This is a genomic window from Streptomyces sp. NPDC031100, from assembly GCF_055570785.1.
This window is the reverse complement of record NZ_JBVIGN010000002.1, coordinates 162536-393221: the sequence shown is the minus strand read 5'-3', so window position 1 is coordinate 393221 and position 230686 is coordinate 162536. Positions and strand designations below refer to the sequence as shown.

Sequence of the window (230686 nt, the reverse complement as noted above, 5' to 3'; positions counted from 1 at the left end):
AGCGCGTACCAGTAGGCCCGTGCGACGGCGGACGCGGTGAAGGTCGTACCGGTCGCGACCTGGTGGCTGAAGGCGAGCACGACGGCCAGGTAGGTGTAGAGGTGGATGAAGTGCCAGGTCTCGTAGGCCAGTCGGCGCCGGGCCCAGCGCGCGGACACCGCGCCGACCATCGCGATCAGCGCGAACGCGACGATGGCCCGCAGCACGCCCTCGGTGGTCTCGGCGAGGTCGACGAGCTGGTCCACCGGGTCCAGGGAGGACAGCTGGGCGTACCCGAAGGTGATGAACACCAGGTGCGCGAGGAGCGTCCACAGCACGGCGAAGCCGGTCCAGCGGTGCCAGGAGGTAAGCCGGTCCATGCCGATGCGGCGGTCCAGCCACGGCAGCCGGGCCACCAGCAGCAGCTGGAAGGCCATCACCAGGGCGCCGTAGAGCCCGGCGAGGCGGCCGAGCAGGATCAGCGCGTTGGAGCCGAGGCCCGCTTGCAAGAAGAGGACGGCCACGACTACGGCGTTGCCGGCCAGCAGCGCGTACAGGCCGGTGCGGGCGACGACTCGGGGGCGTAGCGCGGTGGGCGGTGGTGCGGGGCGGGACTGGAGGGTCGTCACGGACGGCGGCTCCTTGATCGGGACCTGGGAGTCGAGCTTGGCCCGGGATTGCTGTCGATCTCCTGTCGGACTACTTTCAACTGGATATCGATGTGCCTGGTGGGGACGGCCGGGACTGGCGCCGCGGAGCCCGTGCAGGAGGATGAGCGGGTGGAGAGAGTACGACTGCTGGTCGTGGACGACGACCCGCCGATCGCGGACCTGGTCGCCACGGTCGCCCGGTACGAGGGCTGGGAGGCGGTCACCGCCTACACCGGCGAGGAGGCCCTCGCCCGGGCCGCCGAGTTCGAGCCGGACATCGTCGTCCTGGACCTGATGCTGCCGGACGTCGACGGCTTCGGCGTGCTCGACCGGCTGCGCCGCTCGGGGACGATGGTGCCGGTGGTGTTCCTGACCGCACGCGACGGCGTCGCCGACCGCGTCGCCGGGCTCACCAGGGGCGGGGACGACTACCTGGTCAAGCCGTTCGCGGTGGAGGAGCTGATGGCCCGGCTGCGCACGGTGCTGCGGCGCAGCGCCGGGCCGGGCTTCAAGCGCTCCGTGCTGCGGGTCGCCGACCTGACCCTGGACGAGGACACCCGCGAGGTGCGGCGCGCGCAGCGGCTGCTCGCGCTGACGCCCACCGAGTTCGAGGTCCTGCGCTATCTCATGCGCAGGTCGCCGTCCGTGCTCACCAAGGCGCAGATCCTCGACCACGTCTGGGAGTACGGCTTCGGCGGCCGCTCGAACGTCGTCGAGCTGGTCGTCAGCCGACTGCGCCGCAAGCTGGACGAGACCGGCACCGAACCGCTGATCCACACCGTGCGGGGCTTCGGATACGCCGTCCGGCAGGCCGCCCGGTGATCGCCCGGCTGCGCCGCGCCTACGGCAGACTCCGCCTCGGCACCCGCCTGGCCCTGGGCCTCGGCGCGCTGTCCCTGGTGGTGTTCGCGGTGGTCGGCACGGCCCTGACGACGTACATGCGGAACTATCTGTCGGACCAGCTCGACGCCCAGCTGGGGCTCGCCCAGGTCGCCCAGTCCAAGAGCATCGCGCAGCAGGGCACGCTCCAGGGCAAGAAGTACTACCGCTGGTACTACGCGGTGTACGACGTGTCGGACGGAATCCCCGTGCTCCGCAGGCCCGAGGAGAGCACCGACCTGCCCGAGGACATCGCCGACCTCACCGCCGTGGCGAAGGAGCAGATCGGCGCGGGCACCGAGGTGCTGCGCACCGAGCACCTCGCGGGCCAGGGCGAGTACCGGCTGCGCGCCTGCGCGGTCGAGCCCGGTGTGGTGCTGGTCAGCGGCGCGCCCATGGACGACATCGACAACACGGTACGGCGGCTGGTCACGGTCCAGGTGGTCGCCTTCGGGCTCGCGCTGCTGGCGCTGGTGGTGTTCGGCCGCAGGATGCTCCGGCGCGGCCTCAAACCGCTCAGCGACATGGCGCACACCGCCCATGGCATCGCCTCGCACGACCTGACGGAGTCGGCGGCGCGGCTGCCGGTGCGCGCGGACGGGCGGGACGGCGGCCCGGAGGTGGCGGAGCTGCGCACCGCCTTCAACACGATGCTGGAGCACATCGACGCCTCCCTCGCGGTGCGCGCCGAGGCCGAGCAGCGGCTGCGCCGCTTCGTCGCGGACGCCTCCCACGAACTGCGCACCCCTTTGATGTCGGTGCGCGGCTACGCCGATCTGTTCCAGTACGCGGCCGCCAACGAGCCCGCCGAACGCGACCGCCATCTGGCCCGGCTGCGCGCCGAGGCCGCCCGGATGTCCGTCCTCCTGGACGATCTGCTCCTGCTCGCCCGGCTGGACGCGGCCGAGGTGGAGGCCCCGCTGCGCCCGCAGGAGGCGGACCTCGCCGACCTGGTGCGCGAGGCGGCGGACGCCTTCCGCGCGGGCCACCCGGACCACCCGCTGACCGTCACCGCCGGCCCCGGCCCGGTGCGGCTGCGCCTGGATCCCGTCCGCATCCGCCAGGTCCTGGACAACCTCCTCACCAACGCGGCCGTGCACACACCGGCCGGCACGAAGGTGTCCGTGGCGGTCTCGGCAGACCCGCGCACGGCCTCGGTGCGGATAGCCGACACGGGCCCGGGAATCCCGGCCGCCGACCGGGCCCGCGTCTTCGACCGCTTCTACCGCGTGGACAAGGCCCGCAGCCGGGACCGGGGCGGCAGCGGGCTGGGGCTGTCGGTGGCCCGCGGCCTGACGGAGGCCCACGGCGGAAGCCTGCGGCTGGAGCGGGAGGAGGGGCGGACGGTCTTCACGCTCGCCCTGCCCCGAAGGGACCCGCACTGAACGACCTCGGCCCGCTACAGGCGGTTCCCCTGGCCACACGCATCCCTCACCATGGAGGGTCCGGGGCGGGGCGAGGGGGCGGTCGGTGCAGACGGAGAAGGTCGACGCGTTCGTGCTGACGGCGATCGAGCCCGAGTACCTGGCCGTCGTCGGCCATCTCGGCCCCGGCCGCAGCAGACACACGGCCGACGGCGCCGCGTACGAGATCGGCACCTTCCCGGGGGACCACGGCCGGCTGACGGTCGCCGTGCAACTGGCCGGTCCCGGCAACGAGTTGGCGGCCGCGCTGGCCGAACGCGCGGTGGCCCGGCTGCGTCCCTCGGTGCTGCTGTTCGTGGGGGTGGCGGGCGGCCGCCGGGACGTGCGGCCGGGTGACGTGGTCGTCGCGGACACGGTCTACGGCTATGAGAGCGGCCGGGACGAGCGGGACGGCTTCCGGCCGCGGATCACATCCTGGCCGTCCGCCTTCGCCCTGGTGCAGCGGGCCCGTCTGGTCGCGGCCGAACGGCGCTGGCAGGACCGTATCGCACCGCCTCCCGCGCGGACCCCGGCCGCGTACGTCGGCGCGCCGGCCGCGGGCGCGAAGGGGGTCGCGCACGCCGAGTCGGCGTCCGGGAGACTGCTCGGCGAGGTGGCGAGCGACACGCTGGCCGTGGAGACGGAGGGCCTGGGCCTGCTCACGGCGGCGCGGCTCAACCCCCGGGTGGAAGCCCTGGTCGTACGGGGCGTCTCGGATCTGCTGGGCGACAAGGACCCGGCACACGACGTCCATTGGCAGCCCGTCGCCGCACGGCACGCCGCCGCCTTCGCCTTCGAGCTGCTCGCCACGCTGGCTGTCCGGCGGGAACAGGTCAACCAGGGCCTCGGCCAGACCGCCTCACCCCGTCACCTCGACGCCGTCCAGTAGCTCCCCGCTGGTCTGCCGCGGATGCGGTCGTGCGGCGAGGACCGCGACGTCGTCCTCCGCGTGGCGTGCGTCCAGGGTGGTCAGGATGGTGTCCAGGACGTCGTCCACGCCGTGGCCGGGGGTGAAGCGCAAGGCGGACAGGCGGGCCATGGAGCTGTCGATGTCCTCCCCGCGGCGCTCCACGAGCCCGTCGGTGAAGAGCACCAGGATCTCTCCGGGGGCCATGTGGTGAGTGGTCGACTCGTAGCCGCCGAAGCCGGTGCCGAGCGGGGGGCCGACCGGAGCGGGCAGCGGTGCGGCCCGGCCCGCCGCGCTGATGAGCACGGGCGGCAGATGCCCGGCGCTGGCCAGCGTGACCTGCCCCCGGCCGGGGTCGATCCGCGCCAGCAGACAGGTGGCCGGTCTCCGGTCGGCCTCGCCGGAGGCGATGTCGTCCATCTGCCGCAGGACCCGGTGCGGGGGCAGTTCGGAGGAGGCGATGTAGCGCAGCGAGGAGCGGTAGGCGCTCATGTCGACGGCGGCCTCCAGACCGTGGCCCATCACATCGCCGACGACCAGCAGGGTGCGGCCGAAGTGGAGCCGTACGGTCTCGCACCAGTCGCCGCCGACCAGCACCCGGCTGCTGCCGGCCGGGAGGTAGCGGATGGCGACGTCCAGGTTCGGGTGTGGCCGGCCGGGCTCCGCCAGCAGCGCGCGTTGCAGGTCACCGGCCGTCTGGCTGACCTGTTGGTAGGCACGGGCGTGCCGGATGTGGGAGGCGGCGCGCTCGGCGAGGAGGGTGAGCTGCTCGGCCTCCGAACGGGTGAACCGCGCTCCGTGCCGCCCCAGGACCAGCACGCCGTACTGGTCGCTGCCGATGGTCAGAGGCACGCAGAGCGCGGGCCGGCCGCGGATGCCGGGCGGCTGCGCGACCCAGGGCTCCGGCTGTCGGTCGGCCGCCGGGGTACCCACCTCCCGGGCCACGGCCGCGGACCACCGGGCGTCGGGCAGCACGTCCGGATCCCCGGTGATCGCCTCGTACCCGGAGACGATCTTCCCGGCCCGGCGCATGACCGCGGCCCCGCCACCCACCAGCCGTACGACGGCCCGGGTCAGCTCGGAGCACGTGGTTTCCTCGTCGAGCGTCGTGCCGATCCCGCCCGCGGCGGCCCGCAGCGCCGTCAGTCGCAGCGCATCACCCTCGGGCTCGCCGGCTCCGTCCTCCTGACGGTGGCTGTCAGCGGACGCGGACCTGCGACGGGCCTGGATCCAGCGCGCGACACCCATCACCCTCACAGAGTCTCAAACCGGAGCGAGCCGGGCACCAGTCACAAGTGTCCCGGCCGCCCCCGGAGGCCCAGAGGCCTCAGGACTCGTCCGGCGTCAGCCGCAGCGAGATGCTGTTGATGCAGTACCGCTGGTCGGTGGGGGTCGAATAGCCCTCACCCTCGAACACATGACCAAGGTGGGAGCCGCAGCGGGCACAGCGGACCTCGGTGCGGACCATGCCGTGGGAGCGGTCCTCGACCAGCTCCACCGCGTCCGTGTCCTTCGGGTCGTAGAAGGACGGCCAGCCGCAGTGCGACTCGAACTTGGTCGTGGAGGTGAACAGTTCGGCACCGCAGGCGCGACAGGAGTAGACGCCCTTGGTCTTGGTGTCCGTGTACTCACCGGTGAAGGCCGGCTCGGTCGCGGCCTGGCGCAGCACGGCGTACTCGCCGGGCGTCAGTTCCGCGCGCCACTGCTCGTCCGGCTTCTCGACGTCGTACGACATGAGCCTCAGCCCCTCTACTGCTGCGACAGGCGGTCCAGAATCTGCGGGCCCAGGTCGGTCACGTCGCCCGCGCCCATGGTGAGAACGAGATCACCGGGCTTCGCCATTCCCGCGATCACCGCGGGGATCTCCGCCTTGTCGTGCACGGCGGTGACGTCGGCGCCCGCCGCACGCGCGGCCTCGATGATCAGCTCGCTGGTCACCCCGGGGATCGGGTCCTCGCGGGCCGGGTAGATGTCGAGCACGACGGAGGCGTCGGCGAGCGCCAGCGACTGGCCCATCTCCTTGCCCAGCTCCTGGGTGCGGGAGAACAGGTGCGGCTGGAAGACGACCAGGATCCGGGAGTCACCGGCGGCGGCGCGCATGGCATCCAGGTCGGCGGTCATCTCGGTGGGGTGGTGGGCGTAGGAGTCGATCACCTGTACCCCGGCCGCCTCGCCCTTGAGCTGCAGGCGCCGCTTGACCCCGGTGTAGGCGGCCAGTGCGGGCGCCAGCTCGGCGGCAGGAATTCCGAGGGCGGCACCGGCGGCGAGCGCGGCGACCGCGTTGTGCGCATAGTGCCGGCCGGGCACGGAGACCGCGAAGGTCAGCTCCTGCCCGTCGAGCACCACGGTGACCTGGCTCTTCAGCCCCTGCGGTACGACGGCCAGGACCCGCACGTCCGCGTCCTCGGCCTCCCCGTAGGTCACGGTCCGCACCGACCCGGCCAGCCGCCGCGTCAGCTCCCGCGCACCCTCGTGGTCGGCGGAGATCACCAGCGTGCCGCCGGGCACGATCTTCCCGGCGAAGGTCTCGAAGGACTCGTAGATCTCGTCCATCGAGGCGTAGTTGGCGTGGTGGTCCAGCTCGACGTTGAGGACGATGGCGACCTCGGGCGCGTACTTGTGGAAGCTGCGGTCCGACTCGTCGGCCTCGGCGACGAAGATGTCGCCCTCGCCGTGCAGCGCGTTCGAGCCGGGCGCGTCCAGGTCGCCGCCGATGGCGTACGAGGGCCGCAGCCCCAGCTCGCCGAGGGAGACCGCCAGCATGGAGGTGGTGGTGGTCTTGCCGTGGGTACCGGCCACGGCGATCGGCCGCAGCCCCTCCATCAGCGCGGCCAGCGCGTCGGACCGGTGCACCACCGGAATCCCCAGCTCGGCGGCGCGGGCCAGCTCCGGGTTGTCCTTGCGGATCGCCGACGACACGACGACACAGCTCGCGTCGTCGGCGAGGTGCTCGGTGGCATGCCCGATGTGCACGGTCACGCCGAGGGCCCTGAGCGCCTCGGCGGTCGCCGACTCCTTGGCATCGCTTCCGGCCACCTTGGCCCCACGCTGCGCGAGGATCTTGGCGATACCCGACATTCCGGCGCCGCCGATGCCGATGAAGTGCGGTCGGTCCATGGCGGTGGGAAGGCCGGGTGCCATGCGTGTCTCCATAAGATCCGTACGAGCTGAGCGGCCCTAGCCTATGCGCTAGGCCTTGCTGTGCGAGAACAACTTCAGCACCGGCACCCCCACCTTGTGCCGAGCCCGGGAGGCCCAGTCCCGGTGGAAGAACTCCTCCACGTAGTGGGGGTCGGTCAGCACGATCACCTCATCGGCACCGACCTCGGCGACCAGGGACTTCAGCGCGTCCAGCGGATGATCCTCGACCAACCGCCCCTCGGCCTCACTGCCGGCAGCCCGCAGGGCGTGGAGAGACACATCGAGAGCCTGCTGCCCGACGCTCCGCGCCTCCTCGCCCTCCGGGGTCTCCCCCTCACGCCGAGCCTCGTCCAACTCGCCGAGGGCAATGTCGTCGATGGCCCGCAGCAGGCGGTCGGCCTGGTCGCCGCGCGGCTGGAGCAGGACGTGAAAGGTGACCGGCTCGTCTCCGTGCAAGGTGGTGACGAACTCCACGTCGGCGGACGTCAGGGCCTTCTCGATCATCAGAACGCTTGTGAACACGCGGCGCCTCTTCCCTCCGTGGGCCCGGCAAGGCCCTGCGGAAACCATCCTGCCCCGTGATCGCACGGGTAGTGCCGGACCTAGTGTGCCCGCCGGAAGCTAAACGGAACGGCAGATTCCGCTGATTTCAGGACCGACGGTAACGACTGAACAGGAATCCGTCCTCTTCCAGTAGGGACACCAGTTCGAACCGGCGCGGAACGGCGACGGACGGGCCCCCGGCGATGCGCTGCGCGTCCCCCGCGGTGAGCATCGGCGAGAGGGTGAGGCACAGCTCGTCGAGCACCCCCGCGGCCACCAGCTGGCCGAGCAGCCGGGGCCCGCCCTCGGTGAGCAGCCGGGTGTGGCCGAGGTCGGCGAGGGCGCGTACCGCGCGGGCCGGGTCGATGCCGGCGCCGTCCCCGGCGACGATCACCCGGGCACCGGCCTTCTCGGCGGCGGCGACCCGGTCCGTGGGCGCGGTGGCGCCGGTCAGGATCAGGGTGGGCACCAGCGGCGCGGTGAACAGCGGAAGGGAGAAGTCCAGGTCGAGGCCGGCGGTGACGATCGCGATCGCCGGGGCCGGGCCCTGCCCCGCGGCCTGCCGGGCCGCCGCGAACTCGGCACGCGCGCGTGCGGGGCGGTACCCCTCCTGCCGTACCGTTTCCGCGCCCACCACGATCGCGTCCGCGAGCGCGCGGAGCGTGCCGAAGATGCGCATGTCGGCCGCGCTGGAGATGGGCTGGGAGCGCCCCTCGTGCTGGGCGGCGCCGTCGAGGGTGGAGACCATGTTGGCCCGCAGCCACGGCCGGCGAGCCCCGGAAGCAGGCTCCGGATAGGCGTAGGCGGCGGCCAGCTCGACGAGGCTCCACTCACGGTTCGCGAGCAGGTGGGCCGTGGCACGCTCACCCAGCGCATGAGCACCGGCCGCCCCATGCACCTCCTCCCCCTCCGGGCCCCCGCCGAAGGCCTGGGCTGCTGTTTCGTAGGTCACAGGGAACAGGCGTCGCATGTCGTGCAGTCTGACACGGCGCTTAGCATGGGTAACCGTGTCCTCCTCCCCCGCCGCCCCCGGTTCCAGCCATCTGACCGATGCGGGCCCGTCGTCCCTGTGCGCCCGTGAGCCGCACGTCCCCGCGGACCGTCTGGTCGCCGAGATGGTGCCGCCGCCGCGCTTCGACTCGGTCCGCTTCGCCACGTACATCCCGGACCCGAACCAGCCCAGCCAGACCGAGGCCGTGCAGGTCCTGGAGGGCTTCGCGGCCGGACTCGGCGGCGCGCACGCCTCCGGCGCCGGCCGGCGCGGCTTCTTCGGGTTCGGCAGGGCCAGGGCGCCCAAGACCCCGGCCGGCCCCCGCGGTGTCTACCTGGACGGCGGCTACGGCGTCGGCAAGACCCACCTGCTCGCCTCCCTCTGGCACGCCACCCCGGCCGAGCCCGCGCTCAAGGCGTTCGGCACGTTCGTGGAGCTGACCAACCTGGTCGGCGCGCTCGGCTTCCAGCAGACCGTGCAGACGCTGAGCGGCCACCGCCTGCTGTGCATCGACGAGTTCGAGCTGGACGACCCCGGCGACACCGTGCTCGTCTCCACCCTGCTCGGCAAGCTGGTCGAGACGGGCGTGGCGCTCGCGGCCACCTCCAACACCCTGCCCGGCAAGCTCGGCGAGGGCCGGTTCGCCGCCGCCGACTTCCTGCGCGAGATCCAGGGCCTGTCCGCCCACTTCCGCGCCCTGCGCATCGACGGCGAGGACTACCGCCACCGGGGTCTGCCCGAGGCTCCGGCGCCGTACTCCGACGAAGAGGTGACCAAGGCGGCGTACGCCACCGGGGGCGCCTCGCTGGACGACTTCCCGCATCTGCTGGACCACCTGGCCAAGGTGCACCCGAGCCGGTACGGCGCCCTCACCGACGGCGTCAGGGCGGTGTGCCTCACCGATGTGCGGCCGGTGCCGGACCAGTCGACGGCGCTGCGGCTGGTGGTGCTCGCGGACCGCCTGTACGACCGCGAGGTCCCGGTGCTCGCCTCGGGCCTGCCCTTCGACCAGCTGTTCAGCGAGGAGATGCTGAAGGGCGGCTACCGCAAGAAGTACTTCCGCGCGATATCCCGGCTCACCGCACTGGCCCGGGACGCGAAGGGCCTCGTCGGCTCGTAGTCAAGAGCCGGATCAAGCCATCCGACCGGCACTTTTCACGCTCTCTTCTGCTCGCAACGCCCAGTTAACCCTGCAAAGGACTTTGCAGGGTTAATGTGTTTCTTGACCAGCCATTGACCAATGCTTGGTGCGTGCAAGAGATGTGAACTCCTGGGAGGAGGGTGCATGTTTCGAGGTACGACGGCTCGGACCCTGCTTGCTCTCTTCACCGCCACCCTGCTCGCCCTGCCGCTCTTCGCATTCAAGGGAACCTTCACACCCGCGCATACGCTCAGTGAGGCGAAGGCCAAGGCCACGGTCGGAACACCATCTTTCGCACAGCAGGTGTGCGACCCGGGCCGTTCACCCGCGGGCATCCCGCACACCCGCGACCGGCAGCGCGGCTCCGCCTCCGACCCGGCGCAGGAGCGCCCGCCCATAGCCCGGCAGACGCCCGCCCCGCAGGCGCCGAACGCATCCGGTGCCTCGATCCCACGCACCACGAGATCCTCCAGAGCCCACTCCTCGGCAGCGCTTCAGGTCTTCCGCTGCTGAGAGCCGGCTCCTCCCCTCACGAACGTCGTGCAAGCCCGACGCGCCGGTGCGGCGCGCCAGGAGGAATCCACACACCATGCAGCCCCTCATCGACAACGCCCGTACCTTCGGACAGCGCCCTGAGGAGTTCGCCAAACTCGCAGAAGGCCAGTCCCCGCAGGTCCTGTTCATCACCTGCTCCGACTCCCGGGTCGTCCCGGCCCTGATCACGGGCGCCCGCCCCGGCGAGCTCTTCGAGCTGCGCACCGCGGGCAACATCGTCCCGCCGTACACCTCGCAGCACCCCACCAGCGAGGCCGCCACCATCGAGTACGCCGTGGAGGTGCTCGGCGTCCGCGACATCGTCGTCTGCGGCCACTCGCACTGCGGCGCCGTCGGCGCGCTGGTGCGCGGCGACGACCTGACCGCCGTGCCCGCCGTGCGCGACTGGCTGGCACACGCCACCCCGCGCCCGGCCGGCGCGGCCGAGGACCCGGAGGTCGCCGAGGGCGTCCGGAGCCATGTCCTGACCCAGCTGCTGCGACTGCGCTCGTACCCGTGCATCCAGCGGAAGCTGGCGCAGGGTCAGCTGGGCCTGCACGCCTGGTACTACGAGGTGCACACCGGCGCCGTACGGGCGCACCGCCCTCAGACCGACACCTTCGAAGCCCTGTGAGCGCGCCGATGAACAGCCCTCTCATATCCCGTTTCCCGCACCTGAGGCAGGACTTCGCGGCCTCCCTCGTCGTCTTCCTGGTCGCGCTCCCGCTGTGCGTGGGCGTGGCCGTCGCCTCCGGAGTCCCGGCCGAACTCGGCCTGGTCACCGGCATCGTGGGCGGCCTGGTCACCGGGCTGATGCGCGGCAGCAGCCTCCAGGTGTCCGGGCCGGCCGCCGGTCTGACCGTGCTCGTCTTCGAGGCGGTCCGGGAGTTCGGGCTGCCGGTGCTCGGCGCCATCGTGCTCACCACCGGTCTGCTCCAGCTCCTCATGGGCGTGCTGCGGCTGGGCCGGTACTTCCGGGCCATCTCGGTCTCGGTCGTCGAGGGCATGCTGGCCGGTATTGGTCTGGTCCTGATCGCCGGTCAGCTCTATCCGGCCATGGCCGCCAAGGCCCCCGACTCGGGTCTGGGCAAGACGGCCGGTCTGCCGGGGGCGTTCCTGGACGCCTTCGACAAGGGGTCGGCGCTCGCCTCGCTCGCCCTGTGCGCGGGCACCGTCGCGGTGCTGGCGCTGTGGAAGCACGCGCCGGCGACGGTGCGTACGGTGCCCGGTCCGCTCGCCGCAGTCGGTCTCGCCTCGCTGGCCGCGCCGGCGCTGAGCCTGCCGGTGGCCACCGTCGAGGTGAAGGGGCTGCTGGGCGCCGTCCAGCCGCCGCCGCTGAGCGCGTTCGCCGGGTTCGCGGGTGTCGGGGTGCTCGGCACGGTCGTCGCGTTCACACTGATCGCGTCCGCCGAGTCGCTGTTCAGCGCGGCGGCCGTGGACCGGCTGCACGACGGACCGCGCACCGAGTACGACAAGGAGCTGGTCGCGCAGGGCGTGGGCAACGCGGTGTGCGGGCTGCTGGGTGCGCTGCCGATGACCGCGGTGATCGTGCGCAGCGCGGCCAATGTGCAGGCGGGTGCCCGGACGAAGGCGTCCCGTGTGCTGCACGGTGTCTGGCTGCTGCTGTTCGCGGCCCTGCTGCCGGGCGTGCTCGCCTACATCCCGATCCCGGCCCTCGCGGGCATCCTGATCTACTCCGGTGCCAAGCTCGTACCAGTCCGGGCGCTGGCTGTGCTGTGGCGCGAGCACCGGGGCGAGGCGCTGATCCTGGCCGTGACGGCCGTGTCGATCGTGGCGGTCAGCATGTTCGAGGGCGTGCTCATCGGCCTCGCGGTGGCCGTCGTCAAGACGGCCTGGGAGGCCTCGCACCTGAAGCTGGAGGTCGTCGACAAGGGTGCGGGCCCCATCGAGGCGTATTTGTCGGGCAACGCGACCTTCCTGCGGCTGCCGAAGATCCTCGACAGCCTGGAGTCGCTGCCCCAGGACCGCCCGGTGCGCCTGAACCTGTCCGGCCTGCACCATCTGGACCACGCCTGCCGTACGGCCCTGGAGAACTGGGCCGAGCGGCACAGCGCGGCCGGGACCGAGCCGGTCCAGGTCACGGAGCCGGAGGAGCCGGCGAGAGCCACGGCCGTCTGACACCGGACGGTCGTCCCCGGACCGGGGCGCCGACGCCCCTCGGCACCCCGGTCCGGACCCTGCTGCCCGGCCCATGGCTTCCGCCCCGGGCCGGGCATATCGTTGCAGCATCGGACAGAAAGCAGGCCTCTCGGTGAGGAGGTCATCATGCTCCAGGAGCTGCTGGGCGCCGCCGCGGCGCTGGGTTCCGCCGGCCTCGTGTACCTGGCGATGGCGGCACGGGTGGTCAGGCAGTACGAGCGGGGTGTGCTGTTCCGGCTCGGCCGGGTCACGGGTGAACCACGCCAGCCGGGTCTGAATCTGGTGATCCCGTTCGTGGACCGGCTGCACAAGGTCAACATGCAGATCGTGACGATGCCGATCCCCGCCCAGGAGGGCATCACCCGCGACAACGTCACCGTACGCGTGGACGCGGTCGTCTACTTCCGGGTCGTCGACTCGGTGAGCGCGCTGGTGAAGGTCGAGGACTACAAGTTCGCGGTCTCGCAGATGGCACAGACCTCGCTGCGCTCGATCATCGGCAAGAGCGAGCTGGACGATCTGCTCTCCAACCGGGAGAAGCTCAACGAGGGCCTGGAGCTGATGATCGACAGCCCGGCGGTCGGCTGGGGCATCCAGGTCGACCGGGTGGAGATCAAGGACGTGTCCCTGCCGGACACGATGAAGCGGTCCATGGCCCGCCAGGCCGAGGCCGACCGGGAGCGCCGGGCCCGGATCATCAACGCCGACGCCGAACTGCAGGCCTCCAAGAAGCTCGCCGAGGCCGCCGCGCAGATGTCCGACCAACCGGCCGCGCTCCAGCTGCGGCTGCTCCAGACGGTGATGGCGGTGGCGGCCGAGAAGAACTCCACGCTGGTCCTGCCCATTCCGGTGGAACTGCTGCATTTCCTGGAGAAGGGCCACCAGCTGCCCGCGCCGGACGGCGACGGAGGGCAGCATTCCGGCTAGCGTGCGGGCATGCGCAGAGGCTGGGTGATCGTCGTGGCCGTGGTGGCCGTCGTATCAGCGTGCGGGGACGGGAGCGGCGGCTCGGCCTCGGCCCCCTCCCCCACCGCCGCAGGCCGGCTCACGGTGACGAGCCCCGCCTACGTCGACGCCGGCACCATCCCGCGCCGCTACACCTGCGAGGGCGAGAACGTCTCGCCCCCGCTCGCCTTCACCGGCGTCCCCTCGGGCACCGCCTCGCTGGCCCTGCTGCTCCAGGACCCGGACGCCCCGCGCGGCACCTTCACCCACTGGCTGGCATGGGGCATCGACCCGCACACCACGCACCTCACCGCCGACGAGAAACCGCCGGGGGCGACGGAGGGCCGCAACGGCTTCGGCCGGACGGGCTACGGCGGCCCCTGCCCGCCCCGCGGCGACCGCCCGCACCGCTACGTCCTCACGGTGTACGCCACCGACGGCAGCCCGGACCTCGCCCCCGCCGCCACCCCTGCCGACCTGCTCGCCGCCCTGTCCGGCCACACCCTCGCGACGGGCACCTTGACCGGGCGGTACGGGCGCTAGGTCTAAAACTGACGGACGTCATGGACAGACGGACGCTACTGATAGATGTTCGGCCGCCGCGCGGGTGACGGTATCGCCGCGCCATCAGTCATATCGACGTATAACCAGTCCTTCAGTCCTACTTTCGTACGGTGATTGCACCAGTACGCCATATCGCCGCCGTCTGCGCCCTGGGCGCGGCCCTCGTCGCCTGCGGTACCGCGGGCACCTCCGGCACCGCGCGCCCGGCCCACGCCAGGCCCGCCGCCTCCGCCTCCCCATCCGCCACACGGCCGCCCGTGCTCACTCCGGGCCCGGGCGGTCTGACCCCGGTGTTCGAGCACGGCCCGCGCACCCTGGGCAAGACCGTCGCACTGACCTTCGACGCCGACATGACCGCCGACCAGGGGCCCCGGGCCGCCTCCGGCGAGCACTTCGACAACCCGGGCCTCATCGGCACCCTGCGCGCACTGAAGGTGCCGGCGACCATCTTCATGACCGGCCGGTGGGCGGAGCAGTACCCGGCCCAGGCCCGCTCTCTCGGTCACGACCCGCAGTTCGAGGTGGCCAACCACTCCTACAGCCACTATGCGTTCACCGACAACTGCTACGGCCTGCCGACCGTCGGCGCGGACCGGATGAAGGCGGACGTGGAGCGGGCGTACGCCGCCTTCCGCAAGGCGGGTGTGCGTGACGCGCTGCCGTACTTCCGCTTTCCCGGCGGCTGTTACGACCACACGGCGCTGAGCGCGCTCGGCGGGATCGGGGTCACCGCGGTGCAGTGGGACGTGGTGAGCGGCGACGCGTTCGCCACGGACGCCGACGCGGTCGTCCGGCAGGTGCTGGACGGGGTGAAACCCGGGTCGGTGGTCGTCATGCACTGCACCCGCAGCGCCGCCCCGACCACCGAGCGGGTCGTCCGCACGGTCGTGCCCGAGCTGCGCAAGCAGGGCTACCGGTTCGTGAAGGTCTCCGAGCTGATCGGCGAGACGAACGGCCACCGGTGACCGCCTGTGCTCGGTGTGCATGGGGTCCCCCGCTCGAGCGAAGCCGAGAGTCGGGGCAGAAGGCGCAGCGCACCACCTGCTCAGGGTGACCGGCGGGCGGTGAGCGCGCTCGCCGCCGCGAAGGCCGCGGCGGCGACGAGGCCCGCACCGGCCAGGGGCAGCAGCGGCACCGGGACCCGGCCGGACTGCGAACCGGTCACCAGGCCGCTCACCGCGGCCTGGGCCGGAGAGCCGGCGAGCACCACCGCCAGCAGCGCGGCCAGCAGCATCGCGGGCACCGCGCGGCCGGTGGAGCGCAGCAGGGGCCGGTTGGTGAGCGCGCCGACGGCGCTGCCGAGCAGAGCACAGACCAGGGTGGCCAGCAGTCCGGCCGCGCCCGCCCTCAGCGGCGGGACGTGGATCCGGTGGCCGTTGCTCGTCGGGGCGCTGATCAGCGTCACGACCAGGGTCGCCGCCACCCCGAGCACCGCCGAGCCGATCAGCGCCGTCAGCAGACAGGCCAGATGGGTGCGGGCGGGGCCGCGCGCCGCGGCGACGCAGGCACGGGCGGCGTCCGGCTCGCCCGTGACGCAGATCCGCACCAGCCACGCGGCCACCGGCAGCAGGCCGGCGGCCGCATAGCCGAGCGAGTCGAGCACCGGCTGACCGCTCTGCACGCCGATCGCGAGGAAGGCGGCGTAGAGGATCACCGGCGGCAGCCAGCGCTGGGAGCGCAGGAGCAGGTCGGCCTGGTAACGCAGCAGGGCGGTCATGGGCGGCTTCCGGGTTCGAGGGGGGTGGTGCCGTCCGGTCCGACGCTCACCACGTGCCACGGCGGGCGGGCCGTCAGCAGAGCGCGCAGGAGGACGTCCGAATGGGAGGCGGGGACGGTCAGACGGTGGACTCCGGGCGAGATCTCCTCGGTCGAGGCGACCGTCCGTATCGCCTCGGGCGGCAGCTGCGTGCCCGGCGGTCCCTGCACGGTGACGAGGGCGATCGGACCGTCCGGCCGGGAACTCCCGCTGTCCGTACGGCACTTGAGGCCACCGTCGACGACCGTGTACGTGGCGTCGGGTGCACCCGCCAGGCGGCGCGGGTCGTGGTCCACGAAGACGACGGCACTCCCGGCGGCGGTCCGCTCGGCCACGGCCCGCTCCAGCTCGGCCCGCGCGGCCGCGTCCAGCCCGGTCCACGCCTCGTCCAGCACCAGCAGCTCCGGGTCGGCGAGGAGGGCTTGCGCCACGGCGACCTTCTGGCTGCTGCCCTTGGAGAGGCGTGACATGGGGGTGCCCGAGTGGGCGGCGGCGCCGAAGCGCTCCAGCCAGGTGCGTGCCGCGGCTGCAGCGGACTTCCGGGACAGGCCGTTGATGGCACCGAGGTGGGTCAGGTAGCCGGAAGCCGTGAACGGGAGGGCGGAGGGGAATCGCTCCGGGACGTAGGCCGTACGGAGACGGCCCGTGATGCGGCCCTCGGTCGGGGCGTCCAGGCGGGCGAGGAGGCGGAGGAGGGTGGATTTTCCGGTGCCGTTCGCTCCTTCGATGCGGGTGAGGGTTCCGGGGGTGAGCGTGAGGTCGATGCCTCTTAACACCCAGGGGCCGCGGAGGCCGTAGCGGCGGCCGACGCCGACCAGCCGTAGGTCACGTTGCATGGAGTGATTTTGTCCGGTCTCGTCGTGGGGGGTGATCACGGGTCCGGTCTGCGAGACGTCTGTGGCTGGTTCTACACAGCCCCGCGCCCCGTAGGGTGGGCTGCTGTGAGCCCTGATTCCACGCCCCCGAGTGACAGTCCTGTCCAGGCCGAGCCCAACCCCCGCGACGAGGCGCCGCAGTACGTGCTGCCCCTCGTCGTCCGGATCGAGCGGGCTGCACCTCCTGCTCGTACCGATGCGCTGGAGACGGCCGCCCGGGCTGTGCTCGTACTGCTCGCGGACGAGCGGGCCGTCGGGGACGGGGAGTGGGCCGAGGCCGTGCGGAACTGGGAGGAGGCGCGGATCCGGAAGGTCGTGCGGCGGGCCCGGGGGGCCGAGTGGCGGCGGGCCGAGGCGCTGCCCGGGATCACGGTGACCGGCAAGTCGGCCGAGGTGCGGGTCTTCCCGCCCGTTCCGCTGGACGGCTGGCCCAAGGATCTGGCGAAGCTTCAGGTGTCGGGGACGGATCTGGACGATCCCGAGCCCCCTGCCGAGGCCGATCGTGCGCAGCCGGTGCTGTGGCTGAACCCGGAGCTGGAGATGTCGGCCGGGAAGGCGATGGCCCAGGCGGGGCACGGCGCCCAGCTGGCCTGGTGGGCGTTGTCCGACGAGGCACGTACGGCCTGGCGCGAGGCGGGCTTCCCGCTCGCGGTGCGCAGCGCCGATCCCGCCGAGTGGCGCCGACTGACCGGCAGCGGGCTGCCGTTGGTGCGGGACGCGGGCTTCACGGAGATCGCCCCCGGGCTGACTGTTGCACTGGAAGGCGGCGAGCGCTACTGCCCCACCCCGCGCCTGCGACGCCCGTGAACGCACCGGTCTGACCCCGATACGGCAGCGCAGCGGGTGAGCCGCGTCCGTTCCCCGCAGTCGCGTGTCCTCCGGCGGGTCCTCTCTGGGAGGGGCGGGAGAGGGTGACGCTCCCTCTACCGGGCAAGACGGGTAGGTGTCCCAGGAGGGTGGAGGACTACGAACCATTACCTGCACATTGCCAGGAACCTATTGGGTGGGGCGACATCGTTGCTACGGCCTGGTGTGTTCCGCCGGTGCCGCTAGTGGCGGGCGTTCGGTGGGGTGCCCCGGCGGGATCCAGTGGAAGGGTCGGGAGGCTGTCCCGTTGGGGGCGGTGGTGTCAGGTCGGGTGGACGAGGCGGCTGTCGTAGGCGAAGACGACCGCCTGGATCCGGTCGCGGAGTCCGAGTTTCTGCAGGATCCGCCCGAGATGGGCCTTCACGGTTGCCTCGGCGAGATGCAGGGCGGCCGCGATCTCGGCGTTGGACAGGCCGCTGCCCACCTTGACGAGGACGTCGCGTTCGCGCGTGCTGAGCCGGCTGAGTCGTTCGTCGTGGTGGTCGGTGCGGCTCCCGTGGGGGAGGTGCGGCCGGAGGTTGTCGAGCAGGCGGCGGGTGATCCTTGGGGCGAGAACGGCGTCGCCCGCGGCCACGTTGCGTATCGCGGTAAGGAGTTCCTCGGGCCTGGTGTTCTTCAGCAGGAAGCCGGAAGCTCCGGCGGCGAGTCCGGCGAAGGCGTATTCGTCGAGGTCGAAGGTGGTGAGGATCAGTACCTTGCTCCTGGGGGAGATGTGGGTGAGCCGGCGGGTCGCCTCGATGCCGTCGGTCCCGGGCATCCGGACGTCCATCAGGACGACGTCGGGGCGCAGTTCCCGGGTGAGGCGTACGGCCTCGGCGCCGTCCGCGGCCTCGCCGACGGGTGTCATGTCGGACTGGGCGTCCAGGATCGTGCTGAAGGCCATCCGGAGCAGCGCTTCGTCGTCGGCGATCAGGATGCGGATCGTCATGCGGGAGCTGCTCCGTCGCTGTCGAGGTGGAGGCGGGTGTGGACGTTCCAGCCGCCGCCCGGGAGCGGTCCGGCACGCAGTGTCCCGCCGTAGGCGGCCGAGCGCTCGCGCATGCCGGGGATGCCCTGGCCGGACGGGGCGGACGGGGTGTCGGCGGGAGACGACGGGCCGGGGAGGTGGGGGCGGGGGCCGTTGTCGGTGATGTCCACGGTGACGGTTGCGGCGGAGCACTGTATCCGGACGTCGGCGCGGGTGCCGGCGGGGGTGTGTTTGAGGGTGTTGGTCAAGGCTTCCTGTACCAGGCGGTGGACGGTCAGTTGGGCGGTGGCGGGCACGTGGGTGTGGCTGCCGAGGATGTCGAGGCGGGTCGGCAGCCCGGCGGCGCTCATCCGGTCGGCGAGGGCATCGAGTTGGGCGATGCCGGGCAGGGGGTGGCGCTGCGCGTCGGGTTCGTCGGTCCGCAGGATGCCGAGCGAGCGCCGCATGTCGGTCAGGGCCTGCCGGCCGGTCTCGGAGACCTGGAGCATCGCGGTGGTGGTCCTGTCGGGTGACCGGTGCTGCGTGTGGACGGCGGCGTCGGTGAGGGCGACCATGACGGACAGGTTGTGGGTGACGATGTCGTGCATCTCCCGGGCGATGCGGGTCCGTTCCTCGGCGACGGCCAGTCGTGCCTGCTGGTCCTGGTGTTGTTCCAGGCGTGCGGCCCGTTCCTCCAGGGCGGCGAGGTAGGCGCGCGCGGTCCGCGCGTTCGTGCCCAGGGCGACGGTGGCGACAACGGTCGCGGTCAGTGCGACGAAGGGGGCCAGGAATGCGCCTTCCGTCGCCCAGCGCAGGCACGCCAGCAGGGCCCCGCCCTCGACGACGGCGCCGGCGACGAGTGTCGCGCGTCCGCCCGCGTGCGCGGCCACCGTGTACAGGGCTGCCAACAGCGCTACGTCCGCGGGCAGTTGGACGTTCGCCAGCCACTGGACGAAGGCTGCGGCTGCGACGGCGCCGAACACCGTGCGTGGGGCCCGCTGCCGCCACAGCAGGGGCAGCGTGAGGGCGACGGTGAGGGCCGCGGCCAGCGGGAGCTCGTGCGGCGCGCGCGTGGCCGCGACATGGAACAGGAGCAGGGGGACCAGCAGGAGCGGCGTGGGCGGCAGCGCGCGCCGTACGGCGGGCGGCAGCCGCCGGCCGTAGCGCCGGGCGGCTTGTGTCGGTTCCGCCGGTCCCGTCGCCCGCCCGGTGGCGGTGGTGGTGGCGGGGTCGGGGTCGGGGGCCGTGGTCGGCAGCCCGGTTGTCGTCGCCTGCTGTGCGCGGTCCCGGTGGCGTACCGGGTGGGCATTGTCGTGCCCTGCGGCAGCCTCCGTCATCATCACGTCCCTGTCGATGTCCCTTGCCGATGCGGCGCCGTGGCCGCCCCGGGTCCCCGGGCCGGGGCCGCCGCCGCGTACGGCCGGAGCGGGGCCGCCAGGGGACAGGGCCCACGGCCCCCTGCGTCCCCGCGTTGCCGTGCTCCGTCCTGCCACGGTAGGCGGCGGGGGCGGCGGCGCACATGCGTCCGCCGTCGGAGGGCACCGCGCCGGAGTACGACCGCAGGAGGAGCGCGGGTACCTCCTGCGGTCGCACAGCGGCCTCCCTTTCGGGGTGTCCGTTTGCGACTGGGGTGGCATGCGCCGCAGACCGCGGGCCGATGTGCCACCGTGTGCGCCTCTTCGAGGATGGCGGGGTGACCGAGACGATCGCGGGACTGTCCATGTCCCTTCCGGAGTTCCTTGCCGTGCTGGGCGCCGTCGCGCTGGTGGTGGCGCGCTGGCTTCCCCCTGCCGCCCGTCCGCGCGTCACGATCGCGGCGGGGGCGGTGTTCGTGCTGTCCGTGATCGTGCTGGGTGTGGTGGGGATCCGTTGGCAGTTGCTGCCGGTGCTGGCGGGTGGTGCCGTCGCGCTGCCGTTCGCCCTCTCCCCGCTGCTCCGAACGCTCCGGCGCCGTCCCGGCCGGCGGGCGTGGCGGGCGCGGTGGTGGCTGGCGTTGCCGGGGTCGGTGGCCTGCGTCGGCCTGATCGCCGCCGGGCCGGTGGCCGCCTGGGCGTTTCCCGTGCCCGTCTTCCCCGAGCCGTCGGGCTCCTTCGCCGTCGGCACCCGGGTGATGCAGTGGACCGACCCGAACCGCCCCGAGACCTTCACCGCCGACCCGGACGACCGGCGCACGGTCGTGGTCCAACTCTGGTACCCCGCGCAGAAGAGCCCCGCGGGCGCGCAGCGGGCCCAGTACCTCGGACGCACGGAGCAGGAGGCGCGCACCGTCTCCGATGCCCTGGCCCGTGCCGTCGGCCTGCCCGGCTTCCTGGTCGACGGCGTACCGCAGGCCCGCACCCATTCGGTCTTCAACGCCCCGGTGTCCGACCGGGGCGGACGGTTCCCGGTCGTGCTGTTCTCTCCCGGGTCGGGCGGGGTGCGCACCCAGAACACCGCCTGGGCGGAGGAACTGGCCAGTCACGGCTATGTGGTCGCCGCCCTCGACCACCCGTACGACTCCGCAGCCGTCGTCCTCACCGACGGCCGAACGATTCACGCCAAGATCGCCTCCACTGGCGACCGGGACAAGGATGACAAGCTGGCGGTTGGCTGGACGGCTGTTCGTACCGCCGACCTCAGCTTCGTCCTCACTCAGCTGGGTCGTCTGGACAGAGGCGAGATTGCCGGCCCGCTGACCGGACGCCTGGACACCGGCCATGTCGCGGTGACCGGCCACTCCATGGGCGGTGCCGCCGCCCTGCAGGCCGCCCGGCAGGACCCCCGGTTCGCCGCCGTCATCGACCTGGACGGCTACCCCCACGGCCCCGCCTCCCCGGCCCTCCACCAGCCGGTGCTCGCACTCACCCAGGCCATCACCCCGAGCACCGACCCGCGATACCTGCCCCGCCTCACCGAAGCCCTCGCATCCGACACCGCGACGAGCTACCGGCTCACCGTTCCCGGCGCCGCCCACCTCACCTTCATGGACGGCCCGCTGTACCTGCCGCCAGTGCCCTCGATCGTCGGCTCCCTGGGCCGCACCGGGAGCCCCCGCGTCGTCGCCGCAACCACGCTCGCCTTCCTGGACGCCACGCTGCGGCACGCGCCCGGCGACCTGGCCGGCGCGCTGTCGGCATACGGCAGCCTCAGCGTCCACCGCCCGGACGACCCCCGCTGACCGGCCGCGCCGCCACCGGCCCACCGTCCGGCGCTGCGCTCGGCCTCTGCCCGTCCCTGCGCTGCTTCCGCAGAGAGTTGCTCGCCCAGCGTCCGTCAACCTGCAGCGCGCCTGCAGTTGCACCGGTTCCTCCTCCACGCGGTTGGAGCCGCCGCGGGTGCCCGCGATGCCCGCCCGCCGGGGACGATCCGCGGCGCCGTGCGCGGAGCTGATCCTCTTTCCGCCGCTGCGTGTAGGTGCCCACAGGGAGCCGGCTCAGCGATCCGGGACCTGTGCCCGGCGCGTAACCTCAAATGTTGCTCTGAAGGCAGGCCGCCGGGGATTCGCGGGAGCCCGCCGGGGCCATACCCCCGTCATTCGAAGAAGGAGGGGGCGGAGCCATGCGGCGACTGGGCACGGGAATCGGCTGGCGGCCGGAGATCACGGACGCCGTGGAGGGCATGCCGGGCATCGACTGGGTCGAGGTCGTGGCGGAGAACGTCTGCCCCGGCCACCTCCCGGACCCGCTGCTGCGGCTGCGCGAGCGCGGGGTGACCGTGATCCCGCACGGTGTCTCCCTCGGCCTCGGCGGCGCGGACCGGCCCGACGGGGGCCGGCTGGCGGCGCTCGCCGAGCGGGCCGAGGCGCTCCGGGCGCCGCTGGTCACCGAGCACATCGCGTTCGTACGGGCGGGCGGCGCGCTCACCGCTTCCCCGCACCTGGAGGCGGGCCATCTGCTGCCCGTTCCGCGCACCCGGGACGCGCTCGACGTGCTGTGCGAGAACGTACGGATCGCGCAGGACGCGCTGCCGGTGCCGCTGGCCCTGGAGAACATCGCCGCGCTGTTCTCCTGGCCGGGCGAGGAGCTGACCGAGGGGCAGTTCCTGGCCGAGTTGGTCGAGCGGACGGGGGTACGGCTGCTCATCGATGTGGCCAACCTGCACACCAACCACGTCAACCGGGGCGAGGACCCGGCCCGGGCGCTGGCCGAACTGCCGCTGGAGGCCATCGCCTACGTCCATGTCGCGGGCGGCTTCGAGCGCGACGGCGTCTGGCACGACAGCCACGCGCACCCTGTGCCGCGCCCCGTGCTGGACATCCTGACCGACCTCGCGTCCCGGGTCACGCCGCCCGGGGTGCTGCTGGAGCGGGACGAGAACTTCCCCGAACCGGCCGAGCTGGAGCGGGAGTTGGCGGCGATCAGGGGAGCTGTGGAGGCGGTGACGCCGTCGAGGTCAGGGGCTACGGCGGCTACAGCGGCTGCGGCTACGGCGGCTACGGCGGCCGCCGCGGCGACCGGGGGCGTCGCCGTCCTGGCCCCGCCCCGGGCCCGGGAACGGCTCGGCGTCGCCCAGGCCGCGGTGCTGTCCTCGCTGGTGGCCGGGACGCCCGTGCCGGAGGGGTTCGACCGGGTGCGGATGGGGGTACAGGCGCGGGCGCTCGCCTCGAAGCGGGCGGATGTGGTGGCGAAGGTGGCACCCGAGTTGCCGGTGCTGCTGGGGGACGGATACCGGGAGGCGTTCCTCGGGTATGCGCGGGTGCGGCCGATGAGCGGGGGATATCGGCGGGATGCCCTGGACTTCGTGGGCCAGCTGCTGAAGACCGGGCGGCCGGAGGATGCGGGGGTGCGGCGCGAGCTGCGGCAGTGGTGGCTGGACCGCTCGGGCCCGGCCCCGCGGTCGCGTGGGCGGCTGGCGGAGCGGGCGAGGATGTTGCTGCGGAGGGGCTGAGCGGTGGGTGGGGACGCTTGCCGGCGCCGGCAGGGCAGGGTGCCGCTGCACCCAGCCGTGCCACCCCGAGCGGCATGACGGCCCGCAGCTACGCAGGCATCTACAGCGGCCAGGCAGCCGACGGGGCCGCCCATCCCTGATTCGTATCCGGCGGATCACGCCGGAATCGCTGATGAGGCACCGTGGGCTGGAGCCGGCTGACCCGCCGGACAAGCCCTACTGACTCTTCCCGTTCACCGCCCGCTCGACGGCGCCGGCCACATCGGCCCGCACCCCGTCGCCGGTGTGGACGGCCGTCACGTTGGTGCCCGAGTGTCCGCCGCCGACCAGGACGAAGTCGGTCTTGCGGTTCTGCGGTGCCGCCTGGGCCGCTGCCGCGACCTCGGGCCGGCCGACGGCGAGGACGACCTCGCAGGAGCTATCCCTTTGCAATTTGTGAAGATCTTTGCCGCCGCATGATGCGCGTATGGCACCCCGAACCCCGCAGTAATATGCCAAGCCCGCACGCGAAGCACAGCGTGCGGTGCAGGAGGCACCATGCGACCGCGACCCCCCATCCAGGGCCGAGGCATATTCAGTGGCACAGGACTCATCGTCATGGGCCTGGCGGCGACAGCCGTAGCGCTGCTCTTTCCGATCTGGTCGTACGCCGACCGACCGGACACGACCGGCGCGAACACGCTCAGCGCGCAGACCGTGACGACCCCGTACGGCCCGCTGTCCGCGCAGGACCGGGACTTCGTCACCAAGGTCCGCCTCGCGGGCCTGTGGGAACTGCCTGCGGGACAACTGGCGGCTCGGAAGGGCACCACACAGGCCGTACGCGACGCGGGGCAGCATCTGATCGACGGGCACACCTCCCTCGACGCGCACGTCCGCACCGTCGCCACGCAGCTCGGCGTGCCCCTGCCCAACGAGCCCAACGCACAGCAGAAGCAGTGGCTCGCCACCCTGAACGCGGCACAGGGCCAGGACTTCGACCGCACGTTCGCGGGCATCCTGCGGCTCGCCCACGGCCGGGTGTTCTCGCTGGTCGCCCAGGTCCGCGCCGGCACCCAGAACTCGCTGGTCCGCGATCTGGCCGACGACGCGGGCACGACCGTGCTGGACCACATCAAGGTCCTTGAGGCGACCGGGTACGTCGACTTCTCCGCGCTGGCCCGGGATCTCGCCGCGTCCCCCTCCGCCGTGCCCACACCCCCGGCGGTCGACCCCGCCTCCGCGGTTCCGGTCGCGCCCCCGCCGACCGCCTCGCCGTCCGCCGTGCCCTCCGCGTCGTACACGCTGCCGCCCGCCGCCTCCGGCCCGCCGCCGGCCAACAGCCCCTGAACTGCGGGGAAAACGGAACGTCACAGACCGACAACACTCGGTCCGGATCGTGAACAGGGCATGGCAATTCCCAGGACGCAGGCATAGAAACCAGTCATGTTCTGGGTCCTTCTGCTGCTCCTGGCCTGGGCGTTCGCCGGCCTCGCGTGTACTCGGCTGTGTCTGGCCGCCGTTCGCACCGCGGCCGCCGACACGGACGGCATCACCGCGGAGCGCGGGCATGGTCTGACGCTGTACGAGGCGGCCTTCCTGTCCGGCGGTCCGCGGCGGGTCGCCGATGTGACCATGGTCTCCATGGCCCGGCAACGGCGGCTGCTGCTCGCGCACACCGGGTGGGCCACCGTGGTGGACCCGCGGGGTCGCGACGAGATCGAGCAGTCCGTCATAGGGGCCATCGGGCCGGAGGGACAGTCCCGCATCGCTCCGGTGCGCGCCGCCGCGGCCGGTGCCGAGGCCGTACGACGGCTCGCCGACGGGCTGGTGCGCGCGGGGCTCGCGGTGCCCGACGGCGCCGGTACGACCGTGGCGGACGGGGTCCGCCAGGTCCGGGCCGCCGCACTGGCCGTGCTCGCGCTGGGCCTGACCGCGCTGCTGATGCCCGCTCAGACCGGGATGCCGCGCCTCCTCGTCGCCCTGTGGTTCGCGCTGCCCCTCACGCTCACCCTGAGCTGTCTGGTCCTCGCCCGGGTCGAGGTGCATCCGTACTCGCGCTGGGCCTCCCCGGCCGGACAGCAGCTGCTGGGCTCCCTCAACCGACGACCGGCCGGTGACGGCGACGAGCGGTCCTTCCTCACCTCCGTCGCCGTACGCGGCATCCGCGCGATCGGCGAGCCCCAGCTGCGCGCGGCCTTCACCCACCGCGACCAGCCCTGGCGGGAGTGAGCCCGCCCCGGGGTCCGCCATCAGAGACTCGGGGGCGCATAGGGGGCATTGACGGCGACACCCGCCGGGTGGTGCTTGCCTTCGTCGACAGCCGAACGAAACATCCCTTCTATCGACGCCGGGCGGGGCAGCCGTGCCATCGCCAACGCGCACCGAAGGGATACCCGATGAGAGCTGCCGCCCTGTACTCGGCCGCCGGATCCTTGCTCCTGACCAGCCTGGCCGCGGCCCCGGCGGGCGGCACCCCCGGGCTGCCGGGCGCGGCCGAGCTGCACGGGACCGCGGTCGCCGCCGCGCGCGCCCGCGCGGCCGGCGTCGACTTCGGCAAGTGCGCGGCCGAGCTGAAGGCGCCGGACAGCATGCGGTGCGGCACGGTGGAGGTCCCGCTGGACTACGCGCACCCCGACGGCGAGCAGATCAAGCTGACCGTCAGCCGGGTGCGGGCCACCCACAAGGACCCGCACAACAGCAAGCGGAAGGTGCCCCGGCAGGGCGCCCTCGTCTACAACCCGGGCGGCCCCGGCGGGTCCGGCATGCTCTTCCCGCTGCTCGGCACGCGACCCGAGTGGAAGCGGATCGCCGCCGCCTACGACCTGGTCGGCTACGCCCCACGCGGGGTGGAGCGGTCGGCGCCGCTGTCGTGCGTGGACCCCAAGCACTTCCTCAAGGCGCCCACCGCGTCGCCGGCGCACCCCTCGGAGCAGTACAAGCAGCAGCGCATCGCCCAGGCGAAGGCGTACGCGCGGGGCTGCGCCACCCGGACGGGCAGCAAGCTGCGGTTCTACAACTCGCTCAACAACGCCCGTGACCTGGACGTCCTGCGGGCGGCGCTGCACGAGAACCGGCTGACCTTCATGGGAGCGTCGTACGGCACGTACTTCGGCGCGGTGTACGCGACGCTGTTCCCCGGGCACCTGCGGCGGATGGTGCTGGACTCGGCCGTGGACCCCGACCCGGCGAAGATCTGGTACCGCAACAACCTCGACCAGTCGGCCGCGTTCGAGGACCGCTGGACGGACTTCCGCGAGTGGATCGCCCGGCACGACGACGTCTACCGGCTCGGTGACACGGCGGCGAAGGTACAGCGCAGCTACGACGCCGCGCGCGGCCGGCTGGCCGGGAAAGCCGCGGACGGGAAGGTCGGACCGGGGCAGCTGCAGAGCACCTTCCTCACCGCCGGGTACTACGACGACTTCTGGCCGGGCCGGGCCGCCGCCCTGTCGGCCTATCTGAAGGGCGATGCGAAGCCGCTGGTCAAGCTGGCCGCGCCGAGCCAGGAGACGGCCGTCGAGGCCGAGAACAGCAATGCGGTGTACACGGCCGTCGAGTGCAACGACGCGCCCTGGCCGACGGACTGGAAGGTGTGGGACCGCGACAACACGCGGATCGCGCGCGTGGCGCCCTTCGAGACCTGGGACAACGCGTGGATGAACCTGCCGTGCGCCTACTGGCCGGCGCCCCGGCAGCGGCCCGTGGACGTGCGGACCGGACCCGGTGAGGTGCCCGGAGTGCTGATCCTGGCGGCCGAGCGGGACGCGGCCACGCCGTACGCGGGGGCGCTGGAGATGAACCGTCGGCTGGCCGGCTCGGTCATGGTGACCGAGCGGGACGCGGGCACGCACGGGATCGGGGCCGGCAAGAACCAGTGCGTGAACGCGTACCTGGACGCCTACCTGCTGGAAGGCCGCCTCCCGGGGCGGCGCGCGGCCTGCGCACCGCACCCGGAGCCACAGCCGGAGACCTCGGCCGACGGCACCTCCCAGCAGCCCCTGCGGGACTCCCTGAAGGGCAAGACCGCCTAAGGGCTGTTGCGAAAGTCCCTAGGCGAGCCCGGCGACCAGCTCGGCCACCGACTTGCGGCGCCCCGTGAAGAAGGGGACCTCTTCACGGACGTGCATACGGGCCTCGGAGCCGCGGAGGTGGCGCATGAGGTCGACGATGCGGTACAGCTCGTCGGCCTCGAAGGCCAGCAGCCACTCGTAGTCGCCGAGCGAGAACGAGGCGACCGTGTTGGCGCGCACGTCCGGGAAGCCGCGGGCCATCTTGCCGTGGTCGGCGAGCATGCGGCGGCGGTCCTCGTCGGGCAGCAGGTACCAGTCGTAGGAGCGCACGAACGGGTAGACGCTGACGTAGTTGCGCGGGGTCTCGTCGGCGAGGAACGCCGGGATGTGCGAGCGGTTGAACTCGGCGGGGCGGTGCAGCGCCATGTTCGACCAGACCGGCTCCAGGGCGCGGCCCAGCTTCGTGCGGCGGAAGAGGTTGTACGCCTCCTGCAGCTGGTCACTGGTCTCCGCGTGCCACCAGATCATGAGATCGGCGTCGGCGCGCAGGCCGGAGAGGTCGTAGGTGCCGCGGATGGTCACATCCTTGGCGGCGAGCTGGTCGAACAGCTCCTGGACCTCGTCGGCGTAACCCGCGCGGTCCTCGGGCAGCACGTCCTTCAGCTTGAAGACGGACCACAGGGTGTAGCGGATCACCTCGTTGAGGTCCTTGGCCAGCTTGCCCTTGTTCGGGATCCTGCCGGACTCGGTGGTGGGGGCGTCGTCACTCATGGTCCCTATTCTCCCGCTCCGCCGTGCAGGCTCTGCACCGGGTTGGCCGTCAGCTCCTCGACCCCGCTGAGGTCGCCCTCCAGCTGGTCCACCGCCGCGTAGGCGCTCGCGATGCAGGCGGGGATGCCGACGCCGTCGTACTGCGCGCCGCACACCGCGAGGCCCGGCAGCTTGGCCACGTGCTCGCGGATGCGGGCCACGCGCGCGTGGTGGCCCACCGGGTACTGGGGCAGGCCGTCGGTCCAGCGGGTCACGCGGGTCTGCAGGGGTACGGCGTCCAGGCCGGTGGCCTCGTGCAGGTCGTGCCGGGAGACCTCGACCAGCTCGGCGTCCTCGCGCCCCAGCACCTCCGTCTCGCCGTGGCGCCCCACGGAGGTGCGCAGCACGACCACGTCCGGGTCCTCGTCGGCGATCCAGCCCCACTTCTGGGAGGCGAAGGTCGACGCCTTGATGGTGCGGCCGTCGACGGGCGGCACGAGGAAGCCGCTGCCCTCGGGGAGGGCGAGGTCGCCGCGGCGGTAGGCGAGGGTGACCAGGGCCATGGAGGCGTACTCGACGACGGCGAGTTCGGCCGCGGCGGCCGGGGCCTCGGCGCGCAGCAGGGCGGCGGCCGCGTGGGCCGGGACGGCCAGGACGACGGCGTCCGCGTACAGCACGCGGTCACCGGCCACGACGCGCCACGCGGCGTCCGGCCGTGCCGCCCCGTCGGCCTCGTGTGCGCGCGCGCCGGGGGCTCGCGACCCGTCCGTGGCGCCCGGATCCGCCGTCCCGCTCCGGCGCAGCTCCCGCACCGGCGTCCCGGTCAGGATCTGGCCGCCGCGCGCCCGCACGGACTCGGCGACCGCGAGCGGCAGCCGGCCCACCCCGCCCTCGACGCCCATGAAGACGGGCCCGGTCTGCTGGTGGGCGGCGGCCTTGGCCTGGAGGTCGCGGACGGCCGCGGTGAGGGAGGCGTGGGTGCGGGCCGCCTGGAAGAGCTGCGGGACGGCCGAGCGCATCGAGATGCGGTACGCGTCGCCCGCGTACACCCCGCCCAGCAGGGGCTCGACCAGCCGGTCGACGACCTCGCGGCCGAGCCGCGCCGCCACGTACTCACCGACGGCCACGTCGTCGCCGACCTCCGTGCGGGGCAGGTCGGCGTCGCGCTCGATGCGGGCCAGGCCCTCGTCCGAGAGGACACCGGCCAGGGCGGCCGCGGTGCCGGGGACGCCCATCACATGGCCCTTGGGCATCGGGCGCAGGGCGCCGCGGGTCCAGATCGAGGCGGTCGCGGTGGCCGGCGGCTGGAGCTGTCCGGCGAGGCCGACCTCGCGGGCGAGGGCCACGGCCTCGGGGCGGCGGGCGAGCATCGACTCGGCACCGAGGTCGACCCGGACGCCCGCGATCTCGCCGGGCAGCAGCTTGCCGCCGACGCGCTCGGAGGCCTCCAGGACCGTCACGCGCACCCCGCGCCCGAGGAGGCGGTGGGCGGCGGCCAGCCCGGCGATTCCGGCTCCGATGACGACGACATGCCCCGTGCTCGTACCCGTTGCGCTCATGCCCCCACTCTCTCAGACCCCTCGGACACTCCCGCCCCGGCCCGGTGTCCGGGACGAGTCCGGACCGTGACCGCATCGGAACCGGCGCCCTCCAACGTTCCGGCCCGTCCCGGCGTCGAAGAAGCGTCACAGGTCACCGTCATCGGGGGTCCACCCATGCGCACACCACGATCCGCACGATCCGTCCAGGTCCTGGCCGGGATCCTGCTCGCCGCGTCCCTGGCGCTCGCCGGGTGCAGTGGCGCGAACGACTCGTCGAGCGGCGGCTCCGCGAAGTCCGCCGCGGACGCCGCACAGGGGCAGGCGGGCGCCGGCGGTGGCAAGGAGTACGAGGCCAAGTCGCCAGGCAAGGCGCCCAAGCTCGCCCCGAGCGCCATCATCCGCACCGCTTCCCTGACCGTCGAGGTCAAGGACGTGCCCAAGGCCCTGGACAAGGCCCGTACGACCGCCGAGGGCGCGGGCGGCTACGTCGGCCAGGAGAGCACGAGCCGGGACTCCGCGGGCCACGAGCAGACCCGGGTCGTGCTGCGCGTGCCGACCGCGCAGTACGACGAGGTCCTCGCCGCCCTCCAGGGCTCCGGCAAGCTGGTCGAGCGCAGCGCGAAGGCGGAGGACGTCACCGACCAGGTGGTGGACGTGGACAGCCGCATCAAGTCGCAGCGGGCGAGCGTGGCCCGCATCCGCGACCTGATGGACAAGGCGACCAGGCTGAGCGACGTCGTCACCCTGGAGGGCGAGCTGAGCAGCCGGGAGGCGGACCTGGAGGCGCTGCTCGCCCAGCAGGCGTCCCTGAAGGACCGCACCAGCCTCGCGACCATCACCCTGTCGCTGTCCGAGACGCCCGTGAAGAAGGCCGCGGCCGAGGACGACACGCCGGGCTTCGTGGACGCGCTGGCGGGCGGCTGGCACGTGTTCGTCACCATGCTGCGCTGGATCGCCCTCGCCCTGGGCGCGGTCCTGCCGTTCGCGGCGCTCGCGGCGCTGCTGGCACTGCTGTGGCTGCGGGTCGTACGCCCGCGCCTGTCGCGCCGCGCGGAGCCCGCACCCGCGCCGACGGCCCCCGCCCCGCTGCCCCAGGCGCGCCCGGCAGCGGACCCCTCGAGCGAGCCGGCCCAGCACTGAAATGCCGTGGCCCCGTAGCGTGTTCACATGAGCATGAGCGATGGGCGGGGCGGCAAGGAACGGCTGGTCGTGATCGGCGGCGACGCCGCGGGCATGTCCGCGGCGTCGCAGGCGCGCCGGCTGCGGGGGCCGGACGAGCTGGAGATCGTGGCGTTCGAGCGCGGCCACTTCAGCTCCTACTCGGCGTGCGGGATCCCGTACTGGGTCGGCGGTGACGTGCCCGAGCGGGACGAGCTGATCGCGCGCTCACCGGAGGAGCACCGCGCGCGGGCCATCGACCTGCGGATGCGTACGGAGGTCACGGAGATCGACGTGGCGGGCGGGCGGGTACGCGCGCGTGACGTCGATTCCGGGGACGCGTCCTGGACGTCGTACGACAAACTCGTGATCGCGACCGGCGCCCGCCCGATCCGCCCGGACATGCCGGGCGCGGACGCTCCCGGGGTGCACGGCGTGCAGACCCTGGACGACGGCCAAGCGCTGCTCGACACCCTGGCACGCACGCGTGGGCGTCGCGCCGTGGTCGTGGGCGCCGGTTACATCGGCGTCGAGATGGCCGAGGCGTTCATCAACCGCGGCTTCGAGGTGACGGTCGTCAACCGCGGCAAGGAGCCCATGTCGACCCTCGACCCGGACATGGGCCGCCTCGTGCACCGGGCCATGGAGGGCCTGGGCATCACCATGGTCAACGATGCCGAGGTCACCAAGGTGCTCACCGGTGAGGACGGCCGGGTGCGGGCGGTGGCCACGGAGGACGCCGAGTTCCCGGCGGACGTGGTGATCCTGGGCATCGGCGTACGCCCGGAGACGGCGCTGGCCGAGGCGGCGGGCCTCCCCCTCGGCGCCCGCGGCGGTCTGCTCACCGACCTCGCGATGCGCGTGCGCGGCCACGAGAACATCTGGGCGGGCGGCGACTGCGTCGAGGTGCTGAACCTGGTCTCCGGCCAGGAGCAGTACGTTCCGCTCGGCACCCACGCCAACAAACACGGCCAGGTCATCGGCGCGGGCGTCGGCGGCGGTTACGCCACCTTCCCGGGCGTGGTCGGCACGGCGGTCAGCAAGGTCTGCGACCTGGAGATCGCCCGCACCGGCCTGCGCGAGAAGGACGCCCACCGCGTCGGCCTCCAGTACGAGACCGTCACCGTCGAGTCGACCAGCCGCGCCGGTTACTACCCGGGCGCCGCCCCCATGACGGTCAAGATGCTCGCCGAGCGCCGCACGGGCCGCCTGCTCGGCGTACAGATCGTCGGCAGGGAGGGCGCGGCCAAGCGGGTCGACATCGCGGCGGTGGCCCTCACGGCGGGCATGACGGTGGAACAGATGACAGCCCTGGACCTGGGCTACGCCCCGCCGTTCTCACCGGTGTGGGACCCGGTGTTGGTGGCAGCGAGAAAGGCGACGGGAAAGGTGCGCCAAGGCTAGGCCGACCCACTGATCCGCGGCAGAGAAGCGACGGACGCGCTGGAGGAAACAGCCGCGGGCTGCTCCGCCAACGGCTTCGCATGAGAGGCCGTTGGCCGGGTCGACCGGAGCCGGTTGCTCACCGCTTCGTCCAGGGTCACCGGCCGCTGCATCTGCGCGGCCAGCCGCCCGGCCTCCTGGCCGAGCCGCGCGACATCCTCCCAGGGAAGCCGCACCACCAAAGACAGCTCGGCCTCACCGTCGGGCAGAGCATGCATCGCCGAAACCTGCGGAGTGTTCATCGCCTGTCCTCACGTCGGTTGAGGAGAGATACGCACACCCACCCGCCCGCGTTCACCGGTTCGCGCGCCGGATCGAGGGCACTACTTCTGTGTGGTCATCCCCGTCCATGACGTGAACCCGGCACGCCGTACGCCCTATGTGACGTACGCGCTCATCGCCGCCAACGTCCTCGTCTTCCTCACCACACCCGGCATAGCCGGCTCCGTGGCCGGCGGAAGCGACCTGGCGCAGCTGTGCCATCTGCAGGCCTTCATGGACCACTACGCGGCGGTCCCCCGGGAGCTGATCCACCACCAGATGCCCCGGGTGGTCCCCACGGGCGACGTGGGCATCGGCCCGCACGGCCCGGGCTGTGTGGTGGCACCGCCCGCCTACGACAAGTCCCCGCCCGTGTCCGTCTTCACGGCGATGTTCCTGCACGGCAGCTGGCTGCACCTGCTGGGCAACATGCTCTTCCTGCTGATCTTCGGCAACAACGTCGAGGACCGGATGGGCCACATCCGCTACTTCCTCTTCTACGTCGTCTGCGGCTACGCGGCGGGCTACGGCTTCGCGCTGCTCAACGCCGACTCCGGGGACCCGCTGATCGGCGCGTCCGGGGCGATCGCCGGGGTCCTCGGCGCCTATCTGGTGCTGTATCCGAAGGCGCGGGTCTGGGTCCTCGTCCCGTTCCTGATCTTCCTGCCGCTCCGGCTGCCCGCCTGGCTGGTGCTGGGCTTCTGGTTCGTGCTCCAGGCGGTGTACTCCTCCGGGCACGGTGTCTCCGGCGCCGGAACGGTGGCCTACGCGGCCCATGTGGTGGGCTTCGTGGCGGGCATGCTGCTGGCCTGGCCGCTCAAGCCGGGCACCCCGCCCCCGCCGGAGCCGCGCCGCCTGCTGTTCGGCAGGCAGGCCCGGCCCCGTCAGGTGTGGTGAGCGGGTCCGCTCAGCGGGCGCTCGCCGTGTGGACGTACTCCACGAGCCGGGTCAGCGCGTCCGGGTCGGTGTTGGGCAGCACGCCGTGGCCGAGGTTGAAGACGTGGCCCTCGAGACCGGCGGCCGCGTCGAGGACCTCGCGGGCCCTGGCCTCCACCGTCTCCTTGTCGGTGAACAGGACCGTCGGGTCGAGGTTGCCCTGGAGCGCCTTGCCCGGGCCGACCCGGCGCGCGGCCTCGTCCAGCGGGATGCGCCAGTCGACGCCGACGACGTCCGCACCGGCCTCGCCCATGAGCTTCAGCAGCTCGCCGGTGCCGACACCGAAGTGGATGCGCGGGACGCCGTAACCCGCGACGGCCTCGAACACCTTCGCCGAGGCGGGCATCACGGACTTCACGTAGTCGGCCGGGGCCAGCGCGCCGACCCAGGAGTCGAAGAGCTGCACGGCCGAGGCGCCCGCCTCGATCTGCACCTTCAGGAAGGCGGCCGTGATGTCGGCGAGGCGGTCCAGCAGGTCGGCCCACAGCTCGGGGTCGCCGTACATCATCGCCTTGGCGTTCTCGTACGTCCGCGACGGACCGCCCTCGACCAGATAGCTCGCGAGGGTGAAAGGCGCGCCCGCGAAACCGATCAGCGGGGTGGCGCCCAGCTCGCGGGTGAGCAGTCCGATCGCCTCGGTGATGTAGGGGACGTCCTCGGGGGTGAGGTCGCGCAGCCGGGCGAGGTCGGCGCGGGTGCGGATCGGCTCCTCGACGACCGGGCCGACACCGGGCTTGATGTCGAGGTCGATGCCGATGGCCTTGAGCGGGACGACGATGTCGCTGAAGTAGATCGCCGCGTCCACGTCGTGGCGGCGCACCGGCTGCAGCGTGATCTCGGTGACCAGCTCGGGCCGCATGCAGGACTCGAGCATGGGGATGCCCTCGCGCACCTTGCGGTACTCGGGCAGGGAGCGGCCGGCCTGGCGCATGAACCACACCGGGGTGTGCGGCACGGACTCGCGCCTGCACGCCCTGAGGAACGCGCTGTCGTACGTCGCTGTCGGCTGCTGGCCCGTGGGGCTTCCGTTGGCACTCACGTCGGCAAGTCTCGCACGGCCCCGGGGTGAGAAGTGCGGCCGCCCTCAGGGGTGTCCTACCTGCGCCGGGGCGCGGTTCCCCTTACTCTTCCCCGCATGGCTGCGGCTCAGGGACGACTGTCGGACGGCGCTGACGGAATGGACGACGCGAAGGACACCGCTCAGGCGGAGGGGCGGGCGGGCACGGCGGCGCCGCCGGCCTTCCGGGCCGCGGTCGAGGCGCTGCGGGCCGCACGCCTGCGGCCGCAGGTCGAGGTGGAGTCGTCCCCCGCCCCGCAGCGGCTCGCGCCGTTCGCGTACGCGCTGGAGGCCGTGGTGGTCGACGGCGACCAGGACCTGGCCGACGGGCGGCTGGTGCTGCTGCACAACCCGGCCGGGCACGAGGCCTGGCACGGAACGTTCCGCCTGGTGACGCTGGTGCGTGCGGAGCTGGAGCCGGAGATGGCGGCCGATCCGCTGCTGCCCGAGGTGTGCTGGTCGTGGCTGACCGGTGCGCTGCAGGCGCGCGGGCTGGCGTACGGCGAGCCGAGCGGCACCGTCACGCGTGCGGGCTCGCACTACTTCGGCGGCCTGGCCGAGCGTCCGCCCGCCTCGCAGATCGAGATCCGCGCCTCCTGGACGCCCCGCGAGGGCCTGGGCGGAGTGCCGGACACCGCCGGTCACCTGGCCTCCTGGTGCGATCTGCTGGCCCAGGTCGGCGGGCTGCCCCCGGCCGGACCGGGCGACGCCTCCGTGGTGACGCTGCCGCAGCGCAGGGGGCCGCAGACCCGGTGACGCCGGCCCCGGTCAACCCCGGGTCATCCGGACGGACCCCTTGTTGACCATCTCTTTGTCGATACGGCCACTTTCCGCACTCGAATCACACCAGCCCGAACCGACTCGATCTTCTGATGATCGATCGCGTGTCCGAATTGCACGGATTGTTACTCACTAGATCGTGATCATTCTCTAAAGGCGGGCGGGTTTGCTGCCGAAGACGACTGTGACCTTGAAAGCACGGTTCGTCCCGGCTTCTTCCCCAAAGCCGGCCCCGCCCCCCCCACCCCAGGAGGCCTGGTGTCCGTTCTCCTCGAGCAGCCCTCAAGCCTGGTCGCCTACCGCCCGAACAAGCCGACCGCCATGGTGGTCGTGGCCGACCCGCGCGTCCGCTCCACCGTGACCCGCCATCTGTGGGCGCTCGGTGTGCGCGATGTCATCGAGGCCTCGTCCATCGCGGAGGCTCGTCCCCGCATCGGCAACCCCCGCGACATCTGCGTCGCCGACGTCCACCTGCCCGACGGCTCCGGCCTGACACTGCTGTCCGAGACCCGCGCGGCGGGCTGGCCCAACGGGCTGGCGCTCTCCGCCGCCGACGACATCGGCGCCGTGCGCAACGCGCTGGCGGGCGGGGTCAAGGGCTACGTCGTCACCGGCACCCGGACGAACATCGGGCTCCCCACCCGACCCGGCGGCGCTCCCCTCGGTGCCGCCGCCCGGATGCACCGCCGCCCCCCGGGTGCCCCGAGCCACCCGGGCGGCTACCGCGAGCTGTCCGGACGCGAGGTCGAGGTGCTGCGACTGGTCGCGGAGGGCCAGTCGAACAAGGCCATCGGCGTCTCGATGGGCCTGTCCGCCCTGACCGTGAAGAGCCACCTCGCCCGTATCGCCCGCAAGCTCGGCACGGGCGACCGCGCCGGGATGGTGGCCGTCGCCCTGCGCACCGGCATCATCCACTGAGCCCGGCCCCTCCCCCGCACCGCCGTTGAGCCGCTCGGCGGAGCCCTGAGTTCACTCATGTGAACGTACGTTTCACCGGCCTGACTGGTTTACGACCCTCCGGTGCCCGTCGACGGAACGTTCCATCGACGGGCGCTGTCCACACACGGATACCCTTGACATGTGACGGACGCCCAAGAGACCGCAGCAGACAGCTCCCTGCGCACCACCGGAGGCACCCCTCCGGACGATGCCGGATCTTCTGTGATGGGGGCGCCGACTCCGCTGCTCGAACCCCGCGAGGGCATTCCGCCCGTGGTCACCGACGAGAACACCCTCGCCGAGGTGGTCGCCGCCTTCGCCGCCGGCTCCGGCCCCGTCGCCGTCGACGCCGAGCGCGCCTCCGGCTACCGCTACGGCCAGCGCGCCTATCTGGTGCAGCTGCGCCGCGAGGGGGCAGGCAGCGCGCTGATCGACCCTGTTGCCTGTCCCGACCTCTCCGGCCTCGGCGAGGCGCTGTCCGGCGTCGAGTGGGTGCTGCACGCCGCCACCCAGGACCTGCCCTGCCTGCGCGAGATAGGCATGCTGCCGACGGCCCTGTTCGACACCGAGCTGGCCGGGCGGCTCGCCGGATTCCCCCGGGTCGGCCTCGGCGCCATGGTCGAGAGCGTCCTCGGCTTCGTCCTGGAGAAGGGCCACTCCGCCGTCGACTGGTCCACCCGCCCGCTGCCCGAGCCGTGGCTGCGCTATGCGGCGCTGGACGTCGAGCTCCTCGTCGACCTGCGGGACGCCCTGGAGAAGGAGCTGGACCGGCAGGGCAAGCTGGAGTGGGCGCGCCAGGAGTTCGACGCGATCGCCACCGCGCCGCCCGCCGAGCCCCGCAAGGACCCCTGGCGCCGTACGTCCGGCATGCACAAGGTGCGGCGGCGGCGGCAGCTGGCGGTCGTGCGGGAGCTGTGGCAGACCCGGGACCGGATCGCCCAGCGACGGGATGTCTCGCCGGGCAAGGTGCTGTCGGACGCGGCCATCGTGGAGGCCGCGCTCTCCTTGCCGAGCACCGTGCACGCGCTGGCCGCGCTGAACGGGTTCGGGCACCGGGTGGGGCGGCGGCAGATGGAGCAGTGGCAGGCGGCGGTCGACCGGGCCAAGGCCCTGCCGGACTCCGCGTTGCCGCAGCCCGGGCAGCCGGTTGCAGGACCGCCGCCGCCGCGGGCGTGGGCCGACAAGGACCCCGCTGCAGCGGCTCGCCTGTCCGCGGCCCGGACCGGGGTCTCGGCCCTGGCCGAGCAGCTCACCATGCCTCAGGAGAACCTGATCTCTCCCGACACGGTGCGGCGGATCTGCTGGGAGCCGCCCGCTGCCGACCCGGCGGCCATAGGGGCTGCGCTTTCGGGGTACGGCGCTCGACCGTGGCAGGTGGAGCAGGTCACGCCCGTGCTGGTCGCCGCGCTGTCGGCGAAGGGCGCGTAGGGCCTGTCCGGCGGATCATGCCGCAACCGCGGGTCCGGCACGCCCTGCGCGTGCGGGAAGTGGAACCGGGACGTCGAGATCACGCCAAGATCCCGGGAGAGGCCGGTGTGACGTTCACCGCTCCCCTCGGCAGGACTGGGCAGCTACGTTACTCATAAGTAGCATGAGTCCTGAGCGCGCGCTCAGCGCTTGCGCGTCGCAGCTGTGCCATCCCGCACCCTGGAGGAGAGCCATCGTGCCTCGTACCGTCAGGGACGTCGTCTTCGTCGACGGCGTCCGCACCCCGTTCGGCAAGGCGGGCCCGAAGGGCATCTACCACGAGACCCGCGCCGACGACCTCGTCGTGAAGGCGATCCGGGAGCTGCTGCGCCGCAACCCCGGGCTGGACCCGAAGAAGATCGACGAGGTCGCCATCGCCGCGACCACGCAGATCGGTGACCAGGGTCTGACCCTCGGTCGTACGGCCGGCATCCTCGCCGGTCTGCCGCAGTCGGTTCCCGGCTACTCCATCGACCGCATGTGCGCCGGCGCCCTGACCGCCGTGACGACCACCGCCGGTTCGATCGCCTTCGGCGCCTACGACGCCGTCATCGCCGGCGGCGTGGAGCACATGGGCCGCCACCCGATGGGCGAGGGCGTGGACCCGAACCCCCGCTTCGTCAGCGAGAAGCTGGTCGACGAGTCCGCCCTCTTCATGGGCATGACCGCCGAGAACCTGCACGACCGGTACCCCACCATCACCAAGCAGCGCGCCGACGAGTACGCGGTGCGCTCGCAGGAGAAGGCCGCCAAGGCGTACGCCAACGGCAAGATCCAGCAGGACCTGGTGCCGATCTCGGTGCGCCGCACCAACCCGGAGGCCGGCGAGACCGGCTGGGGTCTGGTCACGGCCGACGAGCCGATGCGTCCGGGCACGACCCTGGAGAACCTCTCCGGGCTCAAGACCCCGTTCCGCGTGCACGGCCGGGTCACCGCCGGTAACGCGGCCGGTCTGAACGACGGCGCGACCGCGTCGATCATCGCGAGCGAGGACTTCGCCCGCGAGAACAACCTGCCGGTCAAGATGCGCCTGGTCTCCTACGCCTTCGCGGGCGTCGAGCCCGAGGTCATGGGCTACGGCCCGATCCCCGCCACGGAGAAGGCCCTCGCCAAGGCGGGTCTGTCCATCTCCGACATCGGTCTGTTCGAGATCAACGAGGCCTTCGCCGTCCAGGTGCTGGCCTTCCTCGAGCACTACGGCATCGCGGACGACGACGCGCGCGTCAACCAGTACGGCGGCGCGATCGCCTTCGGTCACCCGCTCGCCTCCTCCGGCGTCCGGCTCATGACGCAGCTGGCCCGCCAGTTCGAGGAGCAGCCGAACGTCCGCTACGGCCTGACCACCATGTGCGTCGGCTTCGGCATGGGCGCGACGGTCATCTGGGAGAACCCGCACTTCGAGGGGGACAAGTGAGCACCACCGCTGAGCTTTTGAAGGGTGCGGCCGAGCTGTTCCCCGACGAGGTCGTGACGTCGGCGCACGTACGCCACCTCGACCTCCCGTTCGGCGCCGGGCGCTTCGCGCTCATCACGCTGGACAACGGCCTGGACCACACCAAGCCGACCACCTTCGGCCCGGCCTCGCTGGCGAACCTCAACACGGCCATCGACCAGGTCGAGAAGGAGGCGGCCGAGGGCACGATCGTCGGTGTCGGTGTCACCGGCAAGCCGTTCATCTTCGCGGTCGGCGCCGACCTCAAGGGCGTCGAGCTGCTGAAGAAGCACGAGGACGCGCTGGCCATCGGCAAGGGCGGCCACGAGGTCTTCAAGCGCCTCGCGGGCCTGGCCGTGCCGACCTTCGCCTACTACAACGGCGCGGCGATGGGCGGCGGCGTCGAGGTCGGCCTGCACTGCACCTACCGCACGGTGTCGAAGGCCATCCCGGCGTTCTCCCTCCCCGAGGTCTTCCTGGGCCTGGTCCCGGGCTGGGGCGGCTGCACGATCCTGCCGAACCTGATCGGCGCCGACAAGGCCGTCTCGGTGATCATCGAGAACAGCCTCAACCAGAACAAGCAGCTCAAGGGCCAGCAGGTCTTCGACCTCGGCATCGCCGACGCCATCTTCGAGGGCGCCGACTTCCTTGAGCAGTCGCTGATCTGGACCGCGAACGTCCTCAAGGGCGACATCGAGGTCGAGCGTCCGGTGATCGACCGCGGCGAGGCCTGGGACCAGGCCGTCGCCAAGGGCCGCCTCATCGCGGACGGCAAGGTGCACGGCGCTGCCCCGGCCGCCTACCGTGCCCTCGACATCATCGCCGCGGCCAAGAACGGCGACCTGCAGCAGGGTTACGACGCCGAGGACGTCGCGCTCGCCGACCTCATCATGGGCGGCGAACTGCGCTCCGGCATCTACGCGTTCAACCTGGTGCAGAAGCGCGGCAAGCGTCCCGCGGGCGCCCCGGACAAGAACCTGGCCCGCCCGGTCACCAAGGTCGGCGTCGTCGGCGCCGGTCTGATGGCCAGCCAGCTCGCCCTGCTCTTCCTGCGCCGCCTGGAGGTGCCGGTCGTCCTGACCGACATCGACCAGGAGCGCGTCGACAAGGGTGTGGGCTACGTCCACGCCGAGATCGACAAGCTGCTCGGCAAGGGCCGGATCAACCAGGACAAGGCCAACCGCCTCAAGGCGCTGGTGACCGGTGTCCTGGACAAGGCCGAGGGCTTCTCCGACGCGGACTTCATCATCGAGGCCGTGTTCGAGGAGATCGGTGTCAAGCAGCAGGTGTTCGCGGAGGTCGAGGCGGTCGCCCCGGCGCACGCGATCCTCGCCACCAACACCTCCTCCCTGTCCGTGACGGAGATGGCGTCGAAGCTCCAGCACCCCGAGCGGGTCGTCGGCTTCCACTTCTTCAACCCGGTCGCGATCCTCCCGCTGCTGGAGATCGTCCGCGGTGAGAAGACGGACGACGCCTCGCTCGCGACCGCCTTCGCGGTGGCCAAGAAGCTGAAGAAGACCGCGGTTCTGGTCAAGGACGCCCCGGCGTTCGTCGTGAACCGCATCCTGACCCGCTTCATGGGCGAGATCCAGAACGTCATCGACGAGGGCACCCCGGTCGAGGTCGCGGAGAAGGCGGTCGAGCCGCTGGGTCTGCCGATGTCGCCGCTGGTGCTGCTGGAGCTGGTCGGCCCCGCGATCGGCCTGCACGTCTCGGAGACCCTCAACCGGGCCTTCCCGGACCGCTTCACGGTCTCCCCGAACCTCGCGGCCGTCGTCAAGGCGGGCAAGCGTGGCTTCTACGTGTACGACTCCGGCAAGCCGGAGCTGGACCCGGAGGTCGCCGCGCTGCTCCAGCAGGGCGATGTCGTCCTGACCGAGGAGCAGGTGCGGGCGCGCGTCCTGGACGCGGTGGCGCAGGAGATCGGGCTCATGCTCGACGAGGGTGTCGTCGCCGAGGCCCAGGACATCGACCTGTGCCTCATCACGGGCGCCGGCTGGCCCTTCCACCTGGGCGGCATCACGCCGTACCTGGACCGTGAGGGTGTCTCGGAGCGCGTGAACGGCAAGAAGTTCCTGGCGCCGGGCATGGCGAGTGTCCCCGCGTAGCACCAGGTGACGTCACGGAGGGCCCCCGCTGCGGCGGGGGCCCTTCTGCGTGGTCAGAGTTGCTGCCACGCCTCCAGCGCCAGCCCCGACTCGTCCTTCCGCCTGGTCAGCAGCAGCCGGCCGGTCGAGGGCGACAGCGTCGCCGCCACCACCCGGTCGTCCTCGTCCAGGGCCAGCGACACCAGCGCGTCCACCGGCAGCTGCGGGCCCGACTCCGTCCACCACAGGCCCGCCGACTCCTGCTCGGTCGGGTAGGCGGCGAAGGCCACACGGCCGCTCTCCGAGCGCTGGGCCAGCAGCGTGCAGTCGTGACCGTCCAGGATGCAGCGGATCGCCGTGACCGGGCCCGGGCCCGCGGCGGGCAGGAGGGCGACCGGCTTGCTGCCGGATCGCCAGGCGCACAGGTCACCGGAGGTGTCGGTGTAGAAGACGGTGGTGCTGTCGGGAGAGGTCGCGAGGGCGCGGAGGGTGCCGGGGCGGACCGGGGCCTCCAGGCGCTCCTGGGCGACCGGCGTGGCTCCCGGCTCCTCCTGGCGCCAGTGCAGCAGGCCCCCCGGCACGGCCGCGTAGACCTCGACCCGGCCGGACTCCCCCGTCACCGCCGCCAGGCCGTCCTGCACCTTGCTGCCCCTGAGGTCCACCCAGGGCGCCCAGCCGCCCTTCTCCTTCTGGTTGACCATGTGCACCCCGCCGCCGTCGTTGCGGACGAAGACATGGGCGCGGCCCTGGGCGTCGACGGCGACGGCCGGGGTGCCCGACCGGTCGCCGCCCTTCCTCCGCGGATGGCCGATCGGGTTCCAGTCCAGGGCCGCGAGGTGCGCGCGGAAGTGCGTGGAGTGCACCAGGCCCGACTCGCCCGGCAGCGTCGGCCGCCAGGAGACCAGGTGGGCATAGCCGTCGGCGCCCTGGCCGACGGCGAGGACGGGATGGAGTTTCTGGTCGCCGCCCACCTTGCGCGGGTCGGTCCAGGGGCCGCCCGGCGCGCGCTCCGCCCGGCACAGGACGACGTCGCCCGACAGGTGGTAGACACTGAGGCGGCCGTCGCGGCCGCGTATGAGCCAGTCGCCGTTCACCGGTTCACTCTAAGCCGCCGCCGACGGGGACCGGAGCCCGCCCCCTCACGGTCGGCATGGCACCCTTGGCCCATGGACGACCCCCTCGGCTCCCCCGCCCCGGACGGTGAGCTGCTCGTGATCGTCGACGGCGCGAACGTCGTCGGTTCGCGGCCCGACGGCTGGTGGCGCGACCGCAGGGGCGCCGCCGAGCGGCTGCGGGACCGGCTGGCCGCCGAGGGGCTGCCGGGCCGGGACGACGCCGTGGCGATCGTGCTCGTCGTCGAGGGTGCCGCCCGCGGGGTGGAGCCCGTGCCGGGGGTACGGGTGGAGTCGGCGCCCGGCAGCGGGGACGACCGGATCGTGGAGCTGGCCGCGGAGAACGCCGGCCGGCCGTGCCTGGTGATCACAGCCGACCGGGAGCTGCGCCGCCGGGTGACCGAACTGGGCGCGGAGGTGGCCGGTCCGCGCACGGTCCTCGGCTGAGGGCGGTGCCGCCCTAGGCGGAGAACGCCGCGATCAGGGCGATGTCGACGGCCAGTCCGGTCGCGCCGAGGGTGGTTCCGGCGGTTGCGGTCCACAGGCGGCCGATGCCCTGGCGGGCGTAGTGGATCCCCATGGCGCCGAAGGTGACGGCGAAGGCGCCGGCGAGGATCGACCACGGGAGCGCGACGAGCATGAGCGTGGGCCATGCGCCCACGGCCGAGACGACCCCGAGGACGAGTGCGAAGGGCCCCAGGGCTACGGCGGGCGAGTCGTCGTTCCGGGCGGGTGTGGTCGGCGCGGGCATATGATCCCCCTCATTTGAACGTGTTCAAATCTCTGCTGCGAGCATAGCAGCAGGGTGCGGACCGACACGGGCCAACTCCCCTTCACTCGGGCGGAGTCCGGGCGTAGAGCACGGCCCCGTCCACCCTTCCCACCTCCTCGTACCGGCCGGCCAGCAGCCGGCGCAGGCTCGGGATGCGGTCGGGGCCGTAAGGCCTGCCGCGGGAGTCGTCGACGACGAGGGCCGGGGCGTGTGCGGCCAGCTCCGCCCGGAAGACCGGCCAGGCGCCCTCGATCGCGTACTTCTCCCCGACCTGGGGGCCGTCGCGGCCGCCGCTGTAGTTGGTGAGCAGGCCCGCGGTGAGGTAGCGGGTGGCGGGGGTGCGGCCGGCCAGCCAGTACGTCTCGGGGTGCATGCCCCACACGAAGACCCGGTCGGCGGGCGCGGTGCGCCGGGCGAGAGTGGCCGCGAGCCGCTGGGCATGGGCGAGTTCGGGGCGCGGCGCGAGCAGGCCCCAGGCGAGGAAGAGGGCGCAGCAGCCGGCCGAGGTGCGGACGGCGGCCGTCAGCCGTTCGCGGGGCGGGATCCGCAGCGCGGCGGTGGCCAGCAGGGCCACGGGCGGGGTGAGTTGCAGGTAGTAGTGACCGAAGAAGTGGAAGCCGAGGGTGACGGCGAAGGCCGAGGCGGCCAGCCACAGCCACAGGTCGGCCGCCGCCGCGCCGGCGGTGCGCAGGGCTCGCAGGACCGGCGGGATCAGGCCCGCGCAGGCCACGGCGAGGATCGCGGTGTTGGCCAGACAGCGGCCGAGGACATGGAGTTCGGAGCCGGTGAAGGAGGCGTAGGCGGCGGAACCCGTGACCGTCCAGAACAGGAACCCTCCGGGGTCGGTGACCAGGGCCGCGCACAGCACCGGTACGGCGAACCCGGCTCCGAGCCGCAGGGCGCCCGCGCGTGGGAGGCCGGCCCCGTGCAGCAGCCACGCCACCGGCAGCAGGACCGCGCCGCCGGTCTGCTTGGTGAGGAAGGCGCAGGCGACGGCGGCCCCGGCCGCGCCCCAGCGGCGGCGGTCCGCGCACCACAGGGCGGCCGCCGTGCAGGGCAGTATGAACACCTCGAAGGTGGCGGCCTGCGCGTCCTCGGGGTTGAGCCCGACCGAGATCAGCAGATACAGCACCCCGGCGGTGCGGCCCGCGGTGTGGCCCCAGCGGCGCCGGGCCACGGAGGCCAGCAGAACGGCCGTGAGCGTCTGGGCGAGGACCGCCAGCACCCGGACCGGGGTGAGGGAGCCGGAGCCGCAGACCGCGAACGCGGCCTCGTACAGCCAGGGCACCAGGGGCGGCTTGCGGTCCACGACCGTCTCGTAGAGGTGCCCGCCCTGGGCGAGGAGGCGCGCCTGGACGGCGAGATAGCCCTCGTCGGGGTTCCACAGCGGCCGGGCGAAGGACGGCACCCGGGTGACGCAGGCCAGGGCCGCGAGGGCGGGCAGCAGCCGCGCCCAGTACGCCGTCCGGGTGGTCACGGTCCGTGTGGGGGCGAGCGGGGCGGCGAGCATGGGGAGCACGCTATCCGGCCCCGCGGTTCCATCCGAAGCAGGACATACGGGGCCGGAGTGGAGACTGGGTCGGTTACGTGGTGTCGTTCTTCGGCGGCCGGTGCATGACCTCGCCGATGGTGGTCTCCTCGTGCCGGCCGAGGCGGCTGTGCGAGCGGCTGTAGAGGAAGTAGACGACGAAGCCGATGACCATCCAGATGGCGAACCGGAGCCAGGTCTCGGCGGGCAGGTTGAGCATCAGCCACAGCGTGGCGGCCACGGACAGGATCGGGACGACCGGGACCCATGGAGTCCGGAAGGCGCGGTGCAGGTCCGGGCGCGACTTTCGCAGGATGATCACGCTGAGCGCGACGACGACGAAGGCGAACAGCGTGCCGATGTTCACCAGCTCGCTGAGCTTCCTCAGCGGGGTGAACCCCGCGATGATCGCGATGATCACGCCGAGCAGGATGGTCGGCCGGTACGGGGTCCTGAAGCGGGGGTGGACGACCGAGAAGAAGCGCGGCAGCAGCCCGTCGCGGCTCATCGCGAAGAACACCCGGGTCTGACCGAGCAGCAGGATCATGCAGACGGTGGTCAGCCCGACGGCGGCTCCCAAGCTGATCACACCCGCGAACCAGGGGTGCCCGGTGGCCTTGAACGCGTCGGCGAGCGGGGCGTCCACGGAGAGCTTGGTGTACTTCTCCATGCCCGTGACGACGATGGAGACGGCGACGTAGAGCACGGTGCAGATGAGCAGCGAGCCGAGGATGCCGCGCGGCATGTCGCGTTGCGGATTGCGGGTCTCCTCGGCGGCGGTGGCCACGACGTCGAAACCGATGAAGGCGAAGAAGACGACCGAGGCGGCGGTGAAGATGCCCATCACCCCGAAGTTGGACGGTGCCCAGCCGAACATCAGCTGAATGAGCGGCGCACTCAGGTTGCCCCCCGCCGGCACGGGCTGCGGCTTGGGGACGAACGGCTGGTAGTTGTCGGCGTTGATGATGAAGGCGCCCGCGATGATCACGATGAGGACGACGGTCACCTTGATGGCGACCACCACCGAGGTGACGCGTGCGGACAGCTTCATGCCGAGGACAAGGATGGCGGTGAGCACCAGCACCAGGACGGCGGCGAGGATGTCGAAGCCGAAGCCCGAGGCCCCTTCCCGCCCGCTCAGCTCCGCGGGCATGTGCCAGCCGAGGTTGTTGACCATGAGCGAGCGGATGTAGCCGGACCAGCCGACGGCGACCACCGCCGTGCCCAGCGCGAACTCCAGGACCAGGTCCCAGCCGATGATCCAGGCGGGCAGCTCGCCGATGGAGGCGTACGAGAACGTGTACGCGGAGCCCGCCACCGGGACCGTGGAGGCGAACTCCGCGTAGCAGAGGGCCGCGAGGGCGCAGACGACGCCGGCCGTGACGAAGGACAGGGACACCGCGGGGCCCGCGTTGTTCTTGGCGACCGAACCGGTGAGGACGAAGATGCCGGTGCCGATGATGACACCGACACCGAAGACGGTCAGATCCAGCGCGGACAGGGACTTCTTGAGCGCGTGCTCGGGCTCCTCGGTGTCCAGGATGGACTGCTCGACCTTCTTCGTTCGGAAGAGGCTGCTGCTCACGGGCCTACCTCCCACACGCTCGTCGTCCTCGACATGATCGAGAGGGCTGGGGATGCGTATGCCCCGGCACAGGCAGGTTCACGCAGACGGGCCGGTTCCGCCACCGGGGAAGGTGGCGAAACCGGCCCGATGGGTGGTTTCCCGGGCGTGTCTAGTCGCGCGCGGGTTCCACGGAGTCCACCGCGTCGGCCGTACCGGCCGTGTCGGCTGCGTCCTCGAAGCGGCCGTCCAGCTTGGACACCAAGCCGGTGACCTGGCGGGCGATGTCGGGCGCGGTCAGCCCGATCTCGGCCATGACCTCGGCGCGGGAGGCGTGGTCGAGGAAGCGCGGCGGGATGCCGAAGTCACGCAGCGGCACGTCCACGCCCGCGTCCCTGAGGGCCTGGGCGATCGCGGAGCCGACACCGCCGACGCGGCTGTTGTCCTCGACGGTGACGACGACCCGGTGCCGCTCGGCGAGCGGGGCCATCGCCTCGTCGACGGGCTTGACCCAGCGGGGGTCGACGACGGTGGTGGAGATGCCCTGCTTGTCGAGCAGGTCGGCGATCTCCAGGCACATCGGGGCGAGGGCGCCCACCGAGACCAGCAGCACGTCCGGGCGGTCGGTGCCCGGCTCGCGCAGCACGTCCATGCCGCCGACGCGGCCCACGGCCGGTACGGCCGGGCCGACGGCGCCCTTGGAGAAGCGGACCACGGTCGGCGCGTCCTCGACGGCCACGGCCTCGCGCAGCTGCGCCCGCACCTGGTCGGCGTCGCGCGGGGCGGCCAGCCGCAGCCCCGGCACGACCTGCAGGATCGACATGTCCCACATGCCGTTGTGCGAGGCGCCGTCGGTGCCGGTGATGCCGGCCCGGTCCAGCACGAAGGTCACCCCGCACTTGTGCAGGGCCACGTCCATGAGGACCTGGTCGAAGGCGCGGTTGAGGAAGGTGGCGTAGACGGCGAAGACCGGGTGGACACCGGCGTGGGCCAGACCGGCCGCGGAGACGGCGCCGTGCTGCTCGGCGATCCCGACGTCGTACACCCGTTCGGGGAAGTGCTTGGCGAAGCGGTCCAGGCCGACCGGCTGGAGCATGGCCGCGGTGATGGCGACGACGTCCTCGCGCTCCTCGCCGAGCCTGACCATCTCCTCGCCGAACACGGAGGTCCAGTCGGCGCCGGAGGAGGCGATCGGCAGACCGGTGTCCGGGTGGATCTTGCCGACGGCGTGGAAGCGGTCGGCCTCGTCCTGGAGGGCGGGCTGGTAGCCGCGGCCCTTCTCGGTGAGGCAGTGGACGATGACGGGCCCGCCGAACCGCTTGGCGCGCGCGAGGGCGGACTCCAGCGCCTCGATGTCGTGTCCGTCGATGGGACCGACGTACTTCAGGCCCAGGTCCTCGAACATGCCCTGCGGGGCGATGAAGTCCTTCAGCCCCTTCTTGGCGCCGTGCAGGGTCTCGTACAGCGGCTTGCCGACGACCGGGGTGCGGTCGAGGATGTCCTTCGTCCGGGCCAGGAAGCGCTCGTAGCCGTCGGTCGTGCGCAGGGTCGCCAGGTGGTTGGCGAGACCGCCGATGGTCGGGGCGTAGGAGCGCTCGTTGTCGTTGACGACGATGACGAGCGGGCGGTCCTTGGCCTCGGCGATGTTGTTCAGCGCCTCCCAGGCCATGCCGCCGGTCAGCGCCCCGTCACCGATGACGGCGACGACGTGGCTGTCCCGTTTCTTCAGCTGGTTCGCCTTGGCGATGCCGTCGGCCCAGCCGAGGACCGTGGAGGCGTGGCTGTTCTCGATGACGTCGTGCTCGGACTCGGCCTGCGAGGGGTAGCCGGACAGGCCGCCCTTCATCTTCAGCCGGGCGAAGTCCTGCCGGCCGGTGAGCAGCTTGTGCACGTAGGACTGGTGGCCCGTGTCCCACAGCACCTTGTCCTTCGGGGAGTCGAAGACGCGGTGCAGGGCGATGGTGAGCTCGACCACGCCCAGGTTGGGGCCGAGGTGGCCGCCTGTCTTGGACACGGCGTCGACGAGGAAGGTCCGGATCTCCCCTGCCAGCTGGTCCAGCTCCTCCAGGCTGAGCCGGTCCAGATCGCGCGGTCCCCTGATGCGGGTCAGCAGCGGCACCCGTGCCTCCTTGCAAGTAGAGCTGATCGAGCTGTTGCCGGGCTCGACGAGTCTAATGTTCATGCTTTGCGGGACACGACAGCGCCCGGCACCTTTGCGGCACCGGGCACTGTCGTCCGACCAGGGGCGCTACGCGCGACCCGCGGTCTTCTGCGTCTTACGAGTGATGGAGTCGATGACAACCGTGGTCAACAGCACAGCCGCGGTGATCATGTACTTCACCGGCTCCGCGATGGACTCCAGCTGCAGACCGTACTGAATCGACACGATCACCAGGACACCCAGCAGCGCGTTCCACGTACGACCACGCCCGCCGAAGAGCGACGTACCACCGATGACGGCCGCGGCGATCGCGTTCATCAGGAGGTCACCGGTACCCGCGCTCTGGTTCGCCGAGGCGATCTTCGAGGCCAGGAACAGACCACCGATCGCCGCGAAGCCACCGGAGATGGCGAACACGGAGATCCGCACCGCGGTGACGTTGATACCGGCACGCCGGGACGCCTCGACGCTGCCACCGAGCGCGAAGATCTTGCGGCCGTACGAGGTGCGCCGCAGGACGAAGTCGGTGCCGACCAGGAACGCGATGAAGATCACGGTGGCCAGCGGCAGGCCCTTGTACTGGTTGTACATGTAGGCCGCGGCGAAGGAGACCACCGCGAGCAGGCCCGTGCGCAGGATCGTGTCGCTGAGCGGCCGGGACGGGACGCCCGCGGCCTCCCGGCGCCGGTTGCCCAGGAAGGAGCTGATGAAGAACAGCGCGACCACGACGATCGCGAGTCCGTAGGCGGCGGCCACGTCCGTGAAGGTGTACGTGGTCAGCTTGCCGATCAGACCGTCGCTGTCGAGGTTGATCGTGCCGTCCTCGCCCAGCACCTTCAGCATGAAGCCGAGCCAGAACAGCAGACCGGCCAGGGTCACGGCGAAGGCGGGCGCGCCGAGCACCGCGAAGAAGAAGCCGTGCAGCGCGCCGATGGCGGCACCCGCGGCGATGGCGACGAGCACGGCCACCCACTCGGGCCAGCCCTGGTTGACCGTGAGGACGGCCGCGAGGGCGCTGGCCGCGCCGCTGACCGAGCCGACGGACAGGTCGATCTCGCCGAGCAGCAGCACGAAGACGATGCCGACGGAGATCATGCCCGTGCCGACCATCGTGACCGTGATGTTGCTGATGTTCTGCGCCGAGAGGAACTCGGAGTTCAGGACCTGGAAGATGATGCAGATGATGGCGAGGCCCAGGACGACCGGGAGGGAGCCCAGTTCACCGGCCTTCATCTTGCGCTTGAACTCGGACCAGTAGCCGAGCAGGCCCTGCTCGCGCACCAGCAGGCGCGGGTCGACCGCGGTGACCGCGGCGGCCGCGGCCTCGGGGTTCACGACGGGCGCGTCCGCGACGGCGTCGGGGGTCTTGTCCACGTTCGCGGAGGTCTTGTCGATGCTCACTTGGAAACCTCCCCGTTCGTGCGCGCCGCACGGCGGGTCACGGCGTTGTCGGTGGCGCCGGTGATGGCGGAGATGATCTCCTCCTGCGAGGTCGTCTTGACCTCGAAGACGCCGTTGTTGCGGCCGAGGCGCAGGACGGCGACCTTGTCGGCCACCGCCTTCACGTCCGCCATGTTGTGGCTGATGAGGATGACGGCGTGACCGCGCTCGCGCAGGCGCTCCACGAGGTCGAGGACCTGGGCGGTCTGCTCGACACCGAGGGCGGCGGTGGGCTCGTCGAGGATGACCAGCTTGGGGTCGCCGAGCATCGAACGGGCGATGGCCACGGTCTGGCGCTGACCGCCGGAGAGCGAGGCGATCGGGATGCGGACGCTCGGGATGCGGATCGACAGCGTGGTGAGCAGCTCGCGGGAGCGGCGCTCCATCTCCACCTCGTCGAGGACGCCCCACTTCCGCAGCTCACGGCCGAGGAAGAGGTTGCCGACGACGTCGATGTTGTCGCACAGCGCGAGGTCCTGGTACACCGTCGCGATGCCCAGGGCCTGGGCGTCGTGCGGCCTGCTGATCGACACGGGCTTGCCGTCCCATTCGATGACGCCCTCATCGATGGGGTGTACGCCGGCGATCGTCTTGACCAGCGTGGACTTTCCGGCACCGTTGTCGCCCACCAGGGCGACCACCTCACCGGCGTGGACCTCAAGCTCTACGTCGGTGAGCGCCTGAACGGCACCGAACCGCTTGGAGACCCCGCGCAACGCCAGCACGGGCGTAGCGGACACGTGAACCATCTCCTTCGCCGCCTGACCCGGCGGGAGGTTGTGCAGAAATCTGGGTGGGTGGGTTGGGAGCAACCCTGTGGGGAGTTCCGTCCGGCGCCCCGCGCGGAGCTTGCGGGGCTGTGTGATGCGCGGGGCACCGGAGGAGCCTTGGGCAGTGCGTCCGGTCCCGTACGGGCATTCAAGGGCGAACGCCCGTACTTGGGAAGGGACCGTATCGGCTGCTTAGCTGAGACCGAGCTTGGCGCAGGCGGACTTGTACTTGCCCGTGCAGATCTCGGCGGAGGTGTAGACGCCGTCCTTGATGACGGTGTCCTTGATGTTGTCCTTGGTCAGCGCGGTGACCGGGACCAGGACCGACGCGACGTCCTTGGCGGAGCCGGAGGAGACCTTGTCCTTGGCGACGGAGTCGAGCGCCTTGCCCTGGGCGAGGTACACGGCCATCGTGGCGGCGGCGTCGGCCTCGGGGGCGTACGGCTTGTAGACGCTCATGTACTGCTCACCGGCGACGATGCGCTGCACACCGGCCAGCTCGGCGTCCTGACCGGTGACCGGGACGGAGACGCCCGCGGCCTTGAGGGCGGTGATGATACCGCCGGCCATGCCGTCGTTCGCGGAGTAGACACCCGCGATCTTGTCCTTGCCGACCGAGGAGATCGCCGACTCCATCTCGGAGTTGGCGTTGTCCGGCGACCACTCCTTGGTGTCGTACTCCTTGGCGACGGTGACCTTGCCGTCGAGGACGGAGTGCGCGCCCTTCTTGAACTGGGCGGCGTTCGGGTCGGTCACCGAGCCGTTGATCATGACGACCTTGGAGGACTTGGTGGCCTTGCTGCCCAGCGCCTTCAGCAGGGCCTCGCCCTGGGTCTTGCCGACCTGCTCGTTGTCGAACGAGGTGTAGGCGCTGATCGGGCCCTCGGCCAGGCGGTCGTACGCGACGACCTTGATGCCAGCCTCCACGGCCTTCTGCACGGAGTTCTGGATGGCCTTGGCGTCCACCGCGTCCAGGATCAGGACGTCCACCTTGTTGGTGATCATGGTGTCGACCTGCTGGGCCTGCAGGTTCGCGTCCTGGCGGGCGTTGTTGTACTGGATCTCCGCCTTGTTGTTCGTCAGCTCCTTGATCTTCTTCTCGATCAGCGGCTTGTCGAACTTCTCGTAGCGGGCGGTCTTGTTCTCCGGAAGGAGAAGGCCGACCTTGATGTTGTCGCCCTTCTTGGCGGGCGCAGAAGAAGAGCTGTCCCCGCCCTTGGACTCCTTGGCACTGCCACAGGCGGCCAGCGAGACGGCCATGGCCCCAGCGGCAACGGCAAACGCGGCACGACGCATACGCGTGTTCACTCTAGAAACCTCCCTGACGAGGCCGCGTCGTTGCGGCCGAGGTGGCTGGAAGTCAACTCGGCCACACGTGCGACGTCAAGAAGTAAATCCTTAACGAGATGGCAACGGTGCCATCCGTTCTCTAAGTGAAGGCAGGCGCGGCCACGGAGAGCGAGCCGACGGCAGAACCATCCAAAAGCGTCGAATCGCCCATCTCGCTGAGCGCGAGAGCGAGCGCCCCGAGCACCTCCGCACGGCCCCCAAGTGCCCCCGGGAGAACGGACAGTTGACGCGCCGCACTGGGGATCGCATAGCGGCCGACGGACTCCCTGATGGGCCCGAGAACGAGCTCACCGGCCTCGGCGAGATCACCGCCGAGGACCACCCGGCTCGGGTTCAGCAGATTGCAGAGATTGGCCACTCCACTGCCGATGTGACGGCCCACGTCGGCGATCACCCGACGGCAGCCCGGGTCTCCCTCCCTGGCCAGCCGTACGACGCCTTCCATCGTCAGGTCGGTGCCGTGGCTGGACTGGAGCAGCGGGAGCACATAACGCGCGGCCGCGAAGGTCTCCAGGCAGCCGCGGTTCCCGCAACGGCAGACCGGGCCGGATTCATCGAGTGTAATATGTCCGATTTCGCCCGCTGTGCCGCCCGGGCCGCGATAGATCTTCCCGTTGATCACCAGACCGGCGCCGACACCGCTCGCGACCTTGATGTAGGCGAGGTCGCGCACGCCCTTGCCGCTGCCCCAGACCAGCTCGCCGAGGGCGCCGAGGTTGGCGTCGTTGTCCACGTACACGGGCACACCGAGGCGCTCGTGCATCTCCTCGGCGGGCCGGGTGCCGCCCCAGCCGGGCAGGATCGCGGTGGACCCCAGGGTCCCCGACTCCACGTCGATCGGACCGGGCACACCGAGCCCCACGCCCGCCACCTTGGACCGGTCGACGCCGGTCGCCGCGATCAGGCGGTTGACCAGCTCCTCCGCCCGGTCGAAGCCCTGGGTGGCGGAGGCGTCGACGTCCAGCGGCTCGGACTCCTCGGCCAGCACCTGGTGCGCGAGGTTCCCGATCGCGACGCGCAGGTGCGCGTGGCCGAAGTCGACGCCGATGACGATGCCGGCGTCCCCGCTGAGCGAGACGCTGCGGGCCCGCCGTCCACCCGCCGAGGTGGGCGTGACCTCGACCGTCCCGCCGTCCTTCAGCTCCCGCACGATGTTGGAAACCGTCGCGGCGGACAGGCCGGTCGTCCGCGCGATCTCCGCCTGCGTGAGCGACCCGGCCAGCCGCACGGCCCGTACGACTCGTTCCAGGTTGGCTCGGTGCAGCGACGACTGCGACCCCGGAGTCTCCATCGACTCATCCACTCCCGCCATCGGTCGGGCGGCCCCTGCGCCGCCCGTGGCCCAGGTCACATCTGCGGAACCGGGCCACTTACAAGTTATGAACTCCAAGCTCGGCTGTACGGGTTACCGCAGTCAAGTCCTTGACGGAAATCGCTCTCGCTTCTCCGGTTCCGCACCGGACACCCCCAGGACACGTGTACGCCACCCCGAGCTGGGCGGAAGCGGGTTCCGGCAGGGGTTCGGGGCGGCGATCGAGAGGTACGGCACAGTTGCCGTGCAGGGGCCGGCGGATCGTTCAGCCGCGGAATCCGGGGGCGGGGCGTTACCCGGTCGTGATGGTGGCCGCGACGCTTGAAGCGAATCGCACGTGCGAAGCGGCAGCGGGTGTCAGGCCACCGCCCCGGCAAACCGCTGGAGCGGCGGCCGGCCTCCGGGGCAGGATGGGCGCGTGCTCCCACCCCGCCTGCTGTGGCGCGACCCGCGGCCCGTACCCCGGTTCAACCGGCAGGAGCCGGTGACCGTGATCGTCCGCGATCCCGGCTTCCACGAGCCGGCCGACCCGGACGCCTGTTCGGCGTTCTGGTACTTCTGCCGGACACACGACCTCCCCTACGGGCACGAGGCCTGCCGGGGAGGAGCCCATCTGATCGCCCTGCACTGCCAGGAGCACGGGCCCGAGAACATGGACCCGGCCCCGCTCATGCTGATGTTCCCGGAGGGCTTCACTCCCCCGCTGAGCGAGGAACAGCCGGCCCGGGCGCGCTCGTGAGGTCCGCTACTTCAGCGCGCCCGCCGTCAGCCCCGCCACCACCTGGCGCTGGAAGATGATGTACGCGGCGAGGACCGGGAGCATCGCCATCACCAGGCCCGCGAAGAGGCCGGACCAGTCGCCCTTGTAGCCCTGACTGACCGCCAGCTGGACCAGGCCCTGGGTGAGGACGCGCTTGTCGGGGTCGGTATTGAGGACCGTGGGGAGCATGTACTGGTTCCACTGGCCCAGGAAGTTGAAGATGCCCACGCTGATCAGGCCCGGCTTGGCCATTGGCAGCATGATCTGGAAGAACGTACGCGTGTGCGAGGCGCCGTCGACGAAGGCCGCCTCCGCCACCGAGGTCGGCAGCGTGCGGAAGAATGCGGTCAGGAAGAACACCGTGAACGGCAGCGAGTACGCGATGTAGACCAGGATCAGACCGTGGATCGTGTTCAGCAGGCCCATGTTGTTCACGACGTAGAACAGCGGGACCAGCGCCAGCATGATCGGGAAGCTCATGCCGCCGATGAAGAGGTAGTAGATGAAGCGGTTCCCGGGGAAGTCGAAGCGCGCCAGGACGTAGGCCGCCATCGAGCCGAGGACCAGGGTGCCGATGAGCGAGCCGCCGACCACCAGGACGGTGTTCAGGAAGTAGTCGCTCATGTTGGCCTGGGTCCAGGCCCGCGACCAGTTGTCGAAGTGCAGCTTGTCCGGCAGGGACCAGGGCGAGCCGAAGATGGAGCTGTCGTCCTTGAAGGACGTCATCACCGCCCACAGCAGCGGCATGACCACCATGATCGCCCAGATGACCAGCACGCCGTGGGAGAAGACGTTGAGGACCGTCCCCTCCTTCTTCCGGTCGGCGGGCCCCGGCGACGGCACGTCGACCTTGGCGAGGGGTGCCCCGGACTCGGCCGGCAGCGGGGCGGAGGTCTCGGTCGTCTTCATCGATTCAGTACTCCAGCCGCTCGCGACGGCCCAGCCGCATCACGATCGCGGCGAACGCGAGCGTGACGACGAGCAGGGCGACGCCGATGGTGGTGGCGTAGGCGGCCTGACCGTCCCGGAACGCCTTCTGGTACACGTACAGGACCATCACGGTGGTCGAGTAGTCGGGACCGCCCGGCCCGGTCGTCATGATCTGTACGACCGCGAACGACTCGGCCCCGAGCGCGAGGATGCCCATGTAGACCCAGCCGGACTGCACGGTGTCCCACAGCAGCGGCAGGGTGAGGCGGAAGAACGTGGTGGTGCGGCTCGCGCCGTCCAGCAGGGCCGCCTCGTACAGCTCGGCCGGGATCGACGCCATGCCCGCCGAGAACAGGACCACGAAGAAACCGACCGTGGACCACACGAGCACCGCCATCACACACCACAGCGCGAGGCTCGGATCGCCCAGCCAGAGCGGCTGGACGCTGTCGAGCCCGATTCCGCGCAGCAGTGAGTTGATCGCGCCGCTGTCCGGGTTGTACGCGAACTGGAACAGCAGCGCGACGATCGCGATCGACAGGACCTGCGGGAAGAAATAGACGATCTTGTAGAAGGACGAGCCCCGGACCCCGGAGACCACGGGGCCGCCCCTGCGCCGCCGTCCGCCCACATTGATCATGAAGGCGAAGAACAGTGCCAGACTGATCGTCACCAGCGGCAGTACCAGGGCGAAGAGCAGGCTGTGCTGCAACGACTTCCAGAAGATGTCGTCGTCGAACATCCTCTTGTAGTTGTCGAAGCCGACCATCTTGAATTCGGGGCTCAGGCCGGTCCAGTCCGTGAACGAGTAGTAGATGGACTGGATGAACGGCCACACCACGAAGAGCGCGTACAGTCCCAGGGGGAGTGCCAGAAACCCCACGATGAACCGGTACTTGCCGTGCTGCATCGCCACTCCGGTGCGGTAGAGGTCCTGGTTACTGGTGCTTGTAGTGCTTGATCGAGGTGTCCTTCGCGGCCTCGTCGGCGAAGCCCTGGATCTTCTTGATGGCCTCGGCCGGAGTGAGGCGGCCGGCCATCATCTCGCCGAGTCCGGCCACACCGATCTTCTCCTTCTGGAGCTGCACGTACCAGTCCTGGATCCGCGGATTCACCACGTTGGATCCGGCCTTCTCCAGCGCCGCCACGCCCGACTTCAGACCCGGCGTGAGGGTGATGCCGGTGGTGCCGCCGTTGTACGCGGTCAGCGACTTCACCTTGGCGGTGAAGTTCTTCGAGGACGCCTCGGAGAGCATGATGCGCAGCTGCTCCATGCCGCCCTCGGAGTTCGCCGCCTTGGCCGGAACGACGAAGGGCTCGCCGCCGGAGGCCCAGATCGTGCCGAACGGCATCTTGTCGGAAGCGTCGATGCCGGTGGGCGCGGAGACGGCAAGGTTGAAGTCGGCCGGAATGACGTTCGCCGACTCGTTCTCCACCCAGGAGCCGTTCGGGATGAACAGCGCCTTGCCCTTGGCCCAGGCGGTCTGCGACTGGATGTGGTCCAGACCCGGGGTGCCCTTGAGGATGTAGCCCTTCTTGTAGAGCTCGTAGTAGGCCTCGAAGCACGCCTTGACCGCCGGGTGCTTCCAGGCGTTCGGCTCCAGGTTGTCGATGGCGTCGAGCACCTCGCGGCCGCCGACCTTGCCGATCATCGGGTACAGCGAGAAGGGGAGGTAGTACGGGTACTTGCCCGCGTACGTCCAGCCCGCCGTGCCCTTCTTCTTGGCCTTCTCGCACACGGCGAGCATCTGGTCCCAGGTCTCGGGGTACTCCGCGTCCAGCGAGTCCAGCGCCTTCTGCGAGTACCAGACGCCGTAGACCGTGTAGGCGTAGTAGAGGATCCAGACCGGCTTGCCGTCGAACTGGCCCATCTCCACGATGCCGGGGCGCAGCGTGTCGCGGACCTTCTTGTTCGGGTCGTCGTACGACGGCGCGTCCAGCAGCGGGGTGAGGTCCGCCAGCTGGTTCTTGCCGACGAGGACGCCCATGTCCATCTGCTCGGCGCCGGAGTTGTCGATGAGGTCCGGCGGGTTGCCCTGGTTGAAACGGGGCTGCAGCGTGGACTGGATCTTCTGGGTGGCGGAGAACTTCACCGTGGCCTTGGGGAAGTCCTTCTGATAGATCTTCACCGCGTCCTGGGCGTACTCCTTGCCGAAGCCGCCGTCGAAGAGGACGAATTCCATCTTCGCCGTCTCATTGACGCCGAGCGGGTTCTTGGCGGTCTTCTTGCCCGCCTTCGCCTTGTCCTGTCCGCTGCCGCCGCTGCTCGCGCAGGCGGAGAGCAGGCCCATTCCGGGGGCCGCCACCAGACCGAGTGCGGCCGAACGCTTGATCAGATCGCGGCGGCCGACACCTTCGCCACCGTGGTGCGCAGTGGATCCCATGCTCAAGTCCTCGCCTTCTCCAGGACTCAGGCGGTGAACCGGATCCTCCCCGGCACCGCGGTCGGGTCGTGCAGGGTCGTGCAGGAGTAGTGCAGGGTCGTGCAGGAAACGCCGACAGGTATAGTCCACTTCCCGCCAGCGGAGCAAGATCGAATGCAAGGTTGGCCATGGGTCTTTTCCGAGTTGAGACCTCTCGGAAATCTGAGCGATCCGCGGGTGCTCCGCCGGAGAAATTCGCACCATAGGCCCCTGAATGCCACACCCAACACCCTTGACATCAAGGGCCACTTGACGCCCTACTGGTTCCTGCGCAGCGAATTTGACAACGTTGTCCAGTGCGGAGCGCAGGAGGGGATTCCGTAGATGCAGCCAAGAACACGGCACAGATACGGTCCGGCGGTCGTCCTCACGGCCGCCTTTGTCATGGCCGTCGGCACACAGAGGGCGGCGGTCGCTCTGCCGGACCGGGCTCCGGCCGCCGACCGGGAGTTCGCATCCTCGTTCGAGAGCGGGGATCCGGCGCCTGAATGGCTGAACACGGTCGACACGGCCGCGGACGGGAGCAAGCGCGCCTCGGGCGTGGACGGCGGCTACAGCACCGGCATTCCGGGCAATGCCACCGACCATGTGACCGAGGTCCGGGCGAGCGGCGAGAACGCGGGCGCGGGCGAGGTGAAGGAGAACCTGGCCGACGGCGAGCCCGGCACCAAGTGGCTGACCTTCCAGCCCACCGGCTGGGCCGAGTTCGACCTGGACAAGCCCATCAAGCTGGTGACGTACGCGCTCACCTCGGCCAACGACTTCGACGGGCGCGACCCGAAGGACTGGACACTCAAGGGCTCGACGGACGGCAAGGACTGGAAGGCCATCGACACCCGCTCGGGCGAGTCCTTTTCCGAGCGGTTTCAGACGAAATCGTATGATCTGGCCGAGCCGGGCGAATACCAGCACTTCCGGCTGGAGGTGACGAAGAACAACGGCGCCCCGGACATCCTGCAGATCGCCGATGTCCAGTTCTCCACGGGCGGCGGGGGCGGCCCGGTGCCGCAGGACATGCTGTCGCTGGTGGACAAGGGCCCGAGCGGATCCCCGACGGCCAAGGCGCGCGCCGGTTTCACCGGAAAGCGGGCCCTGCGCTACGCCGGACGGCACACGGCGGCCGGCCGGGCGTACTCGTACAACAAGGTCTTCGACGTGAACGTGAAGGTCGGCGCCGACACGCAGCTGTCGTACCGCATCTTCCCGTCGATGGCCGACGGCGACCGCGACTACGACGCCACGAACGTCTCCGTGGACCTGGCCTTCACCGACGGCACCTATCTGAGCGACCTGGGCGCGACCGACCAGCACGGCTTCCCGCTGTCGCCGCGCGGGCAGGGCGCGGCCAAGGCGCTGTACGCCAACCAGTGGAACACCGTGGCCTCGCGGATCGGCTCGGTGGCGGAGGGCAGAACCGTCGACCGGATCCTGGTGGCGTACGACTCCCCGAACGGCCCGGCGAAGTTCCGCGGCTGGATAGACGACGTGGCGCTCAAGCCGGTGGCCCCCGAGAAGCCGAAGGCGCATCTGTCGGACTACGCACTGACCACCCGGGGCACCAACTCCAGCGGCAGCTTCTCGCGCGGGAACACCTTCCCGGCGACCGCTGTCCCGCACGGCTTCAACTTCTGGACGCCGGTGACGAACGCCTCTTCGCTGAGCTGGCTGTACGAGTACGCACGTGCGAACAACGACGACAACCTGCCGACGATCCAGGCGTTCAGCGCGAGCCACGAGCCGAGCCCCTGGATGGGCGACCGGCAGACCTTCCAGCTGATGCCGTCCGCCGTGACCGGCACCCCGGACACCGCACGTCAGGCGCGGGAGCTGGCCTTCCGACACGAGAACGAGACCGCGCGGCCGTACTACTACGGGGTCCGGTTCGAGAACGGTCTGAAGGCGGAGATAGCACCGACCGACCATGCGGCCGTGCTGCGCTTCACCTACCCCGGCGACGACGCGAGCGTGCTGTTCGACAACGTCACCGAACAGGCGGGCCTGACCCTGGACGAGGAGCACGGCATCGTCACCGGCTACTCGGACGTGAAGTCGGGCCTGTCGACCGGCGCCACGCGGCTGTTCGTGTACGGCGTGTTCGACAAGCCGGTCACGGACGGCGCCGCCAGTGGGGTCAAGGGCTATCTGCGCTTCGACGCGGGTGCGGACCGCACGGTCACCCTGCGCCTGGCCACCTCCCTCATCAGCATCGACCAGGCGAAGGACAATCTGGGCCGGGAGGTCCCGGACGGCACGTCCTTCGACACGGTCGAGGCGCGGGCCCAGCGGGCCTGGGACCGGCTGCTCGGCAAGGTCGAGGTGGAGGGCGCGACCCCGGACCAGCTGACCACGCTGTACTCCAGCCTGTACCGGCTGTACCTGTACCCGAACTCCGGCTTCGAGCAGGTCGACGGGAAGGACCGGTACGCCTCGCCCTTCTCCCCCATGCCGGGCCCGGACACCCCGACGCACACCGGCGCGAAGATCGTCGACGGCAGGGTGTACGTCAACAACGGCTTCTGGGACACCTACCGGACCACCTGGCCGGCGTACTCGTTCCTGACCCCGTCCCAGGCGGGCGAGATGGTCGACGGGTTCGTGCAGCAGTACAAGGACGGCGGCTGGACCTCCCGCTGGTCCTCCCCCGGTTACGCCGACCTGATGACCGGCACCTCCTCGGACGTGGCGTTCGCCGACGCGTATGTGAAGGGCGTGCGCTTCGACGCGAAGTCGGCGTACGACGCGGCGGTGAAGAACGCAACGGTCGCCCCGCCGTCCTCGGGCGTGGGCCGCAAGGGCATGAGCACCTCGCCCTTCCTCGGCTACACGAGCACCGACACGCACGAGGGCCTGTCCTGGGCGATGGAGGGCTACGTCAACGACTACGGCATCGCGAAGATGGGCGAGGCCCTCTACCGGAAGACGGGCGAGAAGCACTACCGGGAGGAGTCGCAGTACTTCCTCAACCGCGCCCAGGACTACGTGAACCTCTTCGACTCCAAGGCGGGCTTCTTCCAGGGCCGTGACGCCAAGGGGGACTGGCGCGTGGACTCGGCCAAGTACGACCCGCGCCAGTGGGGCTACGACTACACGGAGACCAACGGCTGGGGCTACGCCTTCACCGCCCCGCAGGACAGCCGGGGCCTGGCCAATCTGTACGGCGGCCGCGGCGGCCTCGCGGACAAGCTCGACGCGTACTTCGCCACCCCGGAGACCGCCTCCCCGGAGTTCGTCGGCTCCTACGGCGGTGTCATCCATGAGATGACAGAGGCCCGGGACGTGCGGATGGGCATGTACGGCCACTCCAACCAGGTGGCGCACCACGTCATCTACATGTACGACGCGGCCGCCCAGCCCTGGAAGGCGCAGAGTTACGTCCGCGAGGCGCTCTCCCGGCTCTACACGGGCAGCGAGATCGGGCAGGGCTACCACGGCGACGAGGACAACGGGGAGCAGTCGGCCTGGTTCCTGTTCTCCTCGCTGGGCTTCTACCCGCTGGTCATGGGCAGCGGCGAGTACGCGATCGGCTCCCCGCTCTTCAAGAAGGCGACCGTGCACCTGGAGAACGGCCGGGACCTGGTCGTCAAGGCCCCGCGGAACAGCGCGGCGAACGTGTACGTGCAGGGCGTGAAGGTCAACGGCCGGCCCTGGACGTCGACTTCACTCCCCCACTCCTTGCTGGCCAAGGGCGGGGTGCTGGAGTTCTTCATGGGGTCCAAGCCCTCGACATGGGGATCGGGGAAGAACGCGGCTCCCGTCTCCATCACCGAGGACGACAAGGTGCCGGCGCCCCGCGCGGACGCGCTGTCGGGTGACGGCGCCCTGTTCGACAACACCTCGGCGACGAGTGCCACGGTCACCTCGGTGGACCTGCCGGTGGGCGGTGCCGTGCAGCCCGTCCAGTACACGCTGACCTCGTCGGCCGACCACTCCAGGGCACCGGCCGGCTGGACGCTGCAGGGCTCCACGGACGGCACGACCTGGAAGACCCTGGACCACCGCACCGGGGAATCGTTCACGTGGGACCGCCAGACCCGGGCGTTCACCATCGCCGCACCGGGCTCGTACACCAAGTACCGCCTGGTCCTCGACGGCGAGGCGACCCTGGCGGAGGTGGAACTGCTGGCCTGACGCCTGCCCGTACGGGGAAGGGGCGGGTCCCTCGCGGGCCCGCCCCTTCGTCATGTCCGGGCAGCTCAGCCGGTGGCCAGCGTGAACACGTGCAGATCGGTGTTCTCGGGCAGCCTGACACTCCTGACGGTCTTGCCGGCCGGTGCCGTGAACGGCTTCGTCGCGAAGACGTACGTGGCCACCGGGTCCTTGTCGGCGCCCGCGACATTGCGGTACGCGGTCTTGGCGACGACCTCGTTGCCGTACTGGACGGTGCCGCCTCCGCCGCCGACGGTCCAGTCGGTGAAGGAGAGGTCGACGGTGTCGGTCGTGCCGTCGGTGTAGGTGACGGTCGCCCTGGTCTGCTGGTTGCCGTTGACCGCGCTGCCGATGAAGGCCAACTTGCCTGCCGTGGTGGCCAGTTCGATGGTCTGGCCGGCCGACGAGGCGTTGTCGGGGCGGGCGGCCGGCGAGGCGGGCCAGGTGAACGTGAGGCCGTCGACCGTCCCCTGTGTGCCCGGGGTCAGGCCGGCCGTCGCGAGGGCCTGGCGGGAGTAGCTCCAGCCGCCGCCGTCGTAGTCGGCCTCGTCGTGTTCGCCCTCGTCGTCGGAGATGCCGGTGTTGTTGTAGGCCGCGAGCAGGGTGCCCGGAGCGGCCACGGTCAGGGACACGGGCTGCTCGTAGGAGGTGTCGCCGGAGGTGACGGTGACCTTGGCGGCGTAGAAGCCCTGGGTGGCGTCCCGGGCCGCAGTGAGGGTGATCTCCTGGGAGCCGTCGGTGACGGTGCCCGCGGCCGGTGCGGCCGTGACGCCGGAGGGGGTCTCCACCCGGAAGCGCACCTCAGGGCCGGTGCCGCCGCTCAGGGCCAGCGCCCGTATGCCGATCTTCGTGCTGTCACCGGGTGCGACCGTGGCGGCGGTGGGACCGACGCCGATCTGGTACGGCTGCTCGCCCGCGCGGAAGGACGGCGGCGGGGAGGCCGCGCCCCAGGTGCGGTTCGGGGTGGTGGCGAGGGTGTAGTCGAGGCGGCCGCCGTCCCGGACGAAGGAGGCGGGCAGCCAGGGCCGGTCGCCGGTGCGTCCGTCGACCTTCAAGGACTGGATGTACGGCGCGTCGGCCGCCGCGCCCGTCGCCCGGATCGAGATGTCGTTGCCGGACGGGCGGTCGATCTCGATCCGCTCGAACAGCGGTGAGGCGAGGACGAGTTCGGCCCGGGACGGCACCTGCGGGTACATGCCGAGCGCGGAGAAGACGTACCAGGACGACATGGCGCCGAGGTCGTCGTTGCCGGGGATGCCGCCGGGCCCGGTCGACCAGAGCTGCCGCATCGCCGCGCGGACGGTCTCCTGCGTCTTGTACGGGGCGCCCGCGTAGTCGTACAGGTAGGGCACGTTGATGGACGGCTCGTTGTCCAGCTCGGACTTGGTGCCGCCGTTGCCGGTGAAGGCCCAGCCGCCGTCGGCGGTGTGGAAGAAGGAGTCGAGCCGGGCGAGGGCCTGACCGGTGCCGCCCATCGCGGCGAAAAGACCGGCGGGGTTGTGCTGGACCATCCAGGTGTACTGGGCGGCCGTGCCCTCGACGAAGCCGTTGCCGGTGTCGGGGGTGAAGCCGGTGACCCAGCTGCCGTCGGCCCTGCGGTTGGCGACATAGCCGCCGCCGGGGTCGGCCGCGACGTTGAAGTTGTTCTGCCACCACTGCGCGCGGCGGGTGAACGCGGCCGCCGTGTCCTTCTCCCCTGCCGCGGAGGCCAGCTGGGAGAGGGAGAAGTCCGCGGTCGACATCTCCAGGGTCTCGGCGGCTCCGCCCCAGGCGTTGGAGACGCTGGGCATGTAGTGCAGTTTGAGGTACTTGTCGAGCGACGGGCGCTGGCCCACCGACAGCACCGGCTTGCCGGCCGCGGACAGGTCCTGCTGCGTGGGCACGGTCGCCGCCTTGACCAGCGAGTCCAGGGCGCCCCTGAGGTCGAAGCCGGTCCCGCCGAAGGCGTGGATGCCGGCCAGTGCGGTGGGCGAGGGGTCGCCGTTCATGACGTGGGTGCCGCTCGCGCCGTGCAGCCAGCGGTCCCAGATCCCGCCGTTCTGCGTGGCGAGCTCGTAGAGCGACTGCGCGAGGTCCGAACCCGTCCCGGGGTCGAGGAGCGTCAGCAGCTGCACCTGGTCGCGGTAGACGTCCCAGCCGGAGAAGGTGCCGTACTGGGCGCGGTGGCCGCGGCCCACCCGGTGCACCGCGCCGTCGGCGCCCCGGTAGCGTCCGTCGGCGTCGCTGATGACGTTCGGGTGCAGCAGGGAGTGGTAGAGGGCGGTGTAGAAGGTGGTGCGCTCGGCGTCCGTGCCGCCGCCGACCCGGATGGCGGCCAGCCGGTCGCGCCAGGCGCGGCGGGCCGCGTTCCGGACCGCCTCGAAGGAGCGGTCCGGCGGGTTCTCCGCCCTCAGGTTGGCCTCGGCGGCCTGCCGGCTGACGTAGGAGATGCCGACCCTGACGTTCACCGGGCCGGTGCCGGGCGCGAACCGGACGTAACCGCCGGCGCCCTTGCCCGCGACGGGCCGCCCGCCGTGCGCGAAGCCGCCCGTGCCGCCGGAGGCCTCCAGGGAGCCGGGGCTCAGCCGGTCGTCCTGCCAGGTGCCGGTCGCCGCGAAGGCCCGGTCGAAGCGGGCGGTGAAGTACAGGGTGTAGTAGGAGCGCCGGCCCTCCGGGTCGAGGTAGCCGCAGAAGTTGCCGGAGGTGACGGAGCCGGAGACGGTACGGGTCGCCGGGTCGATGGTGACCGTGGAGTCCGCCGAGCCGACCTCGGAGTTGGCGGTGCGCACGAGCAGCGAGGCGGGCTTGTCCGCGGGGTAGGTGAAGCGGGCCGAGCCGGTGCGGGCGGTCGCGGTGAGGTCGGCGGTGACGCCGGAGGCGAGACCGACCGTGTAGTGGCCGGGCTCGGCGGTCTCGTCGGTGTGGCGGAAGTCGGAGGCGTAGACGGCGTCCTTGGTGTCGCTCGCCGGGGAGGAGGTGACCTCGCCCGCGTACGGGAAGAGCGGGATGTCGCCGCTGCCGCCCGCGCAGCCCGTGCCGGACATGTGGGTCAGGCTGAAGCCGCGGATGCGGGTGGCGTCGTACTGGTAGCCGCCCGGTGCGGCGGTTCGGGTGGCGTCGCCTCTGGTGTTCTCCGGGCTGAAGGAGAACATGCCGAACGGCGTGACGGCGCCGGGGAAGACATCGCCGCCGTTCCTGGTGCCGATCAGCGGGTCGACGTACGGGGTCGGGTCCTTCACGAGGTCCGGTGGAGCTGCGGGCGCCGCGAGGGCGGGGGTGCCGCCGACGGTCGCGAGCACCGCGGCGAGCAGCAGGGACGTGGGGCGGAAACGCATGACGCGGCCCTTCCTCCTAACGGACGGGTCGCGCACCACAGGTCGCACAAGCCGCAGGGACAGTAACGTGCGCCACGCGTACCACGGAAGACCGCGTACGCCCCTGCAGAACCACACGGGATCACCTGGTCGGAGTACTCCAAGTGGGTTGACATCGTTGTCGGTTGAGGCGGTAAAGTCATGTACAGACCATCAGACAACGTTGTCGCGCCCCTTCAGGACGAAGCCCGCCTCAGGGCCTCGCCGCCACAAGCCAGCACCACCCGGACAGGTATCCAACCCCCCTCACCTGCCCGGCTCGCGGACCCGGTGTGCACGGCCACCGGGTCCGCCCAGAGCGATTCCGCTGTGACACATGGGCCGGCAGGGGGGATCGTAGAAGTACTGGCCGGAGGGGAGTCCGGAGGGGGAATTCGGAGAGGGAATATCGTCCATCGCTTGGACCGGCCGTAGTCACCCGGAAAGGCGGGTGCTAGAAATGTTGCATGTGGGACCGATTCGCCCGATTCAGGCATCTCGCCTGCCGCTCGATGGCCGGCAAGAGCCCTCGTAGCGTTGCCGGGCAGGTCTTCGTCCTGCAGGTGGCGCTGGTGGTGGTGCTGGTGATGTGCGCCGTCATCGCGCTCGTCCTGCAGTCGGAACGTGACACCAGCACGGAGGCCAAGCGCCGGTCCATAGCCGTCGCGCAGACCTTCGCGCACTCTCCGGGCGTCCAGCAGGCGCTCCGGAGCCCCAACCCGTCGAAGATCCTCCAGCCGCTCACCGAGGCGGGACGCAAGGCCGCGGGTGTCGACTTCATCGTGGTCATGGACACCAAGGGCATCCGCTACACGCACCCCCTGCCCAGCAAGATCGGCCATCGGTTCGTGGGCACGATCGGGCCGTCGCTGGCGGGGAAGGTCTACACCGAGAGCGTCCACGGCCCGCTCGGCCACGAGGTGCAGGCGACCGTTCCCATCTACGACTCCCATCACAAGGTGACCGCCCTCGTCTCCGCCGGGTTGAAGGTCAAGAACGTGACCAGCCAGGTGGACAAGCAGCTGCCGATCATCCTGGCCGCCGGGGCCGGCGCGCTCGTGGTGTCGACCGGCGGGACGGCGCTGGTGGGCAGGCGGCTGCGGCGCCAGACCCACAGCCTGGCCCCGGACGAGATGACCCGAATGTACGAGCACCACGACACGGTGCTGCACTCGGTGCGGGAAGGTGTGCTGATCGTCGATGACGACGGGCGGCTGCTGCTGGCCAACGACGAGGCCAGACGGCTGCTGGAGCTGCCCCCCGAGGCCGAGGGGCGGCAGGTGCGGGAGCTGTCGGGCCTCGCCCCCGAGACGGTGGAGCTGCTCGCCTCCGGGCGCGAGGCCACCGACGAGGTGCACTTCGCCGGGGGACGGCTGCTGGCGGTCAACCAGCGGCCGACGGACGGGCCGGGAGGTCCCGGGGGAACCGTGGTGACGCTCCGCGACTCCACCGAACTCCAGGCGGTGTCCGGCCGGGCCGAGATCGCGCGGGAGCGGCTGGAGCTGCTGTACGACGCGGGACTGGGCATCGGCACCACCCTCGACGTGATCCGCACGGCCGAGGAACTGGCGCAGATCGCCGTCCCCCGCTTCGCCGACTTCATCTCCGTGGACGTGGCCGACGCCGTGCTGCACGGCGAGGAGCCGGCCCCCACGGCGACGGATCTGCGGCGCGTCGCCGTGCGCGGCATCCGGGACGACCATCCGCTCTACAAGAAGGGCGAGCTGATCGACTTCCTGCCCTCCACCCCCCAGGCGCGCGGCTACGGCGCCGGCCGCTCCGAGCTGGTGACCGACCTGTCGACCGCGGAGGGCTGGCAGGAACAGGACCCGGAGCGCACCCGGCAGATCCTCGACTTCGGCATCCACTCGCTCATCGCCGTCCCGATCCAGGCCGGCGGTGTCGTGATGGGCATGGTCAACTTCCTGCGCTCCAAGCGGGACGCCTTCGACGAGGAGGAGCTGTCGCTGGCGGAGGAGCTGGTGGCGCGGGCCGCGGTCAGCATCGACAACGCCCGCCGGTACGCCCGCGAGCACGCCCTAGCGGTCACGCTCCAGCGCAGCCTGCTGCCGCGGGCGCTGCCCGAGCAGAGCGCCCTCGAGGTCGCCTACCGCTATCTGCCCGCCCAGTCGGGCGTGAGCGGCGACTGGTTCGATGTGATCCCGCTGCCGGGGAGCCGGGTGGCGCTGGCCGTCGGCGACGTGGTCGGGCACGGCCTGCACGCCGCCGCGACGATGGGCCGGCTGCGGACCGCGGTGCACAACTTCTCCACGCTCGACCTGCCGCCCGACGAGCTGCTCAGCCATCTGGACGACCTGGTGGGCCGCATCGACCAGGACGAGTCGTCGTGTGCGGAGTCGGCCGGGGAGATCGTCGGCGCCACCTGTCTGTACGCGATCTACGACCCGGTGACGCGCCGCTGCGTCATGGCGCGCGCCGGGCACCTGGCGCCCGCGCTGGTCCACCCCGACGGCAGCGTCACCTTCCCGGAGCTGCCGGGCGGGCCGCCGCTGGGCCTCGGCGGCATGCCGTTCCAGACGGCCGAGCTGGAGCTGGCCGAGGGGACCGAGCTCGTGCTGTACACCGACGGCCTGGTCGAGGAGCGCACGCGGGACCTGGACGTGGGCATGGAGCTGCTGCGCGAGGCGCTGGCGGGCCATCCGGACCGGCCGCCGGAGGAGAGCTGCCAGGCGGTGCTGGAGGAGCTGCTGCCCCGCGGGGCCAAGGACGACGTCGCCCTGCTGATCGCCCGCACCCGGGCGCTGCCGCCCGAGAACGTCGCCGACTGGGACGTGCCGCACGACCCGGCCGCCGTGTCGGGGATGCGCGGCGCCGTGTCGGACAAGCTGGAGGAGTGGGGCCTGGCCGAGCTGGGCTTCGGCATGGAACTGGTCCTGAGCGAGCTCATCACCAACGCCATCCGCTACGGCTCCGAGCCGATCCACGTACGGCTGATCCGCGACCGCACACTCATCTGCGAGGTGGCCGACGGCAGCAGCACCTCGCCGCATCTGCGGTACGCCGCGACGATGGACGAGGGCGGCCGCGGCCTGTTCCTGGTGTCACAGATGACCGAGCGCTGGGGCACCCGGTACACCCCCCAGGGCAAGGTGATCTGGGCCGAAGTGGCCCTGCCGGACCTCTCGGAGCTCTTCGCGGAGTGACCTCACAGGCGCAGCGGCCGGGATGCTGCTGGGCGCGGGGTGCCGGGCAGACCGGTCCGGCGCTTCGTCCTCGGCCGTGAAGGACGGCTCGGCCGGCCGGTGAGGACGCGGATGCCGCTCGCGTCGAGGGCGGTGACCCGGTAGGTGCCGAGGCCGGGGCCGTGCGGGTGTGGGCGAACCGTCGGCCCGGATGCCGGTGAGGGCGGCGCGTTGGACGGTGGTGAGGGCGCGCTGGGCCGCGTCCCGGGTGACGACCGCGGCGGAGACGAGGTGCCCGTCGGCGTCCAGCCGGGCGGCGGGCAGCCCCTCGGTGTGGCCGCCCTCGCCGAGGAAGGCGATGTCGGCGGGGAGTTCGGGGTGGAGCGCGGCCCCGCCCACGCTGCGTTCGGCGGCGTCGTCCACCCGGTCGTCCAGGGTGCCCACCAGGTAGGCGCGCTGGGCGAGGACGGTGGTGAGGGTGAGCACGGCGCACACGCACACGAGGGTGGCGGTGACGAGGACCAGCAGGCGGGTGCGCAACGAGCGGCTCCACGGGCGGCGGCTCATCTGCCGCGCCCCGCAGGGGACCCGGGGGTGACGGACATGTAACCCTGTGTTCCACCTGAGCCGGGACGATGACCCGGTGACAGTACGGCGAAGGGCCGCACCCCCGTCACCGGGGATGCGGCCCTGTGCCGCCGTGCCCTGCCGCTTACTTGCGGATCAGGCTGCGCAGCACGTACTGCATGATGCCGCCGTTGCGGTAGTAGTCGGCCTCGCCGGGGGTGTCGATGCGGACGACCGCGTCGAACTCGACGCCCGTGTCGGTGGTGACCTTGACCGTGCGCGGCGTGGTGCCGCTGTTGAGCTCCTCGACGCCCGCGAAGGAGAAGGTCTCCTCGCCGGTCAGACCGAGGGACTCGGCGGAGGCGCCCTCCGGGAACTGCAGCGGCAGGACGCCCATGCCGATGAGGTTCGAGCGGTGGATGCGCTCGTACGACTCGGCGATGACGGCCTTGACGCCGAGCAGCGCGGTGCCCTTGGCGGCCCAGTCGCGGGACGAGCCGGAGCCGTACTCCTTGCCGGCCAGGACGACCAGCGGGATGCCCTGCTCGATGTAGTTGCGCGAGGCGTCGTAGATGAACGACACCGGCGCGTCGGCCTGGGTGAAGTCGCGGGTGTAGCCGCCCTCGGTGCCCGGCGCGATCTGGTTGCGCAGGCGGATGTTGGCGAACGTACCGCGGATCATGACCTCGTGGTTGCCGCGGCGGGAGCCGTAGCTGTTGAAGTCGCGGCGCTCGACGCCGTGCTCCGTGAGGTACTGGCCGGCCGGGGTGTCGGCCTTGATGGCGCCGGCCGGGGAGATGTGGTCGGTGGTGACCGAGTCGCCCAGCTTGGCGAGGACGCGGGCGCCGGCGATGTCGGTGACCGGGGCCGGCTCCATCTGCATGCCCTCGAAGTACGGGGGCTTGCGGACGTAGGTCGACTCGGCGTCCCACTCGAAGGTGTTGCCGGTCGGGATCGGCAGCGACTGCCACTGGGCGTCGCCGGCGAAGACGTCCTGGTAGGACTTGTTGAACATGTCCTCGCCGATGGCGTTGGCGACGACGTCGTTGACCTCGGCCTCGGTCGGCCAGATGTCGGTCAGGTAGACCGGGTTGCCGTCCTGGTCGGTGCCGAGGGCGTCCTTGGTGATGTCCACCTTCATGGAGCCCGCCAGGGCGTACGCGACGACCAGCGGCGGGGACGCCAGGTAGTTCATCTTGACGTCGGGGTTGATACGGCCCTCGAAGTTCCGGTTGCCGGAGAGGACCGAGGTGACCGCGAGGTCGTGGTCGTTGACGGCCTTGGAGACCTCCTCCGGCAGCGGGCCGGAGTTGCCGATGCAGGTGGTGCAGCCGTAGCCGACGAGGTTGAAGCCGACCTTGTCCAGGTACGGGGTCAGACCGGCCTTGTCGAAGTAGTCGGTGACGACCTTCGAGCCCGGGGCGAGGGTGGTCTTGACCCACGGCTTGCGGGTCAGGCCCTTCTCGACCGCCTTCTTGGCCACCAGGGCGGCGGCGACCATGACGTACGGGTTCGAGGTGTTGGTGCAGGAGGTGATGGCCGCGACCGTCACCGCACCGTGGTCGAGGGTGTAGGTCGTGCCGTCGGGGGCGGTGACCGGGACCGGGTTGGACGGCACGCCGTTGGGGTGGACGGCCGGGGCGTCGGAGGCCGGGAAGGACTCGATGCCCGCCTCGTCGGCGTCGGCGACGTAGTTGCGGACGTCCTGCGCGAACTGCTGGGCGGCATTGGCGAGGACGATACGGTCCTGCGGACGCTTCGGACCGGCGATCGACGGGACGACCGTCGACAGGTCCAGCTCCAGCTTCTCGGAGAAGTCCGGCTCGGCCTTCGGGTCCAGCCAGAGGCCCTGCTCCTTGGCGTAGGCCTCGACGAGGGCGACCTGCTGGTCGGAGCGGCCGGTCAGGCGCAGGTAGTTCAGGGTCTCGTCGTCGATCGGGAAGATCGCGGCGGTGGAGCCGAACTCCGGCGACATGTTGCCGATGGTGGCGCGGTTGGCCAGCGAGGTGGCGGCCACGCCCTCGCCGTAGAACTCGACGAACTTGCCGACCACACCGTGCTTGCGCAGCATCTCGGTGATGGTGAGCACGAGGTCGGTGGCGGTGGTGCCCGGCTGCAGCTCACCGGTCAGCTTGAAGCCGACGACGCGCGGGATGAGCATGGAGACCGGCTGGCCGAGCATGGCGGCCTCGGCCTCGATGCCGCCGACGCCCCAGCCCAGCACACCGAGGCCGTTGACCATGGTGGTGTGCGAGTCGGTGCCGACCAGGGTGTCGGGGTAGGCCTGCCCGTTACGGACCATGACGGTCCGGGCCAGGTGCTCGATGTTCACCTGGTGGACGATGCCGGTGCCCGGCGGGACGACCTTGAACTCGTCGAAGGCGGTCTGACCCCAGCGCAGGAACTGGTAGCGCTCCTTGTTGCGGCCGTACTCCAGCTCGACGTTCACCTTGAAGGCGTCGTTCGTGCCGAACTTGTCGGCGATGACGGAGTGGTCGATGACCAGCTCGGCCGGCGCCAGCGGGTTGATCTTCGCCGGGTCGCCGCCCAGCTCCTTCACGGCCTCACGCATGGTCGCGAGGTCCACGACACAGGGCACGCCGGTGAAGTCCTGCATGATCACGCGGGCCGGCGTGAACTGGATCTCCTGCGACGGCTGGGCCTGGGAGTCCCAGTTGCCGAGGGCGCGGATGTGGTCGGCGGTGATGTTCGCGCCGTCCTCGGTGCGGAGCAGGTTCTCCAGCAGGACCTTGAGGCTGTACGGCAGGCGAGCAGAGCCCTCCACCTTGTCCAGCCGGAAGATCTCGTACGACTCGTCGCCCACCTGCAGCGTGCTGCGGGCGTCGAAGCTGTTCGCCGACACGACAGTCTCCTTCATTGATGTGCGCGTACCACCGCAATCCTGCCGCCACGCCGGTCTGGCCGATCCGCTAAGGTAAGGCTAACTTAGGTAACCCTTACTGCGTGGCGGCTGCGGTGCGCCTCGGCAGATATCTCGATGTCGAGATAACTCTAGTACATGGGGGCTGACTGGTCATGCCCGGCCGGGCCCGGCCCTGCCGTTTTTCGGTGGTGTCGACCACAGAGCGAGGGGCGAAGATCGCCAAACCTAGTACTTCCGTGTGATTTTCGGTAAAACCGGAACAGTCGCTGATTACCGGATAAATCCCCCACATGGTCCCACATACTCCGCGTCTCCGCTGGTCACTGACGTCGCGTCACCCGAATGGACCCCCCAACAGGCGCCATCTCATATGTGAGATAGCCTCGGCCTCATGGCAGACGACTACCTCGTACGCATCGGCAAGCTCATCCGTGACGCCCGGCAACACCGAGGCTGGACACAGACGCAGCTCGCGGAGGCGCTCGGTACCAGCCAGAGCGCGGTCAACCGCATCGAGCGCGGGAACCAGAACATCAGCCTTGAGATGATCGCCCGGATCGGTGAGGCCCTGGACAGCGAGATCGTGTCGCTGGGCTATGCGGGACCGATGCACCTGCGCGTGGTCGGCGGCCGTCGGCTCTCCGGCGCCATCGACGTGAAGACCAGCAAGAACGCGTGCGTCGCCCTGCTGTGCGCCTCGCTGCTGAACAAGGGGCGCACGGTGCTGCGCCGGGTGGCCCGTATCGAGGAGGTGTACCGCCTTCTGGAGGTGCTCAACTCCATCGGCGTGCGCACCCGCTGGATCAACGACGGGGTCGACCTGGAACTGGTCCCGCCGGCCCAGCTGGAGATGGCGGCCATCGACGCGGAGGCGGCCGTCCGCACCCGCTCGATCATCATGTTCCTCGGTCCGCTGCTGCACCGCATGGACCACTTCAAACTGCCGTACGCCGGCGGCTGCGACCTCGGCACGCGGACCATCGAGCCGCACATGATCGCGCTGCGCCGGTTCGGTCTGGACATCGCGGCCACCGAGGGCCAGTACCACGCGCGGGTCGACCGCGCGGTCCGCCCCGACCGTCCGATCGTGCTGACCGAGCGCGGCGACACCGTGACCGAGAACGCGCTGCTGGCCGCCGCCCGGCACGACGGCGTGACGGTCATCCGCAACGCCTCCTCCAACTACATGGTCCAGGACCTGTGCTTCTTCCTGGAGGCGCTCGGCGTCAAGGTCGAGGGCATCGGCACCACGACGCTGACCGTGCACGGCGTGCCGAACATCGACGTCGACGTCGACTACTCCCCCTCCGAGGACCCGGTCGAGGCGATGAGCCTGCTGGCCGCCGCGGTCGTCACGGAGTCGGAACTGACGGTCCGCCGCGTCCCCATCGAGTTCCTGGAGATCGAGCTGGCGGTCCTGGAGGAGATGGGCCTCGACCACGACCGCAGCCGCGAGTACTTCGCGGACAACGGCCGTACGCGCCTGGTCGACCTCACGGTCCGCCCCTCCAAGCTCGAAGCCCCCATCGACAAGATCCACCCCATGCCCTTCCCGGGCCTGAACATCGACAACGTCCCCTTCTTCGCGGCCATCGCGGCGGTCGCACAGGGCCAGACGCTGATCCACGACTGGGTCTACGACAACCGCGCGATCTACCTGACGGACCTCAACCGCCTCGGCGGCCGCCTGCAGTTGCTGGACCCGCACCGCGTCCTGGTCGAGGGCCCGACCCGCTGGCGAGCCGCCGAGATGATGTGCCCGCCGGCCCTGCGCCCCGCGGTGGTGGTCCTGCTGGCGATGATGGCGGCCGAGGGCACGTCGGTGCTGCGGAACGTGTACGTCATCAACCGGGGGTACGAGGATCTCGCGGAGCGGCTGAACTCTGTTGGGGCGCAGATCGAGATCTTCCGGGACATCTGAGCGGTGGGTGCCGCCGCACCCCTGGTGTGCGGCGGCACCCTGCACCCGTGGCGCCGACCCCCTCGCGAAGATCACAGCGCGTACCCTCACGACCATGGTTGAGCATCGGATGGTCGACGTGAACGGCGTTCGGCTGCACATCGCCGAGCAGGGTGCGGGACCCCTGGTGGTGCTCCTGCACGGCTTCCCCGAGTCTTGGCACTCCTGGCAGCACCAGTTCGGCCCGCTGGCCGACGCGGGCTTCCGGGTGGTCGCCCCCGACCAGCGTGGATATGGACGCAGCGACCGGCCCGAGGACATCGAGGCGTACACCATCCTGCACCTGGTCGGCGACGTCGTCGGGCTGATCCGGGCCCTGGGCGAGGAGAGGGCGTACGTCGTCGGGCACGACTGGGGGGCGCCGGTCGCCTGGCACACCGCGCTGCTGCGGCCGGACATGGTGCTCGGCGTGGCGGGCCTGAGCGTGCCGCCGCCCTTCCGGGGGGCGCAGCCTCCGCTGGCCGCCATGGACAGGATGTTCGGCGGTCGCTTCTACTGGAACTACTTCAACCGTCCCGGTGTCGCCGACGCCGAGTTCGCCAGGGACACGCGCACCACGCTGCGGAAGTTCTTCTACGCCGCCTCCGGCGACGCCCCCGACGCGGGCAACGGCATGCAGCCGTTGGTCGACCCCGAGCGCGGCTGGCTCGCGGACCTGGCGGACCCCGAGGTGCTGCCGCAGTGGTTCACCGAGGACGACCTCGACGCGCTCACCGAGAGTTTCTCCCAGGGCTTCACCGGAGCTCTCAACTGGTACCGCAACCTCGACCGCAACTGGGAACTGACCGCTCCGTGGCAGGGCGCCGTCGTCACCCCGCCCGCCCTGTACATCTACGGCGACCGGGACATCGTCCCGGCGTTCCCCGGCACCCCCGAACTCATCGAACGCCTCCCCGACCTGATGCCGAACCTGCGGCGCAAGCCCCTCAAGCTGGCGGGCTGCGGACACTGGACCCAGCAGGAACGCCCCGACGAGGTGAACGCGGCGCTCATCGAATTCCTCCGGGCCTGCTCCTGACCCCGGCGTGCCGCATCGCCCGGAGGCGCTCGCTCACATGGGCCTGGGCGGCGAGGTCGGCGACGGTGAGGCGCTCGGCGAGGTGCCGAGGTGTCGGCCGAGCAGGTGCACCACGGCGCGCCGGCGACCATCGAGGACCTGTACGGCGTCGTCGTACCGTCCACCGCGTCGCTGAGCTGACGCCGACGGCCGGTCCGCCACGGGGTCCGGTCGTTGTACGCCCGTCCTATGACAGGCCCTGGCCGGCCGGCACAGGTGTGCGGTCGCGGGCGGGCCAGGGGATCCAGACGGCGGCCAGGGTGACGGCGAGGGCCGAGGCGGCGACCGTGGCCATGCCGAGGGTCAGGCCGCCGGCGCCCGCGACGAAGCCGATCAGGGCGGGGCCGGCCAGCAGTCCCGTCGTGCCCATCGCGGCGACCAGGGCCAGCGCGTCCGAGCCGCGTTCGGCGGCGGCCACGTACACGCACGGGGTCACGGCGGCCGCTCCGAGGCCGACGCAGGCGAAACCGAGCAGGGTGGGCACCACCCCGCCGGCCGCCAGGGCGAGCGCGAGGCCGAGGCCGGCGACGGCACTGCCGGTGCGCACCACGCGCCCGTCGCCCCAGCGGCTGCGCCAGCGGTCCGCGCACACCCGGGCCAGCAGCATCATGACCGAGACGACCGCGATGCCCAGCGGGGCCACCGTCGAAGGGGCCCTGAGGACGTCCTTCATGTAGAGGGTCGACCAGTCGTTCATGGCCCCTTCGGTGATGGTGCCGAACGCCATGGCACAGCCCATGAGCAGGGTCTTCCCGGACGGCAGGGTCCAGCGTGTCCGCTGCTTGCGGGTGTCCGGGTCCGCGGTGTGCGACAGCAGGCCCCGGCGCGCGTACACCAGCAGGAGCAGCAACAGTGCCGCGGCCACCGCGAAGTGGGCCGGGACGGACGGGGTGATGGTGGTGACGCCGGAGGCCAGGAGGGCGGCGGCGAGCAGGCCCGCGCTGAACGTCGCGTGCAGCTGGGACATGGCGGTGCGGCCGTACACCGTCTCCAGGGCGGCGCCCTGGGCGTTCATCGCGACGTTCAGGCATCCGACGGCGACGCCGTCACCGCAGATGACCAGCAGGGCGAGCGGATAGTTCGGCACCACCGACAGGGCGGCCAGCAGCGCCACGAGGCACAGGGCGGAGGCGAGGGACAGGCGCCGGGAGCCGAGCCTGCGCATCAGGACGGCGACGAGCGGGAAGGAGGCCGCCGCGCCCGCACCGCAGGCCATCAGCAGCAGACCCAGTTCGCCGGCGCCCAGGTCGAGCCTGGTCTTCAGCGCGGGCAGACGGGCGGCCCAGGTGGCGTACTGGAAGCCGAGGAAGCAGAACAGCGCCGCGATCGCCCACTTGGCGCGGCGGAAACCGGAGACGTCCGACATCAGCTCGCCTCCCGGTGCGCGGCCACCCGGGCCGACATGTACACCGCGTCGCTGCCGTAGCCGGCCGGCAGCCGGGCCTCGCGGTGGGCCCGGTAGCCGTTGGCCCGCCAGAAGGGTTCCTTGCCTCCGACCGCGATCAGCGACATCGTCGCGAAACCGCGTGCGCCGGCGGCGTCCGTCAGGTGGCGGACCAGTCTGCTGCCCAGTCCCCTGCGCCGCAGGGGCGCGCCGACGACGAGGTCGTGGACGTGGAGGTTGGGCGAGTGGTGGACGATCCGCTCCGGGCAGGCCAGGTCCGGGTAGCGGAACATCGGGTACGGCAGGGCCAGGACGTAGCCCGCGATCCGGCCGTCCAGGTCCAGGACGAAGCAGGTGCCGGCCGAGGCCCGGGTCCGCAGCGCGGCCTCGCCCTCCGTGAGCGCCGTGTCCGCGTACGCCCCGGCCTCCAGGGCCGCGACCTGGGGCCAGTCGGCCTCGGTGATGCCCCGTATGAGGTCTCTCATGTCAGTGGTGTCCTTAGCTGTCCTGCTGCGCCGCGTGTGCACACGCACGGCAGCGGGCGGATGCCGTTGAAGCCCTGGGTCGTGTAGCTGGTGGCGTAGGCGCCGGCGGACAGGATCCAGACCGGGTCGCCGGAGGCGACGGCATGGGGCACGCGCACCGGGTGCCGGCCGCCGCCGTAGGCGTCGTCGCTGTCGCAGGTCGGGCCCGCGACGACGGCGGTCACGTACGCCCCCTCGTCCTCGTCCGCCTGCGCGGGGAAGACCAGCCGGTGGCTCACCTGGTCCATCTCGTACAGACCGTTGAACCTGCCCACGCTCAGGTACAGCCAGCGGGCGTGCGTCCCGTCCGGCTGGGTCCGCTCGGTCAGCCGGTACACGTGAGCGCGGATCGCGCCGTGGTCGGCGACCAGGTGGCGGCCCGGTTCCATGACGAAGGCGAGCGGGGCGGCGGTGAGACCGCTCAGGTGCTCCATGCCCTCGCGGATCACGGTGAACATCTTGTCCAGCGGCGGGTCGAGGGGGTTTCCGTGCCGGTCGAGGTAGCCGAGCGCGGGCAGCCCGCCGCCGAGGTTGACGTGGTCCGGTACGACCCCCAGCCCGTCCAGCGTCATGAGCACCTCGGCGAGCGAGTCGAGGGCCTGCTGCCAGGCCTCGCCGGTCAGCTGCTGGGAGCCGACGTGCACGGACAGGCCGGCCGGGACGAGCCCGGATGCGGCGGCCGTGGTCAGTACCCGGACGGCCTCCTCGGCCGAGCAGCCGAACTTGCGGCTCAGGCCCCACAGGGCGCCGTCCCCGCTGGTGGCGAGGCGGCAGAACACCCGGGCGCCGGGGGCGTGTTCGGCGATCGCCCGCACGTCCTGCACGCTGTCGGTGGCGAAGGTGCGGACACCGAGCCGGTGGGCCTCGGCGATGTCCGCGTCGGACTTGACGGTGTTGCCGTAGTGGACCCGGTCCACGGGCACGCCGGTGCGCAGGGCCTGGACGATCTCGGCGGGACTCGCCGCGTCGAAGCCCGCGCCCCGGTCGGCGAGGCACCGCAGCACCTCGTCCACGGGGCAGGCCTTGAGGGCGAAGCGGACCTGGATTCCGGGCAACTCGGCCAGGAGCCGGTCGTACTGGGCCTCGATGCCTTCGAGGTCGTACACGATGCGGTCCGCCGGGGCGGCGGCCAGTGCGGCGGCCAGCCGCGGGCTGGTCTCCACGCTCACCAGCCCTCGCGCCGTGCCGCGTCGACCAGTGCGGGCCAGGCCTCGACGAGCAGGGCGAAGTCCTCGATGTCCTGGCGGGCCCCGGCCAGCAACTGCTCGCGACGGCCGTCGAGTTGTTCGGCGAACTGCGCGTAGCGGCCGCCCAGTTTGCGGTAGGCGGTGTCGACCCGGTCCAGGCGCCACACGTTCTCGGCGGGGTCCTGCCAGGTGCTGTCGCGCAGGAACGCGACGATCCTGTCCACCCGTACATGCTGCCGGTCGTCCAGGAGCCGGGCGCCCTCTGCGGTCATCCGGTCGTAGACGTGGTGGAAGTACAGCATCGACAGCAGGAACTTCACGAAGCGCAGCTGATAGGCAAGGAAGCCCGCGTCCGTGCGGCGTTCGGGGGTGTAGAAGTTCTCGATGTGCCGGTTGTGCAGGATGCCCGGGAGCGTGGCGTCGTGGACCAGGTGGATGAGGAAGTAGTCGCTGCCGATGGTGTCGGTCGCCGGGGGCAGCGGGATCCGCTCGTACACGTCGTGGTGGAAGGCGATGTTGCACATGTCGACCCGCATGGGGTCCACGAGGGCCAGGGTGGAGCGGTCGCCGGTGAAGGGGGCCGTTCCTGCTCCGCTGAAGGACGCCTCGACCAGCTCGCGCCGCTGCTCCGGCGACGCGCCGGCGGGCGCCCACAGACCGACCACGTCGTGGTAGACGCCGTCGTCCAGGTGGCGTATCTCGCCGATGTCGACGGAGAGTTCGCCGATGAAGGAGGCGCCGGCCAGTGACACCGGGCGACGCATGTGGGCCGGGTCGAGGTCCGTGCGGGTGACGGCGGCCGACGCCTCGGCCGCGGGCCTGCCCAGCCACGGCAGTTCGTGGTGGACGGGGAAGACCGGCTCGCCGTGAAGGAGTTGGTAGGTGCTGTCGGAGTCCCTGCGGTGCACGGAGTGGCAGCCGAGCGCGGCGGCCAGCAGGAAGGCGCGGTCGGTGCAGGAGCCGTAGGAGACGCCGGACGGGAGCAGCAGGGCGAGGATCCGGTCCGGGTCTGCCAGGCCGGTCCGTCGGATCACCCGGCGCAGGAAGTCGCGCTGCGGGGCTTCTCCGAGGTGGTGCACGGTGACCTGCGCGGCCGGTGGCAGCGCGGTCACGACACGGGTGTGCTCGGCGCGGGTGCGGTCGTCGGAGGAGTCGAGGATCAGCAGCTGGACGTCGGCGCCGAAGTGGTCGGCTGCGTAGGCGGCTTCCTGGTGGATCGCGGTGATCGTGGCGGAGCAGGCCCGGTTGGTGGGCAGGCACAGGCAGATCCGGTTCACTGTGCCGTCCAGGAGTCGAGGCCCAGCAGTTTGCGGCCCAGGTCGTTCAGTTCGGCGGGGCCGTAGCGAAGGGCTTCCGGCCTGCGTGCGTCGCCGAGCAGGGTGGCGTTCCATCCGGGGGTGCCGAGGGTGCGCCAGGACTCGACACGCGACCTCCGCAGCTCGGTGTGCTCCTCCAGGGCGGGCATCATCGACAGGTACTGGACGGCTCGGACACCGCCCGCTGAGCGGTTCGGCGCCACGCCGTGCGCCAGCAGTCCGTTGAAGATCAGCAGGTCACCGGCCTGGAGGTCGGGCCGGACCACGGGAAACTCGGCGCGGTCGACCGCGGGCCGGATCGGGTCGCGGCCGACCGGCTGGGCGATGCGCCACTCCTCGAAGCGGCGGAACAGCTCCGGGGCGCACTGGAAGCCGCCGAGTTCGGGCCGGGTGTCGTTCAGGGCGATGATGCCCTGGACCCGCTGCGGCAGCACGGCGAGGGTGGTGTCGACGTCCCAGTGCAGCTCGATGTCGAAGCCCTCGTCGGTGGGTTCGATCAGGGAGCGGGAACGGGTGCGGACGTTGGGCGGGTTGAGGTTGAGCCGGTCCAGGGTGACCCACAGCTCCTCGCAGTCCCACACGTCCACGAAGGCGTCGTGGACGCGACGGGTCTGGCGGCTGTCCCACAGGAGCTGGTGGTGGTACGCCTCCACGAACCCGTAGATGAACAGGTGCTGGTCGAGTTCGGAGCGGAACTCCGGCTCCTCGTACCAGGTTTCGGGTCGGTCGGGGTCGAGTCCCTGGAAGTCCCAGGCGAAGGCGAGCAGGCTCTTCGCCTCGCCGGGGGTGATGGCCTCCCGGACGACGACGTAGCCGTACGTCTGCCAGAAGGCGAAGTCCTCCTCGGACAGCACCCGCAGGGGCCGGGACTTCTCGAGGTCGCGCAGGGGAGTCGGGGCGAGGTAGGTCTCGCCGTCGGCGCTGAAGTAGGGGCGGTCGGACGCCGCTCGGTGGAGGTAGGGGGAGGGCTTGTGCATGCCGTCACTCCGTGGTGATCGAACAGTAGCGCCCCTTCAAGCTGGACTAGACCAATTGAGGTGTCAACGATTACCGGCCGGTACCCCCGTGAAGTGCCGCCCAACTGCCGCCGGAATGCCGGTCGTTGACAGCGGGCGACACGGCACCCCGGGGTCGCTCTCCACGCCGGCCCGCTCCGCCGACACCGCATTGGACCGGACCTTCACGGGCGGGTTGGACTAGACCATAGGTCGGTTGGTCGCTATAACGGGAGCCCACCCACACAGCCGGGAAGGCAGGCATGGCCACCGACGTCAGCAGCGCCCAGCACCCCAGGGGGACGCCCGGCCGCGCCGCGCGCGTGCCGAAGTACTACCTGATCAAACAACAGGTGCTGGAGATGACGCAGGCGCTCGAGCCGGGCTCGGCCATGCCCGCGGAACGCCTCCTCGCCGTCCGGCTCGGCACCTCGCGCACCACCGTCCGGCAGGCACTGCAGGAGCTGGTCGGGGAAGGCCGGCTCGACCGCATCCAGGGCAAGGGCACCTTCGTCGCCCAGCCCAAGCTGTACCGGACCCTCCAGCTCACCTCGCACACCGAGGACATGCGCGCCCAGGGCCTGGAGCCGGCCTCGCAGATGCTGGACACCGGCGAGGTCCCGGCGGACGTGAAGCTGGCGGGCCTGCTCGGCATCGAGGTCGGCGAGCGCGTCCTGCGCATCGAGCGGCTACGGCTCGCCAGCGGCGATCCCATGGCGATCGAGACAACCCACCTGTCCGTGCGGCGCTTTCCCGGGCTGCGGCAGTCGCTGGCCACGTACCCGTCGCTCTACACGGCCCTCGCCGAGGTGTACGGCGTCCATCTCGCGGAGGCCGACGAGACGATCGAGACCTCGCTGTCGACCCCGCGCGAGGCCCAGCTGCTCGCGACCGACGTGGGCCTGCCCATGCTGCTGCTGTCCCGGCACTCCCGGGACGCCGAGGGCACGCCGGTGGAGTGGGTGCGCTCGGTCTACCGGGGCTCCCGCTACAAGTTCGTCGCCGCCCTGCGCCGGCCGGCGGCCGGTTCGTCCGTCGGGCGCGCCCGGGAGAACGGGTGAGGCTCCCGCACTCCACCGGGCCCGAGGCGAGCCTCGCCGTCGCGCTGGTACGGGCGCGGGAGGCGGCCTGCCTCACCCAGGACGAACTGGCCGTGCGGTCCGGGCTGAGCGTGCGGGCCATACGGAATCTGGAGACCGGGCACACCGCCCGGCCCCGCAGACAGTCGCTGGTGCTGCTGGCGGAGGCACTCGGGCTGGCGCCCGCCGAGGTGCGCCGGCTGTTACGGCTGCCCAGGGGCGAGCAGTCGCCCGCGCCCGCCGGCTCCGGCGTGCCCGCCGAGCTGCCCCCGGCCCCCCGGCACCGCCTCGTCGGCCGGGAAGCGCTCGCGGACGCGCTGACGGCCCACCTCCCCGGTCAGGGCGGACCCGCTGTCGTCGTGGGACCCCCGGGCGCCGGGAAGACCTCACTGATCCTGCGCGGCGCCCACGCGGCGCGCGACCGGTTCCCCGACGGGCAGGTCTTCGTCGACCTGCACCCCACGTCCTGCCTTCCCTTCACCTCCGACCAGCTGGTCCGCCGCGTCCTGCGGTCCCTCGGCCGGGCGTCCGGCGCGCAGAGCCCCGAGGAGGCGCGCGCCCGGCTGCGGGACGCGCTCAGCAGCCGGCGGGTGCTGGTGGTCCTCGACAACGTCGTCACCGACGCGCAGGTCCGTCCGCTGCTCGTGGACGGCGGGCGCAGCGCGGTCCTGGTCGCCGCGCGCCGCGAACTGCCCGCGCTGCCGGGGCAGTTGTGCCACCGGATCGGCACGCTCGGCCGACGGGAGGCGCTTCAGGTGCTGGAGGACCTGGTGGGTACGGCCCGCATCCGGGCCGAGCGGCAGGCCGCGCTGGACATCGTGCGGTACTGCGGCCGGCTGCCGCTGGCCCTGCACATCGCCGGACTCTGGCTGACGGCGCGCCCGCACCGCCCGCTCGGCGACCTGGCGGACCGGCTGGCGGACGAGCGGGACCGGCTGGACACGCTGTCCGTCGGAGATCTGTCCCTGCGGGCGAGCGTGGCCGCGTACCACCGGCCCCTGCCGCCCCCGCTGAAGGCGTCACTCCACCAACTCCAGGACAAGACCGGCGACTTCGGCGTCGACGAGATACCGGCCGGGGTGACGCCGTCCCGGCGGCTCGCCGTGGACCTGCTGGAGGAACTGCTGCACCGCCAGATGGTCCAGGCCGGCGAGCCGGACCGGGCCGGCCGGGTCCGCTACCGCCTGCACGACGCGGTGCGCCTGTACGTGACGCACCGCGCCTGACGCAACCGCACAGCACGCCGGGGCGCTAACCATGGGCACGCCGTAGGGGAAACATCGTCTGGATCGGCTCGTTCGCGAGATGGTCGAGAATCAACTGGTTGACCTGCGCGGGCTTCTCCAGCGGCACCAGGTGCGAGGTTCCCGGCACGACGGCCAGTTGGGAGCCGGGGATCGCGCGATACAGGGCGATCGTGTGGTCGAGCGTCATCAGGTCGTCGTCCCCGACGAGGACGAGGGTGGGCGCGCCGATGCGGGCCAGGTCCTCCGTGGAGAGGGTCGGCTCGGTGCGCCACATGTCGACCATCCTGCCCGCCAGGACCGGCCAGTGGCCGGCACCGTCCGGCGCCACGGCTTCGTACATCTCGCGGAACAACGCGAGTTCGGGACTGTCGGGCGTCATGCGCGTGAGCAAGGCCGGCTCCACCCAGCATTCGGGAGAGGGACGGAAGCTCGCCCCGATGACCACGACCTTGCGGACCAGGTCGGGACGGGCGATGGCGACGAGCAGGGCGACGATGCCTCCGTCGCTCCAGCCGACGAGATGGGCCGGACCGCCGACGACCGACTCGACGAAGGCGACGGTGTCGTCGGCCATGTCCTGGTACGAGAGCGGTCCTTCGACGTCGGGCGTGTGCCCGTGCCCGCGACGCTCGGGGAGGAACAGGCGGTACCTCGCCGCGAGCTCTGCTCGCTGGGCCCCCCATGTCTCATTCGTGCAGAAACCGCCGTGCAGCAGAAGCAGCGGGTCGCCGGTCCCCTCGGTCTCGTACCACGTCCGGACGCCGGGGAGCTCCACGTACTCGCCCATCGTTCCAGGCCCTTCTGGAGTGCGGCCGCCCTGTCGGGATCATGCGATCACCGCGAGCCAAGCCGCGCTACCTCAGGGATCCCGAACAGGTGAAGCAATGCACTTCGGCGAAGCCGCCCGCTGACCGGCGCCGCCACCGCACATCACAGCGTCGCGGTCGTCCCCTCCCCGGACGCGCTGCCCGCGACCCACTCGTCCCACCCCAGGTTGAAGTCGGCGTAGCCGTTGTCGGCCGGTGCCTTGGCACGGGTCGAGCCGGTGATGGTGACGGGGTCGCCCTGCTTGACCTGGCCGTAGAACCACTTGGCGTCCGACATGGACAGGTGGACGCAGCCGTGCGAGCCGCGGGCGCTGCCGCTGCCCGGATTGGGGTCGCCGGTCGAGTAGTGCACGTACGTGCCGGACTGGGTCAGGTGGATGTCCCAGGGCAGCGTCAGGTCGTAGTAGTTGGGGCTGCCCTTGTCGCAGCTGATGCCGACGCTGCAGGAGGTCATGTGGACCTTCTCCTGCTTGTCGATGACGGCCATCGTGCCGTTCCACGTCGGATACTGAGGGCTGCCCGCGTTGATCGACAGGGTGCGCACCGCCTTGCCGTTCCGGGTCACCTTCATGGTGTGGCCGGTCACCGAGACATCCGCGCGCACGTCGTCACCGATGGTGAAGGTGTGCGTGTAGGCGCGCACGCCGTAGCGTCCGTTGCCGTTGCTGACCCCCGTCATGTCAGCGTCGATCTTCACCTTCGTGCCGGAGGGCCAGTACGTCTTCGGTCGCCAGTCGGCGCGCTTGTCGCCGAACCAGTGCCAGGCGCCGGCCACCGGCTGCGAGGCGCTCACCTTCATGTGCTTCTCGACCGTGGCCCGTGCCTTTGCCGCCACCGGGTTCGTGAAGACCACCGAGATCGGCATGGCAACGCCGACCGTGGCTCCCGTCTGCGGGGTGATCGTCTCCAGCAGCATCGGCGGGCCCGCGGGCTTCGTCGGTGACGGAGACGCGCTCGCACTCGGCTTGCCCGGCGCCTTCGCGTCGTCCCCGCTCGCCTTGTCACTGCCGCCCCCGCCGCAGGCACTCGTGCCCACCAGCATCGCAGCCGTGACGAGTGCGATCCCTATGCCGCCCTTGCGCCGTCCCACGCCCCGCCCCGCTCTCTCGCTCTTCGGCCCTGACGGGCCCGACCCCCTGTCAGACAGCGAAGGCATGGCCCGCAGTTGCATGCATCGCGTAAAACGTGTCTCAAAACTCGGTGCAAGGAATGGGCCCACAGCGGTGCGGTGGCGGCGGCAGGCCACCCGGCAGCTCATCACGGGCCTGCGCCGCGGCCGGACCGGGGTCGGTGAGGTCCCGGCCGACTCCAACCAGCATCAACCGCACAGGAGGTGATTCGCTTAAACCGCCCGTCAGCCCCCGGTCAGCCCGTCTTGGCACACTCGACGGGCCAGTGGAGCAGGGCCGCGACCCGGGCCGGGGGAGACATGAGGTCCCACGTCGAGGAACTGGGCGACATACGCAGGAGCGTGCAAGATCATGGACATGGCCATCGCGGCCGGCGCACCCCTGGTCTCCCTGAACGATGGCGCGGGCGCCCGTATCCAGGAGGGCGTCACCGCCCTCGCGGGCTACGGCCGTACAACATGGCCGAGGTCGTAGAGGAGATCGTCGACGACGGCGAATACCTGGAGGTCCACGAGCGCTGGGCGCGGAACATCATCTGCGCGCTGGCCCGGCTGGACGGCCAGGTGGTCGGTATCGTCGCCAACCAGCCCCAGGTCCTGGCCGGCGTCCTGGACATCGAGGCCAGCGAGAAAGCCGCCCGCTTCGTCCCCGTACGGCGGCGCCTACATCGTCATGGACTCCCAGTTGATCGGCGCCGACCTCACCTACGCCTGGCCCACCAACGAGATCGCCGTGATGGGCGTCGAGGGCACCCGTACTACGCGGCCGAGCGCGGCCTGGTGGACGACGTCATCGACCCTGCCGAAACCCGCGAAGTCGTCATCAGCGCGCTGGCGGTGCTGCGCACCAACCACGCCGAGGGGCCCGGCACGCGCGGGTGTGCCGGGCCCCTCGGTATGCGGTCGGCTCACTTCGCGGCGAGCTTGACGTCCCGGTCCTTGACGGCGTGGAAGGCCGGCAGCAGCAGGAGGCCGCCCGGGCGCAGTTCCGTGACCGTGGCCTGCACGTGGGCCGTGCCGGCCTTGAGGGGGTTCGGCGAGATCTTGGCGGAGTTCTCCCAGCGGTGCTCGGCGCCGTCGCACTGGGCGAGCGTGCCGCCGATGCCGTGCTTGACGCCGGGATCGTCCTGGCCGATCGAGGAGCTGACGAAGGCCAGTCCGGTGGCCCCGGTGCAGCGGTAGGTACCGGAGAGGGTGATGGTGCCGTCAGGGTCGATGCTGCCGGTCGGGTCGATGGTCACGGTCTCGATGTCGGTCTTGGGCTTGGGCCTGGCCGTGTGGGCGGCGGCCGGGCCGACGGCGGCGCACAGCAGGGCCGCGGCACCGAGGGCCGCCGTGAGGGCGGGGCGCAGGGGCATGGAGGACCTCCGGTGTTCAGGGGTGGGACCTCCACTGGTACCGGGCGGCCGTGCGCTCCGGCGTGATCGTCACTCCAACGGTGGCGCGTCATGGAACCGTCCGGGAGTTGTCCGCATGTTGTCACGCTTCACGGCAGACGGTTCCGGCGCGTTCACGGCAGGAGCATGTTCTAACCATGCCGGGCGGCGGCCGAAACCCGCCGGCCCCCTCACATCCGCTGTGGAGGTGCGCCATGTGCTCCAACCGAACCTCGTGCGCCGCGTCCGACGCCGGCACCCCGCACACCGTGGCCGCCCACCCCGAACAGGGCTGGGCCCTGCTCTGCGACGGCTCGATCGTCTTCGACGACACCGGGGAGCTGCACCCGGACGGCAGCGTGGTCCCGCCGCGCCGGGTGCCCGCCGAGCGGCTCGCCGCGGCCGCCTGACCGGCTGCGGCAGGACCGTGAAGACGTGCTACGGCAGCACCGCGAAGCCGTCCAGTTCCACCATCGCCTCCTCGTCCCACAGCCGTACGACCTGCACGACCGCCATCGCGGGGTAGGTCCGGCCGGCCCGCTGCTGCCAGATGCGGCCGAGGGTGCGGGCGTGGGTGCGGTAGGCGGGGACGTCGGTGGTGTAGACGGTGACGCGGGCGAGGTCGGCGGGGGTGCCGCCGGCCGCGTCCAGGGCGGCGAGGAGGTTGGTGAGCGCCTTCTCGAACTGCTCGGGGAGTGTGCCGCCGACGACCTTGCCGTCGGTGTCGAGGGCGGTCTGGCCGGCCAGGAACACCACGCGGGAGCCGGAGGCGACGACCGCATGGGTGAAGCCCGTGGGCGGGGACAGGTCGGGCGGGTTGATGCGCTCGGTCGTCACCGGACCTCCCCCTCGCGCTCGGCGGCGTACAACTCCTTGGCGATGATGCCTCGTTGGACCTCGCTCGCACCCTCGTAGATCCGTGGGGCGCGCACCTCGCGGTAGAGGTGTTCGAGGAGGTGGCCGCGGCGCAGGGCGCGGGCGCCGTGCAGCTGGACGGCGGTGTCGACGACGTACTGCGCGGTCTCGGTGGCGAGCAGCTTGGCCATGGCGGCGCGGCACGGGACGTCGGGGGCGCCCTCGTCGTACGCCGTGGCCGCCGCGTACACCATCAGCCGGGCGGCCTCCGTGCGCAGGGCCATCTCGGCGACCTGGTGGGAGACGGCCTGCAGGTCCTTGAGCTTCTTGCCGAACGCGTCCCGTCCGCGGGTGTGGTCGAGGGTGGCGTCGAGCGCCGCCTGGGCCATGCCGACCGCGAAGGCCCCGACGCTGGGCCGGAACAGGTTGAGGGTGCCCATGGCGACGGCGAAGCCACGGTCCTCCTCGCCGAGGACGTCGGCTGCGGTGACGGGCACGGCGTCGAAGTCGAGGGCGCCGATGGGGTGCGGCGAGAGCATCTCCAGCGCGGAGCCGGTGAGGCCGGGCCGGTCGGCGGGGACGAGGAAGGCGGTCACTCCGCGGGCTCCGGCGCCGGATGTGGTCCGCGCGAAGACGGTGTAGAAGTCGGCCTCGGGGGCGTTGGAGATCCAGCACTTGGCGCCGGTGAGCCGCCAGCCGTCGGTGCCGTCCGGCTCGGCCGCGAGGGCGAGGGCCGCCGCGTCCGAGCCCGCGCCCGGCTCGCTCAGCGCGAACGCGGCCACCGCGCTGCCGTCTGCCACCCTCGGCAGCCAGCGCTCGCGCTGGGCGGCGGTGCCGTGGGCGTGCACCGGGTGGGCGCCCAGGCCCTGGAGGGCGAGGGCGGTCTCGGCCTCGGTGCAGGCCTGGGCCAGGGACTCCCGCATCAGGCACAGGTCGAGGGCGCCGGAGGAGAACAGCCTCGCGAGCAGGCCCAGCCGGCCGAGTTCGGCGAGGAGGGGCCGGTTGACCCGGCCCGGCTCGCCCTTGTCGGCGAGCGGGCGCAGCCGTTCGGCGGCCAGGGTGCGCAGCTCGGCACACCAGGCGGTCTGCTCCGGCTCGAGTGAGAATGCGGGCACTGCCGGTCCTCCCTCCGCGACGGGTCGCGCCGACCCGTCCCCGTCGGCTTCCGAGGTTATAGCGCACAGTTGACTGCCGTCACCAACACGATACGCTCGATGTCAGCCCAGGACGCCCGAGCGGCCTGTCAGCCAAGCCCTTGGCCACCAGGACGCCCGTCTCGACGTTTGTCACGGCAAGGGGGCGAACCGCCATGCACGTCTCGGCCCACGTCGACACCTTCGCGCGCGACCACCTCCCGCCGCCTGACGAGTGGCCCGAACTGTGCTTCGACCTGCCGGAGCTGAGCTATCCCGACCGGCTGAACTGCGCCGCCGAGCTGCTCGGGCACGCCGACCCCGCCCGCCCGGTCTTCCACACCCCGCAGGGCCCCGCCTGGACGTACGGCGAGCTGCGCGCCCGCGTCGACCGCATCGCCCACGTCCTCACCGGCGACCTGGGCGTCGTACCCGGCAACCGCGTGCTGCTGCGCGGCCCCACCACCCCCTGGCTGGCCGCCTGCTGGCTGGCCGTGCAGAAGGCCGGCGCGGTCGCGGTCACCGTGCTGGCCCAGCAGCGCCCGCACGAGCTGGCCACGGTGTGCGAGATCGCCCGGGTCCGGCACGCGCTGTGCGACGTCCGGGCCGTGGACGACCTGGCGAAGGCCGAGGTCCCGCAGCTGCGCATCACCACGTACGGCGGTGACGCACCCGAGGACCTGCTGCGCCGCCCGGCGCCCGCGACCCCGTACGCCGCGGTCGACACCGCGGCCGACGACGTCGCCCTGATCGCCTTCACCTCCGGCACCACGGGTCGCCCGAAAGGGTGCATGCACTTCCACCGGGATGTGCTGGCCATAGCCGACACCTTTTCCCGGCATGTGCTGCGCCCCCAGGGCGACGACGTCTTCGCCGGCAGTCCCCCGCTCGGCTTCACCTTCGGGCTCGGCGGACTGGTGATCTTCCCGATGCGGGCCGGCGCGAGCGCCCTCCTCCTGGAACAGGCCGGCCCCCGGCAGCTGCTGTCGGCGATCGCCGAGCACCGGGTCTCCGTCCTGTTCACCGCGCCGACCGCGTACCGCGTGATGCTCGACGAGCTGGTCGACCACGACACCTCGTCCCTGCGGCGCTGTGTGTCGGCCGGCGAGAACCTGCCCGCGGCCACCTGGCAGGCCTGGCACGAACGCACCGGGCTGCGCATCATCAACGGCATCGGCGCCACCGAGCTGCTGCACATCTTCATCTCCGCGGCGGACGAGCGGATCAGACCCGGCACGACGGGCGTCCCGGTACCGGGCTGGCGGGCGCGCGTGCAGGACACGAACGGCGACCCGGTGCCCGACGGCGAGCCCGGCCTGCTCGCGGTCCGCGGCCCGGTCGGCTGCCGCTACCTCGCCGACCCGCGGCAGCGGGAGTACGTGCGCGGCGGCTGGAACGTCACCGGTGACACCTATGTCCGCGAGAGCGACGGCTACTTCCGCTATGTGGCCCGCGCGGACGACATGATCATCTCTGCCGGGTACAACATCGCCGGGCCGGAGGTGGAGGACGCGCTGTTGCGCCACCCGGACGTGGTCGAGACGGCGGTCGTCGGCCGGCCCGACGAGGTGCGCGGCCAGGTGGTGGTGGCGTACGCCGTGCTGCGGGACGGCGCCCGGCGCGACCCCGACGCCCTGCGCGCCTTCCTCACCTCCGAACTGGCGCCCTACAAGTGCCCGCGCGAGTTCGTCTTCCTCGACGCGCTGCCCCGCACGGCCACCGGCAAACTGCAGCGGTTCCGGCTGCGCTCCGAAGGTGACCGGCAATGACACCGACGACCTAAAATGATCAACGTGTCCGAGCAGCACGCCCCCAGGTCCCTCATCGTCACGCTCTACGGCGCGTACGGCCGCTTCATGCCCGGCCCGATGCCCGTCGCCGAGCTGATCCGGCTCCTGGCCGCGGTCGGGGTGGACGCCCCCTCCGTACGTTCGTCGGTGTCCCGGCTCAAACGCCGCGGTCTGCTGCTGCCGGCCCGCACGGAGACCGGCGCCGCCGGGTACGAACTCTCCCCCGAGGCACGGCAGTTGCTGGAGGACGGCGACCGCCGCATCTACGCGACGGCGCCCCCCGAGGACGAGGGCTGGCTCCTGGCGGTCTTCTCCGTGCCGGAGTCGGAGCGGCAGAAACGGCACGTCCTGCGCTCCCGGCTGGCCGGCCTGGGCTTCGGCACGGCGGCCCCCGGGGTGTGGATCGCCCCGGCCCGTCTGTACGAGGAGACGAGGCACACCCTGCGCCGCCTCGGCCTCGACCCCTACGTGGACTTCTTCCGCGGCGAGCACCTCGGCTTCGCCCCCACCTCCGAGGCCGTCGCCCGCTGGTGGGACCTCGCGGCGATCGCCAAGGAACACGAGCGCTTCCTGGACGCGCACGCCCCCGTCCTGCACGCCTGGCAGCACCGCACGGACATCCCGCCCGAGGAGGCCTACCGCGACTACCTCCTCGCCCTGGACTCCTGGCGCCACCTCCCCTACACCGACCCCGGCCTCCCCACCCACCTCCTGCCCACCGACTGGCCCGGCGTCCGCTCGGCACAGGTGTTCCGGGGCCTGCACGAGCGGCTGCGGGACGCGGGGGCCCGGTTCGTGGGCGTGTGAGGAGGTTGCGGGTCCGGGCCGGTCACACGCAGCACGAGCAGTACAGCCGCGCACCGGCCGCCCTGGCCCGGCGGGCCATGCCGACGAACGTGCGGACGCTGTCCTGCGCGTCCAGGTAGTCGGCGAAGCGGACCTCCTCGATGTCGAACCACTGGAGCGCGAGCATGGGCACCGCGTCCTCCACGACCCCGGCGAGCGCGTCCCGCCAGGTCTCGGGAAGCTCCTGGAGGATGAGGCCGCTGTCCCAGGGGGACGCGGTGCCGGGCGGTGCCTGCCGGCCGTACGGCCACTCCACCGGGTCGGGCCAGACCAGTTCGGGGTCCACGACGCTGCCGAACGGTATGCCCGCGGCGAAGGAGACCAGCTTGCCCAGCACGACGTTCGGGTCCAGGCCCTTCACCTCCAGCCGGTCCGCGCACACCGCGTCCAGCGACCTGCCGTTCAGCCAGTCCCCGTCCGGGCCGATCGCCCAGTCGACCGCCGTGGCCCGGTCGGCCGCCCAGAAGTAGTCGTACCGCGTGCTCATGGTCTCTCCGTCGTCTCGCCGTCTCGCACGCGAGTACAGCAGACGCGCCTCAGCCGCCGAGCGTCAGGCGGGGTTTCGGGGCGTCGGTGCGGCCGGTCTGCGGGCGCCTGCCGCCGGCCCGGTAGGGCGCCGGCCAGGCGACGCCGGGGCCCTCGTAGCCCTGTTCGGCGGCCGCGTGCAGGGTCCAGTGCGGGTCGTACAGGTGCGGTCTGGCCAGGGCGCACAGGTCCGTACGCCCCGCCAGGATCAGGGAGTTGACGTCGTCCCAGGAGGAGATCGCGCCGACCGCGATCACCGGGATGCGGGCCGTGTTCCGGATGCGGTCGGCGAACGGCGTCTGGTACGACCGGCCGAACTCCGGCTGTTCCTCGGCCACCACCTGCCCGGTGGACACGTCGATCGCGTCGGCGCCGTGCGCGGCGAAGGCCCGGGCGATCTCGACCGCGTCCTCGGCGGTGGTGCCGCCCTCGGCCCAGTCGGTGGCCGAGATGCGGACGGTCATGGGCCGCTCGGCCGGCCACACCCCGCGTACGGCGTCGAAGACCTCCAGCGGGAACCTCAGCCGCTTCTCCAGCGAGCCGCCGTAGGCGTCGGTGCGCCGGTTGGTGAGCGGGGAGAGGAAGCCGGAGAGCAGATAGCCGTGCGCGCAGTGCAGTTCGAGCAGGTCGAAGCCGGCGCGGGCGGCCCGCCAGGCGGCCGCCGAGAACTGCTCGCGAATGTCGGTGAGCTGGGCTCTGGACAGCTGGCGCGGGGTCTGGCTGCCCGGCTTGTACGGCAGCGGGGAGGCGGCCACCAGCGGCCAGTTGCCGTCGGGCAGCGGCTCGTCCATGCCCTCCCACATCAGCTTCGTGGAGCCCTTGCGGCCGGAGTGCCCGAGCTGCACGCCGATCGCCGTGCCCGGCGCCCGGTTGTGCACGAAGTCGGTGATCCGCTTCCACGCCTCGGCCTGGCGGCCCGTGTAGAGGCCGGTGCAGCCGGGGGTGATCCGGCCCTCCTCGCTGACGCACACCATCTCGGTCATCACCAGACCGGCGCCGCCGAGGGCACGGGAGCCGAGGTGGACGAGGTGGAAGTCGCCGGGGACGCCGTCCACGGCGGAGTACATGTCCATCGGGGACACGACGACCCGGTTGCGCAGGGTCAGGCCGCGCAGCCGGAACGGGGTGAACATCGGGGGCGTGCCGGGCGGGCAGCCGAACTCGTGCTCCACGGCCTCGGTGAAGTGGGCGTCGCGCAGCCGCAGGTTGTCGTGGGTGACCCGGCGGCTGCGGGTGAGCAGGTTGAAGGCGAACTGGCGGGGCGGCTGGTCGAGGTACAGCCGCAGGTTCTCGAACCACTCCAGGCTGGCCCGGGCGGCCCGCTGGGTGGAGGCGACGACGGGCTTGCGCTCCTCCTCGTAGGCGGCGAGTGCCGTGGGTACGTCGGGCTGTTCCTCGAGGCACGCGGCCAGGGCCAGGGCGTCCTCCACGGCCAGCTTGGTGCCGGAGCCGATGGAGAAGTGGGCGGTGTGGGCCGCGTCCCCGAGGAGGACGACGTTGCCGTGCGACCAGCGCTCGTCGACGACCGTGCGGAAGGTGGTCCAGGCCGACTTGTTGGAGCGCAGCGGCCGACCGCGGAGCGCCTCCGCGAAGATCTTGGCGCAGCGCTCGATGGACTCCTGCGGGTTGGCTTCGTCGAATCCCGCCGCCCGCCAGACCTCCTCGCGCATCTCGATGATGACGGTGGAGGCGCCGAATTGATTCTGCGGCCCGGAGGGCCTCGTTGAGGGGTGGTGGTCGGGAGACGGGCGGGCGTAGGGGTAACCGTGCAGCTGCATCACGCCGTGCTCGGTCTCGGCGATCTCGAAGCGGAAGGCGTCGAAGGCGAAGTCCGCGGCGAGCCAGATATAGCGGCACTGGTGGGTGGCCACATGGGGGCGGAACACAGGGGCGTAGGTCTCGCGGGTGGTGCTGTGCACACCGTCGGCGGCGATGACGAGGTCGTAGGCCGCGGAGAGCCGGTCGGCGTCGGGCGCCTCGGTGCGGAACCGGATCTCCACGCCGAGCGAGCGGCAGCGCTCGTGCAGGATCTCCAGGAGCCGACGGCGGCCGAGCGCGGCGAATCCATGGCCGCCGGACCGGTGTCGTACTCCCCGGTGCACGATGTCGATGTCGTCCCACCGCACGAAGTCCCGCTGCAGGGCCTCGTAGACGACCGGGTCGGCGTGTTCGATGCCGCCGAGCGTCTCGTCGGAGAGGACGACCCCGAAACCGAAGGTGTCGTCAGGGGCGTTGCGTTCCCAGAGGGTGATCTCGCGGGCCGGGTCGAGGCGCTTGAGCAGCGCCGCGGCGTACAGGCCGCCGGGGCCACCACCGATCACGGCAACCTTCATGTCACCTCCCACGCCACTTCGGCGGACGCTTCTGCGTGAACGCGGCGTGGAACTCGGCGTAGTCCGCGCCGTTCATCAGCAGGGCCTGGGTGGAGGCGTCGAGTTCGATCGAGGCCGCCAGGGGCATGTCCAGCTCGGACGTCAGGAGGGCCTTCGTCTGGGCGTAGGCCAGGGCCGGGCCCTCGGCCAGGCGGGTGGCCAGGGCTGCGGCGGCCTCGTCGGCGCGGCCCTCGTCCGTCAGTTCGCTGATCAGGCCGATGCGCTCGGCCTCGGGGGCCCGGACCGGCTCGCCGAGCATCAGGAGGCGGGTGGCGTGGCCCAGGCCGACCACGCGGGGCAGCAGGTAGGCAGCGCCCATGTCGCCGCCGGACAGGCCGACCCGGGTGAAGAGGAAGGCGAAGCGGGCGGAGGGGTCCGCGACCCGGAAGTCGGACGCGAGGGCGAGGACCGCGCCTGCTCCGGCCGCCACGCCGTGCACGGCGGCGATCACCGGGAAGGGGCATTCCCGGATCGCGCGGACCACCTGCCCGGTCATCCGGTTGAAGTCGAGCAGCTGGGCGGTGTCCATGGACAGGGTGGCGCCGATGATCTCGTCCACGTCGCCGCCGGAGCAGAAGCCGCGCCCCTCACCGGCCAGCACCAGGGCGCGGACCGACCGCTCCCGGGACAGCTCGGCGAGCAGGTCACGCAGGTCGGCGTAGGCGCCGAAGGTGAGGGCGTTGAGTTTGTCGGGGCGGGCGAGGGTGACGGTGGCGACCGAGTCGGCGAGCCGGACCCGCAGGTGCTCCCAGTCGGAGGTGCGGGCGGCGGAGCCGGTGAAGGGACTCATGACGTGCGGCCTCCTAGGGGGGCGGTGCCTCACGTAGCGCTACCCACCAAGCTAACACGCATTTGTGACCGTCGTCACGAGAGCGCGACAGCACGCCTCGGGACGGCCGAGACCTGTCACGTGCGTCACCGGTCGTCCACAGCGTCGTAACAGTGGGCACGGCGGGGCGAGGCGGGGCGTTCGGCGGGGTAAGCCGCCGGTACCGGGGCCGAAGGTCCCGTGCGGTGCCCGACGACGGTCGCTGTGGCCGGGACCCGTACCATTCCTACGGTTGAAAGCAGGACAGCCTGCTCCATGAACGGACTCGCCTTGTACGAACGCCCCACCGAATCGGCTTCCTGGCGTATCGCGCTGCCCCACACCGCCGCGGCGGTGCCCGTGGCGCGTGCCCTGGTCCGGACGGCCCTCGCCGAGGTGGAGCACGCGGCCGACAGTGACACCGCCGAGCTGCTGACGGCGGAGCTGGTGGCGAACGCGGTGGAGCACACGGCCGGGCGCGGCCCGATAGAGCTGGTGGTGGAGCTGCTGCCGAACGGCTGCCAGGTCGAGGTGCACGACCCGGACCCGGCGCCGCCCGGCCATCTCACCCGTGCCGTGATCGAGGAGCCCGACCCCTGGCAGGAGGGAGGGCGCGGTCTGCTGCTGATCCGCGCCCTCAGTTCGTCCTGTGGTCACCGCCCCACCGCTGCGGGCAAGGCGGTGTGGTTCACACTGCCTGTAGTTCCGAGTCAGCGGCGTCCGTCGTGACCTCGGGGGTCTGCCGGGCCAGCGTGGAGTGCCGGCGCCCGTAGGCGACGTAGACGAGCAGGCCGACCGCGAGGAACACCGCGAACTGGAGCCAGGTCTGCCAGCCGGTCTCGTACGCCAGGTAGAGGCAGAAGGCGACGCCGAGCAGCGGGCCGACGGGGTAGAGCGGGACCCGGAAGCTGCGGGCGAGGCCCGGCTCGCGGCGCCGCAGGGCGATCACGGCGATGTTGACGACGGCCATGATGGCGAGCGTGCCGATGGTGCACAGGTTCATCACGGCGTCGAGCGAGGCGAAGGCCGCCGGGACCGCGAAGACGACGGCGACGATGAGGGTGCCGGCCACGGGGGTGGAGGTGCGCGGCGAGACCTTCTCGAAGACGCGCGGGATGAGGCCGTCCCGGGACATCGACATCAGGATGCGGGTCTGGCCGTACATCACGGCGAGGACGACGGAGGCGATGGCGACGACCGCGCCGAAGGCGATGACACCGCCGCCGACGGCGGAGCCGGTGACCTGGTTGACGACGTAGGACAGGGCGGCGGGGCGGCCGGCGACCTGCTTGCCGCCGATGGCGCCGATCGCGGCGAGCGCGACCGCGCAGTACAGGAGGGTGACCAGGCCCATGCAGACGAGGATCGCCACGGGGATGTCCCGCCGGGGGTTCTTCGCCTCCTCGCCGGCCGTGGTGATCGCGTCGAAGCCGATGTAGGAGAAGAACGCGGCGGTGGTGCCCGCGCCGATGCCGCCGAGGCCGGCCGGGGAGAACGGGGTGAGGTTGCCGTCCTTGAAGGCGCTGTAGCCGATGGCGCAGAAGGCCAGGAGGATGGCGAGCTTCACGGCCGCCATGGCGGCGGTGGCCCGGGCGCTCTCGCGCACCCCGCGCACCAGCAGCACCGAGGCCATCGCGATGACGATCACGGCGGGGAGGTTCACGACGCCGCCGTCGCCGGGACCGGCGGACAGGGCGGCGGGCAGCTGCCAGCCGGTGAGGCTGTGCAGGAGTTCGTTGACGTACTGGCTCCAGCCGACGGCGACCGCCGAGATGGAGATGCCGTACTCCAGCAGCAGGCACCAGCCGACCAGGAAGGCGGTGGACTCGCCGAGGCCCGCGTAGGCGAAGGAGTACGAGGAGCCGGAGACCGGGATCGCACCGCCCAGCTCGGCGAAGGAGAAGGCGGTGAAGACGCAGGTGATCGCCGCGAGGATGAAGGAGACGACGACGGCCGGACCGGCCTGGGCGACGGAGTCGGAGAGGCCGACGAAGATGCCGGTGCCGACGATGGCGCCGACGCCGAAGCAGATGAGCTGGAAGAGGCCCATCGTGCGCTTGAGGCCGTGGCCCTCGCGGTCGGCGCCGGATTCGGCGATGAGCGCGCCAGGGGACTTGATGCGGGGAGCGGGCATGCGGGTGGTGCTCGTTTCTCGGTGGTGCGGGCGCGATCACTGGTCGATCGCTGCGGCGGCCGCGGCAGGGATGGAGCCGGGCCGCCGGTCAGGATAAGGCCTGGTGACGAGAGTCAGGCAACGCTGTGTGACGCACCCGCCAGGGTGGCCACGAGGACGGCCTTGATCGTGTGCATCCGGTTCTCGGCCTCGTCGAAGACGACGGAGTGCTCGGATTCGAACACCTCGTCGGTGACTTCCAGCTCGGTCAGTCCGTGCCGCTCGTGGATCTCGCGCCCGACGGCGGTGCCGAGGTCGTGGAAGGCCGGCAGGCAGTGCAGGAACTTGACCTGGTCGTTGCCGGTGGCGCGGAGCACGTCCATGGTGACGGCGTACGGGCCCAGCAGCGCGATGCGCTCGTCCCAGACCTCCTTGGGCTCGCCCATCGACACCCACACGTCGGTGGCGATGAAGTCCGCGCCGCGCACGCCGTCCTTCACGTCGTCGGTGAGCGTGATCCGGGCGCCGGAGGCGGTGGCGAGCTGCCGGGCCAACTCGACGATCGTCTCGTCCGGCCACAGCAGCCGGGGCGCGACGATCCGCACGTCCATGCCGAGCAGGGCGCCGGTGACCAGGTAGGAGTTGCCCATGTTGTAGCGGGCGTCGCCGAGGTAGGCGTAGGCGATCTCGGCGAGGGGCTTGTCGGTGTGCTCGGTCATGGTGAGCACGTCGGCGAGCATCTGGGTGGGGTGCCACTCGTCGGTGAGGCCGTTGTAGACCGGGACTCCGGCGTAGGTGGCCAGCTCCTCGACCACGCCCTGGCCGTGCCCGCGGTACTCGATGGCGTCGAACATCCGGCCGAGGACCCGGGCGGTGTCCTTCACGGACTCCTTGTGCCCGATCTGTGAGCCGGCCGGGTCGAGGTAGGTGGTGTGGGCGCCCTGGTCGGCGGCGGCGACCTCGAACGCGCAGCGGGTGCGCGTCGAGGTCTTCTCGAAGACCAGCGCGATGTTCCTGCCGCGCAGGTACTGCGTCTCGGCCCCGGCCTTCTTGGCGGCCTTCAGCTCGGCCGCCAGCTCGACCAGGCCACGGAACTCCTCCTGGGTGAAGTCCAGCTCCTTGAGGAAGTGGCGGCCGGCGAGGGCGGTCGGGACAGTCGCCATGGGGGCGCTCCAGGGGTACGGGTGCACGGACTGTGGAATTCTATACGACAGTCAGCATGTCTATACAGAGGCGCTCGCTCACACCGACTCACGCTCCACGGGACAGCTCATACAGCGCGGGCCGCCCCTGCCCCGGCCCAGCTCGCTGCCCGGGATCTCGATCACCTCGATGCCCTGTTTGCGCAGGTGCGTGTTGGTGGTGGAGTTGCGCTCGTAGGCGATCACGACACCGGGTTCGACGGCGAGCACGTTGCAGCCGTCGTCCCACTGCTCCCGCTCGGCCGCGTGGACGTCCTGGGTGGCGGTCAGGACGCGGATCTCGCTGAGACCCAGGGAGGCCGCGATCGCGCGGTGCATGTGCTCCGGCGGATGGTCGGTGACCTTGAGCTCCTTGTCGGCGGCGCCCGGCTCGATGGTGTACGAGCGGAGCATGCCGAGGCCCGCGTACTGGGTGAAGACGTCGCCGTCGACCATGGTCATCACGGTGTCGAGGTGCATCAGGGCGCGCTTCTTCGGCATGTCGAGCGCGACGATCGTCTGCGCGGACCCCGCGGCGAACAGCTTGTGCGCGAGCATCTCGACGGCCTGCGGGGTGGTGCGCTCGCTCATGCCGATGAGGACGGCGCCGTTGCCGATGACCAGGACGTCGCCGCCCTCGATGGTGGAGGGATAGTCGGCCTGCCCCTCGGACCAGATGTGGAAGTCCTCGTCCCGGAACAGCGGGTGGTGCCGGTAGATCGCCTCGAAGTGCACGGTCTCGCGCTGCCGCGCCGGCCAGCGCATGGCGTTGATGGAGACACCGTCGTAGATCCAGGCGGAGGTGTCGCGGGTGAAGAGGTGGTTGGGCAGGGGTCTGAGCAGGAAGTCGTCGAGGTCCATGACGTGGAACCGCACGGACGTCGGCTCCTCGTGCGCCTGAAGGAACTCCCGCTTGGTCATCCCGCCGACGAGGGCCTCGGCCAGCTCGTGCGCGGGCAGGGTCTCGAAGGAGGCCCGGAGGTGGTCGGTGGCCAGCGGGCCGTACTCCTTCTCGTCGAAGACGCGGTCCAGGACGAGCGCCCGCGCGGCCGGGAGCTCCAGCACCTCCGCGAGCAGGTCGCCGAAGAGGTGCACGGCGACCCCGCGGTCACGCAGGACGTCGGCGAACCCGTCGTGCTCGGCGCGCGCCCGGCGCACCCACAGCACGTCGTCGAAGAGGAGCGCGTCCTTGTTGCTGGGGGTGAGCCTTTTGAGCTCGAGGTCGGGCCGGTGCAGGATCACGCGGCGCAGCCGCCCGGCCTCGGAGTCGACGTGGTATGCCATGTCTCCATCCTGGCCATCGTTGCCCACCTTCACGCCCTTCTCGGCCGTTTCTGCCGCTTCCTGTTTTCGTCCTCTTGACGAGAAGCGGAAGTCCCCATTATCGTCGTCATGACGAAAACGAGGGGGGTTCATGGCCGACATCACCCGGCGCCTGGGCTGGCGCCATCTGCGCGGCGCGCCCACGGCGCACATCCGGCACCATCGCTCCGGCACGCTGGTCCACGACGGTCCCGGGCTCAGCTTCTGGTTTCGCGCACTGACCGCGGCCCTGTCCGAGGTGCCGGTGGACGACCGGGAGCTGGCGATGACCTTCCACGCCCGCACCTCCGACTTCCAGGACGTGGCGGTGCAGGCGACGGTCACCTACCGGATCGCCGACCCGGCCCTGGCCGCCGCCCGCCTGGACTTCTCGATCGACCCGGACACGGGCGCCTGGCGGGGCACCCCGCTGGAGCAGCTCGGCACCCTGCTGACCGAGACGGCCCAGCAGCACGCGCTGGACGTCCTCGCCCGGACGCCCCTGTCGGCGGCCCTCTCCGACGGGGTGGCGGCGGTGCGCGAGCGGGTCGCGGCGGGCCTCGGCGCCGAGCCGCGGCTGCCGGCCACCGGCATCGAGGTGGTGGCCGTACGCGTGATGGCGCTGCGCCCGGAGCCGGAGGTGGAGCGGGCGCTGCGCACTCCGGCCCGGGAGCAGATCCAGCAGGAGGCCGACCGGGCGACCTACGAGCGGCGGGCCGTGGCCGTTGAGCGGGAGCGGACCATCGCCGAGAACGAGCTGGCCAGCCGGATCGAACTCGCCCGCAGAGAAGAGCAGTTGGTCGAGCAGCGGGGCACCAACGCGCGCCGCGAGGCCGAGGAGCAGGCGGCCGCGGACGCGGTGCGCGCCCGGGCGGAGGCGGCGAGGTCGGTGCAGTTGGCGCAGGCGGAGGCCACGCGGTCGGTGAAGCTCGCCGAGGCCGAGGCGGCGAGGTCCGTGCAGCTCGCGGAGGCCGAGGCGGCCCGGACGGCGAAGCTCACCGAGGCGGAAGCGGCGCGGACCCTGCGGCTCGCCGAGGCCGAGGCCGTCCGGGCCGAGCGGGTCGCCCGCGCCGAGGCCGAGGGCGCGCGCGAGGTCGGTGAGGCGCGGGCGCAGGCCCAGGCGGCCTGGCTGCGGGTGCACGCGGAGGCCGGCATCGACGGCGCCACGACCCTCCAGGCGCTCACCGCGACCCGGCTGGCCGAGAACCTGCCCCGCATCGACAGCGTCACCGTCTCGCCGGACGTGCTGACCGGGCTGCTCGCCAGGCTCTCCCCCGGGACAGCGGAGTGAGTCTCGCGCCGCGTGCGGTGCTGGTCCATCGCACCACGGAGTACGAGGAGTTGGTGGCCCGGCACGGCACGCACGGCCAGGCCGCCTTCTTCGTCGCCTCCCGGGGCCGGGACATCGAGGAGGTCGCCGAGCGCCACCGGCGGGCCCGCCGCGCCCTGGCCGAGGTGACCGCAGCCGTGCCGCTGACCTGGCGTCAGGCCCAGGTGGAGCGCGGCGACCTGGACCGCTTCCTGTTCGCGCCGGAGGACGTGGTCGTGGTGGTCGGCCAGGACGGGCTGGTGGCGAACGTCGCCAAGTACCTGACCGGCCAGCCGGTGCTCGGCATCGACACCGACCCGGGCCGCAACCCCGGGGTGCTGGTACGGCACCGCCCGCAGGACGCGGCGAAGCTGCTGTCGGCGACGCCCACCGCGGTGGACGAACTCACCATGGTCGAGGCGGTCGCCGACGACACCCAGCGGCTGGTGGCGCTCAACGAGATCTATCTCGGCACACCGGGCCACCAGACCGCCCGCTACCGCCTGGGCCTCGAGGACGACGGGGGTGTCGTCGAGGCCCAGGCCTCCTCCGGGGTGCTGGTCGGCACCGGCACCGGCGCGACCGGCTGGCTGCGCTCGGTATGGCAGGAGCGGGGCAGCCGACTCCCGCTTCCCTCCCCCACCGAGGACCGCCTGGTGTGGTTCGTCCGGGAGGCCTGGCCGTCACCGGCCACGGGTACGACCCTGGTGGCGGGCGAACTCGCGGCCTCGGCGGCCCTCACGGTCACCGTGGAGTCCGACCGGCTCATCGCCTTCGGCGACGGCATCGAGAGCGACGCGCTCCAGCTCACCTGGGGGCAGACGGTCCGGGTCGGGGTGTGCGGGGAGCGGCTCCGGCTGGCGGGCTGACCGCTGCGGCGTCGCTCAGCCCTTCGAGCAGGACGGCTGCCCGAACGGACAGCCGCGCGGCCGGCTCGCGCACGGGATCGCCGGGACCACGCCAGGGAATTTCCGCCGCCGGCCCGCGGCCGCGAATGCGACTCGGGCACACCGTCTTCTACAGGGGGTTGTCCCTGAGCCAGGTCAGGACCCGGCCGGCGTGCTCGTTCGGAGGGAAGATCGGGTAGAAGACGTGCTCGATCACGCCGTCGCGGATGATCAGAGTCAGCCGCTTGTAGAGCGTCAGCCCGCTGGTCTCGAACGTGGGCAGGCCGAGTTCCCGTGCCAGGCTCCGGGCAGGGTCGGAGAGCATCTGGAACGGCAGGTGGAGCCGCTCGACGACCTCACGCTGGTAGTCGGTCTCCTGGCTCGAGAGGCCGAACACGGCGTCCGTGCCGACGGCGAGAAGTTCCTGGTGGTGATCGCGGAAGCCGCATGCCTCGGAGGTGCAGCCGCGCGCCCCGGGGATCGAGTCCCAGCCGTCGGGGAGGTCGATGTCCGGGCGCCCGGTGAGCGGGTAGATGTAGATCACGGCGCGGCCCGCGCCGAGCGCGTCGAGGCGGACGGCCGTACCGCCGGTCCCCTGGAGTTCCAGGTGCGGCACCTTCGTGCCGGGCAGATGAGCAGCCGCGCCGTCGTCCTCGGGAACGGGCAGGTCGGCGGGCAGGCTCGTGTAGTCGGTCATCAGGTCCTCTCCTTCGTCGGGCGGTGAGACGCTGCTGCCGCGGTGGGCGGCCTGTTGCAGGTGTGCGACCAGTACCGCCCGGCGGGCGGTGAGTTGCTCGATCCGCTGGGTGAGCTCGTCGATCGCGTCCCGGTAACCAGCCAGCGAGGCCGGACAGTCGTCGGCGTGTCGATGACCGGCCGTGAGGCACTCCAGAAACGGGCGGGTGCGCTCGACAGGAATTCCGAGAGTGCCGAGCACCCGGATCTCCTGCGTGAGTCGTACGTCGTGCTCGCTGTAGTCCCGGTAGCCGTTGGCCAGCCGCCCGGGCGTGAGCAAGCCCAGCGATTCGTAGTAGCGCACCGCTTTCGTCGTCACGCCCGCCCGGCGGGCCAGCTCACCGATCTGCATGCCTCTCACCTCGAAGAACGCTAAACCTTGCCCCCGAGGGTAAGGTCAAGTCGGGGCGAGGATGTCCCGCTGGTAAGGGCCGAGGGAGGGGTCGGTGAGGTGCGGGCTGAACCGCTCCAGTTGGATGCGGTGGGCGCCGCTCGGCGGCTGGAGGGGTGTCCTGTGACGGGCTACAGGCGCGGGTCCACCGGCTCCGACTCCAGGGCCAGCACCCCGAACACCGCCTCGTGCACCCGCCACAGCGGCTCCCCGTCCGCGAGCCGGTCCAGGGCCTCCAGGCCGAGGGCGTACTCGCGGATCGCCAGCGAGCGCTTGTGGTTCAGGAACCGCCGGCGCAGCTGGGCGAGGTTGTCCGGCCGGGTGTACTCGGGACCGTAGATGATGCGCAGGTACTCGCGGCCCCGGCACTTGATGCCGGGCTGCACCAGCCGGCCCTCCGGGCTGCGGACCAGCGCGCCCAGCGGCTTGACGACCATGCCCTCGCCGCCCCGGCCGGTCATCTCCAGCCACCAGTCGACGCCGGCGCGCACCGACTCGGGGTCGCCCGTGTCGACGTACAGGCGCCGGGTGGTCTGCAGCAGTCCGGTGCCGTCGTGCTCCACCAGCCGGTCGATCAGGGCCAGTTGCTCGTCGTGCGGCAGCGCGGCGAGGCTGCGCCCGCGGGCGGCCAGGATCTGGAAGGGGGCCAGGCGGACCCCGTCCAGGCCGTCGGTCGTCCAGCAGTAGCGGCGGTAGGCGTCGGTGAACGCGGCCGCGTCGGCCGCGCGGTCACGCTGCCGGTCCAGCAGTCCGCCCACGTCGGTGCCACGGGCCGCGGCGGCCTCCAGTGCGGCGAGGGCACCGGGGAACACCGCGCCCGAGGCGGCACCGACGGCCGCGTACTGGCTGCGCAGCAGACCCGAGGCCTTCAGCGACCACGGCATCAGTTCGGCGTCCAGCAGGAGCCAGTCAGTGTCGAGTTCGTCCCACAGGCCGGCGTCCCCGACGGCCGAGCGCAGGCGGCCGAGGATCTCCTCGGTCACGCTCTCGTCGTCGAAGAACGGCCGTCCGGTGCGGGTGTAGAGCGACCCCGTGGGGCCGTCCACACCGAACCGCTCGCGGGCCGCGTCCGCGTCCCGGCACACCAGGGCGACGGCCCGCGAGCCCATGTGCTTCTCCTCGCACACGACCCGCGCGACCCCGTCCGCCGCGTACTGCGCGAACGCCTCCACCGGGTGCTCCAGGAAGTGTCCATCAGCGGCTCCGCCGCGGGCATCCACCTGCGAAGTGGCCGTCGGCGCCATGGTCGGCGGCAGGTACGGCAGCAGGCGCGGGTCGACGGCGAAGCGGCTCATGACCTCCAGGGCCGCGGCCGCGTTCTCCTCACGGACCGCGACCCGGCCCGCGTGCCGGGTCTCCACGCCCCTGCGGCCGTGCACGTCCGCCAGGTCCAGCGGCCGTCCGTCGTGCCCGCCGGGCGCCTCGCTGCGCAGCGGCCTGGCCGGCTCGTACCAGACCCGTTCGGCCGGTACGTCGACCAGCTCGCGCTCCGGCCAGCGCAGCGCGGTCAGCTTGCCGCCGAAGACGGCACCGGTGTCCAGGCAGATGGTGTTGTTCAGCCAGGTGGCCTCCGGGACCGGGGTGTGACCGTAGACGACGGCCGCGCGGCCCCGGTAGTCCTCGGCCCACGGGTAGCGCACGGGCAGCCCGAACTCGTCGGTCTCGCCGGTGGTGTCGCCGTACAGGGCGTGCGAGCGCACCCGGCCGGAGGTGCGGCCGTGGTACTTCTCGGGCAGACCGGCGTGGCAGACGACCAGCTTGCCGCCGTCGAGGACGTAGTGGCTGACCAGCCCGTCCAGGAAGCGGCGCACCTCCGCCTTGAACTCCTCGCTCTCGCCCTCCATCTGCGCGATGGTCTCGGCGAGCCCGTGGGTGTGCTGGACGTTGCGGCCCTTGAGGTAGCGGCCGTACTTGTTCTCGTGGTTGCCGGGCACGCACAGTGCGTTCCCGGACCCGACCATCGACATCACGCGGCGCAGCACGCCCGGGGAGTCCGGGCCGCGGTCCACCAGGTCGCCGACGAAGACGGCGGTACGGCCTTCGGGATGCACGCCGTCGGCGTAGCCCAACTTGGCCAGCAGCGACTCCAGTTCGGAGGCACAGCCGTGGATGTCGCCGATGATGTCGAAGGGGCCGGTGAGGTGCGTCAGGTCGTTGAACCGCTTCTCGGTGACGACCGTGGCGCCGTCGACCTCCTCCACTCCGCGCAGGACGTGCACCTTGCGGAAGCCCTCGCGCTCCAGGTGCCTGAGCGAGCGCCGGAGTTCGCGGATGTGGCGCTGGATGACCCGGCGCGGCATGTCGGCGCGGTCGGTGCGGGCCGCGTTGCGCTCGGCGCACACCTCCTCCGGCACGTCGAGCACGATGGCGATGGGCAGCACGTCGTACTTCTTGGCCAGCTCGATGAGCTGGCGCCGGCTGTCCTGCTGCACGCTGGTGGCGTCGACGACGGTGCGGCGGCCGGCGGCCAGCCGTTTGCCGGCGATGTAGTGCAGGACGTCGAAGGCGTCCCGCGTGGCGCTCTGGTCGTTCTCGTCGTCGGAGACGAGACCGCGGCAGAAGTCGGAGGAGATCACCTCGGTCGGCTTGAAGTGCCGGCGGGCGAAGGTGGACTTGCCGGAGCCGGAGGCGCCGACGAGGACGACGAGGGACAGGTCGGTGACGGGGAGGGTCCGTCCCGTGGGGTTCTCGGTCATGCTGCCTTCGCCTCCTTCTCGGTGTCGTTGCGGTGGAACAGGGCCATCTGGGTGGGCGGGCCCACTTCGGGGTCGTCCGGCCCGATGGGGGCGAACTCGACCTCGTAGCCGTGCCGTTCGGCCACGGCGGCCGCCCAGGTGCGGAACTCCTCACGGGTCCACTCGAAGCGGTGGTCGCCGTGCCGGACGTGTCCGGCGGGCAGGGTCTCCCAGCGGACGTTGTACTCGACGTTCGGGGTGGTCACGAGGACCGTCCTCGGGCGCGCGTGCCCGAAGACGGCGTACTCCAGGGCGGGCAGCCGGGGCAGGTCGAGGTGCTCGATCACCTCGCTGAGCACGGCGGCGTCGTAGCCCTTGAGCCGGTTGTCGGTGTAGGCGAGCGAGCCCTGGAAGAGCTTGACGCGGGCCGCCTGCCGCTCCCCCATGCGGTCGAGCTTGAGCCGCCGCGAGGCGATGGTGAGCGCCCGCACGGACACGTCGACGCCGACGACCTCGCCGAACCGCACGTCCTTGAGCAGCTCCTGCACCAACTGCCCCTGACCGCAGCCGAGATCCAGGACTCGGGCGGCACCGGCCGCACGCAGAGCGGCGACGATCGCCTCCCGCCGCTGCACGGCGAGCGGGGTCGGCTTCTCCTCCGCCTCCGTCTCGTCCTCGACCGCGTTGTCGATCGCCTCGATCTCGCTGTCGTCGGCCTCGGCCAGGCGCACCAGCTCCAGCCGCTCCATCGCCTGCCGGGTCAGGGACCAGCGACGGGACAGATACCGGCTGGTGATCAGCTTCTGCTCCGGGTGCGTGGGCAGCCAGCCCTCCCCGGCCCGCAGCAGCTTGTCGACCTCGTCGGAGGAGACCCAGTAGTGCTTGGCGTCGTCCAGGACGGGCAGCAGGACGTACAGGTGGCGCAGCGCCTCGGCGAGGGTCAGCTTCTCCGACTCCAGAACCAGGCGGACGTAGCGCGAGTCGCCCCACTCCGGGAACTCGGTGTCCAGGGCGACCGGCTCGGCGGTCACCGCCCAGCCGAGCGGTTCGAAGAGCAGTCGTACGAGATCCGGGCCGCCTCGGGCGGGCAGCGCGGGCACCTCGATGCGCAGCGGCAGGGGCGCGGCGGCGCGCTCCGGGCGGGCGTTGCACACACCGCGCAGGGCGCTGGAGAACACACCGCTCAGGGCGACCGCGAGCAGCGAGGAGGCCGCGTAGGGGCGGTCGTTCACATACTGGGCGAGTGCCGCGTCGGGTGCTCCTCCGCGGCCCTTGCCCTTGCCCCGCCGGACCAGCGCGACCGGATCGACCTCGAGCAACAGCGCGGCCGTGCAGCGCTCGGCATCCGCCTCCGGGTAGAAGACGTGCGCGGTGCCGTAGGAGGTCGAGAACTTCTGCGCCTTGTCAGGATGCTTGTGCAGCAGGAACCCTAGGTCGGTGGCGGGCAGGGCGGCGGAGCCGCTCGTGGATATCGTCAGGAACACGCGCCCGATTCTCCCCTGAATGCCACCCCTCTGACCACCGGTTTTGCAGCGACACCCCGCCCGCCGGCCCCGCTGACGGCCTGGGGAGCGACGCTCACTCCTTCTCGATGATCGCCCGGGCGTTCTCGACCGCCCGCTCCTCCGCTGCGCGCATGGCGTCCAGATCCTTCTTGCGCTTGCCGATGATCGTCTTCTGGGCGCGGGCGTCGATGGCGTGGACGGTTTCGATGTAGTCGGTGTCGACCTTGCACCGGGCATCGGCGGCCGCTGTCTTCTTCTCCCTGTTCGACGGCTGGTCCGTCCGGTACCAGGCGGTGTCGAACGACGCCTTGTCCGGGTCGGGGTAGCGGAAGCCCTTCTCCTTCATGCAGGCCGACCATGCGCGGTCGGCCTTCTTCCAGACCGGGTCCTTCCGCGCCTCCTTGTGGGACTGGAACCACAGTTCGAGAGCGAGTGAGTAATAGCCGCTGAGCCGCACGCCGTTGACCTTCGTGGCCTTGGGCGGAGGGCCGTAGATGCTCCGCGTCGCCTCTCCCAGGCAGCCGCCCTCGGGGATGGGGTGCCCGTGGGAACGGTGGCTGTCGCCGGAGTCGAACGAGCCGGTGAGGGCGACGTACTGCTCGGCCGGCCACTCCAAGGCCCGGGAGGACTTCTCCTGCTTCCGGTTGTGGTAGCCGTGCTCGGCGGCCCGGTCGGGATCGTCGACCCCGTAAGGACTGTCGTCGCCGGTCGTGCTGTGGAACTCGAGGGCCCCCTGCCGGACCGGGTACGTCGACTCGACGGTCTTGGTGTCGAGCATCGTGAAGTTGTCGAAGCCGAGCCGGAGCATGCACTTCTTCGCGAGGATCCACTGCGCCGTAGCGACGGCCTTCACCCTGTCCGACGACGGGTCCGCCAGGTAGGCGTGGATCGGGAACGCCTCCATGGTGTTCAGGCGGCGGGCGTCGGCGGCGGCATCGTCATGGCCGGCGAACTGGCAGGCCGACAGGGCCAACAGGCCGGTGACAGCGAGAGGGAGCACTTTACGCACCCGATCATCCGATCAGTTCCGGATCATGTACGCCGTGACGGAGCCCACAGTTCCGGCACCAGAAGTCCACAGGCTGAGCACATTGTTCCGATCTCTGTGATCTCCACCATGGCCCTTCGGTCCCGGACCTGGTGAAGTGGGCGACCGTCAACTGACCACTGACAGAACGGGGATAGGACATGACCAACGGCACAGGTGTACCCATGCGCAGACGAGCCGCGATCGCGGCGACGGCCGGCGTCGTGTTGGCCACGGGGGTTCTCGCGGCCGCTCCCGCCCAGGCGGCTCCGTCGGCTCCCCCGGCGCCTTCCGTGTCGGCGCAGGGCGCGTACGCGATGAACGCGGCCACCGGCACGATGCTGTTCGGCAAGGCGGCGGACACCGAGCTGCGGACCGGCTCCACGACGAAGATCATGACGGCGCTCGTGGTGCTGTCGCAGCACAACGTGGACCTCGGCCGCAAGGTGAAGATCAAGAAGGAGTACACGGACTACGTCATCAATCCGAAGACCCACCAGCTGCGGTACTCCACCGCCAAGCTGATCCTGGGCGACTCGATGAAGGTGGGGGACCTGCTGTACGGGCTCCTGCTGCCGTCCGGGTGCGACGCTGCGTACGCGCTCGCGGACACCTACGGGTCGGGGTCGACGACGGCCCAGCGGACGAAGTCGTTCATCGCGAAGATGAACGGCAAGGCGCGCGAACTGGGCCTGACGCACACCCATTTCGACTCGTTCGACGGGGTGTCCAACGGCAAGAACCACGCGTCCCCCCGCGATCTGGCCAAGCTCGCCGGGGTCGCGTTGAAGAACAAGACGTTCAAGAAGGTCGTCGGCACCAAGGTGTACGACGACATGACGTCGTACCGTCCCGGTGGCGGCACACACACGATGGAGGCGTGGAAGAACACGAACACGCTGCTCGACTCCTACCGGGGTGCGATCGGCGTGAAGACCGGCTCGGGTCCGGAGGCGAAGTTCTGCCTGGTCTTCGCGGCGACCCGGAATGGCAGGACGGTCGTGGGCACCGTGCTCGCGGACACGTCGGCGGACGAGCGGTTCAAGGACGCGAAGAAGATCCTGGACTACGGGTTCGCGCAGCGCGGCTGACGTACGGCGAGGGCCGGGCGGACATCTGTCCGCCCGGCCCTCGCCGGTGTCCCGGCGCTCTCAGGTGAAGTCCGAACAGGCGAGGTGGGTGCCGCACACCCGGCAGCGGAACAGGTAGGCGGTCGGCTGGTCGTCCGCATCGAGCGCCCCGAGGTACTCCTCGACCCGCTCGGGCGACCAGCCCCACCCGGCGCACTCCCGCCGCAGCGCCTCCACCGCGTCCGGGACATGCCCGAGCTCCTTGGCCCCGGCCGGCTTGAGGAACTCGGCGCCGTCGCCACAGTGCGTGAGCCAGCGCGGGGACTGCCGGCCCGGGATGCCCGGGGTGCGCTCCAGGATCTCCCGCACCACTTCGTCGCGGACATCGCCGTCGATGAGGTCGTTGAACGTGGCGCCGTAGCGTTCGGCGGCCGTGCCGAAGGCGATGCAGTACGGGCAGATGCCCTCGTCGGGCGCCTCGCCGCCGTCGGGGGTCCGCAGGTTCCACCACTCGGGGAAGCCCCGGTCGGGCATGCCGCCCACGGTGACAGGACCCAGCACCTCGCGGATCACCGCCTCCTTCATCGGAACCGGCGCGCCCTCGCGGAACTTCAGCACGGAGAAGGGGTAGCTCATCTCTCTCCTTCGCACGAGGTGGTCCGCCCGGGGGTCGTCACGGCACTCCCAGGACGCAGTGGAGTCCGCGCATCGCGATCAGCCGGACCGGGACGGCCAGGTCGGCGGGAATGGTCACAGGTCACACGGCCCTCTCCGGGCTCGGGCCGGAGAGGGCCGGTGCAGGAGGTGTTACGACAGCTGCGCCTGGACCTGACTGGAGATCAGCTCCAGGTGGTCGAGGTCGGACAGGTCGAGGACCTGGAGGTAGATCCGCCGGGAGCCGATCTCGGCGTATCGGCCGATCTTGTCGACCACCTCGGCGGGCGAGCCGGCCAGACCGTTGGCCTTCAGCTCGTCCACCTCACGGCCGATCACCGCGGCGCGCCGGGCGACCTCCTGGTCGTCCCTGCCGACACACACCACCAGCGCGTTGGAGTACGTCAGCTCGTCCGCCTTGCGGCCTGCCTCCTCGGCGGCGGCACGCACCCGGCCGAACTGCCGCTCGCTGTCCTCGACCGAGGCGAAGGGGATGTTGAACTCGTCGGCGTAGCGGGCCGCGAGGCGCGGGGTGCGGGTCGCGCCGTGGCCGCCGATGAGCACCGGGACCTTCGCCTGGGCCGGCTTGGGCAGCGCGGGCGAGTCGGTGAGGTCGTAGTACGTACCGTGGAAGTCGAACGTTTCGCCTGCCTTGGTCGCCCACAGTCCGGTGACGATCGCGAGCTGCTCCTCCAGGCGCCCGAACTTCTCCTTCGGGAACGGGATGCCGTACGCCCTGTGCTCCTCCTCGAACCAGCCCGCGCCCAGGCCCAGTTCGACCCGGCCGCCGGACATCTGGTCGACCTGGGCCACCTGGATGGCGAGCACGCCGGGCAGCCGGAAGGTGGCGGCCGTCATCAGGGTGCCGAGGCGGATGCGCCGGGTCTCGCGGGCCAGACCGGCGAGGGTGATCCAGGCGTCCGTGGGGCCGGGCAGGCCGTCCACATTGCCCATCCGCACGTAGTGGTCGGAACGGAAGAATGCGTCGAAGCCCAGTTCCTCGGTGGCCTTCGCCACGGTGAGCAGGGTGTCGTACGTCGCCCCCTGCTGGGGCTCGGTGAAGATTCGAAGGTCCATACACCCATCCTGCACGGACCCTGCCCCGTCAACCGCGCCGGTACCGCCGGGCGGGACCGTCCTCGGTCGGGTGAAAATCGTCCAGCCTGCGCGCCGGCTGCCGTGCGGGCCAGTGACCGGCCCCGGCGGTGATCGTTGGCCCGTCGGAGCCGGACCGTCCGGCACCCGCGCCGGACGGTCCTCGCCGTCGCGCGTCATCGCATCGGCCCTCCCGGGGCCGGGCCGGGGGCCGAGGAGGCCGTCATGTCCGAAGAGTCCGTTCCCCCGCAGGGTGGCTCGCTCGGCCAGCCGAAGGGGCTGCTGGAGCAGATGGAGGAGCTGATGGCCGCGTTGAACGCGGATCTGTCGGCCCTGGACGCGGACTTGCAGTCGGCCGGGGGGTCGGGGTGGGTGTCGGCTGAAGAGGGCGAGCTGGGGTGACGTACCGTCGCACTGGGGGCTGCCGCTCCCAGACCGCCCCCGCTCCGGCCTGAACGGCCTGACGGGCCGGGTAGCGCGGCTGCTCGCCCTCACACGCCGGACGGGCTGTCCTTGGCGCCCTCCGGTAACACCTCCTCCCGCGCCGCGAGCTTGCGCAGCATCTCCAGGACCCGGTCCCGGGACTCGTCCGCCGCGTCGATGGCCTCCATGCACTGCCAGTACGTCGTCTCGTCGGCTGCGGCGCTGGCCATGCCGACCAGGGCTATGCCGACCTCGCCCAGCAGCCCGCCGAGGCAGAGGAGGGTCTGGCGGGCGTCGTCCAGCTCGGTGAGCTGGGCGGCGCGCAGGTCGCCCGGGTCGAGTTCGGGAGGGTCCAGGACGCCGCAGCCCCGACCCGCCAGCTCGGTCAGGCCCAGTGCCTCGCCTCGCAGCTCCGGCGGGCCGGACACCGCGAGGCGGCTGCCGATCGCCTGGGCCAGGGCCTGCGCCTGCCACACCTCGGCCATGATCTCGGGTATCTCGGCGCCCCTGGCCAGGGCACGCCTGCTGGTCACAATGAGCCGCACCGCATCCATGCGCTGCCCCCGTCCCATCCGCCGTGCGTCGTCGCACGTCCGCTGAACTCCCTTGTCCACTACCCAGAGTGAAGGTCCGCGGGGTGAAAAGCCAGAGCTAGCCCGAATTCTGTGGACAACAATTCGGATTCGGCGGCGGGTTTGACTCCGTAGAGTGAAAACGGAGCCCGGCAGTCCGAGAGTTGGGGTCGTGGCCCGGTGTCAGGGGGTGTCCTCGGTACCGGCGGCCGGAAAGCGCTGTTCGTTGCGGTCGATCTTGGCGGAGAGCGCGGTCAGCGGGTCGATGCCGAGGACCTCGCAGAGCTGGAGCAGATAGGCGAGGACGTCGGCGACCTCGTCCGTGACGCGGTGCGCGGTGTCGGGATCGTCCATCACCCGGGCCGACTCCTCCGGGGTCAACCACTGGAAGATCTCGACCAGTTCGGAGGCCTCCACGCTGAGGGCGGAGGCGAGGTTCTTGGGGGTGTGGTAGGGCTGCCAGTTGCGCGCGGCGGCGAACTCGGCCAGCCTGCGCTGGAGTCCGGCCAGGTCAGGGTGTTCCGTCACGGGTTCAGGTGTACCACTGTGACGCCCTCGGCTCCCTCGGCCCACGAGGCGTCGCTCACCGCACCCACGCAGCGGATGTGTCCGCGTTCGCCCATCCGGGCCGCCATCCGCAGCAGTGCGCCGCGCTGGCCCGGGTCGAGACCGCGGTCGAAGCCGTCGGCGAGCACGGTGAGGGTGCGCAGGGCGTCGGGCACCTCGCCCGGTGTGTCCATGTCCAGGACGCCGGGCCCGGTCAGCAGCACCAGCGCCAGCGCGACATAGCGCAGCTCGCCGTCGCCGAGCCGGGCCAGTTCGGTGCGCAGGCCGTCGCCCCGGTCGAGCAGGGCGCGGACGGTGCCGTCGGACAGCGGCTCGGCGACCAGGTCGGCCACCGGGCCCGCGCAGCCTGCCCGCAGCGCCTCGACCAGCTGGGAGTGCCGGCGGCCGCACTCGAACCGGGTGCGCCACAGGACGTCGGCCAGGTTGTCGCAGCCGGGCATGAGCCGTCCCGAGCCCGTCGGGACGGGGGTGCGCATGTACTCGGGGCGCGGATCGCAGGGAAAGACGGAGCGCAGGGCGACGACCATCTGTTCGGCGGCGGCGAGCACATGCCGCTGCCCGTCCGTCTTGCCGGCCACCCGCAGCGGCAGCAGGGCGGTGCCGAGCCGGTCGTCGGGCAGCGGGGCCCGGGTCACCGGGGAAGAACCCGCGGTGTGCCAGGCGGCCTGGACGGTCCGGCGGCCGGGGTCGCGCAGTGCCGTCTCCAGCAGGACCACTCCGCGTGCCGTCAGCCGCTCGCCGACGATCCGCAGTTCGGGCTCGGCCTGGACGGCGACGTCGAGCCGGACCGGTCCCTCGGCGCCATCGGCCGTACAGCCGATGCGGAACCCGCGGCGGCCCTGGGCGTCGGGCCGTGCCCGCTCCGGCACCAGGGCGACCGGATCCGGAATCACTTCGGCGAGGCACGCCCCTCCCCCGAGCCGCGCGAGCGCCTCGTAGGCCGCGAGCGCGGTCGACTTCCCCGCGCCACTGGGCCCGGCGAACAGGGTGACCGCCCCTAACGGAAACGCGGCGCGCCGATGCCCGGCGAAGGCGGAGAGCCGCAATTCGGTGATCCGGGCGCGTACGTCGACGGGGGTGGGCGGGACGGATTCGGGGGAAGGTCCACACGCGCCCCGGGCGACCTGCGCCGGCACGACAGGCTCAAGGGACGTCGAGGGGTCGGCGGACGCGGACGACCCGGCGGACGCGGAAGGCACGGCCATGTCCGGACGGTAGGCCTCTCCGGTGACGGCGAACCGTTTTGCCCGCCGCACCTTCCTACGATCGGGGGACCGGCCGCCACGACTCGGACGGCACCGGCCGGACACGACGGGAAGGACGGCCGCCGGAGGCCTCTCAGCCCCCGGAGACCCCGACCCCCTCCATCAACCCACTGACCTCCGTGCCCGGCGGGGTCAGGAGGAACACATTGCGGTCGACCCGGTGCATGCCGCTGCCGAGCCCGAAGACGACGCCGGTGCTGAAGTCGAGGACGCGCTTGGCCACCTCGCCCTCCGCGCCGGACAGGTCGAGCAGCACCGGCGCCCCTGCCATCAGCGTCTCGGCGACCTCCCTGGCGTCCGCGAAGACGTTGACCCGCAGGACGACGAACCGGCGCCGCGTCTCGGTCTCCGCGTCGGGCAGCGAGCGGTGGTTCACCGCGGACGGCCACGCGTCCCGGCCCCGCAGCGGCACGACCTGGGCGAGCCCTTCCCACTGTTCATCGGTGACGTCGTAACGGTTCACCGGCTCCCCCCGACCTGACTCGCACTCAATCCCTGCACCAGCCAATTCTTACGCCAAGTCACCCGTTCGGCCCAACAACGACACGAAGCGCCACCGCCCCGGAAGCCTCCCGCCCCGCTCAGAGCGTGGAGATATGTCCGTGTTCATCCTTTTCTTACCGGCTTCACACCGGACTCTTCATCTGGTGCCGCATCCGCTTCACCGGCTGCCGTTAGCGTCCGGTGACGTGCACTTGGCAGAAACACAGCAGGTGACACCCGGTCGGCGGACACAGTCGGCGGTGTCCGCCGCTCCGGGAGGTCGCGCGGAGGGCTCCGGGAGCCCCGCACAGTGGCACCGCGTCCTGACGCTGCTCACCGACGTGAGCCTCTTCATCGGGACCCGCACGGTGTGGACGCAGGCGGCCACGCACCGTCTCGCCCTCGCGGCGGTCATCTCCGTCTGCTACGCCTCGATCCTGGTCACCGGCGTCCTCGTTCTGACGGTTCGCCGAGCGCGCTCGCTCGCCCGCCTGGACCTGGTGGTGCTGCTCACCGCGATCGCGCTCGCCCTCTGCACGTGGGCGTTGAACCACGCCGGCGGCGACGAGGCGGTCCTCACCACCCAGGCCGCGCGGGAGATGGTCGCCGGGCACCCGATGTACGGGCAGGCCTGGCCCTGGCTGTTCCACGGCAAGGGCATCGCCCTGACGCCGACGATGGACGGCGGTTACGACTTCACGTACGGCTATCCCCCGCTCTTCCCGCTGCTGACCGCGCCCCTGCTGTGGCTGGGCCACGGCGGCGCCCCGGCGACGGCGGCGGCGACGCTCGCGCTGATCGCCGCCGCGGTGGTGCTGTGGCGAATGCTGCCGGTGCCATGGCGCTCGACGGCCACGATGGTCTGTCTGGGCTTCGGTTTCCTGCCGACGTACGCCCGCCAGGGCTACCCGGCGATCCCGGCCCTGGCCCTGCTGGTCCCGGTGGTGGTCGGCTGGCCGCGACTCGGCAGGGGCGGCCGGCTCGGCGCGTCGGGGATCGCGCGGGCCGCCTGCCTCGGGGCCGCGTGCGCGGCGCAGCAACTGCCCTGGTTCGTGACGCCGTTCCTGCTGGCCGGCGTCTACGCCGTACGCCGCGGCGAACTGGGCGGACGCGCGGCCTCTCTGATCGTGCTGCGCATCCTGGGGATCGCCGCGGCCACGTGGCTGCTGAGCAACGCGTACTTCCTCGTGCACGAGCCGGGCCCCTGGCTCGGCGGGATCGCCCTGCCGCTGACGCAGGGCGCGGTGGTGCACGGACAGGGCCTGGTGGGCATCTCCCTGTACTTCACGCACGGCAGCGACCGGCTCGACTGGTACGGCCACGCGAGCATGCTGCTCGCCGCGGCCCTGCTGGCGCTGTTCGTGCTGTTCGTACGGCGGCTGGGCCCGGCCGCGACCGTGCTGCCCTGGTGTGCCTTCTTCCTGGCGACCCGCTCCCAGGACGGCTACTACCTGATGATGACCCCGCTGTGGCTCGCGGCGGCGATCACCGTGCCCCTGTCGGAGTTCGCGCACGCCTGGCAGCCGCGCCCCCGGTGGCTGACGGGCCGGCACCGCCGCCCGGCGCTGGTGGGCGCGGTGGTGCTGCTGGTTCTGCCCGCGCTGGTGAGCGCGACCCTGGCGGTGTCCGGCCGGCCACCGCTGCGGATGGACGTCACGGCGGCCCGGCGGGCCCCGGCGCACTCGCTGTCCGCGCTGACCGTGCGGGTGACCAATACCGGAAGCGACCCGCTCACCCCGCACTACATGCTCACGACGGGACAGGGCATGAGCCGCTACTGGTCCCTGGAGCGGGGCCCGGCCACGATCCCCGCGCACACCACGGCGACCGTCGAACTCCGGGCGCCCTCCGACCGGTTCGCACTCCCCACCAAGAAGAGCACCCACATCCGGCTGCGCGCCTTCACGGCGACCCCGCAGACGCTCTCCACCCGGGACGTACGGCCGGCCGAGCTGGGCCTGAAGGGCTGACGTCAGGCCGGCGTGCGCGTGAAGCGCAGCTCGGCCGTCACCGTGGTCAGGCCGCGCATCATGCCGAGCTGGTTCCAGCCCACGCCGAACTGGTCGCGGTCCACGGTGAACTCGGCCGCCAGGGTGAGCGCCTCGGCCGTCGCCGAGGTCAGCCGCGCGGTGAGGGTCAGCGGCCTGCTGATGCCCCGCACGGTCAGCCGGCCGACGACCTTGACGTTGTCGCCGTCGAGGCGGTCGGCGGCGCGGACGGCGAAGGTGATCTCCGGGTGGTTGTCGGCGTCGAGGAGGTCGGCCGAGCGCAGATGCGTGTCCCGCTTGGTGTTCTTGGTGTCCAGGGAGGCCACGTCCAGGGTCAGGGCGCCGGTGGCGGAACCGTCGGGCCGGACCTCGCCCCCGCCCGTGACGGCGGCGAACGCGCCCTTGACGGTGACCAGGCCCCAGAAGGTCTTGTGCCTGAGGCCCACGGCGGACGCGGTCGGGTCGAGCTGCCAGGTGCCTGTTTCCACGGCGACGGTCATGACCGTCCTCCTGTTCGGGGAAGTAGGTGGTTCAAAATTGGATGACCTCACGCTAGCCCACTATCCAAATTTGGACAACAGGTAGACTCGACCTCATGGCCGCCCGCGACAAACCCCCCGCCGACCAGCCCGCTTGCCCCTCCGCCGGGGGTGGCGGCCTGCTCCCGGGCGAGCTGCGCGCCTGGATGCTGCTGCTGGCCGCGACGGGCGCGGTGGAGCAGCGGCTGCGGTCGGCCGTGAAGACGACCCTCGACGTCTCGCACGACGAGTTCCTGATCCTGTGCCTGCTGGCCGAGCAGCCCGAGGGCGGCCTGCGCATGACCCGGATCGCCGACCTCCTCGGCCGCCCCAAGACCCGGCTCACGTACCAGATCGCCTGCCTCCAGCGGGCCGGCCTGGTCACCCGCGAGTCCGTCTGCGGCGACAAGCGGGGCATCGAGGTCGCCCTCACCGACAAGGCCCGCCGCCTGCTGCGCGAGGCCTCCGCCACCCTCGCGGAGACGGTCCGGGAGGCACTGGCCCGGTTCGTCGGGCCGGAGCAGCGCGAGGCACTGTGCGCGCTGGTGCCCGACCTGGTGGACGAGCCGGACCAACCGTAGGAAAAGGCAGCCCGTGGGCCCGTGAAGGGCGCAGGTCACAGCCGCAAGGAGGGAAAGGTCACAGGCCCACGCTCTGCAGTCACTTGAGCGGCCTGCCCTAACATCCGAGCATGACGGTCCTGCCTGACGACGGGCTCCCGCTGGCCGCCGAGTTCCCTGACGCGACACACGAGCAGTGGCAACGCCTGGTCGAGGGTGTGCTGCGCAAGTCGGGCAAGGAAGTCTCGGGCGCGGCAGCTGAGGACGCCCTGTCCACCACGCTCGAGGACGGGCTGCGCACCCGGCCGCTGTACACCGCGCGCGACGGCGCGCCCGACCCCGGTCTGCCCGGCTTCGCCCCGTTCGTGCGCGGCGGGCGCCCCGAGGGCAACACCGCGGGCGGCTGGGACGTACGGCAGCGGCACGCGGCGCTCGCCGACGGCGCGGTCCTGGCGGACCTGGAGAACGGCGTCACCTCGCTCTGGCTGATCGTGGGACGAGGCGGCATCCCCGTGTCCGGGCTCGCGGGCGCCCTCGACGGGGTCTACCTCGACCTGGCCCCGGTGGTCCTGGACGCCGGCCGTGACATCGAGGCCGCCGCGGACGAGCTGCTGCGGCTGTACGAGGAGAAGGGCGTCGCTCCCGAGGCCGTGCGCGGCAACCTCGGCGGCGACCCGCTGGGGTACGAGGCCCGCACCGGCGAGGCGCAGGACTTCGCTCCGGTCGCAACGCTCGCGAAGCGCTGCGCCGAGCAGTACCCCGGCCTGCGCGCGCTGACCGTGGACGCGCTGCCGTACCACGAGGCGGGCGGCTCGGCCGCGCAGGAACTGGGCGCCTCACTCGCGACCGGCGTGGCCTACCTGCGGGAGCTGGCCGAGGCCGGCCTCACGGTCGAAGCGGCCTGCGCGCAGCTGGAGTTCCGGTACGCGGCCACCGCCGACCAGTTCCTGACCATCGCCAAGCTGCGCGCGGCGCGCCGGCTGTGGGCGCGGGTCGCCGAGGCGTCCGGGGCGCCGGGCGCGGGTGCACAGGTGCAGCACGTGGTGACCTCGCCGGTGATGATGACCCGCCGCGACTCGTGGGTGAACATGCTCCGCACGACGGTCGCGACGCTGGCCGCCGGGGTGGGCGGCGCCGACTCCGTCACCGTGCTGCCATTCGACCACGCGCTGGGCCTGCCGGACGCGTTCGCCCGCCGTATCGCGCGCAACACCTCCACGATCCTGCTCGAGGAGTCCCACCTGGCCCGGGTCATCGACCCGGCGGGCGGCTCCTGGTACGTCGAGCAGCTCACCGACGAACTCGCCCACGCCGCCTGGGAGTTCTTCCGGTCGATCGAGCGGGACGGCGGCCAGGCCGCCGGCTTGCGCTCCGGCCGGCTCCGCACCGACCTTGCGCGGACCTGGGAGGAGCGCAGCAGGAAGCTCGCCAAGCGGCGCGAACCCATCACCGGCGTCAGCGAGTTCCCGTTCCTCGCCGAGAAGCCGGTGGAGCGCGAGCCCGCGCCCGAGCCGCCGTCCGGCGGGCTGCCCCGGGTGCGCCGGGACGAGGCGTACGAGACTCTGCGCGCCCGCTCCGACGCCCACCTGGCGGCGACCGGATCCCGCCCCCGGATCTTCCTGGCCACGCTCGGCTCGGCCGCCGAGTACACCGCGCGCGCGACGTTCGCCGCCAACCTCTTCCAGGCGGGCGGCATCGAGCCGGTCACCGAGGGCCGCTTCGAGGACAGCGGCGCCACCGAGGCCGTGCTGTGCTCCAGTGACGCCCAGTACGCCGAACAGGCCGAGCATACAGCCGAGTTGCTGCGCGCGGCCGGTGCCCGGCAGGTGTTCCTCGCGGGCCGGGGGGACTACTCCGGCATCGACGCGTACGTCTTTGCGGGCTGTGACGCCGTAGACGTCCTGTCCGCGACCCTCGACCGCATGGGAGTGTCCTGATGGGAATCCCCGACTTCTCCGGCATCGAGCTGGGGACGCCGGTCGCCGACGGCAGTGCCGAGGAGTGGCGTACGGCCGTCAAGCGGGCGACCGGGAGTGCAGAGCCGCTGTGGGAGACCCCGGAGGGCATCGGGGTCAAGCCGCTGTACACCGGCCGTGACCTGGAGGGCCTGGACTTCCTCGGCACCTACCCGGGCATCGCGCCGTACCTGCGCGGCCCGTACCCGACGATGTACGTCAACCAGCCCTGGACGATCCGCCAGTACGCGGGCTTCTCCACCGCCGAGGAGTCCAACGCGTTCTACCGGCGCAACCTGGCGGCCGGTCAGAAGGGCCTGTCGGTCGCCTTCGACCTGCCCACGCACCGGGGCTACGACAGCGACCACCCGCGCGTGACCGGCGACGTCGGCATGGCGGGCGTGGCCATCGACTCGATCTACGACATGCGGCAGCTGTTCGACGGCATCCCGCTGGACAAGATGACCGTGTCGATGACGATGAACGGCGCCGTGCTGCCGGTGCTGGCGCTGTACATCGTGGCGGCGGAGGAGCAGGGCGTACCGCCCGAGAAGCTGGCCGGGACCATTCAGAACGACATTCTGAAGGAGTTCATGGTCCGCAACACGTACATCTATCCGCCGAAGCCGTCGATGCGGATCATCTCCGACATCTTCGCGTACACCTCCCAGCGGATGCCCCGCTACAACTCCATCTCCATCTCCGGCTACCACATCCAGGAGGCCGGTGCCACGGCCGACCTGGAGCTGGCGTACACCCTCGCGGACGGCGTGGAGTACATCCGGGCCGGTCGAGAGGCGGGCCTGGACGTGGACGCGTTCGCGCCCCGGCTCTCCTTCTTCTGGGCGATCGGCATGAACTTCTTCATGGAGATCGCCAAGCTGCGGGCGGCCCGGCTGCTGTGGGCGAAGCTGGTCAGCCAGTTCGAGCCGAAGAGCACCAAGTCCCTCTCCCTGCGCACGCATTCGCAGACCTCCGGCTGGTCGCTGACCGCGCAGGACGTCTTCAACAACGTCACGCGGACGTGCGTGGAGGCGATGGCGGCGACCCAGGGCCACACCCAGTCGCTGCACACCAACGCCCTGGACGAGGCCTTGGCCCTGCCCACCGACTTCTCGGCGCGCATCGCCCGCAACACCCAGCTGCTCATCCAGCAGGAGTCGGGCACCACCCGGGTCATCGACCCGTGGGGCGGCAGCGCCTACGTGGAGAAGCTGACGTACGACCTCGCCCGCAAGGCCTGGCAGCACATCCAGGAGGTCGAGCAGGCGGGCGGCATGGCGCAGGCCATCGACGCCGGTATCCCCAAGCTGCGCGTGGAGGAGGCCGCGGCCCGCACCCAGGCCCGCATCGACTCCGGCCGCCAGCCGGTCATCGGCGTGAACAAGTACCGCGTCGAGAACGACGAGGCGATCGAGGTCCTCAAGGTCGACAACTCCTCCGTGCGCGCCCAGCAGATCGACAAGCTGCGGCGGCTGCGCGCGGAGCGGGACGAGCGGGCGTGCCAGGACGCTCTGGACGCGCTGACCCGGGCCGCGGACGGCGACGGCAACCTGCTGGAACTGGCCGTGCACGCGGCCCGCGCCAAGGCGACCGTCGGCGAGATCTCCGATGCCCTGGAGAAGGTGTACGGCCGGCACGCGAGCCAGATCCGTACGATCTCCGGCGTGTACCGCAACGAAGCAGGCCAGTCCCCGTCCGTGGACCGCACCCGTGCCCTGGTGGACGCCTTCGAGGAGGCCGAGGGACGCCGGCCGCGCATCCTGGTCGCCAAGATGGGCCAGGACGGCCACGACCGCGGCCAGAAGGTGATCGCCACCGGCTTCGCCGACCTCGGTTTCGACGTCGACGTCGGCCCGCTGTTCCAGACCCCGGACGAGGTCGCCCGCCAGGCGGTGGAGGCGGACGTCCACGTCGTCGGCGTGTCCTCGCTGGCCGCCGGTCACCTCACCCTCGTACCGGCGCTGCGCGAGAAGCTCGCCGAGGAGGGCCGGGAGGACATCATGATCGTGGTCGGCGGCGTGATCCCGCCGCAGGACGTGCCGACGCTGCTGGAGATGGGCGCGGCGGAGGTGTTCCTGCCCGGGACGGTGATCCCGGACGCGGCGTACGACCTCGTGCAGCGGCTGTCGGCCGACCTCGGCCACGAGCTGTAGCGCGCGATGGCCCCGATCGATCTCGACACCTATGTGAAGGGTGTGCTCGACGGGAAGCGGGCCCTGGTGGCCCGCGCCATCACGCTCGTCGAGTCCACCCGTCCGCAGCACCGGGCGCTGGCGCAGGAGTTGCTCACCGAGCTGCTCCCGCACAGCGGCCGGGCGCGACGGATCGGCATCAGCGGGGTGCCGGGCGTGGGCAAGTCGACGTTCATCGACGCGTTCGGCACGCTGCTGACCTCGCTGGGCCACCGGGTGGCGGTACTCGCCGTGGACCCGTCCTCCACGCGCACCGGCGGCTCGATCCTGGGCGACAAGACCCGGATGGAACGCCTGGCGGTGGACCCGAACGCCTTCGTACGGCCCTCCCCCAGCGCGGGCACGCTGGGCGGGGTGGCGAAGGCGACCCGGGAGTCGATGGTGGTGATGGAGGCCGCCGGCTACGACGTGATCCTCGTCGAGACCGTCGGCGTGGGGCAGTCGGAGACCGCGGTCGCCGACATGGTCGACTCCTTCCTGCTGCTCACGCTGGCCCGCACCGGCGACCAGTTGCAGGGCATCAAGAAGGGTGTCCTGGAGCTGGCCGACGTCATCGCCGTCAACAAGGCGGACGGCCCGCACGAGCGCGACGCCCGCGCCGCGGCCCGGGAGCTGGCGGGCGCGCTGCGGCTGATGCACGGCAAGGACGCGTTCTGGACTCCGCCGGTGCTGCACTGCAGTGCCCGTGAGTCGACCGGCCTGGAGGTGGTGTGGGAGCGGCTGGAGCAGCACCGCACGCTCCTCGACTCCGCCGGGCGGCTCACCGCCAAGCGGCGGGACCAGCAGGTCGACTGGGCCTGGTCGATGGTCCGCGACGAACTGCTGGGCCGTCTGCACGCGAACCCCGCGGTACGCGAGGCCGCCCCCGACCTCGAACAGCAGGTCAGGGACGGCACGTTGACGGCGACACTGGCGGCGGAACGGATCCTGCGGGCCTTCGAGGGCACCGACTAGGCGGTCCGTCCTCGGCTCAGCCCACGGTGCGCGGGCCGGCCGTGTACAGGGCCTCGTCGAAGGCCTGGCCGGTGGCGGGTGGCCTGCCGACCGGGAACGCGGAGACCGCCCGGCCGCCGACGATGGAGGTGGAGATGTAGTCGCCGACCATGCGGCCCTGGTTGGTGTTTGCGATCTGGGAGAGGGGGAACTGCCCGGTCAGCGTGGTGGCGGTGGTCCAGGAGGCCCCGCCGTTGGCGGAGGAGATGTAGCCGACCTGGAGGCGGCAGGTGGTCGAGCTGCAGTTGGCGAACGGATAGAAGTAGTAGTACAGGCCGATCCTGGTGGTGGTTCCGGATGTGGTGCGGTCGACGCCGAGGCCGGGGAGGAAGTGGTCGACACCGCTTGTCGTGGGGTCGATCGGGACACGGGCCACGGCGGACCAGGTGACGCCGTTGGATGAGGTCGAGTAGACGATGTCGTTGGCCGTGCAGTTCGCGCGGAAGCGGCAGTCGTGCCAGGCGACGAAGATCTGTCCGCTGGCGCTGATCTCGGCGGATGCGATTCCCCTGAGGGCCCGCAGGCCGCCTGCGACGGTGTGGGCGCTGACGGAGGAGACGAGTGAGGTACTGCTCCAGGACGCGCCACCATTGGTGGAGTTGAAGGCGCGGATCGCGCTTCCGTTGGCCGAGTACGGAACGACGACGGTTCCGTTCGGCTGGACGAGCGGCTGTCCAGCGAGCCCGCTGGGGGTGCCGGACGGAGAGATCGGCGCCGACCAGGTGAGTCCGCCGTCGGTGGAGGTGCTCATCAGGATCCGGTTGCCGGCGGAGTTGTCGTCGACCTCGATGTAGCACCGTCCGTAGAACGGGCTGGTGGGGGTGTTGTCGCAGGTGATCCACGACTTGTCGTAGTTCGGCCCGTTGAACCCGACCGCTCTGACGGGGTTCTGCCAGCTCACGCCGTCGGTGGTGGAGCGGCTGACGGTGACTCCGGCGCCGATGACGCCGCTGGAGGTCGAGTTGAGGGCGAGTCCGGCGGCCAGCCAGGTGCCGTGCCGGGCGTCGTAGACGACCGAGGGGTCGGAGACCCGGGAGAAGGCGCCGCCCTGGTAGACGGTGATGCCGGGGATGGTGCCGTGCGTCCAGGTGGTGCCGCCGTCGGCCGATCTGGCCCAACCGAGGCCGGAGGCACCGCCGTTGAAGAAACGGCCGTTCTGGGCAACGGTGATGACCGTGTTGCCGGCGGCGAACGTGTCGGGCTCCACCACGGTGGCATGCTGGCTGCTGGTGTTGGTGAAGGGGTCGGTGTCGATCTGGGTCAGAGTGGGAGCGGCGGTGAGCTGGACGTCGTCGTAGCGGGTGAAGGTGGGGTCGCCCGGGTAGTTGTCGTCGTGGCTGACCAGGCGGAGCGTGTAGTTGTGGCCCGGGGTGACCGGGGTGGTCACCGGCTGCCAGCCCTGCCCGTTGGTGCAGGTCCTCGGCAGGACGGTCGTGGTGACGCCGGTGGTGTTGTCCCTGAGCGTGGCCGTCGCCCAGTCGTAGGTCAGGGTGTCGGGGCAGCTGACGTTGTACCAGAAGGACAGCTGGTTCTCTCCCGTGAGCGCGTCGAAGGTCTGGGTGATGGAGGAGTCGCCGTTGGTGGGGCTGGTTCCTCCGACGCGTGCGGCGTACGTACCGCTGTGCGCGCCGGAGGCGACCACAGCGGTCGTGCCGGCCGAAGCCCAGCCGGCGAGGGTGCCGGTCTCGAATCCGCCGTTGGACACGGCGGCGGAGGCCGGGGGAGCGAGGAGAACGGACGGGACGACGAAGGCGGCCGTGGCGGCGAGGGCCATGAGGCCGCGGGTGCGCAGGGCGGGCAGCGTGGACACGACGGGATCGTCGTCCAGCGCGCTGCGGCCCGGCGGGCGACACACGGACACGTCCCCCGTACGGACGGGCGTTCGGGGGGCTTCGGGAGGCCCGTGGTCGTGCCCGCCGGTGACACGGATGGCTGAACTCCGGGCGTGGCGTGACCTGGGAGTTGAGAAACCGTCGCACGCCGCCAAGCGTCAGCCGCGCTTCTCCCACCCCATGGTGATGATCAGCGAACGGCCCGCCGAAGCAGCCGACCGGGCCGTCCCCGGCCACTGGGAAGGCGACCTCATCGTCGGCCGCAACTCCCGCTCCGCCATCGCCACCCTGGTCGAACGCAGTACCCGCTACCTGCTGCTCGTCCACCTGCCCACCGACCACAGCGCCCCGGCCGTCCGCACAGCACTGGCAGACGCGGTCCAGACCCTCCCACCGCACCTGAAGCGGTCCCTGACCTGGGACCAGGGCCCCGAAATGGCCGCCCACCACGCCTTCAGCATCGCCACCGACGTCCCGGCCTACTTCTGCGACCCCGCCAGCCCCTGGCAGCGCGGCTCCAACGAAAACACCAACGGCCTGCTGCGGCAGTACTTCCCCAAGGGCACCGACCTGTCCGTGCACACCCCCGAACACCTCGACGCCGTCGCAGCAGAACTCAACAGTCGCCCACGCAAAACGCTCGGCTGGGAAACCCCAGCCGAGCGTCTGTCTAAACTGCTCGCGGCTTGATCAACTCACCGCGTGTTGCGACGACCCCTTGAATCCGCCGGTTCCGAGGGGCCCTTTCGTGTCCCGAAACGGTTCAGTTGGAGGCGGGAACCGTCCGTCCGGACGCGGCGGTCGCGGGCTTGGGATTCAGCTGACGCTCGGCCAACTCCCCGAAGAGCAGCCCGAAGCCGCCCCACAGGACGGTCTGGATGGCCAGGGCGGAGAGGCGGAAGCGCCACAACAGGGTGGCCGGGAAGCCCTTCGGCACCTCGTTGACGACCGGCAGGAACGCATAGGCCAGGCCGATCACGAGGGCGAAGGCGGCCACCGCGACGACGGTGGCGTACCAGGTGCCCAGTGCGGGCGCGAGCCGCTTGCCCAGGATGGTGGCGGCGACCGCCAGGAGCACGCTGAGCAGCATCATCAGGAAGTACAGGGCGGTCCGCTTGCCGAGGGTGTCGGGGTTGCCGACCGACGGCGGATTGGCCGGGTACTTCAGGAACGGGACGACGTACACGGCCAGGAGCGCGCAGCCGGACAGCAGCAGCGCGGTCGCCCGCGGGCTGAAGCGGCCCACCCGGCCGAGCGCGAAGCAGTACGCGAGCGCCGCGATGCCGCCGAAGGCGACCCCGTAGACGAGGACACCGGTGGCGAGACCGGCGGTGGACTGCAGGGAGCGGGAGACGACTTCCATCCCGTGCTCGTGGGAGTGGGCTTCCTCGAAGCTGATCGCGCTGTCGACGTTCGGCTCACCGAGGAAGTAGGCGGCGACCAGGGCGAGCACACCGGCCGCAAGGCCGGCGAGCATGCCCCGCACGAGGAGGTTTCTTACCGTTGCGGAGTTCATGGGTGTGCGGCGTCCCCCGCCTCAGTGGCAGGGGAAACCGAGCAGGTGACGGGCGTCGTGCACCCACTCGTGGACGTCCGTGCCGCTGAACACGGAGGTGACGCCCTGCTCGGCGCCGACGAAGTAGAGCAGGACGAGCATCAGGATGCCGAAGAAGACAGCCCAGGGAGCTATCGCCTTCAGCGGCAACGTGGCGGGAACGACGGGGGTGGTGGCTGTCGGCTGGGCGACGGTCTGCGCCATGGCAGAACCTCCTCTGGGAGTTCGCGTCCCATCTCGGTGGTGCACAGGACGACGGCCACGGGTCTGACTCACGAAACGCCCTTGGGGTGTCTCGCATACAGTGGCGCGACCGTGCCGGATTCCCACCGGCTTCCGTCTCGCCGTCGTCAATATCGGACAGACCGTACCGCGCGCCGCCTGCCTGGCCAAGACCGCACCCCCTTGGCGTGATCTTCCTCTCGGCAAATACCCAGTCCCGTCAGCCCGTTCTCGGCGAAGATCCGGCCTGTTCTCAGCGAAGGCCGTCGACGCCGCGCCGCTCCCGGGAGGCCGCAGCGAGCCGCGGCGGTGTGAAGGTGTAGAGGCCGAGGATCTCCGGCAGGGGTGCGACACCTGGGCCGCCCGCGCGTACCCAGTCCGTGATGTCCTCCGTCGCGTCGGGGTCGTTGACCAGCCCCAGCCATACCGGCCGGCCACCGGCGGCCCGGCCGGCCGCGGAAGGCTGTACGACGATGACGTTGGCCTGCTCGCACACGTCGAGGCAGGCGGAGATGCGCACGGGCACCTGTGCCCGCAGACGCGCGGTCTGCGCCGCGTGATCGACGCCGATCACCTTGGGACTGCCGCAGCAGCAGTCCCGGCACACGACGACACGGCACGGCACCGGGCGGCCGGCCCCCTCCGCAACCACCTCGTCACCGAACCTCTCTCCGGCCGGCCTCTCGGGCATGCCGCACCACCCCTCCCCCGGGGAGATCCGCCCCGGTGTCCGTCGAGGAGGCGACCGCGTGAGTCTCCTGGCTCTCGGGTCGTCGCTCGTCCCGGCCTTCCCGCCCCACGCGGGCAGTGGCCTGTCGGAACTCGCTCACCGATCACAGTGGCGGGACCGCGCCGGATTCACACCGGCTTCCTCGGATCGCCGTCGCCTTGTCGCCGATCATCATCCCATCGCGGACGAGACGCCGTCATGCGGGCGCGACCAGCGACCCGTGGGCCCTGACCCTGGCTGGAAGTCGTCAGCGCTGGAGCCGTCGGTCCTAGAGTCGGATGCTCCAGGTGACCTCGGTGAAGGAGCTTGACCACAGTGGCGGATCAGCGGGTTGTCGTCGTGACCGGCGGGGGCACGGGCATCGGGGAGGCCACGGCCCGGCTGTTGCGTGAGGGTGGCCACCAGGTGGTCGTCTCCGGCCGCCGCCCCGAGCCCCTGCAACGCCTCGCGCACGAGACCGGGGTCCTGGCGTATCCCTCGGACGTCGGGGACCCCGATGCGGCCGAGGGTCTCGTGCGAGCGGCTCTGGACTCCTACGGACGGCTCGACGGACTCGTGCTCAACGCAGGAATCGGACGCGGAGGAGCCGTCGGTGACCTGTCCTCGGCCGACTGGGACGAAGTGATGCGCACCAACCTCACCGGTCCGCTGCTGCTCCTGCGCGCGGCGATCCCGCACCTGCTGGAGTCCAGGGGTGCGGTGGTCGCCGTCGCATCGGTGTCCGCGCTGCGCAACGGCGCGGGCAACGCCCCGTACGCCACCTCCAAGGCCGCCCTGCTCCAGCTCTGCCGTTCCGTCGCCGTCGACTACGGGCGTCAGGGGGTGCGGGCCAACATCGTGTGCCCCGGCTGGGTACGAACCGAGATGGCCGACCGACGCATGGCGCGCTTCGTGGAGGAGGCAGACCTGCGGGACGGGGGCGTGGAGGCCGCCTACGAAGAGGCCACCCGGCTGCTGCCCATGGGACGACCGGGTGACCCGCGCGAGATCGCGGAGGCGATCGGCTGGCTGCTCTCCCCCGCCGCGTCGTACGTCAACGGTGCCGTGCTCACCGTCGACGGCGGGGCAACGGCCCTCGACCCGGGAACACTCGGCTTCGACTTCCACATCGCGCCACGCGGAGGCGAGGACTCGACCGCTCCGCAGTGAGTACCGCCCGCTGTCCGGGGACAAGGTCGTCATCACGCTGCACGGATCACCGGCCTACGCGTGGACAACGGTCGAGGTGGTCACGGGGGCCCTTGACGGTGATCGCGGTGAAAACGGCCGACGGAACCGTACGGGACACGGTCCGCCCCTCCGGTAGGAGCCGCGGCGGGGCTCCAGTGACAGCCCCGCCGACGGCTCCGGGTGCGCGCTCAGGCACCCACGGCTGACGCCACCGAGTCCTGCAGGATGCCGAGCCCCTCGGTCAGTTCTTCGTCCGTGGAGGTCAGGGCCGGCATGAGCTTCACCACCTCGTCGTAGGAGCCCGACGTCTCCACCAGGAGCCCCCGGGCGAATGCCCCGTCAGCGACCTGCCGGGCCATGCTCGGCTCCCGGAAGGCCAGACCCCACACCAGGCCACGACCACGCGACTCCGCCACATGCGCCGCGTGCCGATCGGCGAGCTCGCCCAGCCTCTCCTCGAACAGGAGGGCCCGTTCCTGGGTCCGCTTCTCCAGGGTGCTGTCCGCCCAGAACTCCCGCAGGGCGGCGGCCGCCGTCACGAATGCCGGGTTGTTGCCGCGGAACGTGCCGTTGTGCTCGCCCGGTTGCCATACGTCCAACTCGGTGCGGAAGAGCGTGAGGGACATCGGCAGGCCGTATCCGCTGATGGACTTGGACAGGCAGACGATGTCCGGCGTGATCCCGGCGGCCTCGAAGCTGAAGAAGGGCCCCGTGCGGCCGCAGCCCATCTGAATGTCATCGATGATCAAGAGGATGCCGCGCCGGCTGCACAGCTCCGCGAGGTCGGCGAGCCAGGTCGAGCCGGCCGGGTTGACGCCGCCCTCACCCTGCACGGTCTCCACGATGACGGCTGCGGGGAGATCCAGGCCGCTGCTGCTGTCGGCAAGCATGCTGTCCAGCAGCTTCAGCCCGGACACCTGGCCTCCGGCGAACCCGTCGTAGGGGATGCGCAAGGTGTGTCCGAGCGGAACGCCGGCACCCGCGCGCTTGGCGGCGTTTCCCGTAGCGGCCAGTGAACCCAGCGACATGCCGTGGAAGGCACCGGTGAAGGCGACGATCGTCTGACGCCCCGTCACCTTGCGGGCCAGCTTGAGCGCGGCCTCCACGCTGTTGGTCCCGGTGGGGCCGGGGAACTGTACCCGGTAGTCCAGTCGGCGCGGGCCGAGCACCCGCGCCGCGAACTCGGTGAGGAAGTCCTCCTTGGCGGCGGTCAACATGTCCAGGCTGTGGGTCACCCCGTCCTTCTCGAGGTAGTCGAGCAGCGCCCGTTTGAGCACGGGGTGGTTGTGACCGTAGTTCAGGGCGCTGGCACCAGCGAAGAAGTCCAGATAGACGCGGCCGTCGCGATCGAACATGCGGCTGCCGCGCCCCTGGTCGAACACCACCGGCCAGTTCCTGCAGTAGCTGCGGACTTCAGACTCGATTGTGGGGGCGATCATGATGTCTCCTCGGAGAAGGCGTGCAGGGGAGGGGGGCTCATCGCCGTCGTAGGCGTTGGCGGGGCGTGGGGAGGGGGTATGAGGGTGTACAGGCGGCACCCATGCCAAGGGCGGTGCGCGGCTGCCATCGGCCGGAGTCGTGAAGGCTCAGGGCGAAAGCGCCGGTCTGCTGGGCGTACATCTCAGAGGCGAGACCGACAGCGAGACCGACAGGACACATGCGGCGAGGAATCGGCGGGTGACGCGCCGCGTCTCGGCCAAGGAGGCCGGAAGGGCCGGCAGAAGCAGCGTGACCGAGGTCGCGGCCACACCGTTGCAGCTGCCTAAGTGCATGGCCATCACTCATTCACCGAGCAGGAAAGGCACGGCGAGGACCGCCATGCCCGTGAGCACGAGCAGTACCGAGGCTCCGGCGCACCGCAGTAGCGGCCCGCCGCAGCGCACGGCAGCGGCGGCTGCCAGGGCGTAGCCGATCAGTGCGGCCGCAGCCGGCCCCAGCAGCAGAAGGGGGACGGCACCGTCCCGAGCCGTCCCCGCACAGGCGAAGGCGCAGCATGCGGTGCCGACGGCCGCGATGACGGCCTTGGCGGGGCCTCGTTCGGAGGGGCTCCGCTCGCCGGGGCGCAGGCGCGTGGCGATCCGGGCGGCGGTGCGCACGTTGGTGAAGCAGTAAGAGGTCAGTACGGCAGCCGTCGCACCGGCGAGCACCCAGCGCACCGGTGCGGAAACCGAGTCCTGGGCTGCCGGTGCCCCGGGGGCCAGCCGCTGGACCGTGGCCAGCCCCAGGTAGACGACGGCCACCGAAGCCGCTCCCAAGGCCACGCCCGCGGCCGTGCGCCTCGGCCCGGCAGCGGCGACGGGGACGACGGCGGTGACTGCTTCCCATCCGACACCGGCGAAGAACAACGCCGCGAGGGCGAGCCACTGACCGCCGTCGGGAGAGAGTCCCGACGGCGCGAGCGGCGTGTGCGAACCCACCGCGGGTGCGGCGGGCCAGCCCCATGCGGCGCAGGCCAGCGCCAGGGCCCCGGTGGCCCAGGGACGCAGCCGGAGCACAACGGCCGGAAGCGACCACGGACTGAGTGCCGCGAGCACAGCCACCGCGAGGACACCGAGGGCGAGCAGGAGACCGTCCGCCCCCGGACGTGGCGGAGAACCGCCTGCGGCCGTCAACAGGCAGGTCGCGGCGAACCATGCGATCGCCGCCTGCCCGGCGGTGAAGGCGATGGCGAAGGCGCCGTCCACCGCCCGTTCCGCCCATGAGCCCAGCAGGGCCCCGACGGCTCCCGCCAACGAGGTCGATGGCACCCTCGCGCGGACCAACAGGGCCAGCATGAGGCTGATCGATCCGCCCAGCAGGATGTGGGCCGACCAGACGAGCAGGCTGTGCCCGCCCGCCAGGGCCGCGACGACGGGAGGCATGACCAGCATCCCGGCTCCGAGGACGCCACCGGAGACGTGTGCGGCGATCTTCAGGTCCGGCCTTCGCGCCGTTCGGGCGTCCGTATCCGTTCCCGGCCGGCGCGGCGCGACCGCCGCGCCGGGGACGGAGCTGCCTGCCGGCTCCATTACGGAAGACGCTTCCGCAGGCCCTCTGCGATGACCTTGGCCCTGAGCGACAGAAGGCTGAACGAACCGGCGTCACCGATGCCGTGGCTGGACTCGCACAGGCCGTTGAGGAAGAGCGTGGGCGTGTCGGCGTCCAGCGGCTGCACTTCGTAGTCCGCGCCGACGGCCAGGTAACCGTGGCTGTCGAAGACGAAGTCGTCGGCGATGCCACGCATGAGAGCGGGGGCGCGCTCCTGGTGGGCAGCCGGGCCGAGATCGCGGAATCCGGTGGCCAGGACGACGAAGTCGGCCTGGTGCTCCTCGGACTCCCCGGTGTTCAGCTCCTCGACACTGAGTTGGACGCCGTCCTCTCGGACCTCGAGGCCACGCACCTGGCGGCTGCCGCTGACGAACACCTTCTGGTCGTCGTCCAGGCGCTGCTCGTAGATGAGCCGGTACAGCTCGCGCAGCACATCGCCGTCGGCCGACGAGTAGTTCGTCAGGCGCATGTACGAGTCGATGGCGTCCTTGCGCTCGCGGGAAGCGCGGTAGTAGTAGTCGGTGAAGTCGGGGAAGTACCCCTCCTCGCTGAACGGGCTGGTGTCCTTCTGGCGGAGCGTCAGCGAGCGTACGAGGGTGTTCACCCGGGCGCGGGGGAAGCGCCGCGCGAGGTCGAGCGTGAGCTCGACCGCGCTCTGGCTGCCCCCGATGACCGTCACAGAACGCGGCGACGCGTCGCCCTCCCCGGCCACGCCCAGCTCCGCCAGCTCCTGCAGAGCCGGCAGGTAGCGCGTCAGGTGGAAGACGCGCGGGGAGTCCACCGTGTCGAACGGTTCCGGGATGAAGGGGGCACGCCCGGTGCCGATCACGAGAGCGCGCGCCTGGAGCGTCTCCCCGGTGGAGGTGGTGACGGTGTAGAGCTGACTGCCGTCGGCATCGCGGTCGAGGGCGACGCCGGTGACCTGCACGCCGTAGTCGACCAGTCGGCTGAAGTGACCGGCGGCCCAGGAGACGTACTGCGCGTACTCCTTGCGCAGGGGGAACTCCATCGGGACGTTGAGGTGGTCGAGCAGCCGCCCCGTCTCGAAGAGGAAGTTGATGAAGCTGTAGCGACTGCGCGGATTGCGCAGCGACACGAGGTCGCGCACGGGGTGGTTCTGGATGTCGGAACCGGGAAGCATCATGGCGCTCTGCCAGGACGGGCCCGGCCTGGCCTCCAGGAAGCGCACGTCGAGGTCGTGGCCCTCTTCCTCGAGGGCGATGGCCAGAGCCAGGTTGGCCGGACCGAAGCCTATGCCCAGCACATCGTGGCAGCGGGTCATTGTTCCCCCTTGGTGGAAAGCGAATATGAGTAGTGGATCCAGGTCGAGGGCACCCCGGGCTCCGCGGCCTTGAGCAGGAAGCGGTCGTACAGTGCCTGCGCCGACCGGTTGTCGGGCGCGGTCTCCCAGGTGAGCTGGGAGAAGCCCCGGTCGCCTGCCTCGCGTGCGGCCGCGTGCAGCAGCGCCGTTCCGGCGCCGGCTTCCCGACCGCCCCGGTGGTCGGGATGGACGTACAGGTCGTTGAGGAGGGCCACGGTCGTGGCCCTGGTGGAGACGCGCACCCAGTAGAGGGTGGCGAAGCCGATCACGTGCGGCCCCTGACGGGCGGCCAGTTGGAGTCCGTGGGGGTTGTCTCCCAGCAGTTCGCCGAAGAACCGCCGGTTCGCCGGGTCGTCGGGCTCTCGGCCGTAGAACTTCTGGTATTCGGCGATGAGCGGCAAAGTCGCCTCGAAATTGGACGCGTCCACGCGCTCGATGAGTAAACGTGGAGCGGCTGCGTCCGGCATGGAACACCTCGTTGCTGTGTGGGGAGAGGGTCGATTGCGGGTGTCGGTGGCGCCGGGCGGGCGGCTGTCAGGCGGCGTCGGAGAAGGCGTCGGCCATGCACGCGTCCGCGATGCGGCGGCCGGCCTCCGGTGCCGTCTTGACACCGCCGCCGTTCCAGCCCCGCACCGACCACACGTGCGGCACGCCGGTGCCCTCCAGCAGCCCGGACGCCGGCCCGCCGCCCCCCGGCGAGCCGTACGCGTCCGCGGCGCGGACCGTGCTGAGGTACACCGCCGTCGTGAGCCACGGGAAATGGGCGGTGAGCGCGGACACGGTGGCCTGCGCGTGCGCGGGGTCCGGCTGCGCGTCGACGGGGGAGTCCCAGACGAGGTGCGGCATGCCGATCAGCGTCCGGTCCGAGCCGACCGGCTTGGCGTACAGCCCGGTGCGCAGGTCGATGAAGGTCGCGTGGGGCGCCGCAGGAGGGCGGCGCTCGACGATGCTCACCTGGATCGATCGCGACCGGACCGGCGAAGCAGGCCGCAACCCGGGCACCGGGTCGGCCGCCCAGGGCCCGACTGCCGCGATCACGGCCCCGGCACTGATCACGCCCGCGTCCGTGAGCACCGCCGGGCGTCCGCCACGCGCCGCTGCTTCGAGCACGCGAACTCCGTGGCACACCACGGCACCGTCGGCGCGTGCCTGTACCAGCCAGTCCTCGGTGACCTCCGCCGGCGCCACCCAGCCTGCCTCCGGCTCGACGAGGGCAACGCCGCCGGCCAGGTGTACCCCCGCCACCTCGTCGCACTCCGCCACCACGTGCGCCGAGGTACGCAGCGCGCCGTTGATCTGCCCGGCGGCCTCCCGGAGGGCGGGCGCCTGGGCCGGGTCGGCCGCGGTCACAGAGCCGACGGCGTGCAGCGGAGCCTGCCCCGACGCCCAGCACCCGGGGTCCCGGTACGTGGCCAGGCTCGGTAGCGCCAGTTCCCCGATCGCCGGGTCGGTGTCGTAGGCACGCACCATGCCGCCGGAGCGGCCGGTGGCCCCGGCACCCGACTGCGGCGACTGCTCGATCACGACGACGGACACACCCCGGCGTGCCAGGTGGTGCGCGATGGAGGCGCCGGTGATCCCGGCGCCCACCACCACGACGTCCGCACGGGCGGGTACGTCCCCGCCGCGATCGGACGCCGTCGTGCCGACCTGGCTCACGATCGCCCGTCCGCGGAAGCGGCGGCAGCCGTCGCGAGGTCAGGCGCCGTCGACACGCACCGGGTGCCGGAAGGCAGGAAGGACCAGTCGGCCTCGCGGACCGGCTGCGCGGGCAGGCCCAGCCAGTCCCAGACCCGCTGGGACAGCTCGGGGACGACCGGCCAGGCCAGCGCGGCGAACACCTTGGCCGCCAGGTACTCCAGGGCCAGGCTCGTGCGCGCCTCCTCCGCCAGTGACGGGACCCGGCGCAGCGCCTCCTCCGTCGCCCGGAACTCGGCGGAGCGTGCCACGAAGGACTCCAGCAGGCGGACGTATCCACGCGCGCTGAACGACTCCGGGAGCAGCAGACCGTCGAGTTGACGAGTCGTAAGATTGATGTACCGGTAGAACTCGCGGTGCGCGTCCGTCCAGGCACCGGTGCCCGGCACCTGACCGTCGCACTGCTCGGTCAGAGCCGCGAAGCCGCCCAGCCAGTCCTGAGCAGTGCGGTACAGCGGGTCCTGCGCGAGCTCGCCGGCGCGCTCCTCGGTGATCCGCGTGACGCGTCCCTCCGGGGCGTCTCGCAGCAGGGCCAGGCGTACGGCGTCCGGTCCCGCCTCGGCGAGGGCGTCGTCGGCCCAGACCGCGTGGCCCCGGCTGGTGGAGAACTTCGAGTCCCCCAGGTGCAGGAACTGGTTGGTGACGAACGCGGCGGGCAGGTGGTCGGCGAGTTCGGCCGCGAAGGCCAGAATCGGCAGCAGGACCGCGTAGTAGAAGCTGTTGTCGTAGCCGAGGAAGAGCGTGATCTTCGCCGGGCCTCCCTGCTCGGACTCGGCTCGCGCGGCGTCCAGGAAGGTCAGCGCGAGGTCCGCCCAGGCGTCGAGGGCCTGGCCGTCCTCCAGGGCGACGCCCCACTCACTGCTTCGGCCGAGCCGGTACGGGGGAAGCCCCTCGTCCAGCAGCCTCTCCACCAGCGCCTGCAGGTCGGGCGAGGTGTAGGAGCTCCGCAGGTAGTCCCGCAGCTGCTCGGCGTAGGCGTTGAGGTCCAGCCACAGCGCCCGCTCCGGGCGGGTGACGGCCGGGGTGCCGCAGATCCGGCACTGCAGGTCGGTGAGCTCCCGGGCTTCGTTGGGCCGGCCGCAGGCCTCGCAGATCTCCCCGTCGCTGGCTGCACCGCAGTGCGCGCAGGCCCCGCGCGCGAAAGCCTGGTGCAGCGACAGGTCGCACTTCGGGCAGTAGGCCGTCTCCCGCTCCTCCTCCGAGACAGCGGGCGAGGAGGCCACCCGGGCGAACAGCTCCCGGATCCGCTCGGCGTGCTCCGGGTCTGCGGCAGGACGAGTGACCCGGTCGCAGCCGACGCCGGCCGCGCGCAGGGTCGCCAGGATGGCGTCGCCTTCGGCCGTGGCCACGTCGGCCGGGCCCGTACCGCGCAGTCGCGCGGCGGCGGCGACATACGACTGGTGGTCATCGGTGCCGGTGACGTACCGAGCGTCGCGGCCCATGCTGCGCAGCGCGCGCACCAGCATGTCGGCCCGGACGTACGGTCCCGCCAGGTGGCCCAGGTGCAAGCCGCCGTTGGGCGTGGGCGGGGGGCAGAAGACCAGCGTCCGCTCGGAGAGCCCGTCGCGCGGAGGGGCCTGGTCGAGGGCTTCGACGGCGCTCGGGATGTGTTCCCAGTAGATCGAGACGATGTCGAACGCCTCGTCGGACTCGTTGCGGATCTCGTGGTAGCCGAAGGGCGACAGGTAGACGACCCCGCCGGGGCCCAGCTCACGCTCCTCGTCCCCGAGGACTACGGAGGCCTTGCCGGCCAGGACGATGAACATCTCGCCGTCCTGGTGGGCGTGGCGTTTGGAGACGCTGTGCGCAGGGACGCTGCCGAAGACGGACCCGAAGGGCAGCCCCTTGATGTCGGCGGCGGACAGCATGGGTTGAAGGTGCATCTCGTAGGACCAGCTCATCGCCGACCTGTCGAAGGCACGCGTGATCACAGAAAATCCCCGAATGGTGTGGAATGGATGAGGTAGCTCAGCCCGCCGGCGATGCGGACTGCAGGCCCGCTGTGCAAGCGGGCGGTCTGTTCGAGACGGGCGAGATGAGCCGTGCAGTCTTCGAGGCCGGCTCCTGCGGCGGCACGGTAGGCCAGCGCGACACGTACTCGGCGGGTGGGCAACGCAGTTCGGTGCCCACCCGTGCCGGCGGCAGCGTTTCGATCACCACCGGTCCGCTCGAGGTGAGCTCGGACCGAGAGGTCGATCAGGCATCGGCCCCTCGTCGCTCGGCCATGCCGCGCAGCCGAGTCGGGGTGCCGTCGGGGTCGAAAGGCCGACGGAGAGTGAACGAGACGGGAGTCGGACCGTTGTCGTGCAGGTGCTCCAGCCGATGACAGGCGTCCGACCAGGTGGGGATGGTGTCATCGGAGACCCACCACACCGCGTAGGAGGGCCACTCGGGCTTGAGGAACCACTCGTGCCGCCGGCTCAGAGTGCTGCGATGCAGGCCCGAGTAGACGAAGGAGAAGACGGACTCCAGATCGGTCCACAGCGACAGCGTGGAAGCACGACTGTCGGTCTCGTTGGTCCGACCGCCCGTGTAGAAGCGCGGAACATCGAATGTGCCCCACTCTCCCCAGTCCCGCTCGAAGTTGGTGAGATGACTCTGGCCGGGGTCCTCTTTCGCGCGAGCGATGAATCCCGGGCTGCGTTCCGCCTCTTCGAACGTGGGCGGCGTCAGGTCGTCGAACTCCTGAACTTCAGGATTCCCGTACGGCTTCTTCAGGATCGCGAAAGTCGTGAACGCGACGCGCGGCATCAGTCTCTGTCCTCCCGTTGTGTGTACGCTGTCGGGTTTCTGCCCCAAGGGTCGCTCTTAACCGTCGCAGTGCCGTGCGGTTCATGAACTCACCTCGGCCTTGTCGGTGAGTTTGGTCTCCGTGGCCGGCGGGGTCTTGCGGGTCCGTTGGATGGCCAGCAGCACGCCACTGACGAGCAGTGCGATTCCGGCCAGCTCCAACAGCGGTGGCATACGGCCGTCCCACGTGAAGACGTAGATCAGTCCGGCAATCACCTGGATGACGACGAGCTGTCCCGCGATGGAAATCGGGACCGATCCCGAGGAACGGTTCCACAGTACGGTTCCGAGCCAGGAGACGATCAGGCCGAGAACCACACTGCCGATGAGCAGAGGGACGAGCGAGTCCGCTCCGTCGAGGTGTACTGCGCCGGACACGGCGGCGATCGGCAGGGCGACCAAGGAGAGTGCCAGGTTGCACACGCCCATGAGCGTGGACCAGGTGGCAGACGGCATCTCCGGGTGCCTTCTGAGGAAGTCGGCATTGGCCACCGCGTACCACGTCCACAGGCAGAGCGCCGTCAGCGCCGACGCGATACCGATCACCCAGGTCATTCCGTCGTGACCGCTGAGGGCAGTTTTCCAGTCAACCTCCATGACGTTGACCAGGGCCAGACCGACCGTGATGAATCCGAGAGGCACCAGCAGGCGGGAGAACGGAAACTCCTTGCGGGCCCAGTTGCCCGTCACCGCAACGGTCACGGGGAGCGTTCCGATGATCACGGTGGTGATGGGCGCCCCTGTGTGCCTGATCCCCTGCACCAGGAAGAAGTAGTAGCCCACGTGGCCGGCGAAGGCGAACGCCAGGCCCGTGAACCACACTCGCCGATCCAGGCCGCGCATCCCGGCGCCGCGTGTGAAGATCACGATGCCGAGCGACACCAGTCCGAAGACCAGGTACCGTCCCAGCGCGAGTGTGACAGCGTCCGCGTCGGGGAGCAGGACCGGCATCAGAAAGGCCAGACCCCAGATCAGGTTGGCACTGACGCCGGACAGCACCCCGGTGAGGAGTGACGGAACTTGTTTCATCGCATATCACTGTTTCTTGACTCTGCGCGGCATATGGGTCGGGCTAGCGCTTGAGACCAGCAGCACCCCGGGTCATCAGCGCACGTACGAGGTCTCGTTGGAATTCGTTCGGCATCAGCATGCGGCCGCTGAGGGCCAGATACTTCTGGCTCAGTTCCTGATTGCCGCTGATGACCTGGAACATCCGCAGCCGGGACGCCTCGTTCTTCTCGACGAGGGAGTCCCCGCATATGGTCTCGACGTGCGGGAGGAGGACGTCGTCGAACCGCTGCCGATATTCGGCCAGTCCGTCCCCGAGATCGGCCTTGTCCAACGATCGGTCAGCGAATGAGCGAGCCAGCAGATCGGCCGACACCAGCGCGAATCCACAACCGACGCCGCTCATGGCATCCACGGACAGGGCCGCGTCTCCGACGAAGGGGATCGAGCCCACCACCGGCTGACGAACCTGGCTCGGATAGTCGCTGTAGCCCAGCAGGCCCGTCTCCAGGACCGCATCGGACATCGATGGCGCGTCCGGCAGCTCGTCGAAGTACTTCAAGAACTGCTCGAGCCGGCCGTCCGCCCCGTGCCAATCCTCGACCCGCGACTTCTCCGCGAAGAGGACGAGCTGAGTCCTGCCCCCGATGAGCGGATAGACGCAGGCCAGGTCCCGCTCGTTCATGATGAAGACCGAGCGGTTGTCCTCTCGGGTCTTGATCCCCGAGAAGTATCCGAAGAGGGCTGCGCGCTCGTTCGGATGGGATTCCGTCGGGTTGCCGAGCTCCTTGGCCAGCCGTGAACGGCGCCCGTCCGCAGCCACCACCAGACGGGCCCGGAAGCGGTGGGATCCGGTCTCACCACGCGTATCGAGGATCCAGCCGGATTCGTCTTCTTCGATGCTCTCCACGGCGGTGGAGTCGATGTACCGGACGCCTTGCTTCTGCGCGGCTTCTCGCAGTGCGGGGTCGAGCACGCGCCGTTCCAGATTGAGCGCGTAGGAATCCGGGGGCCCGGGGACATAGCCCCCGGGTCCCTCGACCAGGCCCCCGGGCGTGACGAAGATGGCCTTGGTGGACACAGACCAGGCAGGCTCGTACAGGTGGGCCAGCCCGAGTTCGGCCAGTAGCGGCACCGCGTGCGGCTGAATGAAATGGGTACAGAGCCGCTTGTGGGACTGGTCGTTCATCGCCTTCTTGTCGAAGATCCCGACCCGATAACCCATCTGGCTGAAGCGGATCGCGGTGGCACAGCCGGCGATGCTCCCGCCCACCACCGCGACATCCAACTGCGACTGGTCGAACTTCTCAGTACTCACAGGTTGACTACCATCTCTCTGCTCGGGCTGACCTTCTCCCTGCTGGCTAGCCGGCGCACCCGCAGTCGACCTGGGCGTGGACACCACACTGAGGTGCCGTCCCCTCTGTGGCATGGCCATCACGCTTCCACCAGTCCAGACCGCCGATCAGCTCCTTGACCCGGAAGCCCGCGCTCGCCAGCTTGATCGCCGTCTTGGTGGAGGCGTTGCAGCCGATGCCGTCGCAGTAGGCGACGTACAGCGGTGTCTTGGAGAGACCGGCCAGCGAATCCTGGGAGATCGAGCGGTGAGGAATGCTGATCGCGCCGGGGATGTGCTCCCTCTCGTAGGACTCGCTGCTGCGGCCGTCGACCACCACCAGGTCCTGGCCCTGTTTGAGAGCATCCTTCAGATCCGCGGAGTCGATCTCATAGGCCAGCTTTTCCTGGTAGTAGTCCAGCTGGGATCGCTGCTCTCGGGAGAGGTCACCCTCGCTCGAGGTCGAGTCCTCGTCTCCCATGAATCGGGCGGCTATGCCATACAGATCACCGAGGGTGCTGGGAGTGACCAGCGAGTCCGCGTGCTCTCCCAGATCGACGCCGCAGTCCTCCAGGATCGTGACCAGGACACTGATGGTCAGCAGCGAGTCCAGACCAAGGGTGTTGAGGGGCGTGTCGTCGGGCAGCGGGGAGAGGTCCACCGGCTTGCCCGTCGCCGTCTCCAGGTATTCGGCGACCTTATCCTTCACCGCTTCAGACATGGCTATACCTTCTCCATAGGCTCGACGGCGCCATCGGCCGACAGTGCGAAATAGTTGGAGTTCGACTGCTGAGCTGCTGTCGTGAGCCGCTCGATCAGTTGATGTTCATCGGTCTTGGCGGTCGACGGGGCTGATACAGCGGGCGACCAGGCCATCAGGGTCGGACGCATGTAGTCGGGCAGCACACTGCGCAGGTGCGCCTCCACGTCGGCCACCACCTGTCGTTCCTCCGACGTGACGACGAGAGCGACCACGTCGCGTTGGTTGCGCCGGATCACGGCGACAACCGCCCGGTCGACACCGGCACAGTTCAGGGCGGCCCGACGGATCTCGGCCAGGTGGGTACGGCGGCCCGCCAACCACGTGATCTCCTCGTCGTCATGACGGTGGAACACGATGGCGCCGTCCTCCGCGTAGCTGCAGATGTCCCCGGTCCGGAAGTAGCGGGTTCCGTCCAGCTCGACGACACGGCGGGCGGTTTCCTCAGGGTGGTCGAAGTAGCCGCGCATGACCTGGTTGCCGCCGACCCAGAGCTCGCCCTCCGCGCCGGGCTGCTGGAGTTCCGCCCCATCCTTCATGATCTTCGCGTCCATGCCCCGCAGAGGCCGGCCGATGGGATACGCGGTCGTGCGCTCCGCATCCGCGTGCTCGATCTCGTGGCTCAAGCAGAAGACCGTGGCCTCGGGTGGGCCGAAGGCGTGGATGACACGGGTCTCCGGCAGTTGCTGTTTCCATGTGTTCATGACGGCGGGGTCGCACACCTGGGCACCCGTCATCACCGTTTCCAGGCCGGGCAGCTTGGCCCGGGTGATCTGACGCCCGTCGCCGGTGATCATGGCGAGGAGCATCGAGACCGCGATCAGATGCGTGATGCGCTCACGGCCGAGCACGGCGCGTATGACGGCACCGGCGGCGAGACTGCGGAATTGGTGGACGAAGGCTCCCAGCGACAAGGGGAGTACCGTGTCCTCAATCGAAACATCCACATTAAATGGCGCCAGGCTCAGAACGCGAGATTCCGATGTGAATCGGAGCACCTGGTTGTGGTTGCCGAAATAGGCGACGAGGCTGGCGGCACTGTTCTCGACTCCCTGCGGCTCACCCGTCGGGCTGGACGCGAAAATAATGTACGCGGCCTGCTCCGGTCGATGGGCCACAGTGGAATGAGTCGCCGCCGGCCCGGCAAGAATCTTGGTCAGTTGTTCCCTGTCCAGCCGGCAGCCGGCGTGAGCGACCTGGTCCCGGTCGTCCAGCGCGATCACGGCCACCGGCTCAAGACGCGTGAGCAGTCCTTGCAGCCGGCCCGCGGGCTCGGCGGCGTCGAGCGGGACGTAGACGGCCCCGCACTTCCAGATGGCGATGGCGAGCAGCGGCATGACCGCACGCTTCTCGGCCAGGACCACCACGCGATCCCCCGCACCGACCCCCTGCTCGGTCAGCCAGGCAGCGACCGCCTGGGCGCCCTGTTCGAGCTGGGCGAACGTGTAGCTGACCTCTCCGTCGCTGATCGCTGTGCGGTCCGGCCACTTGAGGGCCGGAGCCACGAACAGATCACCGAGAGCAGGTGCCGGGTTGGTCTGGTCGGCAGGATCGATCGACCACGGTGGTATTGCCACCGCTTCGACTTTGTCCACCACTCTCAATCCTGCCTTTCCACTCGCATTTCCCGTGAAACTTTAATGACCGACAATATCGGCCGTCAAGGCAATCGGCCGCTCCTTTTCGGCCACGAATTCGATGAGCGGCTAGGCGTGTCTCTCGTCAAGAGGGAATCCGGCCCTGGCGATTTCAGCCACGGCGTTCCTGGCTGAATCCAGTTTTCTGGCATACAGGCAGAAATCGTGCGGGAGATCCGGGAAGTGCTGATGTCGCAACGTGACCGACCGATCGGCCAGATGCCCCACCCAGGCGAGTCCTTCGTCCCGGAGCACGTCGCAGCCGGCCGTCACGATCGAGCAGTCCGGCAGCTGGGCCAGATCACTCTCCGACAGGGCGAACGGATCGAAGTCCTGTGCCGAGAAGAAGGGCTTCAGCACCGACTTGAAGAGCCGCATGCTGCTGCTGTCGAGGAAGTAGCCCTCTCCGAACGTCCGGTAGGACTCGCGCTCCGTCTCAAGGTCGAGGACCGGGTAGATCAGCACGATCCGCGAGAAGACCCCGGGCAGGACCCGCAAGCTGAGGTAGAGCGAGAGCAGTCCGCCGACGCTGTCACCGGCGAGGACGAGCGGCCGGTCCCCCAACGTGCGGCATCGTGCCGCGATGTGCCTCCCCAGCTGCTCCACCGACTCGGCAACGGTGTGTTCCGGCGCCTTCAGATACTCGAACGCCTCCACGGGCGCGTGCAGAGTATCTGCCAGGCCCCGCAGGAACGGCTGGAAGACGGCCGTCGAGTAGTACACCATCCCGCCGCCATGGATGTACATGACATACGGGGCGGTTGCGTCCTCCTGCGCCGGTCGGATGACCACCGAGTGCTCACCCTCGTCGACCGACGCGCCGTCGTCGGGCTCGTCCACGCTTCCGAAGCGCGAGATCCACCGCTCGGCGTTCACCCGGTCGTCCGCGAGCGAGCCCGTGGACGCCCTCACCGCCATGATCTTCCTGGCGGCGGCCAGGCGGCCGAACTCGACGTTCAAGGCCCGCACTTCCACGTCAGACATCGCCGTCCCCGTCGACGGGCTCGACGTCCCCAGCGGGCGTGAACGCGAAGTGGGTCGCGCTCGACTCCCGAGCCGCCTCGGCGAGCCGTCGCATCAGCAGCTTCTCGTCCGTCTTGCCCGTCGAGGACACAGTGAGCTCAGGTGACCAGGCGACGAGCGAAGGGCGCATGTACGCGGGCAGCAGGTCCCCCAGCCGCTTCTCGACGTCCGCCACCACCGCCCGATCCGGCGCCATCACCACGAGGGCGATCACGTCGTGCCCGCCTCGCGGGACCAGCGCGACGGCCGCCCGCTCGACGCCCGGGGAGCCCAGCACGATCTGTCGGATCTCACCCAGGTGGATACGACGGCCGGCCAGCTTCACCTCGTCGTCGTTCCGGCCGCGGAACACGATGTTGCCGTCCTCGTCATAACTGCACATGTCGCCCGTGCGGTAGTAGCGGACGCCGTCCACCTCGACCACGCGGCGGGCGGTCTCCTCCGGTTGATCGAAGTAGCCGCGCATCACCTGCTCGCCACCGATCCACAGCTCGCCGGCCCGGCCGCGCTCGTGGACCTCGGCCCCGTCCTCCACGATCCGCGCCGCCACGCCGCGCAGGGGCCGGCCGATCGGGTACGAGCTCATCCGCTCCGTGTCGGCCCGTTCGATCTCATGGGTGACGCAGACGATCGTCGCCTCGGTCGGCCCGTAGGCGTTGATGACGCGTACCTCCGGGAGAGCGGTCTTCCAGACGTTGATGACACCGGGGTCACAGACCTCCGCACCCGTCATCACCATCTCCAGGGAGGGGAAGTTCTCCCTGGTGACGTGGCGCCCGTCCTCCGTGATCATGGTCAGGAGCGTGGACACCGCGATCAGATGCGTGATCCGCTCGCGCTTGATGATCGTGCGCATGATCGCGCCGGCGTGGACGCCACGGAACTGGTGGACGAACGCGCCCAGCGACAGGGGCAGCAGCGTGTCCTCGATCGACACGTCGAAGTGGAACGGGGACAGGCTGAAGACCCGTGAGTCCGGCGTGAACCGGAGCACTTCGTTGTGGTTCCCGAAGTACGCGACCAGGTTGGCGACGCTGATCTCGACGCCCTTCGGCTCTCCCGTCGACCCCGACGTGAAGATGATGTACGCCGTGTCCTCGGGCCGATGCGCCACGGTGGGCTGTTCCAGGGCCGGCCACGACAGGATCGCGTCAAGCCGCGTACGGTCCACCCAGCTGACGTCGGCGACCGCCGGTTCCCGGTCGTCCAGCGCGATCACGACACTCGGCCGCAGGCGGCCGAGCAGGCTGCGCAGACGGGGGACCGGCTGGGCGGCGTCGAGCGGGACGTAGACAGCGCCGCACTTCCAGATCCCGATGGCCAGGACGGGCATGATCGCGGACTTCTCGGCCAGGATCGCGACCCGGTCCCCGCGACCGATGCCCTGCTCGGTCAGCCAGGCCGCGAGCGCCCGGGCCTGCTGCTCCAACTCGGCGAAGGTGAGGCCGAGTCGTCCGTCGTGGAGCGCCGGGCGGTCCGGCCAGTTGCTCGCCGCTGCTCGGACGATGTCGCCGAGCGCCGGCGGGGGGAAGGCTTGGTCGGCGGAGTCGAGCGACCACGGAGGCAGCGGTGTCGCCGACGTCACCGGTATAGAAGTCTCCGTCACGAGGCGTCCCGTCCTTCGACGTCGTAGTGGAAGCGGACCTTGGATTTGGACGTGGCACCCATGCGCCGGTAGAAGCCGATGCCGAGCTCGTTGTGCGGAGGGGTCTGCCACTCGGCCCAGCCGCAGCGATGGGCGACGGCGAACTCCCGCAGTCGCTCGAAGAACGTGCGGCCGAGCCCCAGCCCGCGATACGGCTCCTGGAGGTAGAGGCAGTCCATGTAGACGAACGGCTCGGCGCTCCAGGTGGCGAAGTCGATGGTGACGGTCATGAAGCCGCAGGGCTCCCCGTCGTCCGTCGCGATCCAGCCGTACAGCGCCGGCTGCTCCGAGAACAACGCCGAACGCCAGCGCTCGACTTGGCCGTTCTCACGGAAGTCCGCCTTCTCGTACGCCGCGTGCTCGCGGCACAGCGCCAGCAGCGCGTCCAGGTGGCACGGCTCGATCGGCTGCACCTTGATGTCGCGGCTCATACCCACCCCGAGAAGGTCGTGTCCAGGTACGCGTCGAGCGAGGCCTGGTCGAGCCGGCCTTGCGCCAGCACGGTGTTGACCCAGGCGTCGCGCTCGAAGTTGATGACCTCGAGCTCCCAGACGCAGGCGATCAGGTCACGCTGGGCAAGGGGAGCGACCGTGGTGTTCCCCGCGGCGTCGACCGCCGTGCCGCGCACCCAGTGCTTGAGCATGTTGGCGTCGTACCACTGGCTCACCAGCAGGTAGTCGCCTTCCTCCCCGTAGTGCAGGATCAGGAAGCCGACGGGGTGGTCCCCCTCTTGCAGGGGATCGCGCAGCACCGAGGCGGCCTGCTCCTGCAGCCACTCCGGCGCCGGGAGGGTAGAGGAGCGCTCCGGCTCCGCGAACATCCCATACGCCTTCAGAGTCCGGCCGCACACATCCAGCGGCGGGAGCGCCTTGACCAGGCGCGGCGAGTACGTCAGCGGGTTCACGTGACGGCGTTCCCCGCCCGCAGGTAGTTGCCCATCTCCATCATGCGCTCGTTCGCCTCCGAAATGCCTCAGATCATCGATGCAGAAGGTGTTCATCCGCTTCGCGACTCGTGCGGTAGTAAATCCGGCCCCTCTTGGTTGCACCCAGAGTGGCTGTCCATGGGAATGCTGTTCTTCTGTCCGTTTCGGCGCTAATGGCCTGGACTGTCAAAGTGTTTGGTCGCTGTTAACGCAATCGTTCAGACGCCTTGAGATCTGGTCACTGATCGCACTGGAGTCCGTTTTTTCGACTTGATGCCTGTTTCCCCTTCTGGTCGGACATACGGGCGTTCCCGGTGTGCCCGGGTGCGCGCCGACTCCAACCGCGCCGGGCACGGTCCCCCTTCCTGCCGTTTCGTGTCATTGTCGCTGGTCAGACGAGTGCCGGCGGGGCGGTGGGCCGCCGCCGGCAGGCGAGGTCAGTCTCGACGGAAATTGGCTTCGAATGGCCTTGCATCGGCCATGGTGAGAGTTGGGAATGAATTGCACCGCGACCTCTGGTAACCGGCCCGGAGCGGCTCAGCGTTCATTCAGCGAGAAGCTCTACAAGCTTCAACATCCAGTGGACACCGCGGTAGAACCGCGTCACGTCCTCCAATAGCCGCAGCTTCTGCCGCGAAACTTCTCATGACGACCCCCGTCCATCGCTGCACACCGCAACTGTAGATGGGGGCCAATGGATCATGTCAAGCATTGACATGCGAGTTCCCAAGCGATGAGACCCGAAGCACCAGTTGACATACGGATGCACCATCAAGCCACACAGAATGGACATTTGATGGGATGTCAACTTGCCTCAGGCACTTGCAAGTTGATTATCGCGCGTGCCAGGATCCCAGGCGGTGATGTCTGATCCGACCCGCTGGAGGCGCGGTGGCCGAGCCTGTCCGTGTGCGCGGACTGACCGACCAGGAGGGGCAGAAGCTGCAGCACTTCGACGCGTGCCTCGTCGTAGATCCGCGGGCCGTATGCCCCGATGCCGCAGGAGCGGCAGTTCCACTTCTGGCGTGGCAGCCCGTTGAACAGGTTGTAGCCGGGGTGGGCAGACTGCCCAGCGGGTGACGACGGTGTCGTGCCGGAGCGTGGCCATGCCGTGGAAAACATCGGCCCGCTCCAGCTCGGAGCGCCGGCCCTTGCTGAAGCGGTAGGCGGCGTCCTCTGTCACCACCGAAAAGGGATCCGGCCTGCGATGGCGCGACGGACCATCGCCTTGGCCCTGGCCGCCTTCGTCTCGAAGCCGACTTCGTGCCCGATGCCGGCGTGGCGGCACCGCTCGCGGTCTTCCGTCTACGACGTGAGCAGACACAGCCGTCGGTCGATGAGCGCTCGCCCCCCGGCGAGGTCGCATAGGCGAGGAAGACGCAGATCTGGCAATTCTCCCGCCTGTTCGGCCTGTTCGGCCTGTTCGGCCTGTTCGGCCTGTTCGGCCAGCGTCCAGCCGTTCTTCCGCTCCGGCGGTGTGATCAGTCCAAGCATGTAGGCCGAGAACTGCCGCGTCGAGCACGGCCTTCAGGTCGGCACCGAGCTGCTCGATGGTGACGGGCACGCCGTTCTGGCTCTGGGCCACGCCCCGCCCGGAGCGCCCGTGGCTGCGCTGGTCCCAGTGCACGGTCCGCACGACCCCGCGCAGGGCCGCGCGCTGGAAGTGCCAGGAGTCCTGGTGGAGGCAGTAGCCGCGGCTGAAGACTGCGTACGCCTAGCCGGGGGTGCCGCGCAGGGTGCCGTAGGGGCCCGCCGAGTCCAGCGTCAGCCGGGCCTTGCGCGCATCCCGCGGCCCACCGTCATCCGCTCGACGGCGACACCGGCCGCCGCACCCGCGGCGAGGACGCCTATCCCGGCACCGGCGATGCCGGTCGCCCTGCACCGGCTACCGGCCGCCGCCGCGGAACGGGTCACCCGACTTCTCGCCCGTTCACTTGATTGCGCTCACATGGATGCGTTCACACAGACGCATTCAGATAGACGCGGGGAACGCGCGTACCGACGCGCGTGACGATCTCGTACGCGATCGTGGCACTGGCCTGTGCCCAGTCCTCGGCGGTGGACGCCCCCCGGCCGCCAGGCCCGAACAGCACGACCTCGCTGCCCACCGGGGGCTCGTCGCCGCCCAGGTCCACCACGAACATGTCCATGGCGACCCGCCCGGCGATCGTCCGCAACTTGCCGTCGACCAGCACCGGGCTGCTGCCCGAGGCGGCCCGCGGGATGCCGTCCGCGTAGCCGACCGGCACCAGGCCGAGGGTGGTCTCGCCGGCGGTGACGTAGTGATGGCCGTAACTGACGCCGTGGCCGCCGGGGACGCGCTTGACGAGGGCCAACGCGGCGCTGAACGACATCACCGGGCGCAGCCCGAAGTCCTCCGGGGTGCCCAGCTGCGGGCTGGCCGAGACGCCGAACATGGCGATGCCCACGCGGACCATGTCGAAGTGGGTCTCGGGCAGGGTGAGGGTGGCCGCCGAGTTGGCGAGGTGCCGCACCTCGGGCCGTACGCCCTGCGCCTCGGCGTACGCCGTCATCTCCTGGAACCGGGCGAGCTGGGCGGCGATGGACGGGTGCCCCGGCACGTCGGCGCACGCGAAGTGCGAGAACAGGCCGGCGATCCGGACCAGCCCCTCGGCCTCCGCGCGCAGCGCCGCCGCCACGAGTTCGGCCCAGTCCTCGCCGGGCAGGCAGCCGTTGCGACCGAGCCCGGTGTCGGCCTTGAGGTGCACGCGCGCGGGGCGTCCCGCCGCCCGGGCGGCCTCGACGACCTCCCGCAGGGCCCACGTGCCGCCCAGCGAGACATCGATGTCGGCCTCGATCGCCTGTTGCCAGGGCCCGCCCGGCACCCACAGCCAGCACAGGATGCGGCCAGGCAGCCCGGCCGCGCGCAGCTCGAGAGCCTCCTCGGCCGTGGTCGTGCCGAGCCAGCTCGCGCCCGCGGCGAGGGCTTCACGAGCGCACTGCACCGCGCCGTGGCCGTACGCGTCGGACTTGACGACGGCCATCACGGCGGCGCCCTGGGCCCTGGCGCGCAGGGCCTGCACATTGGCACGCAGGGCGCTCAGATCGATCTCGGCGCGTGCACGCACGGCAGCGGTCGGCACAGCAGCTGTCTCACTCATCGCGTCCTCAGTCTCTCAGCGGCCGCCGACAGTCCTGGGGCACCGCCCCCAACGATCCCTGGGGCGCGCTCAGGTACCGGGCCGCCGCCCCCACACGTATACCTTGTCGTTCTTCTTCAGCACGCTCCACAGCTTCTTCGCGTCGCCGAGCTTCACGTCGACGCAGCCCAAGGAGCCGACGGTAGTTTAGATGCTGCCGTGGGCGGCGTGAAAGGCCTGGCGTGTGTCAACTGGGCTTATTCGTGGGGTTGTTGTGCAGGGTCGGATAGGTGACGGGCCCGACGAAGCTGTCGGCGGCTTGATCTTTGATCTTTTGCTTCACCTCGTCCAGTGCTGTGACCGTATGGGGTTTCGCCGGGTCCTTCAGGCTGCGGCGGCGTGGGGGCGTCCGTCCCGGCGGCTGCCTTTCTCGCTGCCCCTCTGCAGCTTCTGCCCCTCCTGGCCGGTCTATGCAGTCATCACCAACTTAGGGGTCGTCTCGATGGGTATGGGCTTCTTCAGCGTCTCGTGCAGCTCCTCGTCCTCGACCGCCGCCGCCAGCCACCCCATGCCGCGCAACCGCTACGCACGCCCGTCGGCCTCCTCCCCCACCGCGTCGGCGGCATCCGGCTCTCCACCGTAGAGGGCGGCACTGACATTCACGGGTGGATACGGAAAGCGGCGCGGCCGCGCCACCCGCTCCCGCCACCGGGTCTGCTCAGCGGGCACCGGCAGCCAAGGCCAGGCCTCCCAGCAGCGGGCTCGGCTCGCCGTGCCAGACGATGGTCAGCGCGTCCCGGGCCCGGGTCGCGGCGACGAAGAGCAGCGACCTGGCGCGCTTGCACTCCGCCTGGTAGCGAGCCGGGTCGGTACGGCGCAGCGCCTCCACCGACGTCCTGGGGACGAGACCCCGCTGCACGCCCGCGATGATCATCCGTTGGTATTCGAGGCCCTTGAACCGGTACATCGTGCCGATGTGAACGCCCTCGTCACCGCGCGGGCCGTCGGCGGTGATCTCCGTCGACACGATGCCGCTCCTCGCCAGACGGGCTCCTACCTGAGTGACCATGTCGTTCGTGGGGACGCAGACAGCGATGTCCTCGCGGCGGATGTCGTGCCAGGCCTTGATCTGTTCGGTGATCGCGTCCAGTTCGTCGGCGAAGGAGTCGGTGCGCCGCACCACCGGTTCGCTGCCGTACAGCACCGAGCGGTAGCCGGCCAGCGTCTCCTCGTCACCGTCCAGGTCGTCGAAGTGCTCGTCGCCGAGCACGCGGAGGGCCGACTTGAGGATCTCGCGCGTGGTCCGGTAGCTCAGGGTGAGTTTGGCGGAGCGGCCGCGGATGTGGACGCCGAGGCTGCCCAGGGTGACGCGGTTGTCGTAGATGCGCTGGTGGGTGTCGCCCACCAGGAAGATGTCGTCCGGTCCCGGCGCGACCATGGCGCGCAGCATCTTCCAGTGGGCGGCGGCCAGGTCCTGGGCCTCGTCGACGACGATGTGGCGGTAGCGGTAGCGCTGCCAGGCGCCGGTCGCGGACTCGGCGTGTACGTTGCCGAGACCGCCGCGCTCCTCCTTGGCCCGTGCCGCGGCCTCGATCCGCGCCGTACGTTCCATCTCCAGGCGAGCGGCGCGTTCGGCGACCTGGCGATGGGTCTCCAGGTTCTTCTCGTCGAGCCGCTGGGTGAACCGTTCGGTCAGCTGCCAGATGTCGGCCCGGTCCGCGCGGGTGATGCTCCGGCCCCGTCCGGCCCGGCGTGCCTTGAAGTATCCGGCCCGGGAGTTGACCGCCTGGCCGAGGATGACCTGCGTCCACTCGTCCATCAGGAATTCGGCGTCCCACTTGGTCTCACCGGTTTCCAGCAGTATCTGCCGCCACTCGTTCAGGGCGCGGGTGTCGTCGATCCGACTCTTGACGCTGCCTGGATCGGCCTCCCGCACCACGCGGGTCGCCAGCTGGTCGACGTGGGCGATCTCCACCCGGGCCAGGGTCTCGGGCCCGCCGAGGGCGAGCAGCCGCGTGCGCAGGTCCGCGGCCAGATTCTTGTTGAAGGTGGTCAGCAGGACCTGCTTGCCGTTGCCGGGGCCGAGCCGGTCCACCAGGTGCTTCACCCGGTGCAGCGCCACGATCGTCTTGCCGGTGCCCGGGCCGCCGCCGACGCGGGCCGGGCCGGAGTACCGGCGGGTCACGAGGCGCTTCTGGGTGGGGTGGAGGAAGACCTTCCAGCGCCCGAAGTCCCGCTCCTCGATGATGCTCTCGAGGTCCTTGTCGGTCGTGATGACCGTGGTGTCGGTGCGCTCGACCGCCGCCTGGTAGTCCTCCGGGTCGACGTCCTTGACCTCGACGGGCCGGGTGACCTCTTCGAGGACCTGCTGGTACGGGACGTCACGCAGCCGCAGCAGCACCTCTGCGGTGTGCCGGGGCGCGTACTCGGCCAGACCGAGCAACTCCTCGTCGGTGGTGAGCCGTGCGACGACCGGGATGAGGGGTTCCGCCACACCGAGTTCGGCCAGCTGCTGTGGCGTCACGTCCGCGAACAGGGGCCGCTCGTGCGCGGGCTCGGGTGCCGCGGGCGCCGCGGGGGACGCGGCCGGTGCCGCCGGCGGCCGGCCCTTGCGCAGCATGCCGGACTCGACGATCTCCAGGTCGACGTAGTCGATACTGCCGGTGACCTGGTTGATGCCGTACGAGAGACGGTCGAGGTTCTCGTACACGTGCCCCCGGTGCTTGACGGCGACCAGCAGCCACTCGGACTCGCTCAGGTGCAGCAGGAGGGCCCGGTAGTCGGCGTTGACGCGCGCGGAGTACAGGCGGTCGTGGCCTTCGAGCTGCTTCAGCCGCAGCCCGGGATGCCGGGGGTTGGCGCGGAAGTCGTGCTGGAACTTGTAGACGGCGCCGACGATCGCGCGGTCCAGCTTGACGATCTCCCGGTCGGTCTTCTCCAGCAGGCGCAGGGTGACCTTCGTCGGTGCGGCGGAAGGGGTCGTGGTCATAGTTCGTCTGCTCCCGTACGGTCCGTGCCGGTGATACGTCGTGCGAGATCGGTGGGGTCCCACTGGGCGGCGGTACGGGCGTCCCAGCCCGCGTCCGCGAAGGCCTGGTCGCGGTCGGTGGCCTCGTAGTCGGGTCCGTCGTCCTCCTGGGCGGCCAGGACGAGGGCCACCTTGACGGCGGGCCAGGCGAGTTCGGCCTGCCAGCCTGCCGTGCCGAGTTCGTATCCCGCCTCGCCTGCGGGAGCGCCCACCCCGGCGAGCCGGCGGGCGAGGTCGAGGAGGTTCGGCTCTTCGTCGTCGAGGAGAGGCAGTACGGCGTCCCACGCCGGGTCCCGGACCACCTGGGGGTGATCTTTGCGCCGTCCGCCGACGCCCGCGGCGACCGAGAGCTGGGCGGCGTCGAAGAGCGGCAGCTCGCTCGCGGCCAGTTGCCGCGCGTCGCCGTCTCCTCCGCCGAGGAACTGCAGCAGGTTGCCCCAGTACAGCCAGGCCTGCCAGCGCCGCTGGTGTGCCGCCGGGTCCTTGGTGACGGCGTCGGTGCTGTCGTCGAGGACGGCCAGCCCGGTCCAGGCCGCGTCGCGGGGACCGGGGGTCATGTCGACGGCGAGCACCAGCGGACAGCCGCTCGCGTCGGTCACGCGCACCACCTGGAGAGACCCTTGACCGTCGGCACCCGCCGCGCCCTCATCGCGAAGGCAGGCGTTGATCACGGCAGCAGCGTCCTGGACCGCCGCCGCCGTCCGCACCGCTTCCGGCAGGGCGATCAGGCCGGACAGCGCTGCCTGGACGCGCAGGCGCCAGCGCCGGGGGTCGGGGTCGGCGAGGAACTTCAGCAGCGTCACCACCGGGTTCTGCCAGACGGTGTCGCGCAGTTCACGCGGATCACCGCCGTACTGGCCCTGCAGAACCTGCCCCGCTATGCGCATGGCGTTGTTCTGGTACGGCTCCCACGCAGGCCGGCCGGTCGTCGCCCCGTCACCGTCCCAGTGGGCCAGATCGGTCCAGGTCAGCTGGAACACGATCCAACCCTCGGCGCGGAGCCGGGCGCGGCGGGCGGCGTCGGCGGCGATGCGGTTGTGGTCGGCCGACGCGTGGTAGTGGAAGCCGTCGAGGTAGACCGCGACGCGCAGCGGTTCGGCGTCCAGCCTGCGGGCGACGAAGTCCGGGCGCGTCCAGCCGAGGTCCTCCTGCGGCTTGATCTGCCAGTGGACGACGGTGCGCCCGTCCGGTCCGGTGAGCCTCAGGTCGGTGGCGATGGTGCCGGAGGGGTCCTGGGCGTGCCGGACGCTCGCCTGGGTGTCCTTGCGGCGGGCCCAGGCGACGAGCCCCTCCAGGAACCGGGCTTCGAGTTCGCTCTCCACCTGGCGCCCCAGGGGGATCTCATGGGTGGCCGCGACGGGGGCGACCTGCCAGCCCTCGGTCGTGTCACCCAGGATCTCGCGCAGCAGGCCGAGCGCCGCCGCCCGGCTGACGTGCGCGTACTCGGTGCCGGAGACGTGCCGCAGCAGGCAGCGGTGGCAGGCCGCCCTGCCCTCCTCGGTGCAGGGGCAGGTGTCGATGCGGTGGCGGGCCGCCACGAGGACGTCCCGGAAGGTGTCCGGGGCGGCCAGGCGGTGCAGGTAGCCGGTGCCGCCGGGGAGGGTGTCGTACAGCACCAGGAAGCGACGCCGGATCTCGCCGTCGCCCGACTGGTCGGGCATGGAGGCGACGACGGCCTCCAGGTGGTCGGGGTTGCCGCCGTAGGTCTCGGCGACGCCGGCCCGCAGCAGCGCCTTGAAGGAGGACAGCCGTTCCTCCACATGGGTCGTCGCGGCGGGCAGCAGGATGCGCAGGGCCTCGGTGTGCAGTTCGTGGGCGAGCAGCAGGGAGACGTCGGCGTCCGGCCGGCCCCGACCACGGAAGCGGGGGCACCAGGGCCGGTGGTGGGAGCGGTCCGGGCGCCGGGCCAGGGACGGGCTCAGGGCGTCCGGCGACTGGTCCGGCGCCGGCCGTCCCTTCGCCGTGGCGCCACCGCACTGCGTGCACACGTAGAAGGGGTTGAGCCGCACGTCCTCGCCGGCGAAGGAGTCGGTGGCGGGGACGTCGAAGCGGGCCTGCCCCAGGTTGAACGCGCGGACCGCCGCCCGGCGGCTGAAGTCCCAGCCGAACGTGGCCTGTTGGTGCCGCCACGCGGACTCGATGTCCTCGGTGGGGATGTCGACCGCGGTGACGACCGTGTACGTGAGGCTCTCGCGGTCGTCCGACTCGTCCCTGACCCGGGCGTCGTCGCGCCGGTCCCGGGAAGTGACCCGGGTGGGCTGGAGCACCCGGTGCAGACAGCCGCGGTCACCGATGGCGGTGCTGTGGCAGCGGGGGCAGCGGGACGTGTCGTCCTCGGCCCGGTGGGTACGGACGTAGCCGCAGCCGGGGCAGACCCGCCAGACCAGCCACTTGGGGCGTTCGGCGCTGCCGATGTCCAGGCCGGAGACGCGGTGTTTGTAGCCTTTGAAGTAGAAGAGGTTGCCCGGCGCGTAGTCGGTGAGTGCCAGCCGGGCCGCCCGCTCATGGCTGACGACTTTGCTGTCGTAGACGGTGGTGCCGGACTCGTCCTCCTCGCTCCAGGTGAGCGTCGCCTCCAGTTCGGTGCCGCCGTCCACCAGGCTGTAGTTGGGCAGAAGGCCCAGATCGACCAGGGTGCCGTGGGCGCTTTCCCGGCCGATCTCGGCGAACCGGCGGGCCACGGCCGCCCGTTCGGCCCGCAGTTCGCGGTCCTGCCGGGCATGCTCGGGGTCGCCGGCGATGAGCTGGGCACGGGCTTCGTCGATCGCGGCGAGGCGCCCGCGCAGGTCGGCCAGGCGCTCTTCCCAGGTGGCGGCCGCCCGCTCGACGGCCGCGCGCAAGCCGTCGGCGGCGAAGGCGCGCAGGGTGCCCGCCGTCTCCTCGTCCACCGCGGATATGCCGTCCTGGTCCACGAAGAGGTCCAGGAACTCCTCCACGAGGTGCGCGCCACGGGCCAGGGCCGCGTCGGTGAAGTCGCGCAGCCAGCCGGTGCCGCCGAACAGGGCGGAGGCCAGCCGGGGCAGCGGGAGGACTTCGGGGGCGCCGTCCTCGTCGGGTCCGTACAGCATGCCGCGGGCCGCGAGGTCGAGCAGCCGGGCCACGTACTGGCGGCGCAGGATCTCGGCGGCCGACAGGTAGCAGCCGGGCGGGTGGATCTCCCCCGCGATCATCTGCCGGGGTTCCTGGAGGTAGTAGAGGTCGCGCGGGCCGCGGTCGACGAGGGTGAGGAGATAGGCGTTGCCGCTGGAGCGTCCGGCGCGGCCGACCCTCTGCACGTAGTTCGCCGGCCCCTTGGGCAGGGAGGCGAGCACGACGGCCGACAGCGCGCCGATGTCGATGCCGAGTTCGAGCGTGGGGGTGCAGGACAGCACATTGGGGTCGGTGTAACGGGTGCCGCGCCGGAAGGCCGCCTCGACCGCCTCCCGCTCCTTCCGGGTGAGGGCGCCGGTGTGCTCGGCGGTCACGACGGTGTAGGCGCCGGTCTCCCGGTACAGCCGCCGGTAGTAGTCCTTGGTGTAGTCGCGCAGGCGTGCCAGGGAGCCGCTGTCGGGCTCGGCGCTCTCCGTCCAGGCGGCGAGCAGGGTGCCGGAGCACTGGTAGCGCGGGCAGGGCTGGCGGTGCCAGTGATCCAATTGGTCGGGGTGGGCCGTCTGCTGCCACGCGCACACGGAACAGCGCGCGTAGGCGTCGCCCACGACGTCGTCGGCGAGCCCGCGGACGCGGATGTGGCCGGGCTGGAGGCCGTAGACGCGGGTCGCTCCGTCCTTGGCCGCGCGGACGCAGAGGATGCCCGCCTCGGCCAGGCGGGGCAGCAGCGCGCGGACGAACTCCGCGGCCGCCTCGCGGGGCAGACCGAGGCAGCGCGTGGTCCAGTCCTGGAACCAGTTCTGTCCCGAGCCCAGCGTGTCGAACTGGGTCCTGTCCTTGGCCCGGTCGAGGAGGAAGGCGGGTGCCGAGATACCGGGCGGGAAGGCGGGCATGCCCGCCGGCCGGCCGCCCCACACCAGCCAGCGGCGCACCCCGGCCTCGTCGAGCCAGGGGTCGAGCCAGCGATGCCGTACGGCGCCCCGCAGCCGCAGCCGCTCCAGGATGCCGCGGACATAGCCGCGGTAGCGGTCCTCGTCCGGCACCTCACCGTCCGGGAGGGCCACCAGCGCCGGGGTCCGCCGCAGCAGGTCCCGGACCAGTTCGGCGGCGAGGCTGGGGTCGGGGAGGTCGACCTCGGCCGCGGCGGTGCGGGTCAGTTCCAGGGTGCGGCCCTGGCGGGAGCGCAGTCCGAACTCGAGCACGGCGGCGAAGGAGAGGCGCTCGCCGATCAGCTGCCAGGTGGCGCGGCTGCCCTTGCTGCGGCCGGACAGCAGCAGGTCCACGCCCCGGATGTCGTGCAGGTCCGGGGGCGCGACGGCGGCCAGCACGTCGCGGTCGACCACCTCGGCCAGGCAGTCGGCCACGATGTCGTTGAGCGGGCGCGCGGTCTCCTCGTCCAGCTGGGCGGCGAGCAGGGCGCGCAGGGAGAAGTCGTAGGCCCGGCTGGCGACGAACCCGGCGCGGTGGGCGGCGTCCTGCACGGAGTCGTTGAACAGCAGTGTCCGCCGCTCCGGCCCCGGGGCCAGCTCTCCGCCGGTGAACAGCTGGGTGACGGAGGCGGCGGCCAGTGGGGCGAGGCCACGGCCGAGGAAGCGGATGGCGTTGCCGGTGGCGCAGTTGGGGCAGCGGTCGTCGGCGGCGGCCTGGTCGTTCATCAGGTCGACATGGACGAACGCGGCGTCCCTGAGGCCCTTGGCCGCCCGTACGCCGTGCCGGTCGGGCCGTTCGAAGTCCTTGGCCGGGTCGATGGGCCGGATCCGGCCCTGCTCCCCGTCGAGGACGAGGACGGATCCACGCCGTCCGGTGTCCTCGGCCGGGGCGAAGGCGGACCGGTGCGCCTCGGCGACCGTGGCGGCGATCAGGGTGCGCACCAGACGTTTGTCCCTGCTGAGGGATGCCTGCCGGATCTTCGCCGGGCTCATTTCCAGCTCGGCCCGGTCGTGTTCCCGGGAGAGGCCGGCCCAGCCCGACCGTCCGCACTGCCGGCAGTGCACGGCGGGCAGGAAGATGTTCGCGGGAGGCACGGCGGAGTCGAGGGCCACCGCTGCCTCGGGCTCGTCGGCCGGGCGGGCGTCCGCCGTGCCGACGGCGCCGGTCCGCTCCTGGCGGGGCCGGTCCTCGTCCCAGCGGAACTCCGGCTTCGGACCGATACCGCGCAGCACGCGCGAGACGGACCGCACCCACTGGTGGACCTCCACCGTCAGCAGGGGGCGCGGCCGTTCCTCGGTGCTGTCCGGCCCCTGCGCGATGGAGAGGAGGGCGATGAACCGGGACAGGGCCTGCGCGGCTTCCTCGGGCTGCTGCTGGACGGCCATGCCCCAGTGGTAGGCGTAGCGCGGCAGCGCGTCCATGATCTCGGTGCGCGTCTTGGGCCGTCCGTCGAGGATCTCCAGGACGGCCGCGGTGAGCCGGTGGGTGCGCAGGATCGCGCCCAGTTCGACCGGTGTCGGCGGGCGGTCGCGGTGCTCGCCGGGGCGGCGGGTGAAGGCGTCGACGAGGCGGTCCATGGCGTCGGGGTCCCGCAGCGGGTCGCCCAGAGCGATGACGTCCTGCGGTGCCGGGAAGGGCAGGGTGAAGTCCGACTTCCCGGCGAATTGCTGGACGGTCAGGCGGTCCTCGCCGATCACCGCGTCCGGCCCGAACCGCGTGCCGAAGACCTGTGCCGCCACGTCCAGGATGGTGCCCCCGCCCTCGGCTGCCGGGAGGTGGAGCGCTCCAGTCGCCGAAGGCGCGCTCTCACCGAGGGTCGCCGAGGTGGCGACGGGGCAGATGTCGCCGAGGGGGCGGCCCGCACGTGCCTTGCCGGTGGCCGCTCCGAGGCGGCGCATCAGCATGGCCACGTCCGTGCCCTGAGCGCCGTCGTAGGTGTGGAACTCGTCGACGACGACGTAGGCGAGGGCCTCGTCCTGCCAGAGCGGGATGTCCTCGGCGCGCTGGAGCAGCAGGTCCAGCATCTTGTAGTTCGTGATGAGGATGTCGGGCCGCTTCCCCCGGATACGGGCCCGGTCCGTCTCCACGCGCGCGTAGCCGGTGGCGGGCTCGTCGCCGATGTAGAGGGCGGCGGACACCTGGGCCAGGCGCGGGTCCTTCAGCTGGTCGTTCAGGCGCTGGGCCTGGTCGGTGGCGAGCGCGTTCATCGGATAGAGCAGGATCGCCTTGACGCCGTCCTGTCCGGCCGCCCGCGTCCGTCGGCAGTGGTCGAGTACGGGCACCAGAAAGGACTCGGTCTTGCCCGAGCCGGTGCCGGTGGTGATCAGGGTGGGCCGGGCCGGCCCGCGCAGAGTGGACAGCCGCTGCCAGGCTCGCGCCTGGTGCCGGTAGGGCTCGAAGCCGTCGGGCACCCATTCCAGAGCCGACTGCCAGGCGTCTCCCGCCGGTTTGAACGGGGTGCGGATCCGCAGGTACGGGCCACGGAAGATGCCGTCCTGCTCGTCCCTCAGGAACTCCTCCAGGGCACGCCGTTCGCCCTCGTCCGCGAGAGCGAACGTGGTCGTCAGGTACTGGGTGAGGCTGTCCCCGACCTGTTCGGCGGCGAGAGTGGGGCGCACCCGGGTCGCTCCTTGTCTTCCCTGCCCGGCACGGTGACCCGTCCCGGAACTGCGGCTGGTACGAAGTGTCTTATGCGGCGCGGAGCAGCAGGTCCTCGGGAATGCCGGCGACCGGCGGCGGTTCCCGGTCTCCCTCGTAGCCGAGGTGGACCTCTTCCCGGGCCCGGGTGAGGAGTACGTAGTACGCCATCCTCAGCGCGGCCGCTCCCGGGTCGCCGCTGTCGGTGTGGACGTCGGGCACGAAGACGCTGTCGAACTCCAGCCCTTTGGCGCTGGCTCGACTGATCAAACGGATCCCGGGCCGTCGCAGGTCGAGCGTGCGGTGGCGGCCCTCGGCCGCGGCACCGACGTACACCTGGGAGCGCAGGCGGGGTGCGGCGCGTTCCAGGTGCTCGTGCAGGGAGAGCTGCTGCCGTGTGGTGCGCACGATCACACCGATGGTGCGCTGGGGATGCCGCTCGGCGTGGGCGATGAGCTGCGCGGACAGGGCACGCTGGTCGGCGTACCGCCGCAGCCGGGGGGCGGGTCCCGTACGGGACGGCAGGAGCAGTGGCGCGTCCCCGGTGTGGAAGCGGGCGGCCAGCGCCGCGATGGGCCGGGTCGTGCGGTGCTGATGGGTGAGCTGGTGGCGTGCGCAGTCGTCCAGGGCCGCGCTGATCTCGTCGAGGGTGGACTGGGTGTCGGTGATGCGCTGGCACTCGTCGGCGAAGACGGTGACGGGGGCGCCGAGCAGGCGGCACAGCCGGTAGAAGGACCGGGGCAGGTCCTGTCCCTCGTCCACGACGAGGGCGAAGGGTTCGCCTTCTTCCTCGACTGCGGCCAGGGCGAACAGTTCGGGCCAGTCGAACCAGTCCTCGGCGGCCCGCGGTGCGGGTTCGCCGGTGCGGGCGCGGTGCCAGGCGTGGATCCATGCGTGCACGGTGGAGACCTCGACGTCGCCGTGCACGGCCAGGGTCTGACGCAGCAGGTTGGACCGGGTGAGCAGGTGCACCCGGACACCGGTGAGGGCGAGCAGGGAGGCGTGCTGGGCGGCGAGCAGGCTCTTGCCGGAACCGGGCGGACCGGTGACCAGGTGGTGTCCGTCGAACGGCAGGTCCCGCAGCAGGTCCTGCTGTTCGTCGGAGAGATCGAGGTAGGTCGGGCTCACCGGGCGTCGTCCTCGATCTCCCGTGCGGCGAGCTCCCGGGCGGTGGTGATGACGTCCTCGAAGTAGCCGGGGACGCCCGCTCCGCCGACCAGCAGGACGCGGTCGAGGAGCGCGTTGCCGGTTTCGCAGCTGGTCTCGGGCAGCAGACAGCAGGCGTGGCAGGCGGCCCGGTTGAGGTTGGCGTACCCCTGCCCGGTGTGTTCGGCGCACAGCGGGTCGGCCGAGCACCAGGCGGCGGTCTCGGTCAGGCGCAGCAGGGTCTCGGCAAGCCGGGGCGGTTCCCCCTGCCGGACGAGGCCGCCGAGGGTTCCCTCGGCGTCGCCGGCCGCGGTGTAGACGAGGACGCCGGCCTGCGCGGCGCCGCCCGACCGGGCGTACACCCGCTCGCGCAGGGACGCGGTGGAGTAGCCCGACTCGAAGGAGAGCTGCCGGACCAGCAGATGGGCGAGGGTGTGCAGCAGGACGAACCGGGGCAGCAGTTCGGGACCGGTCAGGGCTTCGAGCCGGTCCTTCTGGAAAGCCCGGTCGAGGTCGTCCCGCAGCCCGCGCACCCTTTCGCGTACCGCGCTGTCCCGCTCCCACTCGGCCAGCCGGCGCTCGTCCAGGGCCAGGAAGACGCCCTCGCCGAAGACTTCGACGGCGGGCAGCCAGCGGGCCCGCCGACCGGTGTCCACGGGGACGAACCTGGCGGTCGGGGTCACCCGGCTGAAGCCCTGGATGGCGCGGACCTCGCGCAGCCGGTCCGCCACCACCACGCGCGCGACCTTGTCCCGCAGGCCGGACCAGGGCTCCTGGAGCTGATCCTCCAGCCCGAGTCCGACCTCTCGGACGACGAAGTCCCGGGTGGGCTCGGGTGCGGAGGCGGTGAAGGCGGCCCACTCGTCGCTGCTGAGGTCCGGGTACACCACCTGGTGGGTGCGCTCGCCGGGCTCGTCGGCCGGGGTACCCGTCTCCTCTGCGAGGAGGGCGTCGAGAAGGGCGTCGTCGGCCCCGGTGTCCTCCGCGATCATCGAGCGGATGAGCGGCGCGCGTGGGCCGTCGGGTGCCTTGCACAGCGCGAGCCACATGTCGTGCAGGCGTACGCGCTCGGCGAGTTCGCCGTCGGTGACGGACCCGCCGGTCTCGGGGATGTCGAGGGCCGAGTGGACGACGGGGTAGTACAGGTTTCCGGCGGTGCGCTGGACGATCTGGACGGGCCCGGGGCAGTCCTTGACCGCTTCGCTCCGCCGCTGCCACGGATTACGCCCTGTGCAGCGCAGCCGCTTGGCGCCGAGCACGTCGAGCAGGTCCCGGGACGGCTTCGGGCAGTCTGGTGCCGTGCAGGCGACCGACAGGGCTTCCAGGCCGGTCGCCCGCTCCTCGAAACGGAACCTCAGGTGGTCACGGCTGTGGCACGACTCGCGCTGCTCGGGGGTGAGTTCGGAGTGGGCCCAGTACCACCAGTCGACGTCGCCGAGATGCCCGGACGGACAGATCTGGACGAACCGCATGGGGGTGAGCTGCCGCTGCGGCGAGCAGCTGCGGCAGCGCGGGGGCAGCCCGGGCCGCTCGTCGGCCACGCGCCAGTGGGTCATACGACGGCATGCCGGACAGAACAGCCAGGCGGGGAAGCGGATGTACGGCGGTCCGGCGGCGTCCGGGATGTCCCAGGCGTCGTGCGGGGCGGGCGGCGCGGCGCGGAAGCCGCTGACGCCGAGGCGCGCGGCCAGCCGGGGCGAGGAGACGGGCTGGTGGGCGCGGGGCCAGTCGCCGATGCCCGCGGCGACGAAGGACTCGCCCTGGATGTCGAGGACGGCACCGGTACCGAAGGGCACCACGGTCTGCGCCTGGCGCACCCGGCGGCGGCTCATGCGTCGGCTCCCTTCACCACGACCTGGCATTCCCGGTCGACGTTGCGCATGGAGTGCGGGGTCTCCCACAGGCCTCCGCCGCGGTCGAAGTCGCGCAGGAGGTTGTGCTGGCCCTTGCCCTGGGTGCGGTAATGCAGACGTTTGCCGTCGCTCCGCGCCTCACGCGCGGCCTCCAGCCACTCCTGGAACAGCTGGAAGAGGTCGTCGCGGACGCCTGGGGCGGCTTCCGGGTCACTGCGGGTGACCCATTCCACGAGCCGTTCCGCCTGCGTACTGACGTCCGCCATGCGGTCGAGGACGTCACCGGCCGCGTCCTCGGCGCTGAGGCCGAGGCCGTGCCGGACGAGCACGACCAGGGCCGCGTGCAGGGCGCGCCGGCGGGAGGGCACGGACCAGGGGGTGACGGTCGTCGGTTCCACGTGCCGGTACAGGGCCGAGTGGTAGGTGCCGAACGTCTCGTAGTGCGAACGGTCGCGCGGCTTGGTGGCGTTGAGGAAGGTCACGACGAGTCCGGGTACGCCGTGTCGTCCCACCCGGCTGGTGGCCTGGATGTACTCGGCGGTGGCCTTGGGCTGGCCGAGCATCAGCATCAGGGCGAGGCGCTTCACGTCCACGCCCACGGAGAGCATGTTGGTGCAGGGCAGCAGGGAGATGGCCGCCGGGTGGTCCCAGGGCTTCTCCAGCCGGTCGAGGACGAGCGGCTGTTCGCTGCGGTCCAGGCTGCTGGTGAGTTCCTGCACCTGCCCTTCGGTGAGCAGGCGCCGCTCGGTGACCGGGCCGACGCCCGCGAGCTGCGCGGGGATGTCGTCGGCCGCGGCGGTGACGGTACGGCCCAGCTCACGGAGGCTGTGGTGGTAGGCGACGAGAGTCCAGTAGTCGTCCCGGTGCTCCTGGGGCAGCTGCATCGGCCCCTGGAGGAGGGTCGCGGCGGTCGCCACGGTGGCACGACCGGCGGTGTGTCCCTGGGCCATGACACCGACGTACAGCCGGCCGGGACGTTCGATGTCGGGCTCGGCGAAGTAGGAGGAGCGCGCGTCGAGACCGGCGGGCGGGAAGAGCTGTACGGGCCGGCCGTAGAGTCTGCGGACCTGTTCGCCGGCGCGCCGGATCGTCGCCGTGGAGGCGACGATCTTCGGTCCTTGCCGGGCGGGCGAGCACAGCTGCAGGACGGCCGCCTCGTACAGGCCGACGGTAGTGCCGAGCGGGCCGGTGAGCAGGTGCAGCTCGTCCTGGATGACGAGGTCGGGCGGCAGGTCGCCGCCAGTGCCGAAGATCCGGCCCGCGTCCGGCTCCCAGGCGAGCCGGGCGAACTTGTCGACCGTACCGAGGACGAAGGTCGGCGGGTCGGCGTAGAGGTGCTGGTCGACGACGGCGACGGGCAGCCGGTCGTGGAAGGCGCAGTCGTCGCGGGGGCAGAAGAACCGGAAGGACGAGGCGCGCGCATCGATGCCGTAGTCGGCGTGGTCGGGTGACTTGCGTTCGGGCACGATGCGGGTGCCGCACCAGGGGCAGCGGTCGAGGATGAAGCGGTCGTCCGGGGTGGCGGCGGCGCGCAGCTCGTCGAAGGCGTCCACGGCTCCCTGGTACGAGTTGGGCGTCGTCGCCTCACCGACCCACAGCCCGATGGAGAACGGCTCGCCCCCGAGCGCCACCGGATCCGCTCGCCGCAGTTGTTCCAGGGCACACACGGAGGTCGCGGCCCGCTGGAACTGCTGGGTGGTGAGCAGCGACAGCGTGTACCGGCTCAGTACGGCGGTCCCGCCGCCGGTGGTGCCGTGCGGCGGCCTCAGACGGCGCAGGACCATGACGAACGCGGCCAGCAGCAGGTACGCCTCCGTCTTGCCGCCACCGGTCGGGAACCAGATCAGGTCGACCGTCTCCCGGTCGGGATGCGACGGGTCGGCCGCGCCCTGAAGGGTCATGAGGAAGAAGGCCAGCTGGAAGGGTCGCCAAGCGGCCGTCGGGTCGGGCTCCGGGTCCAGCTGTACGGCCGCCGAGCGGGCGTGTCGCTGCCCCGCCTGGTCGGGTTCGCTGTGCCGCATCTGGAGTGCCATCGCCGCGTTCGCCGTGCGGAAGGCCCGCCGCAGGTCCTCGTTCTCCTCGGCGCACAGCGTCCGCACGCCGGACTCCATCCGCTGTACGGCGGTCTCGATCCGTTCCATGATGCGCCGGGCTGCGGGCCGTCCCCAGGCCGGTACGTCCGTGGCCCGCTGCTCCTCGCACCAGGTGCGGTATCCCGCGACGAACTCGCCGAGTTCCTCGCGCAGTCGGCTCACCGGCAAGGACGGGTCGGAAAGGCGCTTCAGCAGCAGCACGGGCGTCCTCGGCCCCGCAGCCCGGACCGCCGGCACTTCGGTCCGCGGCATCACCTCGGCGTGGACACGGGTCACCCGGCCGTCGTCGGGGCGTTCTTCCCGGGCGGCGCAGCCGTGGCCGATGGCGTAGGTCCTGACGTGGCGGTACTGAAGGCGGAGTTCCTGCTCCTCCTCGTCGCGGCTGGCGAGCCGGACCCCCGGGTACGGCAGGACCTCCCCGTCGACCGCCTCGACACCGAGTCCGACCTGGAACAGCATGGAGTCCCAAAGCCGTTCACGCTCGGCGGCGCTGAGCGAGGAGGACCGGCGGGGCGCGCGGGCCGTGTTGACGAGCGCGACCGTGACCAGCCGGCCGTGTCCGAAGGCCCGCCACGTCACCCGGATCTCGCCGCGCCCGTCGAACACCAGGCCGCTCGTCTCGCCGGGTTTGAAGGTGGGGGACTCGGCGGCCAGTGGGATGCGCCGCCAGCGCCGTCCGTCGTCGCCCCGCTCGGTCAGATACCGGGCGCCCTCGACCGTGACGCGGAGTTCGGCGGCCGTCGTGAACAACGACAGTCCCAGGGACGAGGGGAGCCATGAGTTCGCCTCGGGAACGGGATCGTCCCGGTGGGCGGTGTCCTCCCGCTGCTCCTCCGCGCCCGCCGCGTCGATCACCTCGGCGGAGAGCGTCAACTGGCGGTGCAGGTCCGCTTCCTGGGGATAGAGGGTCCCCATCAGGTACTGCCGGTCCGGCGGGGAGGTCACCGTCTCGTGCTCGCCCCATGCGGGCCCCACGAGCTGGTCGCGGACGAACGCGACGAGTTCTTCCCTGGGTCCCATGGCCCCTGTGCCCCCCATGCCACCCCCTGGCGACCGAACGTACCGGCCCGCGAGATCGTATCCGGCATATGCCGGATGGCGCCCCCCGTACCGGGAAATCACTCACATCCAGCCACCGGAGATGAACGCAGCGTTCTCCATCCGGAGCCGATTGTCAGTACCCTGTGCGAAAGTCTCCCCATGACGGCGAACGCACCGGGCACCCGGGGGAACAGGGTGCGTGAACTGCGGGGCGCGTTGGGCGCATTGCTTGCCGAGCTGCATGGCTGCGCGCGCGGCGGCAGGGTGAGCGAGGCGGACTTCAGGGCGGCCACGGCTCCACTGGATTTGGACGCGGACGGCCTGAAACGGCTGGAACTGGCTCTGGCCCAGCAGGGTCTGGTCGTGGAGCATGCTGCCGCGCCTTCCTGGGAGGATGTGCGGATCGGCAGAGTCCTCGGGCTGGCTCGCAAATACGTCTCGGCGGGAGTCGTCCCCGTCCCCGCGTTCTCCGGCCTGGTCTCGCTGTGCGGGCTGGACGCCGCCGAGCGGGAGCTGCTGACGGCGGCGCTGCGGGGCGAGGGGGTGGTGATCGGCGCGATTCCGGCCCCCAGGCGAGCGGACGTCTCGGAGGCCGTGGAAGCCCCGGTCGAGGCACCCGAGACCACTGAGAAGGAAGGCCTCACGGACCTCGACGCGGCGATGACCGCTGCCCGGGCCCGCATGAACGAGGACCGGTTCCGGCACACCGCCTGGAAGACGCTGCTCACCGCCGAGGAGGAGGTCGGGCTGAGCGTCCTCCTCAAAGGCGGCCCCGAGCACCTCGAGCACATCCCGGAGGAGACCGAGCTGGCGGCGCTCCCCGCCGACGACATCCGCCGCCGGGCCTACGAGACGCTGGTCATGCACAACGTGCGCCTGGTGCACAAGCTGGCCCAGCGACTGCAGGGGCAGGGCCTGGACTACGAGGACCTGGTGCAGCACGGCGTGACCGGGGTGATGCACGCGGCCTGCCTGTTCGATCCGACCAAGGGCTTCAAGTTCTCGACGTACGCGACCTGGTGGGCCCGGCAGGCACTGGAGCGGGCACTCGGCAACGAGAGCCGGCTGATCCGTATCCCTGTTCACCTCCACGAGAAGGTGCGCAAGGTGGCGATGGTCGAGGCCCGGCTGGCCGCCCAGGGAGCGTCCCTGTCCGCCGGCGCGGTGGCCGCGGCGGCGGACCTCACGGTGGCCGAGGTCGACGCGGTGCGCCGGATCAGCCGGCCCACGGACTCGCTGGACCGCGAGATCGGCGACGGGACGCATCTGGGCGAGCTGGTGGCGACGCTCCACCTGGCGCCCACACCGGAGGAGGTGCTGTATCCCAAGTACTCCCGCCAGCGGGTGGAGGAGCTGCTGGCCCGCGCCGGGTTGACCGAGCGCGAGGCCGACGTGATGCGGCGGCGCAGCGGACTGGTGGGCGGGGAGCGGCAGACGCTGGAGGAGATCGGCGAGGAGTACGGCGTCTCCCGTGAACGCATCCGGCAGTTGGAGACCCGGGCCCGGGACCGGTTGAAGGTGCTCCTTGCGGGTGGGGTGCCCGAGCCCCGGGGCAGGAGGCGCCGGCGCAAGCAGCGCGAGGAGGGGAAGGAACTGGAGCCCGCGCAGGAGGTGCAGATACCGGTGCAGGAGGCTCCGCCGATTCCGATTCCAATTCCGAAGTCGGCACCGGCACCGGCACCGAGGGCCAGGATGCCGGAAGGACAGGGCACCCTGTTCTGACAGACGCCGCTAGACCTCCGGCCGGATCTTGCTGCCGATGTGGGCGAGGCGGATCGTCCGTTCCTCCGGGACCAGGCGGAAGTGGATGCGGCCGGCGCCCGGGGTGAACCGGGCGTGCAGGTCGAAGGTGCGTGTTTTCCCGTCCAGATCGGTGAAGCGGCACACGCGCTTGCGGGTCTCGCCCTCCGGGGTGACCTTGGTTGGCCACTCGGGCTCGGCCATGGTCGCCGGGTCCCAGGCTGCGACGGCGTCCTCCAGCCGTTCCAGAACCCGCCCTACGGGTACTACCCAGTGCGGGTTCAGGCCGCGGAGCTGGCCCTCGACGCGCGGCAGGAAGGTGAGGTGCGGGTAGAGGTCGGCCCGGCTGTCCCAGATCCGCGAGCCGGTGGTGACGCCCTCGCGGCGTGCCGCCCGAAGCCAGTCCCGGTGCCCCTCGAGATGTGGCTCGGCGGACAGGTGGCGGACATCGACGGTGTCGTGCCGCATCTCCAGCGTGTCGTCGTCTTCGACGAGTTCGCTTCGCTCCAGGGTGACGCGATCGGCCTGCCACTGCCGGGCCACTGGCAGGCTGACAGCGATGCCGTCCATGAAGTGCGCGGCGCCCAGGCCGAGGACGACCTCGCCGTCGTGGCGGTATTCCAGATGGTCGGCGGCATTCTCGACGGGGAAGACGCTCCGCACGGGCGACCGGCCCTGTAACGCCCGCAGGCGCTGCCAGAGGGCGCGGTTGCGCGGAGTGGCCCCGATCCACTTGTTGACGGGGTAGCCCTCGGCGATCTCCAGCGCCTTGACGTCCACCTCGCTCACCAGCGCCGTGCCCGACCCTCCCTCGGCCGCGGCGGCACGGACGACGGCCACGAAGTCGGCCATGGCCCGCTCGGCCCGCGCGGGATCGCAGGCCGTCCCCCAGGACTTCTCGTTCAGAAACAGCAGTGGCACGCCTTCTTCCCCCTGTGTCGTTCCGTGCCGTCAGTCCAGCAGCTGGTCGAGCGAGTTCTCCCACTCGTCGAAGAAGCCCTCGGGCCACTGTTCGAGCATGCCGTCCTTGTCGATGCGCGGGGTGACGACCTCGGCGCCCGCCCCGTTGCCGCTGAAGTAGTGCACGACCGTGTCCTGCGCCTGAAGGACGCCCTGTTTCACGGCGATGCGGACGCCGTTCAGCACGTGGTCGCTGTGCGTCTCGACGATCAGCTGGGCACCGGTGGCGGCGGCCGCGGACAGCAGTGCGGCCATCCTGCTCTGCCCCTTCGGATGCAGGTGGGCCTCGGGGTTCTCCAGCAGGATCAGGCTCTCGGGCGTCGCAGTGAGGCAGGCGACCACGACGGGCAGGGCGTAGGTGAGACCGAAGCCGACGTTGGTGGGGCGCCTGCGGCGGGTGGCGTTGATACCGGCGGTGCCGCCGAAGCCGTAGGAGAGGCGGACCGAGTCGGTGCCTTCGATGGGGTCGGTCTCGATGTTGACGCCCGGACACAGCTCCTGCATCCAGGCGATCGTCTGGTCCAGGAGCTGAGGGGAGGTGGCGCCGCGATGGCGGAGCGGACCGTCGGGAACCTCCGTCGGCACGTCCTGATCCGTGTGGTGGCGCAGGTAGTTGATGGTGTGCTCACCCCGCACGCCCAGGAAGCCACGCGCGATGGCGATCTGGTGGGAGCGGGGGTAGGTGACCGCCGGGGTGATGCGGTCGGCGTGCAGGTACTGAAAGGGCTGCTCGGCCAGGTGCGAGCGGACCGATCCCTCCGCCAGGGGCATGACGTCCCGGTCGGGATGACGAATGTCGTACGCGGCGGCCCACGTGCGCTGCTCGCCGTCTTCCTCGATGACGAAGCCTACGAGCGGCTCGTTGACGGCGGGGAGTTCTTCGACAGGCCCGAAGTCCTCGTGCAGGACGTCCTGTGCGGTGCCGAGGGCCACGAGATCGCCGTTGAGCAGCAACCCGCCTCCGGCACGCCTGGTACGGATGAGCATCTGCGTCTCGTACGACTGTCGCAGCAGCCCCAGTGCCTGCAGGACGCTGCTCTTACCCGAGGAGTTGAGACCGGTGAGGAGCGTCAGCGGGCCGAGAGGGAGTTCCAGACGCCGGAACGCCTTGAAGTTGATCAGCGTAATGCGGTTGATCACTGCCGGGCCCCGCTCCGTCCCTCGCTGAGCGCGTCCTCCAGCAGCTCCTTCACTGCGTCGAACCGCTTGCGCACCTTCCTGGCGTCACCGGTGCCCACGGAGATGGCGCGTTCGAACTCCACGTCCTCCATGAGCTCCGCGAAGGCGTCGAGGACATCGACCTGCCGCAGCGCCTCGCGATCGTCGTCGCCGAGGCTCGCGAGATTGACGGCGACCGCCTCGAAGAGTGCCTTGTTGATGGGTGACTTGCGCTGCTGGTTCCGGCGGTACTTCCGGAAGGCGTGGTGGCCGAAGATCTCCTCGGCCGCGAGCATCGCCGTGAGGAACTCGGTCCGCAGCCGGTTCTCTTCCGCACTGTCGAGACGGTTCACCTGGTGCATCGCCTCGGCGAGGAACGCGTCGAAGTCGCCCGGCTTGTACGCATGCGGGGAGGTCATCCGGAACGCCAGGAATCGCAGAACCATCTCCCGGTCGGCCATCCGGTCGCCGACGACGCTGTAGCCGGTGGCCCGCCGGAATTCCTCGGTCTCCGCGAGCTCCGCGAGGAGCGTGCGCGCCCGACCCGAGATGAGCGCGTGCCGGATCTCCTGCCGGGTGAGGGGCTCGCCTCCGGTGTTGATGCGTGCGAAGACGTTGAACATCACCGGCTCGGGGGTGCCGCGCCGGATGACATGGACGACGACCTCGGTCTCACGCAGCCGGATCTGGAGCTTCCCGGACAGGTTCGCGAAGCCCGCGCCCTCGAAGTTGCGCAGATACTCCAGGCCCGTCAGTTTCAGCGGGTCGGCGCCGACCGTCTCCGGCTCCACGAAGCGGGCGATGGACGTGAGGCGCTGGATGCCGTCGACGATGGCCCAACTGCCGTCCTTCTTCTCGGCGGCGTAGAAGGACGGGATGGGGATGCGCAGCAGCAGTGACTCGATGAGTCGGGACTGCTTGCCGTCAGTCCAGATGCCCGCCTTGCGCTGGAAGTCCGGGGCGAGGTCGATCATCTCGTTGCGCAGCCGGGACAGCAGCAGATCGACGGTCGTCGTCCGGGTGTCGATGTCGATGTGCTCGGGGTCGAAGGGAGAGGTGATCTGCTCGATCACCACATCCTCGGCCTCCTCGCGCTCGATGTCGGTCGGCCGGCCGTCGGCGGTGACCTCCACGGAGAACAGAGGGGAATCAAGCTCTCCGGCATCCGCCGCAGCGTCCTGATACCGCTCGAACACCGACCGTTGGTCCCGGGTACGCCCCTGGCTCTCCTCCAGCGCCGCCATGTCGTCTCGTCGCCCTCCCCCTCATGCCATGCGGGCTCATCGCGTCCGCTTCGATCGCCCCCTCACCCTACCGTCCGTGATTCCGTGGTGACGGTCGATCGGTTTGAGCAGTGGGGGCAGGGAGTGGACGGGGAGGGCGCCGGGCGACTCGGCTCTTCGGCGGTGGACTCGGGTTCCCTGGCGCTGGGTGAGGCACCGACGAGAAGCTGCCCACCCCGCTGCAGGGCCTCGCGGAGGTGCGGCCAGATCGCGGCGACGCTGGAGACACCCGCGGCCACCAGCAGCCCCGAGACCGCTTCCCCGCCCGGGACGAGGAACGCCCCGGCGACAAGCCCCGCAGCCACCGCGAGTCTGCCCACTGCTGCCAGCAGCCTGGTCCTGAGCGGCTCGGCAGCGACACCCGCCTCGTCGGACTCCGGCACATCCGCGAGGAGCCGGGGATCGACGATCAACAGGCTGTCCCGCTCGGCACGCGCAGGACAGCTCTGCCGCAGGGCTCCGGCGACAAGTCGAGCCAGGTCGCGGAGGGCGGCCTCACGGTCCGCTCCCTCGCCGAGGAGGTAGCGCTCGTCAGCGTCGTCGAGTGCCACGATCAGCCGTTCCGTGGTCGCCCGCACCCGGGCGCGGGTGGCGGGCGGCATCGCACGGGTGCCGTACCGGGCCTGGGCGCGCAGGGCGTTGCATAGACGTCGGAACTGCCTGCCGTGGGCATCGAGCGCGGAGTCCTGGGCCCGGCGCCGGGCCGGTATGAGCAGAAGCTCCAGGAAGGCGATCGCCTCCACGGTGACGACCCCGGCCGCGTCGGAGACCGCGGTGGCCCGTACGTCGGCGGCCATGAGCGTGAGGGAGACGGTGCCGAAGCCGGCGACGGCCGCGAACATCCAGAACGGCGTGACCGTGGTGCGGTGCAGCGATGTCGCCCACCAGAAGGGGAGCACGACGACCAGGAGAGGAACCGCCTGGAGCAGTACGGAGACACACCGACCGGCGACGATACGGTGCCACCGGTCGACGAGTTCACCCTTGTCCGGCCCGTCTTCCGCCGGTACGCCTCTCTGTTTCAGCTCTTGGAGCAGCGTCTCGACACGTTTCTCGCAGGCTCCGCGCCGGATGCGCTGCACACCGGGTAACTGGTACAGCCTGTCGCCCAGCACACGGGCGCGGGCCCACCACAGGAAGGCGATCCATACCGCCTCGCAGAAAGTCCACGCGGCCCAGAGGAACGCGATGTTGTCGAATTCCGTGCCTGTCATGACAGTCAGAGTCGCAGACGGCACTGACAGTCAGGTCAGGGCGACTTCGCACCAGACCGTCTTGGTGTACGGATCGCCGCAGGTCGCTCCCCAGTGTGTGGACAAAGCCTCGACGAGGAGCAGTCCACGGCCGGAGTCCCGGTCGGGGCACGGTGGTTGGAGGGTGCCGGGGGTCGGCGGACGGCGGTCGGTGCGGGGGTCCGTGACTTCGATACGGAGGGCCGGGCCCTCCGGGCAGAGGGTGAGCCGCAGGCGGAAGTCACGGCCTGGCACCCGGCCGTGCCGTACCGCGTTCGCCGCGAGTTCGGCCACGAGGAGGGTCGCCGTGCGGTTGGCCTCGGTGTCGAACGGCCAGCCCCAGCCGTGGAGTTGTTCGGCCGTGAGGCGACGGGCGAGGCGGGCGCCTCTGGGGGTGGCCGAGAGACGGATGGTGAAGTGACAGACCCTCGCGTGGGCAATATCGGCGTTCATGTCACTCAGCGTGGTCATCTGTCTCTACGCTGACCAGTAACGACGGCGGTACCCAGCGTCACTGTCCGGTCGCCGTCCGGCTGTGTCCGGGCGGCGTGGCGTTACGCGGTGCGCCGGTGAGGAGTTGGGTACGGGCGGCACGTGGAGGTGTCCGGACGTGGGTGTGACGGGGCAGGGGCCGCAGGGCGGTGACGGGATGGAGCCGTACGGCACCGACGACGAGGAGTCGGCGGCGGTACTGCGGACGGTCGGCAGGGTCGTCAAGACGTGCCGCGAGCGGAAGGGGCTCACCCAGGCCGAGTTGGGGGTGGCCATCGGCTACAGCGAGGAGCAGGTGTCCTCGGTGGAGCGGGGGCGGCGGGCGCCGAGTCCGACGTTCCTGGAGGCGGCGGACGGGGTTCTGGACGCCGGTGGGCTGCTGGCCGGGCTGAAGAAGGACGTGGAGCAGGCTCGGTACCCGAAGAAGGTGCGGGATCTGGCGAAGTTGGAGGCGGAGGCGGTTGAACTGTGCGCCTACGCCAACTCCGTCGTGCACGGCCTGCTACAGACGCCGGAGTACGCGAGGGCGTTGTACGGGATGCGGCGTCCGGCGTTCAGCGAGGAGCAGGTGGAGCGGCTTGTCGCTGCGCGACTGGCGCGGCAGGAGATCTTTGACCGGCACCCAAGCCCAGCCTTCAGTTTCGTCTTGGAAGAGGTGACACTGCGCCGTCCGCTCGGGGGCAGAATGGTGATGCGGAAGCAGCTCGAACGCCTGTTGGAGGTCGGCCAGCGGCGGACCGTGGAGATCCAAGTGATGCCCACAGATCGCGAGGACCACGCCGGCCTTGCGGGGTCGCTTCAGTTGCTCCGGCTCAAGGAAGGGGACACCGTGGGACACAACGAGGTCCAGCTCACCAGTCGGCTGATCTCCCATCCCAAGGAGGTCCAGATCCACGAGATCCGCTATGGCATCATCCGAGCCCAGGCCCTTGCACCCCGCGAGTCGCTGGCCTTCATCGAGAAAGTGCTGGGAGAGACATGATGACCAACCCCTCGACGGGGAACGGTTCCGCGCTGGAGTGGTTCAAGAGCAGCTACAGCACGAATGACGGCCCGGAGTGCGTGGAGGTCGCCTTCGCCCCCAGCACGGTTCACGTCCGCGACTCCAAGCGTGCGCCGGGCCCTCAGCTTGCCTTTGGGGCCCAGCAGTGGGCCGCGTTCGTCTCGTACGCCGCCGAACGCTGACGTACGACGTACTGACGCCCCGCATCCGGTTCCGTACCGGGCACGGGGCGTCTGCGTATCCCGCTCAGGTGGACGAGAGCCGTGCCGAGAAGTAGGCGTGCGCCTCTCGCATTTCGGCCTCGCGGTCGGCCTTGTAGAAGGGGGGCGTGTAGCCGTCCGGCGGAGCCGCGCGTTCGCCGTCGAGGTGGGCGCGGAGTTGTTCGTAGTGTTCCCTGGTCTGGCCGTGGCCGTACGTGTGACGGCTGCCCGCGATGCGGCGTCCCTCGGCATCGAACCAGGTGACGGCATCGAAGTCCTGCATGATCGGGAAGCGGGCCTTGTACATGGCCACAAGGGAGTCGGCATCCACTCCGAGCCATACGGCCACCAAAGCGTCCAGCTCGACCAGCGCTGCGCGGCGTGCCCGATCGGTACGCAGAGCAGTCACCCGAGTCCAGTCGGGGCCCACGTCATGCAGGGGCTCCAGCTGAGACCACTCCCGGGCCCAGCCCTCATATCCGGCCCATGTCGGGTCGTACAGCTCTGTCCAAAGGGCTGCGTAGTGCGTCGTAAGGCAGTTCAAACGTAGAGTACGCAGCAGCAAGGCCGACGCCAACGGGTGGTTCTCTGATGGTATCGGCAGTCGGCCGGCCTGCTTCACGTCGAGATTGCGCACACGTGTCGTACGCAGCAGGTAGTCGACCGGGATGGATGACCAGAATCCGGCCGTCAGGGCGGTCATGCGGTTGCTACCCAAGTAGGTGCTGCGCATGCCATCGATGTGAGCTGGGCCGGGCGGGATGATCGCCTCATACAGACTGCGCTCGGTGTCGGGAGCGATCATCTTTCGCCACGCAACCCGGTAGAACTTCGTGTACGCCCGAGTCGACCGCCTGACGAAGTACTGGTCAACATCATCCGCGTTGACCTCACCCTCCGGCACGCCCCGTGCTTGGGCCAGCACTCGACGCGCCTCGGCCGTCGCTTCATCCGACGCCCTCAGCTGCGCCAACCCGCCCTTGTCGAGCCACTGGTCCTGCTTCTCGGCGTACCTCTCCGGCGTCGCAACGGGTACGTACTCCGTCTCCGGCAACGCATCGTCGGGCATCTCTAGGTGGTTGAGGCCAAGCACCTCGCTGCTGCCCTGGCTGGGCTGTTTGAACATCGGGTTAGCCAGGCCGACTTGGGGCCCCTTCAAGATCACGTCTTCCCACTTGGCTGGTCGGAAGAGCGAACCGTCGTCCTTCGGGAGGTTGTAGTCAATGAGGCCGTCCCTCTTGGCCAGCGTCTCGTTGTAGCCCGAGGAGATCGGCGGCTTCAAGGAACCCAATCGCAGCGGATAGTCCGCCAGCGCGCTGACGGCCTCGCCCTCCGCTGCACTCACCGGCGACAGCAACCGTCCTTGCTCCACCGGTTGCCCCTCGTCCCCAGTCAGCCGCTGCCATTGTCCCAGCGTCGCCCGGTCGACCCGGATGATCCGCTTCTTGTGCGGTCGCTCGTCCCACGTGTCCCCGTATCGGACTACCGGGTCGGGTCCCGAACCATCGTGCTGAGCGGAAAGCCGCAGGGCGTCTACGGAGAAGAGCCACGACAGATGGTCGAAGCCGATTTCACCCTCAGGTCCGTAGATGTGTACTCCGAAGTGACTGGCGTGACCGACCGGCGGGGGAAAGAAGCGATTGCTGGCGTTGGAGAAGTCACCGTGCACGCGCAGGCGTTTGTAGGCCGCTGCCCGCAGTAGCCCGTCCTTGTCCCCGGTGAAGTGGGTATCAGGGTGGATGAGTCCAGCCGTGCCGTTGCGTCCGGCATGGGCCCAGGTCTGGCACATGAACGCCCGGTACAGATCCGGGCGGGTTCCATCGAGCACGGGGTAGACGACCGGAGAACCAAGCTGGCTCGACACGCCCATGATGGCCACGAGTTCGCCCAGGAAGTAGGCCCGCGCCTCGGCATCCTTGAACAGCTCCGGCACGCGGGCCTTCCGTACCGCCGCGCTCGGCCGCTCCGTAAGCATGAACCAGGGATCACGCTCGGCGAGAACCTGGTCCTCCTTCCACTCCGGCCGCACCCACGGCGGATTCCCCACTTGCAAGTCGAACCCCCCGGCCTCCCCCGCGAAGACATGCGCGAACTGCAACTCCCAGTGGAAGAAGCCCAGCCCCACACCGGCCCCGAGGTCATCCCGGTCCTCGCTCCCGGCCACGTCCTCCACCGTGTCCAGCCAGGGGAACCGCGCCTTGAGCCGGAACGGCGAGTCCATGCCCATGAACGCGTCGAGCTCGACCTCGTAGTCGCGCAGAGCATCGAGGCTCGGGAAGTCGGCGACCAGCGAATCCGCCGGTACATCCTTCGTACCGAGGGCGCACTCCAGGAAGTCGATCCAGTCGTCCAGCGTGGCCAGCGCAATGACCTCGCGCCGCCCCTGGGGCCGAGCAGCCGCCCGCTTCCGCACCGACTTCTTCTCCCCCGCGTCGCGGGAGGAACCGGTGTCCTCCATCTCCAGCTGCTGGGGAAGCCCGTCGTCGAACAGGCTCTCCTTCACCCAGCTCTGGTCCCCGGGCGCCGGACCGGACGGCTCGGCGGCCACCTCCACCGGCAACTGCTCAGCACCGGCCTCGCCCCCATCGCCGTACGACGACACGTTCTCCGAACCGTCCAGCTCCCCCACCCGGTCCAGCGGCCAGAACCACAGCGCGCACCACACGTCCATGACTGCCTTCAGCCGCCAGTACGGCGTGCCGGGGCGCGTGAGGTCGCCGTAGACGACCTCCTTCGGCACCGCGTGCTCGGGATGCTCGATCCAGTCCGCGCCCCAGACGTCGATCTCGCGGGAGATCTCCTTCTCGGACTGCTTGAGCCGCTCGATGACCAGCTTCCACAGGAACTCGGCCCGCCGCGCGACCCCCTGGAGCCGGCGCCGCTGTGCCACCGTCTTCGGGGCGCGCAGGATGCCGGACCGCCACTTCTCCATCCGCTGGACTGCGGCTTTGTCCAGTTCCTCGGCGATCTTCTTGGACTTGGCGTCCGCGACCACCGCTCCCCAGCCCAGCGCGGGCAGGAGGAAGTGATGGACCGCGCCCTCCGGCAACGCACCGCCCCGGAACGGTAGTTCCTTCGGAGCGAGCGTGTCCTTCTTCGACAGCCACTTGCCCTTGCCGAGCGCGTCCTTGTCGTAGATCTTGCGGCCCGCGCCGACCAGCGAATTCCCGCGCCGCAGGTGCAGGCCGAACCAGGGGGCCTGCATCCCGGGGTGCATGGTGTTCAGCCACAGGGAGACCTCCGCCAGCTCCACCGCCGTGGCGTTGAGGTCGACGCCGTACGCGTTGTGCAGGGCGACGTAGGCCTTGGCCTTCTGGAGTTCCACGGCCCGCTGGTCGGGGGCGATCTGCACGCCGGTCTCGGCCTCGCGGCGCCGCAGGTACTCCGCGGCGACCTGGTTGATCGCCTCGTTGAGGAAGGCGCCGGAGCCGAGGGCGGGCTCGCAGATCTTCCATTCCAGCAGCTCGCGCGCGGGCGTCACCTCGCCGTTCTGGTCCAGGCGGTGCTTGAGCGCGAGCTCGACCGTGACTTCGGTCAGGGACTCCGGCGTGTAGTACGACGCCGTGTTCTCCCGGTCGCGGCCTGCGAGGCGGTACACGAACGAGCCCGGCGGGTACTCGGCCCGCTCCGTCTGGCCCGTCTCCTCGTTGTACCGCTGGACGAACACCTCGCTCGGGTAGGCGCCCGCGCGGGACTCCGGGATCACCCAGCTGCCCTTGGCGGGGTCACCACCCTTCGCGACCTCGACGAGCGTCTTGTCGGCGATGAAGCCGGTGTACGACATCAGGCCCTCGTACACGGCGCCGAGCTGGTTGATGCCGAGCTGGGCGTACGAGATGAAGCCGCCGCGCTCGCCCTTGCGGCCCTTGGTCAGCATCAGGCGGCGCAGTACCTTGTGCAGGGTGGCGTTGCGCAGCTGGGTGTCGAAGTACTCCGGTCCGGCGGACGGGTCGTCCTCGTCATAGGCGGGGTTGGGGACCTTTGAGCCGATCAGGCGGATGGCGCCCGGCTCGAAGAGATCGGAGCGCAGCGGCTCGAAGCGCAGGCCGACGTCCTCGCTGCGGCGGGCCCGCCGGGCTCGCTCGAAGCGACGGGCACGCAGTGCAAGCTGAGCCTCTGTCAGTTTCTCGCCCGCCGACGCAAGTTCTGCGGCTTCCGCCGCTACCGCCGCGCGGTCCGCCTCCTCCACCGCACGGTCCTCCGGCTCCGTGCCGTGAGGGCGGTGGCCCTTGTTCACCATGCGGGTGAGCAGGTCGACCGACTGGTACAGGTGGAAGCCGTCACGGGCGGTGGGGCCGACCAGGGCCTTGACCGCCAGGTCGCCCAGGCGCTGAAGGCCGTACCCCGCGCCGTACTCGGGGTAGTCCGAGGGCAGGATGCCCAGCTCCGGGCGGGCCTCGGCGTAGAGCAGGAACAGGATGCGGTACAGGTAGCGCAGGGACTCGCGGGTCAGGCGTCGGGCCAGGCGCTGCGGGTCGTCCAGGTCGGCCGGTGTCACGCCCTGCTCGGACAGCCGGGCCAGGACCGCCTGGGCGATCAGCTCGACTGAGTCCTTCAGGCCCTCGCGGAGTTCCGTCGAGACGCCCACGGCGTGCTTGGCCGACTTGGAGACGAGGTCGTCCAGCGGGTTGGTGCCACCGGTCTCCGGGACGCGGAGCGAGTCGGCGCCGAACAGGGCGGCAGTCGTGTCGAGTTCGCCGCCGGGGCGGTCGTCGCGGCGTTCCAGGGCCGAGTCGAGGCTGACGGCGAGGTAGCGGCCCTCGCTCCAGGCGGTGCGGTCGGCGAGGACGACGACACCGCCGACCAGGATGAGGACGTAGCGGGGTGGCTCGTCGGCGGCGAAGAGGAAGCGGACCAGGGTGTCGGCGTCGGTGATCGGCTCGCCCTGCGGGATGTCGACCGGGTGCAGAAGCCGGCCGGGGCCGGCGGGGTCGCGGGCGGCGTCCGGTTCGGCGGCCCAGCCGCAGGCGAGGGCGACCAGGCCGGATTCGGCGTGCGCGACCGGGATGTCGTAGGTGCGACCGGCGCGTTCGACGGTGAGCGTGGCCGGGGCGGGGGTGTAGCCGAGGGCGCGCAGGACCCGGTCGTGGAGGTCCGCGACCGTCTTGGTCCAGCGGGCGTCGTCGTAGGTGCGCCAACCGGACTCGCTCTCCGGTGCGTCCACCTCGGCCTGGGCGCGCTCGGCGAGGAAGGCGCGGTCCGCGAAATAGGGGGCGCGTAGTGTGCGCAGACCCTGGCGGGGGGTGAGGAGGCGTGGCTCGTCCGCCGGCTTCCTGTTCTCCTCGGCCTCGTGTTCTGCCCAGCGGGCCAGCAGTCCGTCCTTCGCCTTGAGGTCCTTGGGCAGGACCTCGGCGAGGTAGTGCGCGGAGAAGTAGTCGCCGTGGTTGACCAGCGAGTCGTACGTCACGTCGAGGACCGTTTCTGCGGATGGTCTGCGGATGGTTCAGCGGGTGGCTTGCAGGGGGCGGGGCCGGTGCCGGTCAGGCGCGGTCGAGGACGGCCAGGACACGCAGCAGCGGGCGGCCGGTGGCGGTGAGCTTGTCGGCCAGTTCCGTCTGGTCGCGGATGGTGTCCTCGATGATCCGGCCGGGCAGCAGGGACTGCTGCTGCCAGCGGCCGAGGCGTGCGCGGTAGTCGTCGAGCTGGGCGCTGATCTGCCGGGTCCAGGCGTCCTTGCGTTCCTCCAGGTGCTCGCGGGCGGCGGCGACGGCGGCCGGAACGAGCTTCTGGAGGGCGGGCAGGTCGCGGGGCGGTGCCGGGTTGGCCATGTCGGGGCCGATGCCGGCCTCCGTCAGGGCGTCCGGCATCGGCACCACCGCGGGGGTGCCGGGCAGGCCGCGGACGGCCATCCACTCCACGACCGTGGGGCGGCCCAGCTTGTTGGAGTAGATGCCCTGGACGAGGAAGGTCGGCCCGGTCGCGTCGGAGGTGAGGATGACGGGTGCCTGCTGACGGCCGAGCTGCACGAGCACCTTGTCGACCAGCCATTCCACCAGGGGGTGGATGTCGGTGAGGTAGCCGATGGCGGGCCAGCTGGAGCCGGACTTGCCGCGGGCCTCGTCCAGGCTGTGCTGTCCGAGGCGCCGGTGGAAGGTGACCCGGAGCCGTTCCTTCAGCTTCTGCTCCCGTAGATAGTCCGGGGGCAGGATGTCCAGGCGGTGCAGGAGGTCGGGGGCTTTCGCGGTGGCGAGGCTCAGGTAGGGCGCCGACTCGCTGTGCGGGAGGGTCTGCTGGTGCTCGGAGAGGTCGAGCGCGTCGTGCGGGCGTTCGTCGTAGACCTCGTCGAGGGCCGCTCGGACGAACGCCTGGGTGTCGCCGCCGAACAGGGAAGGGACCTGTGCCTTGGGCACGGGCCGGTGCTCGGGCAGGACCGACGGCTGGGAGAAGAGCGCGGTCAGCGGGTCTCCCGGGGTGGGCGAGGCGGCGAGGGACTCCTCGACGGTGCGGCCTGCAAGGAGGTCCCTGATCAGGCGGCGTTCCTCCTCCTCCGCGCGGTACAGCCCGGTCACGGCCTCGGCGGTGCCGTCCAGGCGGTAGGCCTCCTCCTCGCGCTTCAGAAGCTTCTCGGCGACCGTACGGTCGTCCTTGGCGCCCTCGGTCGCGGAGTGCAGGATCAGCGCCCGGAAGCGGGGGTTGTGCTTTTGGCCGTAGCGGTCGATACGGCCGTTGCGCTGCTCGATGCGGATCAGCGACCAGGGGATGTCGTAGTGCACGAGGTCGTGGCACTGGCGGTGCAGGTTCACGCCTTCGGAGGCCACGTCGCCGGTGAACAGGATGCGCACGGGGTGGTGGGCCAGTCCGAAGGCCTCCACGACCTCCATCTGTTCCTTGTCGGACAGGCCGCCGTGCATGATCCGCACGGCCTGCTTCGCCTGCTCCTCGCCGAAGCCGAGCCGGGCGGGGACGACCTTGGAGAGCCACTTCAGCGTTTCGACACGCTCGGAGAAGACGACGACCCGGGTGGCGGAGCCGGGCCGTACGCCGATGTCGGTGAGCTGCTCCACGAGCGCGTCCAGCTTGGACGAGTCGCCCGGCGCGCCGGCCTCCCCGATGACGGACGTCAGCGCCAGCAGGCGGTCCAGCGCGGCGAGTTCGGTGGCGATGCGGGCGGCCGCCGGGGTGCCGGGGGCCGTCTTCGCCGCCTTCTCGTTCAGGTTGTTCCGGCGGGTGGTGATGGTCTTGGCGAGCGCCCGGTGGGAGGAGAGGAAGGCCTTCAGGAGCGTGTACGGGAAGAGGCGGTCCTCGGTCGGTGCCGTGCGGCCGGACGGCGCGGTGCCGAACTCGGTGGAGGTGTCCGGGGCCGGGATCCAGTGCCGCGTGAGTTCCGCGAAGATCCGTTCCTCGGCCTCGGTCGCGGTGCACGGCACCGAGACGGTGGGATCGCGGTCGGCCCACTCCTTGCCGATCTGGTCCCGCACCTCCGGGTGGACCTTGGTCCGGCGGATGAAGAGGTGGCTCAGGTCCTTCTCCGCGTCGTAGTCGCTCGGGTCCGCGATCGCGGCCGGGTCCAGAAGGCTGATCAGCTCGGCGAAGGACTTGCCGTCACCGTTGTGCGGGGTGGCGCTGGCCAGGAGCAGGGCGTCGGTGTTCGGGGCGAGGACGCGCGCGAGGGCGTTGCGCTGGCTGCCCCGGTTGATGAGGTTGTGGGACTCGTCGATGACGACCGCGTCCCACTGGATCTTCTCCAGATGGTGGCGGTACTGGCCGATGTTCTTCAGGGTGTCGACGGAGACGATGACCCGCTTGTAGTGGGTGAAGGGGTTGCGGCCGGCCGGGATCTCCCGCTGGATGCGCTGGATGCCGACCGAGTCCAGGCGGATGAGCGGGATGGAGAAGCGCGTCCACAGCTCGTGCTGGAACTGCTCCAGGACGTGCTGCGGGGTGACGACGAGGATGCGCTCGCCCCGGCCGCGGCGGATCAGCTCGGCCAGGGTGAGGCCGATCTCCAGGGTCTTGCCGAGCCCGACGACGTCGGCGATGAGCAGCCGGGGGCGCAGGTTGGCGAGGGAGAGGGCCAGCTCGGCGGGGCGCTGCTGATAGCTGAGCGGGTCGATGAGGAAGCGGTCGGCGAGAGCCAGGCCGCGTTCGGTCTGTGGGAGCGGGGTCTTGCGCAGCAGGGCTTCCAGGAAGAGACGGCTGCGGCGGAAGTGGTCGGTGGGGTCCTCGACCAGTTCCGTGTGCTCGGGGTCCAGGATGCGGACCCCGTCACCGGCCAGGCGTTCGATCTCGGTGAAGAAGACGGCCGGCTCGTCCCGGACGAACTCCGAGACGCCCACGGCCTCGATCTTGGCGCCGTCACGGCTCGGGGTGACGCTCTTCACCAGCCACTCCTCGTCCCGGACGAGGATCTGGGCCCCCGGCGGGAACCTGATCTCGGAGGCGTCCGCCGCCTCGGAGGTCACCGACTGCTCCGGCCGCCCGTCCGGCTGGTGGGTCACGCTGCTGCCTCCGTTTCCTGCACACGTCGTCCACGGGAAGTGGCCGAATACCGCGCAAGTCTTCCATGCCGGAGAATGTCCGCGCAGGTCACTGCGGCAATCCGGAGGCCGGCTCCGAGACGTCTTCGCTACCGCCGGTTCAGCGGGACCCGCCGCGCGCCGGAACGAAAGCCGCATCCCTCGCATACGCCGCGCGCAGGTCCTCGGCGATGGCATGGGCCGTCGCCGCATCGGGGGTGCGTCCGGGGGTGCGTCCGCCCGCCGAGCGCCCGCGCGGCGCGGCAGGGGCCGGGGTGGCGGGTGGGACGAGAGCGACCGTGGGCACGTCGGCGGGGCCGGGTGGGGCGACGGGCGGCTCGGGGAGCGGTTCGGCGAGCTGCGGGTCAGGGTCAGGGGCGACGAGCGTGGGCTCGTACTCGGCGATCGGCCCCGGCGGCAGCACCAGCCGGCCGTCGAGGTGCGGTGCCGTCCGCTCGATCAGCCGCTGCCGGGCCTGACGGGCGGTGAGACCCGAGTCGGTGAGAACGGTCACCAGCTCACCGGTCACCTCGGTGAGGGACGGGCGGTCGGCGGGGTCGTGGGCGAGCATCGCGGACACCACGGGGACCAGCTGGTCGGGCAGACCGGCCAGGTCGGGGGCCTGGCCCGGGTCGCCGATCCTGGACGCCACCGCGAGCCAGTTCTCGCCGTCGTACGGATAGTGGCCGGTGGCCGCGAAGAGCAGGACCGCACCGAGAGCGTAGACGTCGGCGGCGGCGGTCAGATGATGGTTGCCCTCCGCCTGCTCGGGCGGCATGCACAGCACGCTGCCGACCACGACTCCGGTCGCGGTCAGCGTCGTACGCCGTTCCGCGAGGACCGCGAGACCGAAGTCGATCACCTTGGGCCCGTCCGGACCCAGCAGGATGTTCTGCGGCTTCAGGTCGCGGTGCAACAACTCGGCCTGGTGGACGGAGGTGAGTCCCTCGGCGAGCAGCGCACCGAGGCTCGCGGTCTCGGGGAGCGGCAGCGGGCCGTGGTCGCGGACGTGGCGCAGGAGGTCGGGCCCGTGGACGTAGTCGACGGCCAGCCACGGCTGTTCGGCCAGCGGGTCGGCGCCGGCGAACGCGGCGACGCGCGGCCCGAACACTTTCTTCAGGTTCTCCACCTCGAGCACGAACCGGCTGCGGGTCTCGGCGTCGAGGACGGACGACTTGATCACCTTGACGGCGACCAGCTGACCGGCGGGTGACTCGCCCAGGTAGACACGGCCCATGCCGCCGGAGCCGATCCGGCCACGAAGGGTGTAGCCCCCGATGTGCGTGGGGTCGTCACTCCTCAGCGGTTCCACAGCGGCCCAGCTCCCCCTCGGCGTCCGGTTCCCGGCCCCGCGCGGCACCCACGCGGACGGTCGGCCACAGTGTAGATCGACAGGCCGCCATGGCTCCGGCACCTCAGGCCCGTCGCCCCGGCCCCTCGGCCGAAAATCACCATGCGGGACCGTCCTGCGGAATCACCCGGGGCGAGGCCTGGGTAAGGTCCGCACGGAGATCCGCCACGACGACGGGGATCTCCCGCACGACGCGCAACGGGGGGTGACGCGGGTGGGGTGGCGTAAGGAGATCGCAACAGCCCTGGACGAGCTCGTCACGATCGTAGGTGGCTCGGGCAGGCAGCCGCGCTGGCAGCGGGTGGGACGCGCGGTCCGCACCAAGGAGGCGGGCTGGTACGCGGTGGACCTGCGCGGTTCGGACATCGGTCCGGACCAGCTGGACGCGCTGCGGCTCGCAGGCCCGGAACCGGAGCACGTCGCATCGAAGGGATTCGCCGTCTCGGAGACAGTGCAGAACGGCTCCCTGCTCACCTTGAAGGTCGCCGAGTTCGCGGATCTCCCGGACGCGTATCTGTGGCTGCTGAAGCAGCCGCCGGCCTTTCTCGTGGAGGCTCTGCGTGACGGGATCGCCGGGCTGGGCGAGACCCCGCTGGCGAGCGCCCTGGCCGCGGGGGCCATCGGTGGTGCGGCCTCGTCCGACCCGGACCCTCCGGGCTCCCATCCCGCGCAGGCGGACGCATACCGTGCATGCCTGGGCGAGGGCGTGCATCTGGTGTGGGGTCCGCCGGGCACCGGCAAGACGACGGTGCTCAAGCGCGCCATCGGCGACCTGATGGCCCGCGGCGACCGCGTACTGCTGGTCTCGGCCACCAACATCGCCGTGGACAATGCCCTGTTGGGCGTGGTGAAGGAGAACCGGCACGCACCCGGCGACATCGTGCGCGTCGGCCCGCCACAACTGCGGGAGGTCGCCGACGACCCCAGTGTGTCGCTTCCCCTGATGGTGCGCGAGCGGCTGGCCGAGACGGAGGAGCGCAGGCGTGTCGTCGAGGCCACACTCGTGGACATGCGCAGCCGCGCGGCGGAACTCGCCGCGCTGGACGCCTCCCTCGTCCGCTTCGATCCCACCGCATACGTCGCCGCGCTGAAGCTGCTGCGTACGCCCGGACAGGATCCGGTGTCCGCGCGCCAACGCGCGGAGAACGCCGCGGACTTGCTGGAGCAGGCCGAGGCGGCCCGGGAGGCGGCGGACAGGGCCGTCGCGGCGGCGGGGCGACGCCACGAGGAAGCGGCGGAATCCCGCCGTCAGTGGTCGGAGGTCGACCGCCTGCACACGGAGCAGTCACGCATTCTCCAGGCAGCGGAGCGGAAGGAGGCCAAGGCCCTGCTGGCCGAGGAGAAACTCGATTCCCTGCGGGAAGAGTTGAGACAGCTCGACGCCCAGGGGTCCATGGCCAGATGGCGCACTCGGGAGAAACGGCAGACGCTCCGCGAGCAGGTGGCCGCCGAGGAGGACGAGGTCAACCGTGTACGCCGCGCCGCGCAGGCCGCACGCGCGACGGCTGAGGCGCACGTCGCCGCCTTGGAGAGGGAACTGGCGGAGCTGATCGCCGGCATCGCGCACACGCGAGAGCACATCGCCTCCCGAGAGCAGGCGCTCGCCACGGCCCAGGCGGCCGGCAGATCGGCCGCTGACGCCGTAGCCGCCCGCAGGGACGAGGCCACCGAGCTCGAGCGGGCTGTTGTCCGCGCCCTCGACGCCGCGGAGCTCACCGCCCTGGCCCAGCGGCAGGACTGGCCGGCCCGCCACGCCCGCGCCGAACGGCTGCGCCCGCAGGTGGCGGCCGACACCGCCGGCCGCGCCGCTCTGGAGGAGCAGTTCCGGCAGGTCCAGGAGGAGTACGAACGTCTCGCCCGCAACGCCCAGGGCGAGATCATCAAAGGTGCCCGGCTCGTCGCCACGACGCTCGCGCGGTTCCGCACCAACAAGGCGGTCTTCGAGGGCCCGTACGACGTCGTCCTCGTCGACGAGGCGGGTGCGGCGACCCTGCCCGAGGTGATCCTCGCGACGGCGAAGGCAACCCGGACGGCTGTGCTGCTCGGTGATTTCATGCAGCTCGGCCCGGTCATAGAGGAGCAGTTGAAGGATCTCGACCGCCCGGATGTGAAGCGCTGGCTGCTCCCGGACGTCTTCGAGCACTGCGGCATCCGGGAACCCTCGGACGCCCACCGGCACCCCGCCTGCGTCACTCTGACCGAACAGCACCGTTTCGGCCCCGCAGTGATGCGGCTGGCCAATTCGCTGGCCTACGGCGGAACGCTGCGGGGCGGCCAGGCCGTGGCGCCGAGACCACCCGACGACCCGGAGATCGTCGTCGTCGACACCGACGGACTGCATGAACTGGCTCGGCCTCACCTGACCGGCCGGCGCAGCGGCTGGTGGCCGGCCGGCGCGCTGATCTCCAGAGCCCTCGTGGAGTACCACCGCGGAGAGGGTGAGGAGGCGGGCATCGTCACGCCGTACGGTACGCAGGCGGACGCGACCCTGGAGGCCCTGCGGGACGTGGAGAGCGGGGGCGGCCCCCTGGCGGAGGTGGGCACGGCGCACCGCTTCCAGGGCCGGGAGTTCCCTGTCGTCGTCTTCGACACGGTCGAAGGTGCCGACGGCCGGGAACTGTGGATGTCTCTGGCACACAGGGAACCCGACGCGTCGGACTGGGCGCGGAGCGGCGTGCGGCTGTTCAACGTGGCGGCCACCCGCGTCCAGTCCCGCCTTTACGTCATCGGCAGCTGGGAAAGAATCCGGGCGGCACGCAACGGCAGGGCCTTCACGCATCTGGCGGCACTGGTCGGCACCGCCGGCGTACGACGGTTGCGGGCCAGCCATCTGATCACCCCGCCGCACGAGAATGCGCGGGACCTCGGCGGCTTCGGGACCGCACTCGCCGACGTCCTGGCCCGGCACGTCGAGGTGACGGGCATCGACGACGAAGTCACCTTCTTCAGCGCGTTCGAGGACGAGATCCGCAAGGCCCGCACCTCGATCTGGCTGTGGGCGCCGTGGGTCGCGAACCGAGTACGCGGCATCCTGCCGCTGCTGCGCGAGGCGACCGGACGCGGTGTGCGCGTGACCGTGTTCCTCCGCGACGACACGGACCAACTCCAGGCCCGCCCGCACAATCAGAGCCTCATCGCCGACCTCCGTGCCGTCGTCAACACCGTCATCCCCGTCAACGTCATGCACCAGAAGCTCGCAGTGATCGACGAACGCACGGTGATGATCGGCAGCCTCAACACCCTGTCCCAGTCGTGGACCCGAGAGGTCATGGTGACGATGCGGGGCGGCCACTTCGCCCGCAAGCTGCTGGAGCACGAGCACGCCGAACTCTTCACCCGCCCGCCGAAGTGCGCCCGTTGCGGCGGCACGAGCATCGAGCTGCGCCGCCGCAAGAACGGCACCTGGTTCTGGCGTTGCTACGACGCGGTCTGCAAGACGGGGGCGAACGGCCGGAGCAATGCGTGGAACACGGACATACGGATGGGCAGGGCAAGGCGCTGAAGGGCCGGCGGTCCACCCCCGGAGTGCGACGGCGTGGTCCACGGCAGAAGCCGGACCTTGGCCGTTTCCGATCCGAGCACGTACCCGGCCAGCCAGTTTGTCCGCCGGCTCGGTCAGCCGGTGTGCTCCCGATGGGATGGCCGACGCGGGCCGGATCAGGGTAAGCGGGGAGACCGGCCGACGCCGGACACGGTCCGGGTGCGGGCGCGGTGCTCATCGCTGACTTCGCTGTTCACCCCAGGCTCCTGTCTCGGGCTGTTCGCGGACACCGGGTCGCCGTCTGATATCCGGATGGTGATGGAGCGGTCGATAGCAGTGGCCGCTCTGGCGAGGCGGCCATTGGCCGGGCGTGCAGGGCCGTGCTCGAGAGAGCCGGCTCTGCCCGCCTCGAAGCTTCGCTCGGCCTAGGCCTAGGCCTCGGCATCGGCATCGGCATCGGCATCGGCATCGGCGCGATGTACGTCCGTTCCCGTGCGAGATCAACGAAGTCATCACCGATCTCAGATGCGTCCCCTGTTCGTCCGGTCCTCCTGATACTCCGTGCTCCACAACCGAGCACTGTCAACCGCCGACATCGAGACCACCGCCGTCGGTCAGGATCTGCGACTTGGGCTCGATAGCCAGCCGCGCAGCGGCATGACCCTTCGTCAGAATCAGCGTCGAGCAAGCGTCAAGACGTCGCTACAACCGCCCTCACGAGGTCGCGGCAGAGCGCTCCTCACCCGCGCACCGTCTGCGTGAAGCCGCAGGTGGAGACGCGTAGCGGAAGCCGATGAAGCGCTCCACGCGGTGCGCTTTGGTAGGCAGGTCGAGCGCCCCGGCCGGACCCGGGAAGTTCCGGAGAACCCGCAGGTCAGGGCTGCTTTGAAGCAGGCTCCAGAATCGCCACGCATTCCACATGATGCGTCATCGGGAACGTGTACGAATGGGCCTCCGGGAGAGAAATACCAGGCCAGAGGCGGTTTTCTCTCTTGTCGATCAAGCTCTCCAGGCTTCCGTGCGTCAAATATGCGTCACGCCGTTCACCCCATGAGCGGCGATGTCCTGGCCTCCTCATAGGCACGCTGTGACTGCTTGCGCACATGGCGCCGACGGTGGACTGCCTTCCCGGTACCGGTCTGGACATGGGCCCCACCAGACGAGGGCTCTGCACGAGATGATGGGCTCTAGGTGTATTGACCCGCAGGGTTGTTCACGCGGGTGATGGGTGGCTGGCCGCCGAGTGCGGTGTGGCAGCGGTGGTGGTTGTAGGTGTGGAGGAAGTCTGCCAGGGCTTCGGTCCGCTCTTGGTTGGTGGTGTAGGGGCGGATGTAAGCCCATTCGTCGAGCAGGGTGCGGTTGAAGCGTTCGACCTTGCCGTTGGACTGCGGCCGGTAGGCGCGGGTGAGCTTGCCGACCGCGCCGAGGTCGGCAAGTGCCTGCCGCCAGGCGAAGCTCTTGCGGTAGGGCCAGGCGTTGTCGGTCAGGACCCGTTCGATGCGGTCGATGCCGCAGGTGGCGAAGAAGGCGGCGGCCCGGCGCAGGTCGCGGCCTTCTCGTCCGCGTGGATCTCGCTGTAGGCGAGGCGGCTGTGGTCGTCGACGGCGGAGTGGACGTAGTCGAAGCCCATGCTGCTGCGCCGGGCTCGGCCGGCCTCGCGGCCGAGGACCTTGTGGCCGCCGCCGTCTGGGATCCGGCCGAGTTTCTTGACGTCCACGTGGACCAGTTCGCCGGGCCGGTCACGTTCGTAGCGGCGGATGGCCTCCCCCGTGGGCCGGTCCAGGTGGGCCAGACGGTTCAGGCCGTGCCGGGTCAGGATGCGGTGCACGGTGGAGGCGGGCAGGCCCAGGATCGGTCCGATACGTGCCGGGCCCAGCTTGCGGTCCTGCCGCAGCCGGCAGACATGCGCCTCGGTGGCGGCTGCGGTCCGGTGCGGTGTCCTGCGAGGCCGGCTGGAACGGTCGATGAGTCCGCTCTCGCCCTCGGACCGCCAGCGCCGGATCCACTTGTGGGCCGTGGGACGAGAGGTGCCCATCTCTGCGGCGACGTGGGCGACGGGACGGCCCGAGCGGACACGCTCGACCAGCAGTCGCCTGCCGTGAACGGTCAGCCGGGCATTACGGTGGGACACGAAGGCCTCCGTGCGGTGAAGATTCGACACCTCCACCACTCACGGGGGCCTTCGCCACGATCAAGACCCGCCCGCGTCAACAACGCTCGTGATCACTACATCTAGTCGGCGCCCATTGAGCTGGCGACAGCACAATTCGGTGGCGACCTCCAGTTTCGTCGGACATATGCCGTCGGGCGTGGTCGACCAACCGGCACCCCAACGCGGCGCTGGGACCTTGGATGCCACGGACATCACCAATCGGCGGAACGGGCGCCGGTAGAGCGAGCCCATGTCAGACGTCGCTCTGCACGCCCAGGTGGGTGACACCAGCCACCCAATCGAGGAGAAGCAGCGCGCCGGACAGGAGTCGGGGCGGGAGCGAGTGCAGTGTTCTGCGCCTGATCCCGAACCGCCCTGTCATCTCAGCCTGGTCAGCCTTGCTCGACTGCCACGGCAAGGCCACAGCTAGCACGTTCGTCGGCCGTGCCGGAGCGCCGTTATGGGCATCAGAAGGTCCATCTCCCCGTCGAGGACGAATACGTCGGCGGCGCCCAGAGGCCTCCGCGTTCTGGACGATCCCGGAGAGGCCCTGGAGCAGGTCGCTGAAGAGATTGCCCGTGTAATTCCTGGTCCGGTCGACAGCGTGGTGCACCAGTCCTGGCAGAGACGCGAAACAGCGCACCCGAGTGCGCTACGACCTCCGTCGTCGCCGCATCGCCCTGCGGCTCTGGCACGTCGTCCGCCTCTGGTGCCCCTCCTGGTCGCGGAACAGGTCGGTGGATCGACAGGCCGGTTCCCCGTCATCGGTGTCGAAGTCGAACGTGGGCCGACGGAAGCCGCCCTGGAATCGGATCCAGTGGCCGGTGGCGTGACTGGCTCCTCGATCTGTCCAAGACGGCACTCGTGCTATTCCTTCGTACGTGGGCGGTTAGCTACCGCTGCGATGCGTGTCATCACCGACTGACAGTGCGCCATCCGTCACTATTGCGACAACGTCTCGCATGCTCGATGAACTAGGCATTTGCGGGAGATGAAGCTGCCCGATGTGATACATCGCCGCCGCGTTCCTGCCGTGCTTCAGGTCACCGCGCCAAGTGACGCCAATTCGGAGAACGGTCACCCGATCGGTCGTAGAAGTCGGGACGGTGACCGCTCCGGCTCGCCCTGCATTCAGCACGTAACCGGAGTTGACCGTGACCGAAGACGCCGCGCCCGCTACCGTAGCGCTGCCTGATCTCGTACGCGAGGTCGTCACCGTTGCTGCGGCAGCCGAAATCCTTGAGAAGACCCGCTTGCACGGCTGCAACCCGCGCAAGCTGGATTCCTCTCACGCCCGACGGCTCGCTCGTGACATGTGCAACGGTAGCTGGGACGACTACAACCCCGACGTCCTGTCTCTGTGCAGTCATGGAGCCGCAATCCAGGGACAGCACCGCCTGGAAGCTGTAATCATCAGCAAGACGCCCCGCAGCTTCCTTGTCGCCCGGGACGTGCCACACGGTGCGGCAACAACGATGGACTGCGGTAAGGCTCGATCGGCTGCGACCGCGCTGTCCCTAGTGGGCGTCGACGGTCATCGTAAGGACATCTCTTCGACCATCCGGCTGCTGCAGAACTACGACGTCGAACGCAAGAAGGTTGCCTGGCCCGCATGGCGGTCAATCGTTTACACCAATGCCGAGATCGTACGGTTCTTCCAGTCGGAGTACTCCGACCTGCCGGACTTCCTGCCGCTGATGACCGCCCTGAAGTGCGGCGTGTACTCCGCCCCCGCAGCGTCACTGGCATGCGCGTACCTGGTCCACCGAGACGGCGGGAACACCTCGCACGCGGACGACTTCTTCCAGGGCCTGATCTCCGGAGCCCACCTGGACACAGCCGACCCCAGATGGGTTGTCCGCCGATACTTCCACAGCCCGGCCCGGCCACGACGCGGCAACATCACCAGCCCCCTCCACCTGGGACTGCTCCTGAAGACGTGGAACCTCTGGGTCACCGGTGAGACCTGGGAGATCGCCAACTTTCGCGCGACACAACGCATGCCCGACATCGTCAATGCCGACGCGCCATGTCCTGCACAAGCGCAGCAAGCCTTCAGGAATCCGAGCGAGGACGGACCCGTCATTCCATGCCGCCGAGCTGCGGACCGAGCCGCCGTTCCCGGACAGACGATGGGCATGATGCACCTGCCCTTGGAAGAGGGCTTCCCCGCATGAGAGGCACATTCCGGACACGGCGATGGCGTTTGGCCGCTCACCCTGCACGACCTGTTCAAGAAGCACTACTGGACACCAAGGCTTTGACGGGCGGACACGCAACGCTATGCCCTGCCGAGCTTCGGACGTGGTTGCCGGCTTGGACATCGACGTGGACGTGCGTCAGGAGCCTTCGGCTCTGCCCCGAGCGGCCGGCCGGCATGCTTGGTCGCCTCCTGCGGCGAGGCCACCGCGGAGTGTCGCTGCGACCAGTAAGCCGGGACGGACTGCTGTCACGGCCTTACCGGTGCAGCGGGCCGCGCAACGAGGAGTGATTTCGTGGTGATGCCGCTCCATGCCGAGGACGGCGGGACGTCGGTGGAGCCCGACGCTCATCGAACCGGGCAAGAACACGCTGGCGCAGGCAGAACGTCTTTTGACAGGGCTGCCAGCAAGCCGCGGTCGACCGTCTCCGGCGTAGCGCCGGCATTGAGCGAATGGTCACACCTGCCACACCTCATTGCGCCACCCGGTTTCACGTGGTCACGCCACGACATCGATTCGCGCGACAGACATTGATCTGGGGTGGTGCGACTGATCATATGAAGGTGGGAGCCCTTCGAGAGAGGGCTCCCACCACCTTCCCGTGTGTCCCCTGAAAGGAAAAACACGGTCATGAGTCACTCTTCCAGGTCCGGAGCCACTTCACGCTGGCGCAGGACCCCTGACGATGCTGTCCCTCAACCGGACGCAAATTCACCGCTCTGCAACGTCCCTTCGCACCTGCAGCCTCCCGAGAGCACCCCTCTGAGAGTGGCTCGGCACAATGCATTGTTCAAACAGCGCACCCTCCTCGTGTTGTGCGCCGCGGTCACCCTTGCCAACTGCGTGGGCTGCATCGCGGCGTCCGCCAGTGGCAATCCGCTGTCCGGGCTGGCCGCAGGAGTCTGTGCATTCAGTGGAACCTTCGGCTTCCTCCATAAACATACGGACTGACACCGCCAGCCACTGAATACCGGTCCATGCCGAGCTGACGGTGCACCGCCCGCCTCGCCGTCAACCGTGCCCCGTTCTCGATGCAGAGAAGGAAGCCGAGCCGTCGGCAAAGGCGGGCATTACCCACCGCGCCGGGCTCACTTCCCACAAAGCAAGGTCACCCGCTCGAGCGACGTGAGCCCGCTCCGGACTGCGCAGACACGAACCGTCGCTACGGCAAAAGCCACCGAATCGCCTCTACCTCGGATCCCATCGGAGTCTGACATGAACGACGAGAGCATGTCCTCCTCTGCACCGCTCCCCTTGCCGGTGCGTGAGATCGTCACCCCTGCTGCGGCAGCCGTAATCCTTGAGAGAACCCGCTTGCACGGCTGCAACCCGCGCAAGCTGGATTCCTCTCACGCCCGACGGCTCGCTCGTGACATGTGCAACGGTAGCTGGGACGACTACAACCCCGACGTCCTGTCTCTGTGCAGTCATGGAGCCGCAATCCAGGGACAGCACCGCCTGGAAGCTGTAATCATCAGCAAGACGCCCCGCAGCTTCCTTGTCGCCCGGGATGTGCCACACCAGACAGCCACCACTATGGACTGCGGCAAGGCGCGCTCCGCCGCCGTCGCGCTGTCCCTGATGGGGGTCGAGCGGCACCGCAAAGACATCTCTTCGACCGTCCGGCTGCTGCGACTCTACGATGCCGAACGCAAGAAGGTTGCCTGGCCCGCATGGCGGTCTGTTATCTATACCAATGCCGAGATCGTAAGATTTTTCCGGTCGGAGTACTCCGATCTGCCGGACTTCCTGCCTCTGATGGCCGCCTTGAAGAGCGGCGTGTACTCCGCCCCCGCAGCGTCACTGGCATGCGCGTACCTGGTCCACCGGGACGGTGGGAGCACCTCGCACGCGGACGACTTCTTCCAGGGCCTGATCTCCGGAGCCCACCTGGATACAGCCGACCCCAGATGGGTTGTTCGCCGATACTTTCAGAATCCGGCCCGGCCACGACGCGGCAACACGGTCAGCTCACTTCAGCTGGGACTGCTGCTCAAGACGTGGAATCTATGGATCTCTGACGGGGTCTGGGAGATGGCATACTTCCGACCCAACGAGCGTATGCCCGAAGTCGTCCGCGCTGGCTCGGCGCGCAGATTCATCGAGGTGCAGCACGAATCAGCCGACCCGGACAGTGACAAGATGCCCTTGTCACCACGTCGCACCGCACGTCAGGCCCGTGTGCCCGACCAGAACTCCAAATCGGCTCAGGTACGCTCCTGAACCATCCGTGCCGGGCTTCCTTGGGACCGAGTTGGGGCGGCGTCAAGGCCACAAGGCGGCAGTCACCACCAACCATCGGGCGACTGCCTCGCCGCGGCCATCGGCCGTTCGGACACCCCGGAGGCCCCGCCCGGCTGCTACTGGCGACGGCCTCTAAACGCAGGGCAGCCGGCATCTCGGCCGTCGCTGGCCTTCAGAAACGGCTGGAGGTCAGCCGATTTCGATTCACACGGAGTCGGCGTGCCCAGAGGATCCTGGTCACCGTGACCGCCGGCCTACACGCACTCCAGGCACGCCCGAAGTCCACCACCGCTGGGAGTTGACGACCGACTGGCTCTTGATCGGACCGGCGTCGGCGTCGCGGCGGCAGCCTGAACGGCCTTCGTCAAGGTGCGAGCCGCTGCGCGGCCGGTCCGTGAGGTCCGTGGTGAAGACACGCAGTCGCCGCCTGATGGAGTGTTCGCCGGAGGGTGAGCGAGGCGTCTTCCCTCGTTCAGGCTTCGCCGCGTCCCTCCCTCGGTCCATGTCCACAGCCCTCGATGGCGAACCGTACGGCTCCAGACCGTTCTCCCCGGCCCTCGCCAGAGTCACGGCACATGTCCCGTCCTCGGCATCGGCCGCACCGCGATCACTCGGCCGCTTTCGACGGTCGGCAAGCGACAACAACACCCCCGGAAGTCGGCATGAGTCGCGCACCCCGCCATTGCCTCGATCTCGCCTTGCTTGTCCGTCCACACGGCCTTCCCAAGCATGTATGCGAGACTCACCAGGGTCTGCAGGGAGCCGTTCCCACACAGGCGCAGTCCAGCCAACCCGTCGGCGTTCTCCCGGTCCTCAGCCAGCCTCAGATACCCGAGTCATCACCTCGCTCTGCGATGCGCCGTACGAGGGGCGCGACTCCTCGGGCATTCCCGGCCCTGTCACGGACCAGCACCACGCTGCGGCGTCGACGTAGCCGACCAAGAGCGTTTCCCTCCAGCAGCAGGGCGGACTCATCGTGCTCGCCAAGGCCTTGGGCGATCCGGGCCAGCCGCGCCAGATCGGTGTCGCCTCTACGGCCACCGCTTTTCGGCACACCGACCTCGCTTCGCCCGGCTCGCCGCGTTGCTCCACGGCTTCGCCGAGCAGGCTCCCATGCTCGGGGGCTTCCTCGGTGTAGGACGCGGCCGGTCATTTGTTCGGCTCGGTCGCCATCCCTGACAGCACCCAGGGGAGGCCGACTAGGCCATTGCCTTGACGCGGCCGGCATCGGCTGCCTGTGGCACAAGGCTTTCCACCCTGTCCTGGTCACCTACCCGCCAGCGGAGCCCCCGCCAGCAGAAGCAGGGTCTCCATGTCAGCTGTCTCCCCGCCTGCCGGAGGTTGTGCCTCGCTCTCGGGGTGTCGCCGGCGCCCAGCCTGCGTTCGCTCGGCCTCGCAAACCTTCCCCGGCGATGGACCCAGCAGCGGCATCTCCGTCATCCTCACCGCTGGCATCCTGCAGGCTATTCGCGAGCGGGTCGGCAAGCGCGGCGTATGCGCATGGGCTCGTGGGCTGCGGAAGCACCATGTACATCACCGAGCACTGTCCTAAGCCCGCACCCATGACTGGCAGGAGTTGACCGAATCACATCGATCTTGGTCGCGCCGTACTGCCGAGTGGAGCCGACTCCACCGAACAAGCGTCCTGCGAGCGTCAGCAGCCCGAGGAAGCACGGACACAGCTTGCACCGCTGTCGCTACACCCGCCCTCCGCAGGTCGGGCGACCTTTACAGACGATCGTCGCCTTTAATCCGTTGGACGAGCGGAAACAGATCGAGTAGCCGACGAACACCGCGAAACCGCAGGTCAGACGTCCTACTTAACCGGCTCCAAAATGGCGACGCACTCAACATGCGAGGTCATCGGAAACAGATCGAACGCCCGAAGCATCCGCACCCGATACCCGCCCTCGCGAAAGTACCCCAGGTCCCGGGCGAGCGCAGCGGGATCGCAGGCGACGTATGCGATGCGGCGGGCGCCCAGGGAGGTGAGGTGTTCGACCGTCTTGCGGCCCGCCCCCGCGCGCGGGGGGTCGAGGACGATGAGGTCGACCTCGGTGATGCCGGTGCGCGGGAGGACCGACTCGACCTTGCCCTGTTCGATGCGGACCCGGGGGAAGTCGGCGAGGTTGTGCCGTGCGTCCTCGACAGCCCGCTTGCCGGACTCGATGCCCAGGACCGCGCCTTTCTCGCCGAGGCGGTCGGCCAGCGCCCCGGCGAACAAGCCCACGCCGCAGTAGAGGTCCAGCGCCATCTCGCCCTTGCGGGGCAGCAGGCCCTGCATGACCGCGGTCACCAGGGTGTCCGCCGCCTTCGGGTGGACCTGCCAGAAGCCGCCGTTGCCGACCCGGTAGGTGCGGTCGTCCGCGCGTTCGCGGACGAAGGGGCGGCCGTGGACGCGGTGGATGCCGCCGGACTTCTCGTCGACCCGGAGGACGGAGACCGGCTTGTCCAGTTCCACCAGGGGAAGGCGGGCGCCCGGACGCGGGGTCAGGATCACCTGGCGGTCCTGCGAGCCCGTCGCCGCGATCGCCTCCACCGACTCCATGCCGGTCCAGTCGCGCTTCTCGATGCCCAGCTCGGTCACGCCCGGCGCGGCGATCATGCAGTGGTCGATCACCTCGACCTCGTGCGAGCGGTGCCGGCGCAGGCCGGCCTTGCCGGTGGAGGCGTCCACCGCGTACTGCACGCGCGTGCGCCACTGCGGCACCTGGCCCGCCGGCAGCTTGTCGCCCTCGGCCGGCATCACCGTGCCGTCCCAGCCCGCCTCCTCGGGCGTGAGGCCCGCGAGCCGCAGGAGCTGCTCGGCGATCACCTCACCCTTCAGCCGGCGCTGGGCGCCCGGCTTGGCGTGCTGCCAGTCGCAGCCGCCGCAGCGGCCGGGGCCGGCGAAGGGGCAGGGAGCCTCGACGCGGTCCTTGGAGGCCTCCAGGATCTCGACGGCGTCCGCGCGCAGGAAGCGTGCGCCCTCCTCGCCCTCCGTCACCCGGGCCACCACCCGCTCGCCGGGCAGCGCGTGCCGGACGAACAGCACCTGGCCCTCGGAGGTACGGGCGATGCAGTGGCCGCCGTGGGCGACGGGGCCGATCTCGACCTCGTACTCCTCGCCCACCAGAGACTTGGTCGGTTCTGCCTGCATGGTGGGGTGACTCCAGATCGGGAAAGGGAAATCGAGGAAAGGGAAACGGGGAAAGGGAAACGGGGAAAGGAGATCGGGGAAAGGAGATCGGGGAAAGGAGGTCGGGAAAAGGAAGCGGCCGCAGCCGGTGGGGCTGACAACAGCCCACCAGTCTACGGCCTTCCCTGCCCGTCTCAGTCCTTGGCGGCCGGCTCCTTCGGCCGCTCCGCCGCGGGGCCGCGGCGTACCGCACCCGGCGCGTTCCACTCCTGCCGCTTGCGGGCGCGCAGCTTGGCCGCCTCGGAGGACGCCAGCTGGTAGGGGACGGAGGTCACCATCACGCCGGGCGTGAAGAGCAGCCGGCCCTTGAGGCGCAGGGCGCTCTGGTTGTGCAGCAGGTGCTCGTACCAGTGGCCCACCACGTACTCGGGGATGATCACCGAGACCGCGTCACGCGGGGACTCCTTGCGCAGGCTCTTGACGTACTCGATGATCGGCCGCGTGATCTCGCGGAACGGCGAGTCCAGGACCTTCAGCGGTACGTCGATCCCGCGCCGCTCCCACTCCTCGCGCAGCGCCTTGGTCTCCGCCGGGTCGACGTTGACGGTGAGCGCCTCCAGGGTGTCCGAGCGCATCAGCTTGGCGTAGGCGAGGGCGCGGAGCGTCGGGCGGTGGATCTTCGAGATCAGTACCACCGAGTGGACCCTGGACGGGCGGACACTGTCGTCGGTGGGGCCCTCGGGGGCCGCGATCTCCTCGGCGACGCGGTCGTAGTGCTTCCGGATCGCGGTCATCGTCGCGTAGAAGATGACCATGCCCAGCAGGGCGACCCAGGCGCCGTGCGTGAACTTGGTGACCAGGACGACGACCAGCACCAGACCGGTGAAGAACGCGCCGAACGCGTTGATCGCGCGCGAGCGGATCATGTGGCGGCGCTTGGCCGGGTCCTCCTCCACCGCCAGGTGGCGGTTCCAGTGCCGGACCATGCCGGTCTGGCTGAGCGTGAAGGACACGAACACGCCGACGATGTAGAGCTGGATCAGGCGGGTGGAGTCGGCGCCGTAGATGAAGGTCAGCAGAATCGCCGCGCCCGCGAGCAGCACGATGCCGTTGGAGAAGGCGAGGCGGTCGCCGCGGGTGTGCAGCTGGCGCGGGAGGTAACGGTCCTGGGCCAGGATCGAGCCGAGCAGCGGGAAGCCGTTGTACGCCGTGTTCGCCGCGAGGAACAGCACCAGGGCGGTGGCGGCCGCGAGGACGATGAACAGGAAGCTGCCCTTGCCGAAGACCGCCTCGGCGACCTGGGAGATCACCGGGTTCTGGACATAGCCGGAGCCGACCGGGATGCCGCCCCGGATCAGGTCGGTGGCCGGGTTCTCGGCCATGCGGACCTTGGTCGACATCGCGAGGGCGATGATGCCGCAGAACATGGTGACGGCCAGGAAGCCCATGAGCGCGAGCGTGGTCGCCGCGTTCTTCGACTTGGGCTTGCGGAAGGCCGGCACGCCGTTGGAGATCGCCTCCACGCCGGTGAGCGCGGCACAGCCGGAGGAGAAGGCCCGCAGCAGCAGGAAGACCAGCGCGAAGCCCGCGAGGCCCTGGTGCTCGGCCCTGATGTGGTAGTCGGCGGTCGGTGCCTTCATGGTGTCGCCGAGGACCAGGCCCCGGAAGGCGCCCCACGCGATCATGATGAAGACGCCGCCGACGAAGACGTACGTCGGGATCGCGAAGAGCTTGCCCGACTCCTTCACGCCACGCAGGTTCATCAGTGTCAGCAGAAGGATCACGACGACCGCGCACAGCACCTTGTGCTCGACCACGAAGGGGACCGCGGAGCCGAGGTTCTCGATGCCGGAGGCGATGGAGACGGCGACGGTCAGGACGTAGTCGACGAGCAGGGCGCTCGCGACGGTGAGGCCGGCCCTGGGACCGAGGTTGGTGGTGGCCACCTCGTAGTCGCCGCCGCCGCTCGGGTACGCGTGCACGTTCTGCCGGTAGGAGGCGACCACCGTGAACATCAGCACGACGACCGCGACCGCGATCCACGGGCTGAAGTGGTACGCCGACACGCCCGCGATGGACAGGACCAGCAGGACCTCTCCCGGCGCGTAGGCGACGGAGGACAGCGGGTCGGAGGCGAAGACGGGGAGTGCGATGCGCTTCGGCAGGAGCGTTTCGCCCAGCCGGTCACTGCGCAGTGCGCGCCCGATCAGGATCCGTTTGGGCACGTCGGTCAGTTTGGACACGACAGAGGATCGTATGCCTTCGAACTGGCTGACGCCCACCCGGCATCCCGGTTCTGCCTCCTGAGTGAAATCGCGGGCGCGCGGAACTGCGGATTCCGTGGTCCGTGCGCCCTGCGTGTCTAGATGGCAGACCCCGCCCGTCACTGCACTTCGGAGGTCCCATGCCCGCGATCGCAGAGCTGATCGGGGCCACCGTCGCCCTGGTCGGCCTCGGAATCCTGACCCTGTGCAGCGTGCGCAGCATCACTCGCCGATCGTCGGCCGTCGGCCATCCGCCGGTGGTCGCCGACGAGGGTCACAGCCCTTGATCGCGGGAAACCCCGCACAGGGGTGCCCTGCCCGAACCGCTCGTGTGTAGCTTTGGGCGTCGGTCTGAGACCCTGATGCTGAGCAGTAACTTTTGGACACCGGAAGGACGGTCGTGCACATCGTCATCATGGGCTGCGGGAGAGTGGGTTCCACTCTCGCCCAGAGCCTGGAGCAACAGGGGCACACGGTCGCCGTGATCGACCAGGACCCCACCGCCTTCCGCCGACTGGGCCCCGGGTTCGGTGGCCGCCGGGTCACCGGGGTCGGCTACGACCAGGACACCCTGCGCGAGGCGGGCATCGAGGAGGCCGGCGCGTTCGCCGCCGTCTCCAGCGGTGACAACTCCAACATCATCTCCGCACGCGTGGCCCGCGAGATGTTCGGCGTGGAGAACGTGGCCGCCCGGATCTACGACCCCCGCCGCGCCGAGGTCTACCAGCGCCTGGGCATCCCCACCGTGGCCACGGTCCGCTGGACGGCCGACCAGATGCTGCGGCGTCTGCTGCCCTCGGGCGCCGAGCCGCTGTGGCGCGACCCCACCGGAGGCGTCCAGCTCGCCGAGGTGCACGCCTCGCCGAAGTGGGTCGGCCACAAGATCAGCAAGCTGCAGGAGGAGACGGGCGTCCGGGTGGCGTTCCTGACCCGCCTGGGCGAGGCCATCCTGCCCACCTCGCAGACGGTGCTCCAGGAGGGCGACCTCGTCCACGTGATGATGCGGGCGGACGACGTGGAGAAGGTCGAGGCGGCCTTCGCCGGAGGCCCCGAAGAGGAGGGCGGTCACTGATGAGGGTCGCCATTGCCGGAGCCGGCGCCGTGGGCCGCTCGATCGCGGGCGAGCTGCTGGAGAACGGCCACGAGGTTCTGCTCATCGACAAGGCCCCGACCGCCATCTCGGTGGAGCGGGTGCCGCAGGCGGAGTGGCTGCTGGCCGACGCCTGTGAGATCACGTCCCTGGACGAGGCGGCGCTCCAGCGCTGCAACGTGGTCATCGCCGCGACGGGTGACGACAAGGTCAACCTGGTCGTGTCACTGCTCGCGAAGACGGAGTACGGCGTCCCGCGCGTCGTGGCCCGGGTGAACAACCCGAAGAACGAGTGGCTGTTCAACGAGGCCTGGGGCGTCGATGTGGCCGTCTCCACGCCGCGTCTGATGTCCGCCCTGGTCGAGGAGGCCGTGAGCGTCGGCGACCTGGTCCGCCTGCTCCGCTTCAGCCACGGGGACGCCAACCTGGTGGAGCTGACGCTGCCCGAGGAGTCGGCCCTGGCCGGCACCCGGGTCGGCGAGGTCGAGTGGCCCCAGGACACCTCCCTGGTCACGATCATCCGCGGCACCCGCGTGCTGACCCCGTCCAAGGACGACTCCCTGGAGGCGGGCGACGAACTCCTCTTCGTGGCCGCGCAGGCCCGGGAGGAACAGCTGGAGGAACTGCTGTCGGTGCGGCGGGAAGAAGGCTGAACCGACGACGAAGGGCGCCCTTGATGCCAAGGGCGCCCTTTGTCGTCGTACGACGGCTGTCTACGCGTCCCGGCGGTGGCGTCCGCCCGTCGGCTCGCCCTCGGCGGCCAGCGCGGCCTTGCGTTCCTTCTCGGCCTTCTCCTCCGCCTCCATCTCCGCGAACACGTCGATCGGTGCGGGCGCCTTCGCCAGGAAGACCCAGGTGAGCCAGACGGCCAGCAGGAAGGGCGGGATCTTCAGGGCGATCAGCACCCAGCCGAGCCTGGTGGTGTCGGACCACCAGTAGAGCGGGAAGAGGATCGCGCACTTGGCGAGCAGGATCAGGCCCCAGGCCCAGCTCGCCTTCGCATAGGCCTTCTTGCGGCCGGGGTTGCGGGTGCGCCAGGAGAGGTTCTCCTTGAAGACCGGGCCGAGGATGAGACCGATCAGCGGGACACCGGCGAGGGTCGTGACGATGTAGGCCAGCGCCAGGCCCAGCGTGTAGAGCATGCCGGGCAGGTAGAAGTCCTTGGCGTTCCCCGTGAACATCGCGAACACGACACCGAAGGCCACGCCGAACACACCGCTGAAGGCGTGCTTGACGGTGTCCTTCCGGACCAGCCGGACCACGACCAGCACCAGGGACAGGGCCAGGGCGGCGACCGCCGAGACGTGCAGGTTCTTGTCGACCGTGAAGATCGCGACGAAGAGGAGACCCGGCAGGACCGTCTCGACCATGCCGCGGACACCGCCGAACGCCTCGAACAGCGCGGCCTCGGTCACCGCCCGGGCGTCGTCGGTCTGAGCCTCACCGGCGTCTTGGGTCGGCTTGTCGAGGGACGTCACCGGCTACTCCCGTCCGAGGGGTCGCAGTTCGTATTTCGGGTTGAACAGCACGCGGCGGCCCCGGCTCATCGAGATCCGGCCCGATGCGATCAGCTTGCGCCCCGGTTCTATGCCGACGATGGAGCGCCTGCCGAGCCACACCACGTCCAGCGCGGCGGAGCCGTCGAACAGCTCGGCCTCCAGGGCCGGGACTCCGGCGCGTGGCCGCAGGGTGACCGTGCGCAAGGTACCAGTTACGGTGACGATCTGCCGGTCATGGCAGTCACCGATCCGGATGCATCCCGCTGTGTCGGCGTCTTCCCGCAGCTCCTCGGACTCCAGGTCCTCCTGGGAGGAAGAGAGTCGGCCGAGCATGCGCCGGAACCGGCCGGTCGGCTTTTCGGAACGAGGAACAGCAGTCATACGTGAAGCGTACCGGGGTGCACTCACAGCGCCGTAGCGAAGCTCACCTCGCTGAAGCTCAGCTCTCGAACCGGTACCCCATCCCCGGCTCGGTGATGAAGTGCCTGGGATGCGACGGGTCCGCCTCCAGCTTGCGTCGCAGCTGGGCCATGTAGACGCGCAGGTAGTTGGTCTCCGTCCCGTACGACGGCCCCCACACCTCCTGCAGCAGCTGCTTCTGGCTGACCAGCCGGCCGGTGTTGCGGACCAGCACCTCCAGCAGGTGCCACTCGGTCGGGGTGAGCCGGACGTCCCTGCCGGCGCGGTTGACCTTCTTCGCCGCCAGGTCGACGGTGAAGCCCTCGGTCTCCACGGTCGTCAGGTCGTCCTCGCCCGGCCCGGACGGCTCGGCCCGGCGCACGGCGGCCCGCAGCCGGGCCAGCAGCTCGTCCATGCCGAAGGGCTTGGTGACGTAGTCGTCGGCCCCCGCGTCCAGCGCCTCGACCTTCTCGTCCGAGGAGTGCCGGGCGGACAGGACCAGGATGGGGACGCGGGTCCAGCCGCGCAGCCCCTTGATCACCTCGACGCCGTCCATGTCCGGCAGGCCCAGGTCGAGGACGACCACGTCGGGGTGGCGGGAGGCGGCGAGCTCGAGGGCGGTCCTGCCGTCGGCGGCCGCGTCGACCTCGTACTTGCGCGCCTTGAGGTTGATCACGAGGGCGCGCACGATCTGCGGCTCGTCTTCGACCACGAGGACCCGGGTCATAGGGTCTGCCTTTCTGGTTCTGCGGTGGCCTCCCCGGCGGGGAGGGACTCGGGACGCGATCCTGCCGCGCGGAGGCTGAGCACCATGGTGAGCCCGCCACCCGGCGTGTCCTCGGCGTTCAGGGTGCCGCCCATGGCCTCGGCGAAGCCCCGGGCGACCGCGAGGCCGAGGCCGACCCCGGCGCCCCGCGGGGCGTCGCCGTAGCGCTGGAAGGGCGCGAAGATACGGTCCTTCGCCTCGTCCGGCACCCCGGGTCCGCGGTCCACCACGCGCACCTCGACGCGGTCCACCAGGGCGCTGGCGGACACCAGGACGCGCTGTCCGGGCGGGCTGTACTTGACGGCGTTCTCCACCAGGTTGGCCACCGACCGCTCCAGCAGTCCGGGGTCGACGGCGACCATGGGCAGGGTCTCGGGGATGTCCAGCTCGACGCTGCCCTCCGGGACGCCGCCCAGCGCCATCGGGACCACCTCGTCCACGTCGATCTCGCGGATGAGCGGGGTGACGGTGCCGGTCTGCAGGCGGGACATGTCGAGCAGGTTGCCGACGAGGTGGTCGAGCCGGTCGGCGCCCTCCTCGATGCCCTTCAGCAGCTCCGCCTGGTCCTCCTCGGACCAGGCCACGTCGTCGGAGCGCAGCGAGGAGACGGCGGCCTTGATGCCGGCGAGCGGGGTGCGCAGGTCATGGCTGACGGCGGCGAGCAGGGCGGTGCGGATGCGGTTGCCCTCGGCGAGCGTGCGGGCCTGGTCGGCCTCCTCCTGGAGGCGCCGGCGGTCCAGCGCTACGGCGGCCTGGGCGGCGAAGGCTGCCAGCACCCGGCGGTCCTCCGCGGGCAGCACGCGCCCGGTCAGCGCGAGCGCCATGGTGTCGCCGATCGGCATGTCCACGTCGGCGTCCTCGGGCCGCTCCAGGGACGGCCCGAATCCCGCGCGGCCCGCGCAGGACCACGGCTCGACCTCGCTCCGGCGTTCCAGCAGGGCCGCGGACTCCATGCCGAAGGTCTCCCGGACCCGCTCCAGCAGCTCCTCCAGGCCGGTCTCACCGCGCAGCACGTTGCCGGCCAGGAAGGAGAGGATCTCCGACTCCGCGCGCAGCCGCGCGGCCTGATGGGTGCGCCGGGCGGCGAGGTCCACCACCGAGGCGACCGACACGGCGACCCCGACGAAGATCGCGATGGCCACGATGTTCCTGGGATCGGCGACGGTCAGCCGGTGCAGGGGCGGGGTGTAGTAGTAGTTCAGCAGCAGGGAGCCGAAGGCCGCCGAGGCCAGGGCGGGCAGCAGGCCGCCGAGCAGGGCCGCTGCGACCGTGACGGCCAGGAACAGCAGCATGTCGTTGGCGAGGCCGAGGTCGATGGTGTTCAGCAGCAGCGCGAGGACCACCGGGCCGACCAGGCCCACCGCCCAGCCCGAGATGATGCGGGCCCGGCCGAGCCGCGCGCCCCGGGCCACGGGCAGTCCGCGGCCCTTGGCGACCTCCTCGTGGGTGACGATGTGGACGTCGAGGTCGGGACCGGACTCACGGGCGACGGTGGCGCCGACGCCGGGCCCGAAGACGTACTGCCAGGCCTTGCGGCGCGAGGAGCCGAGGACGATCTGGGTGGCGTTGACGCCGCGCGCGAAGTCCAGCAGCGCGGCCGGTATGTCGTCGCCGACCACGTGGTGGAAGGTGCCGCCGAGGTCCTCGACCAGGGTGCGCTGGACGGCCAGCTCCTTCGGGGAGGCGGCGGTCAGCCCGTCGCTGCGGGCTATGTAGACCGCCAGCACCTCGCCTCCGGCGCCCTTCTCGGCGAGGCGGGCGGCGCGCCGGATCAGCGTGCGTCCTTCGGGGCCGCCGGTCAGGCCGACCACGATCCGCTCGCGCGAGCCCCAGATCTTGGAGACCCGGTGCTCGCTGCGGTACGCGTTCAGGTACTCGTCGACCCGGTCGGCCACCCACAGCAGCGCCAACTCCCGCAGGGCGGTGAGGTTGCCGGGCCGGAAGTAGTTGGACAGGGCCGCGTCGACCTTGTCCGGCTTGTAGATGTTGCCGTGCGCCATCCGGCGGCGCAGCGCCTGCGGAGACATGTCGACCAGCTCGATCTGGTCGGCGCGCCGTACGACCTCGTCGGGCACCGTCTCACGCTGCCGCACCCCGGTGATCGACTCGACCACATCACCCAGCGACTCCAGGTGCTGGATGTTGACCGTCGAGACCACATCGATCCCGGCCGCGAGCAGCTCCTCCACGTCCTGCCAGCGCTTGGCGTTGCGGGAGCCGGGGACGTTGGTGTGGGCGAGTTCGTCCACGAGGGCGACGGCGGGGGCGCGGCGCAGCACTGCGTCGACGTCCATCTCGTCGAAGGTCGTGTCCCGGTACTCCAGCTGTCGGCGCGGTGTCTGCTCCAGGCCGTGCAGCATCACCTCGGTGCGCGGCCGGTCGTAGTGCTCGACGTAGGCCACGACGCAGTCGGTGCCCCGCTCGATCCGGCGGTGCGCCTCGGACAGCATGGCGTAGGTCTTGCCCACGCCGGGCGCCGCGCCGAGATAGATCCGAAGCTTGCCGCGTGCCATGGCCCCATTGTCTTCCAGAGAACTGCTGCGTACGCAGCGTCGACCTTACGGCCAACGGTGCGGACGAAAGGGACGATGGCCCGGTCAACGGGGGTCTTTGACGCAACTCTGACGGGGCGGGACGGCTCGGGTGCGGACGAACGGCCTCAGTACTGCACGATCTCGCCGTCCCGCAGCTCCAGCACCCGGGCGGCGAGGTCGCGCAGGGTCGCGTCGTGCGTGGCGACCAGCCGGGCGCCCGTATCGCCGTGGGACACCCGGCCGATGGGCGGTTCAGTTCGGGTTGTCGCCGTGCGTGAGGGTCTCCCAGGCGACGAAGAGGTTGTTGCTGCCGGCCGGGCGGTTGTTCCGGGTCAGGGTCCGGGTGTTGGTCATGGCGATGCCGAGGCGGTTGTGCAGGGCGTTGTAGCCGACCTCGGTGACCGGTCCGAGCCCGAGTTTGAGGGAGCCGTTGCACAGCCGGCCGGGGACGGCCGCGCCGAGCTGGTACGTGGACTGGAAGCCGAGCGCCTGCCGCAGCCGCTCGCCGACGTCGGTGCCGTAGAGGTCCCGGCCCTGGATCCGGCTGGTCTCGGCGACGTGGGAGATCGCGGAGATGCCGTAGCCGGTGTGCACGAAGTCCCGGCAGGTCTCCTGGGTGAGCCCGGTGACGAACGTGGACTGGCCCTGCCAGTAGGAGACGATCTTGTCGCGGGTGTCCAGGTTCTGGCTGGGCACGGTCTTCGGCAGGTCACCGTCGGAGGCGAGGTAGACGTAGGCGGCCGCCCGGGTACGTGTACTTGATGATCTCGGCGGCCTTGGGCCAGGAGGAGCCCGCCCAGCCGGTCTGCAGGGGCGCGTTGCTGTTGGTGTGGCTGGTGATCGTGCCCGACCAGGCGTCCATGATCTGGATGGCCTTCCGGGCGTAGCGCGCGTCGCGGGTGATGTACCAGGCGAGGGCGTCGGTGTAGGCGGCGATCGCGTCCTCGCGCTCGTCGGTGCAGCCGTAGTCGGGGTTGGAGTAGGGGCCGCACTCGACGGTGGCGCGGGGCCTGGGCGTGCGGTTCAGGTCGGCGTAGGGGCTCGCCGTCATCTGGTCGTACGCGCTTTTCCAGGGCTGGGCGCCGGCCAGCACCTTGGTGCGGACGAAGTCCAGTTGGCTCTGGGAGACGGTGACGCCCGGGTGGACGAAGGTGGTGGGGGCGGAGTGGGCGGCGGGCGCCGTGAAGGCGCCCAGCAGCAGGGAGGCCGCAACGGCGAGCAGTGGGGTACGGCGCACGGGTGCTACGTTCTCGTATGTGAACGTAGAGCGCCTTTATGAACACAGGCGTTGGCCGGAGACCGTAGGTACAGACCAATCGCCCGTCAAGGGGTCGTGCACGCGAAAGGGCCGCACCCCGGGTCTGGGGTGCGGCCCGTGAACTGCTCGGCCGAGCGTGACGGTCAGCGGACCTCGGTGATCTCCGGTCCGCGCTGCAGCTGGCCCATGCCGCCGGAGAAGCGCGAGCCCTCCTCCTGCTGGACACCCTCGGGAACCATCTGGGCGTCGTTCGGCAGCTTCAGGACGATCGGGTCGCGGGGCGCCATCGGGCCCTCGCCGCGGACCACGACCGTGTCGCGGAAGATCTGCTCCAGCAGGCCGGCGGCCTGCGGCTGCACGGCCCCCTGGCCGGAGATCACACCACGCAGGAACCAGCGCGGGCCGTCCACGCCGACGAACCGCACGACCTGGAAGCCGCCGGTGCCGTCCGGCAGCTGCACCGGCACCTGGGCGCGCAGCTCCCAGCCCAGCGGGCCCTCGACCTCGTCGACGATGCCGCCCTGCTGGGTGATGCCGCCCCCGATCTCCTCGCGGACCTCGCCCCAGATGCCCTCGCGCTTGGGCGCGGCGAAGGCCTGGAGCTGGATGGCGCTGTCCCGCAGCACGACGGTGGCCGCGACGATCGCGTCACCGGCGACCTCGACCCGCAGCTCCATGCCGTCGACGCCCGGCACGAAGAGACCGCCGAGGTCGACACGGCCCTCACCCGGGTCGCGCACCTCGTTGCTGTCCCACGGCCCGTCAGGCCGGGGCTCGGGCTCCAGCCGGACGCGCTCGCGCTCGGCCTCGTCCCCTTCGTCCGCCTCGGTGTCGACGCTGTCGACGACCTGCTCGGCCTCGCCGGCCGCGTCCTCGGCGGCACCCTTCTTCTTGCGACGTCCGAACACGTCACTGTCCTTCCCGGTCGGATACGACCGAAGCGTATCGATTCCCACCCGTCCCGCCGCCCATGGCAACAGGACCGCTTGTGCCGCTCTCGCCGCCCACCGCAGCGTGGCCGCCGGTGGACCCGAAGCCCCCCTCGGCCCGCGCCGAGCCGGGAAGCTCCGCCACCTCCTGGAAGCGGACCCTCTCGACCTGCTGGACGACCAGTTGGGCAATCCGGTCGAAGCGCTCGAACCGCACGGACTCGCGCGGGTCGAGATTCACCACGATCACCTTGATCTCCCCACGGTACCCGGCATCAACCGTCCCTGGGGCATTCACGAGGCCGACGCCGCAGCGGGCGGCGAGACCGGATCGGGGGTGCACGAAGGCCGCGTACCCCTCCGGGAGGGCGATCGACACCCCCGTGGGCAGCACTGCCCGCTCACCGGGCGCCAGTTCGCACGCCTCGGTGGTCCGCAGATCGGCTCCGGCGTCCCCCGGGTGCTCGTACGTCGGAAGCGGTACGTCGGGGTCGATGCGCCGGATCAGCACGTTCAGGTGGCTCACGGGTTCACCTCGAAGGCGCGGGCCCGCCGGACCTGGTCCGGGTCGCTCATGGCGGCCTGGATCTCCTCCTCGCGGCCGTGGTCGATGAAGTGATCAACCTTGACCTCGATGAAGAGGGCGTCCGCGCGGACGGCGACCGGTCCGTCCGGCCCGCCTATGCGGCCGGTGGCGGTGGAGTAGATCTTCCGCCCGGCGACGGCGGTGACCTCGGCCTCGAGGTACAGCGTGGTGCCGACGGGCACGGGCCGCGCGAAGTCGGTCTCCAGCCGGCCGGTGACGGCGATGGTCCGCAGCAGCCAGTTCAGCGAGCCGAGCGTCTCGTCCAGAGCCGTGGCCAGCACCCCGCCGTGGGCGAGGCCGGGAGCGCCCTGGTGGGCGGGCTGGACGGTGAACTCGGCGGTCAGCGAGACGCCCTCACCGGCCCGGGCCTCCAGGTGCAGTCCGTGGGACTGTCCGGGACCACAACCGAAACAGTGTTCGTAGTGGGCACCGAGGAGTTCCCCGGGCGCGGGCGCGTCGGGGTGCCGTACCGGTTTCACCGCGTCGGCGGGAGGCTGAAGAGCTGCGGAACTACCACTCACAGCCGCAGACCTTACCCGCCCACCCGTCACCCACCACCGCCCTGCCCGACAGCGCTTCGCGCCGGCTCCCCCTGATCGTGGCCAAGTTCGGATCCCGTGCCAAGCTTGGGCCCATGCAGCTCTCCGCCACCCCCTACGAAGAACGCCTCACCGCCCCCCGCTCGTGGTGGCTGATCAGCTTCCTCGTGGGCGTCTCGTTCGCCCTGATCCTGCTCCCCTTCGGCACCCTGCCGATGCTCGGCGGCCTGGTCGGCGGCACGGCCGCGGCCGCGGTGGTGGCCAGCGCCTACGGCTCCCCGCGCATCCGTGTCGTGGGCGACTCCCTGATCGCGGGCGAGGCGAAGATCCCGGTGGCGGCACTCGGCAGGTCGGAGGTCCTGGACCCGGAGGAGGCCCGCGCCTGGCGCACGTACAAGGCCGACACGCGCGCCTTCCTGCTGCTGCGCGCCTACATCCCCACGGCCCTGCGCGTGGACGTCACGGACCCGGAGGACCCGACGCCGTACCTGTACCTGTCGACGCGGGAACCGGAACGCCTGGCGAAGGCGATCGAGACGGCCAAGAACCAGCAGGCGTAGCCGGTTCCGGGGACGTCAGTCCCCCCACTCCTCGGGAAGCTCGTCCACCGTCAGCGGATGCGCGGGCTTCTCCAGAGGCGGCAGCTCCGGCAATGCGTCCCACGGCACCTGGATCTTCCGCAGGTCCGCGCGAATGCGCGCTGCGAGCTTCTTGGTGTCCCGGCGGTTCATGACCGCCCCCACCGCCGCGCCCACCATGAACGGCATGAGGTTGGGCAGGTCCCGGACCATCCGCTTCATGATCTGCTGACGCAGCTCGCGTTTCATCTGGCCCCCGAGGGCCGCGTTGACCGTCGACGGCTTCGTCACGTCGATCCCGCGCTCCCCCGACCAGGAGGACAGATACGCGGTACTGCGGGCCATCAGGCTCCCCGGCGGCCGTACGCCGTACACCTCGTACAGCTCGGCGATCAGCTTCAGCTCGATCGCCGCGACGCCGGTGATCTCCGCGGCCAGCTCGGTCGGCATGGCGGGCGGCACGGGCAGCATCGCCGCCGCTCCGATCCCGGCCCCGACCGTCGAGGTCCCGGCCGCCGCGCCTGCCACGAGCTTGTCGGCGAGTTCCTCGGGCCCGAGGCCCGGGAACTGTCGACGCAGCGTCGCGAGGTCGCGTACGGGGACGCGCGGGGCGATCTCGATGATCCGGTCCGCGAGATACGCCAGACCGGCCCGAGCGCGGCTGCCGCCCTTGCGGGCACCTTCCCGGGCCAGCTCCCGGGCCTTGTCGCGGATCACCGCGGCCCGTCGCCATGCGACGGGCGCGGGTTTCTGCTCCGGCAGGCCGTCCCGGCCGGGAGCCGGTTCGAGCGAGGCTCCCGCACCGGGTGAGCCTCGCTCGCCGTCACGCGCGCCGTGCGGGCCTTCGTACGGCCCCTTGTCCGCTCCCGGCAGGGGGAAGCGGCGCTTCCGTGGAGGGGTCGAGCCAGTCACGGCCGACCCGTCCTCAGTCGCAGTCGCGGCAGATCGGCTGACCGTTCTTCTCCCGGGCCAGCTGGCTGCGGTGGTGCACCAGGAAGCAGCTCATGCAAGTGAACTCGTCCTGCTGCTTGGGCAGCACACGGACTGCCAGCTCCTCGTTCGAGAGATCGGCTCCCGGCAGCTCGAGGCCCTCTGCGGCCTCGAACTCGTCGACGTCCACCGTGGAGGCGGACTTGTCGTTCCGGCGAGCCTTCAGCTCTTCGAGGCTGTCCGAGTCGACGTCGTCGTCGGTCTTGCGTGGAGTGTCGTAATCGGTTGCCATGTCGCTCTCCCCCTCTGGGTGTTTGCGGTGTCTCCAGCGCACGTAACGCGTGAGAGGCCGGACTTGTGCCCGACCTGAGGCGGAGATTTTGCCTCACATCAAGGTCTGTTACTCAATCGACACCCAACCCGATCCCTCAAGAGTGATCGGCTTGGATGGCGGTGAGGACCGTACACGGTTCGAATGTCGCACTTCAAAGGCGCCTCACCGTGTACTTCCCGTGATCAAGAGCCCTGAAAACCAGGATTTTCCCGGCTTTACGACCTCTGTCATGATCACGGAGAGTACATGGCTGGAAATCCGCCCATGTGATCGATCACACAGGCACAACCACGGCGGGCACCCCGAAAATTCCGCGCAAAGCGAACTTCCTTCGCGCGTGTCGGATCCTCGTCACAGCGGCAGTGTCACGTGCATGACCAGGCCGCCTCCCTCTCTGGGCTGCGCCACGATGTGACCGCCGTGAGCGCGGGCCACGGACCGGACGATGGACAGGCCGAGGCCCACACCCTTGTCACTGCCCGTGCGCTCCGTACGGAGCCGCCTGAAGGGCTCGAAGAGGTTGTCGATCTCGTACGCCGGCACGACCGGCCCGGTGTTGGAGACGGTCAGCACCGCCTGCCCGTGCTCCACCTCGGTGGTGACCTCGACCCAGCCCGCCTCCGGCACGTTGTAGCGCACCGCGTTCTGTACGAGGTTCAGCGCGATCCGCTCCAGCAGGACGCCGTTGCCCTGCACCACGGCCGGCTTGCGCTCACCGAGGATCTTGACGCCCCTGGCCTCCGCCTCGCCGTGCACCTGGTCGATGGCCTGGGAGGCCACCTCGGCCAGGTCGACCGGCTTGCGCTCGACGATCTGGTTGTCGCTGCGGGCGAGCAGCAGCAGGCCCTCCACCAGCTGCTCGCTGCGCTCGTTCGTGGCCAGCAGCGTCTTGCCGAGCTGTTGCAGCTCCACCGGTGCGTTCGGATCGGACAGGTGCACCTCCAGGAGCGTGCGGTTGATCGCCAGTGGCGTGCGCAGCTCGTGGGAGGCGTTGCCGACGAAGCGCTGCTGGGCCGTGAAGGCGCGCTCCAGCCGCTCCAGCATGTCGTCGAAGGTGTCCGCGAGCTCCTTCAGCTCGTCGTCCGGTCCGTCCAGCTCGATCCGGCGGGACAGATCGGATCCGGCCACCTGGCGGGCGGTGCGGGTGATCCGGCCCAGCGGGGACAGCACACGGCCCGCCATCGCGTAGCCGAACGCGAAGGCGATCACGGCGAGGCCCAGCAGGGCCAGCAGCGAACGGCTGAGCAGGTCGTCCAGAGCCGCCTGGCGCCGCTGGTCCACGCAGTGGCTGATCGCGGCGTTGAAGTCCGGAAGCGACAGGTTGGCCGGGCTGCCGATCGCGGGGCAGTTGTCGCTGGTGATCTGCAGCTTCGAGCCCTGCGTAAAGCTGACGATCTTGAACAGCGGCTGGTTGCCGGTGCTGATCGCCTGCGCGGCCAGGAGGTAGATGATCGACAGCAGCAGGATGCCGGCGATCAGGAACATGCCGCCGTACAGCAGCGTCAGCCGTATCCGGATGGTCGGGCGCAGCCATGGGAAGGGGGGCTGCGGCCTCCTGGGGTCCCAGGTGGGTTTCGGGGGCGCCTGGGGCGGCGCGGGTGTCGTGGCCACGGCGGATCAGATCCGGTAGCCGGAACCGGGCACGGTGACGATCACGGGCGGTTCGCCGAGCTTGCGGCGCAGCGTCATGACCGTCACGCGCACGACGTTGGTGAACGGGTCGGTGTTCTCGTCCCAGGCCTTCTCCAGCAGCTGCTCGGCCGAGACGACCGCGCCCTCGCTGCGCATCAGCACCTCCAGGACGGCGAACTCCTTGGGTGCGAGCTGGACCTCCTTGCCGTCGCGGAAGACCTCGCGGCGGTTGGGGTCGAGCTTGATGCCGGCGCGCTCCAGGACCGGAGGCAGGGGCACGCTCGTACGCCGTCCGAGGGCGCGCACGCGCGCGATCAGCTCGCTGAACGCGAACGGCTTGGGGAGATAGTCGTCGGCGCCGATCTCCAGACCCTCGACACGGTCGCTGACGTCGCCGGAGGCGGTGAGCATGAGCACGCGCGTGGGCATGCCCAGCTCCACGATCTTGCGGCAGACGTCGTCGCCGTGGACGAGCGGGAGGTCACGGTCGAGGACGACCACGTCGTAGTCGTTGACGCCGATGCGCTCCAGGGCGGCCGCACCGTCGTACACGACGTCGACGGCCATGGCCTCCCGGCGCAGTCCGGTGGCCACCGCATCGGCGAGCAGTTGCTCGTCCTCGACGACGAGTACGCGCACGTCGCTTGTCCTTCCTGTGTCCACCCGCGTAGCGCTCCGTGAGCGCGCGGGCAGGGGTGTCCGTGGGATCTGACCTCCATCCTGCCCTTTTCGGCCGTAAGTCGGCTGTAAGGCGGGGTCCGGGCCGCAGAGATCCCGTTCCTGGAGCGGGAATGCGGGATTTTCTCGAGTGGTTGAGGTTTCCGGGGAAGGGAGCGAGGGGAGGACGGCTTTACACCCCGCGATCACGCTCTGCATGTGCCGCAACACCATGCGGTACTTCGTCTTCCGCTTCCGCAGAGCGGGCGTGGGTGTCCGGCACCGTCGCCGCCCGGCAGGGCAGCGCTGGGCACCTGCGAGAGACGTGATCGCCCCTTCCGAACGGCACACCCCCGTGCCACCGACCCACGACCCAGGACGAGGGGGCGCAGCATGGACGCATTCACCGCAGGACTTCTGCAGCGCATAAGGGCGACCGAGTCCGACCTGTCGCGGGCTCGTGACGAGGGCGACGACTTCCTCGCCGAGGTGGAGCAGGCAGAGCTCGACGACCTGCGCCGCCTCGCCGCCGAACACGGTGTGGAGGTCGGCGCGTCACGCGTCTGATCGGCCCGAAGCACACACGGCAGGACCCCCGGCGAATCCAGCGCCGGGGGTCCTGCTCGTTTCTCGTGGCCGGCGGTGCCGAGCCCGGCGCGGCCCTTGTCAGTCGTGCCAGGCTCCGAAGTCCTCCAGCAGGCGCTGGAGGGGCTCGAAGACCCCCGGTGTACCGGCGACCGTCAGCTCACGGGACGGCCGCTCTCCGGGCCGTCCACCGGTCAGCGCACCCGCCTCGCGCGCGATCAGATCACCGGCGGCGAAGTCCCAGGCGTTCAGTCCCCGCTCGTAGTAGCCGTCCAGCCGGCCGCAGGCCACATCGCACAGGTCGACCGCCGCCGACCCGCTGCGCCGGATGTCCCGCAGCAGCGGGACGAGCCGGCCGGCCACCTCGGCCTGGTGCGCGCGGACCTCGGTGACGTAGTTGAAGCCGGTGGACACCAGCGCCTGGTCCAGCGGGGCCGCGGTGCGGCAGGACAGCGCGCGCTCGCCCTCCCACGCGCCGGTGACCCAGGCACCCTCGCCGCGTACCGCGTGGTACGTCTCGCCGCGCATCGGAGCCGCGACCACCCCGACGAGGGTCTCGCCGTCCTGCTCGGCCGCGATGGACACAGCCCAGGTCGGCAGCCCGTACAGGTAGTTGACCGTGCCGTCGAGCGGGTCGATCACCCAGCGGATGCCGCTCGTGCCCTCGGTGGCGGCGCCCTCCTCGCCGAGGAAGCCGTCGCGGGGGCGGCGGCCGGAGATCAGATCGGTGATCAGCTTCTCGGCCGCGATGTCCATCTCGGTGACGACGTCGATCGGACTCGACTTGGTCCTGGCCACCGCCAGGTCGGCCGGGCGTCCGTCGCGCAGCAGCTCACCGGCGCTGCGGGCGGCCTCCTGGGCCAGGTCGAGCAGTTCCCTGTGCAGGGGGTCGGTCACGGGTCTCCTTACGCGTAGGGGCTGTCGGCGCCCGCGGCAGCGGGGTGGGGGGTGCGGGACGGGCAGCAGCCGACCGGGCAGAGGTTGTGACTCGCGCCGAGCGCGCCGAGGGCGCACGGCGTGACCTGCTGCCCCCGCTCCACGGCGGCCCGCTCCAGGATCAGCTCGCGGATCGCGGCGGCGAACCGCGGGTCGGCGCCCACGGTGGCCGAACGGCGCACCGGCAGGCCCAGTTCCTCGGCCCTGTCCGTGGCCTCCGTGTCGAGGTCGTAGAGGACCTCCATGTGGTCCGAGACGAAGCCGATGGGCGCCATGACGACGGCCGGAACGCCGGCGGCGTGCTCCGCGTCGAGGTGGTCGCAGATGTCCGGCTCCAGCCACGGGATGTGCGGGGCGCCGGAGCGGGACTGGTAGACGAGCCGCCAGGGGTGGTCGATACCGGTGCGCTCGCGGACGGCGTCGGCGATCAGCTGGGCCACGTCCAGATGCTGCTCGACGTACGCGCCCCCCTCGCCGTGGGTCTCGACCGGGCCGGAGGTGTCGGCGGCCGCGGTCGGGATGGAGTGGGTGGTGAACGCGATGTGGGCGCCGTCGCGGACGTCCTCGGGGAGGTCCGCGAGGGAGTGCAGCACACCGTCGACCATGGGCTCGACGAAGCCGGGGTGGTTGAAGTAGTGCCGCAACTTGTCGATCTTCGGCAGCTCGAGGCCCTCGGCCTGGAGGGCGGCCAGCGCGTCGGCGAGGTTCTCGCGGTACTGGCGGCAGCCGGAGTAGGAGGCGTAGGCGCTGGTGGCGAGCACCAGGATGCGGCGGCGGCCGTCGGCGACCATCTCGCGCAGGGTGTCCGTCAGGTACGGCGCCCAGTTGCGGTTGCCCCAGTAGACCGGCAGGTCCAGGCCGTGCTCGGCGAAGTCCTTGCGCAGGGCGTCCAGCAGGGCGCGGTTCTGGTCGTTGATCGGGCTGACCCCGCCGAACAGGAAGTAGTGCTGCCCGACTTCCTTGAGGCGTTCCTTGGGGATGCCGCGCCCGCGCGTGACGTTCTCCAGGAACGGGACCACGTCGTCCGGGCCTTCGGGGCCGCCGAAGGAGAGCAGGAGCAGGGCGTCGTACGGGGTGGCATCGAGCGCGTCTGGCATGCCTCGATCCTGCCACCCGGCACCGACAGTCCGGCAACAGCAGGGTGAAGAGTCGGGTTCCAGTGGGTTTAGTCCGGTATTTCCCCCTGTCATTCCCGTGTCATTCCCGGTGCAATTAGGGTCACCTAACTCGTAAGCTGTATCGCCAGCCTTCGCGCCTTACCCACCCGCCCCGGAGACCACGTGCCCAGCCCCTACCGCGCCCTGTTCGCCGAGCCCGGCACCAAGGGCTTCTCCGCCGCGGGTTTCCTCGGCCGGATGCCGCTGTCGATGATGGGCATCGGCGTCGTCACGATGGTCTCCCAGCTCACCGGGCGCTACGGCCTCGCGGGCGCTCTGTCGGCCACCATCGCGCTGTCCGCCGCCGCGATCGGGCCCCAGATATCCCGGCTGGTGGATCAGCACGGCCAGCGCCGGGTGCTGCGCCCCGCGACCCTGGTGGCACTCCTGGCCGCCGCCGGGCTGCTGCTCGCCGCGCACGTCAGGTGGCCGGACTGGGTGCTGTTCGTCTGCGCGGCCGGGATCGGCTCGGTGCCGAGCCTGGGCGCGATGATCCGGGCCCGCTGGGCGGCCCTGTACCGGGGCACGCCGAAGCTGCACACCGCCTACTCGTTCGAGTCGGTGGTGGACGAGGTCTGCTTCATCTTCGGGCCGATCATCTCCATCGGTCTGTCCACGTCGTGGTTCCCGGAGGCCGGTCCCCTGCTGGCCGGCTGCTTCCTGGCCGTCGGCGTCTTCTGGCTGACCGCCCAGCGCGCCACCGAGCCGGAGCCGCACCCGCGCGAGCGGCACGGCGGCGGCAGCGCGCTGCGCTCGGCCGGGCTCCAGGTCCTGGTGGCGACCTTCGCGGCCACGGGGACGATCTTCGGGTCCGTCGACGTGGTCACCGTCGCCTTCGCCGACGAGCAGGGCCACAAGGCCGCCGCGAGCCTGGTGCTGGCGCTGTACGCGGCCGGTTCCTGCGTGGCCGGCATGGTCTTCGGACTGCTGCGCTTCGCGGGAACACCGGAACGTCGCTGGCTGCTGGGCGTGACGGCGATGGCCGTGAGTATGATCCCCCTCCTACTGGTCGGAAGCCTGCCGCTTCTGGCCGTGGCGCTGTTCGTTGCGGGGCTGTCCATCGCACCGACGATGATCACGACGATGTCCCTCATCGAAGAGCACGTACCTCGCGCAAAGCTCACCGAGGGCATGACCTGGGTGAGCACCGGCCTCGCGGTCGGTGTCGCGCTCGGCTCCTCCGTGGCCGGCTGGGTGATCGACGCAGCCGGCGCGCGTGCCGGGTACGGGGTTCCGGCCGTGTCCGGTGCCGTCGCGGTCGCGGTCGGTTTCCTCGGGTACCGCCGGCTGCGCAGGCCGGCCGCGGGTCGGGGAGGCACCGTTGAGCACCACAGCGAGCGCGAAGAACGGCACCTGGCGTAACTGGGGCGGCAATGTCGCCGCCCGCCCCGCCCGGCAGGTCGAGCCGGCCTCGGTGGAGGAACTGGCCGCGGCCGTCCGCAGGGCCGCCGAGGACGGCCTGAAGGTGAAGGCCGTCGGCACGGGGCACTCCTTCACGTCCATCGCCGCCACCGACGGTGTGTTGATCCGCCCTCAACTGTTGACGGGAATCCGCAACATTGACCGGGACGCCATGACCGTCACGGTCGAGGCGGGCACCCCGCTCAAGAGACTCAATGCGGTCCTGGCGCGCGAGGGGCTGTCGCTCACCAACATGGGCGACATCATGGAGCAGACGGTCTCCGGGGCCACCAGCACCGGCACCCACGGCACCGGCCGCGAGTCCGGCTCCATCGCCGCCCAGATCAGGGGACTCGAACTCGTCACGGGCGACGGCTCCGTGCTCACCTGTTCCGAGAAGGGGACCGAAGAGGAACGTGCCGTCTTCGCGGCCGCCCGCATAGGCCTCGGTGCCCTCGGCATCATCACCGCGATCACCTTCGCCGTGGAGCCGGTCTTCCTGCTCACCGCGCGCGAGGAGCCGATGGCCCTCGACCGGGTGCTGGCCGAGTTCGACCAACTGTGGGCCGAGAACGAACACTTCGAGTTCTACTGGTTCCCGCACACCGACAACACCAACACCAAGCGCAACAACCGCAGCGCGGGCCCCGAGCAGCCGGTGGGGCAGCTCGCCGGGTGGCTCGAGGACGAGTTCCTCTCCAACGGCGTCTTCCAGGTGGCCCAGTGGGTCGGACGCGCCGCGCCCGCGACCATTCCGGCGATCGCCCAGGTCTCCAGCAAGGCCCTGTCCGCGCGGACGTACACCGACATCCCTTACAAGGTCTTCACCTCGCCGCGCCGGGTGCGCTTCGTGGAGATGGAGTACGCCGTCCCGCGCGCGGCCCTGGTCGACACGCTGCGCGAGCTGAAGGCCATGGTCGACCGCTCCGGCCTGCGCATCAGCTTCCCGGTCGAGGTGCGCACCGCCCCGGCCGACGACATCACCCTGTCCACCGCATCCGACCGGGACAGCGCCTACATCGCCGTCCACATGTTCCGGGGCACGCCGTACCAGGCGTACTTCACCGCCGCCGAGCGCATCTTCACCGCGCACGAGGGCCGGCCGCACTGGGGCAAGGTGCACACGCGGGACGCGGAGTACTTCGCCGAGGTGTACCCGCGCTTCGGCGAGTTCACGGCGCTGCGGGACCGTCTTGACCCGGAACGGCTGTTCCAGAACGACTACTTGCGGAGGGTTCTGGGGGCGTAGCCGTCGCGCCGGACCCGCTGGGCGTGGGGGTCGGGGTGTCCGGGTCGCCGCTCGGCTCCCGGCTCGCCGAGTCACCCGGCGTGGGCGTCGCGGTGTCGGTCGTACCACCCTCGTGGGTACCTTCCGGCGGTGCGTGCGAAGACGGCGCGGGAGACGAGGGGGACGTGGGCGGCGAAGAGGACGTGGGCGGCGAAGGGGCCTTGTCCTCACGGGACTTCGAGGAGGACGAGCCCCGGCCGCCGACGGCGTCGCCGACCGTCGTACCCGTACCGCCACTGAAGCTGGTGCCGCTCACCAGCTCGTACGTGGTGATGCCGGCCATGGTGACGCCGAAGACGAGGGCGGCCGCGAGGACCGGGCGCTTCCAGCTCTTCACCCGCGCGCGGTAGACGGTCCCCTCGGTGAACTCGCCCGGAGCCGGTGGCACTTGGTCCTGCGGCCCCTGGTCCTTCGGCCGGGAGGTGACCGTGGCCTCCCGGATCTGCTCCCCGGTCCGCTTGAAGAAGTGCTGGAAGAGGGTGCCGCCGCAGGTGGCGACGACGCTGATGAGCCCGGCGCCGACGATCGTGCCGTACACCCCGAAGTACGAAGCCAGTTTGGCCGCCACGACCGCCGCCAGGGCGCTGCCCGCGACCTGAGGGACGCTCAGATCGATCCGCTTTCGACCCGTATCGGGCGTTGCACTCATACCCGGAACTTGCCTGCCTTTCCCGTACTTGAACGACCTGATCGGTCGACTGCACGAGAAAGGGACGTACGCACGAAACCAATAGTTCCGTTTCTGGTGATTGCGTGAAGTTCGCCACGTTCATGATCGGCAGAATGCGCTCGTGGGCGGCCAAGTCGCACCCCTTGCCAGAAGTTGGGCGGCGTGCCAATCCACGCCCGTGGTCCAAATGGAGTACTGTTGCGAGCCCTGGGTCCGGTCTCCCACCAGGGTGTCCGCGGCCTCGCAGGACCGCCGGGAGGGGGCTAGTTGCACAGGGTGACGGAGTTCGTCACTTAGCGTTGCGAATAGGTAACCGTGCCATAACGGCGGCCCAGGGCCCGTGCCCGACACGCCGGGCAACTCGGCAAGGTTGTGGCAGGCTGCACCCGGGCAGGCCACACTCGACTAGCGGAAGCAGCGACGCACGTGACGTCGGCAGGCACCACCCGGGAGGTCCCCATGCCCGAACTGCGTGTCGTGGCCGTCTCGAATGACGGCACACGGCTGGTGCTGAAGGCTGCCGACGCAACGGAGTACACGCTTCCGATCGACGAACGGCTGCGTGCCGCCGTGCGCGGCGACCGGCCCCGCCTCGGCCAGATCGAGATCGAGGTGGAGAGCCATCTCCGCCCCCGTGACATCCAGGCCCGTATACGCGCGGGTGCCACCGCGGAAGAGGTCGCCCAGCTCGCCGGCATTCCCGTCGACCGGGTACGGCGCTTCGAGGGACCGGTGCTGGCCGAGCGCGCCTTCATGGCCGAGCGGGCCCGCAAGACCCCGGTCCGCCGCCCCGGCGAGAACTCCGGCCCGCTGCTCGGCGAGGCCGTCCAGGAGCGGCTGCTGCTGCGCGGCGCCGAGAAGGACACCGTGCAGTGGGACTCCTGGCGCCGCGACGACGGCACCTGGGAGGTCCTGCTCGTCTACCGGGTCGCGGGCGAACCGCACTCGGCGAGCTGGACCTACGACCCGCCCCGGCGGCTCGTCCAGGCCGTCGACGACGAGGCGCGCTCGCTGATCGGCGAGTCCGACGACCTCGCCGTACCCGAGCCGAGCTTCCCGTTCGTCCCACGCATCGCCCGGCTGCCACGCGAGCGCTCGCTGGACCGCGCCCTCGACCGGGGCGACCGGGAGCGGCCGAGCCTGCCGGCACAGTCGTCCGAGCCCGCCGAGGAGAGCACGGGCGAACGAGACTCGCTGACCAGCCTGTTGGAGGCCGTACCGAGCTTCCGGGGCGACATGGTGGTCCCGGAACGGCCCGCGGAATCCCCGGAGGAGCCCCCCGAGGAACCCGCAGCGGAGGAGCCCCCGGCGCCCGCCGCCTCGGCCGGCTCCGCCTACGCGGACGTCCTCATGCCCCGCTCGGTCGGCAGCCACCGGGACCGGCTCATCGGCGCCACCGACCGTCAGGCCGAGGCCGACGGTGTCCGTCCCGGCCGCCGCGCCGCGGTCCCGAGCTGGGACGAGATCGTGTTCGGCACGCGGCGCAAGAAGCAGGAGTAAACCGGCCGTACGTCCGTATGAAAGGGGGGCACGCGTGCGTGCCCCCCTCTTTCCCCGCCTACTGCGGGTCCGGGCCGACCGCCACCGGACGGGACGGGTCCGCGGACCACTCCGACCACGAGCCGACGTACAGAGCCGCCGGGATGCCCGCGACGGCGAGGGCCAGCACCTCGTGCGCGCCCGAGACGCCCGAGCCGCAGTAGACGCCCACCGGCGCCTCCTCTGACACGCCCAGGGCCTTGAAGCGGTCCCGCAGGTCCGCCGCGGGCAGGAAGCGGCCGTCCGGTCCGACGTTCTCGTTCGTCGGCGCCGACACCGCGCCCGGGATGTGCCCGCCGACCCGGTCGATCGGCTCCACCTCGCCCCGGTACCGCTCCCCCGCGCGCGCGTCGAGCAGAACGCCCGAACGGGCCAGCGCCGCGGCCCCGTCCGCGTCGAGCAACCCGGCCGCGTCCGGCGCCGGTTCGAAGTCGCCCTCGGCCGGGGCGGGCACGTCCGTCGCGAGCGGGCCCTGCCAGGACGACAGACCGCCGTCGAGGACCCGCACGTCCGGGTGACCCGTCCAGCGCAGCAGCCACCACGCGCGCGCGGCCGCCCAGCCCTGACCGCCGTCGTAGACGACGACCGGCCGGGTGGCCGACACGCCCGCGCGGCGCATGGCGGCGCCGAACTCCGCGAGGTCGGGCAGGGGATGGCGGCCGCGTTCCCCGGGGGCCGAGGCCAGCTCCCGGTCCAAGTCGACGAAGACCGCGCCGGGGATGTGCCCGGCCGCATACTCGGCCCGGCCGTCGAAGGCCGGGGCGCCCGCCGCCTTCGCCACGCTCAGCTGCCAGCGGACGTCCAGCAGGACGGGCGGGGTGCCCGCGGAGAGAGCGTCGGCGAGTTCGGTTGCGGTGATGATGGCTGTCATGACGTCCATCCTTACGCCAGGGGTGGCCGCGGAGTCCAGGTCCGACTAGTCTGCTCCGCCGGACAGGCTCGATCACCAGGCGTACGGGATCGGGCACACGCTGTACAGCTGACGGACACCCGCCCGCCATCGTCAGGAAGCGGCGAGAGACGGCAGATCAGGCATTCTTCCCGAGGTGGCGCCGGACGGTCGGCGCGGCCCGGCCTGCGGCACCTCGGAGGATGCGGGTACCGGCACGGGCGTGCCCGCGCCGGCGGCACCCCCCTTCCGGGGGAGCGGATGCGACACGGCCACCGCGAGGGGCCGGGGAGAGAGTGATCGATGACCGAGGCACGGGAGTCGGCCGGCGCGCACCTGCGGCGCGCACCCGGCGCACCCGGCTGGGTGAGCCTGATGGTGCACCAGCTGGCCGCGACCGAGGAGTTCTACGGGGAGCTGTTCGGCTGGGAGTTCCGGCCGGGCCCGCAGCAGCTCGGCCCCTATGTGCGGGCTCTGCTGGACGGGCACGAGGTGGCGGGCATGGGCCAGTTGCCGCCCGACCGCCGGCTGCCGGTCGCCTGGACGCCCTACCTCGCCTCGGACGACGTGGACCAGACGGCCGACCAGGTGCGCCTGTGCGGTGGCACGGTGGCCGTCGGACCGCTGGACGCGGCCGAAGCCGGCCGGTTGGCCATCGCCGCCGACCCCTCCGGGGCGGTGTTCGGGATCTGGCAGGGGGCGGCCCACCTCGGCACGACGCTCAGCGGCGTCCCCGGCACCCCCGCCTGGAACGAACTGCTCACCTTCGAGACCGCGAGCGTCGCCAAGTTCTACGAGACCGTGTTCGGGTACGAGGAGGAGCCGGTGGTGTCCGCCGACTTCGACTACGTGACCCTGCACCTCGGGGGCCGCCCGGTGGCCGGAATCCACGGGATCGGCCATGGGCTGCCCCGGGACCGGGGACCGCACTGGCTGACGTACTTCGAGGTGGCGGACACCGACGCGACGCTGCGGCAGGTCGCCGAGCTGGGCGGCCGGGTGCTCAGGCCGTCCCATGACAGCGAGCACGGGCGGATCGCCACGGTGGCCGACCCGGAGGGAGCGGTCTTCTCGGTGGTCCAGGGCCCGCGGTGAGCCGCTCCCGGGAAGCCTCAGACCGAGGGCACCGGCAGGACGTCCGGGGACAGGGCCGCCGCGCGGGCCGACGCGGCGGTCATCCGGCGCCGGTGGTGGCGGCGGCACAGCACCTCGTAGCCGACCTCGCCGCCGGACTGGTTGACGTCGCCGACGACCACCTGGGCGCCCTCCACCACCATCTCGCCGTCCACCGTGCGGGCGTTGTGCGTGGCGCGGGCGCCGCACCAGCACAGCGCCTCGACCTGGAGCACCTCGATGCGGTCGGCCAGCTCCACCAGCCGCTGGGAGCCCGGGAAGAGCTTGGAACGGAAGTCGGTGGTGATCCCGAAGGCGAAGACGTCCATGCCGAGGTCGTCCACCACGCGCGCGAGCTGGTCTATCTGCCCCGGCGCGAGGAACTGCGCCTCGTCCGCGATCACGTAGTCCGCGCGACCGCCCTGCGAGAGGTGCTCGACGAGGTAGGCGTACAGGTCCTGGCCGTCCTCGACCTCCACCGCGTCGGTGACGAGGCCCAGCCGGGAGGACAGCTTTCCCTCGCCCGCCCGGTCGTCCCGGGTGAAGATCATGCCGACGAGGCCGCGCGCGGAGCGGTTGTGCTCGATCTGCAGAGCCAGCGTCGACTTCCCGCAGTCCATCGTTCCGGAGAAGAACACCAGCTCGGGCATGAGGAGTTGAGCACCTTTCGGCGAGTAGTCACAGGGCGGGACGGTTCAGGAGCGTACTTCGAGCAGCGGGACCAGCTGCTCGGCAGGGGTCATCGAACCGTGGTTGCCGACCAGCGACGACTCCTTCGGCTCCCGCTCGGAGGCGATGATCAGCACGTCGTCCCGCGCGGCCGCGACGACGTCGCCGAGGCGGTCGTACACCCGCTCGTCGATGTGCGGACCGAACCAGCCCGCCGCGATCGCCTCGTCCCGCGACGCCACCCAGAACTGCTCGCCGAGCACTTCGCGCCAGCAGGTGAGGACGTCGCTCGCGGCGCCCGGCACCGCGTACACGTGCCGCGCCCGCCCCTCGCCGCCGAGCAGGGCGACTCCGGCGCGCAGCTCCCAGTCCTCGTCGAAGTCGATGCGGTGCTGCTCGTCGAACGGGACGTCGACCATGCCGTGGTCGGCGGTGACGTAGAGCGCGCTGCGCGGGGGCAGTTGCTCGGCCAGACGCTGGACGAGCCGGTCGACGTACATGAGCTGTCCGCGCCAGGTGTCGGAGGCGACCCCGTAGCGGTGTCCGGCGCTGTCCAGCTCGGCGTAGTAGGTGTACACGAGGGAGCGGTCACCGGCGGCCAGTTGCTCGGCCGCGAGGTCCATGCGGTCCTCGCCGGTCAGCCGTCCGTGGAAGGTGCCGCCGCTCAGCGCGATCTTGGTCAGCGGGGTGTGCTCGAAGGCGGGCGAGGACACCTGCGCCGCGTGCACGCCGGCCTCGTGGGCCAGCTGGAAGACCGTGGGGTACGGCTGCCAGGGGCGCGGGTCCGTGTACGGCTGCCAGCGGAGCTGGTTCATCAGCTCGCCGGTGGCCGGATTGCGCACCGTGTAGCCGGGCAGGCCGTGCGCGCCGGGCGGCAGGCCGGTGCCGACGGAGGCCAGGGAGGTCGCGGTGGTCGCCGGGTAGCCGGCGGTGAGCGGGCGGCCGGTGCCGCCGCGCGAGCTGCCGAGGAGCGAGGTCAGGTAGGGCGCCTCGTCGGGGTGCGCCCGGAGCTGCTCCCAGCCGAGCCCGTCGATCAGGAAGACACAGACCCGGTCGGCCGGGGTCAGTTCCGTGATCGTGGCGGTCGTACCGGGGACACCGAGGCCGGCGGCCAGGGTGGGCAGGAGGTCGGCGAGGGAGCCGGTGCCGTACTCGGGCAGCGGCGCGGTGTCCAGGGCGAGCGGTTCCGGGTGGTCCCAGGCGGAGAGCTGGGACATCAGCGCGTGACGTCCGCGGTCGCCTCGGAGATCGCCTGGGCGAACGCGAGCGCCTGGCGCACCGTCTCCGGGCCGTCCCCGGCCTCGCTGACGCGCAGGCTGAGGTCGTCCGCCGTGGAGTTGCCCGTGTAGCCGTGGTCGGCCTCGCAGTTGGGGTCGCCGCAGGCGGCGGGCTCCAGGTCGATGCGACTGACCGCGCCCCAGCCGATGGTCAGCACGACCTCGCGGGGCAGCGTGCCCGGCTTGTACTGCTCCGGGTTCGCGACCACCCGGCTGACCACGACCGAGGAGATGCGCCCGAGCTTCACGGACTCCGTGGACGTCGTGGCGTACGGCGTCGGGGAGGTGCTGTCGGCGGCCTGCTCGTCGGTGTGGCTGACGATGAAGCGGTTGCCGGTGAGGACCAGGACGGTCACGTGCCGGCGCACCTCGTTCTGGTCGAACGTGGTCTCCTGGTGGACCAGGTACGACCGGATGGGCTCGCCGCCCACAGCGGTCTCCACCGCCTCGGCCACGAGGGCCGGGTAGTAGCCGCTGCGCTCGATCGCCGCGCGCAGCCCCTGGGTCGTCGTACTGGTCTTGGCCATGGCGTCCATCCTAATCCGTGGGCAAGGGGGGTCCGGGCCAGTCGCGGCCACTAGGGGGCGGCCTCGACGCCCGGGTGCGGGCGCCGCCGGACATGCCCCTGCAGGACGTCCAGCCGCTCGGCGGCGACCAGACAGGAGACGGGTTCCGGCCCGCCAGCGTCCGCTTCGAACGCGACGACGAGGGGCGGTGTTTCGTCCGGTTCACGCGCGAGACGTGCGGCCGGCCGCAGGTGCCCGCCGTGCCGGACGATCACTTCCCGGTCCCACCAACTGCCCTCGGGCAGCCGCTGTCCGGCGATCTCCACGTGTGCCCCCCTCTCCCCTGCTCAGTAGGCCGGCAGCGTGCGCGGGCCGAGGTCGTCGCGGGCGGGCGGCGGTGCGAGCCGCAGGGTGGCGCCCAGGACGCTCACGCCCTGCTGGGCGACGACGACCGGCTCCAGGGTGACGGCGACGACCTCGGGGTGGTCGTCCACCAGCCGGGAGACGCGCAGCAGCAGCTCCTCCAGCGCGGGGGTGTCCACGGGCGTGGAGCCGCGCCAGCCGAACAGCAGCGGGGCCGTCCGGATGGACCGCACCAGCGAGGTCGCCTCCCGGTCGGTGACTGGGATCAGCCGGTGCGCGGTGTCCCCGAGCAGTTGCGAGGCGGCCCCGGCCAGCCCGAAGGACAGCACGGCCCCGGCCGCCGGATCGATCACCGCCCGTACGACCGTGTCGACTCCCCGGGGTGCCATGGTCTGCACGACCGGCCGCAGCTCCTCGGGCAGCCCGAACAGCTCGGTCAACTCGGCGTATGCGCGCCGCAGTTGCACCTCGTCCGCCAGGTCCAGGCGTACGCCGCCCAGGTCGGCCCGGTGCCGCAGGTGTGGGGCGGTGGCCTTGAGGGCCACGGGGTAGCCGAGGGTGCGGGCGGCCTCGGCGGCTGCGTCCGGGGTGGGGGCGGCCAGCGCCCGGCGCACGTGGATGCCGTACTTGTCCAGCAGCTCGCAGGTCTCGGCCTGCCCGATCGTGAGCCCCTGCCCGCGCGCGAGCAGCCCGCCGATCAGCTCGGCGGCCCCCTTCTCGTCGATGTCGTCGTACTCCGGCACCTTCCCCGGATCGGCGGCCTCCCGCCGCCACTGCGCGTACTTCACCGCTTCGGCGAGAGCGCGTACGGCACGCTCGGCGGCGGGGTAGGCGGGGATGAGACGGGACGGGGTGCCTTCAGGGGTGGGGCTCTCCACCGCGGCGGGCGCCGTCCCAGAGGCCGCTCCCGCGGTGGGCAGTCGTTCCGCAGGGCGATGGGGGTCCCGCCGCTCGAGCGAAGGTGGGTGGGCACCGCCCTCAGCGCCGGGTGCCTTGGCAACGGCCTGTGGTGCCGTACTCGCCGCAGCCGACAACGCCTCCGCAAGCCCCCCAAGCTCCACGTGGACTACCAGCACCGGCTTGCCCGGAGCCGAAGCCGCCGCAGACCGCAGCGCCTCGGCGAGCTCCGCATCCCCCGGCGACCCCTCCCCGATCGCCGGAATCGCCGTGACGACAACGGCGTCACACGTCTCGTCCGCCAGCGCCCGCGCCAACGCCCGGTGGAAGTCCTCCGCCGTCGCCCCGGTCGTCAGATCCAGCGGAGGCGACGGCCGCAGCCCCTCCGCAAGAGCCCGGTCGTACGTCAGCACCCCCAGCGACTCGGAGTTCCCGAGGATCGCCACGCGTGGCCCCGCGGGCAGCGGCTGCCGGGCGAGCAGCAGACCCGCGTCGACCAGCTCGGTGATCGTGTCCACTCGGATCACCCCGGCCTGCCGCAGCAGCGCGGAGACGGTCTCGTGCGGCAGCCGTGTCGCCCGTACCGCGTGGCCCTGCGGCGCGCTCCCGACTCCCTGCACCACGACCAGCGGCTTCGCCGCCGCCGTGCGCCGGGCGAGGCGGGTGAACTTACGCGGGTTGCCGAGGGACTCCAGGTACATGAGGGCGACGTCGGTCTCCGGGTCGTCGTACCAGTACTGGAGGACGTCGTTGCCGGAGACGTCGGCCCGGTTCCCGGCGGACACGAACGTGGACACGCCGGTGACCCCGGTGACGCCTCCCCCGCGCCGGTGCAGCCGCGACAGCAGCGCGATGCCGATGGCCCCGGACTGCGTGAACAGGCCGATCCGGCCCGGGCGGGGCATCTCGGGGGCGAGCGAGGCGTTGAGCCGGACCTCGGCCGCAGTGTTGATCACGCCGAAGGCGTTCGGGCCGATGATCCGCATCCCGTACGCGCGCGCGTGCTGGACCAGAGCCCGCTGCCGCTCGCGCCCCTCGGGCCCGCTCTCGGCGTACCCGGCGGACAGCACGACCAGTCCCTGCACCCCGTGTTCGCCGCACTCGGAGACCACGGCGGGCACGTGCTCGGCCGGTACGGCGACGACGGCGAGGTCCACCGGGCCCTCGATCTCCCGCACCGAGCGGTACGCGGGCACCCCGTCGACCTCCTTGAGGTCCTCGGGGAAGGCCTTGTTCACGGCGTACAGACGGCCGGGGTAGCCGGCGTCCCGGAGGTTGCCGAGGACGCTGCGGCCCACCCCGCCGGGCGCGCGGCCGACGCCGACGACCGCGACGGAGCCGGGGACCAGCAGCCGCCGTACCGAGCGGGCCTCGGCGCGTTGCTCGCGCGCGTGCTGCACGGCGAGGGAGCGGTCGGTGGGCTCCAGGTCGAACTCCAGGCGTACGACGCCGTCTTCGAAGCTGCGCTTCTGGGTGTACCCGGCATCCGTGAACACCTTGATCATCTTGGTGTTGGCGGGCAGCACCTCGGCGGCGAAGCGGCGGATGCCCCGCTCGCGCGCGACGGCCGCGATGTGTTCGAGGAGGGCGGAGGCGACCCCGCGGCCCTGGTGGGCGTCCTGTACCAGGAAGGCGACCTCGGCCTCGTCGGGGATATCAGGGGCGGGCGCGAAGCGCCCTCCGGCAAGGGCGGTGGTGGGCGACGGGTGGGACGGTGCGGGCATGCCGTCGGCGCCGATGCGGTCATAGCGTACGGTGGCGATGAACTCGCCGCCCACGGTGGCAGCGAGTCCCACCCGGTCCACAAAGTCGTGGTGCGTGAAGCGGTGGACGTCCTTGGCGGACAGGCGAGGGTACGGCGCGAAGAAGCGGTAGTACTTCGACTCGTCCGAGACCTGCTCGTAGAAGCTGACCAGGCGGTCGGCGTCATCAACGGTGATGGGCCGGATGCGCGCGGTACCCCCGTCGCGCAGCACCACGTCCGCCTCCCAGTGGGCGGGGTACTCGTGCCGGTCGTGCCGGTCCGCCGGGCTCTGCATGGGGCCCAGAGTACGGCTCGCGTACGACAACGGCGCGAGGCAGTCTGTGGAGGACGGAAGCCGGACCGAGGCCGCGGTCCGAGGATCCGCAGGAGGGGACGAACGTCACCTCCGGGCACGCTTCGCACTATGGGAAACTGGTCTAGACAACCCTGAGCACTGAAGGGCAGCAACACATGGCTGAGCGCCGCGTCAACGTCGGCTGGGCCGAGGGCCTCCATGCCCGCCCCGCCTCCATCTTCGTCCGAGCCGCCACGGCCGCAGGCGTCCCGGTGACGATCGCCAAGGCTGACGGCAACCCCGTCAACGCGGCCTCCATGCTGGCCGTCCTGGGCCTGGGCGCCCAGGGTGGCGAGGAGATCGTCCTCGCCTCCGACGCCGAGGGCGCGGACGTCGCCCTGGACCGTCTGGCCAAGCTGGTCGCCGAGGGCCTGGAAGAGCTGCCCGAGACCGTCTGAGCCGCGCCAGGAAGCCGCGTCGCCCTTTCCGGGTGACGCGGCTTCCGCGTTTTTCGGCAGCCCATCGAATGAATTCACCGCGAGCACACCGACGGCGCGCGACCACGAATTCACGGCACACCGGGAAAAGGGCAGCGGAAATACACGCCCACCGAATCGCTCCTCTTTGTATACGGCGCCCACGTTAATGCCGAAGGCTCGACATGTTTACGGCATGTTGCGAGTTCCTCACACGCTCGGACCGGTCGCCGGCCGAGGCCGACCGCAACCGGTACGCACCCTTCGCGCGCTCGGCGTGATGCGCCGTGATCGCCCGCGCGCGTTCGCTGTCGCCGCGCGCCACCGCGTCCACGATCGCGCCGTGCTCCGTCCAGGACTCCACGGGACTCGGCAGCGCCTCCACCGCGTACATCCAGGCGATCTTGTGCCGCAGCTGGGTCAGCACCGAGGTCAGCGAGGGGCTGCCGGAGGCCTGCGCGAGCGTCTCGTGGAACCAGCCGCCGAGCGAGCGCAGATCCTCGCGGTTGCCCTGCCTGGCCCGCTCCTGGCCCAGCCGGACCAGCCCGCGCAGCACCTTCAGATGGGCCTCGGTGCGCCGCTGGGCGGCCCGGGAGGCACCGAGCGGCTCCAGCAGCATCCGCATCTCCAGCAGGTCTGCGGCCTCCTGCTCGGTCGGTTCGGCCACGCACGCCCCCGCGTGCCGCCGGGTCACCACGAAGCCCTCCGCCTCCAGGGTGCGCAGGGCCTCGCGGACGGGGACGCGCGAGACGCCGTAGCGGCGGGCCAGGACTTCCTCGGTGAGGCGGCTGCCGCGCTCGTAGACACCGGCCACGATGTCGTCCCGGATCGCCGTGCACACCGAGTGCGCCGGAATACGCATGACCGACCTCCGCCTTAATCCCCGTGAAACGTCGACGATGGACGTGTGTTCCGTGACTCTATTGCAATGAGCCGGAATTTCCGACGGCAGGCCGGAATCCATGGATATATTTTGGACAGCGGATGCGGCGGGCGCCGCGAAAAACGGCGAAAGCCCCGGCTCGTGAGCCGGGGCTTCGGGATGTCGTGCGCCGGAGCGTCAGACGTTCACGCCGTGTCCACGGAGGTAGGCGAGCGGGTCGACGTCCGAGCCGTACTCGGGGGTCGTGCGGGCCTCGAAGTGCAGGTGCGGCCCCGTGACGTTGCCGGTCGCGCCGGACAGGCCGATCTGCTGGCCCGGGGTGACCTTCTGGCCCACGGTGACGCCGATGGACGACAGGTGGCCGTACTGGGTGTACATGCCGTCGGCCATCCGTATCACGATCTGGTTGCCGTACGCGCCGCCCCAGCCCGTGGAGACGACCGTGCCCGAGCCGACCGCGTGGACGCTCGTGCCACTGGCCGCGTGGAAGTCGATGCCGGTGTGGGAGCCGGAGGACCACAGGGAGCTGCTGGCCTTGTAGCCGGTGGAGACGTACGAGTGCGCGATCGGGGCGACGAAGGCGTTCAGGCGCTTGCGCTCGGCCTCGCGGGCGGCGCGCGCCCTGGCCTCGCGCACCTCCTTCGCGCGCTGGGCGGCCGCCTTCGCCGCGGCCTCCTCGGCCGCCTTCTGGTCGGCGGCCTGCTGCTGGGCCTCGGCCTGCGCGTCGATCTGCTCGGCGACCGTGTCGCTCACGGTGATGACCGGGGTGAGGCCGGTCTCCTCGACGGAGTTCTCGGCGGCGAGCGCCGGGGTGGCCGCGAGGGTGCCGATGACGCCGGTGGTGGTGAGGGCCGCGACGCCGGCCGCCTGAGCGGTGGTGCGCTTGACCCGGCCGGGCTTGCGGTGCTTCCCGGTGGCGCACATGAACGCCATGAAGAGGCTGGTCCTTTCCTTCCCTCTCGCCTACCGGGTTAGCTGACGGGTTCGGAGCAGGAAGGTCTCCTACGGGCCCCCTCGCTCGCGCGCGGGCGTCCGATTCACCCCAGGGACTGCGGTTGGGTCCCCGGCTCCCCTGGCTCGCGCCGTACGGGGACTCGGCGATGACTGTCCGGTGCCGCGGATGCGGCGCACTGCCTGACGAACAGCCCGGAAGACGCTAAGGGGCCGGACTTTCGATCCCCAAACGGATCCGGGGTTTTGTAGTGCATCCCACAGGTCAGACAGGCAACCTCTGCCCCAATTCGGACATCTGGGGAAGGGCGGTGCACGGCAAGGGGCCCTGATGACCCGTCGGTCCCCAGGGCCCCGCGCGCGCGTGCCGCCGTCCGGCTGCTAGTCGGCGGTCACGACGGTGACTTCGCCGATGCCGAGCGCCGCGACCGGCTCCTTGATCTGGGCCGCGTCACCGACGAGGACGGTCACCAGGCGGTCCACCGGGAAGGCGCTGACGGCCGCCGCGGTGGCCTCCACGGTGCCGGTGGCGGCGAGCTGCTGATACAGCGTCGCCTGGTAGTCGTCGGGCAGGTGCTGCTCGACCTGGTCCGCCAGCGTGCTCGCGACGGCCGCCGCGGTCTCGTACTTCAGCGGCGCCACGCCGACGAGGTTCTGCACGGCGACATCGCGCTCGGCGTCGGTCAGTCCCTCCGCCGCGAGCGTGCGCAGCACCGTCCACAGGTCCTGCAGCGCGGGACCGGTGTTCGGGGTGTCCACGGAGCCGCTGATGGCGAGCATCGCGGAGCCGGTTCCGTCCGGCGCGGAGCGCAGGACCTGCCCGAAGGCGCGCACGCCGTAGGTGTAGCCCTTCTCCTCGCGCAGCACCCGGTCCAGGCGGGAGGTGAGGGTGCCGCCGAGGCAGTACGTGCCGAGCACCTGGGCGGGCCACACGCGGTCGTGCCGGTCGGGGCCGATCCGCCCGATGAGCAGCTGTGTCTGGACGGCGCCCGGCCGGTCGACGATGACCACGCGGCCGGAGTCGTCGGCGCTCACGGGCGGCACCGGCCGCGGCCGGGCCGGGGTACCGGTCCAGGCGCCCAGGGTGTCGGCGAGCAGCGTGTCCAGGTCGGTGCCGGTGAGGTCGCCGACCACGACCACGGTGGCCGTGGCGGGCCGCACATGGCGGTCGTAGTAGGCGCGTACGGCCGCGGCGTCGATCTTCTCGACGGTCTCCTCGGTGCCCTGGCGCGGGCGCGACATGCGCGAGGTCGCCGGGAACAGCTCCTTGGAGAGTTCCTTGGCGGCGCGGCGGGCGGGGTTGGCCAGCTCGTGCGGGATCTCGTCCAGGCGGTTGCGGACCAGCCGCTCGACCTCGCTCTCGGCGAAGGCGGGCGCGCGCAGGGCGTCGGCGAGCAGGCCGAGGCCCTTGGCCAGGCGGGAGGCCGGGACCTCCAGGCTGAGGCGGACGCCGGGGTGGTCGGCATGCGCGTCGAGGGTGGCGCCCGCGCGCTCCAGCTCGGCGGCGAACTCCTCGGCGGAGTGCTTGTCGGTGCCCTCGGAGAAGGCCCGCGCCATGATCGTGGCGACACCGTCCAGGCCGGCCGGCTCGGCGTCCAGGGGCGCGTCCAGCAGCACCTCGACGGCGACGACCTGCTGGCCGGGGCGGTGGCAGCGCAGGACGGTCAGCCCGTTGTCCAGCGTGCCGCGCTCGGGGGCCGGGAAACCCCAGGGCTTGGCCTCGCCGGCCTGCGGACGGGGGTGGAAGTCCATCGTGGCGAGCTCGGTCACTTGGCCGTCTCCTCGTTGTCGTTACCGGCCTCTACGGTCGCTTCCCGCTCCGGGTCCTCGCCGCGCCCCGCTTCCTCGGTGTGTTCGGCGGACTCGGCGGACAGCGGCTCGTAGACGAGGACCGCGCGGTTGTCGGGGCGCAGGCGGGCCTTGGCGACCTCCTGGACCTCCTCGGGGGTCACTGCGAGGACGCGCTTCACGGCGGTGAGGGCGAGCTGCGGGTCCCCGAACAGGACGGCGTACCGGCACAGTTCGTCGGCGCGGCCGGCGACGGTGCCGAGCCGGTCCAGCCACTCGCGCTCCAACTGGGCCTGGGCGCGCTCCATCTCCTCGGGCGTGGGGCCCTCCTCGGCGAACCGGGCCAGCTCCTCGTCGATGGCGGCCTCGATGACGGGCACCTCGACGTCACCGGAGGTCTTCACGTCCAGCCAGCCCAGCGAGGGCGCGCCGGCCAGGCGCAGCAGGCCGAAGCCGGCCGCCACGGCCGTACGGTCGCGGCGCACGAGCCGGTTGTACAGGCGAGAGGACTCACCGCCGCCGAGGACGGTGAGCGCCAGGTCGGCCGCGTCGGCCGCGCGCGTGCCGTCGTGCGGGAGCCGGTAGGCGGACATCAGGGCGCGCGCCGGGACCTCCTCCACGACGACCTCGCGCAGCTGCTCGCCGATGATCTCCGGCAGGGTGCCGTCACGGGGCTGGGGCTTGCCGTCGTGGGCGGGGATCGAACCGAAGTACTTCTCGATCCAGGCGAGGGTCTGCACGGGGTCGATGTCGCCGACCACGGAGAGCACCGCGTTGTTGGGCGCGTAGTAGGTGCGGAAGAACCGGCGCGCGTCCTCCAGGGTGGCCGCGTCCAGGTCCGTCATCGAGCCGATCGGCGTGTGGTGGTAGGGGTGGCCCTCCGGGTAGGCGAGGGCGGTCAGCTTCTCGAAGGCGGTGCCGTACGGCACGTTGTCGTAGCGCTGGCGGCGCTCGTTCTTGACGACGTCCCGCTGGTTCTCCATGGACTCGTCGTCCAGGGCGGCGAGCAGGGAGCCCATACGGTCGGCCTCCAGCCAGAGGGCGAGCTCCAGCTGGTGGGCGGGCATGGTCTCGAAGTAGTTGGTGCGCTCGAAGCTGGTGGTGCCGTTCAGCGAGCCGCCGGCGCCCTGCACCAGCTCGAAGTGGCCGTTGCCCTTGACCTGCGCCGATCCCTGGAACATCAGGTGCTCGAAAAGGTGAGCCAGGCCGGTACGCCCCTTGACTTCGTGGCGTGAGCCGACGTCGTACCAGAGGCACACCGCTGCCACCGGGGTCAGGTGGTCCTCGGAGAGCACCACGCGCAGACCGTTGGCCAGGCGGTGCTCGGTCGCTGTCAGGCCCCCGGAGCCTGCCTCGGCTGTGGTCGTGTGACCCATGGGCATGTACGTCCCTTCGCGAGCGGAGGCGGTCGTCGAAACCGCGGTTTTCCTGCCGGTCCTGCCACTGTATGCAAAGCGTGCGGAACCTCGGCGAAGTTCCCGCGGGACGTACGCCCAGAGCGGATCGCGCAGCCCGCGTCACGGGTGCCGTGGGGCGGCTTT

At 70.9% G+C, this 230686-nt stretch carries 179 protein-coding genes, 7 pseudogenes and 3 riboswitches (1 of these 189 only partly in view); of the genes and pseudogenes, 65 read left to right on the top strand and 121 right to left on the bottom strand.

The annotated features are described in order from the left end of the window. Nucleotides 1-608, bottom strand: partial view of a ferredoxin reductase family protein gene (locus ACZ5DS_RS05985; RefSeq protein ID WP_468234535.1) — the 5' end (the start) only. The gene continues 733 nt to the left of window position 1, outside the view; 608 of the gene's 1341 nt are visible here — the first part of the coding sequence; the start codon lies at nt 606-608; its stop codon lies beyond the left edge, outside the window. Nucleotides 609-758: 150 nt separating this feature from the next. On the opposite strand from ACZ5DS_RS05985, the gene ACZ5DS_RS05980 reads away from it, so the two are divergent. From ACZ5DS_RS05980 to ACZ5DS_RS05970, 3 genes are all read left to right on the top strand, one after another. Further along, complete coding sequence (locus tag ACZ5DS_RS05980; protein ID WP_468234534.1) at nt 759-1451, top strand: response regulator transcription factor; 693 nt, start codon at nt 759-761, stop codon at nt 1449-1451. Continuing rightward, entirely contained in the window at nt 1448-2893 is a 1446-nt protein-coding gene (locus ACZ5DS_RS05975) for a sensor histidine kinase (RefSeq protein WP_468234533.1), read from the top strand. The genes ACZ5DS_RS05980 and ACZ5DS_RS05975 overlap by 4 nt, the downstream gene beginning before the upstream one ends. A gap of 85 nt (nt 2894-2978) precedes the next feature. Beyond that, nucleotides 2979-3800, top strand: coding sequence for a 5'-methylthioadenosine/S-adenosylhomocysteine nucleosidase family protein (locus ACZ5DS_RS05970; protein ID WP_468234531.1), 822 nt, complete (start codon nt 2979-2981; stop codon nt 3798-3800). Here ACZ5DS_RS05970 and ACZ5DS_RS05965 read toward each other — a convergent pair. The 5 genes from ACZ5DS_RS05965 to ACZ5DS_RS05945 form a co-directional block, all read right to left on the bottom strand. After that, nucleotides 3771-5066: a PP2C family protein-serine/threonine phosphatase gene (locus ACZ5DS_RS05965; RefSeq protein WP_468235097.1), complete on the bottom strand. Its 1296-nt coding sequence runs from the start codon at nt 5064-5066 to the stop codon at nt 3771-3773. The genes ACZ5DS_RS05970 and ACZ5DS_RS05965 overlap by 30 nt on opposite strands. A 79-nt stretch (nt 5067-5145) precedes the next feature. After that, entirely contained in the window at nt 5146-5553 is a 408-nt protein-coding gene (msrB, locus tag ACZ5DS_RS05960) for a peptide-methionine (R)-S-oxide reductase MsrB (protein ID WP_468234530.1), read from the bottom strand. A gap of 14 nt (nt 5554-5567) precedes the next feature. Continuing rightward, entirely contained in the window at nt 5568-6959 is a 1392-nt protein-coding gene (murC, locus tag ACZ5DS_RS05955; RefSeq protein WP_468234529.1) for a UDP-N-acetylmuramate--L-alanine ligase, read from the bottom strand. A 48-nt stretch (nt 6960-7007) separates the two neighbouring features. Then, complete coding sequence (locus ACZ5DS_RS05950) at nt 7008-7481, bottom strand: indole-3-glycerol phosphate synthase (RefSeq protein WP_468234528.1); 474 nt, start codon at nt 7479-7481, stop codon at nt 7008-7010. A 127-nt stretch (nt 7482-7608) separates the two neighbouring features. Further along, nucleotides 7609-8472 (bottom strand): pyrimidine reductase family protein, encoded by an 864-nt coding sequence (locus ACZ5DS_RS05945; protein ID WP_468234527.1) that lies wholly within the window; start codon nt 8470-8472, stop codon nt 7609-7611. 37 nt (nt 8473-8509) lie between these two features. Here ACZ5DS_RS05945 and zapE point away from each other — a divergent pair, with 37 nt between their 5' ends. The 7 genes from zapE (at nt 8510) to ACZ5DS_RS05910 (ending at nt 14802) form a co-directional block, all read left to right on the top strand. Next, nucleotides 8510-9613: a cell division protein ZapE gene (gene zapE / locus ACZ5DS_RS05940; protein ID WP_468234526.1), complete on the top strand. Its 1104-nt coding sequence runs from the start codon at nt 8510-8512 to the stop codon at nt 9611-9613. A 165-nt stretch (nt 9614-9778) separates the two neighbouring features. Next, on the top strand, nt 9779-10147 hold the full coding sequence (locus ACZ5DS_RS05935) for a hypothetical protein (RefSeq protein ID WP_468234525.1): 369 nt from the start codon (nt 9779-9781) through the stop codon (nt 10145-10147). Nucleotides 10148-10223: 76 nt separating this feature from the next. Then, nucleotides 10224-10802 (top strand): carbonic anhydrase, encoded by a 579-nt coding sequence (locus ACZ5DS_RS05930; protein ID WP_468234523.1) that lies wholly within the window; start codon nt 10224-10226, stop codon nt 10800-10802. Between the two features lie 8 nt (nt 10803-10810). Continuing rightward, a complete protein-coding gene (locus ACZ5DS_RS05925; protein ID WP_468234521.1) occupies nt 10811-12307 on the top strand; it encodes a SulP family inorganic anion transporter in 1497 nt (498 codons plus the stop codon). A gap of 147 nt (nt 12308-12454) precedes the next feature. Further along, on the top strand, nt 12455-13255 hold the full coding sequence (locus ACZ5DS_RS05920; protein WP_468234520.1) for a slipin family protein: 801 nt from the start codon (nt 12455-12457) through the stop codon (nt 13253-13255). A 9-nt stretch (nt 13256-13264) separates the two neighbouring features. Further along, a complete protein-coding gene (locus tag ACZ5DS_RS05915) occupies nt 13265-13816 on the top strand; it encodes a YbhB/YbcL family Raf kinase inhibitor-like protein (RefSeq protein ID WP_468234518.1) in 552 nt (183 codons plus the stop codon). A gap of 131 nt (nt 13817-13947) precedes the next feature. Further along, nucleotides 13948-14802 carry a polysaccharide deacetylase family protein gene (locus ACZ5DS_RS05910; RefSeq protein ID WP_468234516.1) on the top strand — a complete coding sequence of 285 codons (855 nt, stop codon included), beginning with the start codon at nt 13948-13950 and terminating at the stop codon, nt 14800-14802. An 80-nt stretch (nt 14803-14882) separates the two neighbouring features. Here ACZ5DS_RS05910 and ACZ5DS_RS05905 read toward each other — a convergent pair whose 3' ends face one another. Both ACZ5DS_RS05905 and ACZ5DS_RS05900 read right to left on the bottom strand, forming a co-directional pair. Then, the gene (locus ACZ5DS_RS05905) at nt 14883-15554 is read right to left on the bottom strand and encodes an ABC transporter (protein ID WP_468234514.1); all 672 of its coding nucleotides are present in this window, start codon (nt 15552-15554) and stop codon (nt 14883-14885) included. Next, a complete protein-coding gene (locus ACZ5DS_RS05900; protein WP_468234512.1) occupies nt 15551-16429 on the bottom strand; it encodes an ABC transporter ATP-binding protein in 879 nt (292 codons plus the stop codon). Before ACZ5DS_RS05900 ends, ACZ5DS_RS05905 begins: the two co-directional genes overlap by 4 nt. 105 nt (nt 16430-16534) lie before the next feature. Between ACZ5DS_RS05900 and ACZ5DS_RS05895 the strand changes: the two genes are divergently transcribed. Further along, nucleotides 16535-17275 (top strand): peptidyl-tRNA hydrolase, encoded by a 741-nt coding sequence (locus ACZ5DS_RS05895; protein WP_468234510.1) that lies wholly within the window; start codon nt 16535-16537, stop codon nt 17273-17275. Between the two features lie 322 nt (nt 17276-17597). On the opposite strand, the gene ACZ5DS_RS05890 is transcribed toward ACZ5DS_RS05895, so the two are convergent. Further along, nucleotides 17598-18263, bottom strand: coding sequence for a response regulator (locus ACZ5DS_RS05890; RefSeq protein WP_468234509.1), 666 nt, complete (start codon nt 18261-18263; stop codon nt 17598-17600). Then, nucleotides 18260-19618 carry a sensor histidine kinase gene (locus ACZ5DS_RS05885; protein WP_468234508.1) on the bottom strand — a complete coding sequence of 453 codons (1359 nt, stop codon included), beginning with the start codon at nt 19616-19618 and terminating at the stop codon, nt 18260-18262. The genes ACZ5DS_RS05890 and ACZ5DS_RS05885 overlap by 4 nt, the downstream gene beginning before the upstream one ends. Before the next feature lie 356 nt (nt 19619-19974). Here ACZ5DS_RS05885 and ACZ5DS_RS05880 point away from each other — a divergent pair, with 356 nt between their 5' ends. Both ACZ5DS_RS05880 and ACZ5DS_RS05875 read left to right on the top strand, forming a co-directional pair. Continuing rightward, a complete protein-coding gene (locus ACZ5DS_RS05880) occupies nt 19975-21438 on the top strand; it encodes an alpha/beta hydrolase family protein (RefSeq protein WP_468234506.1) in 1464 nt (487 codons plus the stop codon). 380 nt (nt 21439-21818) lie between these two features. Continuing rightward, on the top strand, nt 21819-23147 hold the full coding sequence (locus tag ACZ5DS_RS05875) for an MbnB/TglH/ChrH family RiPP precursor modification enzyme (protein WP_468234505.1): 1329 nt from the start codon (nt 21819-21821) through the stop codon (nt 23145-23147). Nucleotides 23148-23363: 216 nt separating this feature from the next. On the opposite strand, the gene ACZ5DS_RS05870 is transcribed toward ACZ5DS_RS05875, so the two are convergent. Continuing rightward, nucleotides 23364-23579, bottom strand: a complete 216-nt coding sequence (locus ACZ5DS_RS05870; RefSeq protein ID WP_468234504.1) for a hypothetical protein — start codon at nt 23577-23579, stop codon at nt 23364-23366. Nucleotides 23580-23684: 105 nt separating this feature from the next. Between ACZ5DS_RS05870 and ACZ5DS_RS05865 the strand changes: the two genes are divergently transcribed. The 3 genes from ACZ5DS_RS05865 (at nt 23685) to ACZ5DS_RS05855 (ending at nt 27160) form a co-directional block, all read left to right on the top strand. Next, nucleotides 23685-24476, top strand: a complete 792-nt coding sequence (locus ACZ5DS_RS05865; RefSeq protein ID WP_468234503.1) for a DUF4142 domain-containing protein — start codon at nt 23685-23687, stop codon at nt 24474-24476. A gap of 96 nt (nt 24477-24572) precedes the next feature. Beyond that, on the top strand, nt 24573-25358 hold the full coding sequence (locus tag ACZ5DS_RS05860; RefSeq protein WP_468234502.1) for a TIGR04222 domain-containing membrane protein: 786 nt from the start codon (nt 24573-24575) through the stop codon (nt 25356-25358). Between the two features lie 167 nt (nt 25359-25525). After that, complete coding sequence (locus ACZ5DS_RS05855) at nt 25526-27160, top strand: alpha/beta hydrolase (protein ID WP_468234501.1); 1635 nt, start codon at nt 25526-25528, stop codon at nt 27158-27160. 18 nt (nt 27161-27178) lie between these two features. On the opposite strand, the gene hemQ is transcribed toward ACZ5DS_RS05855, so the two are convergent. Both hemQ and hemG read right to left on the bottom strand, forming a co-directional pair. Beyond that, entirely contained in the window at nt 27179-27910 is a 732-nt protein-coding gene (gene hemQ, locus ACZ5DS_RS05850; protein ID WP_468234499.1) for a hydrogen peroxide-dependent heme synthase, read from the bottom strand. Nucleotides 27911-27915: 5 nt separating this feature from the next. Further along, nucleotides 27916-29448: a protoporphyrinogen oxidase gene (hemG, locus tag ACZ5DS_RS05845; protein WP_468234497.1), complete on the bottom strand. Its 1533-nt coding sequence runs from the start codon at nt 29446-29448 to the stop codon at nt 27916-27918. 156 nt (nt 29449-29604) lie between these two features. Here hemG and ACZ5DS_RS05840 point away from each other — a divergent pair, with 156 nt between their 5' ends. Together ACZ5DS_RS05840 and ACZ5DS_RS05835 are read left to right on the top strand one after the other, a co-directional pair. Continuing rightward, nucleotides 29605-30570, top strand: coding sequence for a DUF4349 domain-containing protein (locus ACZ5DS_RS05840; protein ID WP_468234495.1), 966 nt, complete (start codon nt 29605-29607; stop codon nt 30568-30570). A 27-nt stretch (nt 30571-30597) separates the two neighbouring features. Further along, complete coding sequence (locus ACZ5DS_RS05835; protein ID WP_468234493.1) at nt 30598-31992, top strand: FAD-dependent oxidoreductase; 1395 nt, start codon at nt 30598-30600, stop codon at nt 31990-31992. Here ACZ5DS_RS05835 and ACZ5DS_RS05830 read toward each other — a convergent pair. Then, nucleotides 31989-32249 carry a hypothetical protein gene (locus ACZ5DS_RS05830; RefSeq protein ID WP_468235096.1) on the bottom strand — a complete coding sequence of 87 codons (261 nt, stop codon included), beginning with the start codon at nt 32247-32249 and terminating at the stop codon, nt 31989-31991. The two genes, ACZ5DS_RS05835 and ACZ5DS_RS05830, sit on opposite strands and share 4 nt — an antisense overlap. A 115-nt stretch (nt 32250-32364) precedes the next feature. On the opposite strand from ACZ5DS_RS05830, the gene ACZ5DS_RS05825 reads away from it, so the two are divergent. Further along, the gene (locus ACZ5DS_RS05825) at nt 32365-33189 is read left to right on the top strand and encodes a rhomboid family intramembrane serine protease (RefSeq protein WP_468234491.1); all 825 of its coding nucleotides are present in this window, start codon (nt 32365-32367) and stop codon (nt 33187-33189) included. Between the two features lie 10 nt (nt 33190-33199). Here the strand turns inward: ACZ5DS_RS05825 and hemE are convergent, their stop codons facing one another. Next, on the bottom strand, nt 33200-34267 hold the full coding sequence (gene hemE, locus ACZ5DS_RS05820) for a uroporphyrinogen decarboxylase (RefSeq protein ID WP_468234489.1): 1068 nt from the start codon (nt 34265-34267) through the stop codon (nt 33200-33202). A gap of 96 nt (nt 34268-34363) precedes the next feature. Between hemE and ACZ5DS_RS05815 the strand changes: the two genes are divergently transcribed. The 5 genes from ACZ5DS_RS05815 to ACZ5DS_RS05795 all read left to right on the top strand — a co-directional run bounded on the left by ACZ5DS_RS05815 (nt 34364) and on the right by ACZ5DS_RS05795 (nt 41011). Next, a complete protein-coding gene (locus ACZ5DS_RS05815) occupies nt 34364-35041 on the top strand; it encodes a DUF3000 domain-containing protein (protein ID WP_468234488.1) in 678 nt (225 codons plus the stop codon). 282 nt (nt 35042-35323) lie between these two features. After that, nucleotides 35324-35983: a helix-turn-helix transcriptional regulator gene (locus ACZ5DS_RS05810; protein ID WP_468234486.1), complete on the top strand. Its 660-nt coding sequence runs from the start codon at nt 35324-35326 to the stop codon at nt 35981-35983. A gap of 162 nt (nt 35984-36145) precedes the next feature. Continuing rightward, nucleotides 36146-37432, top strand: a complete 1287-nt coding sequence (locus tag ACZ5DS_RS05805; protein WP_468234485.1) for a ribonuclease D — start codon at nt 36146-36148, stop codon at nt 37430-37432. A 235-nt stretch (nt 37433-37667) separates the two neighbouring features. Then, the gene (locus ACZ5DS_RS05800) at nt 37668-38885 is read left to right on the top strand and encodes a thiolase family protein (protein WP_468234483.1); all 1218 of its coding nucleotides are present in this window, start codon (nt 37668-37670) and stop codon (nt 38883-38885) included. Continuing rightward, complete coding sequence (locus ACZ5DS_RS05795; RefSeq protein ID WP_468234482.1) at nt 38882-41011, top strand: 3-hydroxyacyl-CoA dehydrogenase NAD-binding domain-containing protein; 2130 nt, start codon at nt 38882-38884, stop codon at nt 41009-41011. The genes ACZ5DS_RS05800 and ACZ5DS_RS05795 overlap by 4 nt, the downstream gene beginning before the upstream one ends. A gap of 53 nt (nt 41012-41064) precedes the next feature. Here ACZ5DS_RS05795 and ACZ5DS_RS05790 read toward each other — a convergent pair whose 3' ends face one another. Continuing rightward, complete coding sequence (locus tag ACZ5DS_RS05790) at nt 41065-42084, bottom strand: PLL family lectin (RefSeq protein WP_468234481.1); 1020 nt, start codon at nt 42082-42084, stop codon at nt 41065-41067. Nucleotides 42085-42156: 72 nt separating this feature from the next. Between ACZ5DS_RS05790 and ACZ5DS_RS05785 the strand changes: the two genes are divergently transcribed. After that, a complete protein-coding gene (locus ACZ5DS_RS05785; protein ID WP_468234480.1) occupies nt 42157-42549 on the top strand; it encodes an NTP pyrophosphohydrolase in 393 nt (130 codons plus the stop codon). A 13-nt stretch (nt 42550-42562) separates the two neighbouring features. Here the strand turns inward: ACZ5DS_RS05785 and ACZ5DS_RS05780 are convergent, their stop codons facing one another. From ACZ5DS_RS05780 to ACZ5DS_RS05745, 8 genes are all read right to left on the bottom strand, one after another. After that, nucleotides 42563-42853 (bottom strand): hypothetical protein, encoded by a 291-nt coding sequence (locus ACZ5DS_RS05780; protein WP_468234479.1) that lies wholly within the window; start codon nt 42851-42853, stop codon nt 42563-42565. An 82-nt stretch (nt 42854-42935) separates the two neighbouring features. Beyond that, a complete protein-coding gene (locus ACZ5DS_RS05775) occupies nt 42936-44384 on the bottom strand; it encodes an ArnT family glycosyltransferase (RefSeq protein WP_468234478.1) in 1449 nt (482 codons plus the stop codon). A 73-nt stretch (nt 44385-44457) separates the two neighbouring features. Next, nucleotides 44458-45987, bottom strand: coding sequence for an amino acid permease (locus ACZ5DS_RS05770; protein ID WP_468234477.1), 1530 nt, complete (start codon nt 45985-45987; stop codon nt 44458-44460). A gap of 151 nt (nt 45988-46138) precedes the next feature. Next, on the bottom strand, nt 46139-48085 hold the full coding sequence (gene dxs / locus ACZ5DS_RS05765) for a 1-deoxy-D-xylulose-5-phosphate synthase (protein WP_468235095.1): 1947 nt from the start codon (nt 48083-48085) through the stop codon (nt 46139-46141). Nucleotides 48086-48214: 129 nt separating this feature from the next. Then, nucleotides 48215-49528 (bottom strand): sugar ABC transporter permease, encoded by a 1314-nt coding sequence (locus ACZ5DS_RS05760; protein WP_468234476.1) that lies wholly within the window; start codon nt 49526-49528, stop codon nt 48215-48217. Continuing rightward, nucleotides 49525-50316, bottom strand: coding sequence for an ATP-binding cassette domain-containing protein (locus tag ACZ5DS_RS05755; protein WP_356854507.1), 792 nt, complete (start codon nt 50314-50316; stop codon nt 49525-49527). Before ACZ5DS_RS05755 ends, ACZ5DS_RS05760 begins: the two co-directional genes overlap by 4 nt. Nucleotides 50317-50529: 213 nt before the next feature. Then, complete coding sequence (locus tag ACZ5DS_RS05750) at nt 50530-51633, bottom strand: sugar ABC transporter substrate-binding protein (RefSeq protein ID WP_468235094.1); 1104 nt, start codon at nt 51631-51633, stop codon at nt 50530-50532. Between the two features lie 133 nt (nt 51634-51766). After that, on the bottom strand, nt 51767-52978 hold the full coding sequence (locus tag ACZ5DS_RS05745) for an ROK family transcriptional regulator (RefSeq protein WP_468234474.1): 1212 nt from the start codon (nt 52976-52978) through the stop codon (nt 51767-51769). Nucleotides 52979-53417: 439 nt separating this feature from the next. Between ACZ5DS_RS05745 and ACZ5DS_RS05740 the strand changes: the two genes are divergently transcribed. Beyond that, nucleotides 53418-53738 (top strand): hypothetical protein, encoded by a 321-nt coding sequence (locus ACZ5DS_RS05740; RefSeq protein ID WP_468234473.1) that lies wholly within the window; start codon nt 53418-53420, stop codon nt 53736-53738. 6 nt (nt 53739-53744) lie between these two features. Here the strand turns inward: ACZ5DS_RS05740 and ACZ5DS_RS05735 are convergent, their stop codons facing one another. Genes ACZ5DS_RS05735 through ngcE form a run of 3 tightly spaced genes read right to left on the bottom strand, consistent with a single transcriptional unit; the run spans nt 53745 to nt 57073 of the window. Continuing rightward, nucleotides 53745-54668: a carbohydrate ABC transporter permease gene (locus ACZ5DS_RS05735; RefSeq protein WP_468234471.1), complete on the bottom strand. Its 924-nt coding sequence runs from the start codon at nt 54666-54668 to the stop codon at nt 53745-53747. 4 nt (nt 54669-54672) lie between these two features. Further along, the gene (locus ACZ5DS_RS05730) at nt 54673-55599 is read right to left on the bottom strand and encodes a carbohydrate ABC transporter permease (protein WP_468235093.1); all 927 of its coding nucleotides are present in this window, start codon (nt 55597-55599) and stop codon (nt 54673-54675) included. Between the two features lie 28 nt (nt 55600-55627). Beyond that, nucleotides 55628-57073 (bottom strand): N-acetylglucosamine/diacetylchitobiose ABC transporter substrate-binding protein, encoded by a 1446-nt coding sequence (gene ngcE, locus ACZ5DS_RS05725; RefSeq protein WP_468234469.1) that lies wholly within the window; start codon nt 57071-57073, stop codon nt 55628-55630. 363 nt (nt 57074-57436) lie between these two features. On the opposite strand from ngcE, the gene ACZ5DS_RS05720 reads away from it, so the two are divergent. Then, nucleotides 57437-61240, top strand: a complete 3804-nt coding sequence (locus ACZ5DS_RS05720) for a GH92 family glycosyl hydrolase (protein ID WP_468234468.1) — start codon at nt 57437-57439, stop codon at nt 61238-61240. Between the two features lie 65 nt (nt 61241-61305). On the opposite strand, the gene ACZ5DS_RS05715 is transcribed toward ACZ5DS_RS05720, so the two are convergent. Next, on the bottom strand, nt 61306-64572 hold the full coding sequence (locus tag ACZ5DS_RS05715) for a GH92 family glycosyl hydrolase (protein WP_468234466.1): 3267 nt from the start codon (nt 64570-64572) through the stop codon (nt 61306-61308). A gap of 530 nt (nt 64573-65102) precedes the next feature. Between ACZ5DS_RS05715 and ACZ5DS_RS05710 the strand changes: the two genes are divergently transcribed. Continuing rightward, nucleotides 65103-67754, top strand: a complete 2652-nt coding sequence (locus ACZ5DS_RS05710) for a SpoIIE family protein phosphatase (RefSeq protein ID WP_468235092.1) — start codon at nt 65103-65105, stop codon at nt 67752-67754. On the opposite strand, the gene ACZ5DS_RS05705 is transcribed toward ACZ5DS_RS05710, so the two are convergent. Next, nucleotides 67653-68300, bottom strand: coding sequence for a hypothetical protein (locus ACZ5DS_RS05705; RefSeq protein ID WP_468234464.1), 648 nt, complete (start codon nt 68298-68300; stop codon nt 67653-67655). The two genes, ACZ5DS_RS05710 and ACZ5DS_RS05705, sit on opposite strands and share 102 nt — an antisense overlap. 145 nt (nt 68301-68445) lie before the next feature. After that, the gene (gene acnA / locus ACZ5DS_RS05700) at nt 68446-71163 is read right to left on the bottom strand and encodes an aconitate hydratase AcnA (RefSeq protein ID WP_468234463.1); all 2718 of its coding nucleotides are present in this window, start codon (nt 71161-71163) and stop codon (nt 68446-68448) included. 412 nt (nt 71164-71575) lie between these two features. Here acnA and ACZ5DS_RS05695 point away from each other — a divergent pair, with 412 nt between their 5' ends. Together ACZ5DS_RS05695 and ACZ5DS_RS05690 are read left to right on the top strand one after the other, a co-directional pair. Continuing rightward, a complete protein-coding gene (locus ACZ5DS_RS05695; RefSeq protein ID WP_468234461.1) occupies nt 71576-73105 on the top strand; it encodes a helix-turn-helix domain-containing protein in 1530 nt (509 codons plus the stop codon). 94 nt (nt 73106-73199) lie between these two features. Further along, on the top strand, nt 73200-74162 hold the full coding sequence (locus tag ACZ5DS_RS05690) for an alpha/beta fold hydrolase (protein WP_468234459.1): 963 nt from the start codon (nt 73200-73202) through the stop codon (nt 74160-74162). 226 nt (nt 74163-74388) lie between these two features. On the opposite strand, the gene ACZ5DS_RS05685 is transcribed toward ACZ5DS_RS05690, so the two are convergent. From ACZ5DS_RS05685 to ACZ5DS_RS05665, 5 genes are read right to left on the bottom strand one after another with little or no spacing between them, the layout of a single operon-like run. Continuing rightward, complete coding sequence (locus ACZ5DS_RS05685; protein WP_468234457.1) at nt 74389-75567, bottom strand: MFS transporter; 1179 nt, start codon at nt 75565-75567, stop codon at nt 74389-74391. Continuing rightward, nucleotides 75567-76070: a GNAT family N-acetyltransferase gene (locus tag ACZ5DS_RS05680; protein WP_468234456.1), complete on the bottom strand. Its 504-nt coding sequence runs from the start codon at nt 76068-76070 to the stop codon at nt 75567-75569. Before ACZ5DS_RS05680 ends, ACZ5DS_RS05685 begins: the two co-directional genes overlap by 1 nt. After that, nucleotides 76067-77278: a type III PLP-dependent enzyme gene (locus ACZ5DS_RS05675; RefSeq protein ID WP_468234455.1), complete on the bottom strand. Its 1212-nt coding sequence runs from the start codon at nt 77276-77278 to the stop codon at nt 76067-76069. Before ACZ5DS_RS05675 ends, ACZ5DS_RS05680 begins: the two co-directional genes overlap by 4 nt. Further along, nucleotides 77275-78573: a DUF6271 family protein gene (locus ACZ5DS_RS05670; protein WP_468234454.1), complete on the bottom strand. Its 1299-nt coding sequence runs from the start codon at nt 78571-78573 to the stop codon at nt 77275-77277. The genes ACZ5DS_RS05675 and ACZ5DS_RS05670 overlap by 4 nt, the downstream gene beginning before the upstream one ends. Continuing rightward, nucleotides 78570-79589, bottom strand: a complete 1020-nt coding sequence (locus tag ACZ5DS_RS05665) for a phytanoyl-CoA dioxygenase family protein (RefSeq protein ID WP_468234452.1) — start codon at nt 79587-79589, stop codon at nt 78570-78572. The genes ACZ5DS_RS05670 and ACZ5DS_RS05665 overlap by 4 nt, the downstream gene beginning before the upstream one ends. Before the next feature lie 281 nt (nt 79590-79870). Between ACZ5DS_RS05665 and ACZ5DS_RS05660 the strand changes: the two genes are divergently transcribed. Both ACZ5DS_RS05660 and ACZ5DS_RS05655 read left to right on the top strand, forming a co-directional pair. Next, nucleotides 79871-80668, top strand: coding sequence for a GntR family transcriptional regulator (locus ACZ5DS_RS05660; RefSeq protein WP_468234451.1), 798 nt, complete (start codon nt 79871-79873; stop codon nt 80666-80668). Continuing rightward, nucleotides 80665-81912 carry an AAA family ATPase gene (locus ACZ5DS_RS05655; RefSeq protein ID WP_468234449.1) on the top strand — a complete coding sequence of 416 codons (1248 nt, stop codon included), beginning with the start codon at nt 80665-80667 and terminating at the stop codon, nt 81910-81912. Before ACZ5DS_RS05660 ends, ACZ5DS_RS05655 begins: the two co-directional genes overlap by 4 nt. A gap of 25 nt (nt 81913-81937) precedes the next feature. Here the strand turns inward: ACZ5DS_RS05655 and ACZ5DS_RS05650 are convergent, their stop codons facing one another. After that, the gene (locus ACZ5DS_RS05650; RefSeq protein WP_468234448.1) at nt 81938-82720 is read right to left on the bottom strand and encodes an alpha/beta fold hydrolase; all 783 of its coding nucleotides are present in this window, start codon (nt 82718-82720) and stop codon (nt 81938-81940) included. 143 nt (nt 82721-82863) lie between these two features. After that, a complete protein-coding gene (locus tag ACZ5DS_RS05645; RefSeq protein ID WP_468235090.1) occupies nt 82864-83802 on the bottom strand; it encodes a L,D-transpeptidase in 939 nt (312 codons plus the stop codon). A 439-nt stretch (nt 83803-84241) separates the two neighbouring features. On the opposite strand from ACZ5DS_RS05645, the gene ACZ5DS_RS05640 reads away from it, so the two are divergent. Further along, a complete protein-coding gene (locus tag ACZ5DS_RS05640) occupies nt 84242-84364 on the top strand; it encodes a carboxyl transferase domain-containing protein (RefSeq protein ID WP_468234446.1) in 123 nt (40 codons plus the stop codon). Next, nucleotides 84331-84765: pseudogene (locus ACZ5DS_RS05635) on the top strand (carboxyl transferase domain-containing protein); the annotation flags it as partial. The gene ACZ5DS_RS05640 and the pseudogene ACZ5DS_RS05635, both read left to right, overlap by 34 nt. A 32-nt stretch (nt 84766-84797) precedes the next feature. On the opposite strand, the gene ACZ5DS_RS05630 reads toward ACZ5DS_RS05635, so the two are convergent. After that, nucleotides 84798-85247 (bottom strand): DUF6299 family protein, encoded by a 450-nt coding sequence (locus ACZ5DS_RS05630; protein ID WP_468234444.1) that lies wholly within the window; start codon nt 85245-85247, stop codon nt 84798-84800. A 233-nt stretch (nt 85248-85480) separates the two neighbouring features. On the opposite strand from ACZ5DS_RS05630, the gene ACZ5DS_RS05625 reads away from it, so the two are divergent. Next, the gene (locus tag ACZ5DS_RS05625) at nt 85481-85675 is read left to right on the top strand and encodes a DUF5999 family protein (protein ID WP_468234442.1); all 195 of its coding nucleotides are present in this window, start codon (nt 85481-85483) and stop codon (nt 85673-85675) included. 28 nt (nt 85676-85703) lie between these two features. Here ACZ5DS_RS05625 and ACZ5DS_RS05620 read toward each other — a convergent pair whose 3' ends face one another. Together ACZ5DS_RS05620 and ACZ5DS_RS05615 are read right to left on the bottom strand one after the other, a co-directional pair. Then, nucleotides 85704-86102, bottom strand: coding sequence for a RidA family protein (locus tag ACZ5DS_RS05620; protein WP_468234440.1), 399 nt, complete (start codon nt 86100-86102; stop codon nt 85704-85706). Beyond that, the gene (locus tag ACZ5DS_RS05615) at nt 86099-87235 is read right to left on the bottom strand and encodes an acyl-CoA dehydrogenase family protein (protein WP_468234438.1); all 1137 of its coding nucleotides are present in this window, start codon (nt 87233-87235) and stop codon (nt 86099-86101) included. The genes ACZ5DS_RS05620 and ACZ5DS_RS05615 overlap by 4 nt, the downstream gene beginning before the upstream one ends. A gap of 194 nt (nt 87236-87429) precedes the next feature. On the opposite strand from ACZ5DS_RS05615, the gene ACZ5DS_RS05610 reads away from it, so the two are divergent. Beyond that, a complete protein-coding gene (locus ACZ5DS_RS05610; RefSeq protein WP_468234437.1) occupies nt 87430-89022 on the top strand; it encodes an AMP-binding protein in 1593 nt (530 codons plus the stop codon). Between the two features lie 15 nt (nt 89023-89037). Then, nucleotides 89038-89850 (top strand): PaaX family transcriptional regulator, encoded by an 813-nt coding sequence (locus ACZ5DS_RS05605; protein WP_468234435.1) that lies wholly within the window; start codon nt 89038-89040, stop codon nt 89848-89850. 22 nt (nt 89851-89872) lie between these two features. Here ACZ5DS_RS05605 and ACZ5DS_RS05600 read toward each other — a convergent pair whose 3' ends face one another. Genes ACZ5DS_RS05600 through ACZ5DS_RS05590 form a run of 3 tightly spaced genes read right to left on the bottom strand, consistent with a single transcriptional unit; the run spans nt 89873 to nt 93576 of the window. Then, entirely contained in the window at nt 89873-90376 is a 504-nt protein-coding gene (locus ACZ5DS_RS05600) for a hypothetical protein (protein WP_468234433.1), read from the bottom strand. A 49-nt stretch (nt 90377-90425) separates the two neighbouring features. Continuing rightward, complete coding sequence (locus ACZ5DS_RS05595; RefSeq protein ID WP_468234431.1) at nt 90426-92747, bottom strand: bifunctional salicylyl-CoA 5-hydroxylase/oxidoreductase; 2322 nt, start codon at nt 92745-92747, stop codon at nt 90426-90428. A gap of 1 nt (nt 92748) precedes the next feature. Continuing rightward, nucleotides 92749-93576 carry an enoyl-CoA hydratase family protein gene (locus ACZ5DS_RS05590; protein WP_468234429.1) on the bottom strand — a complete coding sequence of 276 codons (828 nt, stop codon included), beginning with the start codon at nt 93574-93576 and terminating at the stop codon, nt 92749-92751. A gap of 294 nt (nt 93577-93870) precedes the next feature. Here ACZ5DS_RS05590 and ACZ5DS_RS05585 point away from each other — a divergent pair, with 294 nt between their 5' ends. After that, nucleotides 93871-94323, top strand: coding sequence for an ATP-binding protein (locus ACZ5DS_RS05585; protein WP_468234427.1), 453 nt, complete (start codon nt 93871-93873; stop codon nt 94321-94323). Here ACZ5DS_RS05585 and ACZ5DS_RS05580 read toward each other — a convergent pair. The 3 genes from ACZ5DS_RS05580 to ACZ5DS_RS05570 all read right to left on the bottom strand — a co-directional run bounded on the left by ACZ5DS_RS05580 (nt 94283) and on the right by ACZ5DS_RS05570 (nt 98172). Then, nucleotides 94283-95728, bottom strand: coding sequence for an amino acid permease (locus tag ACZ5DS_RS05580; RefSeq protein ID WP_468234426.1), 1446 nt, complete (start codon nt 95726-95728; stop codon nt 94283-94285). The genes ACZ5DS_RS05585 and ACZ5DS_RS05580 overlap by 41 nt on opposite strands. A 113-nt stretch (nt 95729-95841) precedes the next feature. Continuing rightward, nucleotides 95842-96870: an ornithine carbamoyltransferase gene (argF, locus tag ACZ5DS_RS05575; RefSeq protein ID WP_468234425.1), complete on the bottom strand. Its 1029-nt coding sequence runs from the start codon at nt 96868-96870 to the stop codon at nt 95842-95844. 78 nt (nt 96871-96948) lie between these two features. Further along, a complete protein-coding gene (locus tag ACZ5DS_RS05570; protein WP_468234423.1) occupies nt 96949-98172 on the bottom strand; it encodes an arginine deiminase in 1224 nt (407 codons plus the stop codon). A 130-nt stretch (nt 98173-98302) separates the two neighbouring features. On the opposite strand from ACZ5DS_RS05570, the gene ACZ5DS_RS05565 reads away from it, so the two are divergent. Together ACZ5DS_RS05565 and ACZ5DS_RS05560 are read left to right on the top strand one after the other, a co-directional pair. Next, nucleotides 98303-99481 carry an SPFH domain-containing protein gene (locus tag ACZ5DS_RS05565; protein WP_468234422.1) on the top strand — a complete coding sequence of 393 codons (1179 nt, stop codon included), beginning with the start codon at nt 98303-98305 and terminating at the stop codon, nt 99479-99481. Further along, complete coding sequence (locus ACZ5DS_RS05560; protein ID WP_468234420.1) at nt 99478-100368, top strand: diacylglycerol kinase catalytic domain-containing protein; 891 nt, start codon at nt 99478-99480, stop codon at nt 100366-100368. Before ACZ5DS_RS05565 ends, ACZ5DS_RS05560 begins: the two co-directional genes overlap by 4 nt. 148 nt (nt 100369-100516) lie before the next feature. On the opposite strand, the gene ACZ5DS_RS05555 is transcribed toward ACZ5DS_RS05560, so the two are convergent. The 4 genes from ACZ5DS_RS05555 to ACZ5DS_RS05540 all read right to left on the bottom strand — a co-directional run bounded on the left by ACZ5DS_RS05555 (nt 100517) and on the right by ACZ5DS_RS05540 (nt 106692). Further along, nucleotides 100517-101473, bottom strand: a complete 957-nt coding sequence (locus ACZ5DS_RS05555; protein ID WP_468234418.1) for a redoxin family protein — start codon at nt 101471-101473, stop codon at nt 100517-100519. A 170-nt stretch (nt 101474-101643) separates the two neighbouring features. Continuing rightward, entirely contained in the window at nt 101644-104208 is a 2565-nt protein-coding gene (locus ACZ5DS_RS05550) for a polynucleotide kinase-phosphatase (RefSeq protein WP_468234416.1), read from the bottom strand. Continuing rightward, nucleotides 104205-105671, bottom strand: a complete 1467-nt coding sequence (locus tag ACZ5DS_RS05545) for a 3' terminal RNA ribose 2'-O-methyltransferase Hen1 (protein WP_468234414.1) — start codon at nt 105669-105671, stop codon at nt 104205-104207. The genes ACZ5DS_RS05550 and ACZ5DS_RS05545 overlap by 4 nt, the downstream gene beginning before the upstream one ends. 94 nt (nt 105672-105765) lie before the next feature. Next, a complete protein-coding gene (locus ACZ5DS_RS05540; protein WP_468234412.1) occupies nt 105766-106692 on the bottom strand; it encodes a hypothetical protein in 927 nt (308 codons plus the stop codon). 188 nt (nt 106693-106880) lie between these two features. Between ACZ5DS_RS05540 and ACZ5DS_RS05535 the strand changes: the two genes are divergently transcribed. After that, nucleotides 106881-107810, top strand: a complete 930-nt coding sequence (locus ACZ5DS_RS05535; protein WP_468234410.1) for a D-alanyl-D-alanine carboxypeptidase family protein — start codon at nt 106881-106883, stop codon at nt 107808-107810. A 60-nt stretch (nt 107811-107870) separates the two neighbouring features. Here the strand turns inward: ACZ5DS_RS05535 and ACZ5DS_RS05530 are convergent, their stop codons facing one another. Both ACZ5DS_RS05530 and ACZ5DS_RS05525 read right to left on the bottom strand, forming a co-directional pair. Further along, complete coding sequence (locus ACZ5DS_RS05530; RefSeq protein WP_468234409.1) at nt 107871-108425, bottom strand: CbrC family protein; 555 nt, start codon at nt 108423-108425, stop codon at nt 107871-107873. A gap of 171 nt (nt 108426-108596) precedes the next feature. Then, complete coding sequence (locus tag ACZ5DS_RS05525; RefSeq protein WP_468234407.1) at nt 108597-109520, bottom strand: LLM class F420-dependent oxidoreductase; 924 nt, start codon at nt 109518-109520, stop codon at nt 108597-108599. 243 nt (nt 109521-109763) lie between these two features. Here ACZ5DS_RS05525 and ACZ5DS_RS05520 point away from each other — a divergent pair, with 243 nt between their 5' ends. Next, entirely contained in the window at nt 109764-109940 is a 177-nt protein-coding gene (locus tag ACZ5DS_RS05520) for a hypothetical protein (protein WP_468234406.1), read from the top strand. Nucleotides 109941-110029: 89 nt separating this feature from the next. Here ACZ5DS_RS05520 and ACZ5DS_RS05515 read toward each other — a convergent pair whose 3' ends face one another. From ACZ5DS_RS05515 to ACZ5DS_RS05500, 4 genes are all read right to left on the bottom strand, one after another. Next, on the bottom strand, nt 110030-110515 hold the full coding sequence (locus tag ACZ5DS_RS05515; RefSeq protein ID WP_468234404.1) for a DUF6099 family protein: 486 nt from the start codon (nt 110513-110515) through the stop codon (nt 110030-110032). Between the two features lie 201 nt (nt 110516-110716). Beyond that, nucleotides 110717-111061: a nucleotide pyrophosphohydrolase gene (locus tag ACZ5DS_RS05510; RefSeq protein ID WP_468234403.1), complete on the bottom strand. Its 345-nt coding sequence runs from the start codon at nt 111059-111061 to the stop codon at nt 110717-110719. Continuing rightward, complete coding sequence (locus ACZ5DS_RS05505; protein WP_468234402.1) at nt 111058-112305, bottom strand: AAA family ATPase; 1248 nt, start codon at nt 112303-112305, stop codon at nt 111058-111060. The genes ACZ5DS_RS05510 and ACZ5DS_RS05505 overlap by 4 nt, the downstream gene beginning before the upstream one ends. A 133-nt stretch (nt 112306-112438) precedes the next feature. After that, nucleotides 112439-112828, bottom strand: a complete 390-nt coding sequence (locus tag ACZ5DS_RS05500; RefSeq protein ID WP_468234401.1) for a cell division protein SepF — start codon at nt 112826-112828, stop codon at nt 112439-112441. Between the two features lie 280 nt (nt 112829-113108). On the opposite strand from ACZ5DS_RS05500, the gene ACZ5DS_RS05495 reads away from it, so the two are divergent. Then, nucleotides 113109-114818: a hypothetical protein gene (locus ACZ5DS_RS05495; protein ID WP_468234400.1), complete on the top strand. Its 1710-nt coding sequence runs from the start codon at nt 113109-113111 to the stop codon at nt 114816-114818. Nucleotides 114819-114820: 2 nt separating this feature from the next. Here the strand turns inward: ACZ5DS_RS05495 and ACZ5DS_RS05490 are convergent, their stop codons facing one another. Next, nucleotides 114821-115336: a YceI family protein gene (locus ACZ5DS_RS05490; protein ID WP_468234399.1), complete on the bottom strand. Its 516-nt coding sequence runs from the start codon at nt 115334-115336 to the stop codon at nt 114821-114823. A 95-nt stretch (nt 115337-115431) separates the two neighbouring features. On the opposite strand from ACZ5DS_RS05490, the gene ACZ5DS_RS05485 reads away from it, so the two are divergent. The 4 genes from ACZ5DS_RS05485 to meaB all read left to right on the top strand — a co-directional run bounded on the left by ACZ5DS_RS05485 (nt 115432) and on the right by meaB (nt 121018). Continuing rightward, the gene (locus ACZ5DS_RS05485) at nt 115432-115935 is read left to right on the top strand and encodes a MarR family winged helix-turn-helix transcriptional regulator (protein WP_468234398.1); all 504 of its coding nucleotides are present in this window, start codon (nt 115432-115434) and stop codon (nt 115933-115935) included. Nucleotides 115936-116045: 110 nt separating this feature from the next. Then, nucleotides 116046-117851 (top strand): methylmalonyl-CoA mutase family protein, encoded by a 1806-nt coding sequence (locus ACZ5DS_RS05480; protein WP_468234396.1) that lies wholly within the window; start codon nt 116046-116048, stop codon nt 117849-117851. Next, nucleotides 117851-120025 carry a methylmalonyl-CoA mutase gene (scpA, locus tag ACZ5DS_RS05475; protein ID WP_468234395.1) on the top strand — a complete coding sequence of 725 codons (2175 nt, stop codon included), beginning with the start codon at nt 117851-117853 and terminating at the stop codon, nt 120023-120025. The genes ACZ5DS_RS05480 and scpA overlap by 1 nt, the downstream gene beginning before the upstream one ends. 6 nt (nt 120026-120031) lie before the next feature. Continuing rightward, nucleotides 120032-121018: a methylmalonyl Co-A mutase-associated GTPase MeaB gene (gene meaB, locus ACZ5DS_RS05470; RefSeq protein ID WP_468234393.1), complete on the top strand. Its 987-nt coding sequence runs from the start codon at nt 120032-120034 to the stop codon at nt 121016-121018. Nucleotides 121019-121034: 16 nt separating this feature from the next. On the opposite strand, the gene ACZ5DS_RS05465 is transcribed toward meaB, so the two are convergent. Continuing rightward, entirely contained in the window at nt 121035-122867 is a 1833-nt protein-coding gene (locus tag ACZ5DS_RS05465) for a hypothetical protein (RefSeq protein ID WP_468234392.1), read from the bottom strand. A gap of 172 nt (nt 122868-123039) precedes the next feature. On the opposite strand from ACZ5DS_RS05465, the pseudogene ACZ5DS_RS05460 reads away from it, so the two are divergent. Next, nucleotides 123040-123579, top strand: a pseudogene (locus tag ACZ5DS_RS05460) (IS30 family transposase); the annotation flags it as partial. 73 nt (nt 123580-123652) lie between these two features. On the opposite strand, the gene ACZ5DS_RS05455 reads toward ACZ5DS_RS05460, so the two are convergent. The 3 genes from ACZ5DS_RS05455 to ACZ5DS_RS05445 form a co-directional block, all read right to left on the bottom strand. Further along, a complete protein-coding gene (locus ACZ5DS_RS05455) occupies nt 123653-124405 on the bottom strand; it encodes a CbtA family protein (RefSeq protein WP_468234391.1) in 753 nt (250 codons plus the stop codon). 21 nt (nt 124406-124426) lie between these two features. Then, entirely contained in the window at nt 124427-124648 is a 222-nt protein-coding gene (locus ACZ5DS_RS05450) for a CbtB domain-containing protein (RefSeq protein ID WP_468234389.1), read from the bottom strand. 35 nt (nt 124649-124683) lie between these two features. After that, a riboswitch (cobalamin riboswitch) is annotated at nt 124684-124829 on the bottom strand. Between the two features lie 90 nt (nt 124830-124919). Further along, nucleotides 124920-125357 carry a (2Fe-2S) ferredoxin domain-containing protein gene (locus tag ACZ5DS_RS05445; RefSeq protein WP_468234387.1) on the bottom strand — a complete coding sequence of 146 codons (438 nt, stop codon included), beginning with the start codon at nt 125355-125357 and terminating at the stop codon, nt 124920-124922. A 60-nt stretch (nt 125358-125417) separates the two neighbouring features. Then, a riboswitch (cobalamin riboswitch) is annotated at nt 125418-125540 on the bottom strand. Between the two features lie 171 nt (nt 125541-125711). On the opposite strand from ACZ5DS_RS05445, the gene ACZ5DS_RS05440 reads away from it, so the two are divergent. Further along, nucleotides 125712-126545, top strand: coding sequence for an SDR family NAD(P)-dependent oxidoreductase (locus tag ACZ5DS_RS05440; protein ID WP_468234385.1), 834 nt, complete (start codon nt 125712-125714; stop codon nt 126543-126545). Between the two features lie 209 nt (nt 126546-126754). Here ACZ5DS_RS05440 and ectB read toward each other — a convergent pair whose 3' ends face one another. The 23 genes and pseudogenes from ectB to ACZ5DS_RS05325 form a co-directional block, all read right to left on the bottom strand. After that, a complete protein-coding gene (ectB, locus tag ACZ5DS_RS05435) occupies nt 126755-128005 on the bottom strand; it encodes a diaminobutyrate--2-oxoglutarate transaminase (protein ID WP_468234383.1) in 1251 nt (416 codons plus the stop codon). Between the two features lie 342 nt (nt 128006-128347). Further along, the gene (locus ACZ5DS_RS05430) at nt 128348-129427 is read right to left on the bottom strand and encodes an amino acid:polyamine antiporter (protein ID WP_468234382.1); all 1080 of its coding nucleotides are present in this window, start codon (nt 129425-129427) and stop codon (nt 128348-128350) included. Between the two features lie 146 nt (nt 129428-129573). After that, nucleotides 129574-130875, bottom strand: a complete 1302-nt coding sequence (locus ACZ5DS_RS05425; protein WP_468234381.1) for a lysine N(6)-hydroxylase/L-ornithine N(5)-oxygenase family protein — start codon at nt 130873-130875, stop codon at nt 129574-129576. Continuing rightward, complete coding sequence (locus ACZ5DS_RS05420; RefSeq protein ID WP_468234379.1) at nt 130872-131342, bottom strand: GNAT family N-acetyltransferase; 471 nt, start codon at nt 131340-131342, stop codon at nt 130872-130874. Before ACZ5DS_RS05420 ends, ACZ5DS_RS05425 begins: the two co-directional genes overlap by 4 nt. Before the next feature lie 106 nt (nt 131343-131448). Beyond that, nucleotides 131449-132573, bottom strand: a complete 1125-nt coding sequence (locus ACZ5DS_RS05415; RefSeq protein WP_468234377.1) for an NAD(P)/FAD-dependent oxidoreductase — start codon at nt 132571-132573, stop codon at nt 131449-131451. Continuing rightward, nucleotides 132570-134543 (bottom strand): class I tRNA ligase family protein, encoded by a 1974-nt coding sequence (locus ACZ5DS_RS05410; protein WP_468234375.1) that lies wholly within the window; start codon nt 134541-134543, stop codon nt 132570-132572. The genes ACZ5DS_RS05415 and ACZ5DS_RS05410 overlap by 4 nt, the downstream gene beginning before the upstream one ends. Before the next feature lie 265 nt (nt 134544-134808). Next, a complete protein-coding gene (locus tag ACZ5DS_RS05405; protein ID WP_468234373.1) occupies nt 134809-135363 on the bottom strand; it encodes a DUF3291 domain-containing protein in 555 nt (184 codons plus the stop codon). An 81-nt stretch (nt 135364-135444) separates the two neighbouring features. Beyond that, complete coding sequence (locus tag ACZ5DS_RS05400) at nt 135445-136401, bottom strand: DMT family transporter (protein WP_468234371.1); 957 nt, start codon at nt 136399-136401, stop codon at nt 135445-135447. A 73-nt stretch (nt 136402-136474) separates the two neighbouring features. Continuing rightward, the gene (locus ACZ5DS_RS05395) at nt 136475-137728 is read right to left on the bottom strand and encodes an NAD(P)/FAD-dependent oxidoreductase (protein ID WP_468234369.1); all 1254 of its coding nucleotides are present in this window, start codon (nt 137726-137728) and stop codon (nt 136475-136477) included. A 46-nt stretch (nt 137729-137774) separates the two neighbouring features. Continuing rightward, nucleotides 137775-138467: a rhodanese-like domain-containing protein gene (locus ACZ5DS_RS05390; protein WP_468234367.1), complete on the bottom strand. Its 693-nt coding sequence runs from the start codon at nt 138465-138467 to the stop codon at nt 137775-137777. A gap of 2 nt (nt 138468-138469) precedes the next feature. Then, nucleotides 138470-140104, bottom strand: a complete 1635-nt coding sequence (locus tag ACZ5DS_RS05385) for an AMP-binding protein (RefSeq protein ID WP_468234366.1) — start codon at nt 140102-140104, stop codon at nt 138470-138472. A gap of 108 nt (nt 140105-140212) precedes the next feature. After that, entirely contained in the window at nt 140213-141127 is a 915-nt protein-coding gene (locus ACZ5DS_RS05380; protein ID WP_468234364.1) for an alpha/beta hydrolase fold domain-containing protein, read from the bottom strand. Next, nucleotides 141120-142772: an amino acid adenylation domain-containing protein gene (locus ACZ5DS_RS05375; protein ID WP_468234363.1), complete on the bottom strand. Its 1653-nt coding sequence runs from the start codon at nt 142770-142772 to the stop codon at nt 141120-141122. The genes ACZ5DS_RS05380 and ACZ5DS_RS05375 overlap by 8 nt, the downstream gene beginning before the upstream one ends. Continuing rightward, complete coding sequence (locus ACZ5DS_RS05370) at nt 142769-143242, bottom strand: GNAT family N-acetyltransferase (protein ID WP_468234361.1); 474 nt, start codon at nt 143240-143242, stop codon at nt 142769-142771. The genes ACZ5DS_RS05375 and ACZ5DS_RS05370 overlap by 4 nt, the downstream gene beginning before the upstream one ends. Then, nucleotides 143239-143715: a hypothetical protein gene (locus ACZ5DS_RS05365; RefSeq protein ID WP_468234359.1), complete on the bottom strand. Its 477-nt coding sequence runs from the start codon at nt 143713-143715 to the stop codon at nt 143239-143241. Before ACZ5DS_RS05365 ends, ACZ5DS_RS05370 begins: the two co-directional genes overlap by 4 nt. Before the next feature lie 969 nt (nt 143716-144684). Beyond that, nucleotides 144685-145236 (bottom strand): annotated as a pseudogene (locus ACZ5DS_RS05360) (transposase); the annotation flags it as partial. A 4-nt stretch (nt 145237-145240) separates the two neighbouring features. Beyond that, nucleotides 145241-145650, bottom strand: a pseudogene (locus ACZ5DS_RS05355) (alpha/beta fold hydrolase); the annotation flags it as partial. A gap of 44 nt (nt 145651-145694) precedes the next feature. Beyond that, nucleotides 145695-146858, bottom strand: coding sequence for an alanine racemase (gene alr / locus ACZ5DS_RS05350; RefSeq protein WP_468234358.1), 1164 nt, complete (start codon nt 146856-146858; stop codon nt 145695-145697). A gap of 697 nt (nt 146859-147555) precedes the next feature. Continuing rightward, a complete protein-coding gene (locus ACZ5DS_RS05345) occupies nt 147556-149826 on the bottom strand; it encodes a UvrD-helicase domain-containing protein (RefSeq protein ID WP_468234357.1) in 2271 nt (756 codons plus the stop codon). Next, entirely contained in the window at nt 149823-156500 is a 6678-nt protein-coding gene (locus tag ACZ5DS_RS05340; protein WP_468234356.1) for a DEAD/DEAH box helicase, read from the bottom strand. The genes ACZ5DS_RS05345 and ACZ5DS_RS05340 overlap by 4 nt, the downstream gene beginning before the upstream one ends. Before the next feature lie 70 nt (nt 156501-156570). Further along, a complete protein-coding gene (locus tag ACZ5DS_RS05335) occupies nt 156571-157647 on the bottom strand; it encodes an AAA family ATPase (protein WP_468234355.1) in 1077 nt (358 codons plus the stop codon). Next, a complete protein-coding gene (gene drmB / locus ACZ5DS_RS05330; protein ID WP_468234353.1) occupies nt 157644-159497 on the bottom strand; it encodes a DrmB family protein in 1854 nt (617 codons plus the stop codon). Before drmB ends, ACZ5DS_RS05335 begins: the two co-directional genes overlap by 4 nt. Continuing rightward, nucleotides 159494-162631 carry a helicase-related protein gene (locus tag ACZ5DS_RS05325; protein WP_468234352.1) on the bottom strand — a complete coding sequence of 1046 codons (3138 nt, stop codon included), beginning with the start codon at nt 162629-162631 and terminating at the stop codon, nt 159494-159496. Before ACZ5DS_RS05325 ends, drmB begins: the two co-directional genes overlap by 4 nt. A 180-nt stretch (nt 162632-162811) precedes the next feature. On the opposite strand from ACZ5DS_RS05325, the gene ACZ5DS_RS05320 reads away from it, so the two are divergent. After that, a complete protein-coding gene (locus ACZ5DS_RS05320) occupies nt 162812-164374 on the top strand; it encodes a sigma-70 family RNA polymerase sigma factor (RefSeq protein ID WP_468234350.1) in 1563 nt (520 codons plus the stop codon). Nucleotides 164375-164383: 9 nt separating this feature from the next. On the opposite strand, the gene ACZ5DS_RS05315 is transcribed toward ACZ5DS_RS05320, so the two are convergent. The 5 genes from ACZ5DS_RS05315 to ACZ5DS_RS05295 all read right to left on the bottom strand — a co-directional run bounded on the left by ACZ5DS_RS05315 (nt 164384) and on the right by ACZ5DS_RS05295 (nt 169496). Next, nucleotides 164384-165313, bottom strand: a complete 930-nt coding sequence (locus ACZ5DS_RS05315) for a hypothetical protein (protein ID WP_468234348.1) — start codon at nt 165311-165313, stop codon at nt 164384-164386. 30 nt (nt 165314-165343) lie between these two features. Further along, nucleotides 165344-166492 carry an AAA family ATPase gene (locus ACZ5DS_RS05310; protein WP_468234346.1) on the bottom strand — a complete coding sequence of 383 codons (1149 nt, stop codon included), beginning with the start codon at nt 166490-166492 and terminating at the stop codon, nt 165344-165346. Beyond that, nucleotides 166489-167754 (bottom strand): GmrSD restriction endonuclease domain-containing protein, encoded by a 1266-nt coding sequence (locus ACZ5DS_RS05305; RefSeq protein WP_468234345.1) that lies wholly within the window; start codon nt 167752-167754, stop codon nt 166489-166491. The genes ACZ5DS_RS05310 and ACZ5DS_RS05305 overlap by 4 nt, the downstream gene beginning before the upstream one ends. 62 nt (nt 167755-167816) lie before the next feature. Next, nucleotides 167817-169007, bottom strand: a complete 1191-nt coding sequence (locus ACZ5DS_RS05300; protein ID WP_468234343.1) for a hypothetical protein — start codon at nt 169005-169007, stop codon at nt 167817-167819. A 30-nt stretch (nt 169008-169037) separates the two neighbouring features. Continuing rightward, nucleotides 169038-169496: an ATP-binding protein gene (locus tag ACZ5DS_RS05295; protein ID WP_468234342.1), complete on the bottom strand. Its 459-nt coding sequence runs from the start codon at nt 169494-169496 to the stop codon at nt 169038-169040. A gap of 178 nt (nt 169497-169674) precedes the next feature. Between ACZ5DS_RS05295 and ACZ5DS_RS05290 the strand changes: the two genes are divergently transcribed. Then, entirely contained in the window at nt 169675-170499 is an 825-nt protein-coding gene (locus ACZ5DS_RS05290) for a helix-turn-helix domain-containing protein (RefSeq protein ID WP_468234340.1), read from the top strand. Beyond that, nucleotides 170499-170702 carry a DUF397 domain-containing protein gene (locus ACZ5DS_RS05285; RefSeq protein ID WP_468235089.1) on the top strand — a complete coding sequence of 68 codons (204 nt, stop codon included), beginning with the start codon at nt 170499-170501 and terminating at the stop codon, nt 170700-170702. Before ACZ5DS_RS05290 ends, ACZ5DS_RS05285 begins: the two co-directional genes overlap by 1 nt. A 64-nt stretch (nt 170703-170766) precedes the next feature. Here the strand turns inward: ACZ5DS_RS05285 and ACZ5DS_RS05280 are convergent, their stop codons facing one another. The 3 genes from ACZ5DS_RS05280 to ACZ5DS_RS05270 all read right to left on the bottom strand — a co-directional run bounded on the left by ACZ5DS_RS05280 (nt 170767) and on the right by ACZ5DS_RS05270 (nt 180488). Continuing rightward, nucleotides 170767-176127 (bottom strand): hypothetical protein, encoded by a 5361-nt coding sequence (locus tag ACZ5DS_RS05280; RefSeq protein WP_468234338.1) that lies wholly within the window; start codon nt 176125-176127, stop codon nt 170767-170769. Between the two features lie 73 nt (nt 176128-176200). Then, nucleotides 176201-179158, bottom strand: coding sequence for an SNF2-related protein (locus ACZ5DS_RS05275; RefSeq protein WP_468234336.1), 2958 nt, complete (start codon nt 179156-179158; stop codon nt 176201-176203). A gap of 139 nt (nt 179159-179297) precedes the next feature. Next, the gene (locus ACZ5DS_RS05270) at nt 179298-180488 is read right to left on the bottom strand and encodes a serine/threonine-protein kinase (RefSeq protein WP_468234334.1); all 1191 of its coding nucleotides are present in this window, start codon (nt 180486-180488) and stop codon (nt 179298-179300) included. A gap of 253 nt (nt 180489-180741) precedes the next feature. Between ACZ5DS_RS05270 and ACZ5DS_RS05265 the strand changes: the two genes are divergently transcribed. Further along, nucleotides 180742-184029, top strand: coding sequence for an AAA domain-containing protein (locus tag ACZ5DS_RS05265; protein WP_468234332.1), 3288 nt, complete (start codon nt 180742-180744; stop codon nt 184027-184029). A 1166-nt stretch (nt 184030-185195) separates the two neighbouring features. Here the strand turns inward: ACZ5DS_RS05265 and ACZ5DS_RS05260 are convergent. Beyond that, nucleotides 185196-186139, bottom strand: a pseudogene (locus ACZ5DS_RS05260) (IS481 family transposase). Between the two features lie 1175 nt (nt 186140-187314). Between ACZ5DS_RS05260 and ACZ5DS_RS05255 the strand changes: the two are divergent. Next, entirely contained in the window at nt 187315-188337 is a 1023-nt protein-coding gene (locus tag ACZ5DS_RS05255) for a hypothetical protein (RefSeq protein WP_468234330.1), read from the top strand. 1239 nt (nt 188338-189576) lie between these two features. Then, nucleotides 189577-190584: a hypothetical protein gene (locus ACZ5DS_RS05250; protein ID WP_468234328.1), complete on the top strand. Its 1008-nt coding sequence runs from the start codon at nt 189577-189579 to the stop codon at nt 190582-190584. Between the two features lie 1837 nt (nt 190585-192421). Here the strand turns inward: ACZ5DS_RS05250 and ACZ5DS_RS05245 are convergent. Then, a complete protein-coding gene (locus tag ACZ5DS_RS05245; protein ID WP_468234326.1) occupies nt 192422-193744 on the bottom strand; it encodes a class I SAM-dependent RNA methyltransferase in 1323 nt (440 codons plus the stop codon). Nucleotides 193745-193917: 173 nt separating this feature from the next. Then, complete coding sequence (locus tag ACZ5DS_RS05240; RefSeq protein ID WP_468234324.1) at nt 193918-195966, bottom strand: APC family permease; 2049 nt, start codon at nt 195964-195966, stop codon at nt 193918-193920. 161 nt (nt 195967-196127) lie between these two features. On the opposite strand from ACZ5DS_RS05240, the gene ACZ5DS_RS05235 reads away from it, so the two are divergent. From ACZ5DS_RS05235 to ACZ5DS_RS05225, 3 genes are all read left to right on the top strand, one after another. Next, a complete protein-coding gene (locus ACZ5DS_RS05235) occupies nt 196128-196274 on the top strand; it encodes a hypothetical protein (protein ID WP_468234321.1) in 147 nt (48 codons plus the stop codon). Between the two features lie 113 nt (nt 196275-196387). Then, complete coding sequence (locus tag ACZ5DS_RS05230) at nt 196388-197059, top strand: potassium channel family protein (protein ID WP_468234319.1); 672 nt, start codon at nt 196388-196390, stop codon at nt 197057-197059. Then, a complete protein-coding gene (locus ACZ5DS_RS05225) occupies nt 197059-197730 on the top strand; it encodes a potassium channel family protein (RefSeq protein WP_468234316.1) in 672 nt (223 codons plus the stop codon). Before ACZ5DS_RS05230 ends, ACZ5DS_RS05225 begins: the two co-directional genes overlap by 1 nt. Before the next feature lie 60 nt (nt 197731-197790). Here ACZ5DS_RS05225 and ACZ5DS_RS05220 read toward each other — a convergent pair whose 3' ends face one another. The 9 genes and pseudogenes from ACZ5DS_RS05220 to ACZ5DS_RS05180 all read right to left on the bottom strand — a co-directional run bounded on the left by ACZ5DS_RS05220 (nt 197791) and on the right by ACZ5DS_RS05180 (nt 205569). Beyond that, nucleotides 197791-198555: a DUF3159 domain-containing protein gene (locus ACZ5DS_RS05220; RefSeq protein WP_468234313.1), complete on the bottom strand. Its 765-nt coding sequence runs from the start codon at nt 198553-198555 to the stop codon at nt 197791-197793. Nucleotides 198556-198558: 3 nt separating this feature from the next. Continuing rightward, entirely contained in the window at nt 198559-198957 is a 399-nt protein-coding gene (locus ACZ5DS_RS05215) for an OB-fold nucleic acid binding domain-containing protein (RefSeq protein ID WP_468234310.1), read from the bottom strand. A gap of 58 nt (nt 198958-199015) precedes the next feature. Next, nucleotides 199016-199702 (bottom strand): response regulator, encoded by a 687-nt coding sequence (locus tag ACZ5DS_RS05210; protein ID WP_468234307.1) that lies wholly within the window; start codon nt 199700-199702, stop codon nt 199016-199018. Then, complete coding sequence (locus ACZ5DS_RS05205; protein WP_468234304.1) at nt 199699-202254, bottom strand: sensor histidine kinase; 2556 nt, start codon at nt 202252-202254, stop codon at nt 199699-199701. The genes ACZ5DS_RS05210 and ACZ5DS_RS05205 overlap by 4 nt, the downstream gene beginning before the upstream one ends. A 146-nt stretch (nt 202255-202400) precedes the next feature. Continuing rightward, nucleotides 202401-202484: pseudogene (locus ACZ5DS_RS05200) on the bottom strand (ABC transporter ATP-binding protein); the annotation flags it as partial. Between the two features lie 43 nt (nt 202485-202527). Then, nucleotides 202528-203512: pseudogene (locus tag ACZ5DS_RS05195) on the bottom strand (alginate lyase family protein). A gap of 164 nt (nt 203513-203676) precedes the next feature. Beyond that, the gene (locus ACZ5DS_RS05190) at nt 203677-204441 is read right to left on the bottom strand and encodes a DUF3710 domain-containing protein (RefSeq protein WP_468234302.1); all 765 of its coding nucleotides are present in this window, start codon (nt 204439-204441) and stop codon (nt 203677-203679) included. Nucleotide 204442: 1 nt separating this feature from the next. After that, entirely contained in the window at nt 204443-204979 is a 537-nt protein-coding gene (gene dut / locus ACZ5DS_RS05185; RefSeq protein ID WP_468235088.1) for a dUTP diphosphatase, read from the bottom strand. 5 nt (nt 204980-204984) lie between these two features. Continuing rightward, on the bottom strand, nt 204985-205569 hold the full coding sequence (locus ACZ5DS_RS05180; protein ID WP_468234299.1) for a PaaI family thioesterase: 585 nt from the start codon (nt 205567-205569) through the stop codon (nt 204985-204987). A gap of 113 nt (nt 205570-205682) precedes the next feature. Here ACZ5DS_RS05180 and ACZ5DS_RS05175 point away from each other — a divergent pair, with 113 nt between their 5' ends. Then, nucleotides 205683-206147 carry a DUF3093 domain-containing protein gene (locus ACZ5DS_RS05175; RefSeq protein ID WP_468234297.1) on the top strand — a complete coding sequence of 155 codons (465 nt, stop codon included), beginning with the start codon at nt 205683-205685 and terminating at the stop codon, nt 206145-206147. Between the two features lie 15 nt (nt 206148-206162). On the opposite strand, the gene ACZ5DS_RS05170 is transcribed toward ACZ5DS_RS05175, so the two are convergent. The 4 genes from ACZ5DS_RS05170 to ACZ5DS_RS05155 form a co-directional block, all read right to left on the bottom strand. Then, nucleotides 206163-207077, bottom strand: coding sequence for a hypothetical protein (locus ACZ5DS_RS05170; protein ID WP_468234295.1), 915 nt, complete (start codon nt 207075-207077; stop codon nt 206163-206165). Nucleotides 207078-207090: 13 nt separating this feature from the next. Continuing rightward, complete coding sequence (locus ACZ5DS_RS05165; RefSeq protein ID WP_468234293.1) at nt 207091-207387, bottom strand: DUF4193 domain-containing protein; 297 nt, start codon at nt 207385-207387, stop codon at nt 207091-207093. A gap of 393 nt (nt 207388-207780) precedes the next feature. Beyond that, on the bottom strand, nt 207781-209040 hold the full coding sequence (locus ACZ5DS_RS05160) for a sensor histidine kinase (RefSeq protein WP_468234290.1): 1260 nt from the start codon (nt 209038-209040) through the stop codon (nt 207781-207783). A 6-nt stretch (nt 209041-209046) separates the two neighbouring features. Continuing rightward, entirely contained in the window at nt 209047-209700 is a 654-nt protein-coding gene (locus ACZ5DS_RS05155; protein ID WP_003993508.1) for a response regulator transcription factor, read from the bottom strand. Nucleotides 209701-210111: 411 nt separating this feature from the next. On the opposite strand from ACZ5DS_RS05155, the gene ACZ5DS_RS05150 reads away from it, so the two are divergent. After that, entirely contained in the window at nt 210112-210285 is a 174-nt protein-coding gene (locus ACZ5DS_RS05150) for a hypothetical protein (RefSeq protein WP_186581674.1), read from the top strand. A gap of 99 nt (nt 210286-210384) precedes the next feature. On the opposite strand, the gene ACZ5DS_RS05145 is transcribed toward ACZ5DS_RS05150, so the two are convergent. Both ACZ5DS_RS05145 and ACZ5DS_RS05140 read right to left on the bottom strand, forming a co-directional pair. After that, nucleotides 210385-211200, bottom strand: coding sequence for an inositol monophosphatase family protein (locus ACZ5DS_RS05145; RefSeq protein ID WP_468234287.1), 816 nt, complete (start codon nt 211198-211200; stop codon nt 210385-210387). A gap of 8 nt (nt 211201-211208) precedes the next feature. After that, the gene (locus tag ACZ5DS_RS05140) at nt 211209-212336 is read right to left on the bottom strand and encodes a ferrochelatase (protein WP_468234285.1); all 1128 of its coding nucleotides are present in this window, start codon (nt 212334-212336) and stop codon (nt 211209-211211) included. A gap of 183 nt (nt 212337-212519) precedes the next feature. Here ACZ5DS_RS05140 and ACZ5DS_RS05135 point away from each other — a divergent pair, with 183 nt between their 5' ends. Beyond that, a complete protein-coding gene (locus ACZ5DS_RS05135) occupies nt 212520-213758 on the top strand; it encodes an MFS transporter (RefSeq protein WP_468234282.1) in 1239 nt (412 codons plus the stop codon). After that, nucleotides 213718-215046: a D-arabinono-1,4-lactone oxidase gene (locus ACZ5DS_RS05130; protein ID WP_468234280.1), complete on the top strand. Its 1329-nt coding sequence runs from the start codon at nt 213718-213720 to the stop codon at nt 215044-215046. The genes ACZ5DS_RS05135 and ACZ5DS_RS05130 overlap by 41 nt, the downstream gene beginning before the upstream one ends. Here ACZ5DS_RS05130 and ACZ5DS_RS05125 read toward each other — a convergent pair. Next, on the bottom strand, nt 214970-215734 hold the full coding sequence (locus tag ACZ5DS_RS05125; protein ID WP_468234278.1) for a hypothetical protein: 765 nt from the start codon (nt 215732-215734) through the stop codon (nt 214970-214972). The two genes, ACZ5DS_RS05130 and ACZ5DS_RS05125, sit on opposite strands and share 77 nt — an antisense overlap. A 480-nt stretch (nt 215735-216214) precedes the next feature. Here ACZ5DS_RS05125 and sepH point away from each other — a divergent pair, with 480 nt between their 5' ends. Further along, nucleotides 216215-217255: a septation protein SepH gene (gene sepH / locus ACZ5DS_RS05120; protein ID WP_468234275.1), complete on the top strand. Its 1041-nt coding sequence runs from the start codon at nt 216215-216217 to the stop codon at nt 217253-217255. Between the two features lie 58 nt (nt 217256-217313). Here the strand turns inward: sepH and ACZ5DS_RS05115 are convergent, their stop codons facing one another. Beyond that, on the bottom strand, nt 217314-218165 hold the full coding sequence (locus ACZ5DS_RS05115; RefSeq protein ID WP_468234272.1) for a sulfurtransferase: 852 nt from the start codon (nt 218163-218165) through the stop codon (nt 217314-217316). 321 nt (nt 218166-218486) lie between these two features. On the opposite strand from ACZ5DS_RS05115, the gene ACZ5DS_RS05110 reads away from it, so the two are divergent. Next, nucleotides 218487-219278: a VOC family protein gene (locus ACZ5DS_RS05110; RefSeq protein WP_468234269.1), complete on the top strand. Its 792-nt coding sequence runs from the start codon at nt 218487-218489 to the stop codon at nt 219276-219278. 17 nt (nt 219279-219295) lie between these two features. Here the strand turns inward: ACZ5DS_RS05110 and ACZ5DS_RS05105 are convergent, their stop codons facing one another. From ACZ5DS_RS05105 to ACZ5DS_RS05085, 5 genes are read right to left on the bottom strand one after another with little or no spacing between them, the layout of a single operon-like run. Next, nucleotides 219296-219946, bottom strand: a complete 651-nt coding sequence (locus ACZ5DS_RS05105; RefSeq protein WP_468234266.1) for a thymidine kinase — start codon at nt 219944-219946, stop codon at nt 219296-219298. 45 nt (nt 219947-219991) lie between these two features. Beyond that, nucleotides 219992-221182 carry an alkaline phosphatase family protein gene (locus ACZ5DS_RS05100; protein WP_468234263.1) on the bottom strand — a complete coding sequence of 397 codons (1191 nt, stop codon included), beginning with the start codon at nt 221180-221182 and terminating at the stop codon, nt 219992-219994. Beyond that, a complete protein-coding gene (locus tag ACZ5DS_RS05095; RefSeq protein ID WP_468234261.1) occupies nt 221182-221778 on the bottom strand; it encodes a DUF5998 family protein in 597 nt (198 codons plus the stop codon). The genes ACZ5DS_RS05100 and ACZ5DS_RS05095 overlap by 1 nt, the downstream gene beginning before the upstream one ends. A 41-nt stretch (nt 221779-221819) precedes the next feature. After that, nucleotides 221820-222074, bottom strand: coding sequence for a hypothetical protein (locus tag ACZ5DS_RS05090; protein ID WP_468234259.1), 255 nt, complete (start codon nt 222072-222074; stop codon nt 221820-221822). 21 nt (nt 222075-222095) lie between these two features. After that, nucleotides 222096-225047, bottom strand: coding sequence for a bifunctional acetate--CoA ligase family protein/GNAT family N-acetyltransferase (locus ACZ5DS_RS05085; RefSeq protein WP_468234257.1), 2952 nt, complete (start codon nt 225045-225047; stop codon nt 222096-222098). Between the two features lie 176 nt (nt 225048-225223). On the opposite strand from ACZ5DS_RS05085, the gene ACZ5DS_RS05080 reads away from it, so the two are divergent. Further along, nucleotides 225224-225505 (top strand): HPr family phosphocarrier protein, encoded by a 282-nt coding sequence (locus ACZ5DS_RS05080; RefSeq protein ID WP_053655224.1) that lies wholly within the window; start codon nt 225224-225226, stop codon nt 225503-225505. A 184-nt stretch (nt 225506-225689) separates the two neighbouring features. Here the strand turns inward: ACZ5DS_RS05080 and ACZ5DS_RS05075 are convergent, their stop codons facing one another. The 4 genes from ACZ5DS_RS05075 to ACZ5DS_RS05060 all read right to left on the bottom strand — a co-directional run bounded on the left by ACZ5DS_RS05075 (nt 225690) and on the right by ACZ5DS_RS05060 (nt 230527). Next, entirely contained in the window at nt 225690-226385 is a 696-nt protein-coding gene (locus tag ACZ5DS_RS05075; protein ID WP_468234254.1) for a GntR family transcriptional regulator, read from the bottom strand. A gap of 198 nt (nt 226386-226583) precedes the next feature. Next, nucleotides 226584-227339: a M23 family metallopeptidase gene (locus tag ACZ5DS_RS05070; RefSeq protein WP_468234251.1), complete on the bottom strand. Its 756-nt coding sequence runs from the start codon at nt 227337-227339 to the stop codon at nt 226584-226586. Nucleotides 227340-227351: 12 nt separating this feature from the next. Further along, a riboswitch (cyclic di-AMP (ydaO/yuaA leader) is annotated at nt 227352-227516 on the bottom strand. A gap of 222 nt (nt 227517-227738) precedes the next feature. Then, nucleotides 227739-229127, bottom strand: a complete 1389-nt coding sequence (locus ACZ5DS_RS05065; RefSeq protein ID WP_468234249.1) for a M16 family metallopeptidase — start codon at nt 229125-229127, stop codon at nt 227739-227741. Continuing rightward, complete coding sequence (locus ACZ5DS_RS05060; protein WP_468234247.1) at nt 229124-230527, bottom strand: M16 family metallopeptidase; 1404 nt, start codon at nt 230525-230527, stop codon at nt 229124-229126. Before ACZ5DS_RS05060 ends, ACZ5DS_RS05065 begins: the two co-directional genes overlap by 4 nt. Nucleotides 230528-230686 lie beyond the last annotated feature (159 nt).

Bases quoted from the DNA above. Each gene is read 5' to 3' on its own strand.
- hemG (WP_468234497.1), bottom strand. From the start codon at position 29,448: ATGAGCGCAACGGGTACGAGCACGGGGCATGTCGTCGTCATCGGAGCC.
- ACZ5DS_RS05885 (WP_468234508.1), bottom strand. From the start codon at position 19,618: ATGACGGAGGCTGCCGCAGGGCACGACAATGCCCACCCGGTACGCCAC.
- ACZ5DS_RS05780 (WP_468234479.1), bottom strand. From the start codon at position 42,853: ATGCCCGCGCCGACCACACCCGCCCGGAACGACGACTCGCCCGCCGTA.
- ACZ5DS_RS05685 (WP_468234457.1), bottom strand. From the start codon at position 75,567: ATGTCGGACGTCTCCGGTTTCCGCCGCGCCAAGTGGGCGATCGCGGCG.
- ACZ5DS_RS05630 (WP_468234444.1), bottom strand. From the start codon at position 85,247: ATGCCCCTGCGCCCCGCCCTCACGGCGGCCCTCGGTGCCGCGGCCCTG.
- ACZ5DS_RS05140 (WP_468234285.1), bottom strand. From the start codon at position 212,336: ATGCCAGACGCGCTCGATGCCACCCCGTACGACGCCCTGCTCCTGCTC.
- ACZ5DS_RS05390 (WP_468234367.1), bottom strand. From the start codon at position 138,467: ATGTCTGAAGCGGTGAAGGATAAGGTCGCCGAATACCTGGAGACGGCG.
- ACZ5DS_RS05245 (WP_468234326.1), bottom strand. From the start codon at position 193,744: ATGCAGGCAGAACCGACCAAGTCTCTGGTGGGCGAGGAGTACGAGGTC.
- ACZ5DS_RS05075 (WP_468234254.1), bottom strand. From the start codon at position 226,385: ATGCGTATTCCGGCGCACTCGGTGTGCACGGCGATCCGGGACGACATC.
- ACZ5DS_RS05690 (WP_468234459.1), top strand. From the start codon at position 73,200: ATGGTTGAGCATCGGATGGTCGACGTGAACGGCGTTCGGCTGCACATC.
- ACZ5DS_RS05595 (WP_468234431.1), bottom strand. From the start codon at position 92,747: ATGAAGGTTGCCGTGATCGGTGGTGGCCCCGGCGGCCTGTACGCCGCG.
- ACZ5DS_RS05300 (WP_468234343.1), bottom strand. From the start codon at position 169,007: ATGACAGGCACGGAATTCGACAACATCGCGTTCCTCTGGGCCGCGTGG.
- ACZ5DS_RS05945 (WP_468234527.1), bottom strand. From the start codon at position 8,472: ATGCGACGCCTGTTCCCTGTGACCTACGAAACAGCAGCCCAGGCCTTC.
- ACZ5DS_RS05325 (WP_468234352.1), bottom strand. From the start codon at position 162,631: ATGGGACCCAGGGAAGAACTCGTCGCGTTCGTCCGCGACCAGCTCGTG.
- ACZ5DS_RS05905 (WP_468234514.1), bottom strand. From the start codon at position 15,554: ATGACCGCCCTGCTGCGTTACCAGGCCGACCTGCTCCTGCGCTCCCAG.
- ACZ5DS_RS05250 (WP_468234328.1), top strand. From the start codon at position 189,577: ATGAACGACGAGAGCATGTCCTCCTCTGCACCGCTCCCCTTGCCGGTG.
- ACZ5DS_RS05815 (WP_468234488.1), top strand. From the start codon at position 34,364: ATGGCTGCGGCTCAGGGACGACTGTCGGACGGCGCTGACGGAATGGAC.
- ACZ5DS_RS05100 (WP_468234263.1), bottom strand. From the start codon at position 221,182: ATGTCCCAGCTCTCCGCCTGGGACCACCCGGAACCGCTCGCCCTGGAC.
- ACZ5DS_RS05150 (WP_186581674.1), top strand. From the start codon at position 210,112: ATGGACGCATTCACCGCAGGACTTCTGCAGCGCATAAGGGCGACCGAG.
- ACZ5DS_RS05525 (WP_468234407.1), bottom strand. From the start codon at position 109,520: ATGGACCTTCGAATCTTCACCGAGCCCCAGCAGGGGGCGACGTACGAC.
- ACZ5DS_RS05860 (WP_468234502.1), top strand. From the start codon at position 24,573: ATGTTCTGGGTCCTTCTGCTGCTCCTGGCCTGGGCGTTCGCCGGCCTC.
- ACZ5DS_RS05735 (WP_468234471.1), bottom strand. From the start codon at position 54,668: ATGAAGACGACCGAGACCTCCGCCCCGCTGCCGGCCGAGTCCGGGGCA.
- ACZ5DS_RS05370 (WP_468234361.1), bottom strand. From the start codon at position 143,242: ATGAGCCGCGACATCAAGGTGCAGCCGATCGAGCCGTGCCACCTGGAC.
- ACZ5DS_RS05890 (WP_468234509.1), bottom strand. From the start codon at position 18,263: ATGACGATCCGCATCCTGATCGCCGACGACGAAGCGCTGCTCCGGATG.
- ACZ5DS_RS05175 (WP_468234297.1), top strand. From the start codon at position 205,683: ATGCAGCTCTCCGCCACCCCCTACGAAGAACGCCTCACCGCCCCCCGC.
- ACZ5DS_RS05290 (WP_468234340.1), top strand. From the start codon at position 169,675: ATGGAGCCGTACGGCACCGACGACGAGGAGTCGGCGGCGGTACTGCGG.
- ACZ5DS_RS05445 (WP_468234387.1), bottom strand. From the start codon at position 125,357: ATGCCCGAGAGGCCGGCCGGAGAGAGGTTCGGTGACGAGGTGGTTGCG.
- ACZ5DS_RS05680 (WP_468234456.1), bottom strand. From the start codon at position 76,070: ATGAGAGACCTCATACGGGGCATCACCGAGGCCGACTGGCCCCAGGTC.
- ACZ5DS_RS05295 (WP_468234342.1), bottom strand. From the start codon at position 169,496: ATGACCACGCTGAGTGACATGAACGCCGATATTGCCCACGCGAGGGTC.
- ACZ5DS_RS05745 (WP_468234474.1), bottom strand. From the start codon at position 52,978: ATGGAGACTCCGGGGTCGCAGTCGTCGCTGCACCGAGCCAACCTGGAA.
- meaB (WP_468234393.1), top strand. From the start codon at position 120,032: ATGGCCCCGATCGATCTCGACACCTATGTGAAGGGTGTGCTCGACGGG.
- ACZ5DS_RS05210 (WP_468234307.1), bottom strand. From the start codon at position 199,702: ATGACCCGGGTCCTCGTGGTCGAAGACGAGCCGCAGATCGTGCGCGCC.
- hemQ (WP_468234499.1), bottom strand. From the start codon at position 27,910: ATGAGTGACGACGCCCCCACCACCGAGTCCGGCAGGATCCCGAACAAG.
- ACZ5DS_RS05665 (WP_468234452.1), bottom strand. From the start codon at position 79,589: ATGCACAAGCCCTCCCCCTACCTCCACCGAGCGGCGTCCGACCGCCCC.
- ACZ5DS_RS05450 (WP_468234389.1), bottom strand. From the start codon at position 124,648: ATGGCGCAGACCGTCGCCCAGCCGACAGCCACCACCCCCGTCGTTCCC.
- ACZ5DS_RS05125 (WP_468234278.1), bottom strand. From the start codon at position 215,734: ATGAGTGCAACGCCCGATACGGGTCGAAAGCGGATCGATCTGAGCGTC.
- ACZ5DS_RS05070 (WP_468234251.1), bottom strand. From the start codon at position 227,339: ATGGCGTTCATGTGCGCCACCGGGAAGCACCGCAAGCCCGGCCGGGTC.
- alr (WP_468234358.1), bottom strand. From the start codon at position 146,858: ATGAGTGAGACAGCTGCTGTGCCGACCGCTGCCGTGCGTGCACGCGCC.
- ACZ5DS_RS05570 (WP_468234423.1), bottom strand. From the start codon at position 98,172: ATGGCATACCACGTCGACTCCGAGGCCGGGCGGCTGCGCCGCGTGATC.
- msrB (WP_468234530.1), bottom strand. From the start codon at position 5,553: ATGTCGTACGACGTCGAGAAGCCGGACGAGCAGTGGCGCGCGGAACTG.
- ACZ5DS_RS05720 (WP_468234468.1), top strand. From the start codon at position 57,437: ATGCAGCCAAGAACACGGCACAGATACGGTCCGGCGGTCGTCCTCACG.
- ACZ5DS_RS05835 (WP_468234493.1), top strand. From the start codon at position 30,598: ATGAGCATGAGCGATGGGCGGGGCGGCAAGGAACGGCTGGTCGTGATC.
- ACZ5DS_RS05505 (WP_468234402.1), bottom strand. From the start codon at position 112,305: ATGGCCGTGCCTTCCGCGTCCGCCGGGTCGTCCGCGTCCGCCGACCCC.
- ACZ5DS_RS05085 (WP_468234257.1), bottom strand. From the start codon at position 225,047: ATGCAGAGCCCGGCGGACCGGCACGACCGGCACGAGTACCCCGCCCAC.
- ACZ5DS_RS05225 (WP_468234316.1), top strand. From the start codon at position 197,059: ATGAGGGTCGCCATTGCCGGAGCCGGCGCCGTGGGCCGCTCGATCGCG.
- ACZ5DS_RS05485 (WP_468234398.1), top strand. From the start codon at position 115,432: ATGGCCGCCCGCGACAAACCCCCCGCCGACCAGCCCGCTTGCCCCTCC.
- ngcE (WP_468234469.1), bottom strand. From the start codon at position 57,073: ATGGGATCCACTGCGCACCACGGTGGCGAAGGTGTCGGCCGCCGCGAT.
- ACZ5DS_RS05480 (WP_468234396.1), top strand. From the start codon at position 116,046: ATGACGGTCCTGCCTGACGACGGGCTCCCGCTGGCCGCCGAGTTCCCT.
- ACZ5DS_RS05920 (WP_468234520.1), top strand. From the start codon at position 12,455: ATGCTCCAGGAGCTGCTGGGCGCCGCCGCGGCGCTGGGTTCCGCCGGC.
- ACZ5DS_RS05305 (WP_468234345.1), bottom strand. From the start codon at position 167,754: ATGGCGGCGCTGGAGGAGAGCCAGGGGCGTACCCGGGACCAACGGTCG.
- ACZ5DS_RS05785 (WP_468234480.1), top strand. From the start codon at position 42,157: ATGGACGACCCCCTCGGCTCCCCCGCCCCGGACGGTGAGCTGCTCGTG.
- ACZ5DS_RS05105 (WP_468234266.1), bottom strand. From the start codon at position 219,946: ATGCCCGAGCTGGTGTTCTTCTCCGGAACGATGGACTGCGGGAAGTCG.
- ACZ5DS_RS05730 (WP_468235093.1), bottom strand. From the start codon at position 55,599: ATGCAGCACGGCAAGTACCGGTTCATCGTGGGGTTTCTGGCACTCCCC.
- ACZ5DS_RS05215 (WP_468234310.1), bottom strand. From the start codon at position 198,957: ATGACTGCTGTTCCTCGTTCCGAAAAGCCGACCGGCCGGTTCCGGCGC.
- ACZ5DS_RS05490 (WP_468234399.1), bottom strand. From the start codon at position 115,336: ATGACCGTCGCCGTGGAAACAGGCACCTGGCAGCTCGACCCGACCGCG.
- ACZ5DS_RS05865 (WP_468234503.1), top strand. From the start codon at position 23,685: ATGCGACCGCGACCCCCCATCCAGGGCCGAGGCATATTCAGTGGCACA.
- ACZ5DS_RS05320 (WP_468234350.1), top strand. From the start codon at position 162,812: ATGACGGCGAACGCACCGGGCACCCGGGGGAACAGGGTGCGTGAACTG.
- ACZ5DS_RS05705 (WP_468234464.1), bottom strand. From the start codon at position 68,300: ATGAGCCGCCGCCCGTGGAGCCGCTCGTTGCGCACCCGCCTGCTGGTC.
- ACZ5DS_RS05930 (WP_468234523.1), top strand. From the start codon at position 10,224: ATGCAGCCCCTCATCGACAACGCCCGTACCTTCGGACAGCGCCCTGAG.
- ACZ5DS_RS05430 (WP_468234382.1), bottom strand. From the start codon at position 129,427: ATGCCTCCCGTCGTCGCGGCCCTGGCGGGCGGGCACAGCCTGCTCGTC.
- ACZ5DS_RS05640 (WP_468234446.1), top strand. From the start codon at position 84,242: ATGGACATGGCCATCGCGGCCGGCGCACCCCTGGTCTCCCTGAACGAT.
- ACZ5DS_RS05755 (WP_356854507.1), bottom strand. From the start codon at position 50,316: ATGGTTCACGTGTCCGCTACGCCCGTGCTGGCGTTGCGCGGGGTCTCC.
- ACZ5DS_RS05205 (WP_468234304.1), bottom strand. From the start codon at position 202,254: ATGGCACGCGGCAAGCTTCGGATCTATCTCGGCGCGGCGCCCGGCGTG.
- ACZ5DS_RS05965 (WP_468235097.1), bottom strand. From the start codon at position 5,066: ATGGGTGTCGCGCGCTGGATCCAGGCCCGTCGCAGGTCCGCGTCCGCT.
- ACZ5DS_RS05345 (WP_468234357.1), bottom strand. From the start codon at position 149,826: ATGACCACGACCCCTTCCGCCGCACCGACGAAGGTCACCCTGCGCCTG.
- ACZ5DS_RS05625 (WP_468234442.1), top strand. From the start codon at position 85,481: ATGTGCTCCAACCGAACCTCGTGCGCCGCGTCCGACGCCGGCACCCCG.
- ACZ5DS_RS05235 (WP_468234321.1), top strand. From the start codon at position 196,128: ATGCCCGCGATCGCAGAGCTGATCGGGGCCACCGTCGCCCTGGTCGGC.
- ACZ5DS_RS05915 (WP_468234518.1), top strand. From the start codon at position 13,265: ATGCGCAGAGGCTGGGTGATCGTCGTGGCCGTGGTGGCCGTCGTATCA.
- ACZ5DS_RS05060 (WP_468234247.1), bottom strand. From the start codon at position 230,527: ATGCCCATGGGTCACACGACCACAGCCGAGGCAGGCTCCGGGGGCCTG.
- ACZ5DS_RS05925 (WP_468234521.1), top strand. From the start codon at position 10,811: ATGAACAGCCCTCTCATATCCCGTTTCCCGCACCTGAGGCAGGACTTC.
- ACZ5DS_RS05605 (WP_468234435.1), top strand. From the start codon at position 89,038: ATGATCAACGTGTCCGAGCAGCACGCCCCCAGGTCCCTCATCGTCACG.
- ACZ5DS_RS05855 (WP_468234501.1), top strand. From the start codon at position 25,526: ATGAGAGCTGCCGCCCTGTACTCGGCCGCCGGATCCTTGCTCCTGACC.
- ACZ5DS_RS05585 (WP_468234427.1), top strand. From the start codon at position 93,871: ATGAACGGACTCGCCTTGTACGAACGCCCCACCGAATCGGCTTCCTGG.
- ACZ5DS_RS05405 (WP_468234373.1), bottom strand. From the start codon at position 135,363: ATGCCGCGCGTCGCGTTCACGACTTTCGCGATCCTGAAGAAGCCGTAC.
- ACZ5DS_RS05935 (WP_468234525.1), top strand. From the start codon at position 9,779: ATGTTTCGAGGTACGACGGCTCGGACCCTGCTTGCTCTCTTCACCGCC.
- ACZ5DS_RS05165 (WP_468234293.1), bottom strand. From the start codon at position 207,387: ATGGCAACCGATTACGACACTCCACGCAAGACCGACGACGACGTCGAC.
- sepH (WP_468234275.1), top strand. From the start codon at position 216,215: ATGCCCGAACTGCGTGTCGTGGCCGTCTCGAATGACGGCACACGGCTG.
- ACZ5DS_RS05115 (WP_468234272.1), bottom strand. From the start codon at position 218,165: ATGACAGCCATCATCACCGCAACCGAACTCGCCGACGCTCTCTCCGCG.
- ACZ5DS_RS05535 (WP_468234410.1), top strand. From the start codon at position 106,881: ATGACCAACGGCACAGGTGTACCCATGCGCAGACGAGCCGCGATCGCG.
- ACZ5DS_RS05515 (WP_468234404.1), bottom strand. From the start codon at position 110,515: ATGGATGCGGTGCGGCTCATTGTGACCAGCAGGCGTGCCCTGGCCAGG.
- ACZ5DS_RS05645 (WP_468235090.1), bottom strand. From the start codon at position 83,802: ATGCTGGTGGGCACGAGTGCCTGCGGCGGGGGCGGCAGTGACAAGGCG.
- ACZ5DS_RS05830 (WP_468235096.1), bottom strand. From the start codon at position 32,249: ATGCATGCTCTGCCCGACGGTGAGGCCGAGCTGTCTTTGGTGGTGCGG.
- ACZ5DS_RS05455 (WP_468234391.1), bottom strand. From the start codon at position 124,405: ATGAACTCCGCAACGGTAAGAAACCTCCTCGTGCGGGGCATGCTCGCC.
- ACZ5DS_RS05695 (WP_468234461.1), top strand. From the start codon at position 71,576: ATGGCAGACGACTACCTCGTACGCATCGGCAAGCTCATCCGTGACGCC.
- ACZ5DS_RS05520 (WP_468234406.1), top strand. From the start codon at position 109,764: ATGTCCGAAGAGTCCGTTCCCCCGCAGGGTGGCTCGCTCGGCCAGCCG.
- ACZ5DS_RS05530 (WP_468234409.1), bottom strand. From the start codon at position 108,425: ATGAGCTACCCCTTCTCCGTGCTGAAGTTCCGCGAGGGCGCGCCGGTT.
- ACZ5DS_RS05750 (WP_468235094.1), bottom strand. From the start codon at position 51,633: ATGCGTCGTGCCGCGTTTGCCGTTGCCGCTGGGGCCATGGCCGTCTCG.
- ACZ5DS_RS05650 (WP_468234448.1), bottom strand. From the start codon at position 82,720: ATGGGCGAGTACGTGGAGCTCCCCGGCGTCCGGACGTGGTACGAGACC.
- ACZ5DS_RS05660 (WP_468234451.1), top strand. From the start codon at position 79,871: ATGGCCACCGACGTCAGCAGCGCCCAGCACCCCAGGGGGACGCCCGGC.
- ACZ5DS_RS05900 (WP_468234512.1), bottom strand. From the start codon at position 16,429: ATGCAACGTGACCTACGGCTGGTCGGCGTCGGCCGCCGCTACGGCCTC.
- ACZ5DS_RS05565 (WP_468234422.1), top strand. From the start codon at position 98,303: ATGGCCGACATCACCCGGCGCCTGGGCTGGCGCCATCTGCGCGGCGCG.
- ACZ5DS_RS05550 (WP_468234416.1), bottom strand. From the start codon at position 104,208: ATGACCGAGAACCCCACGGGACGGACCCTCCCCGTCACCGACCTGTCC.
- argF (WP_468234425.1), bottom strand. From the start codon at position 96,870: ATGGCGACTGTCCCGACCGCCCTCGCCGGCCGCCACTTCCTCAAGGAG.
- ACZ5DS_RS05715 (WP_468234466.1), bottom strand. From the start codon at position 64,572: ATGCGTTTCCGCCCCACGTCCCTGCTGCTCGCCGCGGTGCTCGCGACC.
- ACZ5DS_RS05380 (WP_468234364.1), bottom strand. From the start codon at position 141,127: ATGTCTGACGTGGAAGTGCGGGCCTTGAACGTCGAGTTCGGCCGCCTG.
- ACZ5DS_RS05590 (WP_468234429.1), bottom strand. From the start codon at position 93,576: ATGAGTCCCTTCACCGGCTCCGCCGCCCGCACCTCCGACTGGGAGCAC.
- ACZ5DS_RS05080 (WP_053655224.1), top strand. From the start codon at position 225,224: ATGGCTGAGCGCCGCGTCAACGTCGGCTGGGCCGAGGGCCTCCATGCC.
- ACZ5DS_RS05875 (WP_468234505.1), top strand. From the start codon at position 21,819: ATGCGGCGACTGGGCACGGGAATCGGCTGGCGGCCGGAGATCACGGAC.
- scpA (WP_468234395.1), top strand. From the start codon at position 117,851: ATGGGAATCCCCGACTTCTCCGGCATCGAGCTGGGGACGCCGGTCGCC.
- ACZ5DS_RS05580 (WP_468234426.1), bottom strand. From the start codon at position 95,728: ATGCCCGCTCCCCGCATCAAGTCCCCTGGCGCGCTCATCGCCGAATCC.
- ACZ5DS_RS05610 (WP_468234437.1), top strand. From the start codon at position 87,430: ATGCACGTCTCGGCCCACGTCGACACCTTCGCGCGCGACCACCTCCCG.
- drmB (WP_468234353.1), bottom strand. From the start codon at position 159,497: ATGAGCCGCCGCCGGGTGCGCCAGGCGCAGACCGTGGTGCCCTTCGGT.
- ACZ5DS_RS05425 (WP_468234381.1), bottom strand. From the start codon at position 130,875: ATGACCCGCTGCCACGATGTGCTGGGCATAGGCTTCGGTCCGGCCAAC.
- ACZ5DS_RS05095 (WP_468234261.1), bottom strand. From the start codon at position 221,778: ATGGACGCCATGGCCAAGACCAGTACGACGACCCAGGGGCTGCGCGCG.
- murC (WP_468234529.1), bottom strand. From the start codon at position 6,959: ATGGCACCCGGCCTTCCCACCGCCATGGACCGACCGCACTTCATCGGC.
- ACZ5DS_RS05555 (WP_468234418.1), bottom strand. From the start codon at position 101,473: ATGCAGATCGGTGAGCTGGCCCGCCGGGCGGGCGTGACGACGAAAGCG.
- ACZ5DS_RS05600 (WP_468234433.1), bottom strand. From the start codon at position 90,376: ATGAGCACGCGGTACGACTACTTCTGGGCGGCCGACCGGGCCACGGCG.
- ACZ5DS_RS05840 (WP_468234495.1), top strand. From the start codon at position 29,605: ATGCGCACACCACGATCCGCACGATCCGTCCAGGTCCTGGCCGGGATC.
- ACZ5DS_RS05775 (WP_468234478.1), bottom strand. From the start codon at position 44,384: ATGCTCGCCGCCCCGCTCGCCCCCACACGGACCGTGACCACCCGGACG.
- ACZ5DS_RS05285 (WP_468235089.1), top strand. From the start codon at position 170,499: ATGACCAACCCCTCGACGGGGAACGGTTCCGCGCTGGAGTGGTTCAAG.
- ectB (WP_468234383.1), bottom strand. From the start codon at position 128,005: ATGATCGCCCCCACAATCGAGTCTGAAGTCCGCAGCTACTGCAGGAAC.
- ACZ5DS_RS05710 (WP_468235092.1), top strand. From the start codon at position 65,103: ATGGCCGGCAAGAGCCCTCGTAGCGTTGCCGGGCAGGTCTTCGTCCTG.
- ACZ5DS_RS05110 (WP_468234269.1), top strand. From the start codon at position 218,487: ATGACCGAGGCACGGGAGTCGGCCGGCGCGCACCTGCGGCGCGCACCC.